Genomic DNA, 170,813 nt, shown 5'->3' with positions numbered 1-170,813 from the left:
TCCATCGCCTCGGCTGAAGCCTTCCTGCACGCCGCCTCCGTCATGCTCCTCGCAAGACGTCTGGCCCGCGCTCCATGAGTTTCGAGTCCGACTCTCAGTGGTGCGCACGGTCGGTCAGAGCGATCCGTAGGTGCCGCTCCCGACGAGGATGTTGACGTGCCCCCTGGCCTGATTCTCCGTTTCGAGGGAGAGGCCGTTTCATCAAGGATGACGGACATAAAGAAGAGCAGGTTCAACGAGGCTCAGATCATCGGCATGTTGCGCGAGCAGGAGGCCGGTAGCCTGACGGCGGAGGTAAGTCGTCGGCAAGGGATCAGCGCGTAGACCTTCTATCGGTGGAAGGCGAAATACAGTGGCATGTCGGTGTCGGGCGCCACGAAGCTGAATGCACTGGAAGACGAGAACCGGCGATTGAAGAAGCTGCTCGCGGAGCCTACTGTACGTGTCGGCGCTGAACGATCTTCCCCGCCGGCGAAGCAGATCGGCGATCACCCCCCTGGGCTCTCACAATGATCGAGGGACCAGAGGGGGGCACGTCACGTTTTGCCGTGCCGTAGGCTTTCCCACAAAGCGGACCAAAAGGCCAACTGCGGAACACCCCCCAACCACGAAACGACGCGCGCCCCTACGCAAACGCTCAACCTTTTTCTTCAAAGATCAGCCTATGCGCCGGAGATATCCATCGGGCGCGACGGTTGTGAGCAGGCGCGTATTCATCGTCTCGTCGATCTCGAAATTGGGATGCGTCTTCAGCCAGGCGTTCACAGCCGTTTTGGGGCTGTTGCCCTTGTCCCACGGCCTGTCAGGAAACGAACCTTCCGGCAGATCTTCGATTATGGTGTCGAATACGACGCAGTAATTTCCGACGGTGGTGAGCTCGGCGTAGGCCTCGAGTTCCGCCATGACGTGGGCGTGAGTGTGATTGGAATCCAGGAAGACGACCACGCTGCCGGCACCACTGGCGCGCCTGTGAACCTCCGACACGATATCCGGCGCAATGGACGATCCCTCAAGCATCGAAATGCGCTTGAACATCGGATGGGCTTCGATCGCGCTGCGATTGTGGGGGCGGATATCGATGTCGATGCCAAGAACCTGGGTGTCCGGATTGCCGCCACAAGCCGCATTCAGTTCCAGCATCGCTGCCGAAAAAATAAGGGAGCCGCCGTGCGCGATACCGGTCTCGATAATCAGATCCGGTTGCGCGGACCAAATGATCTCCTGCATCGCGACCATATCCTGAGGGTACTGGATGATCGGACGTCCGAGCCAGGAAAAATTGTAGGAATACTTGTCCTCTAGGGATCTGGTGATGAAATCGAGGCCACGAGGATCGATCATTTTTTTCTCAGGACTAGCATGCGCACCGGGCCATATTCACCTGCGAAAGGCAGGCCTGCGGCGTACTCATGATGTTTATCGAAATAGTCGGGGCTGTCATTGGAGTCTTCGCAAAGTTTGGAGTATATTACCCGACTAACTAAGTAGTATGTGCTGCTGATGTTTTGTTCGAATTCGACGTCGAATGATTCCTGGAGGAATTCAATCAGCCGGTCACGCTCGAAGAACGTGTTGTGGTCGCGGATCCCGATGGCAGGGAGTCCGAAGGATTCCCGAACCGCATTGAAATTTGCCTGGCCCTCAACGAAGTTCTCGACCATTACGTAGTAGCCATTCGGCCGCACGGCGTCTCGAATGTTCGATATCGCCTGCTTCTGCAGGTCCCATCCGGGCAGATTGATGAGACAGCGACTGGTGTAGGCCAGGTCGACGGGGTCCTCGACAGGAAGCGGCTCGAGAACGTCTGCAATTGACAGCGTCAAATTGGACAGAGATGCTTGGGAAACAACACGTTGTGCGTTCCCGATCATCGAAGCGGAATAGTCCATTCCCTGAAAAAGAACGTCGGGGAATGTATCGGCGAGTTGACCAGTCGTACGCGCGTCGCCGCAACCGATATCCGCCACCCGTTTCGGCGCACGAGCTCGGATCTGCTCCATGATGGAGCGTGCTTCTATGCTCCGGAGAAAATGGTCCTGCGTGGTCGACTGGGAACTCGGGTCATCAGCTGCCCGCGTCTCCCAATATCGCTTGATCTCATCGACGTTCATGAACTTCCCGTTTGTTCTCGGTGGTCAGTCTCGGGCCAGGCCGGCCACAGCAGGGCTCCGGCTACCTTGCCTGGGCAAGCAACTCTTCACCGCCTCGACGACCCGGTCCTGATCGTCGGTCGTCATGTCGTGGTAGCTCGGAATATTGACGGCTCGGCCGCAAATGAGATGCGCGTTCGGGGTGTGCACGCCGCTGCTCTCGAACAGACCGGTCGATGACAGGGGATGAAAGAAGGGACGCGCGTCGATATCGTGGGAGGCGAATTTCTCACGCGCCACTTCTGAGGTCACGCCGGTGTCCTCGTCAAACACAACGGTGGGCATCCATGCTCCCGTGGTGGCATACCCGTCGCTCGGATTGAGCGTCACTGGGAGATCTCTCAGGGCGTCCCGATAGTAGGCGAGGATCTGCTTTTTGCGTGCGATGAGTTCATCGATGCGCTCCATCTGCGCCAGCCCCAGCGCCGCCTGGATGTTTGACATCTTGAACTTGTAGCCCACGGTTTCCGGCCAGAACTGTCTGGTATCGCCGCGGCGACGGCCGTGGTTCGACAACGTCAGAGCCCGCTCGAATAGGCCGCTGTCGTCAGTGACCAGCATCCCGCCTTCGCCGGTGGTCACCGTCTTCGTTCCGTGGAACGAGAAACTGCCGAAGGTTCCGATGCTGCCCGCCTTCTGCGCACCAAGTGACGAACCGATCGCCTCGGCAGCATCCTCGATCACGGGGATGCCGTAGCGTCGGCCGATGTCGTTGAGCCTCTGCATGTCGCACATGTTGCCGTAGATGTGCACGGCGAGGATCGCTTTGGTTCGTGGTGTGATGGCGAGCTCAACCTTTTCAGGATCGAGGCACCAGGTGTCGGTCAGGATGTCGACAAAGACAGGTTTGATGCCGAGATGGACCAACGGCGCCACCGAGGCCACCCAGTTCGTGTCCGCAAGAATGACCTCGCTTTCGGCCTCTCCTGGAAGCGCGGCGAAGCCGAGATGCAGAGCTCCCGTGCACGAAGAGGTGGCGATCGCGTGCTTGACGCCGATGTGCTCCGCGAAGGCGCGTTCGAAGCGCACGATGTAGTCGTAGCAGTGTTCGCCCCATCCGTTCTGGGCGGCATCGGCGGCATAGGCCACTTCGAGGGCGGTAATGGAAGGCTTGGTGTAGGGGATCATCCGTCACCTGATGGTGAGGTTTGGTATCGCAGTCACGAGTCGCGCACCCCAATCCCGCACGTACTCTAGCTGGGCCAAGACCTCGTCCGCAATGTTCCACGGTAGAATGACAATAATATCAGGCTTGTCCGACAGAAGCCGCTCCTCTCCGACGATCGGAATTCGGCTGCCCGGCATCAGCTTGCCCTGCTTGAACGGGCTGCGGTCCACAACGTAGGGGATCAGGTCGGGCTTCACGCCGGCGAAGTTCAGCAATGTGTTGCCTTTGGCCGCGGCGCCATAGGCGGCCACACGCAGTCCGGCGCGCCGTGAGTCAATGAGGAAGGCGAGAAAATCGTTCTTGGCCTTCTCCGCGCGGTGCTGGAACTCAGCGTAAAATGCCGCCTGGCCGATCCCCGCTACGGCTTCATTGGCCAGTACCCGATCGACGTTCTCAGATACGACCAGTCGGCCCACATCGAGCCTCTCCGCGAACACCCTCAGGCTGCCACCATGGGTGGTGAGTTCCTCCACATCGATAATTCTCAAACCGTTTCGGTCGAAAATCCGTGCGACGGCGGTGAGTGAAAGGTAAGAGAAATGCTCGTGATAGATCGTGTCGAACTGGTTGTTTCGGACGAGTTCCAGCAGATGGGGGAACTCGAATGTCGCGACGCCGTCTGGCCTGAGCAGCATCGCGAAGCTTTGGACGAAGTCGTTGATATCGGGCACGTGGGCCAGAACGTTGTTCGCCGTCATCAGGTCGGCGGAAATGCCTCGACCTTTGAGCTCCGCGGCCATGCTCGTTCCGAAGAAACCTTCGACGATCTCAATCCCCTTTTCGCGAGCGGCCGCGGCCGTACTCGCCGTGGGTTCGATGCCCAGGCAGCGCAGTCCTCGCGCCTTTGCATGCTTCAGGAGATAGCCGTCATTCGCCGCGACCTCGACCACGAGAGATGAGGTGCCGAGCGAGAAGCGGTCGATCGCCATGTCGACGTAGTCGGCAGCGTGTTTGAGCCATGCGGCCGAATACGAGCTGAAATAGGCATAGTTGACGTCGAAGAGCTCGGTGAAGTGCGGAAAATCCTCGGTCTGCACCAGCCAGCAGTTGGAGCAGACCCCAACCCGCAGCGGGTACCATCGCTCGGGCAGATTGAGCGCTGCGTCGGTCAGATAGGCATTCGATGGCGGGGCAGCCCCAAGGTCGAGGAAAGGAATGTCGACCGGCATGGCGCAATGGCGGCACCTCAAGGCTCTATCCCATCAAAGTCGGCAGCCAAATTCGGATGGGCACGGTCCCGGTCTGACATGTCGGTTATGTCGAGCGGCCAGACGATGCCCAGGGCGGGGTCGAGTGCGTTGAGGGCTCCCTCGCATTGCGGTTGATATGGTGCCGAATGCAGGTAGAGAAGCTCGCAATCATCCGTCAGAGTCTGGAAGCCGTGAGCGCATCCTGGGGGGATATAGAGACTCTGGAAGTTCTCCCCCGACAGGGTCTGGCCGTGCCACTGCAAGAATGTCGGCGACGACCGACGCAAGTCGACAGCTACGTCAAAAATTTCCCCCTTGAGGCAGGAGACCAGTTTTGCCTCCGCGTGGGGTCGGTGCTGGAAATGCATTCCGCGAATGGTGCCGCGCCGCCGCGTCCTTGACTGGTTGATCTGGCGAACGCTGGGCATCAAGCCCAATTCCCTGAACTCCTCGTCGCAGAAGAGTCGCGCCAGGAGCCCGCGATCATCACCGACCGGCTTCCGCAGGAGCGTTACAACCCCCAGAATGGACGTCGGACCGACATCGAATCGCTTCCTCATGGCCCTTCATATCCAGCGCACCAATTGTTGCCCAGCGTCCCACGCGACGTAGCATGGGCTTTCCCCACCCGTAACGGCTCGTTCAGGTCCATACCCTTATCGCTGCGTTGGGGGTTTGTTACGGTCAGAAATGCAGCGTGCGCCCTCTGAACAGCTAAGCTCGTCACGTGTCAAGCTGATCGCGTTCCTTCTGGAAGAGCCCTTTCATGAACATCATCACCGTCGTCATTCCCACCTATAACAGGAAGGAGAAGCTGCAGAACGCGATCGAGAGCGTGTTGGTGGAAACCCGCGTTCCGCTGCAGGTTCACGTCTTTGACAATGCGTCGACCGATGACACAGGCCCCTTCGTTAGGGAGCGGGCAGCCGCCGATAGTCGGATCAGATATACCCGAAATGAGTATAATATTGGCGGGCACCAGAATTATGCTCGCGCCATTCAGCATGTCGATACTGAATATTTTGTCCCGCTTGCGGACGATGATTGGTTGTTGCCGGATTTTCTATTTGAAGCCTACTCTCTTCTGGAAGAAAATGAGCGGGCCGGCGCTGCTATCTTTATGACCGAAGCCCGGAATGAAGCGGGGGACGTTCTTGAAACATACCCTCCGCATCCGGATAAGATCCAATTCGGATTACTCGATCCAGAGACCCATCTTCGAAATTGGATGATGTACGGTCACTATTCCTGGAGTTCAATCCTGTGGAGACGGCAGGGCTTGCTGTCTATCGGATTCCCCTATCTTCACACGGGAATCACAAGCGACATGGACTTCCAGCTGCAGACGTTTTGTCGATTTCCCGTGTATCTCGTCAACAAACCGGGCGCTGTCTATTCCCTGCACCCCGCTCAGGCGAGCAGGACGCTCGACGTGTCCGACGTTCCCGCGTGGAGCAAGGTATTCACCCGGTTCAACCGGACCGTTGCCGACTTGCGCCTCTTCGAGAGCGATGATTTCGCCGGCTTGCTCCGGATTGTTCAGGAGCGATACAAAGGCGCCTGGAACGCTCCCGTTACGAAAGCCATTCCCGACAAGCGGCTCGTGCCGCTTGCCGCCCTGGCAGCCGTCCGCCTGGGGGATTGGACGTTGGCATCCTCTCTTCTCGATCAGGCCGACAGCGGAGAGCCGAGGGGCAACATCGGCCTCCTGCACGCGCTCCTGCGATCGCTGAAAAGCGAGCGCGACGAGGTTGCCGGACTGCGGGCGGAGGTTTTCGAGCTGAACGTGAAGGTGCAGCAACTTACCACGCTGGCCGCATCGGCGGAAGTCGTGGAAGCGCCCCGGCCTGAACCGCTCGTGGCCAGGCATCCGCTGATCACGCGCATACTCAAGAAGCTGGACCACATCAGGACGGGACCCTAGTTTCTACTCATAACGGTCTCCACAGGCATCGCCCTTCTGAACCGCTCCTGACGTGACCAGCCAAGGCTCGAGTGAGGCCTCTCGCTTTTATAGTCGGCCCACCAAACTTGCAGCACCAGACGAGCGTGGTGGAGCGAGCGGAACCACATATGGTGGAGGGCTTGTCGCGCAGCCGACCGACGAAACTCTCCGCGAAGGCGTTCTGCACCGGCTTGCCCGGCTGGATGTATTTCCATACGACGCCGCTCTCGCCGGCCCAGCACAAGAGCGCGTTTGACGTGAACTCGGTGCCGTTGTCGGAGACGATGGCGACGGGACATTCGCCGTCTTCGTCGATCACGTCGAGCTCGCATGCCACACGGGCACCCGTGATCGAGGTGCCGGCAGGAGCCCCAGGCAGTCCCTCGTGCAGTCGTCGATGAGGGCCATGATCGGGAAGCGGCTTCCGTCTGTCATCTGGTCGTGCACGAAGTCGAGCGACCATCGCGCATTCGGCCGATCGGGCACCGTCATTGGCGCCCGGGCGCCCGCGTTCCGAGAGCCCGCTTTCGGCCGCCGCGGCGCCGCACCTGGAGCTTTTCCTCGACGTAGATGCGCTGGACACGCTTGCGGTTCACTTGGAAGCCCTCCCCCCCCCTCACAAACACGTGCAGACGCCGATAGCCGAACCGCCGGAGTTCCCGCGCCAGCTCGCGTAGCCTGTCGCGAAGCTCCGAATCGTCGGGGCGCAGCGACTCGTAGCGGATGCTCTATCTGTCGGCGCCGATCGCCCGGCACGCCCGCCGCTCGCTCATCTCATGTGCCACCATCAGATGAGCGACCGCCTCTCGACTGTCGGCGGGGCTACCATTTTCGGGAGAGGCGATCCTTCAGCGCAGAGTTGTCGAGCATCGCAGCCTAACCGCCGCACTACGCGAGCTCAGCCAAGACGTCCAGTCGCGTTCTGTGATCGCCCACGGTCGAGACGAGATCGGAGACGAAGTCCAAGGCCGCATCGAACGCATTTTGCACGGTTGCCCGGTTGATCGCCCGGCCGTAGCTGCCGTCGTTCGTCGGACGCCAAGCCGGCTCGTCGACGGGAACCGGTTCGGCAACGCAACGGCATGTGTAGACCTGACCAGGAGGCCTACCCTCCGGCGGCTCAGCCGTTGCGCCACAATCAGACTCCACTTGAGCCACGGGCTTGTGTATACGCGACGTAGACACCCAAGCCGAAGGGATCCGACATGCGACTGAGCGGCTTCAAGGCACTGACATTCGACTGCTACGGTACACTGATCGATTGGGAGACCGGCATATTCACCGGCCTGAGGCCGCTGATCGCGAAGGTCGGTCGCGACCTCAGCCGCGATGAGGTGCTGGAGGCACATGCCTTCCATGAATCCTCCACCCAGGCGCAGACGCCCGCCAAGCGCTACCCGGAGCTGCTCGCGGTCGTCTACCGGAGGCTCGCCGAGGAATGGGGCGTGCCGGTGAGCTGGGGCGAGTGCCTTGCCTATGGCGCCTCGGTGCAGGCCTGGCCGGCCTTCCCCGACACGGCGGAGGCGCTGCGCTATCTCAAGCAGCACTTCAAGCTGGTGATCCTCTCCAACGTCGACAACGCGAGCTTCTGGGCGAGCCAGCAGAAGCTCGGCGTCGAGTTCGATGCCGTCTACACCGCCGAGGACGCCGGCTCCTACAAGCCCGCCGACCGCAACTTCGACTACATGCTGAAGAACCTCGCCCGCATGGGCATCGGCAAGCAGGACATCCTGCACACCGCCGAGAGCATGTTCCACGACCACGGCCCGGCGAACCGCCACGGGCTCGCCAACTGCTGGATCTACCGGCGCCACGAGCAGGAGGGATTCGGCGCGACGATGAACCCGGGCGACATGCCGCGCACCGACTTCCGCTTCAATTCCATGGCGGAGCTCGCCGAAGCCCACCGCACGGAAATCGGTGGCTGAGACGCGGACGCAGGCGCCGCTCCGGCGCCTGCCGTCACCCGGCGACGGAGAGCGGTTCGGTGAGGCGCGTCGACATCAGCGTGTCGACGACCCGGCGACGGAACAGCTCCACATGCTCTCCGGCGGCGCGTTCGGCGGCCTCCGCATCCCCCGCCCGGATCGCCTCGAACATGCGCCGGTGGTCGTTCATCGTCTTCTCCAGATGGGTTTCCAGCCGCTCGTCGGCGCGCGCACTCTCGCTGAAGCACAGGTGCGCGATCCGCTGGGTCTCCGAGAGGATCTGGTGATAGGCGGCGAAGATGCGCCCGGAATGCGCGGCCGCGCCAATGGCGGTGTGCAGGGCATGGTTGGCGTCGTTGGTGGCGATGCTGTCGAAGGCCGCCGACGCCCTCTCGAAGGCGACGAGATGGATCTCGATTTCCTGCAGGTCCTCCCTGGTGCGCCGCACGGCCGCGAGCCGGGTCGCCGCCCGCTGCAAAAGGTCCAGCCCCTCGAAATAGTCGCGCAGGTCGGAGAGATCGAGCATCGCCACCCGGGCGCCGCGGCCGCGCTGGATCGAGACGAGCCCCTCGGAGGAGAGCCGGATGAGCGCCTCGCGGATCGGCGTGCGGGACACGTCGAACATCCGCGACAGCACCCCCTCCTCCAGTTCGCTGCCGGGCGCGAAGTCGAGGCGCAGGATGGCCGACCGAATCAGCTGATAGACGCTGTCAGGAGCCGTTTTGGGATCGTTCGCCGTCATGGGTCCTGCCTCGCCGTGCCGCCTGTGCGGAGTCGCTGTTGACGGATTATATACTTGGTGCATACGCTGTGTGAACCCAGAGGGCCCCAGCCGCGAGATCTCATGCAGCGACCGGAATGGATCATTGGCGTCGACGTCGGCGGCACCTTCACCGATCTGTACGCCTTCGAGCGCGGCAGCGGCCAGCTGGCGCTTCACAAGCGGCCGAGCACCCCGGACAATCCGGCCGTCGCGATTCTCGAGGGGCTGCGCGAACTGGCGGAGAAGGCCCGCTTCGACCCGGCGACCGTCGGCGTCCTCGCCCATGGTACCACCGTCGCCACGAACGCCCTGATCCAGCGGACCGGCGCGCCGGTCGCCGTGGTGACGACGCGCAATTTCCGCGACCTGCTGGAGATCGGGCGCCAGATCCGCCCCCGCCTCTACGATCTCAAGGCCGACCAGCCGGCCCCGCTCGCCGCCCGCGAACATCGCTTCGAGGTCGACGAGCGCGTCGGCGCCGACGGCGGCGTGGTCACGCCCCTCGATGCGGACAGCGTCGCGGCCGCGGTCGAGGCCGTCCGCGACAGCGGCGCCGAGGCCTGCGCGGTCTGCTTCCTGTTCTCCTACCTCAACCCGGACCACGAGCGCGCCGTCGGCGCCAGCCTCGCCACGGTGCTGCCGAACCTTTCCATCTCGCTGTCGTCGGACGTGCAGCCGGAGTTCCGCGAGTACGAGCGCTTCTCCACGACGCTGCTCAACGCCTACCTGCAGCCGCTCCTGAACCGCTACATGCGCCACCTGCAATCGGAGCTGGCTTCGCTCGCCCCGGATGCGCGGGTCGGCATCAACCAGTCGAGCGGCGGCCTCATGTCGCCCGAGCGCGCCCGGGAGTATCCCGTCCGCACCGCGCTGTCGGGTCCGGCGGCGGGCGCCATGGGCGCGATCAGCACGGCGCGGAAGGCGGCGCGCGGCAACATCATCACCCTCGACATGGGCGGCACCAGCGCCGACGTCACGCTGATCCGCGACTACCAGGTGAGCACCGCCTTCGACCGGGAGGTCGCGGGCTTCCCCGTGCGCCTGCCGATGGTGGACATCCACACCGTGGGCGCGGGCGGCGGCTCGGTCGCGTGGTTCGACCGCGACGGGCTGATGAAGGTCGGTCCGAAGAGCGCCGGCGCCGTGCCGGGTCCCGCCTGTTACGGCCACGGCGGCACCGAGCCCACCGTCACCGACGCCAACGCCGTGCTCGGCCGGCTCTCCGAGCGCGGCCTCCTCGGCGGCACGATGACCCTCGACACCGAGGCCTCGCGCCGGGTGATCGCGCCGGTGGCCGAACGGCTCGGCTTCACGCCGGAACGGACCGCCCAGGGGATGCTGGACATTGTGACGGCCAACATGGTCCGCGCGATCCGGGCGATCTCGGTGGAGCGCGGTCACGATCCGCGCGACTTCGCCCTGATGCCGTTCGGCGGGGCCGGCCCGCTGCACGCCAACGCCTGCGCCAAGGCGCTCGGCATCCGCGAGATCGTCGTGCCCTACTCCCCCGGCATCCTGTGCGCCGAAGGCCTGCTGGTCGCCGACCTGTCGGAAAATCTCGTCCGCGGACAACGCTTCCGGCTCGACGACGCCGCCGGCGCGCGGATCGTCGCGCTCGCCGAGGACATGATGGCCGAGGCCGAGGCCTGGTGGACCCACGAGGAGGTCGCAACCGACCGCCGCTCCCTGCAGGCGGTGGTCGACATGCGCTACGCCAGCCAGAACTACGAGCTCCGCGTGCCCGTGGAGACCGACGGCCTGACGCTGCGCCCGCCGGAGGTCGACACGCTGAGGGCCGCGTTCTTCGCCGCCCACGACCAGGCCTACGGCTTCCACAATCCCGACGACCCGGTGGACGTGGTCGCCGTCCGGCTGACCGCGATCGGCCGGCTGCCCTCGCCCGGGATGCCGAGCGCCGCCGCCGATGCCACCACCACCCCCACCCCGGTGGAGGTGCGCGACGTGTGGTTCTTCGATCCCGATCCGGTGCGGACCCCGGTCTACGACCGCGCGACCTTCGCGGCCGGAACGGTGATCGAAGGGCCGGCCGTCATCGATCAGTTCGACGCCACCACCCTGGTCTTCCCCGGCGACGTGGCGCGCGTCGACGATGCGCTGAACATCCTGATGGAGATCGCTCAGTGACCGACGCCGCCCCGCCGATCGATCCGATCACGCTCGAGGTCATGGCGAGCGCCATGCGCTCCGTCGTCGACGAGACTTTCATCGCGCTGATGAAGAGCGCCTACTCGACCAACATCAAGGAACGCCACGACCACTCCACGGCCATCTGCGACCGCGACGGGCGACTGATCGTCCAGGCGGACATGTCGCTGCCGATCCATCTGGGCTCGATGACGGGCCTGATGAAGGCGCTCCTCGCCAAGGTGAAGCCCGAGGAGATCGAGGAAGGCGACATCTTCGTCGCCAACGACCCGCATGTCGCCGGCGGAACCCACCTGCCCGACATCAATTTCGCCGCTCCGGTGTTCTTCGAGGGCGAGCTGTTCTGCTTCGTCTGCAACATCGCCCATCACGCCGACATCGGCGGCATGGCGCCGGGCTCGATGGCGGGCGGCATGTCGGAGATCTACCAGGAAGGGCTGCGGATCCCGGTCGTCCGCCTGTTCCGCAGGGGCGTGCTGCAGACCGACCTCTTCGACCTGTTCCTGCTGAACGCCCGCATCCCCGACGAACGCCGCGGCGACCACTACGCCCAGATCGCCGCCGCCCAGCTCGGCGTGCGCCGGGTGAAGGAGATCGCCGGGCGCTACGGCCTCCCGACCATGCGCGCCGCGTTCGACGACCTGATCGCCCGCACCTACCGGCGGATGCGGTCGGCCATCGCGGAGATCCCGGACGGCGTCTACGCCTTCGAGGACGTCATGGACGATGACGGCCTCGGCACCCAGAACATCCCGATCCGGCTGCGGATCGAGGTTGCGGGCGACCGCGCGGTGTTCGACTGGCGCGGCTCGTCGCCCCAGGTGAAGGGCAACATCAACGTGCCCATCAACGCCACCCAGTCGGCCGTCGCCTACTCGCTGAAGGCGCTGCTCGACCCCGACATCCCCAACAACCAGGGCGTCATCGACTGCTGCGAGCTGATCACCGACCCAGGCAGCATCGTCGACTGCGTGGCCCCCGCCCCTGTCGCCGCCCGCGCCCATACCTCGCAGCGGCTGATCGACATGATCATCGGGGCGCTGGCCCCGGCGCTTCCCGACCGCGCCGTCGGCGCCTCCAACGGGGCCAACACCACCGCCGTGTTCTCCGGCATCGATCCGCGCAGCGGCAAGCCGTACCTCTATCTGGAGACGCTGGCCGGCGGGTTCGGCGGACGCGACGACCGCGACGGCAAGGACGGCGTCCAGGTGCACATCACCAACACGTCGAACCTGCCCATCGAGGCGATCGAGACCGAATATCCGCTGCGGGTGGTGGCCTACGAGATCATCCAGGATTCCGGCGGCGCCGGCACCTATCGCGGCGGCGGCGGCCTGCGCCGGGTCATCCAGCCCCTCGATCACGCCTGCACCTTCAACGGCGCCGGCGAGCGCTTCCTGAACGCGCCGTGGGGCGTGTTCGGCGGCGACGCGGGACGGCCCGGGCGCTTTGCGCTGCGCACGCCCACGGGCGAGGAGCCGCTTCCGGTCAAACCGTCGTCGGTCGACATCGGCCCGGACGAGGTCGTCGTCATCGAGACGCCGGGATCGGGCGGCTACGGCCCCGCCGACCGGCGCGATCCCGCGCTCGTGGCCGAAGACGGCCGCTCCGGCAAGTTCTCGACCGAGTTTCTGAATCGCCACTACCCGCACGCGGGCGTGACGCGCTAACCTGCTCGCCAGACCAACAAAAACAGGGCTTCACCTTCCAGAACCAGGGACCTCAAGCACATGAAGTACAAGGCACTTTCGACCCTTGCCGCCGTCGGCATCGTTCTCGCCGGAACGCCGGCCTTCGCCCAGACGCTGAATTGGGACCTCGTCAACGAGTACGATCCCAACTCGATCCACGCCCAGGTGTCCGACAAGTTCATCGAGGAACTGAAGGCCGACTCCAACGGCGAGATCAACGTCACGGCGCACCACGGCGCATCGCTCGGCTACAAGTCCGTCGACCAGTTCGACGCGGTCGGCGACGGCGCGGTCCAGGTGGCGACGTCCTACATCGGCGCCTGGGCGGGCATCGACCCGATCTTCCTGCTTCCCTCGCTGCCGTTCCTGGCGCCGACCACCGAGGACACCTGGGCGCTCTACGAGGCCGCGAAGCCCTATTACGCCAAGGTTCTGGAAGAGAACAATCAGGTCCTGCTGTTCGCCAATCCGTGGCCGCCGTCGGGCATCTGGGCGAAGAAGCCGGTCGACAGCATGGAGGCCCTCAAGGGCCTGAAGATCCGCACCTACGATTCCAACGGCACCGTGACCATGCGCGCCGCCGGGGCGTCGCCCATCCAGCTGTCCTGGGCCGACGTGGTCCCGCAGCTCGCGACCAACGGCATCGACGCCGTCCTGACCTCGGCCGACGGTGGCGCCGCCGCGCATCTGTGGGAGCACCTGCCGGTGTTCACGGAGGTGAACTACGCGATGCCGCTGCAGATCATGCACATGAACAAGGACACCTACGACTCGCTGTCGGACGCCCAGAAGGAAGCCGTGCTCAAGGCCGCCGAGGCGGCCGAGACCTACGGCTGGGATCTCCTCGCCGAGCGGGTGAAGAACAACTACAAAACGATGCGCGACAACGGCATGACCGTGGTCGAGGACGTTTCGCCGGACTACATCGCCGCCCTGACCAAGGCCGGCGAGGAGTCCATGAAGGACTGGAAGGCGAAGTTCCCGCAGGCCGACGAACTGCTGGCCAGCTACGAGAAGGCCCGGCCGAAGCAGTAGCCCGGGCAGCCAAACGGGCCGTTGCGCACCTGCGCAGCGGCCCTTCTTCTTTGGCCGGCACGTCCCCGCCTCGTGGCCGTCCTGCGCGTGGCCGTTACGGATACCGACCGCACCCCGGGTCCCGAGGCCCCGCGTACCGCATCCGTCCCGCCACGATCACGGCGTCCGAAGACCCGGAGCGATCATGCGCATTCTCCAGATCGGAGTGTTTGCCCTCTCCCGCCTCTCGGCGGTGCTTGCCGCGCTCATCCTGATCGGCATGGTCGGCCACGTCCTGTTCGAGATCATCCTCAGGACGTTCTTCGCCACCTCGACGTTCGTGCTCTCCGAATTCGTCGGATACGGTGTTGCGGCCGTGACCTTCCTGTCGCTCGGCTACGCGCTGGAACACGGCAGCCTCATCCGGGTGAACCTGCTGATCGGCCGGCTCGAGGGACGGACCCTGCGCGTGTTCGAATGCCTCAGCGCCCTCGGCGCGCTGTTCGTCGTCAGCGTGCTGATCCGCTTCTTCTGGATCAGCGTCGAGCGCAACTGGGTGCGCGGCCGGGTGTCGAGCTCGATCGCCGAGGTGCCCATGTGGATCCCGGAAGGCCTCGTTCTCGTGGGCCTTGCCGTGTTCTGGCTCCAACTCGTCGCCTACTTCCTGCGCCAGATATCCGATGACCCGCCACCGGTTCAGCCGGACGGCCCCGGCATCCCTCAGGAATAGCGGAGCCGCTCAATGGAAGCCGTCATCTCCGCTGCCGTCGTCCTGGCGCTGATCCTGATCTATCTGGGGCTCGGCATCTGGGTCTTCGCGGGCCTGTTCCTGGTCTCGATCACCGGGCTGGCGTTCCTCCTCGACATGAACCTGACGCGCATCGGCACCATCGCCGCGTCGATCAGCTACCGCTACGCCTCCACTTGGGAGCTCGCCGCCATCCCGATGTTCATCTGGATGGGCGAGATCATCTTCCGAACCGACATCTCCGACCGGCTGTTCCGGGGGCTGGCGCCGTTCGTCGACAGGATCCCGGGCCGCCTGCTGCACACCAACGTGCTCGGCTGCACGCTGTTCGCCGCCGTCTCCGGCTCCAGCGCGGCCACCGCCGCCACCATCGGCAAGATCACCACCACCGAGCTCGCCCGGCGCGGCTACGACCGCGACCTGTCGCTCGGATCGCTCGCCGGCGCCGGCAGCCTCGGCCTGCTGATCCCGCCCTCCATCGTGATGATCGTCTACGGCATCCTGGCGGAGGTGTCGGTGAGCCGGCTGTTCGCCGCCGGCGTCATGCCGGGGCTGATGATCGCCAGCCTCTACTCCGGCTGGATCATGTTCCGCGCCCTCCTCAACCCGGAGATCGCGCCGAAGGGCGCCGAGACCTACACCTGGCGCGACCGGCTGCGGGGCCTCGGCAACATCTTCCCGATCATCGTGCTGATGGGGATCGTCCTCGGCTCGATCTACAGCGGCGTCTCGACGCCCTCCGAGGCCGCAGCCGTCGGTGTGGCGGCAGCGCTCGTCCTCGCCCTGGTGATGGGGCAGCTGACGTTCAAGCTCTTCGTCGAGACGCTGATGGGGACCCTCCGCACCAGTTGCATGGTCTGCATCATCCTCATCTCCGCCGCGTTCCTGTCGACGGCGATGGGCTACCTGCACGTGCCCGCGAACGTCGCCAAGGCGATCGCCGCGATGGATCTGTCGCCGATCGGCCTGCTCATCGTCCTGTCGCTCTTCTACATCGTGCTCGGGCTGTTCCTCGACGGCATCTCCATCGTGGTGATGAGCCTGCCCATCACCCTGCCGCTCGCCCTCCAAGCGGGCTTCGATCCGATCTGGTTCGGCATCTACCTCGTCATCATGACCGAGATGGGCCAGATCACCCCGCCGGTCGGCTTCAACCTCTTCGTGCTGCAGGGGCTGACCGGCGACCCGATCGGAAGGGTGGCCAGGGCCTCGCTGCCGTTCTTCTTCCTCATGTGCCTCGGCGTCGCGATCATCACGATCTTCCCGGAGATCGCGCTGTGGCTGCCCCGTCTGCTGTACGGCTGATCTGAAAGCTTGCCATGACCACCAGGACCTTCGACGCCCTCTCCGTCTCCACGCGGCTCGCCGACGCCCTCGCCGCGCCCGGCCAGCCCTTGCCCGCGTTCCAGGCAGCCGACCGGATCGCCGCCGAGCTGCTCGGCCACCGCCTCTTCACCATCCTCGCCTTCCGGGCCGCGGCCGGCGAGGTCGAGCGCATGTATTCCAGCCGGCCGGCGGAATATCCCCTGCTCGGCCGCAAGAAGATGGGGCCGACGCCGTGGGGCGACGTCGTCCTGAAGGGCGGCAAGCCCTGGTTCGGCGCCTGTGCCGACGACATCCGCTGGGCGTTTCCCGATCACGAGCTCATCCTGTCGCTCGGCTGCGAAACGATCCTCAACGCCCCCGTCCGCTTCGACGGACGGACGCTCGGGGTGATCAGCGTGCTCGATGGACCGGGCGCCTACGGCGAGAGCGACTTGGCACTCGTCACCTTCATGGCGCCGCATCTTGCGGCCGCCCTTCTGCTTTCAGACCAGACCCTCCAGGAGATCTGACGTGACATCCTTCATCTTCGAGAACGCATCGGTGCTGGACGTGGAGGCGGGAGACCTCCTGCCGGACCGCTCCGTACTGGTTCGCGACGGGCGCATCGCAGAGATCTCGGACACGAAGCTCTCGGCTTCCGATGCAACCCGCATCGATCTCAAGGGCAAGACGCTGATGCCCGGCCTGATCGACTGCCACGTCCACGTGACGGCGTTCACCGCCAACTTCGCCGAGCTCGCCCGCACCTCGCCGTTCTACGTCGCCGCCAAGGCCGGCGAGATCATGAACGGGATGCTGAAGCGGGGCTTCACGACGGTGCGTGATGTCGGCGGCGCCGACCACGGCCTCGCACGCGCCGTCGAGGAAGGCCTCTACGATGCCCCTCGCCTCATGTTCTGCGGCAAGGCGCTGTCACCGACGGGCGGCCACGGCGACGTGCGCGCACCTGGCGTCGAGGGCTACGAGACGCCCTACACTCAGCCGGGCCTCGGTTACATCGTCGACGGCGTGCCGGAGGTGCGGCGCGCGGCGCGCGGCGAAATCCGCCGCGGCGCGCACCATCTCAAGATCATGGGCGGCGGCGGCATCTCCTCGCCAACCGACCGCATCTCGTCTGACCAGTTCTCGGAGGAGGAAATCGCGGCGGTAGTGGAGGAAGCCAGCATGGCCAACCTCTACGTGGCGGTGCACGCGTATACCGCCCGCTCGATCGAGCGCTGCGTCAAGCTCGGCGTGCGCTCCATCGAGCACGGCAACCTCGCCACCGAGCAGTCGATCGCGCTGATGAAGGAGCACGGCGCGATCCTGGTGCCGACGCTGGCGATCTACCGGGCACTCGTCGAGGAAGGCGTGAAAGCCGGGCTTCCCGAGGAGCTCGTCGACAAGACCTACGAAGTGCTGGATGCCGGCATCAACGCCGTCGAGATGGCGTACAAGGCCGGCGTGCCGATGGCCTATGGCACCGACCTTCTCGGCGTCATGCATCGGCGTCAGCTGACCGAGTTCACGCTGCGCAAGGATGTCGTCAAGCCGGCCGACCTCATCCGCGCCGCGACGATCAACGGCGCGAAGCTGATCCGCCGCGAGGCGGAACTCGGCCTCGTCGCCACGGGCTTCCGCGCCGACATGATCGTCGTCGACGGCAACCCGCTCGACGACATCGGCGTGATGGAGAGCCCCGAGCACTCGCCACTGCTCGTCATGAAGGACGGCCGGGTGCTCGTCGATTCCCTCTGAGGCAGAGGCGGCAGCCGAAGGAGTCGTGTGTCGAGGCTCGCCGACCTCGGACCGGCCCGGGTGGAGGCGCCCCAGAGCCGGACGGTTGCCGCCCGCCCCGCCCGGCCGGCCATCGGCCTGATCGAGCCGGAGGCGCGCTGTGAGGCCACCCTCGACGGGCAGTTCACGAGCTCCCTGGCGCCGGGTGTGCCGTTTCCGCCTCTCTTGCCCAATAGTCCCAGGCGCGTGTGATCTGGCTGTCGTTGGCGGCGGCTGACGCTGCGGCCTCCTCGGGCGTCATGAAGATCGGCTCGCCGAGCTTCATCGTGTCCATCTGGATCCCGGCATTCCACTCGGTGTACACGGCGCGGAACACCGCCTGGCGGACGTCTCGTCCGACCGCCGTATAGCCATGCCCGCGCATGAGGACGACCGGCGCGTCGCCCATCACCCCGGCGAGATCGTCGGCCAGGCGATTGTCGCGGATGAGCAGGTCCGACGCCGGCCCGACGCTGTCGCGGATCTCGTAGCAGGGGCAGCCCTCCCCGAGAAAGCTGGCCATGTGCGACAGCGGCTGCAGGCTGGCGCCCTTCGCCGTCGCGAACGGAATGACCGAGCGGGCGTGGCTGTGGACGACGGCGCCGACCTCCGGGCGGGCGCGGAAGATCGCGGCATGGATGAACCGCTCCAGGTAGACCGGCGGATGATCAGGATCGGTCGGCTCTCCATCCAAGTCGTATTCGAGGATGTCGGCCGCCTCGACCAGCGCCGGCGCGCGGTTGCGCGACAGCAGGAACCGGTCCGGCGTGTCCGGATGGCGGGCGCTGACGTGACCGAAGCCGTCGACGATCGCCCGGGCATGGAGAATGTGATTGGCGATCACCAGATCGGAGACGACCTGATCGCGGTCAGACGAGTACCCGGCAGCCATGTCGCTCTCCACTCTTGAGCACGACGGCGGGAAGCGGTCCGGCCGCTCCCCGCCTTTCGTTGCGTGCGTCCACGAAGCCTCCCGCGCCGCCACGGACGGCAGCTGAATGTCCGAGCCTTCCCGTGCATCTCGCCTCATCCGCGCCCGGGATAGGCTCAACCGGTCGAGGCCGGCCTCGTGTGACGGCGGCGTTCCGCGGTCTGAATTCTTTCGCGAGCCCGCGAGATTTTCCGGCCTGCGGGTGCGCCCCCTCCTCGCCGGCGTACTTCTCCGTTCCGGAATTCTTACGCGCCATCAAATGCCGTATCCGCACCGTCGACGTCTTGGAGGCTCCCCTCTCTCATGCCGCCACCCGCCGAAGAGGGCAAGTCGCGGCTTGCGGGCACGCGCAGCCGACAGGCCTGTTTCTGAGAAGACGTCTCGCGAACCGCGGCCGTTGCAGCCGAACCTGACATTGACCGGACGGCGCCCGTGGCGACGCGTGGCCGGCTGCCGCAAGTCCGTTGACGGTGCGACTGGCGGCCCGCCCGCCATCGCCACTCGGCCGCCGGCCGCGCTCGGGAGACAGGCACCAGCAAGTCGGCCGGCACTCAGACAGGCGCGGGGGCGCTGCGGCGCAACAGCCAGACGAGATAGGTTCCGCCGACGAAGGCCGCGAGCAGGCCGGCGGGGATCTGGTAGGGAAAGGCGATCACGCGGCCGAGCCAGTCGACGACGATCATCAGCTCAGCGCCGATCAGGGTGGCGGCGACCAGGTGCGGGGCGCCGCGCACGAAGCCCGACAATCGCGCCAGGTGCGGGCCGACAAGCCCGACCAGGCTCAGCGGTCCGACGATCAGCGACGCCGCCGCCACCATCAACGCGGCCAGGAACGCGAGCACCAGCCGGCTCGCCCTGATCGGCAGCCCGAGCGAGCGGCCGACGCCGTCCCCGAGCGGCAGAATGTCGAGCCAGCGACCGAGGAGCGGCAGCGGACCAATGAGAACGATCGCCGAAAGAGCCGCGGCGGCCGCTTCCGGCATCCCGACCCTGTCGGTCGAGCCGGACATCCAGGTGAGCAACTGAAACGCCTTCGGATCGCCGGTTGCGAGGACGGCGGTGAGGATCGCCAGACAGAACGCCCCGAGGGCGATGCCGGAAAGCAGCAGCCGCTCCGGCCCAAAGCCCGTCCAGGCCGAAATCGCCAGGATCGCGAGCACGGTGACGAGTGCGCCGACCGCGCATCCGACCATCATTTCAGGCAAGGCGGGAGCCGCCGCGAAAAGAAGTACGGCCGCAAGCCCCACTCCCGCTCCAGCGCCCACGCCGAGCACCTCCGGCCCGGCCATCGGATTGCCGGTCAGCCGCTGCATCAAGGTCCCGGACGCGCCGAGAAGCGCGCCCGCGGCCGCAGCCGCGATCATCCGTGGCGCCCGAAACGGCAGCAGATCGACAAACAGGCCGCCGGTCGCCAGATGCAGGCCGTGATAGTCTCGGCCGAGCATCAACGTAAGGGCGACGAGCGGCAGGACTGCCAGCGCAACGATCCCGATCGACCGCCAGGGGCGAGGCCGCCTCCGCACACTTCGGGGCGCCGCCACCCCAAGCGATCGCTCGCCGAGCTTGAGGCGCGGCAGCAGCCACAACAGCAGCGGTCCGCCGAGGAGGCCGGTCGCCGCACCCGTCGGCAGCAGATCGCCGCCATCCAGCGAAACGACCTGCACGAGGCCGTCGGTGAGCCACAGCAGCAAAGCCCCGATCAGCGGGGCGAACATCAGCAGCTGCCGGGGCGTCCGGGCGCCGGAGAGGCGGGCGAAGGCAGGTGCGGCGAGGCCCACGAAGCCGATGATGCCGACTTCGGCCGTCACGCTCGCCGCAAGCCAGACCGCGACCGCGATCAGAAGCAGCCGGACAGAGGTCAGGGCCAGCCCCAGGCTCTTCGCGCTGGCGTCGTCCAGCGCCAGGATCGCCAGCGGACGAAGGAGAACAAGCGCGGCGCCGGTACCGATGACAAGGCGCACGGCGAGGGTGACCGTTGCGTCCCAGCCCTGCTGGTGCAGCGAGCCTGCGCCCCAGATGAAGAGCGACAGCACGTACTCGCCGTTGGCAAGCACCATGGCAGCGCTCAGGGCGGAGGCCATCAGCGAAACGGTCATGCCCGAAAGCACGACCATCACCGGCTCGAGACCCCGCTTCCAGCCGATCGCGAGCACGAGTGTCACGGCGGCGAGCCCACCGCCGAATGCCACCAGTTCCCGGGGCACGATCGCCAGCACCGAGCCGCTGATGGTGGCAACCGTCAGCGCCAGTTGCGCCCCGGACGCGATCCCCAGCGTCGAGGGATCGGCGATCGGATTGCGCAGAACCCGTTGAAGGAGCGCTCCGGAGAGCCCGAGGGCGGCGCCGGCGAGCAGCGCCGTGGCGGCCCTCGGAAGCACGCTCTGCCAGAGCAGAATGTGATCGAGCAGCCGGCTCGTCGCCGGATCGCCGGGCAACGCCGGCCGGTCGGCGACCGTGAGCACGAACAACAACGCCGCGACGACCCCGGCAGCCGTCCAAACGAGCGCCAGGCCTCTGTGAGCGCGATGGCCGACGGCGGATTCAGCCAAAGCGATGCTCCCGGTCGGGGTCGCTCAGCGCCGCCGTCAGAAGACGCGCGAAGCGGCGTGCGGCCGGCAGCGCGCCGAACGGGTCGATGGGGTCGAGCGTCACCACCCGGCCCGCCCGAACGCTCGGAAGCGCCGACCAGAAGGCGCTCCCCGGCAGGACGCGACGGGCCTCGGGCGGGATCGGCGGGATCAGGACGATCCAGGCATCCTCGATTTCGGCCAGCGCTTCCAGGCCCACCGGAGCCGTCGCCGAATAGCGCGTGGGACGGGTCCAGGCATTCCGAAGCCCCAGCCGTTCGACGACGCCGCCGAACATGGAGTCCGCCCCGAACACCCGGAAGTGCCTGGCGTCGCCGAGATTGATCGGGATCACCGGCTCGCCCTGCAGGGGCGACAGCTGCGACCGGAGCGCGGCCAACGCCGCACGGGTGTCCTCGACGAGGCGTTCGCCGGCACCCGGACGGTTCGTGGCGGTCGCGATCGTCACCGCCGCCTTCTCGGCCGCGGTAAACGGCGGCTCGCCCGTGCCGTAGACGGAGACGCTCTCGACCGGGCCGCAGAGCCGCAGCTTCGGCTCCGCCCAGGTGTAGTAGTTGGACGAGAAGATGATGTCCGGCTTGGCCAGACGGAGGGCCTCGTAGTTCGGGCTCCCGCGCAGGCCGATGTCGGCGACGCTCTCCGGCACCTCCGGTTCGACCGCGACCCGCCGGAAGAGGACGAGTTCGGCAGCCGCGACCGGCACCACGCCGATGGCGAGCAACGTCTCCAGGACGGCCCAGTCGATCGTCGCGACGCGCAGGTCGGAGCTGCGGGCGGTGGTCGGCCAGGTGGCTGCGCAGACGGCGGCCCACGTCAGGAAGCGCCGGCGCGAAAGGACGGAATTCGCAAGGCTCATAGAACGTAGGCCAACGGCTCGCCGCGCGAGGGATGAGGGAGGACGCCCATCCGCACGCCGTAGATGGCGGCAAGGATGTCGGGCTCCATGATCGCACGCGCCTCGCCGTGCGCGACGACGTCCCCTCCCCGCAGCGCCAGGAGATCGTCGCAGGTCCGCATGGCCAGGTTGATGTCGTGAAGGATGACCACGACCGCGATCCCGTCGTGCGTGTTGTCGTGGGCAAGGTCGCGCACCAGGCCGAGCACCTCCGTCTGGTGGGCAATGTCGAGCGCCGAGGTCGGCTCGTCGAGAAGCAGGCAGCGGGTATCCTGTGCGAGCATGAGGGCGACCCAGGCGCGCTGCCGCTCGCCGCCCGACAGGCTGTCGACGGTGCGGTCGGAGAAGGTCGCAAGGCCGGTCCGCGAGAGCGCCCTCTCGACCATGGCTGCATCCTCCTCGCCGAAGCGGCCGAGCGTGCCGTGCCACGGGAAGCGGCCCAGCGCGACGAGTTCACGAACGGTCATGCCGTCGGCCGCGGGCGTGAACTGCGGCATGTAGGCCACCCGCCGGGCGAAGGCCCGGTCGCCCCAATCGTGCAGCGGCTGGCCCTCGAAGCGGATCTTCCCCGTGCTCGGCTTCAGCTGGCGCGCCAGAAGCTTCAGGAGCGTCGTCTTGCCGGAGCCGTTCGGCCCGATCAGCCCGTGCACGCGGCCAGGCGCGAGCGACAGCGAAAGAGGCCTCAGGATCTCGCGATCCGACACCGCAAATCCGACGCCGTCCAGACGGAAGAGTGGCGGGGTCTCCCCCGCCACTCTTCCGTTGACCGCCGTCACCCCGCCGGACCCGGCCGCGCCGCGGGCGGGTCCGGCAACGGGCGGACCGGAGAAAACGTTTCGGCTCACCATTGGTAGGTCAGCCGTCCGATGATCGTGCGGCCGTCGCCGTAGTAGCAGCCGAACGATCCGCAGCTCGACACGTACTTCTCGTCGGCGATGTTGTTGATGTTCAGAGATGCCTTGTAGTTGTCGCCCCACTGATAGTGCACGGCCGCATCGAAGAGGGTGTTCGCCGGCAGGAGATTGTCGTTGGAATCGAGGTCGTAGCGGCTGCCGATGTAACGGACGCCCGCGCCGAAGCCGAGGCCGTCGAGCGGACCGGTGTGGAGGGTGTAGTCGAGCCAGGCGTTGGCCATGTTTTCCGGCACGTTCGCCGGTCGATTGCCGGAATTGTCGCCCTCGCTGATTTCGGCGTTGGTGAACGTGTAGCTGACCAGGAGATCGAGCCCCTGGGTCAGGCTCGCCTTGGCCGAGAGCTCGACGCCCTGCACGTGCACCTCGCCGTTCTGGATCGTCTGGTTCACGCCGTCGACGAGGGCGGTCGACTGGACGTTCTTCTGGGTCAGGTCGTAGACGGCAGCCGTGAAGAAGCCGTCGAAGAAGGTCGGCTGGTACTTGATGCCGGCCTCATACTGCTCCCCGGTCGACGGATCGAACGGCTCGCCGCCCAGCGAGGCCGGCATGTTGCCGATCACCGGCTGGAACGAGGTGGAATAGCTGACGTAGGGGGCGATGCCGTTGTCGAACAGGTAGGTCAGCCCGGCGCGGGTGGAGAACGCGCTGTCGTCCTGGAGTTGCGACGTGTCGCCGAAGTTCGACGTGGTGGTGGAATCCGTCCGCGCCCAGTCATGGCGCAGGCCGAGGGTCAGGAGCCAGTTGTCGTAGCGGATCTGGTCCTGGCCGTAGACGCCGAACTGGGTCAGCGATCCGTCGGTATGGGAAGTGTACCAGGAGCCCGACGGAATGGTCATGCCGTAGGTCGGGTTGAGGATGCTGATCGCCGGTGCCAGACCGAAGTCGTAGGTCGTGTCGGTCTTGTGGTAGCGGACGTCGAGCCCGGCGAGCAGCGTGTGGCTGACGGGGCCGGTGTTCACCGCATATTCCAGCTGATTGTCGATGGTGAACGTCCCCAGCTCCTCTTCGCTGGTCGACGAGCCGCGGTTGGCGACGAACGGATCGGTGGCGCTCAGCCCGGAATAATAGAGGGCGCTGTAGTCCCAATCGAGCCAGAGATAGCGGGCGTTCTGGCGGAAGGTCAGCTCGTTCTCGAAAGTATGCGAGAAGTCGTAGCCGAGGCTCGCGAGGGTGCGCGCCGAGGTGTTGTAGTCCGGATCACCGAGATACAGGCTGCGCGGCGCGCTGTAGCCGTTCTCCGAATCCAGCGTGTATTCGAGCGGCAGTCCGACCGGCGTGCTCGGCTCGTCGTACTGGATGTTGGCGAGAACCGTCAGCGAGGTGACGGCGGACGGCTGCCAGGTCACCGCCGGCGCGAAGAAGTAGCGGTTGTCCTCGACGTGGTCGGTTTGCGTGCCGCCGTCGCGGATGAGGCCGGTCAGGCGGTAGGCGAGATCGTCGCGGCCGAGAACCGGGCCGCCGAGATCGAAACTGCCGGTGTAGCGATCATAGCTGCCGGCCTGGAGGTTCACCTCCCCGAACCGCTCAAAGACCGGGCGCTTGCTCACCATGTCGATGAGACCGCCCGGGTTGCCCTGGCCGTAGAGCACCGAGGAAGGGCCGAGGAGCACGTCGATGCGCTCCAGCCCGTAAGGCTCGATCGATGTTGAGCCATTTTCACGGATCAAGGCGAGGCCGTTGAGATACTGGCTGCTTGCGGCGGAAAAGCCGCGCAGATAGGGCGTGTCGAAGCGTGGATCGGTTCCCCACGGCGTGCCGAAGACGCCCGGCGTGTAGTTCAGCGCTTCTCCGACATTCTGGGCCGCCTGGTCCTGGATCTGGTCGGCGGTGACCACCGACACCGACTGCGGTATCTCGACGATCGGCGTCGCCGTCTTGGCGCCGGTCAGCGTAACCTTCGCGACATAGCCCGCCACAGGACCGGTCGCGGCAGCCGCTCCCGTCGTCCCCTCGATGTTGATGGTCGACAGCTGCACGGCCGCATTGTCCGATGTTTGCGCGGCCGCACCGATCGGCGTCAGGCAGGCAGCCAAGGTGCACCAGGCCAGAGGCGGCCGCATCACTCCACGCAAGTCCATCATCGTCTCCGTAAATCCGCAGGTGCTCGCTCGACCAGTCCAGAATTATTCAAATATAAATCTGATCACTTTGCCGATTTGGCTCAGCCGGGATCATATCAATTGCAGTTATGGGTGGATTGTCCATTTTTGACATGGATTGAATAGTTTTGCGATGATATTCAGAACTCGAAGTGTCGATCCTGGAGACGGGATCCGCGCGAAGTTTGCTTGAAATTTATCTAAAATACTCGAATTCGAAACGTGTTACGTCCAGAGGTGGTGTGTGATGACGTTCATGCCGGAGATGACGTCCACCCTCGAGGGCATCTCGGTCCTCGAGGATCTGCGCTGGCGCCGCTGGAACGGCGTCATCGCCGACGTGTGGTATGTGGCCTGCGCGGAAGGCGCGTGCGGCGAGTACGTGTCGAAGAACGCGCGCCTGTTTGTGCTTCTGGAAAAGGAGGGCGGCGACTTCCACGTGACGACGAGCCCGCGCGGACCCGAGGTCTCTGGTGTCGGGGGGCCCGCGCACCTGAGCTTCGTGCCTGCCGGCCTGCCGCTCTGGTCGCGGACCGAACAGGCCAAGTGCATCCGCCATCTCGATCTGCATTTCGACGTCGCGACGCTCGCCGAACGGCTCGGGGAGGATCTCGACCCGGAGCGACTTCAAACGCCGAACCTGATGTTCTTCGACGAGCGTCTGCTCGCGCTGGCGCGGTTGATCGCGGCGGAATGCACCGGCCCCGACCTTCACCACGACCTCTATGGCGACGGGCTGACGCTGGCCCTGTTCATCGACCTGATGGGCATCGGCCGTGCCGAGCCGGCCAATCAGCCGCAGCTCGCCTCCTGGCAGCTTCGCCGCGCGACGGAGTTCATCGAGGAAAACTGCCTCAGGAACATTCGGCTCGAGGAACTGGCCGAGCTCACCCAGCTGTCCCAGTCCTATTTCAGCCGCGCCTTCAAGGTGGCGACCGGAAGTCCGCCGCACCAGTGGCACATGAAGGCGCGGATCCGGAAGGTCCAGGAAATGCTCTGCGCCTTGGAGCTTCCCCTGACGGAGATCGCCGTCGCGGCCGGCTTCGCCGACCAGGCGCACTTCACCCGCGTCTTTCGCCGCATCGTCGGCACCACGCCGGCGGCCTGGCGCCGTGCGCATCGCACGTGAGCGTATCGGCCGACGCAAACCGGCGCGGATGCGTTTCGGCCACGGCGGCGGGAAGGACCTGTCCCTCCCCTCTCCCGCTCAGGATGCGGGACGCGACCTGAGCTGGTCGCGGATGTCGATGAGCACATCCAGCTCGGACGGACCGGTCTTCACCTCGGGCTCCACATCGTCCGGGCGTTCGGCCTTTGCGCGGATCCGGTTCACCGCCTTCACCAGCATGAAGACGACGAACGCGATGATCAGGAAGTTGATGCAGGCCGTCAGGAACGCCCCGTAGGCGAAGATCGCCGCACCGGCGTCGCGCGCAGCCTGCAGCCCAACCCCGGCCGGCACGTCGCCGGACAGCACCACGTACATGGAGGTGAAATCGATCCCGCCGATGATCAGTCCGATCACCGGGTTGATCAGGTCCTTGACCACGCTCTGTACGATCGCGGTGAAGGCCGCGCCGATGATGATGCCGACGGCAAGGTCCATGACGTTGCCCTTGGCAATGAAGTCGCGAAACTCCCTGATCATGCCCTCGCCTCCTTCTCTGCGAATCCATCTGCCGGTTGGACAGAAACTATCTCATGCGCCAAGACGCCCGCACAACGGGCGTTCAGGTGAAGCGCCGAAACCCCGTGCTGAACGGTTGGCTCAGCGGTCGGCTCCGGCCGCACCGGTGGCCGGCGCACCGTCGCGCCGTCCTTCCTCGATCGGGCCGATCACCCGGCGGCCATAGCGCCAGCTCCATGCCGACATCAGCCCGAAGAAGGCGATCCACATGGTCTCGCTGACCGGCAGAAACACTTCGAGCGGCAGCAACGGGATGAGGATCAGGCGAAGGATCGCCTCGGCAAACAGCGCAATTGTCCAGGCAAGGGTCAGTGTCCGCATCGCCTGGCGGTAACGCGGCACGTTCTCCCACAACGCCTCGCCCTCGCTGCGCGCCTCCGCGCTGTCGCCTGTGGCGATGTAGTAGACCAGCGGGCGCTTCAGGAGGAGCGACACGCCGAAGACGACTCCCACGACGCCCGTGATCAGCGAACCCTTGGCGAGAAGAAGCTTCGGGTCGTCGAGGACGAGGGAACCGACGATCGACGCGGCTGTCGCCGCCAGGACGATCAGCCCGATTGCCTGCACCCGCCGCTCTTTCACGGCCGAGAGGATGATGGAGAAGACAGGAAACAAGGCGCCCACCGCCAGCGCCGTGACGGTCGCCACGCCGAAATAGTGGGCGAGGACGAGGTAGGTGCCGTACGGCAGCGCAACGTTGACGATGAGGTCTTTCTTCATGCGATCCGCCCCTGCTTCGGCTGCCTGGAAAACATGGGCGACGCTGGCGCACCGCCGCCGGCGGACCGCCGTCCATCCGCACGCCCTGCCAACCTCGGGCGGCTACTACACGCCGACCGGCCTGGAACGGTCAACCTTTGCCATCCCGGCCGAGCGTCGCTGAGCGATCCCCCCTCGCGAACCGCCGGGGAATGCGAGACGCGCCCCACGAAAAAGCGGCGCCGGACTTGGCCCGACGCCGCCTCAAGCCTGCCGATCGTGGAAACGATCAGCGCGCGCGCTGGCCGAACAGCACCGACTGGGCGTTCTTGTCGGAGGCGAGCTGCATCTTCTCGCGTTCCTCCTTGCCGACGAGAACCGCCTTCTCGACGGCCGGACGGGCCATGAGCGCGTCGAACCAGCGCTTCACGTTGGGGAACTCAGCGATGTCGATGGACTGGTTCTTCCAGGAACGGGCCCAGCCGACGATCGCCATGTCGGCGATGGAGTATTCGTCGGCGACGAAGTCGCGCCCCTCCAGGCGCTTGTTGAGCACCCCGTAGAGCCGGTGCGTCTCGTCCTGATAGCGCTTGATGGCGTAAGGAATCTTCTCCGGCGCGTAGTTGGAGAAGTGGTGGTTCTGGCCGAGCATCGGGCCGAAACCGCCCATCTGCCACATCAGCCATTCCTCGACGACGACGCGCTTGCGCTCGTCGGCCGGGTAGAACTTGCCGAACTTGCGGCCGAGATACATCAGGATCGCCGCCGACTCGAAGATCGAGATCGGCTTCCCGTCCGGCCCCTCGGGGTCGACCATGGCGGGCATGCGATTGTTGGGCGAGATCGCCAGGAACTCCGGCTTGAACTGGTCGCCGGCACCGATGTTCACGAAGTTGACGTTGTAGGGAACGCCCAGTTCCTCGAGCATGATGGTGATCTTCCAGCCGTTCGGCGTCGGCCAGTAATAGAGCTCGAGCGGGGCGGTCTGTGTCGCAGCCATGGGAACGTCTCCGGTCCGTTGCGCGCGCTTCGGGAACGAGCCCAACGCCTTCCCGGTCGGGTGGAAACACCGGCGGGCCTGGGCTCTGTCGGCCGGCCAGGTCGAAGCGCATGAGCGGCCAGCCGACGCTTGCCGCTACACTTAATCCCCTGCTGTCCGCGACACAATCACGTGCCACGGCACGGAGTGGTGATCGCGAACGCAGATCGCCGCGCGGGAGGCCCCGTGCGGCGATCTGGAAGGCACGACCGACAGGCCGGATCAGGCGACGGCGGCGAGCAGACGCTCGATCACGTAGTCGACCTCGTCGTCGGTGATGTCCGGTCCCATCGGCAGGCTGAGCACCTCGGCGGACAACCGCTCGGACACCGGCAGTTCCTCGCGGCCCGTCAGGTACTTGGCGAAGGCCGGATGCCGGTTGAGCGGGATCCGGTAGAACAGCGCCGTCGACACGCCGTCGGCTTGGAGCGTTGCGCGCACGGCGTCGCGGTTCGGCAGCCGGACGGTGTAGAGCGCCCAGGCGGAGCCGACGCCCTGCTCGTTGAGCGGCGTGGCCACCGCATCGGAGAGCGCCGCGTTGTAGCGCTCGGCCACTTCCTGGCGGCGGGTGAGCTCGTCGGCAAACACCGACAGCTTCGCCTGAAGCACGGCGGCCTGGATGGTGTCCAGGCGGCCGGTCATGCCCAGGCGCAGGGCCTCGTCGCCGTCGCCCTGGCGGCCATGGGTGCGGATCTGGCTGACCGCTTCGGCCAGCTGGTCGTCTTCGGTAAACACGGCCCCGCCGTCGCCGAAGGCGCCAAGCGGCTTGGTCGGGTAGAAGCTCGTGCACGAGATCGGCGCAAGCGCACCGACCGAGGTATCGCCCAGACTGCCGCCGAAGCTCTGGGCAGCATCGGCGACGACCTGGATGTTGTGGCGCGCCGCGACCTCCGCGATCGCCGGATAGTCCGCCGGGCGGCCGTAGAGATCGACCGGCATGACCGCGAGCGGGCGCAGCACGCCGTCGGCGACGACCTTGGTCACCACGGCGTCCAGCGCCGCCGGATTCATGTTGAACGTCGTCTCTTCCACGTCGACGAAGACCGGCGAAGCGCCGACCGACGCGACCACACCGGCGGTGGCGGAAAACGTGAACGCCGGCACGAAGACTGCGTCGCCGGGGCCGGCGCCGAGCGCCATCAAAGCCATGATCAGAGCGTCGCGACCCGACGAGACGGCGATGCAGTGGCGGGCGCCGGCAAAGCCGGCCAGCTCGCGTTCCAGCGCATCGACTTCCGGGCCGAGAATGAACTGGCCATGGTCGAGCACACGGGAAATGCGGGTGTCGATGTCGGACCTCAGCCGCGCCTGCTGGCGCTTCAGATCGAACAGCGGCACGGAGTGGACCGGGGCGGACGCGACGACAGCTTCACTGCTACGCAACAACCTATCCTCCTTCACAGGACCCAGACGCCGGACACACGCGGACGAAAGGGCACAAGAACACGGGCTTCAGGCCCGGATGCAGCACGACCATCGTGCCGTCCGGCCTGGGAGCAATTCCCCTTCAGACCGAAGCGGCCTGAACGAGGAAAAATGCTCAAGATATTGATTCCAGGACATTTTCGACCAAGTGATCCGTTGGCCGGAAAGGCCCTAGAGAATGTCGGGCGCCATTCGGCCGTTGCCGGCGGGCGTCATGGGCGCCGGGAGCGCGAAGCGGCCGAGGCGTCCCTCGACGCTTTCCATCACCCCCTGGGCGATTTCCAGCGCCTCGCGGCCGACGCGGCCATCGACCATCGGGCGCGTACCGTTGCGAACGCAGCCGACGAAATGGGCGATCTCGTTGGCGAGACTGTCTTCGCGCTCGATTTCGTGGGCCTGGGTGCGCACGGCGGCAAGGCCGTCGGTCTGCAGGTCGCCGGTGCGGTCGAACTCGAAGATTGCCGACTGGCCGAAGTCGCAGACCGTGTAGCGATCCTGCTCGAACACCCGGGTGATGCGCTCCACCTTCTCGCCGATCCGGTTGGCGGTCACAGTGGCGACCACGCCATTCGTGAACGTCAGGCGCGCATTGGCGATGTCGGACGTCGGATTGACGACCGGCGTGCCGACCGCCTCGATGCTCTCGATCGGCGCGCCGGCAAGCCCGGCAACGATGTCGATGTCGTGGATCATTAGGTCCAGCACCACGTCGACGTCGTTGGCACGCTCGCGCACCGGACCCGTGCGCACGCTCTCGATGAAGAGCGGCTTGCGCACGCGCGCTGCGAGCGCGCGGTAGACCGCGGAAAAGCGCTCGATGTGGCCGACCTGCAGCACCAGGCCGCGCGCGTCGGAAAGCGCGATCAGATCGTCGGCCTCCTCGAGCGTCGAGGTGATCGGCTTCTCGATCAGGCAGTGGATGCCGGCGGACAGCAGCATCCGCGCCGTCCGGTGATGGTAGGGCGTCGGAACGGCGATCGAGACCAGGTCGACGCGGCCGACGAGATCGGCGGGATCGGTGAAGACCTCGCAGCCGTGCTCGTCGGCGATCGCCTGCGCACGGGTGCGATCGGCGTCGACGACGGCGGCAAGGGTCACATCTGGGTTGAGCGCATAATGGCGAGCGTGGAAGCGGCCGAAATAGCCGACGCCCACGACGCCGGCGCGTAGGGGACTAACCATGCTGCGGTGCCTAACACAGGCATTCGCGGACGGGGAGAGGGCAGCGCATCCGGGCCGCCCCGCTTTCGCCGCCTTCTCGCCACGTTCGCTCACATGGCGTCGTAGTCGAGCACCACCTTCGGGGTCGTCGGGTGCGACTGGCAGGTGAGCACGAACCCCGCCTCAAGCTCCCAAGGCTCTAGAGAATAATTGAGATCCATCGTCACCGCGCCTTCCAGAACCTTGGCGCGACAGGTGCAGCACATGCCGCCCTTGCACGAATAAGGGAGGTCCAGACCTGCCCGAATTGCGGCATCAATTATCGTTTCACCGTCTTTCACCGACAGGGAAGTGGTCGTTCCATCGACGATCACGTCGGCGGAGGCCGATTCGGCAGCGTCTTCGACAGGGACCTTGCGCACGGGCGGCGCGGCGGTGATCTCGCTGCCGGCCGGCGTGAACAGCTCCACGTGCAGCTTTTCCTCCGGGACATGCATCTCGGCCAGCACCTTGCGGGCGCCCTCGATCATCAGGCCCGGGCCGCAGACCAGGAAATGGTCGACGTCGGCCGCCGGCATGACGTGGGTGAGGAATGCCCTCACCTTCTCCGGATCGAGCCTGCCCGACAGGATCGGTACGTCCTGCGCCTCGCCGGAGAGCACGTGGACCACCGACAGGCGGTCGAGAAAGCGGTCCTTGAGGTCCTCGATCTCGTCCTTGAACAGGATGCTCTGGGCCGAGCGGTTGCCGTAGAACAGGAAGAAGCGGCTCTTCGGCTCGCGGGCGAGGATGGTCTTGATCTGCGCCATGATCGGCGTGATGCCGGAGCCGGCGGCCATCGCCACGTAGACCTTCGACTGGGACGGATCCACCGGCACCACGAACCGGCCCATGGGCGTCATCACGTCGAGGTTGGTGCCGGCGGCGAGACCGTCGTTGGCGAATGTCGAGAACGCGCCGCCGTCGACCTTCTTCACCGCGACGCGGATCTCGCCGTCGTCGACGCCGGAACAGATCGAATAGGAGCGGCGCACTTCCGCGCCGTCGATGTCGGTCTTGAGCGTCAGGTACTGGCCCGGCTCGTAGTGGTAGGCGTCCTCAAGATCGGACGGAACGTCGAACGCGATCGACACCGCGTCCGGGGTCTCGCGGCGCACATCCTTGACGGTCAGCGTGTGGAAGCGAGGCGACATTCCGGTTTCTCCCCTGCCCGCGGCATCTGTCTAGGCGCGGATCTCAATGTGTTGTCATCGCAAGGCCGGACCGCAGACCGTGCCCGCCCGTCTCGGGCCTCAACCGGACCACGCGTTTAGCGAGCTGGCGCGAGCGGCCTCCAACGAAGCCTCAGTGGCACTTGAAGTAGTCGAACGGTTCGCCGCAGCTGGTGCAGCGCCACAGCGCCTTGCAGGCCGTCGAGCCGAACTCCGCCAACCGCTCGGTCTCATGCGACCCGCAGCGCGGGCACGCCACCTCGTCCTCGCCGAACAGCGCGTGGCGGCCGGTCTGCCCGGACGGCGGCGCGATGCCGTAGTCCTTCAGCTTCGCCCGGCCCTCTTCGGTCAGCCAGTCGGTGGTCCAGGCCGGCGACAGCACGGTGTTGACCTTCACGTCGGAGAAGCCGGCGTTGCGCAGCGCGACATCGACGTTGATCGCGATCATGTTCATGGCCGGGCAGCCGGAATAGGTGGGCGTGATGTCGGCGACGACGGCGCCCTCGTCGTCGACCCGGATGCCGCGCAGGACGCCGAGGTCGGCGATCGTCAGCACCGGGATCTCCGGATCTGTCACCGTCGCGGCGGCGCCCCAGGCGCGGCGCTCGAGCTCCGTACGATCGGCAGTCATCGGTCCGCTCGCCATCTCCCGGCCCTCCGCCCTACCAGCTCGCGCCCGGATAGGCGCGCTGCAGGAACTGAAGGTCGGCGAGGATGAGGCCCAGATGCTCGGAATGGCGGCCGCCGCGGCCGCCCGTCTGCATCCATCCACCCGCCGGCCGGGTAAGGCCCGCCTCGGCGAACACCGCGTCGATGGCGGTTTCCCATTCGGCCTTGAGGGCCGCCGGATCGACCGCGATGCCGCGCTCGATCAGCGCCCGGTCGGCGTCGTCGACCTCGAACATCTCGCCCGTGTACATCCACAGGTCCTCGAGCGCCGAGGCGATCTTCTCGTGGCTCTCGTCGGTGCCGTCGCCCAGCCGGATCACCCATTCGGCCGAGTGGCGGACGTGGTAGGCGACCTCCTTCTCGGCCTTGGCGGCGATCGCGGCCAGCGTCTCGTCCTTGGAGCCCATCAGCTTGCGCCAGTAGGGCAGCATGAACGCCGAATAGAGGAACTGCCGCATGATGGTGGCCGCGAAGTCGCCGTTCGGCTGCTCCACCAGCAGCACGTTGCGGAAGCCCTCGGCGTCGCGCAGGTAGGCGAACTGGTCCTCGTCGCGGCCCTGGCCCTCCGCCTCGCCGGCGTAGGCATAGAGCGCGCGCGCCTGGCCGATGAGGTCGAGCGCGACGTTGGTCAGCGCGATGTCCTCCTCCAGCATCGGCGCATGGCCGCACCATTCGGAGATGCGGTGGCCAAGCACCAGCGCGTTGTCGGCGAGCCGCAGGGTGTAGAGGACGAGCGGCGAGGCGTCGTCGATATGAAGGGTGGTCATCGTGGTCTCCTCCCCGCTTCCACCGTCTTCGACGCGGTGCAAGCGGTCGTCCGTCACATGTTTCCGACTTCTTCCGGGATCTCGTAGAAGGTCGGGTGGCGGTAGATCTTGGAGCCGGTGGGCTCGAACAGCATGCCCTTGTCGTCCGGATCGGACGCGATGATCTCGGTGGACGGCACCACCCAGACCGACAGGCCCTCGCTGCGGCGCGTGTAGACGTCGCGGGCGGCCTGCAGCGCCATCTCGGCATCGGCCGCATGGACCGAGCCGACGTGGCGGTGGGCCATGCCGTTGCGGGAACGGATGAACACTTCCCAGAGCGGAATCTTCTTCTCAGCCATGACGATGTCTCCCGGCAGCCCGCGCTCGGGCTGCCCTTTCAGAACCAGTGAACGTGGCGGCTCGGACTGCCCTGCCGATCAGGCCGCCTGCTTCTCGGTCGCCGCCGCGGCGGCGGCCTTGCGGGCGCGGCGCTTGTCGCCATAGGCCATCGCGGCCTCGCGCACCCAGGCACCGTTGTCGTGGGCCGCGCGGCGCTGCTTGAGCCGCTGGCGATTGCACGGGCCGTTGCCGGCGACGACCTGCTGGAATTCCTCCCAGTCGATCTCGCCGATGTCCCAGTGGCCGGTGTCCTCGTTGAACTTCAGCTTCGGATCCGGGATCTCGAGGCCGAGGAAATGGGCCTGCGGCACCGTGGCGTCGATGAACTTCTGGCGCAGCTCGTCGTTGGTGAAGCGCTTGATCTTCCAGGCCATCGACTTGCCGGAATGAACGGACTCGCCGTCCGGCGGACCGAACATCATCAGCGACGGCCACCACCAGCGGTTCAGCGCATCCTGCGCCATTTCCTTCTGCTCGGGCGTGCCCTTGGCGAGCGAGATCATCAGCTCGTAGCCCTGGCGCTGATGGAAGCTCTCTTCCTTGCAGACGCGGATCATCGCGCGGGAATACGGGCCGTACGAGCAGCGGCAGAGCGGGATCTGGTTCATGATCGCCGCGCCGTCCACCAGCCAGCCGACGGCGCCGATGTCGGCCCAGGTCAGCGTCGGATAGTTGAAGATCGACGAGTACTTGGCCTTGCCGGCCAACAGCTCCTCGACCATCTCCTCGCGGCTTTTGCCGAGGGTTTCGGCGGCGGCGTAGAGATAGAGGCCATGACCGCCCTCGTCCTGCACCTTGGCGAGCAGCGCGGCCTTGCGGCGCAGCGACGGCGCGCGGGTGATCCAGTTGCCCTCCGGCAGCATGCCGACGATCTCGGAATGGGCATGCTGGGCGATCTGGCGGGCCAGCGTCTTGCGGTAGCCCTCCGGCATCCAGTCGTTCGGCTCGATCCGCTCCTCGTCGTCCACGCGCTTCTGGAAGCGGGCTTCCAGCGCGGCGTCGTCGGTGTCGGTCTCGATGTCGAGATTGTTGAGTGCCTGGGTGTACATGCCGAAGACCTCCCTGACGGTTCCGATTGCGGGCGATGGCCCAGCATCAGCTTCCTATCTGGAACGATTATATGTGACAGAAGTTCCTTCAGTCAAGATCATTTCCGTAACATGTTGCGCCGCGACATGACGCTGCCGCCAGGCCGTGAACGGGCTCGATCAGCTATGCTGTGGGGCGCCTCAGATCCCGGAATCGCTCGCGGAAGCTCTCGTCCGGCGGCGGCAGTCGGCCGTCGACGCATTCGCCGTTCTGGTCGAGCCAACGCTCCGAGCCCGCCACCAGCCGCCGGTAGATGCGCGCCGCGAGCGCCCGCGCCGCATGGCCGGGCCAGTCCTCGGGCAGCAGCGCATCGGGGAGCAGCGGGTCGCGCAGCACCAGGCGTCGGAACTCGTGGATCAGCAGGATGCGGGCGATCAGCCGGTCGAGATCGGCCAGCGCCTCGCCCCGGTCGAGGGCGGCATCGAGCGCGGAAAACGCATCGACAAACCGCCGATAGCCGGCAGCCACCGCCTGCAGCTGGAACGCCTCGCCGGCCAGCACCTGCGCATCCGCCGCGCTCCCCGCAGCATCCAGCCAGACGATGCCGGCGAAGGCCGGCGTGTTGCCGGAAAACAGGTCGCCCTCGGCGGTGGCAGGTGCCAGAAACACGGTCGGCGACAACTGGCCGAAGCCGTGCCCCTTCAGCATGTCCCGCTGGGCGGTGCGGATCTCGCCGGACGCAGTGAGGACCGCCAGCCGCCAGTTGCCGGCCCAGTCGGGCGGCGCGGCGAAGTAGATGCGGCGGGTGGCGTCGGCGAACGCCCGGCTGCCGCCATCGGACAGCCGGTAGAAGCTCTTGCGGCCGATGCGGGTGCGCTCCAGCCAGCCTTCGCTGGCCAGCCGCGACATCGCGGTGCGCACCAGCCGGTCGTCGATGCCGATCGCTTCGACGATTCGCGACAGGGTACCCAGCCACAGCTCGCCGCCGCGCGGGGCGACCGCATCGCCATAGATGGTGATCATCAGCGACCAGGCGCGGATGGGCGAGCGGGCGTGGAACGCCGCGATCAGCGGGGAAATCGCATTGGAGGTGTCGGTTGCGACCATCACTGCGGTCTATAGTCTTGCGACCTTCGCCGACGCAACGGCAACCCGACGCGCGCCCCGCTTGGCGCCCCAATCCGGAGCAAGCCCAGACGCCATGATCGTGACCTGCGGCGAAGCGGTGGTGGACTTCCTGCCCGAGACCGATGCGGAGGGGAACCGCCTGTTCCGCCCGGTCCTCGGCGGATCGCTCTACAACGTCGCCCTCGGTCTCGGCCGCCTGGGCGTGCCCGCCGCCTATTTCTGGGAACTGTCGACGGACCCGTTCGGCGAGTGGTTCGCCGGGGAGCTTCGGGCGGCCGGGGTGACACTGGACTGCCTCGCCCGTGGCCCCCGCCCCTCGCCGCTGGCCTTCGTCGACCTGTCCGGGCCGGAGCCGCACTTCCAGATCGTCGATGCCGGCCGGACCATGAGCTCCTTCGACCCCGCCGCCAACGGCGCCTTGCCCGCCGGTGCGCGCGTCCTGCACACCGGCTCCGCCATCCTGTCGCTGGAGCCGGGCGGCGCCGCGATCGAGGCGTTCGTGCAGGCCGCCGCCGCGGGCGTGTCGATCTCGCTGGACTTCAACGTGCGACCGCCGAGCGTGTCGGACCTCGCCGCCTACCGGGCGCGGCTCGATCGGCTGGTGTCGGTCTCCACCATCGTCAAGGCGAGTGATGCGGATCTGGCATTCCTGGAGCCCGGAACGGCGCCGGAGACGTTTCTGGAGCGCTGGCGCGCGGCGGGCGTGCCGCTCGCCATCGTCACCCTCGGCGGCAACGGCGTGATCGCCGCCACCCGGTCGGCGCAGCTGCGCCTGCCGGCACCCCGCGTCGTCCTGAAGGATCCGGTCGGGGCGGGCGATGCGTTCATGACCGGGCTGCTGGCGCGTCTGTGGGAGATGGACGCCGTGACGGCCGAAAGGCTTGCCGACCTCGACGGGGAAGGTCTGCACGCAGCCCTGGAGACCGCCCAGGAGGTCGCGGCCTTCGTCTGCCGCCGGCCGGGCGCGGTGTTTCCCTGGCGCGCGGAACTGGAGGCCGAACGGGAAGCGCTTGCGGGCGCGGGCTGACCGGACCGGTCAGCCCTTCTCGCGCAGCAGCCGGCCCTTCTCGCGGTTCCAGCTCCGCTCCTTCTCGGTCTCGCGCTTGTCGTGGGTCTTCTTGCCCCGACCAAGACCCATGAGCACCTTGGCGAAGCCGCGCGCATTGAAGAAGACGCGCAGTGGCACCAGCGACATGCCATCCTTCTGCACGGCGCCGGCGAACTTGGCGATCTCGCGCTTGTGCAGCAGCAGTTTCCGCGGCCGGCGCGTCTCGTGATTGAACTGGTTCGCCTGCAGATATTCCGGGATGTAGGCGTTGTAGAGAAACATCTCGCCGCCGTACTCGGCCGCATACGCTTCCGAAATGTTGCTGCGGCCCTGGCGCAGCGACTTCACCTCGGTGCCCTGCAGCTGGATGCCGGCCTCGAAGGTCTCGGTGATCTCATAGTTGAAGCGCGCCTTGCGGTTTTCAGCCACCGGCTTCGTGCTCGGGTCGTGCCCCTTCTTCTTCGTATTCATGTCGACACTCCCGCGAACGGGGGCGCCACCGCGCCCCCGGCAATCATTGAACACATCCCGGCGAAGGGAAACAAAGTCCGGTCCCGCCAACGCGGCGGCCGGAGGCGGAACGCTCGGGTGCGCTAGAGGATCCCGGCGTGCTTCATGGCCGCCTCGATCGCCGCAGCCGTCTGCGCCTCGACCGGCACCAGCGGCAGGCGGAGCTCGTTGGCGCAGCGTCCGAGCACCGAGAGAGCGTATTTGGTGCCCGTCGGGTTCGGTTCAAGGAACAGCGCCTGATGCAGCGGCATCAGCTGGTCCTGCAGCCGCAGGGCTTCCGCATAGTCGCCGGCCAGACACGCCGACTGGAACTGCGCGCACAGCTTGGGCGCGACGTTGGCCGTGACCGAGATGCAGCCCGTGCCGCCGTGGGCGTTGAAGCCGAGCGCCGTCGCGTCCTCGCCCGACAGCTGGATGAAGTCCGGCCCGCAAAGAGCCCGCTGCAGGCTCGCCTTGGTCATGTTCGCCGTGGCGTCCTTGACGCCGACGATGTTGCGGCAGTCATTGTAGAGCCGCGCCATCGTCTCCGGCGCCATGTCGATCACCGACCGGCCAGGGATGTTGTAGATCACGATCGGAATGCCGACCGCCGCATCGACCGCCTTGAAATGGGCGTACAGCCCCGCCTGGTTCGGCTTGTTGTAATAGGGCGTCACGACCAGCAGCGCGTCCGCGCCGGCCTTCTCCGCATAGCGGGCGAGTTCGATCGCCTCGGCGGTGTTGTTGGACCCCGCACCCGCGATGACCGGCACGCGACCGGCAGCAGCCTCGATGCACAGACCGACCACGCGCTTGTGCTCGGCGTGAGACAGGGTCGGCGATTCGCCGGTCGTGCCGACCGGCACGAGGCCATGGGTGCCCTCCGCGATCTGCCACTCGACCAGGTCCTGGAACGCTTTCTCGTCCACGGCTCCGTCCCGAACCGGAGTGATCAGCGCGACGATGGAACCTTGCAACATGGGGGCACCCTTGAGGTGTCTTCTGGGACGGGACCGGCGGCTCGCCGGAAAGAGCCGGGAGAATAGTCGCGCGTCTCTCCGCTCACAAGCGCGCGATTGGGTCGATTTTCAGCGCCACCGCTTTTTGCCGGATACGGATTTTTCACCATCTTCCCCTAGGAGAAGGTGGAGACTCCGGCAGCGGGCGCGACCTCACCAGGTTGTCAGGATGAAGCGCTACAATCGCTGCTAAAGTGGGTGTGGGGCGCCGACAAACAGGTTTGGCATGCAGTTTTCAAGAACTTGGCGGATCTCGCTGGCAGCGGCGGCAGCGACGACTGCGGTCGGGATGGAAGCACCCGTGGCGGCGCCTCTCGGCATGATGCCGGTCGCGTCCTCGCAGACGCTTGCGCCGCGCCAGCCGGTCACGCTGACCGCAGGCATCCCAGTGGCGAATCCGGCGCGCGACGATGCGGCCTCGCCGGCGGCGTCGAGGCCGCGCACCGACGGGCCCGCATCCATCATCCTCGCCCAGGCGCCGGTTCCGAAGGCACGCCCGCTGCGCTCCGGCGCGGGCGGCTCCGCTTTCGCCAGCGTACCGGCGGCCGAATCCGCGCCTGTCGCAACCGCGGCCCCGCCCGCGCCCGCCTCCACCGCGGCGCGCACCGGCGCCCCGACGGTGGCCACCAGCCCCTCGTTTTCCGCCTATGCCCGCAAGTCCGGAACGCTCAAGGACGCCCTCGACGCCCTGCGCCGTGACGACTATGCGACCACTTTCGCCTACCGGAATGGTCTGTCAGACCCGCTCGACCGGAAGGTCGTCGACTTCGCGCTGGCGCGCTCCGGCTCGCCCCAGGTGACGTCCGCCATGATCGCGGAGTATGCCGCCTCCGCTCCCGGCTGGCCGGACCCCGACCTCATCCGCTCCAACGCCGAGGAAGCGCTCTATCGCGAAAAACCGCCGGCAAACGAAGTCATCCGCACGTTTTCCGCCTCGCCGCCGATCTCCACGCCCGGTGCCATCATCTATGCGCGCGCGCTGGTCGCCAGCGGCGACACCGGACGGGCCGCCAATGTCATTCGGGCCGTGTGGCACGAAAAGCGGATGAGCAGCGGCTATCAGAAGCAGATCCTGAGCGAGTTCTCCGGGCTGCTGCGGGCCGAAGATCACCTGCAGCGCGCCGAAATGCTCCTCTACCGGGATCAACTCAGCGAGGCCGAGGCCCTGCGGCCCTACGTGTCGGCAGGTGACCGGGCCTATATCGACGCCCGCGCAGCCGTTGCCCGCAGTGCCGGCGATGCCGCGGCGAAGCTCTCCCAGGTTCCGGCGTCGGCCCGCAATCGTCCGGGCTACATGTTCGCCCAGATCGCCTACAACCGCCGCCAGGAGAACTACCGCGAAGCGGCGGCACTCCTGCAGAAATCGCCGCGCAACCAGGCCGCCCTGGTGAACCCCGACGAATGGTGGGTGGAACGGCGGATCGTGTCGCGCGGGCTCATCGAGGAAGGCGACCCGCGCACCGCGTATGCGCTCGTCGCCGCCCATTCGGCCGAATCGCCCCGCTTCGAGGCGGAGGCCGAATTCCACGCCGGCTGGTACGCCCTGCGCTATCTGAACGATCCGCGCCGCGCCGCACCCCACTTCGACCGGATCGAGAAACTCGGCACCACGCCGATCACCCTCTCCCGCGCCTACTACTGGCAGGGCCGCGCGGCCGAGGCGGCCGGAAACGGCGGCAAGGCGCGCTCCTACTACCAGAAGGCCGGCCACTACGGCATGACCTATTACGGCCAGCTCGCCCGCGAGAAGCTCGGCCAGAACACCGCCGGCGTCGGCCGGCCGGCGAACGCCGGGATCGGTGACAGCGCCGCCTTCACCCGCAACGAACAGGTCGTGGCGATCAACCGCCTGATCGCCACCGGCCACGCCCACCGCACGTGGCCCCTGTTCGACAATCTCTCGGAGACGCTGACGACGCCGGGCCAGATCGCCCTGCTGTCCGAGCTCGCCAACCGCGCCGGGCTGCCGCACGTGGCGCTGCTCGTCTCCAAGGAGGGGCTGAACCGCGGCCTCGACGTCGGCGGCCTCGCCTTTCCCATCGAGGGCATCCCGAAATCGACGCGGATGCCGGCCGGGCTCGACCGCGCCGTCGTCTATTCCATCGCCCGCCAGGAGAGCACCTTCAACACCGGCGCCGTCAGCCCGGCCGGCGCACTCGGCCTGCTCCAGCTGATGCCGGGCACCGCCAAGGCCACGGCCCGCAATCTCGGGCTCGCCTACCAGCCCAGCAAGCTGACCAGCGACGCCTCCTACAACGCGACGCTCGGGGCGGCCCACCTGCAGGAACTGATCGACGAGTTCAACGGCTCCTACGTCCTCACCTTCGCCGCCTACAACGCCGGCGGCAGCCGGGCCTACGAATGGGTCCGCCGCTTCGGCGACCCGCGCGATCCCCGCGTCGACGCCATCGACTGGGTCGAATCGATCCCGTTCACCGAGACGCGCAACTACGTCCAGCGGGTCATGGAGAACGTGCAGGTCTACCGCGAGCGGCTGGGCAGCGGACGGCTGACCATCAGCGAGGACCTGAAGCGCGGGCGGCCGGGCTAAAGCCGTCCCGGCCGTCTGACGGGTGATCGACCTCGGGATGCAGGAACGGGATGCGGGTGTCATCGTGGCAGCAGCACATGGCTGACCCGGTCCGGCGCCGGCGTCGCCCCGTCCGGCGGATCGTGGCGGTCGACTTTGACAACGCGCGCCTTTCTGCGATCACTGCCTCTGACGAAACCCCCTACCGGGTCCCACCCCCAACGGAGACGCGGCGATGACGATCGACCCCATCAACGGCGCGTGGACCGAACTCAGCTGGGTCGGCGGTGACGGAACGCCGTTGTTCGCGCGCGACTATGCGCCGGCCCGGGCAACGACCCTGCCGCCGGTCGTCTGCCTGCCCGGGCTGACGCGCAACAGCCGCGACTTCGACATGCTGGCCCGCTACCTGTCCCGACGCGCGCCGCGCGCGCGCCGGGTGATCGCCATGGACTTTCGCGGCCGCGGACGCTCCGGCCATGCCCCGTGGGAGACCTATACGCCGCAGATCGAGCTGGATGACACGCTCCGGGGTCTCGATGCCGCCGGAGTGACCAAGGCGGCCTTCGTCGGCACCTCGCGGGGCGGCCTTGTGATGATGGGCATGGCCGTTGTCGCCATCGACCGCATGACGGCGGCCGTCCTCAACGATATCGGCCCCCGCATCACCCGCGAGGGGCTCGCCCGCATCGCCAGCTATGTGGGCGACGACAGCCCGGCCGACTGGGATGAGGCGATAGCAGCCCTGAAAACCACCCAGTCGGCAGCCTTCCCCACCCTGGCGGAGGACGAATGGCGGCGCTTCGCCGGCCAGATATTCCGTGAAGAGCACGGACGACCGATCTACGACTACGACCCGGCGATGAAGCAGGCGTTCGAGGCGTTCAGCCCGGATGCCCCGCTGCCGGATCTCTGGCCGGCATTTTACGCCCTGCGCTCCGTGCCGGTCATGGTCATTCGCGGTGGCCTCTCCGATATCCTGTCCACGGCGACCCTCGAGGCGATGCGGCAGTCGCACCCGAAGCTGTCGACGCACCTGGTACCGGACCAGGGTCATGCGCCGCTCCTCTGGGACATCCCGACCCATCAGCGGATCGACGAATTCCTGATGGCGGCCGACGAACGCCGTTGGCCGCCGCGCTTCGCCGATTGAGCGAACGACCCCACGAAACGCCAATCGGGGCGACCGGCGATTCGCCCCGACTCGTTGAAATCATGACGGTTTTCAGCCCGGATGCGCCGGGCGAAATCTACTGCGAGGCGGGCGCTCCGTCTCCGGCCGTGGCGCCGCCGTCGCCGGCAGGAACCGGGTCGGGCTTCGCGACCTTCTCGACGGCCAGCGTGTATCCCTGCGGCACGGTGATCTTGCCGCCGGCGGTCAGGGCTTCGTAATCGTCTTCGTCGTTGGCGACCCCCTCGACCTTGACGATGGTACCGTCGATCGACGCCGTCCCCGTGGCCAGCAGTTCAGCAGCGCTGATGGTGGCCTCGACCGCCGTCACGAAGTTGGCCGGCGCGCCACTCGCCGCGTCCAGGCCGGCATCGTCGAGGCCGGTCGGAAACGTCGCCGCAAGTTCCTGCTTTATCCGCTGCAGGGACTGGGAATTCGGAAGATGACCTTTGACGATCGTCGCGTCGGCCTGGCGCGCAATCGCAAATCCGTAAGGCGACGCGGCGGCAAGCACCTCGGTCTCGTCGGTCACTTCACGCACGCCTGGCGTCGATCGGACCACCGTGAGCGCCTTGTCGCGCTCTTCGCGAGAGGCCGCGCCGCCGACGATCCGCACGTTCCTGCCCGTCACCTCGGTCTCAACCCAGCCGATCCCCTCGGCGGCAAGCCGATCGCCGATCCGAACGGCCAGCTCCGTATCGGTCGCGGCCCGATCGCCAAGCGACCCGACAACGACGAGAACCGCGATGGTGACGATCGCCGCGACCACCCAACGAAACATGAGATCACTCCCCAGCCTGAACCACTGCCGAACTTGAACGGGACCCTATCCTAGACCCTGTCGAAGTGCAGCCAAATTTGGAGGTTTCCCGGATCGTATCGCACGAGCCGTCGACCGGGGCGGGCAAGTCGCGCAGCCGAGCCAGGCTCCACGGAGCACACTGGCTTCGGGTCGGTTCGATCCGAAGGCCGAAAGCGGGATCGAAGCCGAAGCGCGAGCTCGCGACGGTACGCATCCACTGGCCGTCGGCGATCGCCAACTCCCGCCTAGAACGCGAAATGGCTCCCGGGAGGGAGCCACGGCAGACCGACCGGTCTCCCATCCAGGTCACGATGACCTCGGGCCACCGACAAAGACCCCTACAAAAAGAAAGGACCCGGCGGTTGCCCGCCGGGTCCCTCAGGAAGATCCGAGGATCGTCCAGTATTAGAAGGTGCGCTGCACGCGGAACAAACCAACCCACATGCTGCCGTCCTCATAAGCAGAGGAATCATCGGCATCAACATAGCGGTACTCAATCGCTGGACCCATGAATAGACCGGAGACCGGCGCCCAGACAATCTGACCCTGCGCGTCATAGTTCTTGAAGTCGTTCATCGGGTTAGCATCGTTCGAGTAATCGAGATAACCACCGGCAACTGCAACACTCAAATTCGGAGAGACCGCAAAGCCGAGACCACCCGAAACTGACCAAGCTTCAGACAGCTCCAGATCGCCAGTCGAATCGATTGCCGCATCATAACCACCCGCGCCCCCGGTGAAGCCGAAGTCGTTGCCGGGTCCGTTCGAGCTCGAGGTGGCATATGCGAAGGCGCCCTTGGTATAAGCACCCTGAAGGTTGAGAGTGACGCCCGCAGCAAATGGCATATTGAACTTCACGCCACCGCCGACGGCCCAGCCGAGTTCGCTCTCCGGCGTGGTGCCGAAGGAGTTGTAGGCCGGCCACACCTGGTGCAGAGCACCCATGACCTGAGCCGAGCCCCACCCCTGGTCAATGCGCATGTTCGCGACCAGATCCGGATACTTCGTTCCGCCATAGCCCCAGCCATCGATATCGCTGCGACGATCGTCGGAACTTTCGAGTGAGAGCGACGTAGAGAACCCATTACCGAAGGCAAAGGTATAGGCTCCGAGTGTCTGGCGCTGGTCAGATGCCTGCGGTGTAAAGACAGACGCCCAGGTAGGCCAAGCCACCAAGTCAAAGAAGGACTGCGTGCGACCGAAGGTGAAGCCCCCGAACTGGATGAACGAGTTCCAGAGGGAGAGCGAGGTTCCGCCACCGTCACCATAAAACCCGAACAGACCGGTGGAGTCGTAGGTGACCCAGAATTCGTTGTAGGCACGCAGCAGACCGAACTCGGTGTTGGTACGCGAGTCCATGTAGATGTAGCCGCGCGTCCGGAATTGCGACGAGTTCATATCGCGCCAGTGGGCGCCGTAATTCTGCGCCAACTCGCTCTCGGCGAAGCGGTATTCGGCGCGCACACGACCACGAACCGAAAGGCAGGTGTCCGTGCCCGGGATGTAGTAGAAGCCCGCACCGAACGCGTCACAGACGCGAACGTAGTCGATCGGCTCGGGAGCAACCGGCAGATCGGCGGCCTGGGCCCCAGTCACTGCCAGCACGCCGGCAGCGGTACCGAAGAGAATGCTCTTCATATTCATGTCCTGACCTCCAAGCTTGTCAGATAAGAGACTGACCTAATTGACCCAAAGACTGCGGCCGTTGGTTTCAATCGGCCTATCCCTGATCGACCCGAGTTACCGTTGTTGAAACTTCGTGTTTCGTTGCCGGCTCTCAAGTCACTCCCGGCCAGCGACCGGTTGCAGGGTGACCATATCGATTAGCCCTGCCGGTTCAATCGCAACCATGCGTTCGGCGCCATTCCCGACCCGCATTTGTAATTCGCTGTTGCATCGACGACACAATCGGAGGGGTGGAGGGCGTCAAAAACCGCGATTCGAGCGGTCCCGACCTCAGATTCTCTTAATAATCAATAAAGGATGGCCGGAAATCTCGGCTTCAGCGGGGGGTTAGGCCGAAGGTGTTGCGAATTTGCACACCAATCCGCTGACTCGCGGACCACCGCCATCGGCAGCGGTCCCGGCAGGGAGAGCCGGGCACTTGGCTGCGGCACGCCGCGGCGGCAGTCGGGGATCCGGACAAGGCCCGCTCCGGGGGGCTATCCGGGAAGCTACCGCCAGGCATTGCCCTTAGCGGCCCGTGGCTGGCAGCCCTGGGCGAGACGGTCGTCATCTGCGCTGCCGGGTTACGTCCGCCCGTGAAGGGCGATCGGCGCTCAAGACCTGCAGGCTAATGCCAGGGTGGAGGCACGCCCGCTCGCGCGGGTACAGCGAGAAGGAGGGAGCGGAATGGGCGCGGCGGTTCCGGCCGCATTCCGCTCCAAAGTCCGAGAACCGGTGACGGTTCAGGACTTCGGGTCAAGGCGACCCGAAGTCTGCGTGATTTAGAACGTGCGCTGGACGCGGAACAGGCCGGTCCAGATGCTGCCGTCCTCGTAGGCGCTGTCGTCGGCGTCCACGTAGCGATACTCGATGGCCGGGCCCATGATCAGGCCTTCGACCGGCGACCAGACGATCTGGCCCTGTGCGTCGTAGTTCTTGAAGTCGTTCATCGGATTGGCGTCGTTGGAATAGTCGAGGTAACCGCCGGCCATCGCCACCGTCAGCGTCGGCGTGACCGCGAACCCGAGACCACCCGACACGGTCCACGCCTCGGAGAGCTCCAGATCGCCGGACGCGTCGAGCACGGCGTCGTAGCCGCCGTTGCCGCCGGTGAACCCGTAGGCATTGCCCGGGCCGGTGGCGCCGGTCGAGGCGTAGGCGAACGCGCCCTTCGAATAGGCGCCCTGCAGGTTGACGGTGGCACCTGCGGCGAACGGCAGGTTGACCTTCACGCCACCGCCGACGGCCCAGCCGACTTCGCTCTCCGGCGTGTAACCGCTCGAGTTGTAGGCAGGCCAGACCTGATGGACCGCGCCCATGATCTGGGCCGAGCCCCACCCCTGGTCGATGCGCACGTTGGCAACCAGATCCGGGTACTTGGTGCCGCCATAGCCCCATCCTTCGATGTCGCTGCGGCGATCCTCGGCACTTTCAACCGACAGCGAGGTCGAGAAGCCGTTGCCGAAGGCAAAGGTGTAGGCGCCGAGGTTCTGGCGCTGATCGGAGAGCTGCGGATAGAAGACGGACGCCCAGGTCGGGTAGGAAACGAAGTCGTAGAACGACTGGGTCCGACCGAAGGTGAAGCCGCCGAACTGGACGAACGAGTTCCAGAGCGACAGCGAGGAGCCGCCGCCGTCACCGTTGAAGCCGAAGAGGCCGGTGGAATCGTAGGTCACCCAGATCTCGTTGTAGGCGCGCAGCAGGCCGAACTCGGTGTTGGTGCGCGAGTCCATGTAGATGTAGCCGCGCGAACGGAACTGCGACGAGTTCATGTCTCGCCAGTGGGCACCGTAGTTCTGTGCCAGTTCGCTCTCGCCGAAGCGGTACTCGGCGCGGACACGGCCGCGAACCGACAGGCAGGTGTCGGTGCCGGGGATGTAATAGAAGCCCGCCCCGAACGCGTCGCAGACGCGAACATAGTCGAGGGGCTCCGGGGCGACGGGCAGGTCGGCTGCATGGACGGCCGGAACCGCCAGAATGCCACCCGCGGCGCCCAGAAGGAAACGTTTCAGCATTTTCGGGAACTCCAAGCTCCGTCCCGACCGGGACGCTGACCAGTTTACTCGCGGCCCGCCTCGGCAGGCCCCACTCCTTGGGACGTGGAACGCACGCCCCTGCCGGGTATTCGCGACCCGGTCAGCTGAAACTGTATCGAAGATATCGCAGACTCCTATGATCAAAATACCACAATAAATTATAGACTCCGTTCGGAAATTTATCCGAAAATCGGTTGGAAATCGGCATCGACTTGCCAATGGGCGATTCGTCCCGTGAATCCGCGAGGATCGATCGATTTCCGACGAAGAAATGGAAACGGAACGACCCAATTTAATACATCAACAAATGCGCCGGAATATTTTTCCGTCCAGCGTTATCTTTGATATTGCGACATCATCTTGGCGAGATTGGGCCCCACCGGAGGCGAGAATCAACGAGAAAGGGCGAGGGGGAGATCCCCCTCGCCCTTTCGGAAGGCGCGCTCGGATGCTGGTGTTCGGTGGCTGCGGTCAGCCGGCTGGCTCAGCCGGCGCCGTCAGAAGGTGCGCTGAACCCGGAAATCCCCCGCCCAGACGCTGCCGTCGTCATAAAGCGGCGAGGACGAGTCGACGTAGCGATAGTCGACTTCGACGCCCATCAGCAGGCCGGCGACCGGCGACCAGGTGAGGTTGCCCTGCAGGTCGTAGTTCTTGAAGTCGTCGTCGGACCAGGCGTCGTTCTGGTAATCCAGATAGCCGGCCATCACGTTGACCTCGACCGTTTGCGTCAGGTCGAACCCGAACCCACCCGACAACGACCAGGCAGTGGAGAGATCCAGCCCGCCCGACGCGTCGAGGTAGGCGTCGTAGACGTCGCCGGTAGGGCTGGTCGGCTGCGAGGAAACGTAGTCCACCGCGCCCTGGGAATAGCTGCCCTGGAAGTTGATGCTGGCCCCGGAGCCGAACGGCAGCTTGACGTTCACGCCCGCACCGGCGACCCAGCCGAGTTCGCTGTCGGGCGTGGCGCCCAACGCATTGTAGCCCGGCCAGACCTGGTGCAGCGCACCCATCACCTGGGCAGAGCCCCATCCCTGGTCGATCCGGACGTTGGCGACGAGGTCGGGATACTTGGTGCCGCCGTAGTCCGGCGCGTAGCCGCCGATCCCGGTGCGGCGGACGTCGCTCGTCTCGATGGCCAGCGTGCTGGAGACGCCGTTGCCGAAGGCATAGGTGTAGGCGGCGACGGCCGTCTTGGTGTCGTCGACGCTCGGGACCCAGGCGAAGGCGAAGGTCGTGTACTCCAGGAAGTCGTAGAACGACTGCGTCTTGCCGAAGGTGAAGCCGCCGAACTGCACGAAGGCATGCTCCAGCGAGAGGCTCGTGGACCCGGGGCTGTCGATGGTCAGGCGCACCTCGTTGTAGGCGCGCAGCAGGCCGAACTCGGTGTTGGTGCGCGAGTCCATGTAGATGTAGCCGCGGGCCCGGAAGCTCGTGGAATTGTAGTCGCGCGCGTGATCGGCGTACTCGCTGGCGAAGTAGCGGTACTCGGTGCGGATCCGACCGCGGACGGAGATGCACGTGTCCGTGCCCGGGATGTAGTAGAAGCCGGCGCCGAACGCATCGCAGACGCGCACGTAGTCGATCGGCTCCGGCGCGACCGGCAGATCCGCGGCCTGCGCCGCGGTCGACAAGAGAAAGCCGGCCCCAAGGCCGGCAACAAGACACTTGATCATCAACACACCACTCCTTCGACTCCACCGGGAACACGCGTTCAATGCCTGAACCATCGCGTGTCGCGGCGGCCTGGATACGGACCTGCGAAAGCCCTCGGACAGCCTTCGGCTCGACCAGACGCTAGCAATCCTACATGACGATTCGTGCGCGTGGCTGTCGTCGGCGCGTCGCGGCGCGCGCAAACGAGAAAGCCCGCCGTCGCCGGCGGGCTTTCCGTAGCGCTTGCGATGTGGGTGCGGAGGGCCGGTCGGCGCCCTCCCCCATCCACCGATTCTAGAAGGTGCGCTCAGCGCGGAAGTAGGAAACCCAGAGGTCCTCGTCGCTGAAGCCGGACGCGGCGTCCACATCGACGTAGCGGTATTCCACGCCGACGCCGAACAGCAGCCCGTCGACCGGCGTCCAGGACACGTTGCCCTGCAGGTCGTAGTTCTTGAAGTCGTTCGCCGAGGCGGCGTCGTTCTTGTAGTCGAGATAGCCGCCCTGGATCGCCGCACTGACGGTCGGGGTGAAGGCGAAGCCGAAGCCACCCGACATCGACCAGGCCGAGGTGAGCTCGAGATCGCCGGCCGTGTCCAGAACGGCGTCCTCGATGTCCGGGCCGTCCGCCGAAGACGTGGCGTAGGCCACCGCGCCACGGGTGTAAGCGCCGGACAGGTTGGCGGTCACATCGGTGCCGAACGGCAGGTTGACGCTCACGCCGCCGCCGACGGCGAAGCCGAGCTCGCTGTCCGGCGTGGTGCCGAACGCGTTGTACGCCGGCCAGACCTGATGCAGCGCACCCATGACCTGCGCCGAACCCCACCCCTGATCGATGCGCACGTTGGCGACGAGGTCAGGATACTTGGTGCCGCCGTAGGAGGTGCCGTCGATGCCGATCCGGCGCTCCTCGGCGCTTTCCAGCGACAGCGTCGTGGAGAAGCCCTGGCCGAAGGCGAAGGTGTAGGCGCCGAGGTTCTGGCGCTGGTCCGACAGCTGCGGCGTGAACACCGACGCATAGGTCGGATAGGCGACGAAATCGTAGAAGGACTGGGTGCGGCCGAAGGTGAAGCCGCCGAACTGGATGAAGGAATTCTCCAGGTCGATGGCGGTGCCGCCCGGCGAGTCGTAGGTGACGTAGATCTCGTTGTAGGCACGCAGCAGGCCGAACTCGGTGTTCGTGCGCGAGTCCATGTAGATGTAGCCGCGGGCGCGGAACTGGGTGGAGTCCTCGTCGCGGGAATGGGTGATCGGATCGGCGTCGAAGTAGCGATACTCGGCGCGCACCCGGCCGCGCACCGAGATGCAGGTGTCGGTGCCGGGAATGTAATAGAAGCCGGCGCCGAAGGCGTCGCAGACGCGGACGTAGTCGATCGGCTCGGGCGCGACCGGCAGGTCGGCGGCCTGGGCTGAGGACACGGCCATGACACCGGCGGCGGATGCCAGCAGGAGGGATTTCACGGACATCGCAATACTCCAGGTACGGAAGGTCGGCGGCGACGCCGACTGGTTGAAAGCGGAATACGGGCCTGTGGAGCTGTGGGCTCTTCTGGGGTCGTACCGCCGCATCGTCGATCGGTGCCGGTGGTCCGGAGATTCGGACGGGCTGACCAGTTGCGATCGAGACTATGCATCCGGCCCCGCACCTCAATCGCAAAATGCTGCGCCGCACCTGGGACGAGACGCATTCCCGCGCCCATGTGGCGAAAACACAACAATTTCAAATTGTTCCAAAGCAAATTTTGGAGATTAGCCAAACGGCATATCGAGCTCTTCTATGCCGCGGCGCCGTATATGACGCAATTATCTCACCTTCTGAAAACATTCATGGGAACTTCACATGGAAGTTCGATAGGTCAACTTGACAACAAAAGACCCCGCCGGTGATCCAGCGGGGTCTCAAGTCAGATTCGAAGAAAATTTATATGATGACCGGACGTCGCCGGCCGGTCATCGAGATGGCTAGAACGTGCGCTGAGCGCGGAAATAGCCGGCGTAGGCATTGGCCGACGGCGCCGTCGCCTCGTTCGGGTCGACGTAGCGATACTCGACGCCCACACCCATCTCGAACCCCGAGATGTTGCCCGGCGAGTAGGTGACGTCGCCCTGCAGGTCGACGTTGGAGAACGAGTTGTTTCCGTCCACCTGATCTTCCTGGTTGAAGTAGGCGCCCTGGACAGCAACCCCGATTTCCGGGCTCACCTGCGTGCCCATGCCGCCCGACACCGACCAGGCCTGCGCCGTCTCGATGTCCTGCGTGGCTGGGTTGTAGGTCGCGTCCGTCGCCTCGACCAGGAAGCCGCGCGGCGAATAGAAGCCGGAGATGTCGGAGGACGCGTAGTCGGTGGCGCCCTGGGCATAGGTGCCCGTCAGGTTCATCTGCGTGCTCACGCCGAACGGCAGATTGACCACCACGCCGGCACCGGCGGCGAAGCCGACCTTGCTCGAGGCGGTCGGGCCGCCCGAATTGTAGCCGGGCCACACCTGGTGGAGCGCGCCCATCAGCTGTGCCGAACCCCAGCCCTGATCGACGCGCATGTTGGCGACGAGGTCCGGATACTTGGTGCCGCCGTAGCCGACGCCGTAGTCGCCGCCGATCGCGGTGCGGCGCTCTTCGGCGTCTTCGATCGACACCGACGTGGAGAAGCCGTTGCCGAAGGCGAAGGTGTAGGCCGCGTGGTTGATCTTCTGGTCCGACAGCTGCGGCGTGAACACCGAAGCGTAGGTCGCGTAGTTCGCGAAATCGTAAAACGACTGGCCACGGCCGAAGGTGAAGCCGCCGAACTGGATGTAGGCGTCATCCATCGTCAGAGTGGTGCCGTCGCCGTTGTCGTTGGTGAAGTAGATGTTCGTGTAGGTCCGCAGCAGGCCGTACTCGGTGTTGGTGCGGGAATCCATGTAGACGTAGGCGCGGGCGCGGAACTCGGTGCTGTCGAAGTTGCGGTCGTGGACGTCGTTGTCGCTGCCGGCGCGGAAGTTGCGATCGTAGTCGAACACCCGGTATTCCGCGCGGACGCGGCCGGCGATGTTCAGGCACGTATCCGTGCCCGGGATGTAATAGAAGCCGGCGCCGTAGGCGTCGCAGACGCGCACGTAGTCGATCGGCTCGGGGGCGACCGGCAGATCGGCGGCGTTGGCGCCTGTGGCGCAGGCGACGGTTGCCGCGGCGCCGAGCATCAGGATGTTGGTCTTCATAGTCTTAACTCCAAGCTCATGGTTGCAGACGGTGGACCGGCCGCTGGTCGCCTAGACGCCTCAGTGTTTTTTTGGGCTCATCCGACCGACCCGGAAATCCGGATCGGCACAGGTCGAACACATGAGCCATGCTGCGTATCTCGCGCCGTTATGGTTAACAGTTCCTAACCAGACGGCCCCCGAGGCCGCCGTTCGGGGCATTTTCTGAAGGTTTTTGTTAACTCTGTTGCGCCCGTTGCGCAGAAGACACAGCCGCGCGTGCGGCATCGGCCGGCGCGGCCGTTTCAAGCGGGCGGTCCATTCGACTAGAGTGGGCGGCGCGGCGCGCCCATGCTGCCGACCCTCAGGATTCGCGGACGATTCGATGCTCGAAACGCTTTACTCCCGAATCGCCGACAAGCGCGACGACCTGGTCGCGCTGACCTGCGACCTGGTGGCCATCCCCACCGTCAATCCGCCGGGCGACGCCTACACGCCCTGCGCGGAGCTGCTGGGCGAGCGGCTGCGCCGGCGCGGCTTCGAGGTCGCCTACATCCGCGGCCACGACACCCCCGGCGACAGCGACCGCTATCCCCGCGTCAACGTCGTCGCCCGGCGCGAGGGCAGCCGGCCCGGGCCGTGCGTGCACTTCAACTCGCACATCGACGTGGTCTCCGCCGGTCACGGATGGACGACGCCGCCGTTCGAGCCGGTGGTCCGCGACGGGCGCATCTACGGGCGCGGCACCTGCGACATGAAGGGCGGGCTCGCCGCCTCGGTGATCGCCGTCGAGGCGCTGATCGAGGCGTTCCCGGACCTGCCGGGCACGCTGGAGATCTCCGGCACCGTCGACGAGGAATCGGGCGGCTTCGGCGGCGTCGCCCATCTCGCCCGCAACGGCTTCTTCTCCAGGCCGCGCGTCGACCACGTCATCATTCCCGAGCCGCTGAACAAGGACCGCATCTGCCTCGGCCACCGCGGCGTCTGGTGGGCGGAGATCGAGACCGAAGGGCGGATCGCCCACGGTTCGATGCCGTTCCTGGGCGATTGCGGGGTGCGCCACATGGCGGCCGTGCTTGGCGCCTTCGAGGCGGAACTGTTTCCAGCGCTCGCCGGCCGGCGCACCGAGATGCCGATCGTCCCGGAGGGGGCGCGGCGCTCCACGCTGAACATCAACTCCATCCACGGCGGCCTCGACGAGGACTACGAGGGGCTGCCGAGCGCCTGCGTGCCGGATTCGTGCCGGCTGGTGATCGACCGCCGGTTTCTGATCGAGGAGCCCATCGAGGCCGTGAAGGCCGAGGTGGTCGGCCTCCTCGACCGGCTCGCGGCGTCGCGCCCCGACTTCCGCTACTCCATCCGCGATCTCTTCGAGGCCCTGCCCACGATGACCGACCGCGACGCGCCGGTGGTGCTGGGGATCGCCGAGGCGATCCGCACGGTGCTGGGCAAGGAGCCGGAGTACGTCATCTCGCCGGGCACCTACGACCAGAAGCACATCGCCCGCATCGGCCATCTGCACGACTGCATCGCCTACGGGCCGGGGATCCTGGACCTCGCCCACCAGCCCGACGAGTACGTCGGCATCGAGGACATGGTGGATTCCGCCCGGGTGATGGCGCTCGCTGCACATGGACTGTTGACCGCCGGCAGGGCCTGAGCAGGAATGGAGGTCGCCCGGCCCGCACCGACGCCGCCGGCACAGGATCGCCTTGAAGGCCCCGAGCCGAACCCGGTGGCGCGACCGCGCCCTCCCGGAGGACGGCGGGCCGGGTTCGCCGCCTGAGCATGCCCTTGCCGTTCGGCCCGCTTCGGCCCGAACGGAACCAGATCCAGAGGAAGGATGAGCCGCGATGCGACGACCGTTCCACGCCCTTGCCACCGGACTCGTGCTGGCCCTTGCCCTCTCGGGACCGGCGCTTGCCCAGAAGACCACGGCCACTATCGGCATGCGGCTCGAGCCGCCCCATCTCGACCCGACCGCAGGTGCGGCCGCGGCGATCGACGAGGTGGTCTACCAGAACGTGTTCGAGGGGCTGACCCGCGTCGACGCGGACGGCACGGTGAAGCCGGGGCTGGCGGAAAGCTGGACCATCTCCGATGACGGTCTCACCTACACCTTCAAGCTCCAAGACGGCGTGACCTTCCAGGACGGCACGACCTTCGACGCCGAGGACGTCAAGTTCTCCTTCGAGCGCGCCAAGGCCGACGAGTCCACCAATGCCCAGAAGCGCATCTTCGAGCCGATCGACACGGTAACCGTCGTCGATCCGACCACCGTCGAGGTCCACCTGTCGAAGCCGGCGGGCAGCTTCCTGTTCGACCTCGGCTGGGGCGACGCGGTCATCGTGGCGCCCGAAACCGCCGATGCCAACAAGACCGATCCGGTCGGCACGGGTCCCTTCAAGTTCGTGCGCTGGGTGAAGGGCGACAGCGTGGTGCTGGAGCGCTTCGACGGCTACTGGGGCGAGCCCGCGAAGCTCTCCGGTGCGACGTTCAAGTTCATCGGCGATCCGGCCGCTTCGCTGGCGGCGATGCTGGCCGGCGACCTCGATGCTTATCCGAGCTTCCCGGCCACCGAGAACCTGCCGCAGCTGGAGGCCGATCCGCGCTTCGATGTCGTCGTCGGAACGACCGAGGGCGAGACGATCCTCGCCATGAACAACCGCAACAAGCCGTTCTCCGACCTGAAGGTGCGCCAGGCGATCAGCCACGCGATCGACCGCCGGGCGGTGATCGACGGCGCGATGTTCGGCTACGGCACGCCCATCGGCTCCCACTTCGCGCCCCATCATCCGGCCTACGAAGACCTCACCGGCATGTACCCGTTCGACCTGGAGAAGGCGAAGGCGCTGCTCGCCGAAGCCGGCTACGGCGAGGGCTTCGAGGCGACGATGAAGCTGCCGCCGACCACCTATGCCCGGCGCAGCGGCGAGATCATCGCCTCCGATCTCGCCAAGATCGGCGTCAAGGTCGAGATCATCCCGCTCGAATGGGCCCAGTGGCTGGAAGAGGTGTTCAAGGGCCACGACTTCGACATGACGATCATCTCGCACACCGAACCGCTCGACATCGATATCTACGCCCGTGACGACTACTATTTCGGCTACGACAATCCCGAGTTCAAAGCGGTGATCGAGAAGCTGTCCGCCGAAGCAGCCACGGACGACCGCAACGCGCTCTATCGGCAGGCCCAGGAGACCATTGCCAAGGACGCGGTGAACGGCTTCCTGTTCCAGCTCCCCAAGGCCGGCGTCTGGAACAAGGACCTCAAGGGCCTCTGGGCCAACGCGCCGATCCAGGCAAACGACCTGACGGACGCCTACTGGGCGCAGTGAGGACCGCACGGCAGCCGGAGCGGACAGGCCCGTGCTCCTCTTCTTGATCCGGCGGCTCGGAGGCCTCGTCGCGACCATCCTGGTCGCGACGATGGTCGTCTTTGCGGTGCTCGAACTCCTGCCGGGCGATCCGGCGAGCCTGATGCTGGGCGTCAACGCCCAGCCCGACACCGTCGCCGCGCTGCGCACCGAGCTCGGCCTCGATGCCCCCGCCCTGGTGCGCTACCTGCAGTGGATCGGCGGCATGCTCACCGGCGATTTCGGGATCAGCTACACGTACCGCGTGCCGGTGGCCGGACTGATCGCCGACCGCGCGCTGGTCAGCCTGCCGCTGGCTCTGATGGCGCTCATCCTGTCGACGGCGATCGCCATCCCCCTCGGCACCGTGGCCGCGACGGCCCACAACCGCTGGCCCGACTCCGCCGTGATGGGCTTTGCCCAGCTCGGCATCGCCATTCCCAACTTCTGGTTCGGCATCCTGCTGGTCTATCTCTTCGCCATCACGCTGCAGTGGGTGCCGGCCGGCGGCTTCGCCGGCTGGGACGCTGGGCCGGTCGCGGCGCTGCGCTCGCTGCTGCTGCCGGCCGTGGCGCTCGCCCTGCCCCAGGCCGCCATCCTGGCGCGGGTGATGCGCTCGGCCCTGCTCGACGTGCTGCACGAGGACTACATGCGCACCGCGCGGGCAAAGGGCCTCCCCTTCCTGGCGACCGTCTGGCGCCACGGCGTGCGCAACGCGCTGATCCCGGTGCTCACCATCCTCGGCCTGCAGTTCGCCTTCCTGATCGCCGGCACCATCATCATCGAGAACGTCTTCTACCTGCCGGGGCTCGGACGGCTGATCTTCCAGGCCGTCGCCCAGCGCGACCTGGTCGTCGTCCAGAGCCTGACCGTGCTCCTCGTCGCGTCTGTGGTGATCGTCAATTTCCTCGTCGATCTGGCCTACGCCGCGGTCGACCCGCGCCTGCGGCTGGCGGGCCGATGAGCGACGCGAGCCTCATCGTCTCGTCCCGGCGCGGCATCGCGGCGCGCGCGCTGCGCCACCCGTCGTTCCTGATCGGGGCGATCGTGACGGCGATCCTCATCGGCGGAGCACTCCTGTCGCTCGTCTGGACGCCGTTTCCGGTGGCGGAAGTCGTCATACGCGACCGGCTGCAGGCCCCCGGCCCCATCCACTGGCTCGGCACCGACGCGTTCGGCCGGGACGTGTTCTCGATGATCCTGGTGGGGGCGCGAAACTCGCTCGGCGTCGCCGTCGTGGCGGTGGCCATCGGCCTCGGCACCGGTGTGCCACTCGGGCTCGTCGCGGCATCCGAAGGCGGCGTCGTCGACGGCATCCTGATGCGCGGAAGCGACCTGGTGTTCGCGTTCCCCGCCCTCGTCACCGCCGTGATGATCACCGCGATCTTCGGGCCCGGCGCGATCAACGCGATCATCGCGATCGGGATTTTCAACATTCCCGTCTTCGCCCGGGTGACCCGCGGCGCCGCCCGCTCGCTGTGGGGCCGCGAGTTCGTGCTGGCCGCCCGGGTCGCCGGCAAGACGCCGGCGCGCATCACCGTGGAGCACATCCTGCCCAACGTCGCGAGCTTGATCATCGTCCAGGGCACCATCCAGTTCGCGCTGGCGATCCTGGCGGAGGCCGGCCTCTCCTATGTCGGCCTCGGCACCCAGCCGCCGATGCCGAGCTGGGGCAAGATGCTCGCCGACGCCCAGACGCTGATGTCGATCGCACCGTGGCTGGCGATCGTGCCGGGGCTGGCGATCGTCGCCTCGGTGCTCGGCCTCAACCTGCTCGGCGACGGCCTGCGCGACGTCCTCGATCCGCGTCTCGACCGGGACAGATAGGCCGTGGCATTGCTCGACATCGACCGGCTATCGCTTTCGATCGGATCCCACCGGATCCTCGACGACGTGAGCCTCACGGTGCGCGCCGGCGAGACGCTGGGCATCGTCGGCGAGTCCGGCTCCGGCAAGTCGATGACGGCGCTCTCGGTGATGCGGCTGCTGCCGGCGGGCGCACGGCTCACCGGATCGATCCGTCTCGACGGCGAAGACCTGCTGTCGATGTCGGAGCGCGCCATGTGCGGCATCCGCGGCCGCCGGGTCGGCCTGGTGTTCCAGGAGCCGATGATGGCGCTCAATCCGGTCCACACCATCGGCGCCCAGATCGCCGAGGCCGTGCGCCTGCACCTGCCCCTCTCGCGCGCCGAGATCGAGGCGCGGGTCGCCCGGCTCCTCGACCGCGTCGGCCTGGCTTCCCAGCACGTTGGGCCGGACCGCTATCCCCACCAGCTCTCCGGCGGCCAGCGCCAGCGCGTGGTCATCGCCATCGCGATCGCGGCCGATCCGAGGCTGCTGATCGCCGACGAGCCGACCACCGCGCTGGACGTCACCGTGCAGGCGCAGATCCTCGCCCTCCTGAAGGACATCGCGGCGGCCGACGGGGCGTCGCTGGTGCTGATCACCCACGACCTGGCTGTGGTGGCGGAGACCGCCGAACGGATCGCGGTGATGAAGGACGGCCGCATCGTCGAGGAGGCAGCCACCGGGGACCTGTTCGATGCCCCGGAGAGCGAGGAAACCCGCCGGCTGATCGCGGCGACCACCGCGGCGCCGCGCCCGGTGCCGCCGCCGCCCGCCGACGCGCCGGTGCTGGTGGCGGCGGACGGCGTCGACCGGGCCTATCCCCTGCCCCGCACGTCCCTGTTCGGCCCGCGCCGCCAGGCGCGGGTGCTCCACGACGTGTCGCTGGCGATCCGGGCCGGGGAAAGCGTCGGTCTGGTCGGCGAATCGGGGTCCGGAAAGTCGACGCTGGCGCGCACCATCCTGGCCCTCGACCGGCCGAACTCGGGCACCGTCCGGTTCCGCGGAGAGGACCTGTTCGCACTGCCGCCGGCGGCGTTGCGTGCGCTCAGGCCCGGCATGCAGGCCATATTCCAGGACCCGTACGGCAGCTTCGATCCGCGCCAGACCATCGCGCGGATCGTCGGCGAGCCCCTGCATCTCCTCGGCGCCACCTGTGCTCCGGAGGAGCGGCAGCGGCGGATCGTCGGGGCGCTGGAGCAGGTCGGCCTGTCGGCGGCGGACGCCGAGCGCTACCCGCACCAGTTTTCCGGCGGCCAGCGCCAGCGGATCGCCATTGCCCGTGCGATCGTCACCCGGCCCGCGCTGGTGGTCGCCGACGAGCCGGTCTCCGCCCTCGACGTGTCGCTGCAGGCCCAGGTGCTGGACCTTCTCGCCCGGCTGCGGCTGGAGATGAACCTGGCGCTCCTCTTCATCTCCCACGACCTGACGGTGGTGCGCGCCGTCACCGACCGGGTCTGCGTGATGAAGGGCGGCGAGATCGTCGAGACCGGCCCCACCGCCGAGGTGTTCGCCGCCCCGCGCCATGCCTACACGCGGGCGCTGCTCGAGGCTGCGCCGTCGCTGGAGCGGGCGCTGGCACGGCGCGCAGCCAAGGCCGGAACGCGTGCGCCCACGGCAGGTTAGCGGAGGCTTGGCCGGCGACCCGGCCGGCATCCACCGCCGGCTGCGTCTCCGGCGTTGCGGCGCGCCCGGCAACTCGTTAGAAGGCTGTCACACAGCTGCCGGCCGCCGCGCGGCCGGCCGGCCCGGCACCGAGAGCTCTCCCGTTCGGTTCGAACGATCCGGCCGAGGAGGAATGGCTCAAGGGTTTGACTCCGGAGCCATTTCTGACCGACCGGATGCGTCCATCTGGTTGGAAGAGGCTCCGGGCGCCGCGGCATTGGGGCGTGGCCAAGCGGTAAGGCAACGGGTTTTGGTCTCGTGATCCCAGGTTCGAATCCTGGCGCCCCAGCCACCTTCAGATGTTCATTCGTCCGTCCGCACCGGTGCACCCGTGATGGCCCGCTCGGCGGCGCGCGCTCCGGCTTCCTCCGCCGGAGCGCGGCCTGATCGGCCCGATTGCCGTCGCGGCGCCCGGGGACCCTCGCCTATCCGAGCTTGAAAAGCTCCAGCGCGTTGGTGCGCCCGATCTTGCGGCGGTCCGCCTCGCTGATCGGCGCGGCATCGAACCACTCGGCCGCATGGTCGACGTTCTCGAACGGCCAGTCGGTGGAAAACAGGATGTGGTCCGCACCCACTTCGAGCATCGAGGCGATCAGCGCCTGGGTGCGGAAGTTGCCCGACGTGGTGATCCAGAAATTCTCCTGGAAATACTCGGCGATGCGCCGTTTCGCGGGATATTTCGGGGTCGTGTCGACCCAGGCGTTGCGGTTGTCGACGCGCCACATGTTGAACGGCAGGCCCTCGCCCATGTGGCCGATGACGATCTTCAGGCCGGGGTGGGCGTCGAACAGGCCGGAACCCATCAGCCGCAGCGCGTGCACCGCCGTTTCCTGGGCGAACGCCCAGGTCGGGCCCATCAGCCACGGGTGGCCCTCGTAGATCTGCGCCATGGAGGGCAGCGGGTTGCGCGGGTGGAGATAGAAGGGGAAGCCGAGGCGCTCGACCGCCTCCCAGAACGGCCGGTACTGGGGCAGGTCGTAGTAGACCGCCGCGCCCTCCTGCGCCGTCTGGGTGAAACCGTTGACCAGCGCGCCGCGGAAGCCCAAGTCGTTGATGCAGCGCTCGTATTCGCGCGTGGCCTGGTCCGGGTCCTGCATCGGCAGCGCCGCGAAACCCTGAAACCGGTCCGAGCGCCGCGCCACCGCCTCGGCCAGGAAGTCGTTGGCGCGCCGCGCCGTTTCGACCGCCGCCGTCGTATCGGTCATCGCCTGGATGGTCGGCGCGTTGAGCGACAGGATCATCATCTCGACGCCGTGGGCGTCCATCTCGGCGAGCCGCCGGTCGTGGACGTCGAGCAGGCGGCCGCTCAGTTCCCGCCAGTGATCCTCCGGCACGAAGCCGGCCGAATCGAGAAGCGTCTCCTCGATCGCGAAGTGCTCTTCGAGCGCAATCTTGCCCTGCATGCGTTTCCCATTCTTGTCGTTGTGGTCCCGGGCGCTCGCTCGGCGCCGCCGGTCGTCTGCGCAATCGACGCTAGGATGATTTATTCTCATTTGCAATTAATTTTGCGCACATGCGCACGGATCCGTCCGCCCGAAAGCGCCCGCAAACGGGGATCGTGCGGGCGTTCCGGCGCCGGCCCGGGTCCGTGCGCACCGAGCCGCGATCGGGCCGAACGCGCGCCAATGCGCAGGCTCTGCGCAGCGGACGGGCACGTTGCGCCGGGTCCGGATGGCGGATTCCGGACCGAAACGGCCACGGAACGGCACATTACTTGACGACGCCAAGGAAATTTCCGGCTCCGCAACGCCATTCAAGCTGCACCAAACTGCGCTTTCGGGGGGTACTTCTGCGCGATTGCCCACCCACCCCGGGTGCGCGGTTGCGCACGCGCATGAAGCCGCGCACGCCTGCGCCAATGCGCGCTGGTGCGCGCATGCAAACTGTAATGTACGGTATACCAAACTCGCGAATCCGGTCGGCGGCGACCGGCGGGTGACGCGCACGACCGGGAGGATAAAACGATGAAGTCGGCTCGCAAGACATCCGCGCCGAAGGCGGCCCCGGAGGACGCCTTCGCGCGCCTGAAGGGGATGATAAACCACGACGTCGTGGTGATCGAATCGCTGCCGCGGCCCGGCTTCCAGGTCGGTCCGCTGCTGTCGGAGCATCTGGACTTCATGATCGACCTGGAGAAGCGCGGGCTGCTGTTCCTGTCCGGCCCGACGATCGAGGCGGATGGGGCGATCGGCCAGGTCGGGCTGACGGTGCTCAACGTCCAAACGCTGGAAAAAGCGCGGGAGATCTGGTCTGAGGAGCCGTTCTTCAAGGCCGGGCAACGCGATGCCGAGTTTCGCCTCTGGCGGCTCATGGAGGGGGCCCTCAACCTCACGATCTCGTTGTCCGACATAAAGGTCGGAATAGTCCGGAGCACGTAATGGCCTCACCGCGAACCGCCGCAGCCGAAACCGCCCCCGTCCGCAGGAAAGCGCCGGCCAAACGGCCGGTGCGCCGCGGCGGCCGCTTCACCGAGGAGCGGCGCAAGGAGATCATCGAAGAGGCGGCGCAGCTGTTCATCGAGCGCGGCTACGAGAACGTCACCATCGACGACATCGTCGAGCGGATCGGCGGGTCCAAGGCCACCGTCTACTCGCGCTTCGGCGGCAAGGACGAACTGTTCGCCACCGTCATCAAGGCCTATTGCGCCCGGGTCGTCGGCGCCCTCGACACCCATGAGGACCCGACGGCCCCGCTCGCCGACCAGCTCCGGACGATCGGCACGGCGTTCCTCGACACCGTGCTCAGGCCGGAGACCATCGAGCAGCACCGGCTGATGGTGTCGATCGGCAGGAAGTTCCCGGACGTGGGCAACGTGTTCTACGACGCCGGCCCGCGCTCGGCCTCCGCCGCCGTCAGCCTCTGGGTGCAGCGCCAGCAGGCCGCCGGGCGGCTGATCGCCGGCGATCCCTACCGGCTCGCGACCCTGTTCCTCGACATGCTGACCGGCGAGCACCAGCTCGCCCGGCTGGTCTCCGTCGAAGACGTCTCCAATCCGCAGACCGTGGCGGCCACCGTGGACCTGGCGGTCCAGGTGTTCCTGCGGGGCACCGAAACGGCGCCCCGCGCGGGCGAGGCCTGAGGCTCGCAAGCCTCGGACGGCGACCTGCCCGTCAGGCCATCGTGTTGACGATCTCGCCGATGCCTTCGATGGTCACCCGCACCTCGTCGCCGGGCTTCAGGAACTCGCCCTTGGGCGTGCCGACGCCGGCCGGCGTACCGGTCATGATCAGGTCGCCCGGGTGCAGGGTGATGATGGCCGACAGATCGGCGATCTGGTCGGCCAGGCTGAAGATCATCTGGCTGGTGCTGGACGCCTGCTTGGTCACCCCGTTGACGCTCAGCCCGATCTTCAGGGCCTGGGGATCGGCGATGGCGTCGGCCGGGACGATCCAGGGCCCGAGCGGGCACGCCCCGTCGAAGGACTTGTGCGCCACCCAGTCGAACTTGAACGGCGAGGAGGCGGCGATCTGCTCGCGCTTCATGCGGTCGCGGGCCGACAGGTCGTTGCCGACGGTGTAGCCGAGGACGTGATCGAGGGCATCGGCGACCGAGACGTTCTTGGCCGTCCTGCCGATGACGGCCACGAGCTCGGCCTCCCAGTCGACGCCCTGTGAGGGAAGCGTCACCGTCTCGCCGGTGCCGACCACGCTGCGGCCGGCCTTGATGAAGTGCCAGGAGGTCAGGCCGCGCGACTTCGGGTCCGCCTCGAGTTCCAGGCCCTGTGCGCGCGCCATCTCCTCGACGTGGTCGGAGTAGTTGGCCCCGGCGCAGTAGATCTCGCCCGGATAGAGCAGCGGCGCCAGCAGCCGGACCTCGCCGAGGGGCCGGCCCGCTCCGGCCGATCCGGGATCGGCGGCGATCGTCTCCAGCCGGCCCTTCGCCGCCGCCCAGTCGCCGGCGATGCCGAGGACGGTGGCGTCCGCGGCGCGGCCGGTCGCCGCCTCCACGTCGTAGACGGTGTCGCCGACGAGGACGCCGGCGCGCGGGCCGTTGCCCGCGTCGTAGGTCAGAAGCCTGTATCCGCTCATGGGTGCGTTTCGATCCCTCTTGTTGATGTGCCGCCGCCCGACGTTTCGGGTCGGCGTTGTCGGCGCGATGGCGCGGTCCGGCCGGCGGATAGCGACGGAGAAGCGGCCCCGCCCGGGCGGTGCGCCCGGCCAGGCTCCCTGCCCCCGCAGCGGCCTCGCCCCGGTTACCGGCCCTTCAGCCGCCCTTCAGCCGCCCTTCAGCGGCCCCTTCCGGCAACCGCCTCACGACGCGAGACGATTGCCGATTGGTGTAAGGTAACGTATAGTACAGAAATCGGACGGCGACCAGATCCATGCGGGCTCTGTCGGGTGCAGGACGTTCGCGCCACCGCACCGTGCCGACCGGCATTTCCAAGCCGAATTCCAGAAAACACGACACGCCCGGGAGGCCTTCATGATCAGAGTGAAACGCATCGCGCACGCCGCGTTCCTGACGCCGGACATCGACCGCCAGATCGCCTACTACACCGAGGTCATGGGCCTCACGCTGGTCGAGCGGGAGGCGGATACGGCCTACCTCGCCAGCACCCTCGACCACCACTCGGTCGTGCTGCGCAAGGGCGAAGCCAAGTGCGACCGCCTCGCCTTCCAGATCGCCCCCGACGGCGACCTGGAAGCCTTCGCCAAGCAGGTGGAGTCCCACGGCATCAAGGTGGAGCGGAAGTCGTCGCCCGAGCCGACGATCCCGGAGATGATCTCGTTCGCCGACCCGAAGGGCACGATCCTGGAGGTGTTCCGCGAGCGCGCCTTCACGCCGCAGAAGTTCAACGAGAAGGGCATCGTGCCGCTGAAGCTCGGCCACGTCGCCTTCAACGTCGTCGACGTGAAGAAGGTCGCGGCCTTCTACTGCGACGTGCTCGGCTTCCGCGTCTCCGACTGGATGGGCGACTTCTTCGCCTTCCTGCGCTGCGGCCCCGACCACCACACCATCAACCTGGTCGACAGCCAGCGCGCCAAGGTCCACCACATCGCCTTCGAGCTGCGCAACTGGGGCCATGTCCAGACGGCCGCCGACTACCTCGCCACCCACGGCTATCCGCTGGTGTGGGGCCCGGGCCGCCACGGCATCGGCCACAACATCTTCACCTACCACCACAATCCCGACGGCCACCTGACCGAGCTGTTCACCGAGCTGGACCAGATGAACGACGAGGAGCTCGGCTATTTCGAGCCCCGCCCCTGGCACCGCGACCGCCCGCAGAAGCCGAAGGTGTGGCCGAAGGACCCGTTCTCGGCCAACCTCTGGGGCATCACCCCGCCGGACGGCTTCCTGGACTGAGCGGCGCTTTCAGGGCGACGAGACGGAGGCCGCGGGTGAAACCGCGGCCTTTTTCTGTTTGGAGCTAGATCGGCAGCGCTTTGGGCGGTTGGAAATGGGCTCCTCAGCTGTCGGCGGTCTTGTCGTATCGGGTGGCGAGGCGGCGTGAGCAGCGCAGCTTGTTGAAGCAGTGCTCGACACGGTTTCTCAGCGCGTAGACTAAGCCGGCGATCTGGACAGGGTTCTTGCGGTTTCGGCCTGCCGGGATCATCGGAACTGCGTCGGCGGCTTGAAGCGATGCGCGGATATGGTCGCTGGCATAGCCTTTGTCGGCCAGCAGGACGCGCGGGACACCGCCAGTTATCCCGATTACAAAAACTTATGGTCATTCTCTTCCGACGGATAGTTCCGTGGGGCATCTCCGCGGAACCGCCGCCCACCATGGTGGGCGGCGGTCCGCGATGATGGATTGCTGTTCAGGCAACGCCCGGCCTTGCCTGGCTCAACGCAGCTACGAGAGCTTCCGCCGCCTCTGCAGAGGACGCCGGGTTCTGGCCGGTGATGAGCTGGCCATCCACAACCGTATGAACGCCCCAGTCCTTCACCTTTGAAAACACTGCGCCCTGGCCGATCAACTCGTCCTCGACCAGGAACGGCACGACCTTGGTCAGGCCAACGGCCTCTTCTTCGGTGTTCGTGAAACCGGTCACGTAACGGCCCTCAACGAACGAGGAGCCGTCTGCATTCTTGACGTGACGCAGGACGCCCGGAGCGTGGCAGACCAGCGCGATCGTCTTGCCGGCTGCGATGAAGTCTTCGATCAGCCGGATGGAGTTCGGATCTTCGGCGAGGTCCCACATCGGCCCGTGACCACCGGGATAGAAAACCGTATCGAAATCCTTCCGGTCGATGCTGTCGAGGCGCACAGTCGCGGCAAGCTGGGCATTGGCTTCCGCGTCGTTCTTGAAACGCTCCGTATCCTCCGTCTGGAAGCTCGGCTCGTCGCTCTTCGGGTCGAGCGGCGGCTGACCGCCCTTCGGCGAGGCGAGCGTGATTTCGGCCCCGGCGTCCTTGAAGACGTAGTAGGGAGCGGCGAGTTCTTCCAACCAGAACCCGGTCTTCTTGCCGGTGTCGCCAAGCTTGTCGTGCGAAGTCAGTACTATGAGAACTTTCATCGTCGTATCCTTTGGTCATGCCGCGCTCTTGCAGGCTGCGGCCGGGCTGGACCGATCTCGATCAGCCACATTGGCCTTTCGATGAAGGGAACATGGCATCGATCGAGATATTTAAAAAATTTACTTGTTTGATTTTAGATATTCACGTGAGAGCATATCTCGATGAAGTACGACCTCAACCTGCTGCCCGTCTTCCTGGCCCTCATGGAGGAACGGAGCGTCACGCGCGCCGCCAGCCGGCTCGGGATAACGCAGCCGGCACTCTCGAACTCGCTCAATCGCCTGCGCGATATGCTCCGCGACCCGTTGTTCATCCGCGAAAGGTACGGGATCAAACCGACACAGCTAGCCGAAGAGATCGCTCCAACGATCGAAGCCGCTCTGGCGCAGCTCGACGAAGTGGTCGTCCACCAGCAAAATTTTGAGCCCTCCGATGCGGATCGCCAGTTTCTGATAGCGCCGAACAGCTATGTGGAGCTGGTGCTGATGCCAGAGCTGGTCGCGAGGCTGCGGGAGCAGGCGCCAGGTATCAAGCTTCGAATGACTCCATTCGGTAACGATCTCGCCGAGACCGGCGTGATGTCAGGGACGACCGCAATGGTGCTGGGAAGGATCGTCGATCCCCCGGACAATCTCGTCGTTCAGCATCTGATGGACGACGCACTTGCCTGCGTCGTGCGACGCGACCATCCCGATGTCGGCGACACCCTTTCTCGAGACCAGTATGAGAGCCTCAAGCATGTGAACGTGCTTCCGCCCGGTCGTATCCGGGCCGGCCTTTTTCAAGCATTGGGAAAGCAGAACCTCAAGCGGGAGGTTGCCGTCTCCGTAACGCATTTCCTCGCAGTCCCGGAGATGATTGCCGTCACCGACTACTGTGCGACTTTGCCTATACAAATCTGCCGCGGTCTTGAGCGCGATCCTCGCCTCAAGGTGCTTCCAGCTCCTGTCGATCTGGGAACCTTCCCGGTCGAACTGGCTTGGCATGTGCGGTATCGTCATGATCCCGCGCACAGGTGGCTACGGTCGACGATCATTGATGCCGCGCAATCGCTTTCCACCCCCAAGCAACGCTGAGCTATGTCGCCGACCGGATCAGCGTCGATTCCACCATGTTCGCAACCTAGCCCGCGCGATTATCATAAGCGCCGACAGCGATCATGTGCCAGCAGGACGGCGAGTCAGGGCACGGTTCCCAGGTAAGCAGGTTTTTGTTGCGACGCCTCCCGGGCGACACGGACACGCGCGCGAACTGTTGAAGGTCTGCAATTCGGGCATGCAGATCACGCCGGGCCGGATAGCAAAAAGCCTTTTCCCGCCACCGTCCTTGACGCCCGCGGCGAGGTGGCGGCCACACGCCCTGCGCCGTATGCGCCACCTCCCGAGACCTCAATCTGAGGCGCTGCCCCGGCCCCCGGACCGCCTCACGCCGTCTTCGGTTGCGGCAAAGCGCGGATGACTTCGATCATGCCGGCGACGTCCATGGCGCCCATGCCGTCGGCGATGCCGCGGCGGTAGAGGTCGGCGGCGCAGTTCATCAGCGGGGTGGCCGAGCCGTGCTCGGCGGCGAAGTCGCCGATGAGATCGAAATAGTGGGCGAGCTGCTGGAACTCGCCCTGGGCCGGCATGAAGCGGCCTTCGGCCATCCACGGCGCGCGGATGGCGAACTGGGTGGAGCCGCCGCTTCCCTCGGCAACCGCCTTGATGAGGGTGGCGGGATCGACGTCGGTTTTCAGCGCCAGCGCCATCGCCTCGGCGGTGGCGGCGATGTTGACGATGACCAAGAGGTTGTTGATGAGCTTGACGGTGGCCGCCGTGCCGATCGGGCCGAAGTGGTACCAGCCCGGCGCGAACGCCTCGACGAGCGGCGCGATCGCCTCGCAGGCCGCCTTGTCGCCGCCGAGATAGATGACGGCCTTGCGCGCCGCGACCATGCCCGGCGTGCCGCTCACCTCGCCGTCGAGGAAGATGGCGCCACGGGCGGAGAGCGCCTGCTCCTGCCGCTTGAGCGCCGACAGCGCGTGGGAGCCGAACTCGACGACGATCTGGCCCGGCCGCACCGCACCGGCCACGGCCTGCATGACCTCGTCCAGCGCCGCCTCGTCCGGCACGCAGGAGAAGACGACCTCGGCCTTCTCCGCGACCTCGGCGGCCGAGCCCGCCGCGACGCCGCCGGCCGCCTCGAACTCGGCCAGCGAGCTGCGGCGATAGCCGATCACGCTGACGCCGCGCTCGATCAGATTGCGACAGATCGGCAGCCCGATCTTGCCGACGCCGATGAACCCCACCTGATACATGCGTTCCTCCCGGTTCCTGTGCGTTTCCCGGCGGATTCTTCCGCCTGATCTTGTCTGTCTGAGCGTGTCTGCGCGTCAGCCCGCGCGGGCGCGGCCGCCGTCTGGCCCGCAGCGCCTCCAGGCCGCCGCGCGCGCAACCGCGACCGGCCAGGCGGCCCGCTCGGGGACGCGCGCACCGGGCGATGATACTGTCAGGAAAAACGGGGCGGGACCGCCGGGGCCGGCCGCGCGGCGCGCACCGCACGGCGGACGGCCGCTGGCACGGATGCGATCGCGAGCATGTGGCGGCATGATCTCACTCCCCGTCGGCTCGTTCTTGCGAAGGGGTCCCTCGCCGCGGCCGTCCGAGCAGAATACTGCACCTTATTTGTATATGCAATTATCTAATACGAAGCGCTCAGCGCCGAATTTTCCGACAAGGCGCTGTAATATATCAGAGATTTATCAGTTCTGAACGGTACGGTACAATTATGCCATAAAAGCACCCGGCCCGCAATCTGGCATTGGCGGCGGCGGGGCGGGTGTCCGGCCGATGCACCCTCCGCCGCGACGGAGACGCGCCGGAACGCGCCCGAAAGCCGACGAAAGCGCCGGTTTTCCGAGGGTTTCGCACGGCCTTCCGTCATCCGCACGCCCTCGTCCGAGCCCGGATCCGCCGGCATCCTCCGCGCCCGGGGAAGCCTTGCCTTCGAAATACGGATCCACGCGCGTCAATTGCTATTGCAAATAATCCCGTTTTGGCGTTGAGTTGATACGGTTGCGGCTTCGCAGGCCCGGAGGAGTGGCAGGCGGAGCGGCACGGCAGGACACCAAGATCCCGCGACGGGACAGGACGCAGGACGGAACCACCGTCCGCACGGGAGGGAGACCCATGAAGGCTGTACACCACGCCGCCTGCGCGGCGGTCATCGGGCTGTTCGCTGCCTCTGGCAGCGCCCAGGCGACCGAAACCATCGATCTCACCATCGCGGCAAGCCACCCGGCGACGGTGCCGTGGGTGTCGGGGCTGAAGAACTTCTTCATGCCCGAGGTCGACCGGCAGCTGGAAGCCGCCGGCGGCAACTACAAGATCAACTGGCAGGAGGCCTTCGGCGGCCAGCTCTACAACGCCGGCGCGACGCTGACCTCGGTCGGCGACGGCGTCACCGACGTGGGCTGGGTGTTCGTGGCGGCGGAATCCTCGCGGATGCCGCTCAACAACCTCTGCTCCGAGCTGCCGTTCCTGACGCCCGACGCCACCAAGATCCTGCCGCTGATGCGCGACATGACGCTGGAATCGCCGGCGCTGCAGGAGGAATGGAAGCGCGCCAACGCCGTGTTCCTGGGCGTCTCCGGCCGCGACACCTTCGACCTGTTCACCAAGGAGATGATCCGCTCGTTCGACGAGCTGCAGGGCAAGAAGCTGCTGGCGCCGGCGGCCTTCGCGCCGCTTCTGGAGGGGACCGGCGCGGTGCTGGTCGATGGCGCCCTGCCCACCTACTACACCTCGCTGCAGACCGGCGTCGCCGACGGCGCCATGTCGATGGCGACCGGCTTCATGCCGATCCGCGCCTACGAGGTGGCGCCGAAGATCGCCGTCGTCGACATGGGCGCCGGCTGCGGCGGCGCGGTGGCGGTGAACGCCGACCGCTGGGCCGACATGCCCGAGGAGGTGCAGGCCGCGCTGATGGAAGGCGGCAAGGTCTACACCGAGAAGCACGCCGAGCAGCTCAACCAGCTGCACGAGGTGATGATGAAGAAGATGCAGGAGGCCGGCGCGCAGGCCGGCGTCGAGATCTTCGTGTGGCCGGAGGCGGAGCGGGTGCGCTGGGCCGAGGCCCTGCCGCCGATCGGCGCCGAGTGGAAGACGCGCCACCCCGACGATACGGCGCTCCTGGATGCCTACATGGACGGGCTGCGGGCGCGCGGCGTCGAGCCGCTGCGCCAGTGGGACAAGGAATAGCCGTCCCCTTCCCGCCGTCCCGTCCAGCGCGATCCGCCGGGTGCCTGTGTGCCCGGCGGATCGGCATCGCAGCCGCCCGTCCGTCGCGCGAGGCGGCATGCCGTCCTTTCGGCTCACACCACCGGTGGTCCCTCCCCCATGCATCCAGCTGACCCGACCCGCGCCAACGCCATCGGCCCCAAGGGCTACGGCCGCTTCGTCGAAGGCCTCGCCGCCACCGGCTCGATCCTGACGATCGTCATCGCCGTGCTGATCGCCGCGGACGTCTTCGCGCGCAACCTGTTCAACCTGCCGCTGATGGGGGTGGTGGAGCTGGTGGCGATGTTCGTCGTGGCGGCGATCTTCCTGCAGCTGCCCGGCAGCATCCGCGCCCGGCGCATCGCCCGGGCGGAGATCTTCCTCGACCCGCTGGTGGCGCGGCATCCCCGCTTCGGGCGGATGGTGCTGGTGCTCTACGACCTCGCCGGCCTCGCCGTGTTCGCGGTGATCGCCTACGCCACCTGGCCGCGGCTGGAGCGGACGTGGGTCTACGACGAGTTCATCGGCCACGCCGGCTCGTTCACCTTCCCGGCCTGGCCGCTGCCGGCGATCATCCTGTTCGGCTCGCTCGCCTGCGCCGTCCAGTACGGGCTGGCCGCCTTCGGCACCGCCCGCGACCTCGCCCGCGACGCGCGCCGCCCGGAGACACGGGCATGACCGGCATCGAGATCGGCCTGGTCACCGTCGTGGCGATGATGGTGGCGATCTATCTGGGCATCCAGATCCCCATCGCGCTGATGCTGTCGTCGTTCCTCGGCATCGCCTGGCTGCGCTCGCCGGAGCTGGCCGCCCGCATGGCCGCCGGGGCGGCCCAGGACACCGCCCAGGACTACCTGTTCGCCGTGGTGCCGCTGTTCGTGCTGATGGGGCTGGTGATCACCATCGCCGATGTGGGACGAGACGGCTTCGACGTCGCCCAGCGGCTGTTCCGGCGGATGCGCGGCGGCATCGGCGTCGCCACCGTCGGCGCCAACGCGGTGTTCGCCAGCGTCACCGGCATCTCCATCGCCTCCGCCTCGATCTTCACCCGCATCGCGGTGCCCGAGATGGTGCGGCGGCGCTACCGCAAGCGCTTCGCCGTCGGGCTGGTGGCGTCGTCGTCGATCATCGGCATGCTGATCCCGCCGAGCCTCCTGATGATCGTCTACGGCATCGTCGCCGAGGTCTCGATCGGCAAGATGTTCATCGCCGGCATCCTGCCCGGCCTGCTGGTGACGCTGCTGTTCGCGCTGCAGATCGTCTGGCTGGCGCATTTCCGGCCGGACGTGGTGTTCGAGGCGCCCGGCGTGCACGACGAGGAGATCCAGGCGGCCGCCGACGAGCTGGAAGGCGGGTTCGGCTGGATGGCGCGGCGGCTGCTGCCCATCGCGTTCCTGATCGTGGTGGTGCTCGGCGGCATCTACGGCGGCGTGTTCACGCCGACCGAGGCGGCGGCCATGGGCCTGCTCGGCTCGATCGTCATCGCGGTGCTGCGCCGGCGCATCACGGCGAAGGGGTTCTGGTCGATCCTGGTGGAGACCGGGCGGATCAGCTCGGCGGTGTTCTTCCTGATCATCGCCGCCAGCCTCTACAGCCGCATGCTGGCGCTGACCGGCCTGCCGGATGCGGCGGCCGACTTCCTCGCCACCGCGGGGCTCGGCCCCTACGGGTTCCTGCTCTGCTACGTGGTGCTGATCATCGCGCTCGGCTGCCTGATCGATTCCATCTCGATCATGCTGATCGTGCTGCCGGTGGCGCTGCCGGTGGCCGCCCACATGGGGATGGACCCGATCTGGTTCGGCATCGTCACCATCCTGGCGGTGGAGATCGGGCTGATCACGCCGCCGTTCGGCCTCTCCGTCTTCACGGTGAAGGCGGCGCTCGACGACGACAGCATCAGCGTGAAGGACATCTTCGCCGGCTCGTGGCGCTTCGTCGTCGGGCTGATGCTGGCGGTGGCGATCGTCGCGGCGTTCCCGTGGCTGGCGACCGGGCTGCTGTGAACCGGGGGGCGGACCACGCCCCCCGCGCTTCAGGGCCCGGCTAGCCGGAGACCAGCAGGCGCACCGCGGCGAGCGACAGCGCCGGCACGAAGGTGATCAGCGCCAGCGCCACCAGGTAGACGAAGAAGAACGGCACCACGCCGCGATAGATCTCCTTCAGCTCGATCTCGAACACCGACTGGGCGACGAAGATGTTGATCCCGAACGGCGGGGTGAACAGCCCGATCGCCAGGTTGACGGTGATGACGATGCCGAAGTGGACCGGGTCGATGCCGGCCGCGAGGATGACCGGCAGCAGCAGCGGCGTCAGCAGCAGGATCGCCGACAGCGGATCGATGACGCAGCCGATGGCGAGCAGCAGCAGGTTGATGACGATGAGGATCAGCCAGGGCGGCAGCGACGCGGGCTCGACCCAGGCGATCAGCGCCGCCGGCACCTGGTTGACGGTCAGCAGCCACGAGAACACCCCGGCGCAGGCGATGATGATGAGGATCTGCGCGGAGAACGTCACCGTCGCCAGGCCGGCCGCCCAGAGATCCTTCAGCGTCAGCTCGCGGAACACCAGCCGGGTCACCGCCGCCGTGTAGACGCACGCCACGGCGGCCGCCTCCGTCGGCGAGAAGATGCCGCCGTAGATGCCGCCGAGGATGATCGCCGGCGCGCCGAGCGCCCAGATGCCGCGCCCGAACGCCTGCAGGAAGGTGCGGCGGTCGAACGGCTGGCCCTCGTCGCTGCCGCTGCGGCGCCCGTGCCACCAGGTGTAGGCGGCGAGCAGCGCCACGATGAGCAGGCCGGGGACCAGGCCCGCCGCGTAGAGCCGCGGGATCGACTGCTCGGCGGCGGCGGCATAGACGATCATCGGGATCGACGGCGGGATCACCACGCCGACGGCACCGACGGCGGCGATCAGGCCGGCCGAGAACGGTGCCGCGTAGCCGGCCTCGCGCATCGACGGATACATGATCCGGCCGACGGTCGCGACCGAGGCCGCGCTGACACCGGAGATCGCGCCGAAGATGGCGCCGGTGCCGATGGTGGTGAAGCCGAGGCTGCCGTGCACCGGCCCGACGCAGGCCCGCACGAACGTGACGAGCCGGCGCGCGACGCTGCCGCGCTCCATCAGCTCGCCGGCGAAGATGAAGTACGGGATCGCCAGCAGCGCGTAGGCGTTCACCGAGCCGAACAAATTCTGCTGCAGGGCCGCCAGCGGCATGTGCATGAACACGGCGAGCGCCACGCAGGACGCCGTCAGAAGCACCAGGAAGACCGGGAATCCGAGGACCAGCAGGAGGACCGGCAGCAGGCCGAGGGCGAAACTCATGGCCGCGGCCCGGCGTCGGTGGTCTGGCGCACCCGGGCCAGCGCCGCGACGCCGCGCAGCGCCACCACGGCGACCATGATGGCGAAGCCGACCGTCACCGTCGCGTGCGGGATCCACATGGGAACGTCGGACATCGGGCTGTGCTGGCCGAGTTTGTGGAGGCGGCGGACGTAGTCGTAGGAGTGGTAGCCGGCGAAGCCGAGGACGCCGACCGTCACGCCCCATTCCAGCACGGCGAGGGCGGCCTTCAGCCGGGCGGGCAGCATCTGGCGGACGACGTCCATCCGCAGGTGCCGGTCGCCGACGCTGACCAGCCCCGCCCCGATGAAGGTGATGGCGATCAGGATGAACACCTGGATCTCGTCGCCGCCGAGCAGGCTCCAGCCGAAGACGGCGCGCCCGGCCACGTTGACGACGCTGATGACGATCGCGGCGATCAGGGCGATCACCAGCAAAAAGCGGATCGGCTGGGCGACCCGCTCGACGGCACGTTCAAGCATTCCGTTTCCCCCGGGCCCGGCCGGTCACAGACCTGGCCACCTTCCCCCGATCACGCCGGCGCCGGACGCCGGCACGGCAGACGCCGGGGCGGAACCGCCCCGGCGCGCGTCACCCGCTACTGCCGGGTCTTGTCGGCGGCGGCCTTGAGGAAATCGTAGTCCTCCTTCGCCGCGGGATTGTCGGCGAACACCTTCGGCAGCGCGGCCTCCGAGGCCGCGAGCACGGTGGCGGCGCCGTCCGGCGAGAAGGTGATCAGCTCGCCGCCGTGCTCGGTCCAGGTGGCGAGCGTCCGCTCCAGGTTGCCGGTGTTCCACTCGGCGGCGACGCCGATCGCCCGCTCGGCCTCCTCGTGCACGATCGCTTCCAGCTCGTCGCCGAGGGAATCGAGGAAGGCGCTGTTGGCCATCGCGGCGACGATCAGGAACGCGTTGGGCATGGTCGTGAGCGGCTTGGCGACGTCGTAGAACTTGAACGCGGTGAACACCGCCGAGCTGGCGATCTGGCCGTTGATGACGTGGTTCTGCATGGCCGGCAGCACCTCGCCCAGCGGCATCGACAGCGGCGACGCGCCGAGCGCCTCGAGCGGCAGGACGTGGATGGGCGTGGCGCCGGGCGTGCGGATCTTCTGGCCCTTGAAGTCTTCCGGTGCGCGCACCGCCTTGTCGGAGAGCAGCATCATCGGCCCGTGCGGGTAGACGACCAGCGGCTCCATGCCCTGCTCGTTGCCGAGCGTGGCGAAATGCGCGCGGACGGCGGGATCCGACAGGGTGCGGGCCGCGTGGCCCATGTCGTCGAAGACGCCGGGGATGTCGAACACCTCGAAGCGCGGATCGAGGCCGACGAAGAAGCCGGATGCCGGTGCCGTGACCTCGATGGTGCCAAGCGCCACGCCCTCGACGGTCGCCGGGATCTGGCCGAGCTGGTTGGCCGGATAGAGCTCGACGGCGATCTTGCCGCCGCTGCGCTCCTCGACCCCCTTCTTGAATTCCGTCATCCAGACTTCGGTGACGTCGTGGATCGTCGGCGACGAGACCTTGATGACGTAGTCCTGGGCGAGTGCCGGCTGTGCCAGAGCGGCAAGCGCGGCGGCGGCGGCAAGGCCGCGAACGAACGATCCGACCATGGTTCCTCCCGTTTGATGTGGTTCTTGACGGGCGGCTTGCTGCCGGCCCTTCGTTTCAGGCTGTCAGTATTGGCCCTGCGGGTCGAGGCCGAACAGGTGCTGGCCGTACATGCTGGCCACCGCATCGCCGTTCAGGCTGATGTGCGAACCGGCGCCGTGGATGTCGCGCCAGAAGCGCTGCAGCGGACTGCGCACCGACAGTGCCGCCCCGCCCGACGCCTCGAACAGCCGGTCGACCGCGCCCACCAGAAGCCGGGTTGCGAAGGCGTGGTCGCGGCGGTTGCGCAGGCGCAGATCGATGTGGTCGGTCGCGCCGGCGGTCACCGCGTCCAGCGTCTCCTTCAGGTCGCGGAAGACGAGCAGCTCCGCCGCATCGATGGCGGCCGTGGCCTCCGCCGCACGGATCTGGATGGTCTGGAAATCGGCCATCTGCTTCTGGCCGCCGGCGACCGCGCCCCGGGTGACGCGGCTGCGGACATTTTCCAGGAACACGTCGCGCGCGCCGCGCGCCATGCCGAGCGCCGGGCCGACGAGACACGTCGGCACCACGGCCAGGAACGGCAGCCGGTAGAGCGGGTTGCGGTTGGTCTCCGCGCCCGGCGGATTGCCGGCGAGCAGCGGCGCAAAGGGGACGGCGCGGTGGGCCGGTACGAACTGGTCGTCAACGACGATCGTCTTCGAGCCGGTGCCGGCGAGCCCGGCGGTGAACCAGTCGTCGTCGATCGCGTACTGGGCCTTGGGGACGAGGAAGAAGCCGGGCTGCATGCCGCCGTCGCCGGTCGGGATGCGGCCGCCCAGGATCGCCCAGTCGACGTTGTCGCAGCCGCTGGCGAAGCTCCAGCGGCCAGAGATGCGGAAGCCGCCCTCCACCGCCTCGGAGCGGCCGGTCGGCGCATAGGAGACGGCCGAGATGGCGTCCGGGTTGGTCGACCAGACCTCCTGCTGGGCTTCCTCCGGGAAGCAGCCGATGAGCCACTGGTGGACGGCGCCGAGGCTGTAGACCCAGCCGGTCGAGCCGTCGCCGCTGGCGACCGTCGCCACCGCCTCGACGAAGACATCGAAGCCGTATTCGTAGCCGCCGAAGCGCTTCGGCTGGAGGATGCGGAACAGGTCGGCGTCGCGCATCTCGGCGATCAGATCCGGCGACACCCGGCGCGCCTGCTCGGTCTCCGGGGCACGGTCCCGGGCGATTTCGGCAATCCGCGCGGCGCGGCCGATGAGATCGGCGACCGCCGGCCGAGCGTCCTGTTCTGCGGCAAGTGCGAGCGACATCGCGTCCTCCCTCGGTTCTTGTTCGTTGCCAGGATCGTAGAGGCGCCCCGCCGGCCGCGCAATAAAATAAATTGCATCTGCAAATAAAATATCCGAACCTTGGCGGACCGATCCCGGGAAACGGGCCGGTATCGGGCGGAAACCAGCCGATCGCGGCGACCGGTTCAAAGCCCGGAACCCCGGGCCCATTCCGCGAATCGGATGTCATTCGCGAATGCAAGTAAATGGAGATCCCCCCATGCGCGATGCCCGGCGAGAGGCAGCCCGGCCTCCAGCACCCGCCCTGGCACCGGCCTTCCGGCTGGCCATGCGCCGGCTGGCGGCGACCGTGTCGGTGATCTCCCTCGGCCATCCGGACGGCCGCCACGGCATCACCGCGACGGCGGTGACCTCGCTGTCGATGGAGCCGCCGGCGCTGCTCGTCTGCGTGAACCAGGCCGGCTTCTTCCACCGGCTCCTGGAGCAGGAAACGCGCTTCTGCGTGAACCTGCTTCACAGCGAGCACGCCGACGTTGGCCTGGCGTTTGCCGGCAGCGAGCCGGCCGACCGGCGCTTCGCCCGGGGCGACTGGGACGAGGACGCCGACGGCGTGCCGTTTCTCCGCAACGCCCAGGCCAACCTGTTCTGTGACAAGGACCGCCAGATCGCCTACGGATCACACAGCATCTTCATCGGCTCGGTGCGGCGGGTGGAGGTGCGCGAGGACATCGCGCCGCTGATCTATCAGGACGGGGCGTTCCTGCGCCCCGAAGCCCGGCCCGGATCGCCCGGCTGACGGCCGGGATGCGGCCAAACGGGCTGTCCTCCCGGGCGTCACTTTGTGCTAGAGCGCCGCACGTTCTGATGGACTCAGAACGGCGCTCCAGCATCCTGTTCCGGAGCCATTTCTGATCGATCAGGTGTGACCACCTGATCGGAAAAGGCTCTAGCTGGCCACGCGAGACTGCGCGCCACACCGTGTCGGAGAGGTCATTTGGTCAAGAAGCCGGATCAGGCAGAAGCGGGAGACGGGAGCCTTCGCGACTCCTTCATCCTCTCCGAATTCCTGCCATACCTCCTCAATCGGGCCGGCGTGCGCATCGGCCTCAGCTTCGCCAAGGACATCGCCCACACCGGCGTCACGCTGCCGATGTGGCGCGTGCTCGTGGCGCTCTGGCAGAACGGCGACCAGCGCCTCGGCGAGCTGTCGGAGCGCACCAGCATCGACATCTCGACCCTGTCGCGGCTGCTGCTCCGGATGCAGCGGGAGGGCTACGTGGTGCGGCGCCGGTCGGGCCTCGACGGGCGCGCCCTGAGCCTCACCCTCACCGCGGAGGGGCGCGAGATCACCGAACAGATCATTCCCGTCGCCTCGCGCTACGAGGACGTGGCGATCCGCGGGATGAACCCGGCCGACGTGGCGCGCCTGAAGCGCCTGCTGGTCAAGCTCTACGCCAACATCGAGGCGCTGGACGCCCGCGCCGACAAGGCGGCCCCCGACGAGCGCGAGGAATAGCCCTCCCGGCCGGCGCGCGGCGGCAGCCCTATTCCTCGGGTTCGGTGGTGAAGGCGAGCGGATAGCCCATCTGCCGGCCGGCATCGGTGGCCCGCGTGGCCTTGGTCTCGGCCACGTCGCGCGGGAAGACGGCGACGACGCAGGAGCCCTTCTGGTGGGCGGTGATCATCACCCGCAGCGCCTCGTCCTCGGTCATGCCGAACTCCGCCTTCAGCACCATCACCACGAACTCGCGCGGCGTGAAGTCGTCGTTGAGCAGGATCACCTTGTAGAGGCGCGGCCGTTCGACCTTCGGCCGGACGGTGGCGCGCGGCCTGGTTGTCTGATCGCTCATCGGCGCCTCCGGCTGGAGCATGTCCCGTTCGGGTCATTCCGACCCGCCCGCGGCGGACGGAGCAGGATATCGGCTCGGGCGGGCCCTGGCCAACCCATCGGGCGCGGCCACGGCCGCTTCCAGGCTCCCTGCGCCGATATGATGCAGCGGCCGCCCGACGGCAAGACGGGCGCGCGCCGGCCGCGCCCGCGACGCCTCAGAAGATCGGCTTCGATCCGGCGCCGATGCCCGCCGCGCCGCCTTCCAGGCCGTTGGCGCCGTAGAGCCACTCGATGGAATCGAGCCACTCGGTCTGGGTCTTGGAGCGCATCAGCAGGTTGCGCAGCTGGGCGTGGGCGCCATCGGGGTGGAAGATGTAGTCGCCGACCCAGCGCGACTGCAGCTGGACGCGCGCCGTGCGCGGGGCGCGCTTGGCCTGGTAGGCCGGAAAGGCGCGCTCGGCATCGCCCGAGGCGGCCTCCATTTCGGCCGACAGGCAGACCGCGTCCTCCATCGCCATGCAGGCGCCCTGGGCCATGTACTGCATCATCGGGTGCGCCGCGTCGCCCAGCAGCGTCGCGCGGCCGTCGGTCCAGTCGGTCACCGGGTCGCGGTCGCACAGCACCCAGAGCTTCCAGTTGCGGCCGCGCTCGATGACCTGGCGCGGGCGCGGGTGGACGTGGTCGAAGCCGCGCCGCACCATCTCGGTGTCGACGGGCAGCCCCATCACCGGCTCCGGCGCGTCGTTGTGGTAGGTGACCACGAGGTTGAACGCCTCGCCGCCCTGCAGCGGATAGTGGACGATGTGGCACTTCGGGCCGCCCCACAGCACCGAGGCATTCCAGCGCAGGTCCTCCGGCATGTCCGCGGTTGGAATCACCGAGCGATAGGTGGTGTGGCCGGAGACCCGCGGCAGGCCGTCGCCGACCAGCCGCTTGCGGATCTTCGACCACAGCCCGTCGGCGCCGATCAGCGCGGAACCGGCGACGCGGCTGCCGTCGGCGAGGATGGCGCTGACCGTCGCCCCGTCCTGCGCGTAGTCGACCACCTGGGCGCTGGTGCGCACCTCGACCAGATCGCTGGCGGTGCAGGCGCGCACGAACACCTGGTGCAGGTCGCCGCGATGGACGACCGCGTAGGGATCCTTGAAGCGCCGCACGAACTCCTCGTCGACCGCCAGGTTCATCACCTCCTCGCCGGAGATCGCATCCATGAACCGCACGCTGTCCACGTAGACGGCAAGCGCCCGCGCCGCCTCGCCGACGCCCAGATAGTCGAAGGCGTGGAACGCGTTGGGGCCGAGCTGGATGCCGGCGCCGATCTCGGAGAGCTCGGCCGCCTTCTCCAGCACCAGCGAGCGGAAGCCCTTGCGGGCGAGCCCGCAGGCGGCGGCCAGGCCGCCGATGCCGCCGCCGACGATGAGGATGGGTCTGTCTTCGGGCATGGGCGCCCTCCCCCGTGCTTGCTTTTCGAACCCGTCTCTGGGGACGGGATGTTGTTAAGTCGTATACTTATCATTAGTATACGTGTCAATTATGGGACGCGTGCCATCAGCCAAACGGGGACGACCGATGCTGGAACTCTGGGAGATGCCCGGCCATCTGATCCGCCGCCTGCACCAGGCGTCGGTGTCGCTGTTCCTGGAGGAGGTCGGCGCCGCCGGCCACACGCTGACGCCGGTGCAGTTCGCGGCAATGTGCGTGATCCGCGCCAATCCCGGCCTCGACCAGGCGACGCTGGCGGGCCTGATCGCCTACGACCGGGTGACCATCGGCGGCGTCGTCGACCGGCTGGTGCAGAAGGGGTTCGTGCGCCGCCGCACCAGCGCCCGCGACCGCCGCGCCCGGGAACTGGCGCTGAGCGAAGCGGGCGAGGAAACGGTCGAGAAGGCCACCCCCGCCGTGCGACACGCCCAGGTGCGGATGCTGGAGGGGCTGGACCCTGACGAACGCGAGGTGTTCCTGCGGCTCCTCACCAAGGCCACCGCCGCCGCCAACGACCACAGCCGCGCGCCGCTGAAGACGGCGGGGTAGGAGCGAGCCCGCTCAGGCGGCGAGATCGCGCCGCTTCGCCAGCCACGCCAGCGTCTTGCGCCAGCCGCCGAAGACGAAGAAGTGCGCGTACACGTCGGCATCGGGGGCGAGGCCGGCGGCGTCGATGCCGGCGATGACGTCGGCCGGGTCGCGGTCCGAGGCGACGCTGAAGATCGCGCCGGGCGACTTGCGCAGGACCGACAGCGACGGCCCGACGCCGCAGCGCACCGCGAAGCCGACGAGCTTGGCGAGCGAGGTGACGCCGGCCAGGCCGAGGCGCAGCTCCATGCCCGGATGCGCGGCGGCGAACCCGGCGGCGAAGCGGCCGAGCCCCTCCCCGTCGAATCCGAACTGCGACACCGCCGCCGGCCGGATGCCGCGCGCGGCGCAGAGTTCCAGCTTGCGGGCGAAGGCGGCGTCGAGCAGCGGTGCCGCGACGGTCGGGTGCCCCTCCGGATGGACCGCGAGGTAGGCGGTGCGGATGCCCGTGTCGGCCAGCGCGGGATGGCCGAGCAGATCCGCCGCCTCGCCGAGCGGCCCGTGCGGCGTCGCCGGATTGCCGCCGACGAACAGCGCATCCTTCACGCCCGCCTCCGCCAGCCGCGCCAGATGGACGACGTAGGCCTCGGTGCTGTCGAAGTTCCGGGCGCCGAGATGCGGCACCGGCCGGAACCGGCGCTCCACCAGCGTCCGCGCCGCGTCGGCCTGGGCCGGGAGCGACTTGCCGGCGATGTGGGAGAGGAAGACGGGCGCGCCCGCCGGGAACACGGCGGCGTCCGGCGCGAAGTCCGCCACCTCGCCGGGCGCCAGCTCCAGCGACACCGGCCGCGCCAGAAGGCCATGCGCCGCGGCCTCGCCGCCCGTGCTCGGAGCCGCCGCGTGGTTCACTTCGCCACGGCCGCCGGCTGGCGCAGCAGGCCCTGCATCACGTGGTCCGAATGGAGCGCGCACTTGAGGTCGTCGACCAAGTCGACCCGCTCCCAGGAGAAGCCGCCGTCGGCCTGGGCCTCGCGGCCGAAATGGCCGTAGGCGGAGGTGCGGGCGTAGATCGGCCGGTTGAGGCCCAGATGGTCGCGGATGCCGCGCGGCGTCAGCTTCATGACGTGGCGGAGCGCCCTGGCGACCTTCGCCTCCTCGGTGTTGCCGGTGCCGTGGAAGTCGACGTAGAGCGACAGCGGCTCGGCGACGCCGATGGCGTAGGCGAGCTGGATCGTGCAGCGCTGGGCGAGCCCGGCGGCCACCACGTTCTTGGCGAGATAGCGCGCCGCGTAGGCCGCCGAGCGGTCGACCTTGGTCGGGTCCTTGCCGGAGAACGCGCCGCCGCCGTGGGGTGCCGCGCCACCGTAGGTGTCGACGATGATCTTGCGGCCGGTCAGCCCGCAGTCGCCGTCCGGCCCGCCGACCACGAACTTGCCGGTCGGGTTGACGTGCCAGACCGTGTCCTGGTCGACCCACGACGACGGCAGCACCTCGCGGATGAACGGCTCGACGATGGCGCGCACGTCGGCGGACGTCAGCGTCTCGTCGAGATGCTGGGTGGACAGCACGATCTGGGTGACGCGCACCGGCCGGCCGTGCTGGTAGGCGACCGAGATCTGGCTCTTGGCGTCGGGGCCGAGCAGCGGCGCCTCGCCGCTCTTGCGGGCCCGGGCGAGCCGCTCGAGGATCTTGTGGGCAAAGTAGATCGGCGCCGGCATAAACTCCGGCGTCTCGCGGCAGGCGTAGCCGAACATGATGCCCTGGTCGCCGGCGCCCTCGTCCTTGTTGCCGGCCGAATCGACACCCTGGGCGATGTCGGCCGACTGGGCGTGCAGCAGCACCTCCACGTCGCAGGTGTTCCAGTGGAATCCGGCCTGCTCGTAGCCGATGTCGCGGACCGCCATCCTGGCCACATGGGCGATGAAGTCGCGGGTCAGCGTCTCCGGGCCGCGGGTCTCGCCGGCGATCACCACGCGGTTGGTGGTGGTGAGCGTCTCGCAGGCGACGCGGATGTCGGCGGGGTTCCAGCCGGCGGCCACGCCCTCGCGGAAGAAGGCGTCGACGATCTCGTCGGAGATCCGGTCGCAGACCTTGTCCGGGTGGCCCTCGGAAACGGATTCGCTGGTGAAGACGTAGTCGGACTGCGCCATGTTCCCTACCCCATCTTGCGCGAGATGACGAAGCTCTCGTCGTTGAACCAGAGGCCCCCGTGCTTCTTCAGGACGTCGCGGGTGGCATCGAGATAGAGGCCGGTGCGCACGGCGTCGTTGAGCCGCTCGTCCTCGATCTGGTTGACGTAGATCGCCGCATTCCAGGCCGCGAACAGCGTCGACGTGCCGATCGGCCCCTCCAGCTCGTTGGGCAGCGTGTGCATGTCGTAGCGGAAGATCGAGCGGGCATCGGAATACGCGTTGAACTTGAGGTCGCGCCCGGCCGGACCGAGCGCCTCCTTGGTGGCCTTCAGAATGTCGTGGCGGTTGTTGGCGAACGGGTTCTCGTCCGGCCAGACGCCGTGGACGATGTCGAGCCCCGGATCGTCGCCGTGGGAGTGGATGCCGATCAGGCGGCCGCCGGGGCCGAGCGCGCGGGCAAGCGGCGCGATGACCTTCTGCGCCTTGAACTCGGCCGGCACCCGCAGGCGGTAGGGCTGCGAGGCGATGATCAGATCGTAGTCGGCGCGCATGGAGCCGGGCTTCGGGATGACCGAGTCCAGCAGGAAGCGGTGATCCTCGCGGTAGAGCACCAGCACCACGGGGCGCTCGTAGATCGGGTTGCCGGTGCGCGGATGCGCCTTGGCCTTCCAGTTCTCGGCGAGGAACGGCTCCAGCGCCGTCAGCTGCTCCTCGAAGTCGGCCGACGAGGAGCCGCGCAGTGGAACCTCCTCCCAGACCAGGCTGCTGGCGGCCGCCGGCGCATGGACGCGCAGCCATGGCGCCTCGGAATAGAACATGTTGGTCAGCACGATGACGCTGGCCGGATGCTCGTAGAAGCGGTCCGGCATCTTCTCAATGGTCAGCCGGATGTCCTCGAGCGAGATCTCCTTGCCGGCGATCAAATGCGGCATCGTCGGGTAGCGCGCGTGCATCGAGCGCATCACCCGGGTGAGCACCGTGCCGTCGCCCACTCCGGCGTCGAACAGCCGGATCGACGGCGGCTTGGGATGGATGTTCGCGAGCTCCATGGAGACGCGGTTGGCCACCACCCACTTCTCCGAGCAGGTGTTCACGAACAGCAGGTATTTCTGGCGGTTGTCGAAGAAGCGGAAGTTGCGGCCCGAGGCGGCGGCCTCCGGATCGGCCGGCGCCTCGGCCACCGGCTGGGGCGTGGCGGCGGCGTCCGCGCCGTTGGCGGCGGCGGGGGCCGCTTCCGGGTCGGCCTGCCCGGCGTCCGCGGCGCCCTGCTCGGCGGCCATGTAGTCCTCGACCTTCTTCAGGGTCCGAAGCGTGATGCTCTTGCCGTCGCGCAGGCGGGCGACGAGCTTGCCGTCGTTGGCGACGACCCGCCCGAAGGTCGACTCCGCCATTTCCCGGCTGCGGCAAAAACGGGTGATATCAGCGACGAGTTGGTTGGTATCCACGCGCGCCCATCCTCATCCGGCATCGGCCGGTCGTTTCCTCCGGAGCACCCCGCGCCTTGTGACGGCGGGTCGTGCCCTCGATCCGGATCCGGCCGTCGCGTGCCGAGGACGAGCCATTCCGCCGGCGGACGCACGGGCCGGGCGCCGGCCTTGCCTCCCATCCGGGGTGCGGCCGACGTCGCTCCTGCTTTCGGAAATTGGATTTCAGCTGCACCTGGAAGTCAAAGAGAAAGTTGCCCACGCGGATTGTGGGAAATTTCCTATAAGAACCAGATCGGCGTGCCCTCGGGCAAGCCCGTGCTCCGCCGCCTCAACGGTGGATGAAGCGCCAGGGGCTCGCCTCGTCCTTCAGCTCCAGCGGGATCTCGATCAGCGTCGTGCGTCCGCTGGCGAACGACCGTTCGAGTGCGGGGCGCAGCTCCTCGGGGCTGCGGACCTGGGCGCCGTCGACCCCGAAGGCGTCGGCCAGCTTCATGAAGTCCGGGTTCTCCAGCGCCGAGGCGATCTCGCGGCCGGCGAAGCGCTGCTGCTGGTCGCGCCGCACGTTGCCGTAGGAGGCGTTGTTGAACACCAGCACGGTGACGGCGATGCCGTACTGGACGGCGGTCGAGAGCTCCTGCACCGCGAACATGAACCCGCCGTCGCCGCACACCGAGACCACCGGCACGTCGGGCCGCGCCACCTTGGCGCCGAGCGCGGTGGCGAAGCCGGAGCCCAGCGTCCCCTGGTAGCCCGATGAGACGAAGGTGCGCGGCTGGTAGACCGGGAAGGCGTAATAGGAGGCGAAGCCGGTCTGGCAGAGCTCGTCGGTGAGGATACCGTCGTCCGGCAGCACGTCGCGGATCGCCTGCAGGTACTGGGTGTGCGGGCGGATGTCCTGGATCTCCCGGGCCGCCTTCGCCCTGGCATCGGCGATCGCCTGCGAGCGGTCGGGCATATCCGCGCCGGCCGCGTCGAGCGCCTCGATCAACGCACCGACGGCCGCCACCGACCCGCCGAGCACGTTGATGTCGCCCGGCGCGCGGCGGAATTCGGTCGGGTCGATGTCGATGCGGATGGTCTTCTGGCCGGCCGGCCGGGTCGACCAGCGCCAGCCCGGCACCTCCAGCCGCGTGCCGATGCCGATGACCACGTCGGTGTCGGCCCACAGCTCGTAGGCGTCGGCGATGGTGAGGCCGAGCGGGTGGCGGTCGGAGACGATGCCGCGCCCGGAGCGGAAGCCCACCACCGGGGCACCGAGGCGTTCGGCCAGGGCCCGCACCTCGCCGGCAGCCGGGATGGCGCCCGAGCCGACGAAGATCATCGGCGCGCGGGCGGCGGCGATCAGCTTCGCCGCTTCTGCGATTCGGTCGCCGTCGACCGGCGGTTCGGCCAGATGCGGCAGCGGATCGGCGAGGTCGACGGGGGCGCGGGCGCCGAACTGCTCCCACGGCATTTCCAGCGCCGCCGGGCCGCGCCGGAGCGACCCCATCTCCTGGAAGGCGCGGGTGACCTGCATCGGCACCAGGCTCGGATGGTCCATCCGGCCGGCCCACTTGGTCAGCCCCTCCAGGGTCGCCAGCTGGTCGGGCATCTCGTGCAGGTGGCCCCTGCCCTTGCCCAGGAATTCGCCCGGCACCTGGCCGGTGAGGCAGAGGATCGGCTCGTTGGCGCCGAGCGCGGTGATCAGGGCAGCGCCGGTGTTGAGGATGCCCGGGCCCGGCACCACCGAATAGACGCCCGGCCGGCCGCTGGCCCGCGCGTAGCCGAAGGCCATGTAGCCGCAGGCCTGCTCGTGGCGGGCGCCGATGACGCGGATGGCGTTGGAGCCGTGCAGCGCGTCGAACAGGCCGTAGATCTGCGCACCGGGCAGTCCGAAGACGGTGTCGACGCCATGCAGTTCCAGCTCGCGGACGATTGCCTCGCCACCGGTCATATGGGGCATACTCGTTTCCTCATGATCAGGACGCGCCGATTGAATCTCGGCATCTGGTGGGACCGATACCGGACCGCCGCCGTCCCGTCTTGTCAATGGAAAGCACGCGTTGCCGCAGGAACGCGGCGGGGGGCGGCGGCGAGGACCGGCGGCCGGGGCCGCCTCTGCGCTCAGGCGGCGAGCGGCGCCCCGACGAGGCGGAATCGCGTCGGCGCCAGCGCACGGGGGACGAGATAGGAGCGCGTCTCGATGCGCGAGGTGACGCGGGTGCGCACCCCGCCGCCGGCGGCCGGGCCGCAGCAGTAGAGGGCGGTGATCTCCTGCACCGCCTGTTCGACGCGGCGCCGGTCGGCGTCGCGGACGGCGAGGCGCACGCGGTAGTCGTCGCCGAACGATCCCGGCATCTCCCGGCGCAGGGCGCCGTCGTCGCTGTCGAAGGCGCTGGACAGCCCGATGATGTCGAGCCGGTGCCGGAGATCGAGGCCGCGCAGGGCGAGCCGCTTCCCGATCACGTCGACGGCGAGGCGGGCCCGGGCGAGCGCGTTCGGGCCGGCGTAGGAGATCTCGGCCTCACCCAGCCAGTCGCCGGGGAAGCCGATGGTGGCCTTCAGCCGGTCGGGCCGCGGCCGGCCCCTGGCGCCGCGCACCGCGATGCGGTCCGGGCCCTGCTCGGCCAGCGTCACGCCGGTGATGTCGAGGACGACGTCGGGGGTCAGGTAGGCGGCGGGGTCGTGGATCTCGTAGAGGAGCTGCTCGCGCACCGTCCTGAGGTCGACGAGGCCGCCGGTGCCCTCGGGCTTGGTGACGACGAAGCTGCCGTCCGCCTCCACCTCGGCGATCGGGAAGCCGATGGTCTCCGGGCTGGGCACGTCCTTGAACCCCGGGTCGGCGAAGTAGCCGCCGGTGACCTGGGAGCCGCACTCCAGCAGATGGCCCACCAGCGTGCCGGCGGCCATCCGGTCCAGGTCGCTCCAGTCCCAGCCGAAATGGGCGACGAGCGGCCCGAGCGCCAGCGCCGGGTCGGCGACGCGCCCGGTGACCACCACCTGGGCGCCGGCCCGGATCGCCTGGGCGATGGCCTCGGCGCCCACGTAGGCGTTGGCGGCGATGGGCGCCTCCTGCGGGGTGGCAAGCCCGCCGTCGCCCTCCCAGGGGACCAGCGCGTCGAGATCGAGGCCGGCGCGGATGTCGTCGCCCTCGACGACGGCGATGCGGAGGCCCGCGAGCCCCTGCTCCTCCGCGAGGGAGGCGATCAGGGCGGCGGCGCCATCGGGGTTGGCGCAGCCGAAGTTGCCGACGATGACGATGCCCGCCTCGACGCAGCGGCGCAGGATCGGCCCGACCATCTCGGCCAGCAGCGGCTCGTAGCCGGCCGCCGGATCGGACAGCCGCGCCAGATGGCCGAGCGCCAGGGTGCGCTCGCCGATCGTCTCGAACATGATGGCGCCGCCGTTGCCGGCCCGGGCGATGGCGTCCACCACCGGACCGGCGGCGTCGACCCGGTCGCCGGAAAAGCCCGCCCCGGATCCGATGCGATAGGTCATGCAGGCCTCCCTTGCGTCGCTGCTGTCATCGGGACGCGGCGGCGAGCGGGCCGGACGCGTCCTCCTCGCCCTCGCCCGGCTCGCTGGAGCGCAGGTAGAAGTCCTTCGGCCAGCGGATGTGGTCGCGGCACAGGGAGACGAGCGTGTCGAGCTGGCCCGCCTCGATCGCCGCGATCATGCTGAAGTGCTCGTCGATCGCCGTTTCGCGCAGCGTCATGTTGGCGAAGCCGCGGGTGCGGATCGGCTGCGTCATCACCGAATAGTGGCGGATCGCGGCCGACAGCTCCGGATTGCCGGCGCCGGAGTAGAGCTTCTCGTGGAAGGCGTTGTTGAGCCGGGAGAGCTCCAGGTAGCGCTTTGCGCGCGAGGCGTCCCGGTGGGTCTCTGCGATGGCGCGCAGCTCCGCCAGGAAGGCCGGATCGGCGGGCACCCGCATGCGGGAGGCGGCGAGCGTCTCCAGCGCCGTGCGGATCTCGTAGAGGTCCTCCACCTCCTTGTGGGAGTAATCGCGCACCTGCACGCCGCGGTTCGGCTGGCGCAGCACCAGCCCTTCGCGCTCCAGCTCGTCGAGCGCCCGGCGCACGGCATGGCGCGTGACCTCGAAGCGCAGGATGAGGTCGTCCTCGACCAGCCGTTCGCGCGGCCGGAGCCGGCCGAGCAGGATCGCGCCCTGGAGGGCCTCGTAGACCTCGCTCCAGGCTTGGGGGCGACGGCTGCGCGACGCGTCGGGGCTGGAGACGGTCAGAGGTTCGGCGGGTTTGGACATCGGCTCGCTCACATGCATTCGGCCGACATTAGCCCACCGCCGAAGCCCCGACAATCATCGTTGACATTATCGATAATAGTCACGATGATTTTCCGGAACAGGCGGCCGCGCGTCTGGAGTCCGGCGTCCGGCGTCGGGAGCCGCCGGACGCGTGAGGCCGCCGCGCAAGCCCTCCGCAGACGAGGGAAGCCATCGCCGGGCCGGACACGGGAACCCGGGCCGGAGATGGGAACGAGACGACGGACGAAGGAGGACGGGTGAGCGAGACGGTCCGCATGCCGTTGCACCGCCTGGCGCACGGACGCTCGGGCGACAAGGGCAACCGCCAGAACATCTCCGTCATCGCCTATCGGGCGGAGGCCTGGCCGGTGCTTCTGGCAGAGGTCACCGAAGCCCGCGTGCTGGCGCTGTTCAGCCACCGCGGCGCGAGCGCCGTGGTGCGCTACGTGCTGCCCAATCTCCAGGCGCTCAACTTCGTCATCGAGGATGCCCTCGAGGGCGGCGTCAACTCCGCCCTCGCCCTCGACACCCACGGCAAGACCAACGCGTTCCGGCTCCTGTCCATGGAGATCGACGTGCCGGCCGCGCTTGCCGAGACGCTGCAGAGACAGCCGCGCGAACTTGAAACCGAAACGGGAGGACAATCATGAAAAGAACCGCCATCGCGCTGATCGCGGCGACGCTCGTCGCCACACCCGCGCTTGCCCAGCAGAAGCTCGCCATCGGCTCCACGTCGTCGTCGTCGAGCCACTACGGCTACTTCGTCGCCGTTTCGCAGCTGATCAACGAGAAGGTGCCGGACGTCGAGGCCAACGTGGTGGAGACGGGCGCGACGCTGGACAACCTGCGGCGCCTGCGCCGCGACCAGGTCGATCTCGGCCTGGTCACCACCAACGTCGCCTACGACATCTACAACGGCCGCGGCCAGTTCGAGGGGCAGGCCTACCAGCCGCTGACGCTGTGGGTGTACGCCTCGGCGCCGCAGAACGTGGTGGTCCGCAAGGACGCCGGCGTCGCCACGCTCGCCGACCTCAAGGGCAAGAAGTTCAACCCGGGCATCACCGGCTCGGCGACCGAGGCGACCTCCGAGGCGGTCTTCAAGTCGATCGGGATCGAACCCGACTGGGCGCGCGGCTCGACCGGCGACATCGTCAACCAGATCAAGGACGACCGCGTCGTCGGCTACGTGAAGAGCGGCTCGGGCAAGCGCCTCGACGCCTCGTCGGTGGACATCGCCACCCTCACCCCGATCTCCATCATCGGCCTCGACGATACGCAGGCCGAAACCGTGGCGAACGACTTCCCGAACCTCTCGGTGCTGTCCATCGGCGAGAACCAGGCCGGTCAGGGCTATCCGGCCTACAAGACGTGGGCGTTCGGCGTCGCGACGCTGGCCAAGCCCGACCTCGACGAGGAGACCGCCTACCAGATCACCAAGGCGGTGGTGGAGGACGAGACCGCGCAGGCCGCGGCCTTCTCCGGCCTGAAGGGCTCCGCCATCCCGGAGATGACAATGGAGCTGGCGACGACGCCGCTGCATCCGGGCGCCATCCGCTACTTCAAGGAGATCGGCGTCGAGGTTCCCGACCGGCTGGTCCCGAAGACCCAGTAGTCCCATTGCCGGCGGCGGGGCCGTGGCTCCGCCGCCGTCCTTCCACGTCGCGGCGGGGTCGACGCCGGACCATTTCCGGAGGCCTGAATGGGCGCCCATCTAAAGCGTGCCGTCGCCCTCGTCATCGGGGCCTTCGTCCTCTACACCGCCACCGAAGGGCCGTTCGACGCCCTGGTCCAGCGCTCGGTGATGGTGGCGCTGGTGGTGACGCTCGGCTTCCTGTCGTATCCACTGAGGCTGGGCGGCCGGGGCCGCCTCGCCGGGCTGGCGATCGACGCCGTCCTGTGGGCCGGCTCGATGGCGGCCTGCCTCTACGTCACCGTCAACGCCAACTGGATCATGACCAGCCTGCCGATGGCCGGCCCGGTCGAGATCGCGCTCGCCGCGGTGCTGGTGGTGACGCTGCTCGAGCTGGCGCGCCGCACCGTCGGCATCGCCTTTCCGATCCTCGTGCTCGTCGGCTTCGCCTACGTCTTCCTCGGCCACCTGATCCCCGGCCGTCTGGGCCACCGGGGCTACGACATCCTGTTCGTCACCGAAACGCTCTACCTCTCCGACATCGGCGTCTGGGGCTCGCTCACCGGCATCGCCTCGACGATCATCGCCGCCTTCGTGCTGTTCGGCGCGATGCTGCTCAGAACCGGCGGCGGCGACACCTTCATGGACCTCGCCCTGCTGGTCTCCGGCCGCACCATCGGCGGCGCGGCGAAGATGGCGACCGTCGCCTCCGCCTCGTTCGGCACGGTGAACGGCAGCGCGGTGGCCAACGTCGCCACCACCGGCACCATGACGATCCCGCTGATGAAGCGGATCGGCTACCCCGCGCCGATCGCCGCCGCGGTCGAGGCCGTCGCCTCCACCGGCGGCCAGATCACCCCGCCGATCCTGGGCGCCGCGGCCTTCATCATGTCGGAGATGATCGGCCTCGATTATCTGCGCATCGCGCTCGCCGCGCTGATCCCGGCGGTGCTGTTCTATGCCGGCGTGTTCCTGAGCATCCACCTGATCGCGCTCCGCCAGAAGATCGGCTACGTGCCGCCGGAGGAGATCCCGTCTGCGCGGACCGCGCTGGCCCCCGTGCGCCTGGTGCCCGTCGTGTTCGGGCTCGGCGGGCTGCTCTGGATGCTGATCTCCGGGCGCTCCGTGGCGCTGTCGGCGGCCACCGGCGTCATCTGCATGATCGTGCCGTTCGTCATCGCCGACCTGGCGATCACCCGGCGGCCGGTCGAGACGGCGAAGACGCTGCTCGGCGGGCTGGTGGAGGCCGGCAACGGCATCGTCATCATCGCGCTGATGCTGGCGGGCGCGCAGATCCTGGTGTCGCTGATCAACCTCACCGGCGTCGGCGTCACCCTCTCCTCGCTGACGGTGGCGATCGGCGGCGAGAGCTCGGTGCTGGTCGGGCTGATCGTCGCGGTCGCCTGCCTGGTGCTCGGCATGGGCATCCCGACGACGGCGGCCTACGTGCTGGTGGCGGCGGTGATGGCCCCGGCCCTCATCGCCATCGGCATCGAACCGCTGGTCGCCCACATGTTCGTCTTCTACTACGCCACCATCTCGGTGATCACGCCGCCGGTCTGCATCGCGGTGTTCGTGGCCGCCTCCATCGCCAAGACCGACTGGTGGCCGGCGGCGCTCAACGCGGTCCGGCTGGGCGCCGTCACCTACGTGGTGCCGTTCATGTTCCTCTCCTATCCGGGAATGCTGTGGTCCGGCACGCCGGTGGAGATCGCCGAGGCGGCGCTGTCCGGCGCGACGCTGGTGCTGGCGACCTCGCTGTTCCTGTCGGGAACGACGGTCCGGGACAGCCGGATGCTGGCGGCGGCGCTGTACATTCCCGCCGCCGTCCTGGCGATCGTGCCGTCGGAGGTGGCGCTCGTCGTCGCCATCGTGCTCACCGGCGCCGGCCTTGCGCTGGGCCGGCCGTTCCGCCATCCGCCCGAGTTCCGGCCGGGCGCCGACCCCGCCGCGGCCACGGCCGACGCGGCGGGATAGCCCCGCAGGCGCGCCGGGCTCTTCGCGACCCCGGCTCCGGAGAGGGCCCCGCCCCTCAGATCTCCCGGGCGCGGGTGCGCAGCTCGAACTTCTGGATCTTGCCGGTGGAGGTCTTCGGCAGCGGCCCGAACACCACCGTGCGCGGGCACTTGAAGTGGGCGAGCCGCTCGCGGCAGAAGGCGATGATCTCGTCGGCGCCGGCTGCCGCACCCGCCCTGAGCTCGACGAAGGCGCACGGCGTCTCGCCCCACTTGTCGTCGGGCCGGGCCACCACCGCGACGGCAGCCACCGCCGGGTGCCGGTAGAGCACGTCCTCGATCTCCACCGACGAGATGTTCTCGCCGCCGGAGATGATGATGTCCTTGGAGCGGTCCTTGATCTGCAGATAGCCGTCCGGATGCACGACGGCCAGGTCGCCCGAGTGGAACCAGCCGTCGGCGAAGGCCGCGTCCGTCGTCGCGGCGTTTTTCAGGTAGCCCTTCGCCACCACGTTGCCGCGGAACATGATCTCGCCGACCGTCGCGCCGTCGTGGGGCACGTCCTCCATCGTCTCGGGATCCTTGACCCGGAGGTCGGCCAGCACGTGGTAGCGCACGCCCTGGCGCGATTTCAGCCGGGCCCGCTCCTCGGCCGGCAGCGCGTTCCACTCCTCGTGCCAGGAGCACACCACCGCCGGACCGTAGACCTCGGTCAGGCCGTAGACGTGGGTGACGTCGAAGCCGGCGCGCTCCATCGCCTCCAGCGTTGCGGCCGGGGGCGGCGCGGCCGCGGTCATCACCTTGACCGGATGCGGCAGCGCGGTCGCCTCCGACAGCACGGCATCGACGACGAGGCCGAGCACGATCGGCGCGCCGCAGAAATGGGTGACGCCCTCGCTGCGGATGGCCTCGAGGATGGCGGCGCCGCTCACCTGGCGCAGGCAGACGTTGGTGCCGCCGAGCGCGGCGATCGTCCAGGGAAAGCACCAGCCGTTGCAGTGGAACATCGGCAGGGTCCAGAGATAGACCGGGTGGTGCGCCAGGTCCCAGGCGAGGATGTTGCCCATGGCGTTCATGTGGGCGCCGCGGTGGTGGTAGACGACGCCCTTGGGATCGCCGGTGGTGCCGGAGGTGTAGTTGAGCGAGATCGCCTTCCACTCGTCGTCCGGCGGTGCCCAGTCGAAGGCCGGATCGCCGCCCTCCAGGAACGCCTCGTAGCCGGTGTCGCCGATCGGCGGGTGACGGTGCGCGGCCAGCACGTCGTCGACGTCGACCACGGGGATCCGCCGCCCGAGACGCTCAAGCGCCGCCGCCATCACCGGCGCGAACTCGGTGTCGCAGATGACCATCTTCGCCTCGCCGTGCTCCAGCATGAAGGCGATCGCCTCGGCGTCCAGGCGGATGTTCAGCGCGTTGAGGACGGCGCCGGTCATCGGCACGCCGTAGTGGCACTCGATCATCTCCGGCGTGTTGGCGAGCATCACCGCGACCGTGTCGTCCTCGCCGATGCCGCGCGCGGCGAGCGCCGAGGCAAGCCGCCGCGCCCGCGCGTAGACCTCCGCCCAGTCGTAGCGCCGCGCGCCGTGCACGACCGCCAGCCGGTCCGGATAGACGCTGGCGGAGCGTTCGAGAAATCCGAGCGGCGACAGCGGAGCGAAGTTCGCGACGCGGCGGTCGAGACCGTGACTGTAGGCGCTGGTGCTCATGGATGTGTCCTCGGGGGCGCCGCAAGAGGGCGCGACTGTGCGGATGCAGGCATGGAGATCCGGAACCGGGCGCGGCTCAGAGCCGCGTGCCGGTCTCGGCATCGAAGAGCTTCGCCTTGGCCATGTTGACCTCGAAGTGGAACGGTTCGCCGACGCGGGCCCTGTCCCCGGGGCGGACCCGGGCGATCAGTTCGGCGCCGCCGAGCGAGGTGATCAGCATGGTGTCCGGCCCGGTCGGCTCGATCACCTCGACGGGGCGTTCGAAGGCGAACATGTGCGCGGACGGCTGCTGCCCGTCCCGCGCCGTGACGGTTTCCGGCCGAAGGCCCAGCTTTACCGCCCGGCCCGCCTGTCCGCGGACGGCGTCCGCCAGCTTGCCCGGCAGCGGAAAGCGGACCGCACCGGCCTCGTCGGCAACCTCGATCGCAACCCCGCCGTCGTCCGCGACGGTCCCGTCGAGGATGTTCATCGGCGGCGAGCCCATGAACGAGGCGACGAACAGATCGGCCGGATCCTCGTAGATCTCCTCCGGCGTCGCGAACTGGCGGACGTGGCCCTGGTCCATCACGGCGATGCGGGAGGCGAGCGTCATCGCCTCGATCTGGTCGTGGGTGACGTAGATGATCGACTTGCCGATGCGCTGGTGCAGCTTCTTGATCTCGGTGCGCATCTCGATGCGCAGCTTGGCGTCGAGGTTGGACAGCGGCTCGTCGAACAGGAAGAGATCCGGATCGCGCACCAGCGCGCGCGCCATGGCGACGCGCTGGCGCTGGCCGCCGGAGAGCTGCGCCGGCTTGCGGTCGAGCAGCGGCTCGATGTGCAGGAGCTGCGCCACGTCGCGCACGCTCTGCTCCTGCCGCGTCTTGTCGATGCCGCGCATCTCCATGCCGAAGGTGATGTTCCGGCGCACCGTCTTGGTCGGGTAGAGCGAGTAGGACTGGAACACCATGGCGATGTCGCGGTCCTTGGGCGGCACGTCGTTGACGACCCGGTCGCCGATCCGAACCTCGCCGTCGGAGAGCGTCTCCAGCCCGGCGACGATGTTGAGCAGCGTCGACTTCCCGCAGCCCGACGGCCCGACCAGCACCACGAACTCGCCGGGCTCGAAGGCGAGGTCGATGCCCTTCAGGACCTCGGTCGTTCCGAACCGCTTCCAGACGTTGTCGAGGGTGACGCCGGTCATGGTCATCCTTTCACCGCGCCGGCCGCCAGCCCGCGCAGGAAGTAGCGCCCGGCGACGACGTAGACGAGGAGGGTCGGCAGGCCGGCGATGATCGCCGCGGCCATGTCGACGTTGTACTGTTTCACCCCGGTGGAGGTGTTCACCACGTTGTTGAGCGCCACGGTGACCGGGTTGGAATCGCCCACCGTGAAGGCCACGCCGAACAGGAAGTCGTTCCAGATCTGGGTGAACTGCCAGATCACCGTGATGCCGAAGATGGGGATCGCCATCGGCACCAGTATCCGGAAGAAGATGGCGAAGAAGCCGGCGCCGTCGAGCTTGGCGGCGTGCACCAGCGCGTCCGGCACGTTGACGAAGAAGTTGCGGAAGAACAGCGTCGTGAAGGCGAGCCCATAGACCACGTGGACCAGGATCAGGCCGGCCAGGGTGCCGGCCAGGCCGAGCAGGCCGAGGGTGCGCGCCATCGGCAGGAGCACCACCTGGAACGGGATGAACGCTCCGAACAGCATCAGCGCGAAGATGACGTTGGCGCCGCGGAAGCGCCACTTGGTGAGCGCGTAGCCGGCAATGGCGCCGAGGAAGGTGGAGATCGCCACGCCGGGGATGGCGATCACCACCGAGTTCCAGAAATACGGCCGCAGCCCGTCGCAGCGCACGCCGACGCACGCCGTCGACCAGGCCTCCACCCAAGGTTCGAACGTCGGCGTCGACGGCAGGCTGATCAGCGAGCCGGAGCGGATCTCGTCCAGCGTCTTCAGCGAGGTCGACAGCATGACGAACAGCGGCAGCAGGTAGTAGAGCGCGAACAGCGTCAGCAGCGCGAACAGCAGGATGCGCAGGACCCGGTTCCACGGCCCGCTCGACCGGACGATGCCGTCGGTCCTGGCACTCACGGCTTCTTCTCCCGGAGTTCGGAATAGAGATAGGGCACCATGATCGCCAGGATGGTGGCGAGCATCATCACCGCGCTCGCCGCCGCCATGCCCAGTTCGCTGCGCTGGAAGGCGTAGGCGTACATGAAGGTGGCCGGCACGTCGGTGGCGTAGCCGGGGCCGCCGCCGGTGAGCGCGATGATGAGGTCGAAGCTCTTCACCGCCAGATGGGTGAGGATGATGACCGCCGACAGGAGCACCGGCCCCAGCATCGGCAGCACGATGCCGGCATAGGTGCGGATCGGCCCGGCGCCGTCGATGGCGGCGGCCTTCAGGATCTCGTCGTCGACCGAGCGCAGGCCGGCCAGGAACAGCGCCATCACGTAGCCTGACGATTGCCACAGCCCGGCGATGACGACGGTGTAGATCGCCATCTGCGGATCGACCAGCCAGCCGAACGTGAAGTCGGGGAAGCCCATGTCGCGCACCAGCTTCTCCACCCCGAGGCCCGGGTTGAGGATCCACTTCCAGGCGGTGCCGGTGACGATGAAGGAGAGCGCCATCGGATAGAGGTAGATCGTGCGCAGCACCCCTTCGGCGCGGATGCGCTGGTCGAGGAAGATCGCCAGCATCAGCCCGATGACCAGGCAGCCGGCGATGAACAGCCCGCCGAAGATGAAGAGGTTTTCCAGCGCCACGTGCCAGCGCGGCGTCGCCCACAGCCGCTCGTACTGGGCGAGCCCGATGAGGTCGTAGACGGGCATCATCCGCGACCGGGTGAAGGAGATGTAGACCGTCCAGGCGATGAACCCGTAGACGAAGAACAGGCTCAGCGCGAAGATCGGCGACACCACCAGCTGCGGCAGCCAGCGCTCCAGGCGCCACCCGCCGGGGCGCGACCGCGACTTGCCTTCGGCGGACCTCATCGAACCTCCACGCACCACGGCGCCGGACGGGAGCCGCGCGGACGCGGCGCCCCGGCGCGGCGGATCAGAGCTGGGCGCGCTCGACCGCTTCCGACAGGGTCTCGACGGCCTGCTGCGAGCTCATGTCGGAATTGAAGAAGTTGGTGACGACGTCCATGAACTCGCCGCGCACCGAGCGCGGCACGGCCATCTCGTGGGCCATCGACGGCACCAGGCTGTCGGCCGCGATCGCCGCGTCCAGGTCGGCGCGGGACTTCTGCGCGCATTCGTCGAAATCGTCGAGCGGCACGTCGGTGCGGGCAGGAATGGAGCCCTTGGCGAGGTTGAAGCTCTTCTGGAAGTCCGGCGACATGATCAGCCCGGCCAGCACCTTCTGGCCCTCCTGCTGGCTTTCGTCGCGGACCTTGAAGAAGGCGATGGAGTCGGAGTTCAGGATGAAGCCGTCGCCCGGCGCCGCGGCGCAGATGAAGTCCTTGCCGGGCACCTTGCCGGCAGCGAGGAACTCGCCCTTGGCCCAGTCGCCCATGATCTGGAAGCCGGCCTCGCCGTTCATCACCATGGCGGTGGCCAGGTTCCAGTCGCGGCCGGAGAAGTTCGGGTCGACGTAGCCGCGCAGCTTGCGGAGCTGGTCGAACACCTGGACCATGGTGCCGCTCTCGATGGCCTCCGGATTGAGGTCGACCAGCGCAGCCCGGTAGAAGTCCGGCCCGCCGATGCCCATCACCAGGACCTCGAACAGCGTCGCGTCCTGCCAGGGCTGGCCGCCGTGGGCGAGCGGGGTGATGCCGGCGGCCTTCAGCTTGTCGGCGACCGCGTTGAACTCGTCCCAGGTGGTCGGCATCTCGGCATCGACCTTGGCAAGAACCTCTGGGTTCGCCCAGAGCCAGTCGACCCGGTGGATGTTGACCGGCGCGGCGACGTAGTCGCCGTCGTATTTCATGATGGAGGCCAGCACCTTGGGAAGCCTGGCGTCCCAGTCGTTCTCGTCGGCCACGCCTTGCATGTCGGCGAGCGCACCCTGCTCGGCCCACTCCTGGATGCCGGGCCCCTTGAGCTGCACGGCGGCCGGCGGATTGCCGGACACCACCCGCGCCCGGAGCGCGGTCATCGCGGCATCGCCGCCGCCGCCGGCGATCGGCGAATCGATCCACGTGCCGCCGGTCGCCTCGTAGGCGTCCTTCAGCTCGCCGACCGCCTTCGCCTCGCCGCCCGACGTCCACCAGTGGAGCACCTCCACCTGCCCCTGGGCCTGCACCGCCGACGATGACAGGGCCATCCCAACCGCGCATGCGGCAGCCATGAACCAGCGCTCGGATCGCATGTCTTCCTCCCTGGAGGCCGGCGCACCCGAAGGGGCGGCCCGGCTCTTCTGATCTCGCGTGATCGCGCCGAAGTGCACCGTCCGGCGCCGCCGCGGATCGCCCCTGCCCGCGCTCGCCACGGCGGGCGACGGACGGATCGGGGCGACCGGCGTGCCGCGCCGACGGGCTTCGGCGTTTCGTCCCTCAGCCGACAGTGGAGGCAAGCCGCGAGGCCCGTCAAGGGCTTGGCCCCGCCGGGCGGCGCCACCGCCGGGGACCCCTTGCGGGCGCGCCGGGCGGACCGGCCTTCAATCTCACGACGTGCGACTCCGAGCGGGTTTCCGGGCACGCGCGAGGCGGCCTGTCACAGACCGTTACACGGCGCCCACACGTTAGGACGCGATGCCAAGCCGCCGCGACACGCCGGCAACATTCGATCCCCAACTCTATCCTCGTCGGCGGACTGATCCCAACCGCCGGTCCCGCTTCCGGGATCGGGCCGACGCGGGCAACGAAGGTGTGGAGACCATCATGAACCGGATGACCCTGTTTGCCGCCGCGGCGCTTGCGACGCTTTCCCTGGCGCCTGGCGCGGCGACCGCCGCGAGCTCCGCCGTCGCCACCGCCAACGTCAACATGCGGGCCGGGCCCAGCACCGCCTACCCGGCGGTGCGGATCGTTCCGGCCGGGGCCGGCGTCGTCAGCTACGGCTGCGTCGCGGACTACTCGTGGTGCGATGTCGGCTACGGCCAGGCCCGGGGCTGGGTGTCGGCGGCCTACCTGACGACCGTCGTCGGCGGCACCACGGTGGTGGTCACGCCGCAGGTCGGCTTCCCCGTCGTCACCTATTCGCCGACGGCCTACTGGAACCGCTACTACACGGCCTATCCCTGGTACGCCCGCGGCCCCGCCTACTACGGCCCGTACCGCGCGCCGGTCTACCGGGCGCCGCCGCCGCGCGGCTACGCCGCCCCCTACCGCGCGCCCTATCGCGGCGCCTGCCGGGACGGCTGCTCCGGCTCGGCGAGCGTCAGCGGGCCGCGCGGCGGCAGCGCCAGCCGCTCCTGGTCGGTCAACCGCTGACCGCGGCCGCCTCAGTCTTCTCGAACCAGCGCCCTCTCGCCCCACCCCGCCCGGTGGGGCGCGGCGGGCGCCGGCAGCGGGCGCGGCCGGCAGGCAGCGCTTCGGCGAGCCCGTCGGCCGTGCCCGCAATTCCCACCCCCACCTGGAAGGAGCCATCCATGCGCATGCCCTCTCTGACGTTCAAGGCCACCACGGCGGCAGCCCTCGCAGGCTTCGCCCTCATCGGATCGGCCGGCCTCGCCGCCGCCCAGACCCCGCCGCTCAGCCAGTCCGAGATGCGCGCCGTTGGCCAGGCCTGCAAAAGCGACATCAAGACGCTCTGCTCCGGCATCCAGCCGGGTGGCGGGCGCGTCGGCCAGTGCCTTCAGCAGAACGCCGACAAGCTGTCGGCGCCCTGCAAGCAGACGCTTTCCGAGGTCCTTGCGAAGTAGCGGCCGATCGGACGCGGAGGATCGCCAGAGCTGACCCTTGCGTATCTGGGGCCAGCCTTCGCCGCCCTCCGGAGCACCCCGCCCGGTTCTCCGGCCGGGCGACGGCCGGCGGTCACCGCCCAACTCCGCGTCCGGCCGCGCCTTCGCAAGCGCACCAATAAGAACCCTCTCTCTTCTCCAACGCCTTTTTCTCCCGGCCCTTTCGAGGGCCGGGATTTTTCGTGCGTCGGCGCAACCGCGCCCAGGCTCAGGAGGAGCGGAACCGCGGCAGCCGCACGGTGAACCGCGCCCCGCCGGTGGGCGCGTCGGCGATCGTCAGCGATCCGCCGTGGGCGTCGACCAGGCTGCGCACGACCGCCAGCCCCAAGCCCGCGCCCCCCGTCAGCCGGCTCCGCGAGGTTTCCATCCGCACGAACGGCTCCAGCAGCGCCTCGCGCAGGTCCTCCGGAACGCCCGCCCCCTCGTCGTCGACGACCAGCACCATCGCCTCGTCGTCGGCATCCACGGAGACGTGCGCCACGAAGCCGTAGCGCAGCGCGTTGTCGACGAGGTTGGCGACGATGCGCCGGAGCGCCAGCCGGTCGCCGAGCACGCTCGCCGCGCGCGCCGCCGGGCTGATCCGTCCGTCCACCGCCGCGCCGGCGGCCTGCCGGTCGGCCACTTCCTCGGCGGCGAGGTCGGCGAGTTCGACGAGCTCCTCCGACAGCTGGCCGGCCCCCGCCCGGCTGGAAATCAGCGCATCGTCGAGAAGCCGGATCATGTCGGCGATGTCGGCGATCGCGCGGTCGCGGCTCGGCCCTTCCGGGAGGTCCTCGACCCGCAGGCGCAGCCGGGTGGCGAAGGTGCGCACGTCGTGGGAAATGCCGCCGAGCATCGCCATCCGCGTCTTCAGGAGCGCCGAGAGGCGCGTCTGCAGCCGGTTGAACGCCTCGACCAGCGAGCGGATCTCCGGCGCGCTGGTGCGCACGTCCGGCAGCGGGACGGGAGCGCCGGTGAAGTCCATGCGGTCCGCCGCCTCCGCCAGCCGGGCGATCGGCCGGGTCTCGCGCTGCATGATCAGCAGCGCGATCAGCGCGACCACCGTGCCGATCAGGCCGGCCCCGAAGCCGATCGGAAGCCCGAACCCCGACACCAGCAGCGGCGTCCGGCTGTCGACGACGAGGGTCGCCTCCGGCGACAGGGCGATGCGGAACTGCAGGGCCCGCACCTGCCGGCCAAAGACGTAGGGGAAACGATCCTGCAGGCGTCCGTCCGACTGGACCGCCACGGAGAACCGCCGGGCCTCGAGCGCCGCGGCATAGCGCGCGGCGATCTCCCGGCTTTCCTCCGCCTGCGGCAGCACCGGCGCGTCCGCCGCCGGCAGGATCCGGACCTGCAGACCCCGCGTATCGACGGCCCGCATGAACAGGTCGCGTTCCTGCGGCGAGGCCTGCTCCACCAGTTGCACGATCGCCGCCAGCGTGGCGGCATCGAGCAGCGCCGTGTCGCGCGCGTCCCGGTCCCGCAGATAGTAGGAGGCGAGCGCCACCATCCACACCACCAGCAGGGTGATCAGGACGGTGACGGTGATCCGCGCGGAGAGGGAGATCCGCACCGTCAGGAAACCGGTTTCACAGGCGCGACAAAGAGATAGCCGCCGTTCCGGACGGTGGAGATGAGGTCGACGCCGGGGCTCACCGCATCGAGCTTCTTGCGCAGACGCGAGACAATCATGTCGACGGTGCGGTCGAACGGATCGGCCGAGCGGCCATGGGTCCATTCGAGGATCTGGTCGCGCGTCAGCACCCGCCGGGGCCGCTGGATGAAGCAGGCGAGCAGGTCGAATTCGGCGGTGGTCAGCGCGATGTCGCGGCCATCCTCGCGGCTGAGCTGGCGCGCGTCGAGGTCGACCACGAAGGAGGCGAAGGCGAAGCGGCGCGTCGGCGGCGTCATCGCCATCCCCTGCCCGCGCCTGAGGATCGCCCGGACCCGCGCCAGAAGCTCGCGTGGCCCGAACGGCTTCACCAGATAGTCGTCAGCGCCCATTTCCAGCCCGAGCACGCGATCGATCTCGTCGCTCTTGGCCGTCAGCATCAGGATCGGCATGGCGTCGCGGGCGCGAATCCGGCGGCAGATGGAGAGCCCGTCCTCCCCCGGCAGCATCAGGTCGAGGATCATCAGGTCGGGCCGGCAGCGCGACAGCACCGCGTCCATGCCCTGGGCGTCCTCGGCCTCTTCGACCGTGTAACCCTCACGGCGCATCATCTCCACGACGAGGCCGCGGATCTCGGCGTCGTCCTCGACGATCAGAAGGGTCGTACCGGGTGTGCTCATGGGCGCTTTTTTCCGGCATTCCGGCAAAGGGCGCAAGCCGTCGCCCCACTTGCCGACGGCCAGGTCGACCACCGGCCCGGCCCCGTGACCCGGCGTTACAGATCGGTGACGCATTGCCAAGATTTAATGTTTCACGGCGATGCGGACGTGAAACCAGCCCCCCAGATTGACCGGACGCAGGTCGTCCGAGGCGGCCCGCATGCGCAAGGCAGCGAGATGTCATGTCCGCGGTGTCCACGTTCGGTACCGACTTTCCGACAACCACGCGTCCAGCGGCGCCGCTGCCGCGGCCCCGGACCCCGGGCTTCGTCGAAGCCTATCTGGCCATGCGGCGCAATCCGATCACCGCGCTGTCCGAACGGGCCTACGAGGAGCCGATCATCGACCTGATCCGGCCCGGCCGGGCGCTGCTGGTCTCCGACCCGGCGATGATCGAGCACGTCCTCGTCCAGAACGCCGCCAACTACCGCAAGAGCCCGCAGCAGCAGCGGCGGCTGCGGCCGGCGCTGGCCGACGGGCTGCTGACCGCCGAGGGCGAGACCTGGCGCAGCACCCGGCGGATCACCGCGCCACTGTTCAGCCCGAGCGCCGTCGGCCTGGTCCTCGACGACATGCAGGCCGCGACCGAGGCGATGCGGGAGCGCTGGGAGGCGCGCGGGCACGATGCGGCGCCGCTCGACCTCACCGCCGAGTTCCAGCGCCTGACCTACGAGATCGTGTCGCGCACCGTGTTTTCCGGGGCGCTCGATCAGGACCGAGCCGCCATCCATGCCAACATGGCGATCTACTTCGACACGCTGGGGCGCATCGATCTCGCGAGCCTGCTCGACCTGCCCGACTGGTGGCCGACGCTCGACAAGCTGCGCGCCGCCAGGTCGCTCAAGGTGTTCCGCAGCGTCGTCGACACCACCGTCGCCAACCGGCTTGCCGAACCGCAGCGCGACCGCAGCGACCTCCTCGACCAATTGTTCCACGCCAGCGATCCGAAGACCGGACGGACGCTCGACAACGCCGCCGTGTCCGACAACGTGCTGACCTTCCTGGCGGCCGGCCACGAGACCACCGGCAACGCCCTTGCGTGGATCTTCTATCTGCTGGCGCTGCATCCGGAGGCCCAGGACCAGGTGCGGGCCGAGCTGCAGGAGATCTGCGGCGACGGCGCGATCGACCGCGACCGCCTGGACCGGCTCGAGTTCACCAAGGCCGTCATCAACGAGACCCTGCGGCTCTATCCGCCGGTGCCGTTCATGGCGCGCGAGGCCATCGACGCCGACGATCTCAACGGCCAGCCGGTGCGCAAGGGCATGCAGGTCGTCATCTCGCCCTGGGTGGTCCACCGGCACCGGACGCTGTGGGATGCGCCGGACGCGTTTCGCCCGGAGCGCTTCCTCGGCGAGGCGGGACGCGCGATCGCCCGCGGCGCGTTCCTGCCGTTCGGGCTGGGCCCGCGCATCTGCATCGGCCAGCGCTTCGCGGTGCAGGAGATGCTGACGGTCGTAGCCGCCATCCTGCCGCACGTCCGCTACGACCTGGTCGATCCCGGCTCGGTGTTTCCCCAGGCGCGCATCACGCTGACGCCGAAGGGCGGCCTGCCGGCGTTCGTCCGCGCCTTGCGGCGGTGATCCGGTCCCTCAGAGCGCGTCGATCGGCACCTTGAGGAAGCGCCGGCCGCTGTCGTCGGGACGCGGCAGCGCGCCGGCCTTCATGTTCACCTGCAGCGACGGGATGATCAGCTTCGGCATGTCGAGCTGGGCGTCGCGGGCGGTGCGCATGGCGATGAACTCCTCGCGCGAGCGGGCGCCGCCGACGTGGATGTTGCTGGCCTTCTCCTCCGCCACCGTGGTTTCCCAGCGGATCTCGCGGCCGTTCGGCCCGTAGTCGTGGCAGATGAACAGCCGCATCGCGTCGGGCAGCGCCAGCACCTTCTGGATCGAATCGTAGAGCGTGCCGGCGTCGCCGCCCGGAAAGTCCGCCCGGGCGCTGCCGCCGTCCGGCATGAACAGCGTATCGCCCACGAACGCGGCGTCGCCGATCACATGGGTCATGCAGGCCGGCGTGTGCCCGGGCGTGTGCATGGCGAACGCCGTCATCGACCCGATCCGGTAGGTGTCGCCGTCGTCGAACAGGCGGTCGAACTGGCTGCCGTCGCGCTGGAACTCGGTGCCCTCGTTGAACACCTTGCCGAAGGTCTCCTGCACCACCGTGATGTTGCGGCCGATGCCGACCTTCCCGCCGAGCTTCTTCTGGATGTAGGGCGCGCCGGACAGGTGGTCGGCGTGGACATGGGTTTCGATCAGCCACTCCAGCGACAGGCCGTTCTCCTCGATGAAGCGGATCATCGCATCGGCGTGTTCGAAGGCGGTGCGGCCGGACGCGTAGTCGAAGTCCATCACCGCATCTATGACCGCGCAGGCGGACGATTCCGGATCCTTCACGACGTAGCTGATCGTGTTCGTCGCCGGATCGAAGAAGGCCGTCACCTCCGGCTTCACCGACATGTCGACGGGATAGTTGGTCATGGTCGTATCTCCCCAATCGTTTGTCCGACCCTCGCCGCGGACACTGACGCGCGCGATGCGCCAGATCAATTACATGAGAAAAATCTAATATTCCGAACCGCCGTTTCAACGGCGGACCGGGCCACGTGCCCGCTTGCGCGGTTTCCATGAATATGCATAGATTTTGAACGCGCCGATTTCGGCGTCACTTGCCATTTCCCCTGGTCGGATTGAGGACGGTAGCTCGTGCAGACAGCGGTCATCGGCGGAGGGAACGGGTCGTTCGCTGCCGCGGTCGACATCACCCTTCGGGGCCATTCCGTCCGGTTCTGGCGGCGCGATGCCGCCGCGCTGGAGCCGACCCGGGCGGCGGGCGGCATCGAGGTGAAGGACTTCGAGGGCACCCGCTTCGTTCCCGTTGACACCATCACCGCCGACCTCGGCCAAGCCGTCTCCGGCGCCGAGCTGATCGTCGCCCCGATCCCGGCCTTCGGCCAGGTCGAACTGGCCCGCGCGCTGGCGCCGCACCTGACAGACGGCCAGGTGATCTATCTGCCGCCGGGCACGTTCGGCAGCTACGTCATGATGAAGACGCTGCGCGATGAAGGCTGCACCGCCGACGTGGCGATCGCCGAGACGGGCACCCTGCCCTGGCTCTGCCGCAAGCACGGCGACAACACCGTCGCCATCACCACCCGCGCCACGCGCCTGCCCACCGGCGTCTTCCCCGCCCGCCACACCGAGCGCGCGCTCGCGGTTATTTCCGAGGCCTTTCCGGGCGCCATCGAGCCGGTCGAGGATGCCCTGTCCGGCGCCCTGATGAATGCCGGCCCGATCATCCATCCGCCGCTGATCATCATGAACGCCGGCCCGATCGAGCACTTCGAGCACTGGGACATCCACAACGAGGGCACCCAGCCGTCGATCCGCGCCGTCACCAACGCGCTCGACGCCGAACGCATGGCGGTGCGCGAGGCGCTCGGCTATGCCGCGCCCCACTTCCCGCTCGCCGACCACTACACGTCAGACGGCGACGAGTGGATGTACGGCGCGCTCGCCCACGACAAGCTGACCGACAGCGGCGACTGGCGCGAGCACCTCGTTCTCAAGACCCACCGCTACATGCGCGAGGACCTGGCCCTCGGCCTAGGCTTCATCGTGTCGGTCGGCCGCTGGATCGGCGCCCCGGTCCCCGTGGCAGCCGGCCTGTTTGCCATCGGCGGGGCGATCGTCGGCGAGGACTTCTCCGCGACCGGCCGCAGCCTGGAAACGCTGGGGCTGGCCTCCCTCACGCCGCCGCAGATGACCGACCTCCTGCGCGAGGGCCTCTGAGATGGCCCCCCGCATCTGCGCCATCGGCGCCGGCCGGATGGGCCGCGGCATCGCCCACGTGTTCGCCTATGCGGGCTCCGAGGTGGTACTGCTCGACGCCAAGGAGCGCCCGGCCGAGGACTTCGCGAAACTCGAAGCCGACTCGCTCGCCGAGATCCGCTCCGGCCTGGAGACGCTGGCGGCCCTCGGGCTGTTCGATCCCTCGGTCATCGACCGCATCATGGCGCGCATCACGGTGATGCCGCGCAGCCGGGTCGCCGACGCCGTGGGTTCGGCCGCCTTCGTCTTCGAAGGCGTGCCGGAGCGCAAGGACGCCAAGGCCGACGCCTTCTCGCTCGTCGATCCGCACCTCTCCGACACCGCAGTGGTCGCCTCCACCACCTCGACCATCCTGGTCGACGAGCTGATCGACATGGTCTCCCGGCCGGGCCGCTTCCTGAACGCCCACTGGCTGAACCCGGCCTACCTGGTGCCGCTGGTCGAGCTGATGCCGTCGGAGCGCACCGACGAGGCGGCCGTCGCCGCGCTGGAGACGGTGCTGACGGCGATCGGCAAGGTGCCGGTCCGCCTCAAGGCGTCGCCCGGCTACATCGTGCCGCGCGTGCAGACGCTGGCCATGAACGAGGCGGCCCGGATGGTGGAGGAAGGCGTCGCCACGCCGGAGGCCATCGACAAGGCGCTGCTCTACGGCTTCGGGTTCCGCTTCGCGGTGCTCGGCCTGCTCGAATTCATCGACTGGGGCGGCAACGATATCCTGTACTATGCCAGCCGCTACATGGCCGGCGCGATGGACGACGACCGCTTCGCCGCCCCGGAGATCATCGACCGGAACATGAATGAGGGCCGCAACGGCCTGCGCGACGGGATCGGCTTCTTCGACTACGCCGACCGCGACGTCGCCGCCTACCGCAAGGAGCGCCTCGGCCGCTTCGTGGACCAGCTCAAACTGCTCGATCTCGTTCGTCCGCCCGCGTGAGGAGACGCGGCGGACGGCGGGCAAGACCAACAACAAGACCCGCCTTTCCGACGATCCATCATCGGGCGCGGTGCGCCCGCCGCCAGAGGGAGAACTCCATATGAACCTTCAGCCGTTCCTGAAAACCGTCGCGGCCGGCGCCCTGATGGGCCTGCTCGCGGCCGCCCCGGCGCGGGCCGAGGAAGTGGTCCTCAAGGCCGTCACCGCCTTCCCGGCCTCGCTCGATTTCGCCCAGAGCTTCCAGCGCTTCGTCGCCAAGGCGAACGAGATGGGCAAGGGCGTCGTCCAGATCCAGTACATGGGCGGCCCGGAGGTGGTTCCCCCGCCGCAGCAGGCCCAGGCCGTGCGCCGCGGCGTCATCGACATGCAGTACGGGCCCGGCACCTACTATCTCGGCGACATGCCGGAAGTGGACGCCTGGGTCGGCTCGACGGTCAGCGCGATGGAAGCCCGCAAGAACGGCGGGTTCGCGGTGATGCAGGAGGTCTACAAGCAGAAGCTCGGCGCCTACCTGCTGGCGCACATCGATTCCGGCGTGGGCTTCCACATCTACCTGACCGAGGAGCCGAAGCGCACCGCCGACGGCGGCGTCGACCTGACCGGCCTGAAGCTGCGCAGCCAGCCGATCTACCGCGAGTTCTTCGACGCGCTCGGCGCGACCAGCGTCTCGGTGCCGGTTCCGGAAGTCTACACGGCGCTCGAGCGCGGCGTGGTCGACGGCATCGGCTGGCCGCTGGTCGGCATCAAGGACCTGTCCTGGGACAAGTTCCTGAAGTACCGGATCGACCCGCCCTTCTTCCAGACCGACCTCGTGGTCATGATGAACGAGGAGAAGTGGGCCGGCCTGTCCGACGAGGCGCGCGCGATCCTGACCAAGGCCGCCGCCGAGTACGAGCAGGAATCCTATGACCACTACCAGGAGGTCATCGAGGAGACCGACAAGGTCGTCCGCGCCGACGGCATGCAGGTGATCGACATCACCGGCAAGGCCCGCGAGGAGTTCCTCGAGACGGCCTTCGAGACCGCCTGGAACCGCCTGAAGGCCAGCGGCAGCGACAAGTACGATGCCCTGCGCACGGGCTACTACGCGCAATAGTCCCGGCCTTCGCCAAGACCCACCGGCAGCCGGACGCGGTCGACTTCCAAGCCGCGTCCGGCCGCCGGTTCGTCTGTTCCCCCGCGACGAGCCGGTGACCCGATGCGTGCGCTGATCCGCCTCTACGACCTCCTGATCATCGGCTTTGCCGTGTTCGGCGCCGCCACGCTGGCCGTGTCCACGGTGCTGATCGTCGCCGACGTGCTGCTGCGCAACCTCGGCTTCACGCCGATCCAGGCGGCGAGCGCCCTCGTCGAATACGCGATGCTGGCGGCAACGGCCGGCGGCGCCCCCTGGCTGGTGCGGCGCAAGGGGCACGTCGCCGTCGACAGCCTGATCGACCAGTTTCCGCCGGTGGTCTACCGCGCCTTCGTGGTCGGCGGCATGCTGCTCTCCATCTTCGTCTGCGCCTTCCTGGGCTGGCGCGCGGCCATGCTGGCCGCCGACGCGATCGCCCGCGGCGCCGTCGACATCCGCTCCATCAACATCCCCGGCTGGGTGGCCTACGCGCTGCTGTCGGCCGGCCTCGTCCTGTGCGCCACGGAGTTCCTGCGGCTGCTGATCCTGCGCGGTAGCGACGTGGAAGCCCAGCACGGCAGCGGAGCCTGAGCATGGATTGGCCCCAGGCTGCCCTCATCCTCCTCGGCGGCATCGTCGCCCTCATGGCGGCGGGCGTGCCCGTCGCCTTCGCCTTCCTGGCGATCAACATCGTCGGCGTGCTGATCTTCATGGGCGGCATGGCCGGCATCGACCAGCTGGTCGACAACGCGTCCGGCACCATCACCACCTTCACGCTGGTGCCGGTGCCGCTGTTCATGATCATGGGCGAGCTGTTCTTCCACACCGGGCTGGCGATGCGCGTCTTCGACGCCCTCGACAAGTGCCTGGGCGGCATCCGCGGCCGGCTGTCGTACCTCACCGTCGGCGGCGGCACCCTGTTCGCCACGCTCTCCGGCTCGTCGATGGCGAACACCGCCATGCTCGGCTCGCTGATGATGCCGGAGATGCTGAAGCGCGGCTACAAGAAGCACATGATCATGGGGCCGATCCTCGGCACCGGCGGCCTGGCGATGATCATCCCGCCGTCGACGCTGGCGGTGCTGCTCGGCTCGCTCGCCCGCATCGACGTCGGCGCGCTGCTGATCGCCGGCATCATCCCCGGCCTGATCCTCGCGGTCCTCTACGTCGTGCTGATCCGCATCCAGATCGCCCGCGATCCCGATGCGGCCCCCGGCTATGCCGCCGAGCGGGCGCCGCTCGGCGAGATCGCCAAGGCCTTCGCCATCAACGTCCTGCCGATGGGCCTCGTCGTCTTCTCGGTGATCGGGCTGATCCTGCTCGGCTGGGCGACGCCGACGGAGAGCGCCGCCTTCGGCGTCCTCTCGGTCGTCGTGCTGGCCCTGTGCTTCCGCTCGCTGACCTGGTCCGCGATCGTCAAGGCGCTGACGGAATCGCTCGCCGTCACCGCGATGATGTTCCTCATCATACTCGGCTCGTCGACCTTCTCCCAGGTGCTGGCGTTCTCCGGCGCCACCTCCGGGCTTCTCGGCTGGGCGACCAGCTTCGACGTCGGGCCGAACGTCATGCTGCTCGCCATGCTGGTGACGCTGATCGTGCTGGGCATGTTCATGGACCAGCTCTCCATGATGATGCTGACGCTGCCGATCTTCATGCCGCTGGTGGCCACCATGGGCCTCGATCCGGTCTGGTTCGGCGTGGTCATGCTGCTTGCGCTGGAGCTCAGCCTCGCCACGCCGCCGTTCGGGATGCTGCTGTTCCTGATGGTCGGCGTCGGGCCCCCCGGCACCACGCTCGGCGAGGTGGCGCGCGCCGCGGCGCCCTACATCGGCTGCACGCTGCTGTTGATCTGTCTCCTTGCGCTGTTCCCCCAGATCGCGCTCTTTCTACCCCACCTCATGAACTGACCCATGCGGAAGGGTGCCCATGCCGACGCCGCCGGAGACTGACCACGGGGACGACCCGCCGGCCGGGCCGCCGACGTTCGCCGACCTCGGCCTGGAGCGCTTCGCGCCCTATCTGATCAACCGCATCTCCGAGCGCTGGAACACCACCATCCGTGACGCGCTGAAGGGGTCCGATCTCACCACCATGCGGATGCGGGCGCTGGCGACGCTTGCCGACCGTCCCGGCCTGACCATCAACGAGCTCTCGGTGCTGGCGGTCAGCGAACAGTCGACGATGAGCCGAAACCTCGACGCCATGGAAGAGGCCGGCCTCGTGCGCCGGGTGCCCAAGTCCGACGACCTGCGGGCGCGCGAGATCTACATCACCCCCGAAGGCCAGCGTGCCCTCGACGCCTTCTGGCCCACCATGCACGGCCACTACCAGGAACTGCTTGCCGGCCTCAGCGACGCCGAACGCGACCAGTTCCTCGGCCTGCTCAACAAGGTGCTGGTCAACATCCGGCAGAACCCGTTCTGATCGCCGGCTTGCGTTCCGGTCCCTCGGCATTTCAGATTTGACAGGTTCCAGACACTGCCTGATTATATGCATATGCAGATAATTCGCAGGACGGGGTGCGCTGATGGCTGAACGGTCGTTTGCCAAGGAAGTCGAAAAGCTCCGCCTCGGTGACGGGGAGGACTTTTCCGGCGAGGGCATCCTCGCCGTCACCAAGGCGCTGCTGCAGGCGGGTGTGGGCTACGTCGCCGGCTACCAGGGCGCGCCGATCTCGCACCTGATGGACGTGCTGGCGGACGCCCAGGACATCCTGGCCGAGCTGGGGATCCGGTTCGAATCGAGCGCCAGCGAGGCGACGGCGGCGGCGACGCTCGCCGCTTCCGTCCACTACCCGATCCGTGGCGCAGTCACCTTCAAGTCCACCGTCGGCATCAACGTCGCCTCCGACGCGCTCGCCAACCTGTCGTCGGGCGGCGTCAAGGGCGGGGCGCTGATCATCGTCGGAGAGGACTACGGCGAAGGCTCCTCCATCATGCAGGAGCGCAGCCACGCCTTCGCGATGAAGTCGCAGATCTGGCTGCTCGACCCGCGGCCGAACCTGCCGAAGCTGGTCGACATGGTGGAGAAGGGCTTCGAGCTGTCGGAGGCGAGCGCCACGCCGGTGATGCTGGAGATGCGGATCCGCGCCTGCCATCTGACCGGCCACTTCACCGCCAAGGACAACGTGCGCACGGCGATGACCACCGCCGACGCGCTCAACGCGCCGCGCCGGGACACCCAGCGCATCGTGCTGCCGCCGGCGAGCTTTGGCCACGAGCAGGACAAGATCAAGGTCCGCTGGCCCGCCGCCGTCGACTACATCAAGCGCAACGGGCTCAACGAATTCTTCGGCCCTGAGAGCGGCGACGTCGGCATCGTCCTGCAGGGCGGCATGTACAACGGCGTGATCCGCGCCCTGCAGCGCCTGGGGCTGGCCGACGCCTACGGCAAGACCGATGTGCCCCTCTACGTCCTCAACGTCACCTACCCGCTGATCGACGACGAGTTCCTGGAGTTCGCCCGCAGCAAGCGCGCGGTCCTGATGGTGGAGGAAGGCCAGCCGAACCACATCGAGCAGGCGTTCGGCGCGATGCTCCACAAGGCCGGGATCGACACGGTGCTGGCCGGCAAGGACCCCTTCCCGATGGCCGGCGAGTACACCGGCAGCGTCATGGTCGCCGCACTCCGCCGGTTCGTGTCCGACCACGCGCCCAGCCTGCTGTCCGACCGCTACCGGGCCCCCAACGAGCCCGACACCAGCGACCAGGAGCAGATCCTCGCCGACAACCTGCCGGCCCGTCCGCCCGGCTTCTGCATCGGCTGCCCGGAGCGGCCGATCTTCGCCGCCATGAAGCTCGTCGAGCAGGAACTCGGCGAACACCACATCGCCGCCGACATCGGCTGCCACCTGTTCGCGGCGCTGCCGCCCTTCAACATCGGGGCGACGACGATGGGCTACGGGCTCGGCCCGGCGTCGGCCTCCGCCTTCAACGTGAAGGCCGACAAGCGCTCGATCTCGGTGATGGGCGACGGCGGCTTCTGGCACAACGGGCTGTCGAGCAGCATCGCCAACGCCGTCTACAACGAGAACGACAACGTCATCCTGATCGTCGACAACTACTATTCGGCGGCGACCGGCGGCCAGGACATTCCGTCCAGCCGCGCCGACAACCGCAGCCGCTCCACCAACCACCCGATCGAGGCGGCCGTGCGCGGCGTCGGCGTCGACTGGGTCCGCTCCCTCGACCGCACCTACGACGTCGCCAAGATGCGCGCCACCCTGAAGGAGGCGCTTTCCTCGCAGGATCCCGGCCCGAAGGTCATCGTCGCCTCGTCGGAATGCATGCTGAACAAGCAGCGGCGCGAGCGGCCGCTGACCCAGAAGGCGATCGCCGCCGGCACGCGTACCGTGAAGCAGAAGTTCGGCGTGGACGAGGACGTCTGCACCGGCGACCACGCCTGCATCCGCCTGTCGGGCTGCCCCTCCCTCTCCGTCAAGCGCCTCGACGATCCGCTGCGCGACGATCCGGTGGCGGCGATCGACCAGAACTGCGTCGGCTGCGGCAACTGCGGCGAGGTCGCCGAGGCCGCGGTCCTGTGCCCGTCGTTCTGGCGCGGCGACATCGTCCACAATCCCGGCCGGCTGGAACGGCGCATCGCGCGGCTGAGGACGCAGATCGTCGGCTGGCTCCAGGAGCGCCGCGCACGCGGCCGTCTGACGTTCGAGAGGGTCGCCTGACATGAACGCCATGACCCACGACATCGTCGATCCTCCCGTCGACGCCGCCGTCATCAAGCTGGCCATCCTGGCGATCGGCGGCCAGGGCGGCGGCGTCGTCACCGACTGGGTCGTCGACACCGCCGAGCGCAACGGCTGGGTCGCCCAGGCGACCAGCGTGCCCGGCGTCGCCCAGCGGACCGGGGCCACCATCTACTACGTGGAGATGACCAAAACCGACGGCCGCCAGCCGGTGCTGGCGCTCTCGCCGTCGGCCGGCGACATCGACATCGTCGTCGCGGCCGAACTGATGGAGGCGGGCCGCGCCGTCCAGCGCGGCTTCGTCACCCCCGACCGCACCACCCTGATCGCCTCGTCCCACCGGGCCTTCGGCATTCTGGAGAAGGCCGCCCCCGGCGACGGGATCGGCGACGGCGGCGCGGTGTCGGGCGTCCTGAGAAATGCGGCGCACCGGCTCATTCTCGACGACATGGAGACCGTCGCCCAGAAGAGCGGGTCGGTGATCTCGGCGAGCCTGTTCGGCGCGCTGGCCGGATCCGGGGCGCTGCCGTTCCCCCGGGAAAGCTACGAGGAAACCATCCGCGAGAGCGGCAAGGGCGTCGCCGCCAGCCTCCGGGCCTTTGCCGCGGGCTACGACATCGCCCAGGCGCCGGGCGCGCAGGCCGCCGCCGAAACGCCGTCGCCCGCAAGGCTGGCCGGCGCGGACGCCGGCCCGTCCGGACCGTCGGCTCTGGTCGACGCCTACGGGCGGCTGCTTCACCGCATCGACGCGGAGTTCGCCCCCGCCGCCCGGCCGATGCTGCTCGCCGGACTGCAGAAGGTCGTCGACTACCAGGACATCGCCTACGGCGCGGAGTACCTGGACCGGGTCGCCGACATCGCCCGCCTGGACGCCCCTTCGGGCCCCCTGGACCTGACGATCGCGGCGGCGAAATACGTCGCCAACGCCATGGCCTACGACGACGTCATCCGCGTCGCCGACCTGAAGACCCGCAAGGCCCGCTTCGAGCGGGTGCGGGCCGAGGCGCGCGCCACCGACGACCAGGTGCTGACGATCACCGAGTACATGCACCCGCGCGGCGAAGAGGTCTGTGGCATGCTGCCCGCCCGCTTCGGCGCCGCCATCGAGGCCCGGCCGGCCACCCTCGCCTGGCTGGACCGGCGGGTGAACAAGGGCCGGCGCGTGCGCACCGACACGGTGTCGTGGTTCGTGATGCTCTACCTGCTGGGTGGAATGCGCAGGTTCCGGCGCGGACTTCTGCGGCACCGCCACGAACGCGCGCACATGGAGGCGTGGCTGACCGCGGTGCGCACCACCGTCCCGCAGAACTACGCTCTCGCGGTCGAGATCCTGAAGTGCCGGCGGCTCATCAAGGGCTACAGCGACACCCACGCCCGCGGCGTCTCCAAGTACGACCGGGTGCTGTCGGCGGTGCCGACGCTGGCCGGACGTGACGACGGTGCCGACTGGCTGCGCCGCCTGCGCGAGACCGCTCTCAAGGACGAGCGCGGCAGCGGCCTCGACGGCGCGCTGCGGATGATCTCCGAGCTGGATCGGCCGGTGGCGGCGGAGTAGCGCGCGCCGTCCGCCTTTCCGGACAGTCGGACCGCCCTGCCCGCCCGCTATTCCGCCGGCGCGCCGCCCGACACCAGCCTGAGCGCCGGTCGCGCGGGTTTCGGCGCGATGGGCATCCGTCGCGCCGTCGTGCGGTCCGAGGCGCGGGGACCGGCCGCGCCGACGTGCCCGACGACGCACAGCGCCGGATTCGGCGACAGCGCCAGCCGGTGGCAGGCGACGTCGACGAAGCCGGTCTCCCGCATCTCCGCCGCCAGGTCCTCCGCACCGCCCAGAAGCTCGTCGTCGCCGACCTTGCGCATGCGCGGCTGGTAGACGACGACCAGCCGGCCGCCCTCGCCGAGCAGCTCGCCGATGATGTCGAAGGCGTGGAGACGGTCCGGGAGGAAGTGGACCACGTTGACCATGAAGGCCGCGTCGAGCGGGCCGTCGTCGTGCCGCAGCGTCTCCAGCCCGCCAAGACGGAAGACCACGCGGCCGTCCGCAACCGCGGGCCGGTTTCGCCAGTCGGCCTGTCGGATCATCTCGATGGAATGGTCGAGCGCCAGCACCTCGCCCGCCCCGGCCTGCAGGGCGAAGCGGACGCCGACGCCCGGACCGCATCCGAGCTCCAGCACGCGGTCCCCGTCGCGAAGCGCGAGGTGCTCGACCGCCCACCGGTTGCGCTTGCGGTTGGAGCGCCGGAAGGCCATCACCAGGCCGGCGGTCTTGCCGAATTTCCCCGTGGGACGCCGGAATTGCGCGACGACCGCCGCCCGCGCGCGCTGCACAAGGACGTCCAGCCCCAACGTTCTCGGAACGGATCGCAGCCTCCCGGCCACCACACAGCCCATATCGCCCCTCCCCACCCGTCATCCATCGAGCGGCCCGGCCCAACCGGACCCGCTCCGCCCCAGTCTCGTCCTCAAGTTGGGCAAAATGCGGAAATTGCCAGCCCTGAAACGGCGGGCCATTCTCCCGAAGGCCAAAAAGGAGAGATCGAGACGATGCCGAGCACGACCATTCCCACCCTGCGCTACGCCGACGCCCCGGCGATGATCGACTGGCTCTGCACGGTGATCGGCTTCGAGAGACAGCTGGTCGTGGAGGACGGCAGCGGCGGCATCGCCCATGCGCAGCTGGTCCTCGGCGACGGCATGATCATGCTGGGCAGCGCCATCGACAACGCCTTCGGCAAGCTGCAGTCCACCCCGGCCGGGCTCGGCGGCGTGACCCAGAGCGCCTATCTCGTCGTGGCCGACGTGGACGCCGTCGCGACGAAGGCGGAAGCGCTCGGGGCCCGCATCGCCATCGCCCCCCGGGACGAGGACTACGGCGGCCGCGGCTGTTCCTTCTTCGACCCGGAAGGCCACCTCTGGAACATCGGCACCTACGACCCCTGGGCCTGACGGCGCGCCGAAGCACGGTGGCCGGGCCTTCACACGCGGGTCATGCGGCGTCGGCATAAGCGCCGGCGTGCCCCGGCACACGCCCGGCCGCCGGCCAAGACCGGCACCCACCGGGCATCTCCGGCAGATCGCCGGGGCCGGGACGCAGCCTTCCAATCGAGCGGTTCGGCCTGCCGTTGCGGCGCGCAGCCTCCGCCACCCTTGCGCCTTTGCCCGAAAGCCGACGAAACGGAGCGCCCCCGTGAAGACGAAGACAGTCGACCCGTTCCGGCAGATCGAGGACCTGCGCAAGGCGATCCAGGCCGACGACCGCCTGGCGATCAGCCAGATCATCAAGACCTTCGGCGCCAGCGACTACGTCGAGACGATCGAGTGTCTTTCCAGGTCGGAGGCGACCGCCTTTTTCCAGATGGTCGACCCGCGCGCCCGCTCGGAGGTGTTCGGCCGGATCTCCTTCATCTACCAGAACTACATCCTCCGGTCGGTGCCGGTCGAGCAGTCCATCGAGCTTCTCAAGGACGTGCCGGAGGAGGATCTCGCCAAGCTCCTGCAGAAGATGCCGCGCACCCGGGCGCAGAAGATCCGGGAAGACATCGAGCACCTGGATGCCGAGCTCGGCCAGCACCTGTTCAAGTACGAGCCCGAGGTAATCGGCCACTGGATGAGCCTCGACGCCGTCGTGGCGGGGCCGGACCAGACTGTCTCCGAGGTGTTCGCCGGGCTGCGCGACCGCGCTCCCTTCCGCCAGCCCGTCGTCGGCATCTTCGTGGTCGATCAGGAGGACCGGCTCATCGACCGCCTCGAGCTGGAGCAGCTGGTGCGCGTCGACCCGGCGACCCAGGTCGCCGAGCTGGTGGACCGGCAGGTGACGCGGCTGCAGGTGACCGATTCCGTCGATACCGCCATCCACCGCTTCCAGGTCCGCGACGCGGTGGAGATGCCGGTGGTCGATTCCGCCGATCGCCTGGTCGGTGTCATCCGCGCCGACGACATCGTCCACCTGAGCCAGGACGCGTTCTCCGACACGCTGCAGAAGATGGGCGGCGTCTCGAACTTCGACACGCCCTACATGCTGACGTCGATCTGGGAGCAGGTGCGCAAGCGCGGCGGCTGGCTCGCCATCCTGTTCGTCGGCGAGATGATGACGGCGACCGCCCTCACCTACTACGAGGGCGAGCTCGACCAGGCGGTCGTGCTGGCGCTGTTCCTGCCGCTGATCCTGTCGAGCGGCGGCAACTCCGGCTCACAGTCGTCGACGCTCATCATCCGGGCAATGGCGCTCGGCGAGTGCCGCAGCCAGGACTGGTTCGCGGTGTTCCGCCGCGAGATCGTGACGGGCCTGCTGCTGGGGGCGATGCTGTGCGCCGTCGCCAGCCTGCGCATCTCCCTGTGGGACTATCTCGGCTGGGCCGACTACACCGAGCACGGCAAGTTCTCGCCGGAACTCATCACCTTCACCGTGGCGATCGGCGTGCTCGGCATCGTCACCTGGGGCAACATCGTCGGCTCGCTGCTGCCGCTCGGCCTGCGCGCGCTGCGGCTGGATCCGGCGGTGATCTCGGCACCGCTGCTCGCCACGTTCGTCGACGTGACGGGCCTGATCATCTACTTCACCGCCGCGCGCTTCATCCTGCAGCTGAACTGACCGGCGGGCGCCTACGTCCCGCGCGTCAGCCCCGCCAGGATCTTGTCGACGGTGATCGGGAGCTCGCGCACCCGCACGCCGGTCGCATGGAAGACGGCGTTGCCGATCGCCGCCGCGGTGCCGACGACGCCGATCTCGCCGACGCCCTTCACGCCGAGCGGGTTCAGGTCGTCGTGCTCCTCCACGAACAGGACGTCGATGTCGGCGACGTCGGCGTGGGCGGGCACGTGGTAGTCGGCCAGATGATGCGTCATGAAGCGGCCGAGGGCATGGTCGATGACCGCCTCTTCGTGCAGCGCCTGGCCGAGGCCGAACACCACGCCGCCGAGGATCTGGCTGCGCGCCGTCTTCGGGTTGATGATCCTGCCGGCCGCGACCGCGCTGACGACCCGCGTCACCCGGGCGACGCCCACCTGCGCATCGACCCGCACCTCGGCAAACACCGCCGCGTGCGCGTAGCTGGAGGTCGGGCTGTCGTCGGGGGAATAGTCGACGTTCGCCGCCACCTCGCCGCCGGCGGCCTCGGCGATCGCCTCGAGGCTGACCGCCTCCGAGGTGTCGGCGGCGCGCCGGATCGACCCGCCCGAGAACACCACCTGGTCGCTCCCGACGTTGGCCAGCGGCGAGCCGTCGAGACCCCGCCCGATCTGGACGAGCTGCTCCTTCAGCGCCGCGCACGCCTGGACGATCGCCGACCCGGCCGACGCCGCGGTCGCCGAGCCGCCCTCCACGAACGCCTTCGGCAGCCGCGAATCGCCGATCCGGACCTCGACGCGGTCCATCGGGACGCCGAGCGCATCGGCGGCGACCTGGGTGAGGATGGTGTAGGTGCCGGTGCCGATGTCGGCGGTGGCGGTGCTCACCTCCAGCGTGCCGTCGGGCCGCAGGGCGGCGCGGGCGCTGGTGGGAAACATCATCGCCTCCCAGCAGCCGGTCGCCATGCCGTAGCCGATCAGCTCGTTGCCCTCGCGCATGGAGCGCGGGGCGGCGCTGCGCTCCGCCCAGCCGAAGCGCTCGGCGCCCTGCCGGTAGCAGGCCTTGAGCTCCTTGCTGGAGAACGGCTTGTCCTCGTTCTGGTCGCGGTCGGCGTAGTTCAGCAGCCGCAGGTCGAGCGGATCGATCCCGACCTCGTAGGAGAGCTCGTCCATCGCCGTCTCGAGCGCGAAGACGCCCGTCGCGCCGCCGGGCGCCCGCATGTCCATCGGCGTGACCGTGTCGATCTTGGCGAGGCGATGGGCCAGCCGCACGTCGGCGCACCGGTAGAGCAGCCCCGACCAGTCCACGACGGTCTCGGTGAAGTCCTCGTAGCGCGAGGTGCCGGCGAGGGCGTCGTGGATGACCGACGTGAGGCGGCCGTCGCGGTCGGCGCCGAGGGCGACGCGCTGCAGCGTGTCCGGACGGTAGCCGAGCGTGAACATCTGGTCGCGGGTGAGCGTCACGCGCACCGACCGCTCCATCGAGAGCGCCGCCATGACGGCGAGGAACAGCTGGTACTGGGGTCGCAGGCCCGAGCCGAACGCGCCGCCGACGAACGGCGACAGCACCTGGACCTTGTCCTCGGGAAGCCCGAAGACATTCACGACGACATCGGAACTGTTCCGCGCGCCCTGGGTCTTGTCGTAGACCGTGAGCGTCTCCGGCCCTTCGTAGCAGACCGTTGTGGCGTGCGGCTCCATCGGGTTGTGATGCTCGATGGCGATCCGGTAGCGATTGTCGACCTTCGCCTGAGCCTTGGCGAACGCGTTCTCGGCCGAGCCGCGCACGATGTCGCCTGCGCCGTCCTCGGGATCGAACGCCTCGCCGGTCACCGCGGTCACGTCCGTCTGGTGCGGCTCGACCTGATAGTCCACCTCGACCAGCGAGGCGGCATAGCTCGCCGTCTCGAAATCCTCCGCCACCACCAGCGCCACCGGCTGGCCGCTGTAGAGGATCCGGGCATCGCGCAGCGGCCGGAACGGCGCGCCGTCCGGCGCCACCATGTCCTTGAAGTCGGAGGTGAACCAGTCCTCCTGCGGCCGGTTCTCGTGGGTGAACACGCGGACCACGCCCGGCACCGCCTCGGCGGCGGCGATGCGGATCGCCCGGATCCGGCCGCGGGCGATCGCGCCCGACACGACGACGCCCTGGAGCAGGTCCGCGACCTCGAATTCGGCCGCGTACGGGGCGGTGCCGGTGACCTTCTTCCGGCCGTCGATGCGGCGCAGGGCGGTGCCGACGAAAGGAGCGGATATCGTCATCGGAAAACCTCTACTGGATGCGCTTGTCGGTCTGGCTCTGCGGCGTCGCCGCCGCGGCCTGGGACAGCGCGCGGACGATCGCCCGGTGCGCCAGGTCGACCTTGAAGGCGTTGCCGGGCACCGGATCGGCGCCGGCGAGGAAGATGTCGGCCGCGGCCGCGAACGTCTCGGCGTTGGCCGGCCTGCCGCGCATCGCCGCCTCGGCCTCCGGATCACGCCACGGCTTGGCGGCGACGCCGCCCATGGCGAGACGCGCCCGGGCGACCGTGTCGCCGTCGATCTCCAGCGCCGCCGCCACCGACACCAGCGCGAACGCGTAGGACAGCCGGTCGCGGATCTTCAGATAGCTGTAATGCTGCGCAAACCCGGCCGCCGGCAGGTCGACCGCGACGATTATCTCGCCGTGGCCGAGCAACGTCTCGACCTGCGGCGTCTCGCCCGGCAGCCGGTGAAAGTCGGCGAACGGGATCGTCCGGGCGCCGTCCGGACCGTCGACCCGCACCGTCGCGTCGAGCGCGACCATCGCCACGCACATGTCGGAGGGATGGGTGGCGATGCAGCGCTTGCTGGCGCCGAGGATCGCGTGATAGCGGGCGAAGCCCGTCTTCGCCGGGCAGCCGCTGCCCGGCTCGCGCTTGTTGCACGGCGTGGCGGTGTCGTAGAAATAGGAGCAGCGGGTGCGCTGGCGCAGGTTGCCGCCGGTGGTGGCGGAATTGCGGAGCTGGGGCGACGCACCGGCCAGGATGGCGCTCGACAGCAGCGGATAGCGCGCCTCGATGCGGGCGTCGTAGGCGATGTCGGTGTTGCGCACCAGCGCGCCGATGGAGAGGCCGCCGTCGTCGGTCTCCTCGATCCGGTCGAGCGGCAGACCGGTGATGTCGACCAGCCGCGTCGGCCGCTCCACGTCGTATTTCATCAGGTCGAGCAGGTTGGTGCCGCCGGCGATGAACCGCGCGGTCTCGTCCCTCGCCAGCTCGGCGACCGCCTCGCTCACGTCGCGGGCCTTGGTGTAGCTGAACGGCCTCATCGCGCCTCTCCCTCGCGGCGTTCGGCCAGCACGTCCTCGATCGCATCGGCGATGTTCACGTAGGCGCCGCAGCGGCAGAGGTTGCCGCTCATCAGCTCGCGGATGTCGGCGCGCGTGGCGGCCCGCCCCTCGTTCAGCAGGCCCGCAGCCGAGCACAGCTGGCCGGGCGTGCAGTAGCCGCACTGGAAGGCGTCGCGTTCGAGGAAGGCCTCCTGCAGCGGATGCAGCGCGTCGCCGTCGGCCAGGCCCTCGACCGTGGTCACGTCGGCGCCGTCGGCCATCACCGCGAGCGTCAGGCAGGAATTGATCCTGCGCCCGTCGACGAGGACGGTGCAGGCGCCGCACTGGCCATGATCGCAGCCCTTCTTGGTGCCGGTCATGGAAAGCCGGGTGCGCAGCAGGTCGAGCAAAGTGGTCCAGGGCGCGACCTCGAGCCGGTGCTCCGTGCCGTTGACCCGGATCGCAACCGTCATCCGCTCGGGCGGCGCCGCTTGGGTGGATGCGCTCACGTTCGATCTCCGAAGGGTTTGCTGTCGAGGGAACCGGCTCCGCACCCGGCACGACGCCCGGCGCTCAGCCCCAGCCGGCGACTTGCTGTGTGTAACGCCTCCAAACTGGAGGCGTTCCCTCCCGCCGTGTTTCCGGCCGGTGAGCGGTGCGGGCTTTCGGCGGCCCCTGCCATCGCCTACAACCATCGGACAGACCGGAGCCGGACGGCGCCCGGCCGGGCGAGCCGGCCGGCGCGCCCATCAGGCGGCAGCCGCACGGGGGTGCACATGGGAACCTGGATCGTCGTTGGCGTGATCGCTCTCGTCGCGATCTTCGCCATCCTTCTCTACAACCGGCTCGTCGCCGCCCGCGCCCAGGTCGACGAGGCGTGGTCCGACATCCAGGTGCAGATGAAGCGTCGCTACGACCTCATCCCGAACCTGGTGCAGACGGTGAAGGGCTACGCCTCCCACGAGCGCGAGACGCTGGAGGCGGTCATCCAGGCGCGCAACCAGGCGGTCGCCAACACCGGCTCGCCGGAAAGCCAGGCACGGACGGAAAACATCCTCTCCGGCGCGCTCGGCAAGCTGTTCGCCCTGTCGGAGGCCTATCCCGACCTCAAGGCCGACCAGAACTTCCGCCAGCTGCAGGACGAGCTGACCCAGACCGAAGACCAGATCTCGCGGTCCCGGCGCTTCTACAACGGCTCCGTGAAGTCGTACAACGTGATGATCCAGTCCTTCCCGGCCAACCTGTTCTCCCGCTCGCTCGGCTTTTCGGAACGCGAGTTCCTGGAGTTCGACGACCCCAAGGTGGCCGAGCCGGTCGCCGTGGATTTCGGCAAGCCCTGACCCCCACCTCCGCTGCCGCCTGACCGGAAGGCCCCATGTCGAGACCCCGCCTCGTCTTCCTCGCGATCGCCGTTCTTCTGGTGATCGGCGCCCAGTCCGGCATCTGGCGGTCGCTGGATGGGGGCGGCGCCTCCCGGACCGACGCCGGCCTCGCGGGTCCCTCCGTCGCGGCATCGCCGGCCGCCGCACAGGCCCCTTCCTCGACGGCGGCGGCGGCCCCCCTCGCGCCGCTGCCCACCGGCCCGGCGAGCGGCCCCGAGCGCATCCGCTTCTTCCGCAGCCAGATCGCCGTCGACGACACCGGCGCGATCGACGTCACCGAGACGATCCAGGTGGTGGCGCGCGGCGACCAGATCCGGCGCGGCATCTTCCGCGTCATCCCGCTGACGCGGACCATGGGGCTCGGCCGCGTCCGCGCCGGCTTCGACCTCCAGTCGGTGACCCAGAACGGCGCGCCGGCGGCCCACAGCGTGAGCCTGGAGAGCGGCAAGGCCGAGATCCGCATCGGCGACGCCGACGTGTTCCTGGAGCCGGGCGTCTACACCTACCGGATCGCCTACCGGATGACCCGGCAGATCGGCTTCTTCGACGGCTACGACGAGATCTACTGGAACGCGACCGGCGACGAATGGGCCTTCCCGATCGACCAGGCCCAGGCGATCGTGACGCTTCCCGACAACGCCGAGGTGATCTCCACCTCCGTCTACACCGGCGGCTTCGGCGCGGGCGACCACGACGCGACGGTGTCCGTCGGCGCCGGCGAGGCCCGCTTTGCGACCACCCGCCCGCTGCCGCCGCAGACGGGCATGACCGTCGCCGTCGCCTTCCCCAAGGGCATCGTGCCGGAGCCGTCCGCCCTCACCCGGCTGCTCGGCGACCCGCTGATGGCGATCATCTCCATCGTCGGCGCGCTGGCGACGCTGGTCTACTTCCTCTACGCCTGGAACGGGGTCGGCCGCGATCCGGCGCTCGGACCGATCATCCCGGTCTACCGGCCGACCATCCCGCCCCACGCCATGCGCTATCTCGACCGCATGGCCTACGACACCAAGTGCCTGGTCGCCGCCCTGCTGGATCTCGCCGTCAAGGGCCACGTCGAATTCTCCGAGGGCGACGCCGACGGCTCGCTGACCCTCACCCGGGTCGGCCCGGGCCGGGCGGAGCCGAGCCCGGGCGAGGCCAAGGTGCTGGCCAAGCTGTTCGCCGGCGTCGGCGACACCGTCAGCCTGTCGAAGTCGGATTCGGTGGTGCTGGCCAAGGCCAACACCACGCTGAGCGCATTCCTCTCGGGCCGCTTCCTGCGCAGGCACGTCGACCAGAATCTGGGCTGGTGGATCGGCGGCTTCGCCATCGCCGCCGTCACCTGGATCCTCAGCGACCTGTCGAGCGCGGACCCGATCGCCGGCGCGGCCTACCGGCTGTTCGCCTTCGCCGCCATCGTGGGCGTGTTCGTGGCCGGCACGCTGGCGCTGCGCAGCTGGTGGCTGGTGGTCCGCCGCCAATGGACGAGCCTGCCGCCGGCGCTGGTGTTCACCGTCTTCACCGTGGTCGCGCTGGTGTTCGCCCTGGCGACCTCGGTGCTGCTCATCGGCGACGCCGGCCTGGTGGCCGGCCTCGCGCTGATCGTGGCGGCCGCCATCCCGCCCATCTTCTTCCGGCTGATGGGCCGGCCGACCAGCGCCGGCATCGAGGCGATCCGCGAGATCGAGGGCACCCGCCTCTATCTGACGGTGGCGGAAGCCGACCGGATGAAGTTCCACAATCCGCCGGACCGCACCTTCGAGCATTTCGAGGCGCTGCTGCCCTATGCCGTGGCGCTGGGGGTGGAAACGGCGTGGACCAACCAGTTCGCCCACCTGGTGGCGGCCGGCACGATGGTCGCGCCGGTCTGGTATCACGGCCACCACGGCGGCATGTGGACACCGGCCGCCCTCGGCTCGGTGTCCGACGGCATCGGTTCGGGCGTGTCGCGGACGGTGAACCAGGGCATCTCGTCGATCCGCTCGGCGAGCTCCGGCTCATCGGGATCGTTCGGCGGCGGCTTCTCCGGCGGCGGCGGAGGCGGCGGCGGCGGCGGCGGCTGGTAGAGCCCCGGGCGGGCGCCGACGCGAGACACGGCGGGCCTGGGCTGCTATGTGAGCCCCCGTCGAAGGGTGAAACGGCGCGGCCGCAAACGTGTGCCGCCGGAGTGATTCGCGTCTGTCATGGTCAACATCTGCATCGTCATCCCTGCCTACAACGAAGAGCACGCGATCGCCGACACGATCGAGGATTATGCGGAGCACTTTCCCGACGCGGTGATGGTCGTCGTCGACAACAACTCGAAGGACCGCACGGCGGCGATCGTCGAGGAGCATTTCCGCGGCACCCGCCACCTGCTGATGACGGAGACTGCCCAGGGCAAGGGGCGCGCCGTCAAGAAGGCCCTCTCCCGCCTCGTCGCCGACATCTACATCATGGTCGACGCCGACCACACCTATCCGGCGGTGGATGCCCGGCGCCTGTGCGACGAGCTGATCCGCGAACGCCTCGACATGGTGGTCGGCGACCGCGTCAGCCACGGCGCCTACGACAAGCAGAACACCCGCTCGTTCCACGGCTTCGGCAACCGCGTGCTGACCCAGCTGATCTCGTTCCTGTCGAACAAGCGCTACAGCGACGTGCTATCGGGCATGCGCATCATGTCGCGCCCCTTCGTCGACCTCCTCGACGTGCAGAGCCACGGCTTCCAGCTCGAGACCGAGCTCAACGTGATCGCCGCCTACGCCAAGGCCGACGTGCGCGAGATCCCGATCGACTACCGGGCGCGCAAGGAGGATTCCGAATCGAAGCTCGACACCTTCCGTGACGGCGCCCGCATCATCTGGTTCGCCGTCCTCAACGCGATGGTGTTCTACCCGTTCGTGATCTTCGGTTCGCTGGGCGGGCTGTGCCTGCTGATCTCGCTGATCTGGGGCCTGTTCGTCATCTCGACCTTCTTCGAGCTCGGCCAAGTGCCCTACATCGCGACCACCGTCGCCACCGCGACGTTCGGCCTGGTCGGCCTGCAGTCGCTGTCGATCGGCCTGATCCTCGGCATCCTCGGCGGCGACCGTCGCCGCGCCACCATCGCGGAATTCCTGAAGGGGCGGCGCGCCTGGAACGCGCGGCTGGACGGCGTCGATCCCAACGGCTGATCCGCTCCCGCCGGGGCGCTGGAGCCTTTTCCGGTCAGGTGATATCACCTGATCGATAAGAAATGGCTCCAGAATCAAACCCTTGAGCAATTCCTCTTCGTTCAGATCGCGTCGATCTGAACGGGAAATGCTCTACCGGCCGTAGAGGCGGGCGTTCATCAGCGCGAAGGTGAGGAAGGCGGCGGCGCCGGAGCCGAAGAACAGCGCCACCACCGGCGGCAGCGCGACGCCGCCGATGCCCGTCACCAGCACCACGTAGATCCCCGAGTTGACCAGGAACCCGGCCACCTGGAGGCCGACGTAGCCGGCGAGCTCCCGGCTCAGCCGCGGCCGGGCGCGGTCGCCGAACGACCACGACCGGTTGAGGAGCCAGGTCACCAGCAGCGCGGCCGGAAACGACACGCAGCGCGCCGTGATCGGGCCGGCGGAGGTCGTCGCCAGCACCAGGCTCAGCACGCCCGCATCAACCGCAAAGCCCGTCCCGCCGGTCACCAGAAAGCGGAAGATCCGCCGGAGCCCGCTGATCGATCCGTCCGCCGGACCGTCGGCGGCATCTGGTGGGGAGACGGTCATGCGGGCGAACTCCAGAAGCGGGCTGTTGCGAATCGGACCCCGCCCGGTCCGGTGCGCGGCAAGTCGGATGCCTACCAACGCCCGCAAATCCGTCAAGTCGAGGGCAGCGGCGCTGGAGTGGGATGAAGACAAGCGGGAACCGGGTTTCGGCCCGCATTCCGCGCCAGGATATGAGAAACGAGCACGGTCTATACCGATACGCGCGGCGGCGGCGTCCGGACCTGTCCCGGCCCGCACGTTCGTCCGCGAGCGGCCGCCGCGCCGTCAGCGCCAGTGGCTGGCGAACGGCAGGTCGAGCACGAAGCGGACCGAGACCGGATGCACCGAGGTGGCGTCCAGCGGCGCATCGCGGCGCATCGCCACCCCGAAGTCGACACTCACCGTCTCCGGATCCACCGGCCGGATGAACAGCAGCCGGATGCCGTCCTTGCGCGGAAACATCCGGAACTCCCCGTAATTTTCCAGCGGCGCCCCACCATCGACCCGCACCACCGCGCGGTTCTCGAAATAGACGTCCGTCCAGTCCGCCGGCGTGCCGTCGAAGTCGATGTACTCGAGCGGCCGGCCCTCGGGGAAGGTCAGCACCACGCCCCCCTCGCCGGTCGCCTCGATGGCCGTCGCCGGCCGCGGCACCGGGTCGACGTTGACGCTGAACAGGAGCAGCGACAGGACGATGCCGGCGGCCAGGCCGATACGGGCCTGCAGCCGCGCCGCGCCCGTGGCCGCCACCGCGTGGACGGCGAAATAGGCCGCGAACGCCACGATCCACGGCAGCATCCACTTGAAATAATGGATGTTGTTGTAGCGGAAGGTGCCGGTCGGCAGCGCGTCGCCGTAGGAGAAGTACAGCACGATCTGGAACATCGCCGCGACCGCCGTCAGCCGGAACACCAGCGGCCGGGCGAACAGGGCGGCCGCCGGCAGGAAGCCGATGCAGAGCGCGTTGATCGGCAGTTCGGTCAGCCAGTCGGCGCCGCGCTCCACGTAGATCGGGTGCGAGGCGACCACCAGCGAGAACAGCTTCTCGAAGAAGTCGCCGAAATAGAAGCCGCGCGACACCGACAGGGCGAAATAGCCGCCGAGCAGGTCGTCGAACACCAGCAGGTTGAAGCCGAACATGATGACGGCGCCGGGCACCAGCCCGAGCACGCCGGCGACCGCGGCCCAGGCCGCCTGGCGCCGCCGCAGCGGGTCGCCGGCCACCAGGTCGATCGCCACCAGCACGCCGTAGCCGAGCGCCACCGGCGCCATCAGCACGATGTCGCCGGGCCGGAGCGGCAGCTGCAGGCCGCAGACCAGGCCGAACAGGTAGGCGTTGAGGATGTGGGCGCGGGTGCTCCAGGCCCGCTCCCGCCGGGCCCGGTCGTAGCGGTCGAGCAGCAGCAGCGAGGCGCCGACGATGACGGCGGACACCGTGCTCGTCCACGGGATCACCCACTGCAGGCGGACGACGTTGAACACCACCAGGAAGGTGAAGCCGACCACCGCCGCCGGCCAGAAGCCGATGTAGCGCCGCGTGGTCGCCACGAACAGCAGGAAGAAGCCCATCGTCGCCGCCAGATCGACGAAATAGTAGGCGTGGTAGGGAAACACGGGCACGAAGGCGGCGCCGATCAGCGGGTAGAGCGGCGGATAGTAATATTCCGACGGCGCCAGGTTCCACTCGAGGATCGCCTTCGCCGAGCGCAGATAGTTGCCCTGGTCGAACCAGCCCCACCAGCCGAGCGGAAACTCCGGATTGTTCCCCGGCACCGGCTTCCACGAGATGTACGTCGTCTGCCACAGCACGAAGATCGCCAGCAGAAAGACGCAGAGGACGATCCATTCGGTGGACGTCGTGCCGGAGCGCTGGTCGGGCAGAGCGGGCGTTGAACGCATGCGGGAAACCGATGGCTGTGCCGGGCCGGGATCCTGTTGCGGGCAGCCGGGCATTATGAAAGACCATACCGGAGGAATGTCTCAGGTAAGGGCGGGGTATCGCATCGACGCGGGTTTTCGCTCATCTGCGCGCGATCAGCTTTATCAAGGCTCGCGCGCAAAACGAAACGTCTGCGATCGTATGTCTTCGCGACACGATGGGGTCTGGTCCGGCAGCGACCCGTCGGGCTTGACCTTGCAGCTTGATTGCCACACACCCTCGCCGGCGATCAATGGCACAGAAGGTATCTCATGAAGGTGGTCATTCTGGCCGGCGGCCTAGGTACGCGGCTTGCCGAAGAAACAAATGTCAGGCCAAAGCCGATGGTCGAAATTGGCGGCCGCCCGATCCTCTGGCACGTAATGAAGATCTACAGCAGCTTCGGCTTTAATGATTTTGTCGTATGCCTTGGATACAAGGGGTACGCGATCAAGGAATATTTCGCGAACTACTTTCTCCACATGTCCGACGTCACTTTCCACATGGCCGAGAATCGGATGGAAGTACATCGCGAGTCTGCAGAGCCGTGGAGGGTCACCCTGATCGACACGGGCGACACCACCATGACCGGCGGCCGGGTGAAGCGGGTTCTTCCCTACGTGGCTGATGATCCCTTCTTCGCCCTCACCTACGGCGATGGCGTGGGCGACATCGACATCGGCAAGGAAGTGGCATTCCATAAGGCCCATGGTCGAAAAGCGACCGTGGCGGTGGTTCGTCCGGCCAAGCGATTCGGAGCCGTCTCGATCGAGGGTGACAGGGTCACCAGCTTTCAGGAAAAGCCCGAGGATGACGGCGGCTGGATCAACGGTGGCTTCTTCCTTTTATCGCCTTCGGTTGGCGATCTGATCCAGGGCGACGAAACCGTCTGGGAGCGGGAGCCCATGGAGGCTCTGGCGCGTGACGATCAGATGCGTGCATACGTCCACAATGGCTTCTGGCACCCGATGGACACGCTGCGCGACCGCCAGTTTCTTGAGGAAGAATGGACGTCGGGCCGGGCGAAGTGGAAGCAATGGTGATCGACCCGTCTTTCTGGCGTGGCCGGCGCGTCCTGCTCACCGGACATACGGGCTTCAAGGGCTCGTGGGCATCGTTGCTACTGTCCGAAATGGGAGCCGAAACCTATGGGCTTGCCCTCCCGCCGGACGGTACCGATAGCCTGTTCGAGGTGACCGGCGCAGCGGACGGCATGTCGCACTCCGTCGGTGACATCCGTGATATCGACGTCGTCCGTGCCGCAATGGAACGCGCGCGACCGGAAATCGTCCTGCACATGGCCGCCCAGGCGCTCGTGCGACCGTCCTACGAGGATCCGGTCGGCACCTATGCGACGAACGTCATGGGGACCGTTCACGTCCTGGAAGCCGCGCGGCACGCCCCGGACCTTCAGGCCGTCGTCGTGGTGACCAGCGACAAATGCTACGAAAATGTCGGCTCCCTGTGGGGATATCGTGAGCCCGACATGATGGGCGGGCACGACCCTTACAGCAACAGCAAGGGTTGCGCCGAGCTGGTCACATCGGCCTACCGCCGCAGCTTTTTCCAGCGGCCGAATACCGCGCACATCGCCAGCGGCCGCGCCGGCAACGTCATCGGCGGAGGAGACTGGTCGACGGACAGACTAGTCCCCGATGCCATGCGGGCCTTCATCGCCGACACGTCGCTCCGCATCCGCAATCCGGCGGCCGTTCGGCCCTGGCAGCACGTTCTCGATCCCGTGCTCGGCTACCTTCGCCTGGCCGAACATCTTGCAACCGCGGGTGACGCCTTCGCTGGGGGGTGGAATTTCGGACCCGCCGCCGAAAGCGAAGTGCCCGTCCGACATATCGTGGACAATCTTGCGCGCAAATGGGGTGGTACGGCCAGGTGGGAACAGGACGGGGGTGAACACCCTCACGAAGCCGCCTACCTGAAGCTTGACTGCACAAAGGCCGCCGCCCGGCTCGGATGGAGGCCGCTGCTATCGCTGGAGGAAGCGCTGGATATGACCGTCGCCTGGTATGCCGCGTGCAATACGGGCGCTGACATGCGCCGGTTCACGATTGGCCAGATCAACGACGTCCTGCGTCAGGCCAACTCGCACGCTGCACCGACCTCCAGGACCGCCTCACCGTCCGGCTAGACGCCTCACGCCGAGGCCACTATTACCGATGCCTTGCATCGTGCCGCCACCGCCTGCGATTGATCGCTTTGAGGGATGAACGGAATGAACAGCCGACTTCACGAAATCACGCATTGCGAGGTGTGCGGCAGCCAGGAATTGGAACCGGTCCTTGACCTTGGCAAGCACCCGATGTGCGACGACCTGGTTCGCGTCGGCGAAGATCGGACGTGTCGCGAATACCCGATCGAGATTCATTTCTGCAGCAAATGCATCACGGCCCATCAGCACTTTCAGGTCCCGAAGCAGGAGCTGTTTCCCTCGACCTACCATTACCGATCCCGCCACACCGCGGACGTGCTGAATGGCATGCGCACGCTGGTCGAGGCCTGCGGCGCGGAACTCGAGTCCCTTCAGGGTAAGAAGGTTCTGGACGTCGGTTGCAACGACGGCAGCCTGCTCTCGATCTTTCGCGAGCATGGAGCGGAAACCTACGGCATCGAGCCGACCGGTGCTGCAGAGGATGCACGCGCGGCGGGTCATGAAGTCCTCAACGAGTTCCTGACCGAAGACGTGGCGACGGCCTTCGTCGAACGCTACGGCAAGCCGGACATTATTACCTTCACCAACGTCTTCGCCCACATCGAAGATCTTCCGGCTGTCATCCGTTCGCTGCTGGCGCTTTCTCACGATGAGACGGCGATCGTGGTGGAGAACCACTATCTGGGCGCGGTGATCGAGCGAAATCAGTTCGACACCTTCTATCATGAGCACCCGCGCACCTACAGCTACACCTCCTTCGCCTATATGGCCGAGTCGCTGCAGCGCAGGATCGCCAAGGTAGAGTTTCCGAGCCGGTATGGCGGCAACATCCGCGTGATGATGCGTCCGGGAAGCGGACCGCACGACCGCTGGGATGAAGTCCATCCGCGCGAGAGAGATTTCGGAAACGAGCTCAAGAAGATGGGCCACGACATCCAGGTCTGGAAGGCCGCAAAGCGCAAACAGATCGAGGCCGCCGTCGCCGAACATGGCCCCCTCGCCGCGAAGGCGTTCCCGGGGCGCTCGGCAATTCCGATCAAGCTTCTGGACCTGGACGAGACGATGATCTCGGCGGTCTACGAAAAGCCCGCTTCCGGCAAGATCGGTCATTTTGTCCCGGGCACCCGGATCCCGATCCTGTCCGACGACGATTTCGATGCAGCAACCGCTGAGGGGCCGGTCATCAACATGGCTTGGCACATTGCCGGTGAGATCGAGACCTACATGCGCGGGCGCGGCTACAAGGGCGAGCTGATCGGCATCATCTCGGCCGGGGACTTCGCCTGAAGCCAATGAACGTCGGCATCCTCGGATCGGGCTTCGGCCTCTACGGCTATCTGCCTGCCGTCGCCGGCTTGGCGGAGACCGTTGTGCTGCCGCGCCGCTACCAGGCGACCCTCGAAGCTCGGGAGGACATTGGCCGTTTCGCGAAGGATATCGACTGGGCCGGGGACGATGAGGAGGTCCTCCGCAGATGTGACGCGCTGATCGTCGGCCGGCGTCCGGCAGATCAGGTCGAGCTCGTCCGACGGGCGTTGTCGACCTATCCGGCCATTGATCGGTTCCTGCTCGAAAAACCCCTCGCTCCCGCCCCCCGGCAGGCCAGACAGTTGCTTGTCGATCTGCGGGAGGCCGGAAAGCACACGCGCGTCGGGTTCACCTTCCGCTACACCCCCTGGGCTGAGAGGCTGCGGGGCTGGCTCTCCACCGCGGACCCGACCACCCCGCTCTCGATCGACTGGCGCTTCAACGCGCACCACTATCGGACCCAGTTGGAGACGTGGAAGCGGCGACCCAGCCAGGGCGGCGGCGTCCTCCGCTTCTACGCGATCCATCTCGTCGCCCTGCTTGCCGAATTCGGCTATCATGATGTCGAGTGGAGCTCGATCCGATCGTCGGGAGAGGATGACGACCAACGCTGGCAGGCACGATTGTGTGGTCCCGGCCTCCCCTCCTGCGACCTGATGGTGGACAGCAAGGCGGCGGAGACCCGCTTCCTCGTCATGGCTGGAAGCGGGCCAGGTTCAACCGCCCCCTTCGCGGTCGCGCTCGGCGATCCATTCGACGAGGCGCCGGTATCGGCGCTGGACCGGCGTGTCGACGTTCTCACCAGCCTTTGCCGCGAATTCGCCAAGGCCTCCCCACCCGAGCTGCCAAATTGGTATGCCCGCTCCGTCGACCTCTGGGCCGCTATTGAAGCCAAGACCGTCCGCAACTCATGATCGCCACGTTTGCGGTCACACTGCACCCGGACAGCATTCAGGATAACCCGCGATGTCGCCGTCGGCCCCCGTCTCCTCCTCCGAAGCGAGCTCCCGAAGCATCGGAGACGCCACTCCGATCGGTGAAGCCGCCGCGCCCAAGAAGAAAATCAGCATAATCACTCCATTCTATAACGAAGAAGACAGCATCGTCGAATGCATAGAAACCGTTCGAAATGTATTCTCCGAACAGCTTCCTGATTATACATTCGAGCACATATTCTGCGACAACTGCTCCACGGACCGCACGCTTGAAATACTGAAGGAATACGCACGCGACGATCGCCGTATCAAGGTCATCGTGAATTCCCGCAACTTTGGCATCCTGAGGAACACCTACAACGGCGTCCTCGCGGCGAGCGGCGACGCCGTGCTCCTGTTCCTGCCCGTCGACCTTCAGGATCCTCCCGAACTGATCCCGGAGTTCGTCCGGCATTGGGAAAACGGATACGAGATCGTGTACGGGATGCGGGCCGAACGCGAGGAAGGCGTCGTCATCAAGACAGCCCGGCGGATGTACTATCGGCTGCTGAGCCGCCTGACCTATGTCGACTATCCTCCGGACGCGGGCGACTTCCAGCTGGTCGACCGCAAGGTCCATGAGGCGATGAAGCGCGTCGAAGATGCGCAGCCGTTCATGCGTCTCATGACATTCGACGTCGGTTTCCGTTCCAAGGGCATCAAGTACACTTGGCGGGCCCGCAAGCACGGCAAATCCCGCAACCGCCTGTCGCACATGTTCGGTCAAGGCCTGAACGGGATCGTCAGCTTCTCTGGCGCCCCGGTGCGGATCGCCCTCCTGTGCGGCTTCGTCATCTCCGTGCTGAGCGTGATCTATGCGTTTCTCGTCACGTTTCTCACGCTGTTCGGCTTCGTCGAGGCGGTGAGCGGCGTGCCGACGATTATTGCCGCCTTGTTCTTCTTCGGCGGCGTGCAGCTTTTCTTCATCGGCGTGATCGGCGAATACATCATTGCAATCTTCAACCAAGTCCGCCGCAAGCCGATCGTGGTCGAGCGCGAGCGCATCAATTTCGACGACTAGCGCCATGAAGCATGTGCAAGGCGTTGCCGTGTGGTGCCATCAGACCGTTCGCTCTCTCACCATCCGGCACCAGCGCCTGGTGCGCTTTCTCCTGGTCGGTGTCGTCAACACGATATTCGGCTATTCGGTATTCGCTCTTCTCTATGTTCTCACGCACCATCACAATTTTTCGGTTGTTGTAGCCACTATCATAGGTATAGTTTTTAACTTCTTCACCACTGGACGTATCGTGTTCGGCAACAAGAGCTGGCGAGCACTTCTTCCGTTCGTAATGGCGTATGGCATTGCCCTCGGCTTGAACCTCATCGTCCTGAATCTGTTGCTTGCAGCAGGGGTTTCAGCGCTGATCGGACAAGCCATCAGCCTTCCGGTTGTCGTAATCGTCTCGTATCTGATCAATGCTCGGTTTGTATTTCGAAATCCGGCATAACGTCTGGATGCCCACTCCCCATAAGTTCGCGACCGGATGCAGATGGCTTGGCAATTTCGTCGTTCTCTTGAGGTCATTATCCTCCTATTCGGACTTGCAGGGACACTTGCAACCGTCGGATACGCTTACGTCGACTTCAGTCAGCCACTGAATTTGCGTGGCGACAACATCCAGGTCGTCACCTTCGCCAAATCCTATATTGACGGCGAAGGGTTTCGCTTCAATCATTTCCTCGGTTATCCAGGTGCCCAGGACAACGCATATTTTCCGACCTTCGATTTCGCCTATAAGATTTTGCTCTGGATCACGTCGTTCTTCACGTCCGATCCATTTATCTCCTACCACGCACTTTACTTGATCGGCACAAGCGCCATCTATCTTTGCGCATATATTGTGTTTCGATCCATCGATATTCGTCCCCTGCTGGCGATGATCGGTGGCGTGGTCTTCGTCGTTTCGCCCTTCTATGCGTCGCGGATTCTTGGACACGACTTCCTGTCGCTGTATTTCAGCGTGCCACTTGGAGCGGCGCTGGCGCTGCAGATTGGAACGGTCGCGTCCGATGCCAGCCCGTGGACGCTGTTTCGCAGACCGTTCACATTCTTGGCGATCGTCGCCGTGGCCACGGGCGGGCTCTACTACGCGTTTTTCACCTGCATGTTCTGCGCGGTGGCCGGCTTCCTGGCGAGCGTCAGCCAGCGAAGGATTGGTCCGGTATTTGCGTCGCTGGCGATTGCCGCCCTGGTCCTGCCCATCCTCGTTGTCAGCGGATATGGAACGGCCCTTCCGGCGGTCCTGTCAGGAGAAATCCAGCAGGTTCCGCGCGGCGCTTTCGAGCAGTTGGGCATCGGCTTGGATCCAGCCGATGCGATTGGCCTCCTTGTTCCCTTTCACCCGTTCGCAGGAGCAGTCGACCAGTACAGGGCGCTGATGCCGCATATGCTTGGGAGCGTCGGGAAATTTGAATGGCCCGGCATCATGATCAGCGCGATCATCTTTGCGTCGCCGCTGATCGCCGGGTCGCTGGCGCTTCGTCCGCCGGGCGAGCGCAATCCGGGACGCCACGCCCTGGTGCTCGTGGCGTCGCTGCTGATCATCTTCGGTTTCTTCTATGCGGTACGCGGCGGAATCGCCCTCTACTTCAACATGCTGATAATTCCGACCATCCGCGGGACCGAACGGATTATCGAGTTCCTCGCTTTTTTTGGAATCACCATTGCCTTGGTATGGGCCGAGACCGCTCTGTGCGCCCGCACGCGGCTTGTCAGGATCCTGGTTCCGGCCTTCATCGTCCTTGGCCTCGTGCTGTCGGCCTGGCCGTATCGGGGCGCACTCGCCTGGAAGCAGCAGGTGATCCTGGCGGGCGACCTGCCTCGGGATATTGAAAGTCTTGAGGAAATGCTCGCTGCCAAGGACAGGGCCGGCGTTCGGGCGGTGCTTCAGCTTCCGATCGTGAGCTGGCCCGAAGTCGACGCGATCGGAAGCTTCACGCCCTACTCGCATCAGTCCGCCTACATTCTGGATAGGTCCGCTTCCGGAACGCGCTGGAGCTACGGGTCCGCGGTGTCACAAGAGGCCTTCAGACAGGTCGCAGCCGTGGTGGAGCACGTAGACGACGGCGAGCTTTCGACGGCAGCACGTGGCATGGGTTTCGACGCCATCCTCATCGAGAAGACGGCGTACAATGCGTCGCAGCTTGACGCGCTTCAACGTGCAGTGGAGGCGGGCCTGACACCCGGATGCAGGGTATTCGACGATCTGCGGAGGGTGCTATTCGTTCTTTCGCCCCCCCCGAACGCTGATCTGTGCCTCGATTCGTCCTCGATTTTTGTCCGCTTCGGGAGCCGCGGAAACTGGCCGGACTTCGCAACGACGGGCTGGTTTTCGCCGGATGCTGACGGCAACTGGACGAGTGGTCCGTCCTCCAAACTCGATATCGCCGTTCCCCCTTCGAGAGCCGGCGTCGCTAGAAGCATCCATTTCCGGGCCTATCCCTTTCTCGCTCCAGGTCTCCCGGTTCGTACGGTCAGCATCCTGATCGATGGGGAACTCGTCGGAGAGCAGGTTTTCGATCATTCCGACTGGCAAGACTTTAAGGTTCTGGTCCCGGAACATGTGACCGGAGGCATGCGGGAAATCACGCTGGTTCAAAGTGATGCACGATCCCCTGCGGAACTCGGGATGAGCAACGACCCGAGACACATTGGACTGCTGGTCAACCAGATCGAAGTGCGCGCGACGGCGCTCAACGGAAAGTCACCGGGTGTCACGATTGAACATGACAACTGATCTTCACTACCGCACGGACCATCCCGTCGGGGCGACCGCCGGTCGAACACCTGTCCTGATGGCCCATGCGTTGTCGCTGGCGGTGGGCGCCGCCGTCTTCTTTATGCTGCTCGGCCTGCAGACGCTGACGGCCCATGCCCCGTTTCTGACGGTTCCGATCGGTGACTTCGCAGCCGAACAGTCGAGCTACGTTCTCATTGCCAATGACGCGTGGCGCTTTCCGTTTCTCTCGCTTCCGAACGTCAACATGCCGGAAGGCGCCAACGCGGTGTTCTTCGGCGGCACGCCCCTTCTCGCCCTGATCGCGCGGGTGATCGGCCAGATCACCGGTTCAGCGCCGAACTTGATCGGATTCTGGTATTTTCTCTGCTTCGTTCTGCAGGCGCATTCCTTTTTCTTCCTCATGCGCCAGATCACCCCAAGGCGCCCGCTCGTCCTGGCGGCGCTGTCGCTGGTCGGCGTCCTTGCGTATGCCTTCCTGACGCGCTTTGGACACGTTTCCCTGTTCGGCCAGTTCTTCGTGATCTATGCGATGGCGTTCGTCATCGCCGCGACCAAGCGGGATGCGAACTGGAAGCTGATCCTTGGCTGGATGGCGGCGCTGGCCGTCATGGCGCTTTTGATATTCGCCTATCTGGCTGTCTCGATTGCGCTTCTGTTCGGTGCCGCTCTGGTGACGCTCTGGTGGAACGGGCGGATGCGCTTCGTTTCGGTGATCGGGGCGGGCTTGGCGTTCACGGCCGTGCTCGGGCTCATCGCCTGGAGTTCCGGCTATTTCTGGGCCGCCTCTGTGGCTGAGCCGACCGATATGTCGTCCTACTCCGCCCTGGGCCTCAACCTCGGCGGTCTCGTCATCCCGCCGCAGAGCGTCCTGTTCCCGGACAATGAGCTGATCCGGATCTGGTGGGAGGGCGACTTCTATCTCGGCTTGGGGGCGCTTGCGCTGTTGGCCATCGTGGTCGTCGCGAGACCCGCGCAGGTCATCCGGGGCATCGGACGGTCCTGGCCGCTGGTGGCAATTCTCCTCGTGCTGATCGCCTACTCGCTTTCCAACAGATGGGCCTTCGGCAACGAGGTCCTGTTCCAGTACACCCTGCCCGACTGGGCCCTTCCGATCGTGGGGTTGGCGCGCTCCGGCGGCCGGCTCTTCTGGCCGATCGGCTACCTGATCGTCGCACTCGCATTTGCCCTTTCGATTCACAACTTCGGCAGGATCGGAGTTGCGCTCACCGTCCTCGCGATGGGCGCCTACGTCGCCGAAGCCAGCCACACCTGGCGGTTTGTCGAGACTCAGGCCCATACGCCTGCAGAGGTACCGTTCGAGTACGCAGGGCTTCAGGAACTGATGGACTCCTACGAGACGATGCGCCTGTATCCATCCTTCTGGTGTGACCCCGGCGGGGATGGCTCGAACAAGCGGAAAGCGCACTGGCAGCTGCAGATTACGAGTGCGCGCGCGCACCAGAGCAGCAACTCGGCCATCACGGTTCGGAAGATGAAGGATTGTTTGGCCGAAGAACGGCGGATGCCGTCCGAGGTCCTTCGCGACGGAGAGATTGATATTTTCCTCAATCCCGTCGCGTTCCGTACGGCATTCGCCACCAGTGACGCGGACCTCCGGGCCCATTGTCGAGAATTTGAGATCGCTCCCGCGCGGGGCGTGATGTGTGCATCGGACTGGACCGCCAACTCGCAGTTGCCCTTGCCCCAGTTGCAGCGGCTCAGCGGCTTTGCCCTCGGCGATGCGGCTCCCGGCGATGTCATCAGCTTCGCGGAGGACGGCAACTGGGAGGCATACGTGGCGAATGGCTGGTGGCGAACCTCAGATGGCCCATTCACGTGGACCGACGGCGAAAGCGCCACCCTGCGCCTGACGCTGCCCCGGCGTCCCGGGGGGATCAAGTTGCAGTTCGAAGTCTATCCCTTCCTTGCGGCGGCGCTCCCGCAGCGGAGGGTCGACGTCTCGATCGATGGACAAGAGCTCGCATCCTGGACGTTCGACACCGGAGGATGGACACAACGAGACTTGGACGTTCCCGAGAACCTGACGGGGCAGTCGATCGAGATCTCGCTCCGCCAGGATGTCGTGCGGGCGCCACGCGACATCGGAGCGGGCACTGATCCCCGCCTGCTTGGAATGGCGGTCAAGACCATCACGATCGAACCGGGCACGTCAGAGCAGTGAGCACGATGCCGGGAAGTCCCCGCGGCTTCCCGTTAAGGCCCGGCGGATCGGCCGTCGGCGCCGTCGTGTTCTTGGCAGTCATCGTCGCTCTTGCCTGGCGACTGCCGCTGGGAATCGATCTCAGCGACGAATCTTATTACGCGCTTTTCGTCGACGACTGGTTGAAGGGTGGGTTTGCCACCAGCACGCTGACGACCATCCATCAAACGGCGCTTCTGGCTGCCTATCTGCCGCTTCGACTCTACACGGCTCTCGTGGGCTCCACGGATGGCCTCGTCATCCAGTTGCGCATCCTTTTCCTCGTCGGCGCGATCGTCACCGCGCTGGTTTGGCTCCGCTTTCTGCTCCAGATCGTCAAACCGCTGCACGCGTGGCTGGGGGCGGCCTTTTTCCTTTCCTTCATTCCGTTCGGCCTTCCCTCTGTGTCCTACAACACGCTGGGCTCCCAGGGGCTGGGAATTGCCCTGGCGGCTCTCGGTCTCGCCCTGGTCAGGGAGCGGCTTTGGGGCTGGTGGGCCTTCGCCTCGGCCGTCGGATGGGGCATTGCCACCACGGCCTACCCGTCGCTTCTCCTCCCCCTGGGCGCCTGTCTCCTGCTGCTTTGGCTGACGGGCTGTCCCAAGCGGGACTTGTTGACTTACGTCTGCCTGACCGGAGCCGCCCAGATCGTTGGCTGGACGCTCGTCGCCTATGCGCTCTCGCCGGAAAAGGTCGTGGACAGCTTCGCCTACCTTGCAGCGATCAACGACGTCGGGGGACTGGGCCGCAAGCTCGACTTCGCGCTCACCGTCCTTGGCGCCCACCCGATTTTCGTCATCGTATGCGGCCTCGCCGCGCTGGTGGGGCTTCTCCGTGAAAGACTGGGAGCAACCCTCGCAAGCCTCACGATTGCGGCCCTCCTCGCCGTTCTCTTCGCGGGGGAACCCGCTCTTTTCTGCCGCTCGCATGACATCGTTACAGTCCTCGCACTCGCCGGCCTCGGTTTGACGTTCGAGCTTTGCCGCACATCGCAGCCCGGCGCGCGCGCGACCGGCTTGATCTATGCGACAAGCCTCTTTGCGGGAGTGATCACGATGGTCTCCGCGTTCAACGGCATCTACAATTTCACCATCGGGGCGTTGGCGGCTGCGATCATGTCGACCTACACCCTCACCCGTCCGGACGGCCGGCTCTCCTGGCCGGCAACGCTATGTGGCGCAGGTGCCGTGGCCGCGGTCCTGGCCACATCCCTCACGTTCTATTATGGCACCCCGCCCGGCACCGGCCTGCCGGATGTCCGGGTTCACACCGGCGCATTCGCGGGGCTGCGTGGGCAATCCGATCAGGTGGAAGCGATCCGGTGGATGGAGAACGAAGTCGCCCCACGGATCGGGGCTGACGGAAGAATCGCGTTCGTCGGACGCCTCTACGGCCTCATCCTGGCCACGCCAGCCCGCCCCCAGATGCTCGCGGTCTTCCCACTCGATGACACCATGAATCCCAAGGGGCTGGCCATCAACCGCGCCTTCTATGCCGCCCCGACACACCGGCCGAGTTTGGTTGTAGTGCAGTCCGACAAGTACATCACGCCGCTCAATCCGTTTGGGCCACGCTTCGGCGAGTGGTACGAACTCATCGAGGCAAGTGATCAGCCCCTAGGGAAGTTCGAAATCTATAGAAATACGGAGTCGGCAAGCTGACGTGCGACGTACCCCGGCGCAAGGAAGATGGCCAACACGTTTCGGGCGCCTACTATGCCCTTTTTGCGACGTGATACGCAGCACGCAAAGGACGCAACGTGCCACACTCCGCGGTCGGCCGACTCAAGCCGGCCGACATTCTCTCACTTGGCGTATCCAGTTCCGAGTTTACTCCCAAGAAGCACCTTCCGCGACTTGGCAGGCTGACAGCAATAAGAACGGCACATGTCTGGAGCAATACTCAAGAGCCGCCTCCAGGCGCATATGCCCGCATGGCGATAGGTCGAATGAAAACAGAATTTGGCATGCATACATTTAGCTCACTACGGAGCTTCTTGCTCCCGCTAGCGACCTCTCTATTTTTCTGTCTTTATATCATCGCCGTTTGGCATCTGGCTCCGGCAAATCCCACCGCCCCTGACGCCGATACAGCAGATCTGTTCCTGGATTTCTATCAAGATTACCTCCACCCTGAGCCGAAAGATCATTTTATATATCTCGCCACATCCATCGGCGTGGTGATTTTCGCACTGCTCGCTGCGCTTGCAGCCCCCCGATGCGAAAAACGCCGGTATCCTGTGGCCATCTGGGCATCGCTGTTTCTGGCATTCGTTCTATTTACGATTATAAATCGAAATATACTTTCAATATTAACAGAAGTATTTACCACATTATACAGCTATATTTTAACATTATTACTATTGATTATATTTATAATATCAAGAAAAAATACAATACTATCATTTTCTATAGGGGTATTGTCGCTTCTCATATTCGGAACCTACACAATATTTTTTCGTATTTGGCACGTGGACGAAATCACATACGCCGCACATTTCTTTTCGCATCATGAGGCGGTCATATATTCATTAATTCAAATATCCAGTGGACGAACCTGTCTCGTCGATGTTCAGCCTCAGTATGGCTGCTACGGAGAACTAATTGCACCAGCCCTTTGGATATTCGGAACCAGCACCTTTGCCATCACCTCCCTCTTTGGCGCGATTTTTCTTGTCGCCATCGCGTTCATCATAGACGCGGCGCGTCGGATTATTCCGCATCCGGCAGTCCTTGCCGCGACAGCTGTATGGCTTCTGTTTCTCGCCTCGATGATCCTGTTCTTCGGCTCGCCGGACCCGTACTACGCGTACTATCCGATCAGGGTTCTTTTCCCCGCTATCGCCTTCTGGCTCTTCGTACGGGTGGATGCCGAGCCCCTCTCCCATCGCTCCGCCTGCGGCCTGGGGCTGTTCTGTGCTTTGGCAATATTCTGGAACCTCGACTCCGGTGCGGCGGTCACGCTCGGGATGGCGGCGATGATTTTTCTTGGGGGCTTCAGTGACGGCCGCTGGAGGCACCCTATGGATCGCCTGAAGACGCGGTTGCCGCTCACGCTCATGTTCGTGACCGCTGTAGGCGTAGGTCTTCTCCTCGCCGTCGCCTGTCTTTGGTTGAAATCTGGCGCCGAGCCAACGATTGCAAACTTCTTTCGCTATCAGCAGCTCTTCGCGCTCAGCGGTTTCGCAATGATTCCACTGTCGAGCCCCACGGGCTATTGGGTTCTCTTGCTGGTAATATTCCTGCTCGTCTTGCTCGTTTCAGCCTCGGCAGCCTTGTATGGCGCAAAACGCGACCGCCCCTTGGAAGCAGCTGCCATACTCGCCTTCATGGGCCTTGGCCTGATGCTCTATTTTTTCGGGAGATCTCATTTTTTCGTCTTGCGGCTTGTGGCATGGCCCGGATGTATATTGGCGTTTTTCCTGGCAAGCCGCGCGCTGGATACAGCGTCGCGGCCCACGCGGGCGCTGGTAGCAGCATCCGTGTGCATCGCAGCGGCAGTTCCATTTTCATTTGCCGTTCAGAATGTTGTCCAACCCAAATTTATCTTTGGAGAGATGCACCGGCGAGACAGCCCAGACACCATCATGGGTGATGTTGAGATGATCCGGCGGTTTACGAGTCCCGGCGAACGCATTGTGATATTTGGCCTGAACTCGGGCACCCTGTACGGAGCAACAGGCACCATACCCGCCCTTCCAGGCTTAAGCTATCCAGAACGACTTCTCCGCAGCGACCTGAAGAACGAGAGAGAGAACATCATCGAGCATCGCCCCAAGAAGATCTTCGTTCAATTCGGAGATGAAGAAGACTTTGGAGAAACGCTAATTAAACTCGATAATATTGAAGAAAAATATAATACTCGTTTTTACTCGGAAAATCTACATTATAGATACTTAGTCAGGAAAGATTCCTCCAATTAGCAGCCAGGGACCACGGCAACAGGAGTAATGCACAGATGAAATCGGCGGTATCTACAATTCGGGCCACACGTCGCTGCGAAGGCGAACGCCTTGAGATTCGTGCCCAGATACGGCGATCTTCCTCTGGATGCGGTCGAGCCGAGCCATGGCGTGGGCGCCAGGACGACCAGGCGTCATCCGTCCGACCTGACGGACGTTTGGCGGGGCCCGATTTCGCGCCGCGGATGCCCCAAGCGTACGTTTATGGTCGCTGCGGCTGAAAGCGCTGGCGCTCGATGGGAACCAGACGGCGAGCACGGGTGGTGAACCCAAGCTCTTTTGACCGACGACCTACCCTCTCAACTCGTGGACGAAACAGGCTCACCTTCGCAATCGAGGGGCTCCAGCGCGACCGAGAGATCTCCCCCCGGTCGGCTACATCAGAAGACAATGTCAATCAGCTGACTGCAGACCATCTCGACCTGATCATCCGTGAGCTTCGGATAGCTAGGTAGAGACAATCCACGCCGTGCAATATCGGCAGCAACCGGGAAATCGCCGTCCATCCGGTACATCGGCATCTCGTGGGCGCAGAAGAAGACAGGCCGCGTATCGATGCCCCGCTCCTTCATCTCGCGCATGACGACATCCCGATCGGTCCCCTCGGGAAGAAGCAGGCTCACCATCCAGTCCGACGCGATCACGCCAACCTGCCGGGTCTGGAAGACCAGATCATGGTTGCCGAGCTTCTCCCGGTAGAGGGATGCGAGCTCGCGCTTGCGGCGGAAGATCTCGTCGAACCGTTCCATCTGCGCGACGCCGATGGCGGCTGCGATGTTGGTCATCCGGTAGTTGAAGCCGATGATATCGTGCCAATAGCGCTTGGTGAGCGACTGCCCCTGGCCCTTGGTCTGGCGCAGCAGCGCGGCCACCTTCGGATCCCGCGCAATGACCGCGCCGCCCTCTCCCGTGGTGATCGTCTTGTTGCCGAAGAAGCTGAACGTGCCGACGTCGCCGAACGTCCCCACATGCTGCCCGTCGATCGTCGTGCCCAGCGCCTCGGCGCAGTCCTCGACGACGAAAAGGTCGTGCTCGCGGGCTATCTCGACGATCGCATTCATGTCGCACGCCGCACCGTACAGATGCACGGGCATGATGCCCTTGGTGCGCGGCGTGATCTTGCGCCGGAGATCGTCCAGGTCGATCAGCCAGTCGTCCCTCCGGCTTTCGACGAATACCGGCGTGGCCCCCGTCTGGGCGATCGTGTTGACCGAGGCGATGTAGGTGAAGGTCGGAACGAGGACCTCGTCGCCCGGCCCGGCACCGAGACAGTGTAGCGCCAGATGCAGGGCGACCGTCCCGTTGCACACGGAGACGGCCTCTTCGGCCCCCGTGAGCTCCGCCAGGTCCGCTTCGAACCGCTCGATGAAGGCGCCCAGCGAGGAGATCCACGTCGTATCCATGCATTCGGACACGTACCGCTTCTCGTTTCCAGACAGGTCCGGCTGGTACACCGGGATCATCGTCGGTGCCCCGCGCTCGGCGATTTTCGTTTCAGAAGCCATGTCACCCGACTTTCACGTGCCGCTGGTCAATTCCGCGACCACACTTTCCATTCGGCGCAGGCCCGGCTCGTCCCAGGGAAGCTTGAGCCCCTCCGCCAACGCGCGCACCGCGACCAACGATTCCGAGCGTGTCCTAGCTTGCAGGCTTGACCTAAGGAAGGCCAAAAGTGCGTCCGCGTAGGCAGCCGGGCTCATGTGCGTCCTGGCGTAGTCCTGGGCCCGCCTGCCCAGCTTCAGACCCCATTCCGGATCGTCGAGAAAGTGCTCCAGGTGAAGCATGAGGTCGAGGGCCTCGTTGCCGGGCCTGCAGTGCATCAGCATTTCATCCGGCGGATCCACGTAGCAGCCATGGCTCGAAACCGCCGTCGGCCGGCCTGACGCCATCCCGAGGATCAGGGACGCCGAAGCCCCTTCGAACACCGGCGACCGCAGGCAGGAGATGACGTCCACGTCGCGCAGCTGCCAGCGCAACTCCTCGTCGCTCACCCATCCGGTGTACTCCGGGCGGTCGACGCCTAGCGTGGCCGCCAGCTTTTCCATCCGGCGCCGCTCGCCCTCTTCTGTCGGACCAATGACCCGGATCCGGCAGACATTTCGCAGGACCGGGGACGCGGCGACCGCCAGGAGCAACTGGTCGATCCGCTTGTTGGGGTTCGCGTGCCCGATGCAGGCGATCGTCAGCCGGCCCCACCACTGGGGAACCGGCGGAATGTCCGGATAGGCGGCCCCAAGCGGAATCTTCACGACGGGACCGGCGCAGGCCTGCTCCACGCGCTTGCGGTAGTGCTCGGCGTGGAACACCGCGCCGGAACACTGACGCGCGATCCACTCCGTCATTGGCCGCATGGCCGCGGCGCGCTCCATCGCCGCCCAGTCCGAAAGCGACTCGTCGTCACCAAGCAGGTCGCTCTCATACGCCCGGCGGACGAGCGCCCGCAGCTCAGCGTCGCCTCTGCCGCCGGGACGGTGTGCCCAGCCTGCGGCCAGACCGAGCAGCAAGACATCATGGAAGATCCCGATCGGCCGGAGCTCGTAGAGCCGATCGATGATCGCGCCGTGGAAGGGGTAGTTGTTCCCGACATTCACCAGCACGTGGTCGAACTGATCGCGGATCTCGCCGTCGGAGATGTCCTGGAGGCTGACCGTGGGGATATCGGAGGTCAACAGGCCGAGACCGCGTGCCTCCAGCACTTCAGATCGCAGGATGGTAACGGAATGCCCGCCCTCGATGAGGACGTCGGCGACGTCCTTCGTTACCTGCGCGATCGCCGACTTCGTGTTCCAGGGAGAGATCCAGGCGATACGGAGGGCGCTCATGACAGCAATGCTTCAATGGTGGCCGGCCAGGTCAGCTTTTCGCGATCGAGTATGGCCCGCGCGTTTGCCCCCATCTCCTTGGCCTTGGCACCGTCGCTGGCGAGCCGCGACAGACCCGCCCCCAGCGCCTCGGCCGTCGGGGCGCACACATAGCCCGACACCGCGTCATGGACGATGTCCAGCACGCCTCCGGAATCGGTGGTCGTGAGCACCGGCTTTCCCGCCTGGAAGGCCTCCATGGTGCAGTATCCGACGGAATCCTCATCGAACGGAAGGTAGGCCACCGCGATCGACCGGTTTACCCAGCTCGCCAGAGCGGCGCGTGACAAATACTGCAGGTCGAGCACCAATCGGTCCCCGACACCCAGCTCGTCGGCAAGCGATCTCAGCTTCGCGGCATCATCGGCCGAATCGGGCGGGCCAGCTACCACAAGGCGGACCTTCGGAGCATGCCGAAGTGCCGACACGAGCAGATGTTGCCGCTTCGCGTCGTTGATGCGACCCGTGGCGACGATGTAACCCTCGGGCTCCGCCGCCGAGAAAATGTCCGGGTCGTTCAACGGAGGCCGCAGCACGTTTCCTTCGATCGAGTTGTAGTGCCTCAGGCGATTCTGTGTCGTCGGTGAGTTGGTGAACAATGCACGCGCTTCGCCAAGTCCAACGGTGTCGGCCGAGCGGATCGCCTTTACGATCTGCCGACCGCGTTCAGAATCGGGAATGTTGCTCTGGCCGGCATCCAGGAGGTCGTAAGCCTGCCGATACTGGTGCAGCAGCCAGACAACCTTGTTCGAATGCATCGCCAGATAGGCCGGGAACTTGAGCGCGATAACCCGGTCGACGTTTGCCAGGCGGAGACTTCGCGCCACAAGCATTTCGTCGATCAGCCGTTCGGCCGGCTCCCAGGTGAACGGCAGACTGACAGCTTCCGCATTGACGCCCGCCAACCGAAGATTCCGGACCAGATGGTCACGCAACTCTTCGGCCCCGCCTGACACGAAGGGCACCTTGGTGGTCAAGACGAGAACATTCATGCCAACAACCGGTCGATGACGTGGTCCCAGTTGATCGCAAGTTCTGCCACGCGCAAGTTTGCTCCTCCGCCAAAACGCTCTGCTGTGGTCCGGTCGAGATAGAGTCTATCGAGTGCGCCCGCGATTTCCCGAGGATCCGGAGCCGTGATCAAGCCTTCCCGCTCATCCCGCACGAACTCCAGAACGCCTCCGGAATCGGTGCAGGTGATTGTGGCTTTCCGCGCGTGTGCAGCCTCGAGCGTCGGATAACCATAGCTGTCTTCGTCGAGCGGGAGGTAGGCGGACGCCAGGGCGCTTTCCAGGAGCTCGACCTTCCGCTCCTCCGAGATCCAGTTCGCCTCGATGGAAAGCCGGTCACCCACTTCGTGGCGCTCGGCAATCTCGCGGATCGTCTGAAAATACTCCCCATCCAAAGCCTCCCCGCACAGCCGAAGCTTGACGGGTGTCTTGGTATGGCCGAGCGCCTCGACCAGCAAATGCTGCCTTTTGTGTGGAACGCACCGGCAGATCGACACGATTTCATCGCCGTACCCGCCCGCGCGAAATTTCTGGGGATCGCGCAGAGGTGGGTACAGAACTTCCGAGCCCAGGTCGTTGAACCGCCTCAGCCGTGCAGAGACCGTTTCAGAGTTGGTGAAGACGGCATGCGCCTCCTTCAGGGCCACGGTATCGGCTTCAATGACGGCATCCCGGATCGCCCGCCCGGGGATGGTGTCGTCCACGGCCCGGTAGGGGGTGTCCCAGAGGTCGTAGAAGGGCCGGATGTGATGGATGAACCAGACCACCTTGCGACGGTGACGCACCATGTGCGCAGGGGGCCGAAACGTGACGACGAGATCGAAATGCGTGTCGAGTTCGATCATCCGGAACGCCGCAAACTGCGAGATCAGATTGTGGGGATCGTCGGTGTTCGGAATATAGACGATATCGACTTGGTGGCCACGAGCGACGAGTTCGTCCTTGAGCCATTCCACGATGAACCGATAGCCGCCCTGCACAAGCGGGACCATCGACGAGACGAGGCCAATTTTCATTTTGTTATAGCTCGCAACAGCCGTGCTGGTGCTCCGCCGACAATGGACCCGTCCTCGATATCGCAAACCACGGCTGACCCGGCACCCACCACGACGTCCATGCCGATCCTCGTTCCAGGCCTGATGCTGCTACCCACCCCGATCAAGGTCCTTGCGCCAATCTGAACGCTACCGGCGATCGCGCATCCCGGCGCGACGTGAGCCGCGGACTGCAGCACACCATCATGGTCGATGATGGCGCCCGTGTTGACGATAGTGAAATCTCCGACGCTCACATCGGTTCCGACAACAGCACGCGCCATGACGACCGCCCCCTCCGCGATCTGCGCGCTTGGCGCAAGAAACGCCGAGGGGTGGACAACCGGGGGCAATCGATACCCGTGTCGCCTGGCCTCCCGCCCGAGGCGCTCGCGAGCAGCATTGTGGCCGACAGCCAGGATGACAGTGTCTATCCCCCTCGCGCGCAGTTCCGGAAGCAGTTCGTCGCTACCAAGGACCGGTATGCCAAGGATGGGTCTGGCGTCAGCCGAGGGATCGAGCAATCCGACGAATTCGCCGAGATCTGCGGCGATCGCAGCCTCCAGGACGACTTTCGCGTGGGGGCCGGCCCCGAGAACAACGATCTGCGGCACGCCTTTCGCAGTCGCCACCTCGTCACTCCATGTTCAGCTGCGGGTAGTCCCCGACGGGTCGACGCAGAAGGAGGAGGTTCAGAGTGAAGACACGCGCCAGTTCGCAGACGGGACGAAGCTTGCGAATGGACCCATCGAACTCATTGATCTCGTAAGCCGTGAATCCCGGAAGAGTGAACTCACGCAGCCACTCTTCGATCGCGGTTTCGGACCGCTTCAGGTGAGACGGTCCGAATTCCACGATGACGGCGAGATCGTCGTTCTCCTCGACGATCCGGGCCATTCCTCTCCATGCTTCAAGCTCGAACCCCTCGACATCGATCTTGACCAGCTTCACGGGGGAACCGACAGGCACGAGGGCATCCACCCTGCGCACGCGAACCATCTCGGCCCTGGCATCTTCCGGAATATCGAGCAGCGAGGCCTGTCCACAGATGGTAGGGATGTGCAGTGTCGCCTGGCCCTCATCGCTGCCGGCTGCGCATTGCTCGATTGCGACACGTCCGGCAAGACCGTTGAGCGCGACACTCCGCTCGAGCAGCGTCGCGGACCGTGACGACGGCTCCACCGCGATCACGCGGCCTGACTCGCCGACTTGTCTTGCCAGCGGCAGCGTGACCAGGCCGATGTTGGCTCCGACGTCGATCACCGTGTCGCCGTCGGCCACGAGGCTGCGCGCCACGGCTATCATTCCCGCTTCGCTGTATTCCGACGCCTCGACGAGCATCGCTACGAGGGCAGGATCTTCCATCGGCACGAGGATATATCCGGCTTCTGTGCGGACCAGGATGGAATCGTCGAGCGGGACGGCAACCCGTCGTGCGACCCCGTCGATGCGCGCCTGAAGATGATCGAGCCGCGCGTCGATCGAGCCGAAGGGACCTGCGGTCTCGGCAAGCATGCCGGTCAACGACGCTTGAACTTCGCGCCTGACGTCGTTTTCCTTCAGCTGATCCAGACGGATAGCGTCCACCGTCAGCTGGAGTTTTTCAATGCGGCGGACGATCTCGTCGAGAGGGTTCGCTCGTCCTTCTGCCCCCGCATCGCGGAATGCCCGAAAGATCTCGATCCGCGGCAGTATCGTGTTCAGCTCATGGACGAACAGCGCACGAGCGTCCTCCCGGCTTCCGACCTTCATGAGCGCGTCGGGGTCGTCCCCCGGGGCCATGAACGCGAGTCGATGGTTGATGCTCTCGATGAGACGTGCCGTGTTGGAATTGTCGACGGCCTTGGCGACACGTCGCCGGAACGGAGAACGAAGCGGGTTACGCATCCAGCTCAGCAGACTGCGCCGACGCTTCGAGCTCTGGCTGGCCATGAAGTCTCCAACGTATGATCGGCATGGATGGGCCTGAGGTCGCCCTTGCTAGGCTTGGCCTTCTCACACTTCCAGCATCGGTGCGTTTCAGTCAAACGCGCAAGATCGGCCGGCAGAACTCGCGAAACCGGCTCGATTCTCGTCGGATTCTCGATATGCCCCAGCCTGTGGCAACGTCAACGATGTCGAGCAGGCAGCGCATTACCTTCCGATGACGAACATCGGAGGATGGGGTGTAGTCTAGATTTTTTTGGATGCAAAGCCCCTCCCCGACCATGGTCGGAAATCACGACCATACCTGCTGGCCTGCGTCGCCCGGGTCGACCATGTGTTCTGCCTTCGGCCCATCAGTATAACGGCTGGCTCAATCAACCAGGGCGGATGCGGGCCGACGAGCTATACCGTTGACACGTGCGGCGAATGGAAAGAGTAGAGGGACCAAATCGCGCAAGGCGGGAGAATTTGCAAATGGTGGTTCCGGTCATTCTGTCCGGCGGATCGGGTACGCGGCTGTGGCCGCTTTCGCGGGCGGACCTGCCGAAGCAGCTGGCGCCGCTGTTCGGCGAGGAATCGCTGTTCCAGCACACTGTCCGCCGCGTCGCCGGCTCGCCGCTCTACGAGAGGCCGGTGGTGCTCGCCTCCGCCGACGGCCGCTTCCTGATCCGCGAACAGCTGCAGGAGCTGGGCGTCGACGGCAGGATCGTGCTTGAGCCGGCCCGCCGCGACACGCTCGCCGCGATCGCCGCCGCCGCAGCCGTCGCCCACCGCGACAACCCCGACGCGATCCTGCTGATCATGCCGTCGGACCACCTGATCACCGACGTGGAGGCCTTCGCGGTCTCCGCCGAGATCGCGGCGAACGTCGCCCGCGACGGCGGCATCGTCACCCTCGGCGTGAAGCCCACCTACCCGGCCTCCGGCTACGGCTACATCGCCCCCGGCGCGGAAGGCCCGGACGGTTCCTTCCAGATCGCCCGCTTCCTGGAGAAGCCCTCCGCCGACGCCGCCGCGACGCTGATCGCCGAAGGCTGCCTGTGGAACGCCGGCATGTTCTGCTTCCGCGCCGCCGTCCTGCTCGACGAGGTCAAGCGCCTCGAGCCGGCAACCCATGCCGCCGTGCTCGCCGCCGTCGACGAGGCCGAGGACGATCTCGGCTTCATGCTGCTCGGCCCCTCCTTCGAGAAGGCCCGGGCCATCTCCTTCGACTACGCGGTCATGGAGCGCACCGAGGCCTCCTTCGTGGTGCCGGTGGCGTTCAGCTGGTCCGACGTCGGCGACTGGAAGGCGTTCTGGGAGGCCACCGACCAGGGCACCGACGGCGTCACCACCGAGGGCGACGTGGTCGTCCTCGATTCCAAGAACTCCATCATCCGCTCCGGCGGGCGGCTGATCTGCGCCGTCGGCGTGGAGAACCTCGCCATCGTCGAGACGCCGGACGCCGTGCTGGTGGCGGACATGCGCCAGGCCCAGAAGGTCAAGGAGCTCGTCGGCATGCTGGCCGCCCAGGGCCGCTCGGAGGCCGCCGAGCACGCCCGGGTCTACCGCCCCTGGGGCTGGTACCAGACCATGGACATCGGCGACCGCTTCCGGGTGAAGCGCATCGCCGTGAAGCCCGGCGCCAAGCTGTCGCTGCAGAAGCACTTCCACCGCGCCGAACACTGGGTCGTCGTGCGCGGCACCGCCGAGATCACCGTCGGCGAGGAGACGAAGATCCTGCGCGAGAACGAGAGCATCTTCATCCCGATGGGCGAGGTGCACCGCCTCGCCAACCCGGGCAAGATCGGCGTCGAGATCATCGAGGTGCAGACCGGCGCCTATCTCGAAGAGGACGACATCGTCCGCATCCAGGACGACTTCGGGCGGCAATGACGCGACTGTTCGTCGACGTCACTGAGGTCTCCGCCCTCGGCCGCAAGGCCGAGGAACTCACCGGTGTCCAGCGGACCTGCCTGGAGTTCGCCTACGAGCTCGTCACGGCGGGCCGCGCCACCGCGGTGGTGCTGAACCCCCTCACCGGTCGCTTCCGCGAGGTCGCCCCCTGGGCGTTCGAGCTGGAGCACCTCTACGCCACCGAGACCGTCAAGGAGCGCCTCGGGCTGCTGCCGAAGGTGCGCAGCCTCGGCAAGTACCGCGGGCTCAAGCGCGCCCTCTACGAGACGGAACAGGCGCTCGCGGGCGCCGTCCGCAGGGTGCGCCCCGGCCGGCCTGGCACCGCCGTCGGCGACGCCATCAACCTCGACGGCGGCGTGCTGCTGACGGCGGCGAACTTCGAGATCGCCCGCCGCGTCGGCCTGCGCGCCAAGGCGCTGCACCCGAGCGTATCGGTGGTGGCCGTCCTCTACGACACCATTCCCCTTGTCGGAGACGCCGCCGGCGTGGCGGCCGGCTTCGGTCGGGCCTACCAGGAGGGCTACCGGGCGCTCGGCGGCGCTGGCGCGCGCTTCATCGCCATCTCCGACCACACCCGCACCGATGCGCTGGCGGCGATCGCGCGCGGCGCCCTTGCCCCGTCGGTGGCGCCCGAAGCGGCGATCCTGCTCGCCCACGAGTTCCGCGCGCCGCCGCCCGGTTCGGCGCCGGGTCCGCTGCCGGATGCCCCGTATTTCCTCTCGGTCGGCAGTCCCATGGGCCGCAAGAACGGCAGGCTGCTTTGCGAGGCCTATCGGCGGCTGGCGGCACGCGATGGCGCGCTGGCAGACCGGCTGCCCGCCCTCGTCTTCGCCGGCCGGGTCGGCACGGATCCCGGCGCGCTGCTCGACCGTCTCGGCGGCTACCGCGACATTGCCGCCCGCGTGCGCCTGGTCGACGAACCGGATCACGCGACGCTGCAGGCGCTCTACCGCTCCGCCGAGGCGCTGGTGTTTCCAAGCGTCTACGAGGGGTTCGGCTTGCCGGTCGGCGAGGCGCTGTGGCTCGGCACGCCGGTCATCGCATCGAACGCCACGTCGATCCCCGAGGTCGGCGGCGATCTCGCCGTCTATTTCGATCCGTCCGATGCGGACGCCTTGGCGGCGCTTCTGCTTGAAGCCGCGACGGTGCCGGACTGGCGCGCGGCCCGCCGCCACGCCATCGCCGCCGCCCGCCCCCATCTGCGCAGCTGGCGGCAGGTCGCCGGCGACTACGCAGATCAGGCGGCCGGCTGAACCGATCCGGTGCTGCCGTCCGCAGCGCGCGACGGCCCACCTATTCCGCAGCGTCGCCCATCTCGAACTGCAGCGTGACGATGCGCTTGTAGTAGTCGTTGCGCGCCGCGAGCTCCTCGTGCGTTCCGAGATCGGTGACGTGGCCTCCGTCGATCAGGGCGATCCGGTCGGCCTCCTTCACCGTCGACAGGCGATGGGCGATGACGATGATCGTCTTCTTCTTCGCCTGCGAGCGCACGTAGTTCTTGATGAGCTGCTCGTTGTCGGCGTCGAGCGCCGACGTCACCTCGTCGAGGAGCAGGATCGGCGCATCGCGGATGATCGCGCGCGCCATGTTCAGCCGCTGGGCCTGGCCGCCGGAGATCAGCGTGCCAAGCTCGCCGGCGTCGGTGTCGTACCCCTGAGGCAGGCTCTGAATGAACGAATGAAGCCCGACGACCTCGCAAGCCTCCTCGACGCGTGACTGCGGGACGTTCGGGTTCTTGAGGGTCAGGTTGTCCTTGAGCGAGCCGGAAAAGATGAAGTTCGACTGGCCGACGAAGGCGATCGCGTCGCGCAGGCTCGACGTGTCGAGCTGCCCGACGTCATGCCCGAACACATGGAGCGTGCCGGCCCGCGGCAGATAGAATTTCATCAGAAGCTTGAACAGGGTCGACTTGCCCGCCCCCGACGGCCCGACCAGCGCGATCATCTCGCCCTGATGGATGTCGAGATTGAGCTTGTCGAGAACCAGCCCCCCGTCGCCATAACGGAAGTCCACGTTCTCGAAGGAGATGGCGGGCACCGCGGCAGCGCCCTCCGGGGGCAGGGTCTTGCCTGACTCCGCAGCGAGAAGAACCGGACCCGTATCCTCGAAATCGTGGTCGTTGAGCAACGCGTAAACCATCTCCACCGCCATCAGCGCGGTACGGATCTGGACGCGCATCTGGCTGAGCCTGCGCGCCGGATCGGCGGCAAGCAGTAGCGCCGTCAGGAACGACATGAACGTGCCAGGGGAATAGTCCCCCATCGTCAGGCGCCAGCCTGCATAGAGAATGGCCAGACCCACGGCGATGCCGCCCACCGTGTCCAGCAAGGGCAGCGGCGCCGCGTTAAGGGCGGCGATCCGGTTCTTCTGCTCGCGCAGGCCCTCGATGATCTTGTCGCTCTCCTGCAGGAGCGGCTTCTCGAGCCGGAATGCCTTGATGACCGTGATCCCCTGCACGGTTTCGCGGACCTGGCGGTTGAGGAACTGATAGCCGGCAAGTTCGGCGCCCACGAGGCCGCGAATCTGCTTCAGCAGACGACTGACGCCAAAGAAGATGATCGGCGCCACGAGGAAGGAGCAGATGGTCAGATAGGCGTCCTGAACGAGCATGACCCCGAGCAGCGCGACCAGCGTCGCGACGTCCCGAAGGCCGTTCACCAGAACCTGGTTGAGGATCGAGTTGAAGCCCCCCGCGCCCTGATTGAACCGCATGATCAGGTCGTCGGAGCTGTAGCGCGAGAAGAAGGAGATCCGCTGCTTCATCACGTGTTCGAACATCCGCTTCTGGATGTCGGCGACGAGCGAGTTAGAGATCTGGTTCGACAGGACGCTCTGCCCGTAGAGCGATGCCCCCCTCACCACGAAGACGGTCACGATCGCGAAAAACAGCGGCAGGATCAGCGGCGTGCTCTGCTTGACGAAGACGGTCTCCACCACATCCTTCACCATCCAGGCGATGCCCGCGGTCGTGCCGGACACCAGCCCGATCAGGATGAAGATGATGACGTACTTCTTCCAGAAAACCTTGAAATAGTGCTGGAATATCCCGGCGATCAGGCTTGCGTCACCGGTCGTCGGGATCTTCAGCATTCGGCCGAGCCAGTTCGGCAACCGGGCTCGATGGTCAGTGGAAAACATGCGAGAAACCTTCGTATCCGCGGAGCCAAAACGGCATTCGACGCACGCCCCACCTCTGGGAGATGTTTCTGCGGCTCAATCGCGGCCCTACTGCGTCGGGACCTCGGTCGCGAGCCCAGTTTAATTGCGATCGGACTGGGGAGGGGATCGCAATCTTGCTCCCGCTTCGCGCGGTCGCTTCCGTTGCCGCGAGCGCTCCGGCGGCCAAATTGGCCTGCCGTCTCGCCCCGACAGCCGAGATCGACTAGAACGTCCCGCAACAAGCGTCAAGCGCGGCCCCCTGCCAGCCCTCGAAATCGGCGGCGCGGCGACCGGTCGACCTTGACAACAAAGCCGCTATGGCTTGTGAAAGCGTCCACCGGATCCGCCGGTCAGTATCCCACACGTCCGCCCGGTCGGAAACGGCCTGTTGGCTTTCGCGCATGTCGACGCATATCCAGAAGAAGGTTCTCCGGTGACAAAGACGGCATTTATTACGGGCGTTTCCGGGCAGGACGGCGCCTATTTGTCCAAGCTTCTTCTCGAAAAGGGCTACCGCGTCGTCGGCGGCATCCGGCGCACGTCGACCGGCATCATCCACCGTCTGGCAGAGCTCGGGATCGACAAGGACGTCGAACTGGTCACCTTCGACCTGAGTGAATTCCAGAACATCCTGCGGCTGCTCGGCAAGGTGAAGCCGGACGAGTTCTACAACCTCGCCGCCCAGAGTTTTGTGGGCTCCTCTTGGGAACTGCCCCTCTATACGGCCGACGTGGATGCCGTCAGCGTCTGCCGCATCCTCGAAGGCATCCGCGACATCGTGCCCGACTGCCGCTTCTACCAGGCCTCGACCTCGGAGATGTTCGGGCACGTCCGGGAAATCCCGCAGAGCGAGACGACGCCCTTCTATCCGCGCAGCCCCTACGGCGTGGCGAAGCTCTACGGCCACTGGATCACCGTGAACTATCGCGAATCGTTCGGCCTGCATGCTTCGTCGGGCATCCTCTTCAACCACGAGAGCCCGCTGCGCGGCGTTGAGTTCGTGACCCGCAAGATCACCCTCGCCCTCGCCCGCATTGCCCAGGGGCAGCAGGACACGCTCTATCTCGGCAACATGGAGGCGAAGCGCGACTGGGGCTACGCCGCCGAATACGTCGAGGGCATGTGGCGGATGCTGCAGCAGGAGACCGCCGACGATTACGTGCTGGCGACCGGCAACACCTACACGGTCCGCTCCTTCGTCGAAGGCGCCGGCAGGGCCCTCGGCTTCGACCTGGTGTGGGAAGGCGAGGCCGAAACCGAAGTCGGCATCGACCGCAAGACCGGCAGGACCCTCGTCCGGGTCGATCCGAAGTTCTACCGTCCGGCCGAGGTCGAGATCCTCATCGGCGACCCGTCCAAGGCGAAGGCCGCCCTCGGCTGGGTTCCCGCCACCGACATTGCCGGTCTGACCGAACTGATGGTGAGGGCCGACTTCGATCGTGTGAAGTCGGGACGCCTGTTTTTCTAGCGATCTCGAAACGGCAAAATGTGGCGTCCTGGATTTCTGCAGCAGCGCCTAGCCGCGCTCGAGCGCACGTTCTCGTTTGGCCTGGCGACGCGCGGTCGTCGCCAGCTCTGGCAGACCGGCAATGCCAGTCAATCGCCATGGAAGTTGGATAGCCGTTCAAAATGTTGAGCAAGAGGCCCAGTTTCACGACCGGTAGCTTCGCATCCCGCCTGGCCGGGGTGCGCAAGTTGGACAAGCGGCAGCGGAAGTACCTGTCCGCGAAGCTCCTGCTCAAGATCGAGCCCGTCCTTCCCAGCCCCATCGTCAAGAAGATGAAGCGGCGGATGCTCAAATATTCCCCGTTTCCGATCGCCGCCCAGCAGGGCCTGCGAAAGCCCCAGCGGTCGGTGCGGATCCGCCAGATCGAGGCGGATCTGAAACGTGCCGCGGACCGGGCTGCACCCTGATGCACATCGTCATCGACCTCCAGGGTGCCCAGTGCGAGAGCCGCTTTCGCGGCATCGGGCGCTATTCCCTCTCGATCGCCCGTGCCATCGCTCGCAGCCGCGGCGAGCACCGGGTCACCATCGCGCTGAATTCCGCGTTTCCCGCTTCGATCGATCCGCTGAAGGCCGCCTTCGAGGATATCCTGCCGCAGGAGGCCATCCGGGTCTGGCATGGCCTGGACGGCGTCCATGGCCGCGATCTCGCCAACGGATGGCGCCGCCAGGCCGCCGAGCGGATCGGCGAAGCATTTCTCGCCGGTCTCAAGCCGGACGTGGTTCTGGTCTCAAGCCTGTTCGAGGGCTTCGCGGACGATGCCGCAACCTGCGTCCCCCCGGCATCGCCTGACTACGCGACCGCCGTGATCCTCTATGATCTGATCCCGCTCGTCTTTCGCGACGCCTATCTGACCAACGGGCTCGTCTCGGGCTGGTACAATCGCAAGCTCGATCACCTGTGCCGCGCCGACTTCCTGCTGTCGATCTCCGCCTCGAGCGCCCGTGAAGCAGTCGAGCATCTCGGCTACCCCGAAGAGCGAATCGTCAACATCTCCGGTGCGGCCGACCCGAAGTTTCGCAAGATCGAGATGGCGGACGGCGAGGCGGACCGCGTGCGGGAGACCTATCGGATCTCGCGCCCATTTGCCCTGTGCGCGCCCGGCGGCTTCGACATCCACAAGAACATCGACGGCCTCATCGAGGCGTGGGCCCGGCTGCCGGCGCCGCTTCGCAAGAGCCACCAGCTGGTCATCGCCAGCCGCCTTCAGAAGGCGACCGAGCGGCGGCTCGACAAGCTCCGCCAGAAGGCCGGTCTCTCCGCGGACGAGATCGTCTTCACCGGCTACGTGCCGGACCCCGACCTGATCCGGCTCTACAACCTGACCGCCCTCTGCGTCTTCCCGTCCCGACACGAGGGGTTCGGGCTTCCGGCGCTGGAGGCCATGTCCTGCGGCGCGCCGACCATCGGATCGAACCGGTCTGCGGTTCCGGAAGTGCTCGGCCGTGCCGATGCCATGTTCGACCCGGAGAACCCGGCTGAAATCGCCGAACGCATTGCAGAGGTCCTGGGCGACGCCGGCCGTCGGGCCGAGCTTTCCCGCTTTGCGCTGGAACGTGCCCTTCTGTTCTCGTGGGACACGTCGGCGCAACTGGCGCTCAACGGCATGGAGCGGCTTGTCGGCGCCCGCACCACTGCGCGTCCGGTGACGCGCCCGCATCGCCTGGCTCTCGTGGCACCCTCCGCCGGCCTGCGCGCCGGCGCCGCCCATCGCTTGCTGGCGCTTCTTCCCGAACTTGCCTGGCGCTACGAGATCGACATCGTCTCCGTCTCCGGCGCAGCCGGCCCTGGAGACATTCCCCCCGGTGCCCGCAATTGCCTTGACACGGCAGCCTTCCGCGCCGGCGCCGACGGCTACGACCGGATCCTCTATTGCCTCGGCGGCGCAGGCGCCCCCGAGATTACGGCCCTCGCCCGTGAGATCCCGGGTGTGGTGCTGGTGGCCGACACGGCGCTGGCCTCCCGTCTCGACCGGACGACCGCCCCCAACGAACGGATCGCCTTGCTGCACGCCTGCAACGGCTATCTCGATTTGCTCGACCCGGCCGTGCGTGCCGGTCGCGCCCCGTCGGGCACGCTGCTCCTTGCCGACGTCGCCAGCCGCGCCATCGGCATGCTCGCCGGCAGCGACGCGGTCCGAACCGCTGCCGCTGCCGCCGGCATTCCGGACGCGGAGAGCTGGGCCGTCGTGCCGTTCAGCCACATGGCGGCCGAGCACCTTTCGCTTTCCCGCGGCGCCGCCCGGGAGATGCTTGGGCTGGGCGATGATGCCTTCGTGGTCGCCATTGCCTGCGACCCGCCCTCCGACGGGGCCTTCCTCGATGCGCTGTCCGCCATCGCAGAGGCGCAACCCGAGCCGCCTGCCCTTCTCCTCCTCGACGCGCGCGCGCCGGAGGATCGCGACCGGCTGGCCCGCAGGATCGCCGCCGCCGGGATCTCGGTCGATCCGGCCGCGATCCTCGATCCGGCCCATGGGCCGAGCCGGACGCTGGTTGCCGCAGCCGCCGACGGCGCGCTTGCCTTCGGCGAGAACGTCGAGGCCGGCATGTCCGGGCTCGTCCTCGATCTCGCCGATAGCGGCCTGCCAGTCGTCGGGATGCACGCCGTGCCGTCGCCGGCCGACGCCCTCGCCGCATTCCGCACGGCACAGCGCGGCGCCACCCCGTCCACCGCCGGGCCGGACCGTGCTGGCTCCGCTGCCGCCGCACGGGCGATGTCGGATGCGCTGGAGGAAGTCTACGCGACCGGCTCTGCCGGTCTCGCCGCCGCGACGCGCGCCATTGCAACGATCGAGGCGGTGCCGCAGGAGCGCGACGACTGGTTCCGCGCCGCCGAGGCGCTGGCGCGCTCGTTTCCGGCCACCCGCGCGCCGCGGCAGCTGCTGGTCGATGTGTCCGAACTCGCCCAGCGCGATGCGCGCAGCGGCGTGCAGCGGGTGGTGCGCAACATCTTGCGGGAGTGGCTGCTGCACCCACCGGCCGGCTATCGGGTCGAGCCGATCTACGCCGCGAGTGAGCACGGCTATCGCTACGCAACCCGCTTCACTCTCGATTTTCTCGGCCACAAGGTCGGCGACATCGAAGATGCTGACATCGATTTCGCGCCAGGCGACATCTTTTTCATGCTCGACCTGCAGCACCATGTGGCACAGGTCCAGCGTGGCTTCTACCAGACCGCCCGGCATCACGGCGTAAAGGTCTACTTCCTGGTTCACGACCTGCTGCCGATCCTGCTTGACGGCATCTTCCCGCCGCAGATGCGCAAGCTCCACGAGGAATGGCTCGCCGTCGTCGCCGAGAGCGACGGCGCGTTCTGCGTGTCGCGGGCGGTGGCCAACGAGCTGGCCGACTGGATCCGCGGGGCCGGCCTGGTCGACGCGCATCCCTTCCACATCGGCTGGTTCCACCACGGCGCCGACTTCACCGGCGCGCGCTCGTGGACCGGACTGCCGGCGGAGGCGGCCGCCGTCCTGGACACCCTGGAGCGCCGCCCGACCTTCCTCTCGGTCGGCACCCTGGAGCCGCGCAAGGCCCACGCCCAGACCCTCGACGCGTTCGAGGCCCTGTGGGCGTCCGGCGTCGACGTCAACCTGGCGATCGTCGGCAAGGAAGGCTGGCTCGTCGAGGATCTGGTCCGCCGGCTGCGCAAGCACCCCGAGCAGGGCAAGCGCCTGTTCTGGCTGCAGGGCGTCAGCGACGAGTATCTGGAGAAGATCTACGGCGCCAGCGACTGCCTGATCGCCGCCTCGCGCGGCGAGGGCTTCGGCCTGCCGCTGATCGAGGCGGCCCAGTACAAGGTGCCGATCCTGGCGCGCGACATCCCGGTGTTCCGGGAGGTGGCCGGCGAGCACGCGTTCTTCTTCCAGGGCGAGGCCGGCAAGGACCTGGCCGCGGCGGTCACCGCGTGGCTCTCCCTCCACCGCGACGGCCGCCACCCCACCTCCGACGGCATGCCCTGGCTCACCTGGAGCGAGACCGCCGCCCGGCTGGCCCGATCGATCGTCGACGACGACTACCTGATCGAGCTGCGGGCGCCGAGGCCCTAGAGCATGTCCCGGTCAGATCGACGCGATCTGACCGAAGAGGAGCTGCGCAAGGGTTTGAGTCTGACGCCATGTCTGATCGATCAGGTGTCACCGCCTGATGGATAAGGCTCTCGGACGTGCCGACCCGTCGAGGTGCCCGCTCCGCCCCGACCCGCCTCAGGCGAGCGGCCCCGTCGGCCACTCGTAGGCCTCGGACCAGGACTGGTCGAACACCGTCTCGATCAGGTAGCGGGCAACCCGCCAGTTCGGCGTGCGCGCATGGGCGAGGCGCCAGCCGATCTCCGCCCGCCGCCGCCGCTCGGCGTCGTCGCGCCACAGCCGCGCCATCGCTTCCACCAGGTCCTCGCGCCCGTCGAACGGGATGACGCCGTCTTCCAGGATGTCCTCGAAGGCCGCCGGGCGGTGGGTGAAGGCGGCGACGCCGATGCCCAGCAGCTGGCCGATGCGGTCCGACGCGTAGTAGCGCAGCGACGGCACCCGGTCGTCGATCGGCAGGCACGGCGACATCGCCGCGCCGGCGAGCGCCTCGTAGAACTCCAGGCTGCGCAGTTGCACCCCGGTCGCCGCCCGCCCGCCGACCTGGAAGCGGAAGCCGTCGGGCACGTGCGCCGTCAGGTAGGCGAGCTGCGCGGCGCGGCCGAGCCGGCCCGTGCCGAGGAACAGCCCGTCCAGCGCCAGCCGGTCGGCCGGCGCCTCGAACACCCGCGCCGTCTCGCAGGCGCTGTCCACCATGGTCGCCGGCAGATAGGCGATCGACCCCGGCCGCTGCGTCAGCCGGGCGAGCGCATCCCGGTCGCCGGTGGTGATGAAGCCCATGTCGGCCAGCGCCGCCTGCTGGGCGAACGAGGCCACCGGCCCGGTGTTCACCTGCGGATCGTCGACGCAGAAGCGGGCGATGCGCACCCCCGGCGCCCGCTCGCGCACGGCGGCGAAGATCTCCGGCCCGGTCATGTCGGCGTGGCCCATCACCACCAGGTCGGGCTGGAAGTGGCTGACGGTCTCCAGGAAGCGGGCGTGCATCCGCCTCGCCCCCCAGCGCTTGCCGGGCAGCGGCGCCAGCTCGCGGGCGGTGTCGCGGTCGGAGAAGCCGAGCACCAGGTGGCCCAGCCGGATGAAGCCGCGGTAGAGCTTCTGGTCGACGTTGTAGAAGAAGGTCTGCCGCCGCCGCCGGTCGAAGTTGGCGAACATCAGGATGCGCAGCGGCCTGTCCGGCCCGGCGCTCACGCGGGCGCCCCCGGCACGCGGCCCCCGGCCGGAGTGGTCTCGCTCGGCGCCGCGGCCATCGTCATTCCCTGCGCAGGAACCGGTCGACCAGCACGTCGCCCCAGTAGCTCGACTTGAACTTGGAGATCAGCGCGGCGCGGTCGTAGCCGGTCTCGATCCAGTCGAGGAAGGCGATCCCCTTGGCCTCGCCCTCGGCCTTGTAGAGCTGCAGGAACGCATCGAGGATGCCGGTCTTGGAGAACTGCATGTGGCCGTAGCGCCAGTGCAGCTGGCGGATCGCCTCGTCCGCCGTGCCGTTCTGGCGCAGCAACACGTAGAGCGCCGAGCCCATGCCCGCCCGGTCCGCGCCGGACTTGCAGTGCAGCAGCGCCGGGTACTCGACCGAGTTGAACACCTTGTGGGCATAGCGCACGGCGTCGTGGGTCGGCGGCTCGCGGGAGAACAAAGGCAGGTTGACGAGGTTAAGGCCTTTGCGCTCGCATGTTTCGGACACCAGCGGCCAGGCGCCGAAGTTCGACGAGTGGCGCAGCGAGATGATGGTCCTGACGCCGTTGCGGCGGGCCCAGCGAATGTCGGACGGGACCGGTTGCGAGGAGCGCCACAGCTCGTCGCTCACCTTGTGGCGGTTGCGATAGATGAGACGGATGGCGCCATGATCCTTGAACAGCGTGCTGCCCCACGCCGCGAGCCGCTCGGAGGACGAGGTCAGCGGGCGCTCCCAGCGTCCGAGTTCCTGATCGTCGTTGGCCATGGATCCTGTCGTCTGTCGCGAATGCGGGCTGCCGCGAACCGGCGCGCCTCGGCCCGGAGTGAATATCCCAGCGCTGGAGACACTGCAATTTTCCGTGCCCGGAATATGGCGCTTTGGCGTGCAAGTACCAGATCAGGGTGGACATTTCCGCCCCACGACCCCGCACCTCCGTTCCGGCAGGCCCCCCGCGATGACAGTGCCTGACATGGTTTCCCTGGCCGACGCCGCTCCGGCAGATGCCGCGCGCCCCGGCGTTGCGGCGATCCGGCGCGCGGTGCCGGCGGACGTGCCGCGGCTCGTCGCGCTGGAAAATGCCGTCTTCGCGAGCGACCGGCTGTCCCAGCGCAGCCTGCGCACGCTGATCGCCCGCCCGTCGGCGAGCGTCCTGGTGGCCGAATCGGCCGGCCGGCTGGTCGGCGCGCTGGTGGTGCTCTACCGGCGCTCCAGCCGGCTGGCGCGGCTCTATTCCCTCTCCGTCGCCCCCGGCATGCGCGGCGCCGGCCTCGGCGGCCTCCTCCTCGCGGCGGCGGAAGACGATGCCCGCGGTCGCGGCGCCGGCGCCATGCGGCTCGAGGTCCGGAGCGACAACGCCGGCGCGATCGCCCTCTATCGACGGCACGGCTATCGCCATATCGGAAATCGTGAATCCTATTACGCCGATGGCGGTGACGCGCTGCGATTCGGCAAGACGCTGTCTCCCTCATGAGCGGCGGCCGCGGCGGCGACACGCCTTCATTGCGGTTGCGCGCCCGAGAGGGCGTGTCGGCCGGCTCTCTTTTTCTGACGCCGATCGACCTGCGCCCAGCCCCGGATCGACCGGCTGGCACGTCGATCCAAGGAGCGATCCGTTGAGCGACTGGGTCCTACTCGTCGACCAGTACCGTGACTTCGACCAGGCTGACACCATCCACAAGGTCCTGACGGTGCGCGACTACATCGCGCGCCCGCAGATCTTCGAGGGGCGGCGGCCGATCCTGGTCAACCTGTCGCGCAGCTTCGCCTACCAGAGCAACGGCTACTACGCCTCGCTGCTGGCCGAGGCGCGCGGCCACCGCGTGCTGCCGACCGTCCACACGATGATCGAGCTGTCGCGCAAGGCGCTCTACCGCTCAGGACTTCCCGAGCTCGAGGATGCGCTCAACCACGACCTCAGGCGCATGAACGAACCGCCGGAGCGGCCGATGCGGCTGCTCGTCGGGTTCGGCCTGCCGGACCGGCCCGGCTTCGAGCGCTTCGCCGCCCTGCTGTTCGACTGGTACCGCACGCCGCTGATCGAGGTGTCCTTCGCCGACGGCCCGTGGGCCGCCATCACCCGGCTCAGGACGCTGCCGCTGCAGGGGCTGCCGGCGGCCGATCGGCCGTTCCTGCTGGACTGCCTGGAACGCCACACGCGCCGCCGCTGGCGCAACCCGAAGGCCCGGCGTCCCGCCCGCTACACCCTGGCCGTCCTGCACAATCCGCGCGAGCCGCTGCCGCCGACCAGCCGGAAGTCGATCGAGCAGCTGGCCGCCGTCTCCGAGCGGATGGGGATCGCGGTGGAACCGATCCTGAAGTCCGACCTCACCCGGCTGGCCGAGTACGACGCGCTGTTCATCCGCGAGACGACGTCCATCGACAACCACACCTACCGGTTCGCGCGCCGCGCCGAGCAGGAGGGCATGCCGGTCATCGACGACACCATGTCGATGATCCGCTGCACCAACAAGATCTACCTGAAGGAGCTGCTGGAGGCCCACAAGGTGCCGATCCCGGCGAGCCGGGTCATCGCCTCGAAGGCCGATGCGCTGCGCACCGCCGAGGCGCTCGGCCTGCCGCTGGTGCTCAAGGTGCCGGACGGCTCGTTCAGCCGCGGCGTCCACAAGGTGAAGACCGTCGATGAACTGACCACGCTCACCGCGACGCTGCTGGAGGAATCCGACCTCTTGCTCGCCCAGGAGTACATGCCGACCGCCTTCGACTGGCGCGTCGGCGTGCTCGGCGGCAAGGCGCTGTTCGCCTGCCAGTACATGATGGCCAAGAACCACTGGCAGATCATCAAGCACGAGGACGGCAAGGCCTCGCGCCAGGGCGGCTTCAAGACCTTCGCCGTCGAGGACGCGCCGGCCGACGTCATCGACGTGGCGATGCGCGCCACCGCCGCGGTGGGCGACGGCCTCTACGGCGTCGACATCAAGGTCGGACCGGCCGGCCCGGTGGTCATCGAGATCAACGACAACCCCAATCTCGACACCGACGTCGAAGGCCACGTGATCAAGGACGGCCTCTGGCGCGCCGTGCTGGAGTGGTTCCTCGAACGCCTCGAGGCGAAGCACTCGTCCGCCTGAGCCCCGTTTCGCGGAGGCGGTCTGCCCGGCGCCTCCCATCCGCCCGGAGTGACCGTCCGCCCGGCCGGTGCCGGGTGCGATTCGGCAATCGCCGCGGAGCGTCTCGGCCCGACGCGGCTTTGCGGCCGCGCCCTGCCCCCCGACCGCGGCTGGCGACGCAGCCCGCACGGATCCCCTGAAGCTGCCCGGCTCAGAGAAGCTGTCCGCTCAGGAACGGTTTCGGATCAGGAAGAATGTCGGGTCGCGAAAGCCAGGGGGCGCGTCCGGAACCGGCGCGGCGGTGTCCGGCCGTCTGCACGCCCCTGATCGGCCAGCCCCCTGCCCCTCACAGATGAGATGCATTGGCGCCCTGCTTCGGGCGGCTACGGGGCGTCGCGCCAGGCCACGCCCCGGCTGCGCATTGCGCTGCCCGGAACGAAACCCAGTAGGACAGGTTAACATAAGAAATGTTGAATTGGAAGGTTCTTATATTCTGAGATTTCCCTATGGTACGGGGCGTTGTGCATCCGGTTTCGCCATCGTGGATCCGGGGCCGGGCTTGTACTGTGTGCACCTCCTCAAAGGTGCCGAGCCCGGTATGGCACGCGTACGTTCACAAATCGGCACAGCCGTGTCGCATTGAGTTTGGATTCCGGGGAAGCGGCTCGATCATTACGTGTGATCGAAGGCGTTCTGCGGTCTGGTTGCTTGTCGTTCCGGTGGGATCGACGCAACTGCACCTCCCCGCTGACGACACGGCTGGCCAGGAGCAGGGCGCGCTTGATCGAGCGCGCGCGCCGCTCCGCCAAAAAAGAGATCTGTCGTTTGTCCCGAGCCCGGCGGTCGCCGTCGCGGCGGGGCGATCGAAGCGAAAAAAGGGAACTTTACATGTCGCGCAACTACATCTTCACGTCGGAATCCGTTGGCGCCGGTCATCCGGACAAGGTCGCCGACAACGTCTCCGACGCGGTGCTCGACGCCTGCCTCGCCGTTGACCCCAATTCCCGCGTCGCCTGCGAGACGCTGGTGAACACCGGCCTCGTCGTCCTCTCCGGCGAAATCACCACCAAGGCGCAGCTCGACTACGCCGACATCGCCCGCGAGACCATTCTCGATATCGGCTACGACGACCCGGCCTACGGCTTCGACGGCAAGTCCTGCGCCGTCCTCGTCGCCCTCGACAAGCAGTCCCCGGACATCGCCCAGGGCGTCGACGAGGGTGCAGGTCTCGACCTGGAACAGGGCGCCGGCGACCAGGGCCTGATGTTCGGCTTCGCCTGCCGCGAGACCGAGCAGCTGATGCCGCTGCCGATCCAGCTGGCGCACCGCCTCACCGCCAAGCAGGCCGAGGTCCGCAAGTCCGGCAAGCTGCCGTGGCTGCGCCCCGACGTGAAGAGCCAGGTGTCGGTCGCCTACGAGAACGACCGCCCGACCCACGTCGACACCATCGTGCTGTCGACCCAGCACGACGAGGACATCTCCTACGAGGACCTCAAGGCCGCGGTCATCGAAGAGGTGGTGATGCCCGAGGTGAAGAGCTTCGGCGTCAACAAGGACATCAAGTTCCACATCAACCCGACCGGGCGCTTCGTCATCGGCGGCCCCGTCGGCGACTGCGGCCTCACCGGCCGCAAGATCATCGTCGACACCTATGGCGGCATGGGTCGCCACGGCGGCGGCGCCTTCTCCGGCAAGGACCCGTCCAAGGTCGACCGCTCGGCCGCCTACGCGGCGCGCTACGTGGCCAAGAACATCGTGGCGGCCGGCCTGGCCGACACCTGCGAGGTCCAGATCGCCTACGCGATCGGCGTCGCCCGCCCGGTGTCGATCAACGTCAACACCTTCGGCACCGGCGCGATCGGCGAGGACCGCATCGCCAAGCTGGTCGCCGAGCACTTCGACCTGCGTCCGAAGGGGATCGTGCTGATGCTCGACCTCCTGCGTCCGATCTACCGCCCGACGGCCGCCAACGGCCATTTCGGCCGCACCGAAGAGAGCTTCACCTGGGAGAAGACCGACAAGGCCGAGGCGCTCGCCGCCGACGCCGGCGTCAAGGTCGCTTCCTGATCGCGCAGCTTGCGTGACGTGCCGCCCGGGTCCCCGACGGTCCCGGCCGGCGCCGCCGACGATATCGAATTCACGAATTAGGCGGACGCCCACGGGCGCCCGCCCGCGCGTCACCGGCAGAGCCTTTTCCGATCAGGCGGCACGTCTGATCGACCGGAATTGGCTCCCGGCTCAATAGCTGGAGCAAGCCTCTTCGTTCAGACCGGTTCGGTCTGAACGGGAATTGCTCAAGCCGAGCGCGCATATCGAAATGTCACAAGCGACCGCGGCACATGCAGCCGCAGTCGCGTGCGGGTTCACCTCCCTGGTCCCGCACGATGCTGACCGCAGCTGCCGCACCGCCCGCGTCTCCGGACGGGACGGGACGGCAGCAGAACTTGGTCTCCGGCCGTCGCTCGGGGGGTGGGGTGATCGACCGATCGCCGCAGGATGCGACAAGCGAGGCTGGCAAACCGAAGGATTACCGATATGCAGCAAAAAGCCGATTTCAATCGCGAACTCACGCTCCGGGAACAGGAGTACGGGGAGACACCGACCGACGTGCGCGAGACCGACCAGTACCGCGCCGAATACGTCCAGTCCTTCGTTGAGAAGTGGGACGAACTGATCGACTGGGACGCCCGCGCCGAGAGCGAGGGCCACTTCTTCGTGGACGTGCTGCGCTCGCGCGGCGCCTACAGCGTCCTCGACGTGGCCGCCGGCACCGGCTTCCACTCCGTCCGCCTGATCGGGGCGGGCTTCGACGTGACCACCAGCGACGGCAGCGCGGCGATGCTCGCCCGCGCCTTCGAGAACGGCAAGGACCGCCAGCTCATCCTCAAGACGGTCCAGTCCGACTGGCGCTGGCTGTCGAAGGACATCAACGGCAAGTTCGACGCCATCATCTGCCTCGGCAACTCGTTCAACCACCTGTTCGACGAGAGCGACCGCCGCCGCGCCCTGGCCGAGTTCTATGCCTGCCTGAAGCACGACGGCGTGCTGATCATCGATCAGCGCAACTACGACGCCATCCTCGACAAGGGCTTCAGCACCAAGCACAAATACTACTACTGCGGCGAACAGGTCGTGGCGGAGCCGGAATACATCGATGACGGCCTCGCCCGCTTCCGCTACTCGTTCCCGGACGGGTCGGAATACAACCTGAACATGTTCCCGCTGCGCAAGAACTACATGCGCAAGCTGCTGCAGGAAGCCGGGTTCCAGACGATCCGCACCTACGGCGACTTCCAGGAGACGTATCAGGAGTACGATCCGGACTTCTTCGTCCACGTCTGCGAGAAGACCTTCGTCGAAGACGAGAGCGTCGAGGATCCGACCCTCGCCGACGCGGCCCAGCAGGCCGCCGACACCGCCGAGGCCTACTACGACGACAAGGCGGCCGACCAGTTCTACTTCAACATCTGGGGCGGCGAGGACATCCACGTCGGGCTCTACGAGACGACGAAGGACATCAAGGAAGCCAGCCACCAGACGGTCAAGCAGATGTGCGCGACCGCCGGCCGGATCGACACCGACACCCGCGTCCTCGACATCGGCGCCGGCTACGGCGGCTCGGCCCGGGTGCTCGCCCGCACCTACGGCTGCCCGGTCGTCGCGCTGAACATCTCGGAGATCCAGAACGAGCGGAACCGCCAGCTCACCGCCGAGCAGAAGCTCGACCACCTGGTGAGCGTCCGCCACGGCTCGTTTGAGGACATCAAGGAGCCGGACGAGAGCTTCGACCTCGTCTGGGCCCAGGATGCGATCCTGCACTCCGGCAACAAGCCGAAGGTGTTCGAGGAGGTGTTCCGGGTGCTGAAGCCCGGCGGCCGCTTCATCTTCACCGATCCCATGCAGGCCGACGTGGTGGAGAACCCGGAGCTCCTGAAGCCGGTGCTCGACCGCATCCACCTGGACAACATGGGCTCGTTCGCGCTCTACCGGCGGCTCGCCCGCGAGGCCGGCTTCACCGAGGGCGAACACCTGGAGCTCACGGCCAACCTGCGCACCCACTACGCGCGCGTCGCCGAGGAGGTGAAGGCCGACTTCGACAATCTGGCCACCCTGTCGTCGAAGGAGTACCTGGAGCGGATGCTCACCGGGCTGGACAACTGGGTGACGGCGGCCGACGCCGGCAACCTCGCCTGGGGCATCCTGCTGTTCCAGAAGCCCGAGCAGATCTGATCCGCCCCACGGCGGCAGACAACGCTCCCCGCATTCGGAAAGGCGCGCTCTGGCGCGCCTTTTTTTGTCCGCCGGCGACAGGCATACTCCGGACAGGACGCGCGCGCCCCGGCGGGCACGCGCCAGCGGGAGGACCAGCATGCGCCGGCACACCCTTCGAACCGTCCTGGCGGCCGCGCTCCTCGCCGCAGCCCCCCTGCCCGCCCGCGCCGCCGATCTGGTCGTCGGCGTCGGCGACTGGCCCTCGGCGATCGCCACCGCGCATCTGGTCAAGGCGCTGATCGAGGACCAGCTCGGCCGCACCGTCGAGCTCCGCCCCGGCGACACCGCCGCGCTGTGGGACGCCGCCGGCGCCGGCGAGATCGACGTGCTGCCTGAGGTCTGGCTGCCCAACGACCGCGCCCAGGTGATCGAGCACGTCGACCGCAGCGGCGCCGTCACCCTGCTGCCCCGCGCCGTGCCCGCCCGCCAGGGCCTGTGCACCACCCGCGACGCCGCCGAGCGCTACGACATCCATGCGATGGCCGACCTCGCCACCAAGCGCGTCGCCACCCTGCTCGACACCGATGCCGACGGCCGCGGCGAGATCTGGATCGGCGCCGAGGGCTGGAACTCCACCCGGGTCGAGAAGATCCGCGCCAGGGGCTACGGCTACGACGCGACGATGACCCTCATCGAGGCGGAGGAGCCGGTGGCGATGGCCGGCGTCGACGTCGCCGCGGCGCTGGGCGAGCCCCTCGTCTTCTTCTGCTACGAGCCCCACCACATGTTCGCCCTGCACGACCTGGTGATGCTGGAGGAGCCCGGCCACGACCCGACCAAATGGGTCATCCGCACCCCCGACGCGGATCCCGACTGGCTGGCGAATTCCACCGCCGCCACCGTCTGGCCGGTCTCGTTCATCCACATGGCCCACCGCACCGGGCTCGCGCAGGACGCGCCGGAGGTGGCCGCGCTGCTTGCCCGCATGGACCTCGGCGCCGACGCCATCGAGGCGATGACCTATGCCCTCATCGTCGAGCGCGCCGACCCGGACGCCTTCGCCGCGGCGTGGATCGCCGCCCATCCCGAGCGGGTGAAAACCTGGCTCGCACAGTAGAGACGCAACGGAAAAAACAGACTTCGGCCATAGACTGACCGGGATGAGCATGGAACCGAACCGGTTCCACCTGCATTCATCCCCTGCGCCGGCCGATCGTCTGGGGGCGCCTGACGTCAAACTGGGGAACAGCTGCCATGATCGGACGACGCATACTTGTCGCACTGGGGATCCTGACCCTCGGGCTGGGGATGGCCGGGGCGGCGCAGGCGCAGGCCACGTCGCGCATCTTCGATCCGTCCAGCAAGAAGTGGATTTCCTACGATCCCCAGAAGGTGGACCGCGACGCCACGGCGCGCGGCCGCGTCACCCCCGAGCAGTTCCGCCGCACGCTGGTGCCGTTCCGCACCTCCGAGCCGCCGGGCACCATCATCATCGACACCGACCGCAAGTACCTGTTCTACGTGCTGCCCGACTTCCAGGCGATCCGCTACGGCGTCGGCGTCGGCCGCGAGGGCTTCGGCTGGTCGGGCGAGGTGAACGTCGGCCGCAAGGCGGAATGGCCCACCTGGACGCCGCCGGCCGAGATGATCGAGCGCGATCCGGCGTCTGCCAAGTACGCCGCCGGCATGCCGGGCGGCCCGGAGAACCCGCTCGGCGCCCGCGCCCTCTATCTCTATCAGGACGGTCAGGATTCCCTCTACCGGGTTCACGGCACCAACGAGCCCTGGTCGATCGGCCTCAGCGTGTCGTCGGGCTGCATCCGCATGCTCAACGAGGACGTGGAGGATCTCTATTCCCGCGCCCCGGTCGGCACCAAGGTCATCGTCCTGAAACAGGGCGCCGCCCTCTACGACCCGACCAGCTGACACGGGCCGGCATCGGCCGTCACGGTCGAGAGCATGTCCCGTTCGTATCCAAGCGATCTGACCGAAAAGGAATGGCGCAAGGGGTTTGAGTCTGGAGCCATGTCTGAATTGGCCGACGGCGGAACGGCGGCTATTCAGCCTGGAGAGGCGCAAAGCCGACCTTCCCTTGCTACTCCGTAGTTCCTATTCGATTAGTTCGATCTCTCCAGGCTCAAACCACTCCTGCCGTATCATTGCGTCGCGTGCCATGGTCGGCTCTGTAGTGTAGTAAACCACGGCTAGGCTTTGCTCCGCGCGACTGCAGGTTACATAGAAGAGTCGCCGCGTCCTATCGATCGTCGTCTCCTTGCCTGCCGCTTCATTCTCAAGATCCGTCTTGCTCTTCGCCTTCGTCTCGAAAAGCTTGTCGTAGGCGAACATGAAGCCACGAGCCTCGTCGTCGCTAACGACGACCATCACTCTTGGAAATTCCAGCCCCTTCACCCCCTGGTGCGTGTCGAACTGCGAGACGCCCCGAACGTACCGATCATATCGCTCGATCTGGTCGAACGGCGCCTCAAGCGCCAACCGCCAACCGCCCAACTCGCTTTTGACATCGAATTCTTCTTCCCGGTCGTCGGCGTCGCCGGCAGCGTCAATCTCGCCTTCCGCGACGACCGCATCAGCGGCGGAAAACGGAACCAACACCTCGGGGATCGTGAAGAGGTTAGCTTCGGCGACATAGCGCAAGACCGAGCGTGCGGTCGGCTTCTCAACCGCGTTCACCAGAGCCAGCAGGCCATCGCAGGCAGCCTTTGCCTTGCTGAGAATCTCGACCTGCTTCTCGCCTGCAGCTTCAAGCGCATCGCGCTCAAGGAGTGGAGATGTGCGCCGAACGACTGCTGCGACAGCAAACCTATCTCCCGTGCGCAGGGCCGTGACCAGCGGCAGTATCTCGCGCGTGAAAAGTCCAATGCCCGCTCCGGTCCCTTGCAGAAAGCTCGTGCGGATGCGCTCAACAGCGTAGAGGGGCTCGAAGAATTGTTCGAAGCCAAACCGGCGCGCGGACATCAGGTGCTCCAGCGCCAACGTCTTGATCGCTTCGGCTCCCGCCGCCCAGCTCGGATCGCCGGTGAGCTCTGCCATTCGTGCCGCTACGGTGGCCTCGGCCGCACTCTTGTCACCTATCGCCTGCGAGACGACGAACAGCCGAACGACGCCCTGCTTTGCATCGCTCCGTGGCTGTTGTTCTTCGCCATCCTCATCTCGTCTAATTTTGTTGATGAGCGTGATGACCCGCGTGGGGCAACGATGGTTCATCCGCTTCCTCGGTCTGGCCCAGGCCTGCGGAATCGCCTCCGCTAAACGCTCCTTACCGTCGGCGTAGATACGCTGCATCGTGTCGCCAAAGAGTCCGAGGCAAAAGGCCTCGCGGTATCCCGCCTCGACATCTAGCAGCGCGTCCATGAGCCTTCGGCTCGTATCCTGGCTCTCGTCGATCAATAAAATGGGGAAGCGGGTCACCAGCAGCCGGCGCAAACCAGGCTTCGCGCCGAGAAAATCGGCGGTCATGGCGATGACCTCTGCGTGGCTCAGAGAGTCCCTTGTGCGGTTGTCGCCGGTCGGGCTGTAAACGAATCGCGTAATTTCGGCGAGTTTCTCGCGGCGGCGCCGCTTGCTTTCTATCGAGCGAGCGCGGTCCGAGGCGGCTTTGCTGTTTGCCCGACCCTTCGCCTGTGCTTCTTCCAGCTCTGCGATATCTGCTAGGAGCCGGGTCGACAGCCACCCTCGAATATCACCGTCGTAGCCAGCAATCAGCGACCACGCGAACGCGTGAATGGTCGACACCTCGACGCGAGGATCGAACTCGAGCCGTTGCTTGATCTCGTCGCAGGCGGCATTGGTGTAGGTAATCACCCCGATCTTCTGACCGGATAGCGACAACCGCCGGCCCTGCTCCTTACACACCGTCCGGATCGCCTCGACAAGCGACCGCGTCTTGCCCGATCCGGCGCCAGCATAAAGAAAGAAGCTCCTCGGCTTCTCGACGTTCAGGCAGGCGAGGATCGTTTCATCGGCCTCGGAATCGAAGTTGTCGTCGACCGCGCTCATGCGTCGGCGCCCTCGATTTCAGCGACAACATGCTCTTCGACCGGCGGGTCAGCCTCGACCTCCTCCTCGCGCGGCGCCTCCTTTGGCCTGCCCCATCGAGGTGGCCGGGGCGTAGAGTTAGAGTCCGGCGGTTAGGGCCGGCGGATGTGCCGACACGGCGCCAGGGTAAGGTGACCAT

General features: G+C 67.1%; 141 protein-coding genes, 1 tRNA gene and 3 pseudogenes. 71 read left to right on the top strand and 74 right to left on the bottom strand.

Annotation, left to right across the window (positions count from 1 at the left end):
* Positions 1–216 precede the first annotated feature (216 nt).
* Positions 217–432 (top strand): annotated as a pseudogene (locus ACSSVZ_RS18620) (transposase); the annotation flags it as partial.
* A gap of 225 nt (positions 433–657) precedes the next feature.
* Here ACSSVZ_RS18620 and ACSSVZ_RS18615 read toward each other — a convergent pair.
* Genes ACSSVZ_RS18615 through ACSSVZ_RS18595 form a run of 5 tightly spaced genes read right to left on the bottom strand, consistent with a single transcriptional unit; the run spans position 658 to position 5,068 of the window.
* Entirely contained in the window at positions 658–1,341 is a 684-nt protein-coding gene (locus ACSSVZ_RS18615; RefSeq protein WP_453972225.1) for a cephalosporin hydroxylase family protein, read from the bottom strand.
* Positions 1,338–2,111 (bottom strand): class I SAM-dependent methyltransferase, encoded by a 774-nt coding sequence (locus tag ACSSVZ_RS18610; RefSeq protein ID WP_453972224.1) that lies wholly within the window; start codon positions 2,109–2,111, stop codon positions 1,338–1,340. Before ACSSVZ_RS18610 ends, ACSSVZ_RS18615 begins: the two co-directional genes overlap by 4 nt.
* A 24-nt stretch (positions 2,112–2,135) precedes the next feature.
* Positions 2,136–3,278, bottom strand: a complete 1,143-nt coding sequence (locus ACSSVZ_RS18605) for a DegT/DnrJ/EryC1/StrS family aminotransferase (RefSeq protein ID WP_453972223.1) — start codon at positions 3,276–3,278, stop codon at positions 2,136–2,138.
* 3 nt (positions 3,279–3,281) lie between these two features.
* On the bottom strand, positions 3,282–4,508 hold the full coding sequence (locus ACSSVZ_RS18600) for a class I SAM-dependent methyltransferase (RefSeq protein WP_453972222.1): 1,227 nt from the start codon (positions 4,506–4,508) through the stop codon (positions 3,282–3,284).
* A complete protein-coding gene (locus ACSSVZ_RS18595; RefSeq protein ID WP_453972221.1) occupies positions 4,505–5,068 on the bottom strand; it encodes a dTDP-4-dehydrorhamnose 3,5-epimerase family protein in 564 nt (187 codons plus the stop codon). Before ACSSVZ_RS18595 ends, ACSSVZ_RS18600 begins: the two co-directional genes overlap by 4 nt.
* A gap of 206 nt (positions 5,069–5,274) precedes the next feature.
* On the opposite strand from ACSSVZ_RS18595, the gene ACSSVZ_RS18590 reads away from it, so the two are divergent.
* Entirely contained in the window at positions 5,275–6,432 is a 1,158-nt protein-coding gene (locus ACSSVZ_RS18590; RefSeq protein ID WP_453972220.1) for a glycosyltransferase family 2 protein, read from the top strand.
* Here ACSSVZ_RS18590 and ACSSVZ_RS18585 read toward each other — a convergent pair.
* Positions 6,429–6,668, bottom strand: coding sequence for an integrase core domain-containing protein (locus ACSSVZ_RS18585; protein WP_453972219.1), 240 nt, complete (start codon positions 6,666–6,668; stop codon positions 6,429–6,431). The two genes, ACSSVZ_RS18590 and ACSSVZ_RS18585, sit on opposite strands and share 4 nt — an antisense overlap.
* A pseudogene (locus ACSSVZ_RS18580) lies at positions 6,593–7,326 on the bottom strand (DDE-type integrase/transposase/recombinase); the annotation flags it as partial. The pseudogene ACSSVZ_RS18580 and the gene ACSSVZ_RS18585, both read right to left, overlap by 76 nt.
* 332 nt (positions 7,327–7,658) lie before the next feature.
* On the opposite strand from ACSSVZ_RS18580, the gene ACSSVZ_RS18575 reads away from it, so the two are divergent.
* On the top strand, positions 7,659–8,381 hold the full coding sequence (locus ACSSVZ_RS18575) for a haloacid dehalogenase type II (RefSeq protein ID WP_453972218.1): 723 nt from the start codon (positions 7,659–7,661) through the stop codon (positions 8,379–8,381).
* Between the two features lie 34 nt (positions 8,382–8,415).
* Here the strand turns inward: ACSSVZ_RS18575 and ACSSVZ_RS18570 are convergent, their stop codons facing one another.
* Entirely contained in the window at positions 8,416–9,123 is a 708-nt protein-coding gene (locus tag ACSSVZ_RS18570) for a GntR family transcriptional regulator (RefSeq protein WP_453972217.1), read from the bottom strand.
* A gap of 102 nt (positions 9,124–9,225) precedes the next feature.
* Here ACSSVZ_RS18570 and ACSSVZ_RS18565 point away from each other — a divergent pair, with 102 nt between their 5' ends.
* From ACSSVZ_RS18565 to ACSSVZ_RS18535, 7 genes are all read left to right on the top strand, one after another.
* The gene (locus tag ACSSVZ_RS18565; protein WP_453972216.1) at positions 9,226–11,289 is read left to right on the top strand and encodes a hydantoinase/oxoprolinase family protein; all 2,064 of its coding nucleotides are present in this window, start codon (positions 9,226–9,228) and stop codon (positions 11,287–11,289) included.
* Positions 11,286–12,980, top strand: coding sequence for a hydantoinase B/oxoprolinase family protein (locus tag ACSSVZ_RS18560; protein WP_453972215.1), 1,695 nt, complete (start codon positions 11,286–11,288; stop codon positions 12,978–12,980). The genes ACSSVZ_RS18565 and ACSSVZ_RS18560 overlap by 4 nt, the downstream gene beginning before the upstream one ends.
* A gap of 60 nt (positions 12,981–13,040) precedes the next feature.
* On the top strand, positions 13,041–14,036 hold the full coding sequence (locus ACSSVZ_RS18555) for a TRAP transporter substrate-binding protein (protein WP_453972214.1): 996 nt from the start codon (positions 13,041–13,043) through the stop codon (positions 14,034–14,036).
* Positions 14,037–14,220: 184 nt separating this feature from the next.
* Entirely contained in the window at positions 14,221–14,745 is a 525-nt protein-coding gene (locus tag ACSSVZ_RS18550; RefSeq protein WP_453972213.1) for a TRAP transporter small permease subunit, read from the top strand.
* A 12-nt stretch (positions 14,746–14,757) separates the two neighbouring features.
* Entirely contained in the window at positions 14,758–16,068 is a 1,311-nt protein-coding gene (locus tag ACSSVZ_RS18545; RefSeq protein WP_453972212.1) for a TRAP transporter large permease, read from the top strand.
* Positions 16,069–16,082: 14 nt separating this feature from the next.
* Positions 16,083–16,598 carry a GAF domain-containing protein gene (locus ACSSVZ_RS18540; protein WP_453972211.1) on the top strand — a complete coding sequence of 172 codons (516 nt, stop codon included), beginning with the start codon at positions 16,083–16,085 and terminating at the stop codon, positions 16,596–16,598.
* Between the two features lies 1 nt (position 16,599).
* The gene (locus ACSSVZ_RS18535; protein ID WP_453972210.1) at positions 16,600–17,826 is read left to right on the top strand and encodes an amidohydrolase family protein; all 1,227 of its coding nucleotides are present in this window, start codon (positions 16,600–16,602) and stop codon (positions 17,824–17,826) included.
* A 163-nt stretch (positions 17,827–17,989) separates the two neighbouring features.
* Here the strand turns inward: ACSSVZ_RS18535 and ACSSVZ_RS18530 are convergent, their stop codons facing one another.
* The 5 genes from ACSSVZ_RS18530 to ACSSVZ_RS18510 all read right to left on the bottom strand — a co-directional run bounded on the left by ACSSVZ_RS18530 (position 17,990) and on the right by ACSSVZ_RS18510 (position 25,148).
* Complete coding sequence (locus ACSSVZ_RS18530; protein WP_453972209.1) at positions 17,990–18,736, bottom strand: class II aldolase/adducin family protein; 747 nt, start codon at positions 18,734–18,736, stop codon at positions 17,990–17,992.
* Between the two features lie 590 nt (positions 18,737–19,326).
* Entirely contained in the window at positions 19,327–21,324 is a 1,998-nt protein-coding gene (fhuB, locus tag ACSSVZ_RS18525) for a Fe(3+)-hydroxamate ABC transporter permease FhuB (protein ID WP_453972208.1), read from the bottom strand.
* Entirely contained in the window at positions 21,317–22,219 is a 903-nt protein-coding gene (locus tag ACSSVZ_RS18520; RefSeq protein ID WP_453972207.1) for an iron-siderophore ABC transporter substrate-binding protein, read from the bottom strand. Before ACSSVZ_RS18520 ends, fhuB begins: the two co-directional genes overlap by 8 nt.
* Positions 22,216–22,962, bottom strand: coding sequence for an ABC transporter ATP-binding protein (locus tag ACSSVZ_RS18515; protein WP_453972206.1), 747 nt, complete (start codon positions 22,960–22,962; stop codon positions 22,216–22,218). Before ACSSVZ_RS18515 ends, ACSSVZ_RS18520 begins: the two co-directional genes overlap by 4 nt.
* 137 nt (positions 22,963–23,099) lie before the next feature.
* Positions 23,100–25,148: a TonB-dependent siderophore receptor gene (locus tag ACSSVZ_RS18510; protein WP_453972205.1), complete on the bottom strand. Its 2,049-nt coding sequence runs from the start codon at positions 25,146–25,148 to the stop codon at positions 23,100–23,102.
* A 370-nt stretch (positions 25,149–25,518) separates the two neighbouring features.
* On the opposite strand from ACSSVZ_RS18510, the gene ACSSVZ_RS18505 reads away from it, so the two are divergent.
* Positions 25,519–26,400 carry a helix-turn-helix domain-containing protein gene (locus ACSSVZ_RS18505; RefSeq protein WP_453972204.1) on the top strand — a complete coding sequence of 294 codons (882 nt, stop codon included), beginning with the start codon at positions 25,519–25,521 and terminating at the stop codon, positions 26,398–26,400.
* Between the two features lie 78 nt (positions 26,401–26,478).
* Here the strand turns inward: ACSSVZ_RS18505 and mscL are convergent, their stop codons facing one another.
* Together mscL and ACSSVZ_RS18495 are read right to left on the bottom strand one after the other, a co-directional pair.
* A complete protein-coding gene (gene mscL / locus ACSSVZ_RS18500) occupies positions 26,479–26,919 on the bottom strand; it encodes a large conductance mechanosensitive channel protein MscL (RefSeq protein ID WP_453972203.1) in 441 nt (146 codons plus the stop codon).
* 120 nt (positions 26,920–27,039) lie between these two features.
* Positions 27,040–27,678, bottom strand: coding sequence for a VC0807 family protein (locus ACSSVZ_RS18495; protein ID WP_453972202.1), 639 nt, complete (start codon positions 27,676–27,678; stop codon positions 27,040–27,042).
* Here ACSSVZ_RS18495 and ACSSVZ_RS18490 point away from each other — a divergent pair.
* Positions 27,677–27,841: a hypothetical protein gene (locus ACSSVZ_RS18490; RefSeq protein WP_453972201.1), complete on the top strand. Its 165-nt coding sequence runs from the start codon at positions 27,677–27,679 to the stop codon at positions 27,839–27,841. The genes ACSSVZ_RS18495 and ACSSVZ_RS18490 overlap by 2 nt on opposite strands.
* Before the next feature lie 105 nt (positions 27,842–27,946).
* Here ACSSVZ_RS18490 and ACSSVZ_RS18485 read toward each other — a convergent pair whose 3' ends face one another.
* From ACSSVZ_RS18485 to paaX, 9 genes are all read right to left on the bottom strand, one after another.
* Positions 27,947–28,657: a glutathione S-transferase N-terminal domain-containing protein gene (locus tag ACSSVZ_RS18485; protein ID WP_453972200.1), complete on the bottom strand. Its 711-nt coding sequence runs from the start codon at positions 28,655–28,657 to the stop codon at positions 27,947–27,949.
* 261 nt (positions 28,658–28,918) lie between these two features.
* On the bottom strand, positions 28,919–30,079 hold the full coding sequence (locus ACSSVZ_RS18480) for a DegT/DnrJ/EryC1/StrS family aminotransferase (protein WP_453972199.1): 1,161 nt from the start codon (positions 30,077–30,079) through the stop codon (positions 28,919–28,921).
* A gap of 213 nt (positions 30,080–30,292) precedes the next feature.
* Positions 30,293–31,303, bottom strand: coding sequence for a Gfo/Idh/MocA family protein (locus tag ACSSVZ_RS18475; RefSeq protein WP_453972198.1), 1,011 nt, complete (start codon positions 31,301–31,303; stop codon positions 30,293–30,295).
* Between the two features lie 89 nt (positions 31,304–31,392).
* Positions 31,393–32,475 (bottom strand): 1,2-phenylacetyl-CoA epoxidase subunit PaaE, encoded by a 1,083-nt coding sequence (gene paaE, locus ACSSVZ_RS18470; RefSeq protein ID WP_453972197.1) that lies wholly within the window; start codon positions 32,473–32,475, stop codon positions 31,393–31,395.
* Between the two features lie 151 nt (positions 32,476–32,626).
* Complete coding sequence (paaD, locus tag ACSSVZ_RS18465) at positions 32,627–33,124, bottom strand: 1,2-phenylacetyl-CoA epoxidase subunit PaaD (protein ID WP_453972196.1); 498 nt, start codon at positions 33,122–33,124, stop codon at positions 32,627–32,629.
* Positions 33,125–33,155: 31 nt separating this feature from the next.
* Complete coding sequence (gene paaC / locus ACSSVZ_RS18460; protein WP_453972195.1) at positions 33,156–33,929, bottom strand: 1,2-phenylacetyl-CoA epoxidase subunit PaaC; 774 nt, start codon at positions 33,927–33,929, stop codon at positions 33,156–33,158.
* Positions 33,930–33,982: 53 nt separating this feature from the next.
* Entirely contained in the window at positions 33,983–34,270 is a 288-nt protein-coding gene (gene paaB, locus ACSSVZ_RS18455; RefSeq protein ID WP_453972194.1) for a 1,2-phenylacetyl-CoA epoxidase subunit PaaB, read from the bottom strand.
* Between the two features lie 78 nt (positions 34,271–34,348).
* Complete coding sequence (gene paaA / locus ACSSVZ_RS18450) at positions 34,349–35,359, bottom strand: 1,2-phenylacetyl-CoA epoxidase subunit PaaA (protein ID WP_453972193.1); 1,011 nt, start codon at positions 35,357–35,359, stop codon at positions 34,349–34,351.
* 163 nt (positions 35,360–35,522) lie between these two features.
* Entirely contained in the window at positions 35,523–36,446 is a 924-nt protein-coding gene (gene paaX / locus ACSSVZ_RS18445; RefSeq protein ID WP_453972192.1) for a phenylacetic acid degradation operon negative regulatory protein PaaX, read from the bottom strand.
* 94 nt (positions 36,447–36,540) lie between these two features.
* Between paaX and ACSSVZ_RS18440 the strand changes: the two genes are divergently transcribed.
* Positions 36,541–37,494, top strand: a complete 954-nt coding sequence (locus ACSSVZ_RS18440; protein WP_453972191.1) for a carbohydrate kinase family protein — start codon at positions 36,541–36,543, stop codon at positions 37,492–37,494.
* A 9-nt stretch (positions 37,495–37,503) separates the two neighbouring features.
* On the opposite strand, the gene smpB is transcribed toward ACSSVZ_RS18440, so the two are convergent.
* The 3 genes from smpB to ACSSVZ_RS18425 form a co-directional block, all read right to left on the bottom strand.
* A complete protein-coding gene (smpB, locus tag ACSSVZ_RS18435; protein WP_453972190.1) occupies positions 37,504–37,986 on the bottom strand; it encodes an SsrA-binding protein SmpB in 483 nt (160 codons plus the stop codon).
* A gap of 122 nt (positions 37,987–38,108) precedes the next feature.
* On the bottom strand, positions 38,109–38,984 hold the full coding sequence (dapA, locus tag ACSSVZ_RS18430) for a 4-hydroxy-tetrahydrodipicolinate synthase (protein ID WP_453972189.1): 876 nt from the start codon (positions 38,982–38,984) through the stop codon (positions 38,109–38,111).
* Between the two features lie 228 nt (positions 38,985–39,212).
* A complete protein-coding gene (locus ACSSVZ_RS18425; RefSeq protein WP_453972188.1) occupies positions 39,213–39,650 on the bottom strand; it encodes a hypothetical protein in 438 nt (145 codons plus the stop codon).
* On the opposite strand from ACSSVZ_RS18425, the gene ACSSVZ_RS18420 reads away from it, so the two are divergent.
* Both ACSSVZ_RS18420 and ACSSVZ_RS18415 read left to right on the top strand, forming a co-directional pair.
* Complete coding sequence (locus ACSSVZ_RS18420; RefSeq protein WP_453972187.1) at positions 39,643–41,574, top strand: lytic transglycosylase domain-containing protein; 1,932 nt, start codon at positions 39,643–39,645, stop codon at positions 41,572–41,574. The genes ACSSVZ_RS18425 and ACSSVZ_RS18420 overlap by 8 nt on opposite strands.
* A 214-nt stretch (positions 41,575–41,788) precedes the next feature.
* Positions 41,789–42,706 carry an alpha/beta fold hydrolase gene (locus ACSSVZ_RS18415; protein ID WP_453972186.1) on the top strand — a complete coding sequence of 306 codons (918 nt, stop codon included), beginning with the start codon at positions 41,789–41,791 and terminating at the stop codon, positions 42,704–42,706.
* Positions 42,707–42,803: 97 nt separating this feature from the next.
* Here ACSSVZ_RS18415 and ACSSVZ_RS18410 read toward each other — a convergent pair whose 3' ends face one another.
* The 6 genes from ACSSVZ_RS18410 to ACSSVZ_RS18385 form a co-directional block, all read right to left on the bottom strand.
* A complete protein-coding gene (locus ACSSVZ_RS18410) occupies positions 42,804–43,493 on the bottom strand; it encodes a BON domain-containing protein (RefSeq protein WP_453972185.1) in 690 nt (229 codons plus the stop codon).
* Between the two features lie 438 nt (positions 43,494–43,931).
* Entirely contained in the window at positions 43,932–45,170 is a 1,239-nt protein-coding gene (locus ACSSVZ_RS18405; RefSeq protein WP_453972184.1) for a porin, read from the bottom strand.
* Between the two features lie 803 nt (positions 45,171–45,973).
* On the bottom strand, positions 45,974–47,206 hold the full coding sequence (locus tag ACSSVZ_RS18400; protein ID WP_453972183.1) for a porin: 1,233 nt from the start codon (positions 47,204–47,206) through the stop codon (positions 45,974–45,976).
* Positions 47,207–47,724: 518 nt separating this feature from the next.
* Positions 47,725–48,900, bottom strand: a complete 1,176-nt coding sequence (locus ACSSVZ_RS18395) for a porin (RefSeq protein WP_453972182.1) — start codon at positions 48,898–48,900, stop codon at positions 47,725–47,727.
* A gap of 274 nt (positions 48,901–49,174) precedes the next feature.
* Positions 49,175–50,344 (bottom strand): porin, encoded by a 1,170-nt coding sequence (locus ACSSVZ_RS18390; protein WP_453972181.1) that lies wholly within the window; start codon positions 50,342–50,344, stop codon positions 49,175–49,177.
* Positions 50,345–50,839: 495 nt separating this feature from the next.
* The gene (locus tag ACSSVZ_RS18385; RefSeq protein WP_453972180.1) at positions 50,840–52,072 is read right to left on the bottom strand and encodes a porin; all 1,233 of its coding nucleotides are present in this window, start codon (positions 52,070–52,072) and stop codon (positions 50,840–50,842) included.
* A gap of 364 nt (positions 52,073–52,436) precedes the next feature.
* On the opposite strand from ACSSVZ_RS18385, the gene ACSSVZ_RS18380 reads away from it, so the two are divergent.
* The 6 genes from ACSSVZ_RS18380 (at position 52,437) to ACSSVZ_RS18355 (ending at position 59,209) form a co-directional block, all read left to right on the top strand.
* Positions 52,437–53,711, top strand: coding sequence for an acetylornithine deacetylase/succinyl-diaminopimelate desuccinylase family protein (locus tag ACSSVZ_RS18380; protein WP_453972179.1), 1,275 nt, complete (start codon positions 52,437–52,439; stop codon positions 53,709–53,711).
* A gap of 193 nt (positions 53,712–53,904) precedes the next feature.
* Positions 53,905–55,389 (top strand): ABC transporter substrate-binding protein, encoded by a 1,485-nt coding sequence (locus ACSSVZ_RS18375; protein ID WP_453972178.1) that lies wholly within the window; start codon positions 53,905–53,907, stop codon positions 55,387–55,389.
* Between the two features lie 31 nt (positions 55,390–55,420).
* Positions 55,421–56,371 carry an ABC transporter permease gene (locus ACSSVZ_RS18370; RefSeq protein ID WP_453972177.1) on the top strand — a complete coding sequence of 317 codons (951 nt, stop codon included), beginning with the start codon at positions 55,421–55,423 and terminating at the stop codon, positions 56,369–56,371.
* Entirely contained in the window at positions 56,368–57,234 is an 867-nt protein-coding gene (locus ACSSVZ_RS18365; protein ID WP_453972176.1) for an ABC transporter permease, read from the top strand. Before ACSSVZ_RS18370 ends, ACSSVZ_RS18365 begins: the two co-directional genes overlap by 4 nt.
* Before the next feature lie 3 nt (positions 57,235–57,237).
* Complete coding sequence (locus ACSSVZ_RS18360; protein WP_453972175.1) at positions 57,238–58,878, top strand: ABC transporter ATP-binding protein; 1,641 nt, start codon at positions 57,238–57,240, stop codon at positions 58,876–58,878.
* A gap of 257 nt (positions 58,879–59,135) precedes the next feature.
* A tRNA-Gln gene (locus tag ACSSVZ_RS18355) sits at positions 59,136–59,209 on the top strand.
* A 133-nt stretch (positions 59,210–59,342) separates the two neighbouring features.
* On the opposite strand, the gene ACSSVZ_RS18350 is transcribed toward ACSSVZ_RS18355, so the two are convergent.
* Complete coding sequence (locus ACSSVZ_RS18350; RefSeq protein WP_453972174.1) at positions 59,343–60,320, bottom strand: amidohydrolase family protein; 978 nt, start codon at positions 60,318–60,320, stop codon at positions 59,343–59,345.
* A 561-nt stretch (positions 60,321–60,881) separates the two neighbouring features.
* Between ACSSVZ_RS18350 and ACSSVZ_RS18345 the strand changes: the two genes are divergently transcribed.
* Both ACSSVZ_RS18345 and ACSSVZ_RS18340 read left to right on the top strand, forming a co-directional pair.
* Positions 60,882–61,295, top strand: a complete 414-nt coding sequence (locus tag ACSSVZ_RS18345) for a YciI family protein (protein ID WP_453972173.1) — start codon at positions 60,882–60,884, stop codon at positions 61,293–61,295.
* Complete coding sequence (locus tag ACSSVZ_RS18340) at positions 61,295–61,996, top strand: TetR/AcrR family transcriptional regulator (RefSeq protein WP_453972172.1); 702 nt, start codon at positions 61,295–61,297, stop codon at positions 61,994–61,996. Before ACSSVZ_RS18345 ends, ACSSVZ_RS18340 begins: the two co-directional genes overlap by 1 nt.
* 31 nt (positions 61,997–62,027) lie before the next feature.
* Here ACSSVZ_RS18340 and ACSSVZ_RS18335 read toward each other — a convergent pair whose 3' ends face one another.
* Positions 62,028–62,945, bottom strand: a complete 918-nt coding sequence (locus ACSSVZ_RS18335) for a fumarylacetoacetate hydrolase family protein (protein WP_453972171.1) — start codon at positions 62,943–62,945, stop codon at positions 62,028–62,030.
* Between the two features lie 394 nt (positions 62,946–63,339).
* Between ACSSVZ_RS18335 and ACSSVZ_RS18330 the strand changes: the two genes are divergently transcribed.
* A complete protein-coding gene (locus tag ACSSVZ_RS18330; protein ID WP_453972170.1) occupies positions 63,340–64,224 on the top strand; it encodes a VOC family protein in 885 nt (294 codons plus the stop codon).
* A 103-nt stretch (positions 64,225–64,327) separates the two neighbouring features.
* On the opposite strand, the gene ACSSVZ_RS18325 is transcribed toward ACSSVZ_RS18330, so the two are convergent.
* On the bottom strand, positions 64,328–64,540 hold the full coding sequence (locus ACSSVZ_RS18325; RefSeq protein WP_453972229.1) for a transposase: 213 nt from the start codon (positions 64,538–64,540) through the stop codon (positions 64,328–64,330).
* A 139-nt stretch (positions 64,541–64,679) separates the two neighbouring features.
* Positions 64,680–65,378, bottom strand: coding sequence for a type 1 glutamine amidotransferase domain-containing protein (locus ACSSVZ_RS18320; protein ID WP_453972169.1), 699 nt, complete (start codon positions 65,376–65,378; stop codon positions 64,680–64,682).
* Between the two features lie 162 nt (positions 65,379–65,540).
* Between ACSSVZ_RS18320 and ACSSVZ_RS18315 the strand changes: the two genes are divergently transcribed.
* Positions 65,541–66,455, top strand: a complete 915-nt coding sequence (locus ACSSVZ_RS18315) for a LysR substrate-binding domain-containing protein (RefSeq protein ID WP_453972168.1) — start codon at positions 65,541–65,543, stop codon at positions 66,453–66,455.
* Positions 66,456–66,802: 347 nt separating this feature from the next.
* On the opposite strand, the pseudogene ACSSVZ_RS18310 reads toward ACSSVZ_RS18315, so the two are convergent.
* A pseudogene (locus ACSSVZ_RS18310) lies at positions 66,803–67,723 on the bottom strand (NAD(P)-dependent oxidoreductase); the annotation flags it as partial.
* Between the two features lie 823 nt (positions 67,724–68,546).
* On the opposite strand from ACSSVZ_RS18310, the gene ACSSVZ_RS18305 reads away from it, so the two are divergent.
* From ACSSVZ_RS18305 to ACSSVZ_RS18295, 3 genes are all read left to right on the top strand, one after another.
* Complete coding sequence (locus ACSSVZ_RS18305; RefSeq protein ID WP_453972167.1) at positions 68,547–69,617, top strand: C4-dicarboxylate TRAP transporter substrate-binding protein; 1,071 nt, start codon at positions 68,547–68,549, stop codon at positions 69,615–69,617.
* 138 nt (positions 69,618–69,755) lie between these two features.
* Entirely contained in the window at positions 69,756–70,313 is a 558-nt protein-coding gene (locus ACSSVZ_RS18300) for a TRAP transporter small permease subunit (protein WP_453972166.1), read from the top strand.
* Positions 70,310–71,638, top strand: a complete 1,329-nt coding sequence (locus ACSSVZ_RS18295; protein WP_453972165.1) for a TRAP transporter large permease — start codon at positions 70,310–70,312, stop codon at positions 71,636–71,638. The genes ACSSVZ_RS18300 and ACSSVZ_RS18295 overlap by 4 nt, the downstream gene beginning before the upstream one ends.
* Positions 71,639–71,678: 40 nt before the next feature.
* Here ACSSVZ_RS18295 and ACSSVZ_RS18290 read toward each other — a convergent pair whose 3' ends face one another.
* The 4 genes from ACSSVZ_RS18290 to ACSSVZ_RS18275 form a co-directional block, all read right to left on the bottom strand.
* Positions 71,679–72,959, bottom strand: a complete 1,281-nt coding sequence (locus tag ACSSVZ_RS18290) for a TRAP transporter large permease (protein WP_453972164.1) — start codon at positions 72,957–72,959, stop codon at positions 71,679–71,681.
* Positions 72,956–73,459 (bottom strand): TRAP transporter small permease, encoded by a 504-nt coding sequence (locus ACSSVZ_RS18285; RefSeq protein WP_453972163.1) that lies wholly within the window; start codon positions 73,457–73,459, stop codon positions 72,956–72,958. Before ACSSVZ_RS18285 ends, ACSSVZ_RS18290 begins: the two co-directional genes overlap by 4 nt.
* Positions 73,460–73,575: 116 nt before the next feature.
* Positions 73,576–74,583, bottom strand: coding sequence for a TRAP transporter substrate-binding protein (locus ACSSVZ_RS18280; protein ID WP_453972162.1), 1,008 nt, complete (start codon positions 74,581–74,583; stop codon positions 73,576–73,578).
* A gap of 63 nt (positions 74,584–74,646) precedes the next feature.
* Positions 74,647–75,855 carry an acyl-CoA dehydrogenase family protein gene (locus ACSSVZ_RS18275; RefSeq protein ID WP_453972161.1) on the bottom strand — a complete coding sequence of 403 codons (1,209 nt, stop codon included), beginning with the start codon at positions 75,853–75,855 and terminating at the stop codon, positions 74,647–74,649.
* Positions 75,856–76,093: 238 nt separating this feature from the next.
* On the opposite strand from ACSSVZ_RS18275, the gene ACSSVZ_RS18270 reads away from it, so the two are divergent.
* Together ACSSVZ_RS18270 and ACSSVZ_RS18265 are read left to right on the top strand one after the other, a co-directional pair.
* Positions 76,094–76,630: a flavin reductase family protein gene (locus tag ACSSVZ_RS18270; protein ID WP_453972160.1), complete on the top strand. Its 537-nt coding sequence runs from the start codon at positions 76,094–76,096 to the stop codon at positions 76,628–76,630.
* Positions 76,631–76,828: 198 nt separating this feature from the next.
* Positions 76,829–77,350 (top strand): MarR family winged helix-turn-helix transcriptional regulator, encoded by a 522-nt coding sequence (locus tag ACSSVZ_RS18265; protein WP_453972159.1) that lies wholly within the window; start codon positions 76,829–76,831, stop codon positions 77,348–77,350.
* Positions 77,351–77,378: 28 nt separating this feature from the next.
* On the opposite strand, the gene clpS is transcribed toward ACSSVZ_RS18265, so the two are convergent.
* Complete coding sequence (clpS, locus tag ACSSVZ_RS18260) at positions 77,379–77,684, bottom strand: ATP-dependent Clp protease adapter ClpS (protein WP_453972158.1); 306 nt, start codon at positions 77,682–77,684, stop codon at positions 77,379–77,381.
* A gap of 196 nt (positions 77,685–77,880) precedes the next feature.
* Positions 77,881–79,107 carry a 3-hydroxybenzoate 6-monooxygenase gene (locus ACSSVZ_RS18255; protein WP_453972157.1) on the bottom strand — a complete coding sequence of 409 codons (1,227 nt, stop codon included), beginning with the start codon at positions 79,105–79,107 and terminating at the stop codon, positions 77,881–77,883.
* 127 nt (positions 79,108–79,234) lie between these two features.
* On the opposite strand from ACSSVZ_RS18255, the gene ACSSVZ_RS18250 reads away from it, so the two are divergent.
* A complete protein-coding gene (locus tag ACSSVZ_RS18250) occupies positions 79,235–79,696 on the top strand; it encodes a MarR family winged helix-turn-helix transcriptional regulator (RefSeq protein ID WP_453972156.1) in 462 nt (153 codons plus the stop codon).
* A 12-nt stretch (positions 79,697–79,708) separates the two neighbouring features.
* Here ACSSVZ_RS18250 and ACSSVZ_RS18245 read toward each other — a convergent pair whose 3' ends face one another.
* From ACSSVZ_RS18245 to ACSSVZ_RS18220, 6 genes are all read right to left on the bottom strand, one after another.
* The gene (locus ACSSVZ_RS18245; RefSeq protein ID WP_453972155.1) at positions 79,709–80,584 is read right to left on the bottom strand and encodes a methylenetetrahydrofolate reductase; all 876 of its coding nucleotides are present in this window, start codon (positions 80,582–80,584) and stop codon (positions 79,709–79,711) included.
* Positions 80,581–81,825: a methionine adenosyltransferase gene (gene metK / locus ACSSVZ_RS18240; protein WP_453972154.1), complete on the bottom strand. Its 1,245-nt coding sequence runs from the start codon at positions 81,823–81,825 to the stop codon at positions 80,581–80,583. Before metK (ACSSVZ_RS18240) ends, ACSSVZ_RS18245 begins: the two co-directional genes overlap by 4 nt.
* Positions 81,826–81,830: 5 nt before the next feature.
* On the bottom strand, positions 81,831–83,252 hold the full coding sequence (locus ACSSVZ_RS18235; RefSeq protein WP_453972153.1) for a hypothetical protein: 1,422 nt from the start codon (positions 83,250–83,252) through the stop codon (positions 81,831–81,833).
* A gap of 310 nt (positions 83,253–83,562) precedes the next feature.
* Positions 83,563–85,176: a thiamine pyrophosphate-dependent enzyme gene (locus ACSSVZ_RS18230; protein ID WP_453972152.1), complete on the bottom strand. Its 1,614-nt coding sequence runs from the start codon at positions 85,174–85,176 to the stop codon at positions 83,563–83,565.
* A gap of 161 nt (positions 85,177–85,337) precedes the next feature.
* A complete protein-coding gene (locus tag ACSSVZ_RS18225) occupies positions 85,338–86,711 on the bottom strand; it encodes an acyclic terpene utilization AtuA family protein (RefSeq protein ID WP_453972151.1) in 1,374 nt (457 codons plus the stop codon).
* 25 nt (positions 86,712–86,736) lie between these two features.
* Positions 86,737–87,477, bottom strand: a complete 741-nt coding sequence (locus ACSSVZ_RS18220) for a GntR family transcriptional regulator (RefSeq protein ID WP_453972150.1) — start codon at positions 87,475–87,477, stop codon at positions 86,737–86,739.
* A gap of 257 nt (positions 87,478–87,734) precedes the next feature.
* Between ACSSVZ_RS18220 and ACSSVZ_RS18215 the strand changes: the two genes are divergently transcribed.
* From ACSSVZ_RS18215 to ACSSVZ_RS18205, 3 genes are all read left to right on the top strand, one after another.
* Positions 87,735–88,127, top strand: a complete 393-nt coding sequence (locus tag ACSSVZ_RS18215) for an AtuA-related protein (RefSeq protein ID WP_453972149.1) — start codon at positions 87,735–87,737, stop codon at positions 88,125–88,127.
* Positions 88,124–89,089 carry a TAXI family TRAP transporter solute-binding subunit gene (locus tag ACSSVZ_RS18210; RefSeq protein ID WP_453972148.1) on the top strand — a complete coding sequence of 322 codons (966 nt, stop codon included), beginning with the start codon at positions 88,124–88,126 and terminating at the stop codon, positions 89,087–89,089. The genes ACSSVZ_RS18215 and ACSSVZ_RS18210 overlap by 4 nt, the downstream gene beginning before the upstream one ends.
* Before the next feature lie 87 nt (positions 89,090–89,176).
* Positions 89,177–91,084, top strand: a complete 1,908-nt coding sequence (locus tag ACSSVZ_RS18205; protein WP_453972147.1) for a TRAP transporter permease — start codon at positions 89,177–89,179, stop codon at positions 91,082–91,084.
* Positions 91,085–91,139: 55 nt separating this feature from the next.
* Here ACSSVZ_RS18205 and ACSSVZ_RS18200 read toward each other — a convergent pair whose 3' ends face one another.
* From ACSSVZ_RS18200 to ACSSVZ_RS18180, 5 genes are all read right to left on the bottom strand, one after another.
* Positions 91,140–92,768, bottom strand: coding sequence for an acyl-CoA synthetase (locus tag ACSSVZ_RS18200; protein ID WP_453972146.1), 1,629 nt, complete (start codon positions 92,766–92,768; stop codon positions 91,140–91,142).
* A gap of 76 nt (positions 92,769–92,844) precedes the next feature.
* Entirely contained in the window at positions 92,845–93,951 is a 1,107-nt protein-coding gene (locus tag ACSSVZ_RS18195; RefSeq protein WP_453972228.1) for an ABC transporter ATP-binding protein, read from the bottom strand.
* Between the two features lie 2 nt (positions 93,952–93,953).
* On the bottom strand, positions 93,954–94,844 hold the full coding sequence (locus ACSSVZ_RS18190; RefSeq protein ID WP_453972145.1) for a carbohydrate ABC transporter permease: 891 nt from the start codon (positions 94,842–94,844) through the stop codon (positions 93,954–93,956).
* The gene (locus ACSSVZ_RS18185) at positions 94,841–95,749 is read right to left on the bottom strand and encodes a carbohydrate ABC transporter permease (protein ID WP_453972144.1); all 909 of its coding nucleotides are present in this window, start codon (positions 95,747–95,749) and stop codon (positions 94,841–94,843) included. The genes ACSSVZ_RS18190 and ACSSVZ_RS18185 overlap by 4 nt, the downstream gene beginning before the upstream one ends.
* Positions 95,750–95,813: 64 nt before the next feature.
* A complete protein-coding gene (locus tag ACSSVZ_RS18180; RefSeq protein WP_453972143.1) occupies positions 95,814–97,070 on the bottom strand; it encodes an ABC transporter substrate-binding protein in 1,257 nt (418 codons plus the stop codon).
* A 511-nt stretch (positions 97,071–97,581) separates the two neighbouring features.
* Here ACSSVZ_RS18180 and ACSSVZ_RS18175 point away from each other — a divergent pair.
* The gene (locus tag ACSSVZ_RS18175) at positions 97,582–98,133 is read left to right on the top strand and encodes an SH3 domain-containing protein (RefSeq protein WP_453972142.1); all 552 of its coding nucleotides are present in this window, start codon (positions 97,582–97,584) and stop codon (positions 98,131–98,133) included.
* 158 nt (positions 98,134–98,291) lie between these two features.
* Positions 98,292–98,564: a cysteine rich repeat-containing protein gene (locus ACSSVZ_RS18170; RefSeq protein ID WP_453972141.1), complete on the top strand. Its 273-nt coding sequence runs from the start codon at positions 98,292–98,294 to the stop codon at positions 98,562–98,564.
* Between the two features lie 247 nt (positions 98,565–98,811).
* Here ACSSVZ_RS18170 and ACSSVZ_RS18165 read toward each other — a convergent pair whose 3' ends face one another.
* Entirely contained in the window at positions 98,812–100,158 is a 1,347-nt protein-coding gene (locus tag ACSSVZ_RS18165) for a sensor histidine kinase (protein WP_453972140.1), read from the bottom strand.
* A gap of 2 nt (positions 100,159–100,160) precedes the next feature.
* Entirely contained in the window at positions 100,161–100,877 is a 717-nt protein-coding gene (locus tag ACSSVZ_RS18160) for a response regulator (protein WP_453972139.1), read from the bottom strand.
* 221 nt (positions 100,878–101,098) lie between these two features.
* On the opposite strand from ACSSVZ_RS18160, the gene ACSSVZ_RS18155 reads away from it, so the two are divergent.
* Entirely contained in the window at positions 101,099–102,499 is a 1,401-nt protein-coding gene (locus tag ACSSVZ_RS18155; protein ID WP_453972138.1) for a cytochrome P450, read from the top strand.
* Positions 102,500–102,508: 9 nt separating this feature from the next.
* Here the strand turns inward: ACSSVZ_RS18155 and ACSSVZ_RS18150 are convergent, their stop codons facing one another.
* Complete coding sequence (locus ACSSVZ_RS18150) at positions 102,509–103,396, bottom strand: MBL fold metallo-hydrolase (protein ID WP_453972137.1); 888 nt, start codon at positions 103,394–103,396, stop codon at positions 102,509–102,511.
* Between the two features lie 225 nt (positions 103,397–103,621).
* Between ACSSVZ_RS18150 and ACSSVZ_RS18145 the strand changes: the two genes are divergently transcribed.
* The 8 genes from ACSSVZ_RS18145 (at position 103,622) to ACSSVZ_RS18110 (ending at position 113,054) form a co-directional block, all read left to right on the top strand.
* Positions 103,622–104,707 carry an NAD/NADP octopine/nopaline dehydrogenase family protein gene (locus ACSSVZ_RS18145; RefSeq protein ID WP_453972136.1) on the top strand — a complete coding sequence of 362 codons (1,086 nt, stop codon included), beginning with the start codon at positions 103,622–103,624 and terminating at the stop codon, positions 104,705–104,707.
* A 1-nt stretch (position 104,708) separates the two neighbouring features.
* Positions 104,709–105,683: a 3-hydroxybutyryl-CoA dehydrogenase gene (locus tag ACSSVZ_RS18140; RefSeq protein WP_453972135.1), complete on the top strand. Its 975-nt coding sequence runs from the start codon at positions 104,709–104,711 to the stop codon at positions 105,681–105,683.
* 100 nt (positions 105,684–105,783) lie between these two features.
* The gene (gene dctP, locus ACSSVZ_RS18135; protein ID WP_453972134.1) at positions 105,784–106,779 is read left to right on the top strand and encodes a TRAP transporter substrate-binding protein DctP; all 996 of its coding nucleotides are present in this window, start codon (positions 105,784–105,786) and stop codon (positions 106,777–106,779) included.
* A 102-nt stretch (positions 106,780–106,881) separates the two neighbouring features.
* Complete coding sequence (locus ACSSVZ_RS18130) at positions 106,882–107,388, top strand: TRAP transporter small permease (protein ID WP_453972133.1); 507 nt, start codon at positions 106,882–106,884, stop codon at positions 107,386–107,388.
* 2 nt (positions 107,389–107,390) lie between these two features.
* Positions 107,391–108,704: a TRAP transporter large permease gene (locus ACSSVZ_RS18125; protein ID WP_453972132.1), complete on the top strand. Its 1,314-nt coding sequence runs from the start codon at positions 107,391–107,393 to the stop codon at positions 108,702–108,704.
* Positions 108,705–108,723: 19 nt separating this feature from the next.
* Positions 108,724–109,221 carry a MarR family winged helix-turn-helix transcriptional regulator gene (locus ACSSVZ_RS18120; RefSeq protein ID WP_453972131.1) on the top strand — a complete coding sequence of 166 codons (498 nt, stop codon included), beginning with the start codon at positions 108,724–108,726 and terminating at the stop codon, positions 109,219–109,221.
* A gap of 103 nt (positions 109,222–109,324) precedes the next feature.
* Entirely contained in the window at positions 109,325–111,478 is a 2,154-nt protein-coding gene (locus tag ACSSVZ_RS18115) for a thiamine pyrophosphate-dependent enzyme (protein ID WP_453972130.1), read from the top strand.
* A 1-nt stretch (position 111,479) separates the two neighbouring features.
* Entirely contained in the window at positions 111,480–113,054 is a 1,575-nt protein-coding gene (locus ACSSVZ_RS18110) for an indolepyruvate oxidoreductase subunit beta family protein (RefSeq protein ID WP_453972129.1), read from the top strand.
* Between the two features lie 47 nt (positions 113,055–113,101).
* Here the strand turns inward: ACSSVZ_RS18110 and ACSSVZ_RS18105 are convergent, their stop codons facing one another.
* Positions 113,102–113,824: a class I SAM-dependent methyltransferase gene (locus tag ACSSVZ_RS18105; RefSeq protein ID WP_453972128.1), complete on the bottom strand. Its 723-nt coding sequence runs from the start codon at positions 113,822–113,824 to the stop codon at positions 113,102–113,104.
* Positions 113,825–114,040: 216 nt separating this feature from the next.
* Here ACSSVZ_RS18105 and ACSSVZ_RS18100 point away from each other — a divergent pair, with 216 nt between their 5' ends.
* Positions 114,041–114,442, top strand: a complete 402-nt coding sequence (locus ACSSVZ_RS18100) for a VOC family protein (RefSeq protein WP_453972127.1) — start codon at positions 114,041–114,043, stop codon at positions 114,440–114,442.
* Positions 114,443–114,683: 241 nt separating this feature from the next.
* The gene (gene mgtE / locus ACSSVZ_RS18095; RefSeq protein WP_453972126.1) at positions 114,684–116,087 is read left to right on the top strand and encodes a magnesium transporter; all 1,404 of its coding nucleotides are present in this window, start codon (positions 114,684–114,686) and stop codon (positions 116,085–116,087) included.
* Positions 116,088–116,098: 11 nt separating this feature from the next.
* On the opposite strand, the gene ACSSVZ_RS18090 is transcribed toward mgtE, so the two are convergent.
* Genes ACSSVZ_RS18090 through ACSSVZ_RS18080 form a run of 3 tightly spaced genes read right to left on the bottom strand, consistent with a single transcriptional unit; the run spans position 116,099 to position 119,824 of the window.
* On the bottom strand, positions 116,099–118,324 hold the full coding sequence (locus ACSSVZ_RS18090) for a xanthine dehydrogenase family protein molybdopterin-binding subunit (protein ID WP_453972125.1): 2,226 nt from the start codon (positions 118,322–118,324) through the stop codon (positions 116,099–116,101).
* 10 nt (positions 118,325–118,334) lie between these two features.
* Entirely contained in the window at positions 118,335–119,351 is a 1,017-nt protein-coding gene (locus ACSSVZ_RS18085) for an FAD binding domain-containing protein (RefSeq protein WP_453972124.1), read from the bottom strand.
* Positions 119,348–119,824 carry a (2Fe-2S)-binding protein gene (locus tag ACSSVZ_RS18080; protein WP_453972226.1) on the bottom strand — a complete coding sequence of 159 codons (477 nt, stop codon included), beginning with the start codon at positions 119,822–119,824 and terminating at the stop codon, positions 119,348–119,350. The genes ACSSVZ_RS18085 and ACSSVZ_RS18080 overlap by 4 nt, the downstream gene beginning before the upstream one ends.
* Positions 119,825–120,127: 303 nt before the next feature.
* Here ACSSVZ_RS18080 and ACSSVZ_RS18075 point away from each other — a divergent pair, with 303 nt between their 5' ends.
* The 3 genes from ACSSVZ_RS18075 to ACSSVZ_RS18065 all read left to right on the top strand — a co-directional run bounded on the left by ACSSVZ_RS18075 (position 120,128) and on the right by ACSSVZ_RS18065 (position 123,867).
* Positions 120,128–120,691 (top strand): LemA family protein, encoded by a 564-nt coding sequence (locus tag ACSSVZ_RS18075; RefSeq protein ID WP_453972123.1) that lies wholly within the window; start codon positions 120,128–120,130, stop codon positions 120,689–120,691.
* Between the two features lie 35 nt (positions 120,692–120,726).
* On the top strand, positions 120,727–122,778 hold the full coding sequence (locus ACSSVZ_RS18070; protein WP_453972122.1) for a DUF2207 domain-containing protein: 2,052 nt from the start codon (positions 120,727–120,729) through the stop codon (positions 122,776–122,778).
* Positions 122,779–122,895: 117 nt separating this feature from the next.
* Entirely contained in the window at positions 122,896–123,867 is a 972-nt protein-coding gene (locus ACSSVZ_RS18065; RefSeq protein ID WP_453972121.1) for a glycosyltransferase family 2 protein, read from the top strand.
* Positions 123,868–123,999: 132 nt separating this feature from the next.
* Here ACSSVZ_RS18065 and ACSSVZ_RS18060 read toward each other — a convergent pair whose 3' ends face one another.
* Positions 124,000–124,440: a GtrA family protein gene (locus tag ACSSVZ_RS18060; RefSeq protein ID WP_453972120.1), complete on the bottom strand. Its 441-nt coding sequence runs from the start codon at positions 124,438–124,440 to the stop codon at positions 124,000–124,002.
* Between the two features lie 264 nt (positions 124,441–124,704).
* Positions 124,705–126,318: a hypothetical protein gene (locus tag ACSSVZ_RS18055; RefSeq protein ID WP_453972119.1), complete on the bottom strand. Its 1,614-nt coding sequence runs from the start codon at positions 126,316–126,318 to the stop codon at positions 124,705–124,707.
* Positions 126,319–126,609: 291 nt separating this feature from the next.
* Here ACSSVZ_RS18055 and rfbF point away from each other — a divergent pair, with 291 nt between their 5' ends.
* The 10 genes from rfbF (at position 126,610) to ACSSVZ_RS18005 (ending at position 140,651) form a co-directional block, all read left to right on the top strand.
* On the top strand, positions 126,610–127,380 hold the full coding sequence (gene rfbF / locus ACSSVZ_RS18050; RefSeq protein WP_453972118.1) for a glucose-1-phosphate cytidylyltransferase: 771 nt from the start codon (positions 126,610–126,612) through the stop codon (positions 127,378–127,380).
* Positions 127,344–128,483, top strand: a complete 1,140-nt coding sequence (rfbG, locus tag ACSSVZ_RS18045; protein ID WP_453972117.1) for a CDP-glucose 4,6-dehydratase — start codon at positions 127,344–127,346, stop codon at positions 128,481–128,483. The genes rfbF and rfbG overlap by 37 nt, the downstream gene beginning before the upstream one ends.
* Before the next feature lie 84 nt (positions 128,484–128,567).
* Positions 128,568–129,791 carry a class I SAM-dependent methyltransferase gene (locus tag ACSSVZ_RS18040; protein WP_453972116.1) on the top strand — a complete coding sequence of 408 codons (1,224 nt, stop codon included), beginning with the start codon at positions 128,568–128,570 and terminating at the stop codon, positions 129,789–129,791.
* A 5-nt stretch (positions 129,792–129,796) separates the two neighbouring features.
* Positions 129,797–130,726 (top strand): Gfo/Idh/MocA family oxidoreductase, encoded by a 930-nt coding sequence (locus ACSSVZ_RS18035; protein WP_453972115.1) that lies wholly within the window; start codon positions 129,797–129,799, stop codon positions 130,724–130,726.
* Between the two features lie 52 nt (positions 130,727–130,778).
* Positions 130,779–131,807, top strand: coding sequence for a glycosyltransferase family 2 protein (locus tag ACSSVZ_RS18030; protein WP_453972114.1), 1,029 nt, complete (start codon positions 130,779–130,781; stop codon positions 131,805–131,807).
* Between the two features lie 4 nt (positions 131,808–131,811).
* A complete protein-coding gene (locus tag ACSSVZ_RS18025) occupies positions 131,812–132,237 on the top strand; it encodes a GtrA family protein (protein ID WP_453972113.1) in 426 nt (141 codons plus the stop codon).
* Between the two features lie 42 nt (positions 132,238–132,279).
* Positions 132,280–134,526 carry a hypothetical protein gene (locus ACSSVZ_RS18020; RefSeq protein WP_453972112.1) on the top strand — a complete coding sequence of 749 codons (2,247 nt, stop codon included), beginning with the start codon at positions 132,280–132,282 and terminating at the stop codon, positions 134,524–134,526.
* Positions 134,516–136,711 carry a DUF6311 domain-containing protein gene (locus tag ACSSVZ_RS18015; protein WP_453972111.1) on the top strand — a complete coding sequence of 732 codons (2,196 nt, stop codon included), beginning with the start codon at positions 134,516–134,518 and terminating at the stop codon, positions 136,709–136,711. The genes ACSSVZ_RS18020 and ACSSVZ_RS18015 overlap by 11 nt, the downstream gene beginning before the upstream one ends.
* A 71-nt stretch (positions 136,712–136,782) precedes the next feature.
* Positions 136,783–138,390 carry a hypothetical protein gene (locus ACSSVZ_RS18010; protein ID WP_453972110.1) on the top strand — a complete coding sequence of 536 codons (1,608 nt, stop codon included), beginning with the start codon at positions 136,783–136,785 and terminating at the stop codon, positions 138,388–138,390.
* A 287-nt stretch (positions 138,391–138,677) separates the two neighbouring features.
* Positions 138,678–140,651, top strand: coding sequence for a hypothetical protein (locus ACSSVZ_RS18005; protein ID WP_453972109.1), 1,974 nt, complete (start codon positions 138,678–138,680; stop codon positions 140,649–140,651).
* A gap of 419 nt (positions 140,652–141,070) precedes the next feature.
* Here the strand turns inward: ACSSVZ_RS18005 and ACSSVZ_RS18000 are convergent, their stop codons facing one another.
* Genes ACSSVZ_RS18000 through ACSSVZ_RS17975 form a run of 6 tightly spaced genes read right to left on the bottom strand, consistent with a single transcriptional unit; the run spans position 141,071 to position 147,527 of the window.
* On the bottom strand, positions 141,071–142,195 hold the full coding sequence (locus ACSSVZ_RS18000) for a DegT/DnrJ/EryC1/StrS family aminotransferase (protein ID WP_453972108.1): 1,125 nt from the start codon (positions 142,193–142,195) through the stop codon (positions 141,071–141,073).
* Positions 142,196–142,207: 12 nt separating this feature from the next.
* Entirely contained in the window at positions 142,208–143,512 is a 1,305-nt protein-coding gene (locus ACSSVZ_RS17995) for a glycosyltransferase (protein WP_453972107.1), read from the bottom strand.
* Positions 143,509–144,528 (bottom strand): glycosyltransferase family 4 protein, encoded by a 1,020-nt coding sequence (locus ACSSVZ_RS17990; RefSeq protein ID WP_453972106.1) that lies wholly within the window; start codon positions 144,526–144,528, stop codon positions 143,509–143,511. The genes ACSSVZ_RS17995 and ACSSVZ_RS17990 overlap by 4 nt, the downstream gene beginning before the upstream one ends.
* Before the next feature lie 11 nt (positions 144,529–144,539).
* The gene (locus ACSSVZ_RS17985) at positions 144,540–145,577 is read right to left on the bottom strand and encodes a glycosyltransferase family 4 protein (RefSeq protein WP_453972105.1); all 1,038 of its coding nucleotides are present in this window, start codon (positions 145,575–145,577) and stop codon (positions 144,540–144,542) included.
* Positions 145,574–146,227 carry a NeuD/PglB/VioB family sugar acetyltransferase gene (locus ACSSVZ_RS17980; RefSeq protein WP_453972104.1) on the bottom strand — a complete coding sequence of 218 codons (654 nt, stop codon included), beginning with the start codon at positions 146,225–146,227 and terminating at the stop codon, positions 145,574–145,576. Before ACSSVZ_RS17980 ends, ACSSVZ_RS17985 begins: the two co-directional genes overlap by 4 nt.
* 4 nt (positions 146,228–146,231) lie before the next feature.
* Complete coding sequence (locus ACSSVZ_RS17975) at positions 146,232–147,527, bottom strand: FkbM family methyltransferase (RefSeq protein ID WP_453972103.1); 1,296 nt, start codon at positions 147,525–147,527, stop codon at positions 146,232–146,234.
* A 468-nt stretch (positions 147,528–147,995) separates the two neighbouring features.
* On the opposite strand from ACSSVZ_RS17975, the gene ACSSVZ_RS17970 reads away from it, so the two are divergent.
* Complete coding sequence (locus ACSSVZ_RS17970) at positions 147,996–149,396, top strand: mannose-1-phosphate guanylyltransferase/mannose-6-phosphate isomerase (RefSeq protein ID WP_453972102.1); 1,401 nt, start codon at positions 147,996–147,998, stop codon at positions 149,394–149,396.
* Positions 149,393–150,670 carry a glycosyltransferase gene (locus ACSSVZ_RS17965; protein ID WP_453972101.1) on the top strand — a complete coding sequence of 426 codons (1,278 nt, stop codon included), beginning with the start codon at positions 149,393–149,395 and terminating at the stop codon, positions 150,668–150,670. The genes ACSSVZ_RS17970 and ACSSVZ_RS17965 overlap by 4 nt, the downstream gene beginning before the upstream one ends.
* Before the next feature lie 40 nt (positions 150,671–150,710).
* On the opposite strand, the gene ACSSVZ_RS17960 is transcribed toward ACSSVZ_RS17965, so the two are convergent.
* Positions 150,711–152,555 (bottom strand): ABC transporter ATP-binding protein, encoded by a 1,845-nt coding sequence (locus ACSSVZ_RS17960; RefSeq protein ID WP_453972100.1) that lies wholly within the window; start codon positions 152,553–152,555, stop codon positions 150,711–150,713.
* 454 nt (positions 152,556–153,009) lie between these two features.
* On the opposite strand from ACSSVZ_RS17960, the gene gmd reads away from it, so the two are divergent.
* The 3 genes from gmd (at position 153,010) to ACSSVZ_RS17945 (ending at position 158,128) form a co-directional block, all read left to right on the top strand.
* A complete protein-coding gene (gene gmd, locus ACSSVZ_RS17955; RefSeq protein WP_453972099.1) occupies positions 153,010–154,044 on the top strand; it encodes a GDP-mannose 4,6-dehydratase in 1,035 nt (344 codons plus the stop codon).
* A 161-nt stretch (positions 154,045–154,205) separates the two neighbouring features.
* Positions 154,206–154,490: a hypothetical protein gene (locus ACSSVZ_RS17950; protein ID WP_453972098.1), complete on the top strand. Its 285-nt coding sequence runs from the start codon at positions 154,206–154,208 to the stop codon at positions 154,488–154,490.
* Positions 154,490–158,128 (top strand): glycosyltransferase, encoded by a 3,639-nt coding sequence (locus ACSSVZ_RS17945; RefSeq protein WP_453972097.1) that lies wholly within the window; start codon positions 154,490–154,492, stop codon positions 158,126–158,128. Before ACSSVZ_RS17950 ends, ACSSVZ_RS17945 begins: the two co-directional genes overlap by 1 nt.
* Before the next feature lie 156 nt (positions 158,129–158,284).
* Here ACSSVZ_RS17945 and ACSSVZ_RS17940 read toward each other — a convergent pair whose 3' ends face one another.
* Both ACSSVZ_RS17940 and ACSSVZ_RS17935 read right to left on the bottom strand, forming a co-directional pair.
* On the bottom strand, positions 158,285–159,352 hold the full coding sequence (locus tag ACSSVZ_RS17940; protein WP_453972096.1) for a glycosyltransferase family protein: 1,068 nt from the start codon (positions 159,350–159,352) through the stop codon (positions 158,285–158,287).
* Positions 159,353–159,413: 61 nt separating this feature from the next.
* Positions 159,414–160,103 (bottom strand): fused DSP-PTPase phosphatase/NAD kinase-like protein, encoded by a 690-nt coding sequence (locus ACSSVZ_RS17935; protein ID WP_453972095.1) that lies wholly within the window; start codon positions 160,101–160,103, stop codon positions 159,414–159,416.
* A gap of 205 nt (positions 160,104–160,308) precedes the next feature.
* On the opposite strand from ACSSVZ_RS17935, the gene ACSSVZ_RS17930 reads away from it, so the two are divergent.
* The 6 genes from ACSSVZ_RS17930 to ACSSVZ_RS17905 all read left to right on the top strand — a co-directional run bounded on the left by ACSSVZ_RS17930 (position 160,309) and on the right by ACSSVZ_RS17905 (position 168,544).
* Entirely contained in the window at positions 160,309–160,809 is a 501-nt protein-coding gene (locus ACSSVZ_RS17930) for a GNAT family N-acetyltransferase (RefSeq protein ID WP_453972094.1), read from the top strand.
* Positions 160,810–160,951: 142 nt separating this feature from the next.
* A complete protein-coding gene (locus ACSSVZ_RS17925) occupies positions 160,952–162,427 on the top strand; it encodes a RimK family protein (RefSeq protein WP_453972093.1) in 1,476 nt (491 codons plus the stop codon).
* A gap of 867 nt (positions 162,428–163,294) precedes the next feature.
* On the top strand, positions 163,295–164,473 hold the full coding sequence (gene metK, locus ACSSVZ_RS17920; protein WP_453972092.1) for a methionine adenosyltransferase: 1,179 nt from the start codon (positions 163,295–163,297) through the stop codon (positions 164,471–164,473).
* Positions 164,474–164,941: 468 nt separating this feature from the next.
* Positions 164,942–166,636, top strand: coding sequence for a glycine/sarcosine N-methyltransferase (locus ACSSVZ_RS17915; protein ID WP_453972091.1), 1,695 nt, complete (start codon positions 164,942–164,944; stop codon positions 166,634–166,636).
* Between the two features lie 139 nt (positions 166,637–166,775).
* Positions 166,776–167,735: an ABC transporter substrate-binding protein gene (locus ACSSVZ_RS17910; protein ID WP_453972090.1), complete on the top strand. Its 960-nt coding sequence runs from the start codon at positions 166,776–166,778 to the stop codon at positions 167,733–167,735.
* 137 nt (positions 167,736–167,872) lie between these two features.
* Entirely contained in the window at positions 167,873–168,544 is a 672-nt protein-coding gene (locus ACSSVZ_RS17905; RefSeq protein WP_453972089.1) for a L,D-transpeptidase, read from the top strand.
* Positions 168,545–168,727: 183 nt separating this feature from the next.
* Here ACSSVZ_RS17905 and ACSSVZ_RS17900 read toward each other — a convergent pair whose 3' ends face one another.
* Complete coding sequence (locus ACSSVZ_RS17900) at positions 168,728–170,635, bottom strand: UvrD-helicase domain-containing protein (protein WP_453972088.1); 1,908 nt, start codon at positions 170,633–170,635, stop codon at positions 168,728–168,730.
* Between the last annotated feature and the right edge of the window lie 178 nt (positions 170,636–170,813).

It is taken from the genome of Amorphus sp. MBR-141 (assembly GCF_053628695.1).
Note: the sequence above shows the minus strand (reverse complement) of the source record. Positions and strands in the feature narration are given on the sequence as shown.

Bases quoted from the DNA above. Each gene is read 5' to 3' on its own strand.
- ACSSVZ_RS18605 (WP_453972223.1), bottom strand. From the start codon at position 3,278: ATGATCCCCTACACCAAGCCTTCCATTACCGCCCTCGAAGTGGCCTAT.
- ACSSVZ_RS18130 (WP_453972133.1), top strand. From the start codon at position 106,882: ATGCGTGCGCTGATCCGCCTCTACGACCTCCTGATCATCGGCTTTGCC.
- ACSSVZ_RS18200 (WP_453972146.1), bottom strand. From the start codon at position 92,768: ATGAGCACCAGCGCCTACAGTCACGGTCTCGACCGCCGCGTCGCGAAC.
- ACSSVZ_RS18060 (WP_453972120.1), bottom strand. From the start codon at position 124,440: ATGACCGTCTCCCCACCAGATGCCGCCGACGGTCCGGCGGACGGATCG.
- ACSSVZ_RS18155 (WP_453972138.1), top strand. From the start codon at position 101,099: ATGTCCGCGGTGTCCACGTTCGGTACCGACTTTCCGACAACCACGCGT.
- ACSSVZ_RS18490 (WP_453972201.1), top strand. From the start codon at position 27,677: ATGCGATCCGCCCCTGCTTCGGCTGCCTGGAAAACATGGGCGACGCTG.
- ACSSVZ_RS18285 (WP_453972163.1), bottom strand. From the start codon at position 73,459: ATGCTTGAACGTGCCGTCGAGCGGGTCGCCCAGCCGATCCGCTTTTTG.
- dctP (WP_453972134.1), top strand. From the start codon at position 105,784: ATGAACCTTCAGCCGTTCCTGAAAACCGTCGCGGCCGGCGCCCTGATG.
- ACSSVZ_RS18375 (WP_453972178.1), top strand. From the start codon at position 53,905: ATGCGACGACCGTTCCACGCCCTTGCCACCGGACTCGTGCTGGCCCTT.
- ACSSVZ_RS17910 (WP_453972090.1), top strand. From the start codon at position 166,776: ATGCGCCGGCACACCCTTCGAACCGTCCTGGCGGCCGCGCTCCTCGCC.
- ACSSVZ_RS17965 (WP_453972101.1), top strand. From the start codon at position 149,393: ATGACGCGACTGTTCGTCGACGTCACTGAGGTCTCCGCCCTCGGCCGC.
- ACSSVZ_RS18365 (WP_453972176.1), top strand. From the start codon at position 56,368: ATGAGCGACGCGAGCCTCATCGTCTCGTCCCGGCGCGGCATCGCGGCG.
- metK (WP_453972154.1), bottom strand. From the start codon at position 81,825: ATGGCGCAGTCCGACTACGTCTTCACCAGCGAATCCGTTTCCGAGGGC.
- ACSSVZ_RS18055 (WP_453972119.1), bottom strand. From the start codon at position 126,318: ATGCGTTCAACGCCCGCTCTGCCCGACCAGCGCTCCGGCACGACGTCC.
- ACSSVZ_RS18320 (WP_453972169.1), bottom strand. From the start codon at position 65,378: ATGAAAGTTCTCATAGTACTGACTTCGCACGACAAGCTTGGCGACACC.
- ACSSVZ_RS18175 (WP_453972142.1), top strand. From the start codon at position 97,582: ATGAACCGGATGACCCTGTTTGCCGCCGCGGCGCTTGCGACGCTTTCC.
- ACSSVZ_RS17975 (WP_453972103.1), bottom strand. From the start codon at position 147,527: ATGGCCAGCCAGAGCTCGAAGCGTCGGCGCAGTCTGCTGAGCTGGATG.
- ACSSVZ_RS18395 (WP_453972182.1), bottom strand. From the start codon at position 48,900: ATGATCAAGTGTCTTGTTGCCGGCCTTGGGGCCGGCTTTCTCTTGTCG.
- ACSSVZ_RS18550 (WP_453972213.1), top strand. From the start codon at position 14,221: ATGCGCATTCTCCAGATCGGAGTGTTTGCCCTCTCCCGCCTCTCGGCG.
- ACSSVZ_RS18575 (WP_453972218.1), top strand. From the start codon at position 7,659: ATGCGACTGAGCGGCTTCAAGGCACTGACATTCGACTGCTACGGTACA.
- ACSSVZ_RS18015 (WP_453972111.1), top strand. From the start codon at position 134,516: ATGACAACTGATCTTCACTACCGCACGGACCATCCCGTCGGGGCGACC.
- ACSSVZ_RS17905 (WP_453972089.1), top strand. From the start codon at position 167,873: ATGATCGGACGACGCATACTTGTCGCACTGGGGATCCTGACCCTCGGG.
- paaD (WP_453972196.1), bottom strand. From the start codon at position 33,124: ATGACTGCCGATCGTACGGAGCTCGAGCGCCGCGCCTGGGGCGCCGCC.
- ACSSVZ_RS18400 (WP_453972183.1), bottom strand. From the start codon at position 47,206: ATGCTGAAACGTTTCCTTCTGGGCGCCGCGGGTGGCATTCTGGCGGTT.
- paaA (WP_453972193.1), bottom strand. From the start codon at position 35,359: ATGTACACCCAGGCACTCAACAATCTCGACATCGAGACCGACACCGAC.
- ACSSVZ_RS18100 (WP_453972127.1), top strand. From the start codon at position 114,041: ATGCCGAGCACGACCATTCCCACCCTGCGCTACGCCGACGCCCCGGCG.
- ACSSVZ_RS18405 (WP_453972184.1), bottom strand. From the start codon at position 45,170: ATGAATATGAAGAGCATTCTCTTCGGTACCGCTGCCGGCGTGCTGGCA.
- ACSSVZ_RS18080 (WP_453972226.1), bottom strand. From the start codon at position 119,824: ATGACGGTTGCGATCCGGGTCAACGGCACGGAGCACCGGCTCGAGGTC.
- ACSSVZ_RS18185 (WP_453972144.1), bottom strand. From the start codon at position 95,749: ATGAGGTCCGCCGAAGGCAAGTCGCGGTCGCGCCCCGGCGGGTGGCGC.
- mscL (WP_453972203.1), bottom strand. From the start codon at position 26,919: ATGATCAGGGAGTTTCGCGACTTCATTGCCAAGGGCAACGTCATGGAC.
- ACSSVZ_RS18250 (WP_453972156.1), top strand. From the start codon at position 79,235: ATGCTGGAACTCTGGGAGATGCCCGGCCATCTGATCCGCCGCCTGCAC.
- ACSSVZ_RS18385 (WP_453972180.1), bottom strand. From the start codon at position 52,072: ATGAAGACCAACATCCTGATGCTCGGCGCCGCGGCAACCGTCGCCTGC.
- ACSSVZ_RS18070 (WP_453972122.1), top strand. From the start codon at position 120,727: ATGTCGAGACCCCGCCTCGTCTTCCTCGCGATCGCCGTTCTTCTGGTG.
- ACSSVZ_RS18120 (WP_453972131.1), top strand. From the start codon at position 108,724: ATGCCGACGCCGCCGGAGACTGACCACGGGGACGACCCGCCGGCCGGG.
- ACSSVZ_RS18065 (WP_453972121.1), top strand. From the start codon at position 122,896: ATGGTCAACATCTGCATCGTCATCCCTGCCTACAACGAAGAGCACGCG.
- ACSSVZ_RS18475 (WP_453972198.1), bottom strand. From the start codon at position 31,303: ATGGTTAGTCCCCTACGCGCCGGCGTCGTGGGCGTCGGCTATTTCGGC.
- ACSSVZ_RS18020 (WP_453972112.1), top strand. From the start codon at position 132,280: ATGGCTTGGCAATTTCGTCGTTCTCTTGAGGTCATTATCCTCCTATTC.
- ACSSVZ_RS18025 (WP_453972113.1), top strand. From the start codon at position 131,812: ATGAAGCATGTGCAAGGCGTTGCCGTGTGGTGCCATCAGACCGTTCGC.
- ACSSVZ_RS18340 (WP_453972172.1), top strand. From the start codon at position 61,295: ATGGCCTCACCGCGAACCGCCGCAGCCGAAACCGCCCCCGTCCGCAGG.
- ACSSVZ_RS18275 (WP_453972161.1), bottom strand. From the start codon at position 75,855: ATGTCGCTCGCACTTGCCGCAGAACAGGACGCTCGGCCGGCGGTCGCC.
- ACSSVZ_RS17945 (WP_453972097.1), top strand. From the start codon at position 154,490: ATGCACATCGTCATCGACCTCCAGGGTGCCCAGTGCGAGAGCCGCTTT.
- ACSSVZ_RS18280 (WP_453972162.1), bottom strand. From the start codon at position 74,583: ATGGTCGGATCGTTCGTTCGCGGCCTTGCCGCCGCCGCCGCGCTTGCC.
- ACSSVZ_RS18570 (WP_453972217.1), bottom strand. From the start codon at position 9,123: ATGACGGCGAACGATCCCAAAACGGCTCCTGACAGCGTCTATCAGCTG.
- ACSSVZ_RS18125 (WP_453972132.1), top strand. From the start codon at position 107,391: ATGGATTGGCCCCAGGCTGCCCTCATCCTCCTCGGCGGCATCGTCGCC.
- ACSSVZ_RS17900 (WP_453972088.1), bottom strand. From the start codon at position 170,635: ATGAGCGCGGTCGACGACAACTTCGATTCCGAGGCCGATGAAACGATC.
- ACSSVZ_RS18210 (WP_453972148.1), top strand. From the start codon at position 88,124: ATGAAAAGAACCGCCATCGCGCTGATCGCGGCGACGCTCGTCGCCACA.
- ACSSVZ_RS18115 (WP_453972130.1), top strand. From the start codon at position 109,325: ATGGCTGAACGGTCGTTTGCCAAGGAAGTCGAAAAGCTCCGCCTCGGT.
- ACSSVZ_RS18390 (WP_453972181.1), bottom strand. From the start codon at position 50,344: ATGTCCGTGAAATCCCTCCTGCTGGCATCCGCCGCCGGTGTCATGGCC.
- ACSSVZ_RS18035 (WP_453972115.1), top strand. From the start codon at position 129,797: ATGAACGTCGGCATCCTCGGATCGGGCTTCGGCCTCTACGGCTATCTG.
- ACSSVZ_RS18085 (WP_453972124.1), bottom strand. From the start codon at position 119,351: ATGAGGCCGTTCAGCTACACCAAGGCCCGCGACGTGAGCGAGGCGGTC.
- ACSSVZ_RS18140 (WP_453972135.1), top strand. From the start codon at position 104,709: ATGGCCCCCCGCATCTGCGCCATCGGCGCCGGCCGGATGGGCCGCGGC.
- ACSSVZ_RS18040 (WP_453972116.1), top strand. From the start codon at position 128,568: ATGAACAGCCGACTTCACGAAATCACGCATTGCGAGGTGTGCGGCAGC.
- ACSSVZ_RS18610 (WP_453972224.1), bottom strand. From the start codon at position 2,111: ATGAACGTCGATGAGATCAAGCGATATTGGGAGACGCGGGCAGCTGAT.
- ACSSVZ_RS18595 (WP_453972221.1), bottom strand. From the start codon at position 5,068: ATGAGGAAGCGATTCGATGTCGGTCCGACGTCCATTCTGGGGGTTGTA.
- ACSSVZ_RS18440 (WP_453972191.1), top strand. From the start codon at position 36,541: ATGATCGTGACCTGCGGCGAAGCGGTGGTGGACTTCCTGCCCGAGACC.
- ACSSVZ_RS17960 (WP_453972100.1), bottom strand. From the start codon at position 152,555: ATGTTTTCCACTGACCATCGAGCCCGGTTGCCGAACTGGCTCGGCCGA.
- ACSSVZ_RS17970 (WP_453972102.1), top strand. From the start codon at position 147,996: ATGGTGGTTCCGGTCATTCTGTCCGGCGGATCGGGTACGCGGCTGTGG.
- ACSSVZ_RS18030 (WP_453972114.1), top strand. From the start codon at position 130,779: ATGTCGCCGTCGGCCCCCGTCTCCTCCTCCGAAGCGAGCTCCCGAAGC.
- ACSSVZ_RS17985 (WP_453972105.1), bottom strand. From the start codon at position 145,577: ATGAAAATTGGCCTCGTCTCGTCGATGGTCCCGCTTGTGCAGGGCGGC.
- ACSSVZ_RS18180 (WP_453972143.1), bottom strand. From the start codon at position 97,070: ATGCGATCCGAGCGCTGGTTCATGGCTGCCGCATGCGCGGTTGGGATG.
- paaE (WP_453972197.1), bottom strand. From the start codon at position 32,475: ATGTCGCCTCGCTTCCACACGCTGACCGTCAAGGATGTGCGCCGCGAG.
- ACSSVZ_RS18000 (WP_453972108.1), bottom strand. From the start codon at position 142,195: ATGGCTTCTGAAACGAAAATCGCCGAGCGCGGGGCACCGACGATGATC.
- ACSSVZ_RS18565 (WP_453972216.1), top strand. From the start codon at position 9,226: ATGCAGCGACCGGAATGGATCATTGGCGTCGACGTCGGCGGCACCTTC.
- clpS (WP_453972158.1), bottom strand. From the start codon at position 77,684: ATGAGCGATCAGACAACCAGGCCGCGCGCCACCGTCCGGCCGAAGGTC.
- ACSSVZ_RS18255 (WP_453972157.1), bottom strand. From the start codon at position 79,107: ATGCCCGAAGACAGACCCATCCTCATCGTCGGCGGCGGCATCGGCGGC.
- ACSSVZ_RS18230 (WP_453972152.1), bottom strand. From the start codon at position 85,176: ATGCCCCATATGACCGGTGGCGAGGCAATCGTCCGCGAGCTGGAACTG.
- ACSSVZ_RS18330 (WP_453972170.1), top strand. From the start codon at position 63,340: ATGATCAGAGTGAAACGCATCGCGCACGCCGCGTTCCTGACGCCGGAC.
- ACSSVZ_RS18075 (WP_453972123.1), top strand. From the start codon at position 120,128: ATGGGAACCTGGATCGTCGTTGGCGTGATCGCTCTCGTCGCGATCTTC.
- metK (WP_453972092.1), top strand. From the start codon at position 163,295: ATGTCGCGCAACTACATCTTCACGTCGGAATCCGTTGGCGCCGGTCAT.
- smpB (WP_453972190.1), bottom strand. From the start codon at position 37,986: ATGAATACGAAGAAGAAGGGGCACGACCCGAGCACGAAGCCGGTGGCT.
- paaX (WP_453972192.1), bottom strand. From the start codon at position 36,446: ATGGTCGCAACCGACACCTCCAATGCGATTTCCCCGCTGATCGCGGCG.
- ACSSVZ_RS18585 (WP_453972219.1), bottom strand. From the start codon at position 6,668: ATGGAAATACATCCAGCCGGGCAAGCCGGTGCAGAACGCCTTCGCGGA.
- ACSSVZ_RS18555 (WP_453972214.1), top strand. From the start codon at position 13,041: ATGAAGTACAAGGCACTTTCGACCCTTGCCGCCGTCGGCATCGTTCTC.
- ACSSVZ_RS18315 (WP_453972168.1), top strand. From the start codon at position 65,541: ATGAAGTACGACCTCAACCTGCTGCCCGTCTTCCTGGCCCTCATGGAG.
- ACSSVZ_RS18290 (WP_453972164.1), bottom strand. From the start codon at position 72,959: ATGAGTTTCGCCCTCGGCCTGCTGCCGGTCCTCCTGCTGGTCCTCGGA.
- ACSSVZ_RS18615 (WP_453972225.1), bottom strand. From the start codon at position 1,341: ATGATCGATCCTCGTGGCCTCGATTTCATCACCAGATCCCTAGAGGAC.
- ACSSVZ_RS18225 (WP_453972151.1), bottom strand. From the start codon at position 86,711: ATGACCTATCGCATCGGATCCGGGGCGGGCTTTTCCGGCGACCGGGTC.
- ACSSVZ_RS18150 (WP_453972137.1), bottom strand. From the start codon at position 103,396: ATGACCAACTATCCCGTCGACATGTCGGTGAAGCCGGAGGTGACGGCC.
- ACSSVZ_RS18590 (WP_453972220.1), top strand. From the start codon at position 5,275: ATGAACATCATCACCGTCGTCATTCCCACCTATAACAGGAAGGAGAAG.
- ACSSVZ_RS17930 (WP_453972094.1), top strand. From the start codon at position 160,309: ATGGTTTCCCTGGCCGACGCCGCTCCGGCAGATGCCGCGCGCCCCGGC.
- rfbF (WP_453972118.1), top strand. From the start codon at position 126,610: ATGAAGGTGGTCATTCTGGCCGGCGGCCTAGGTACGCGGCTTGCCGAA.
- ACSSVZ_RS17950 (WP_453972098.1), top strand. From the start codon at position 154,206: ATGTTGAGCAAGAGGCCCAGTTTCACGACCGGTAGCTTCGCATCCCGC.
- dapA (WP_453972189.1), bottom strand. From the start codon at position 38,984: ATGTTGCAAGGTTCCATCGTCGCGCTGATCACTCCGGTTCGGGACGGA.
- ACSSVZ_RS18005 (WP_453972109.1), top strand. From the start codon at position 138,678: ATGAAAACAGAATTTGGCATGCATACATTTAGCTCACTACGGAGCTTC.
- ACSSVZ_RS18540 (WP_453972211.1), top strand. From the start codon at position 16,083: ATGACCACCAGGACCTTCGACGCCCTCTCCGTCTCCACGCGGCTCGCC.
- ACSSVZ_RS18335 (WP_453972171.1), bottom strand. From the start codon at position 62,945: ATGAGCGGATACAGGCTTCTGACCTACGACGCGGGCAACGGCCCGCGC.
- ACSSVZ_RS18505 (WP_453972204.1), top strand. From the start codon at position 25,519: ATGACGTTCATGCCGGAGATGACGTCCACCCTCGAGGGCATCTCGGTC.
- ACSSVZ_RS18415 (WP_453972186.1), top strand. From the start codon at position 41,789: ATGACGATCGACCCCATCAACGGCGCGTGGACCGAACTCAGCTGGGTC.
- ACSSVZ_RS18220 (WP_453972150.1), bottom strand. From the start codon at position 87,477: ATGTCCAAACCCGCCGAACCTCTGACCGTCTCCAGCCCCGACGCGTCG.
- rfbG (WP_453972117.1), top strand. From the start codon at position 127,344: ATGGACGTCGGGCCGGGCGAAGTGGAAGCAATGGTGATCGACCCGTCT.
- ACSSVZ_RS18530 (WP_453972209.1), bottom strand. From the start codon at position 18,736: ATGGCTGCCGGGTACTCGTCTGACCGCGATCAGGTCGTCTCCGATCTG.
- ACSSVZ_RS18520 (WP_453972207.1), bottom strand. From the start codon at position 22,219: ATGAGCCTTGCGAATTCCGTCCTTTCGCGCCGGCGCTTCCTGACGTGG.
- ACSSVZ_RS18110 (WP_453972129.1), top strand. From the start codon at position 111,480: ATGAACGCCATGACCCACGACATCGTCGATCCTCCCGTCGACGCCGCC.
- paaC (WP_453972195.1), bottom strand. From the start codon at position 33,929: ATGACCACCCTTCATATCGACGACGCCTCGCCGCTCGTCCTCTACACC.
- ACSSVZ_RS18090 (WP_453972125.1), bottom strand. From the start codon at position 118,324: ATGACGATATCCGCTCCTTTCGTCGGCACCGCCCTGCGCCGCATCGAC.
- ACSSVZ_RS18270 (WP_453972160.1), top strand. From the start codon at position 76,094: ATGCGCGATGCCCGGCGAGAGGCAGCCCGGCCTCCAGCACCCGCCCTG.
- ACSSVZ_RS18295 (WP_453972165.1), top strand. From the start codon at position 70,310: ATGACCGGCATCGAGATCGGCCTGGTCACCGTCGTGGCGATGATGGTG.
- ACSSVZ_RS18545 (WP_453972212.1), top strand. From the start codon at position 14,758: ATGGAAGCCGTCATCTCCGCTGCCGTCGTCCTGGCGCTGATCCTGATC.
- ACSSVZ_RS18350 (WP_453972174.1), bottom strand. From the start codon at position 60,320: ATGCAGGGCAAGATTGCGCTCGAAGAGCACTTCGCGATCGAGGAGACG.
- ACSSVZ_RS18170 (WP_453972141.1), top strand. From the start codon at position 98,292: ATGCGCATGCCCTCTCTGACGTTCAAGGCCACCACGGCGGCAGCCCTC.
- ACSSVZ_RS18160 (WP_453972139.1), bottom strand. From the start codon at position 100,877: ATGAGCACACCCGGTACGACCCTTCTGATCGTCGAGGACGACGCCGAG.
- ACSSVZ_RS18195 (WP_453972228.1), bottom strand. From the start codon at position 93,951: ATGACCGGCGTCACCCTCGACAACGTCTGGAAGCGGTTCGGAACGACC.
- paaB (WP_453972194.1), bottom strand. From the start codon at position 34,270: ATGGCTGAGAAGAAGATTCCGCTCTGGGAAGTGTTCATCCGTTCCCGC.
- ACSSVZ_RS17995 (WP_453972107.1), bottom strand. From the start codon at position 143,512: ATGAGCGCCCTCCGTATCGCCTGGATCTCTCCCTGGAACACGAAGTCG.
- ACSSVZ_RS18205 (WP_453972147.1), top strand. From the start codon at position 89,177: ATGGGCGCCCATCTAAAGCGTGCCGTCGCCCTCGTCATCGGGGCCTTC.
- ACSSVZ_RS18345 (WP_453972173.1), top strand. From the start codon at position 60,882: ATGAAGTCGGCTCGCAAGACATCCGCGCCGAAGGCGGCCCCGGAGGAC.
- ACSSVZ_RS18485 (WP_453972200.1), bottom strand. From the start codon at position 28,657: ATGGCTGCGACACAGACCGCCCCGCTCGAGCTCTATTACTGGCCGACG.
- ACSSVZ_RS18300 (WP_453972166.1), top strand. From the start codon at position 69,756: ATGCATCCAGCTGACCCGACCCGCGCCAACGCCATCGGCCCCAAGGGC.
- ACSSVZ_RS17935 (WP_453972095.1), bottom strand. From the start codon at position 160,103: ATGGCCAACGACGATCAGGAACTCGGACGCTGGGAGCGCCCGCTGACC.
- ACSSVZ_RS17915 (WP_453972091.1), top strand. From the start codon at position 164,942: ATGCAGCAAAAAGCCGATTTCAATCGCGAACTCACGCTCCGGGAACAG.
- ACSSVZ_RS18495 (WP_453972202.1), bottom strand. From the start codon at position 27,678: ATGAAGAAAGACCTCATCGTCAACGTTGCGCTGCCGTACGGCACCTAC.
- ACSSVZ_RS18305 (WP_453972167.1), top strand. From the start codon at position 68,547: ATGAAGGCTGTACACCACGCCGCCTGCGCGGCGGTCATCGGGCTGTTC.
- ACSSVZ_RS18380 (WP_453972179.1), top strand. From the start codon at position 52,437: ATGCTCGAAACGCTTTACTCCCGAATCGCCGACAAGCGCGACGACCTG.